Below are 230,686 nucleotides of genomic sequence, written 5' to 3' on the forward strand. Positions count from 1 at the left end.
GTCAGTCATGAGTTGCGCACGCCGATGACGTCGATCCGCGCGTTCTCGGAGATCTTGCGGGACAGCGAACGGTTGAGTAATCGCGAAAAGCGCAAATATAGTGGAATTATCCATGATGAAACCATCAGGCTGACACGACTTTTGGACGATCTTTTGGATTTGAGCGTGTTGGAAAACGGTCAAGTTCGATTAAACCAACAAACAGACAGCTTGCAAAACCTGCTTGATTTAGTGATCGATTCTGCATTGTCCAGCAACGAAAGTGAAATGCGTATTATCCGCGACGGGCCAGATTTGAATACGGTGATCAGCACAGATTTGGACCGGCTGCGTCAGGTATTCATTAATTTGATTAGAAATGCGCAAAAATATTGTGACGCTAAAGCGCCAGAGTTGCATATCGTTGCGACGATGTCTGACGAGAACCTGTTGGTCGATTTTATTGATAATGGCAGCGGAATCCCACGCGACTCTCAAGAGTTCATTTTTGAGAAATTTAGCCGGGTCAGCCCGCAAAAAGCAGGAGGAGCCGGATTGGGTTTGGCTATCTCGCGCGAAGTTATGCAGTGTTTGGGCGGGAAGATTTCTTATTTGCCGGGGCAGGGAGGTGCGGCCTTTCGTGTGACTTTGCCGTCGCGGGTCAAGCTGGCCGCCCAATAGAAACTTGCTTTTTTAAAGATAATCGTAACGTTCTGTAGACTAGCCTATTGCTTGCGCCAGATTTCATGCGGCGGGGACCATGGGCAAAATGCATAGACAGACATTGTTGCGCAACGCGGCAACTGCGCAACCACTGCGGCAGCAGAATCTCTCTGCCGTGGAACGCGGCTTGCCAATGGCTTTTGCACGCGCGGCAGAAAATCTGTTGGGATTGCCGTTGCAAGTGCGCGATGTAAAGACCACTCAGATAGAACTAGCTGCAGTCGACGCTAATCTAAGCAATAACGGATTGTATTTGCTGTTGGAGGGCCCTGAAAAGCCCACTGGGGCGGCTGTGCTTGATCAGGCGTGTTTGTCGGCGTTATTAGAACATCTGACAATGGGGCGGGTGCTTGGCAAATCCACAGCGGCAGACCGCGTGCCAACTGCTGTCGATGCCGCGCTAATGGCCCCGGTTCTGGACGGTTTATTGACCGAATGTGATAAGGTCTTTGACAAGCTCCCACTTGAAAGCTGGGCACCTGATCATCGCTTTGGTAGCATGATAGAGGAATGCCGTACTTTGGTGCTTTCCCTAGCGTTTAAGGGCTTTTCTTTATTCGACATAACCCTGAGTTTTGGTGAAGCAGCAGTAGAGGGGCGGCTGCAATTGTTGCTGCCAAATGCAAAGGCCGTAGCCGAGCCTGGTGTTGACGCAGTGACAGGTAATGCGCGCTCTGAGGCGTTTCATGAAAATCTATTGTTAGCGCCAGCTGAAATGCGGGCCGTGTTGACAAAAGTGTCTATTTCTTTGGAAAGATTACGAAACTTGCAACCGGGTGATCAACTGACGTTTCCGGCTATAGCTTTGCAACAGGCCATCTTGCAATTGCAGGACGGTCAGGAAATCGCCCAGGCCGTATTGGGGCAGATTAAAGGGCAGCGTGCCATTCGCATTTACTTGTCTGAGGGTACGAAAGTGGGCACTGCTGAAATTGAGCGTGTGCCTCACCTCAATTTCACGGGTCCAGAACCCGACAAGGCTAATACCTTAACGATTCCGCGGCAGTTAAACACCGAATCCGTCGCTCTGGCGGCACCTGCTGAACAGGCCTCAGGCATAAATAATGCAAAAATTGACGATTTGGACGCCTTGGCCAAACTAAGCTAGGCACCCAACCTAGCCCTGCTTATTCGGCTTGGCTGGCCAAATAGTTGATTTGGGGGCGCAGCGCTTCCAGCTGATAGCCGCCGTTTGCGGCCGCTTGCAAAAGATCATCTGCAGAAACATCAGTGGCATGACCCAAAATCCATGCCACAGTTGAACGTGTACCCGAGGCACAATAGGCGAGCACTTTCCCCGGAGAATTCTCGAGTGTATTGCGCTGAATGGCCAACCGTTCAGGTGTCATCGTGTCATGTGTCAAAGGGTTAATGACAAAGTTCAACCCGGCAGCTTCAGCGGCTGTTTGCATTGCTGCGGCCTGATGCGAAGGCGGAATTTCCACATCCGGGCGGTTGCACAGCAAGCAAGTGAAGCCTGCTTCTATCAAAGCGGGAATATCTTCAACAGAAATCTGCGGAGATACAGCGTAGCGGGGCGTGATCTGGCGAATATCCATAGCGCTGTGCTTAACTGGCCTGTGCGACTGAGTCCAGACGCTGACGCAAGGTTGGGGCGGCAAACATGCCCAGTATCATGGCCATGAAAAATACCAGATGTGGCCAGCCGCCATAGCTTAGCGACGCGATTGCGGGCCCTGGGCAAAGGCCAGCGAGCCCCCATCCCATGCCAAACATCACTGATCCCAGAACAAGGTTTGATCCAAGTTTAGGCTCGGGCTTTGGGGGAAACGCCCCCCCAACAAATGGCATGCGACCGGGTGTCAAGCGCCACGCGATTGCCATTGGTATTATTGCCCCGCCCATAACAAAGGCGAGCGTTGGGTCCCAATTTCCGAACACATCCAGCCAACCTTGTACCTTGCTGGTGTCTGTCATGCCGGACACAAAAAGGCCCAAACCAAATAGCCCACCTGCGGCCAGCGCGAATATCATGCGTAGCATTTAGATGGCTCCTAGTATGTGACGGAAAATAACGACGGTTAGACCACCGGCCAATATGTAGAACACAGTTGCCACAATTCCGCGCAGATTAAACCGCGATATGCCGCAAACGCCGTGCCCAGAAGTACAGCCATTTGCCAATCGTGTACCCAGACCAACCAAAAGCCCGGCCGCGAGCAGTACAAGGAAATTGGTGGTGGCATGCGTTTCCGGCGCGCCAATCAGCAATTGCAACAATGATGGCGCAAGAAAAAGGCCGACCAAGAATGCTATACGCTCGCGCCCCGTTGACCAACCAGTGCGGTCAACGAGGCCACCTATAATACCGCTGGCCCCCATGATGCGCCCATTGGCCAGCAAGAAAATGGCACCAGCCAATCCGATCATTAACCCGCCCATTAGCCCATATGCCCAGTCTGGATTCATCTTAAGATCCTTTGTAAGTCGTTGTGATTCTAAAGTTTATTTATGGGCACCTTGAGAAAGACGTCGCCATTTTCATCTGGTTCAGGCATTTGGCCAGCCCGCATATTCACTTGAATAGAGGGAATGATTAGTTTGGGCTTAGCTAATGTTGCATCACGGGCGTCGCGCATTTGCATGAAACGTTCCTTTGAAGCGGCACCACCGATGTGCACATTGTTGGTTTTTTCCTCGGCAACAGTGGTTTCCCACGCGAAATTGTCTCTGCCAGGTGCTTTATAGTCGTGGCCGACAAAAACCCGAGTCGCTTCTGGCAGTGCCAAGATGCGTTGGATTGACGTGTAGAGCAACTCTGAAGAACCACCAGGAAAGTCGCAACGGGCGGTGCCAAAATCTGGCATAAAAAGGGTATCACCTACGAAGGCGGCGTCTCCGATAACGTAAGTCATACAAGCTGGCGTGTGCCCGGGCGTGTGCATCACATCAACGCGCATCTGCCCGACCATCACGCGATCGCCTTCTACAAAAAGTTGGTCAAATTGGCTGCCATCGCGCTGAAACTCCGTACCTTCATTAAAGACTTTTCCAAATGTATCCTGAACCACGGTTATACGGTCACCGATGCCAACCTTTCCGCCCAGCTGGTTTTGCAAGTAGGGGGCAGCAGAAAGGTGGTCGGCGTGGACATGGGTTTCTAAGAGCCATTCAACCGTTAGATTTTGCTCTTGCACAAAGGCAATTACCCGGTCTGCAGATGCAGTGTCGGTGGCACCAGCAGCATAGTCAAAATCTAAGACGCTATCAATTATGGCGCAGGCGCTGCCATTGGGATCTGATACAACATACGAAACCGTGTTGGTGGCGTCGTCAAAGAAAGCGGTCACATTGGGGCGCATGAGTGTCTCCTTTTCTAAAACATATTTGTAAAATTGAATATGTTCAAGTAACCATTCGCGTGTTGATATGGGTCAAAGAAGTATAGCGCACTTTGTTTAAGATGCGTTTTGGTTTCTCAGGTGTCGTAAATTCTAGATGTTTTATTGATATTTGGTCTTTGGCACTGACGAGCAAACGCAGTAGGGATGGAGCCAAAAACTGACGATGGAAATTGAACGTGTGTCAGCAATGTGATACACTTTAAAAGTACTAATCATTTTTTGAGTTATTCTTATGGTTGAAAAATATTTGAGGAGGTGGACACCATGAATGTTTCGGAACTTATTGAAAAAGCAACGTTAATTTCGGAAAGTGTGGCAGAGGCGCAAGGCGATGCGCGGTTAGAGCTGCACGAACAGTTGCACCGCACGCTAGAGCTGATCAAGCTACAGGGCGGTAAAGTTCCCGCTGGATTGCGGCGTTTAGACCTGGAATTGATCGACGAGGCTGTGGAGAGCTCTTTTGACAACATGCCCGTGTGAAAAATGTGCAGTTGCGCTTGGCTCTGGTCGTTCCCATTATCTGCGTGATATTGTTGATTATGTTCAATAAATAATTGCGGAGGGGACCTTGACCGAATTGGTGGCATTTCAGAGCCTGGGGCCGGTCGGACAAATTGCGTTCAGCAATGGTCACGTCAACACGATTTCGAAATCACTTTGTGTTCAATTGAAGGAAGCAATTGAGATCGCAGCGCAAGATTCTGCGGTTTCAGTGATTCTTTTGGCTCCATCTGGGCCGTTTTTTGGGTATGGTCTGGACGTTGCTTGGCTGCAAACAGAGGAACCCCTGATTGAGTTGTCAGAACTTTGCAGCGCGCTGGAAGCCTGTGAAAAACCGGTGGTCGCCGCATTGCAAGGCACTGCCTTTGGGGCTGCAGCGGAAATAGCGTTGGCGTGTCACTACAGATTGGCAGCTCCGGATGTGCGCTTTGGATTTCCCGATGTTCATATCGGAATACCACCCGCTGGCGGAGCAACGCAGCGCCTGCCGCGTTTGATCGGTGCTGATTTATCTTTGCGGCTTTTGTTGAGTGGTCAAGCGACCAGTGCAGCTAATTTGGACACAGTTTTTGATGCTATTATCGAAGGTCAATTTGACGACGGGGCCGTTCGCTTTGCCAAAGCTTTGGCGGAACAAGGTGTCGGTCCCAACCCGACCTGCGACCGACAGGAAGGATTCGGTGATCCCTTTGAGTTTCAGAAGCAAATCGCAGAAATGCGCGCAATTGCCAAAGATCGTGGACTTGTAGCCACCTCTATTTTGCAATGTGTCGAGGCGGCCGCTTTGTTGCCTTTCTCTGCAGGCTTGAATCTGGAAGAAGAGAATTATTTAGATTGTGCCAAAGGAGAGCTGTCACGCTCTTTGCGGCATGTGCAATCGGTTGAGACGCGTGCTGGAGAAGTGACCGGACGTTTTGCCAAAGCCTGTCGCCGCATAGAAACCGTGGCAGTTGTTGGCCCAGGAGCGCAGGGTGTTAGCTTGGCAGTTGCAAGTGTTCTTTCAGGCATGAAAGTGTCCTATGTAGCATTGGAACGCGCACAGATAGAGCCAATGCAAGAGGCCACTATTTCTGCTTTAGATCAAGAGCTTGTGCATCGAAAGTTGGGCCAAGATGTGCGAAATGCGGCACTGCAAGGATTGAACTTTACGTCAGACTCTCAACTCTGCGCGGATGCCGACTTGGTCTTGATCACAGAGTTACAAGACAGGGTGCATAGTCTTGCGTTATTTGAAGCAGTTGGAAAGCGCATTCCCGACAATGTGGTTTTGGCAAGTGTGAGCGGCATGGCAGATGTAACAGCCTGTGCGACTGCATCCGGGCGTGCTGAACAATGTATCGGCTTGCTCTTCCCACTTCCGACCCAAACAAAACCCATCGCGGAACTGATAGTGACGGATAGTTCGTCGTCGTTTGCACAGGCCGTTGGCGCGCGGTTTGTGCAGCAATTGGGCAAAGTCGCGATCAAAACAAAGTTTGTACCTGGCATGGTAGGCGGCACATTGATGACGGCTTATTGGCAAGCGGCTGACCAGCTGTTGCGTGATGGTGCATCCTTTGCAAGCATTGATGCAGCAATGCGGGAATATGGGTTTGCAATGGGGCCGTTTCAGGCCTTGGATTTAGGTGGTATCGGCGATGCTCTTGCGTTGAGCCAGCGCGTTTTGGAGGCCCATTCTGTTGCGCCAATTACCGTCGAAATACTGGATCTGATGACGGAAAGCGGATTTGTGGGACGTCGAAACGGGGCAGGTTTCTATCAGTATGAAGCTGATAATCAAGCACAGCCCCCACATCCCGACGCGATCAAGATTGTTCATGGTTTGCGCGCGGGACGCGGCGAAAGCTTGTCGAAATCAGTTATTCAAATGCGATGCGTTGGGGCAATGGCCAATGCAGGTGCCGTATTGATAGCCAATGGTTTTGTGGAAACACCCTCCGATATTGATGCTGCGGCCATTCTTGGGCTTGGGTTTCCGCGCGCCAAGGGTGGTCCGATGTTTGCTGCAGATCAATTTGGAGTGTTGAGATTACGCAACGCGCTTGCCAGCTGCAAAGGCGCGGGCGGCTTTTTGGCCCCAAGCTCGATATTTGAAACGTTAATCAAAAACGGTGAGCATTTTGAAGACCTGAACCATTGGGAAACAACGTAACCCGGGTTGTGAACTTGGGTTAGCTGAAAAAGATACCGAGCATAACAGTCATCAAACCGATAACCGACAGGAATAGGGACCCTAGGTTCAAAGGCATCGCGCTTTGGACTGCCGCCCGCAATTCTTCGTCGCTTAAGCCAGCTTTGCGGGCTTTGTTTACTTTTAAGACCGAGAGCACCAAGCCCACCAGGCCAGTCACCGAAACAACTGTGCCAATCCAGATCAGCCACTGCATGTCAAAACCCTTGATTTATTATGGTTTGGCCTCGCTAAAACAATATGAGCACCCTCGCAAGCCCTACGGAACAGAAATTGGGCCAGTGGTGGTTTGGTATCTTGCGGGCAATTGGCGTGGTCGCTAGGGTGCCGCAAAGTCAAAAAGGAGGCAAGAATGTCCGAGCAAGGATCAGATGCAACATATCGTGTGACCGCCGATGAGCTGCGCCAGTTCGTAGAGCGCTTTGAGCGTTTGGAGCAGGAAAAGAAAGACATCATGGAGCACCAAAAAGAGGTGATGGCCGAAGCCAAAGGGCGCGGTTACGATGTGAAAGTGCTGCGTAAGATCATCGCTTTGCGCAAGCGTGATGAAAACGACATTGCCGAGGAAGAGGCTGTGTTGGAAATGTACAAAGAAGCGCTGGGCATGTCCTAAGGCGAATGCCTAATACGCTGAAAACCCCGGTTCTTCCGGGGTTTTTTATGGCATTATGAAATTGATGTTCGGCATGTTCTGGATGGTTTGCACATCCGCATCATATTGTTCTGACAAGTGATCGACGTGGTCAGCCGTCCAACCGGGAAAATCGACTTCTTCTTCCAGTGCGTCTTGCTCGGCAAATTTGTCTAGAAATGCCATGACGACGCGTTTGGTTTGCTCTGGTGTCATGCCAGGGCGCGCTTTGAGAAACTCTTTGAAACGCGAAAAGCCTTTCTCGGACATAATTTCTTCTGCCAAATCGAAGGATCCGGTCAGGGGATAAGACCCATCAACACCGGCGACTTCACGCAAGATATCATCCCAAATCAGCGGGGTGTCTTCGTTGCACCAAACTGTCAGTTTTATTTGCGGGAAATCTTGTTGGATGCGTTCCATGAAGTGAGACCAGCGCAAATTTACTGGGTCGCTGTGACCCAATAACGTATCCAAATCTTCGCCTGGATGGGCCTGAATAAGTCCCTGAAGAAAAGTGGCAGGATTGCGAATCGCATAGAAAAGTTCAATTTCTGCCCCGTCAAAAAGCCGAAAAAAACTCTCTAAGCGATTGAACGGGCCAGGGAAAAACAGATCTTCCGCTACCGACATTCTTGGCACACCCAAAAATGTGTCGTTTGAAAAGACAATCCGCTCTGCCTTTTGGTCCCCCACCACGCTTTGCAGGAACTCAAGGCGCAGATCATCATCTCCGGTTCCATCCTTGAATCGGTTTAAAACCGGGCGCAGACTTTTACGGTAACTAGATGGGCGCGGAATAACGATGCCCCGTTCTGCCAATTGATCACGGTTCTTACCAAGACAAAGCTGGAGCCGATTTTCGTCGGTATAGGGGGCTCCAAAATGTAGTGCGACCTGCATAGTTGTTTCGATCTTTCTGCTGCTTTACGTCACAATATAGCTTCGTTTCTGGACAGCGAAACTAGATTCAGGCAACAGGGCACTATGAAACCATTTTCGCTGGATATGAACCCTAGATCTGCCCTGGCTGTTGCGCTGAATCCCTGGTCGGTTGGCGCTTTGATTATTTGTGCATTGGTTTTGGTACCAATTATTGCGGTTGGGGTGCTTGCGCTATTCCCCACAGAGAATATTTGGCCGCATCTTCTGGCAACAACATTGCCAAGATACTTTAAGACCACATTGATATTGATGTTGAGTGTCGGTGTATTGGCCGCAAGCGTCGGCACTGGGGCAGCTTGGTTGATCACGCGATACCGCTTTCCTTTTGCCAAATGGCTGGAATGGCTGCTGCTGATGCCCTTGGCGATCCCTGCTTATGTCGGGGCCTATGCGCTGGTGGATTTTCTGGAATACGCCGGGCCCGTGCAAACAGCGCTGCGGGATGTTTTTGGGTGGCAAACATCGCGCGACTATTGGTTTCCGGAAATACGATCGATCGGTGCTGCGGTGGTTGTGCTGGCGGCGTCGTTGTTTCCCTATGTCTATATTCTGACGCGCGCGGCGTTTAAGGAACAATCTGGCGAAGCAGAAGAGGTGGCCCGATCATTAGGGGCAGGGGCGGTTGCGCGTTTTTTGCGAATTGGTTTGCCTTTGGCGCGTCCCGCCATCGCGGCCGGTGCGGCGATTGTCATGATGGAAACTGTGAATGATTTCGGTACAGTGGACTATTTTGCAGTGCAAACGTTGACCACCGGAATTTTCAACGTTTGGTTGGAAAGTCATAATGTTGGCGGTGCTGCGCAAATTTCTTCTGTTGTGCTGGTCTTGGTGATTTTGCTTGTCACTATGGAAAAGGTGAGCCGTCGAAAGATCAAATTCTTTAACCTGTCTAGCCGGCATCGCCCGGTAAAACGCGTTCCCCTTGTGGGAATCTATGGTTGGTTGGCCACTTTGGCGTGTTTGATTCCATTGCTCGTCGGCTTTGTGTTGCCGTTTTCGGTGATCATGAGCCATGCCCTGGATAACCCAGAAAGCTGGGTCGATCCGGGACTTGCCAGAGCATTGACTAATACCATCACCGTTGGCGGTATCGCGGCTGTTTTGACTGTTCTGGCGGGTGTGTTTCTAGTATATGGCGTGCGCTTGTCAGGGCGCAGCCTGCCCAGGTTGCTGCTGCCGGTTACAACAATTGGCTACGCAGCGCCCGGTGCGGTGTTGGGGGTCGGTATCTTGATACCCCTCGCGGTTTTAGACCACCGTATCGCTGAAATCATTGAGAGTTTTACCGGTGAACGCGCAGGATTGCTGCTGACGGGATCAGCTTTTGCGCTTGTGTTGGCCTATTGTGTTCGGTTCTTTGCCATCGGGCAAGGGGCGGCAGATGCGGCTATGGGGCGCGTCTCTCCTAGTTTGGACATGGCCGCGCGTTCACTAGGGCGCACACGCGGTCAAACACTGCGCGAAATCTATTTTCCGCTTATTCGAGGGTCGATAGGGTCGGCGTTGTTACTGGTATTTGTTGACTGCGTGAAAGAATTGCCAGCAACAATGCTGCTGCGGCCGTTCAACTATGAAACGCTAGCGACGCGTGTGCACGATCAAGCCAGTTTGGAAAACTTGGGTGACGCCAGCCCAGGCGCTGTTCTTATTGTGGCGGTTGGGCTGGTGGCGGTCTCTTTTCTTGCGCGCGCGAACCGTTAGTTACTTTTTGCTTAGGGCGAAATCCCAATACAATTCGCGGGTGCGCCGGGTCACCGGACCTGTAGGTAAGTTGCGCTCTTGGAAGCGTTCAACGGGCATGACTTTTGCAATGTTGCCAGTGCAAAAGATCTCCTCTGCGGTTTCAAAATCCGCGACCTTCAGGACTGTCTCGTGTACTTCAACACCGTCATTGCGTAAGAGGCCGATAACGCGTTGTCGGGTTAGTCCATTGAGAAAACAGCCATTTGGGATCGGAGTGAATACTGCGCCGTCTTTCACAAGAAAGACATTGGTGGAGGCGGTTTCCGCCACATGGCCGTCAATATCCAACGAGAGTGCATTGGAGTAGCCGCGTGCACGCGCCCAAGCCATGATGCGACCATTGTTGGCATAAAGCGAACCAGCTTTGGCTTCTGTCAGCGCCATATCCTGACGCGGGCGGCAAAAAGGAGCAACGGTCAACGAAAACCCGTTGATGTTGGGCATGGCCATTTCTTCGATACAGACAGAGAATGCCGTTGAATCTGGATCAAGATCGATGACTCCTGGGGTGCTGTCAGTCGCCCACATCATAGGGCGAATATATAGCTCGGCGTCGTCAGCGTACCGCGTGACGCCTTCTTTGACGATGTTGACGATTTCGTCGCCTGTGACCTTGGCGTTCATACCTAAGGCGTTTGCTGACCGGATCAGGCGATGGCAGTGGTTTTCAAGATCTGGCATAACGCCTTGAAATTTACGAGCCCCGTCAAATACTTGCGATCCCAGCCACGTTACATGGTCCGCAGCTCGAATAATGGCGACATTTCCATCTCGCCAGGTTCCATCGAAATAGGTTTGCACATTGTCGCTGAGTGCCATGAAATTCTCCGTGGGCAAGCTGTTTTAGGGCGCTGCTTAACGCCAACACCGTACCAAGAGCAAGCTTAGTGATCTTCGGGGCGTCGGAACGCGCCGTCACTTACGTTGAGTGCAATAGCGGTTGAGCGTTTGTGGCGTGACGATCAACCAAGCGCTTTTGGTCCTTTGCCGACGGGATCAACCGGGCTGCATTGCCTTTGGTTTGCATCTTGGTGAATTCTGGAAACAGCTGCAAAATTTCTGCACGTGCTTCGGGGGCTAATGTCTGAAGCGCTTCTGCTCCGGAATACAGGCTTTCTGAAGGCGCACCTTCTGCAAATATCACTTCATGGGTGTCAAATAGCAGGTGATGATAATCAATGTTTGCGATATCATTGTCGACAAATATGCCCGGCAGCGCGGTTAACCGGATGGCAGCAATTAGCGTTTCTTTTTCGCCAAACATACGTTGTGAAATTTTTGAACTGACCAGCATGCGATGTTGTCGCGAAACCAGTAAATCACGTGTTGGCAACCCATTTCCAAGTGCCCCGGTCGTGATGCGGACTGGACGTAGTTTTTCATTTTCCCGCAACAGTTTGGCGGAGACCGAACGGCAAAGGTTCATTGCCAAAGGCTTAAATGACGCATCGCTGGTTTTCACCAGATCACCAGAAACGAGGTGTTCAACGCTTACCTCACCAAGGGATGTTTGAATCTTGGTACCAGAGGCAAAACACACGACTTCGTCATAGTCCCATCCAACGGAATGGCTTTGATAGCTGCCTAATGTTGCCCCGGTCGTGAAAGCAGAGCCGGGTTCAGCGGCAAAATGCCAACCCCCATCCGACGTATGAAAAAAATTAAAGTCTTCGACATGAGAATTGCCGTCGGTATCGGTGAAACTGATCGCGATTTTATATGGGCTGCCGTTGGTGGCACCAGCGGCACCGCCATTGATGCTGACTGTTTCGTCAGAGTCGCTACTTCCGCCAACGGAATCGTCGTTGTCATCAAAAGTAGCCGTATAGGAGGTGTCATATTGGGCGTTATAGCCGGTTCCACTCCAGCGGAACACTTCCATAGTATAAGTTGGCATGCTCGTGCCTTTGCTATTGGTCGCCCGTTTTCTTTTGTGGGGCGCGATTTCTTCGAATGTCTATAAACCTTCTGGTTTATTATTATCTTAACAGAGGTCATACCGAAAATCATCAGTACTCGGCAACTGGCTTGTAATACCGGTGGTATTTCGAATTGGTGACTGACGTTGTTACCTTTGCCTTGTATGTTTTGCCAGTTAAGCTTGGCGCATGCAGGCTTTGCAAAGTGTTTTGTTGAATAAGGAGTGGGCGATGTTGTGCTGGATTCGCGGGTTATGTGTCTTGGCTGTTTGGTTTTGCGGGGCCGTTTCTACTCATGCAGAAACGCGCAAGATCTATGTCTTTGGTAACAGTTTGATCCATCATGCCTCCGACACTGAAGCCACAGCAGTACCGCACTGGCTCGCCTATTTTGCCAAAGAGGGTGGTCGCGACTTCGAGTTAGACGGTCAATTTGGGTTTTTGCAAAATTTTGCAAATGACCTGCCGCCAGATCCGCAGTGGGGGTTTAAATCTGTCAAGAGCGCTTGGACACGTAAGTACCGGACATTTGACCAAGTTGGTTATGACACAATTATGTTTAACCCAGCCAATTTTGTGCAGTACCAGCCCGCCGACCATCCTTATGATGGCGACAATGCAGATCGGCTGTCCCCAGTCACTGCAGCGGAAAAATTGATGCAAACCGTGGCGGATGGCAAACGCTTTGTTATTTACGAGGGTTGGTCGGATTTGGCCCTGATTACCAGCCGATTTCCGCCTCGCGCTCGACATCTGCGAACCTATCACGCCTACAACAAAGATGAATACCACGATTGGTACGTTGACTTTGCCGAAAAACTGGCAAAACGATCAGGCGCAACAGACGTCGTGTTGTTGCCAGTTGCAAAAATATTGGCGCGCGCATTCAGTGAGACTGAAATGCGCAATATGAAAGCCACGGATCTTTATCTTGACGATGCGCCACATGGCACGCCAACTTTGTATTTCCTTGCCGGCGCAATTTCTTACGCGGGCTTGTTTGGTGAATTGCCACAAGTTGGCAATCCGCCGCCTGATGTACATCCAATTGCAATCAAATATTTCGCGGATTTTGTGGCTTTAATTCAGCAAGAACTGGCATTTGATGTGTCTGACGCCACGTCGCGGGAGGTGGAAGATAAGCAATCGACCGCTTCCGTCAAAACCATACCAGCTACCAGGCCAGGAACGGTTTTAGAGGAAGGTGTAACGCCAGCCCTGGCAATTGGATTGGATGGCATTTCGGATTGGTCCACGCAGTTACCTTTTGTGAATTTGATGAAGTCTTCGCGCCAGTGGACAGGACATTTGCACGGACAATGGGGCGGATGGGGGCATGACGAGTTGCAAGCTGGCGGGTATTTGGACGCACATGGGTGGCCCAAAACGATCCCAGCGGAGTTGGACAAGATAGAAGCGATCTTGCTGACTGATTTTCCTGAGGCTGTCACGCAACTGGATGCAAAATATCGCCTGACATATGAGGGTGAAGGGCAAGTAGAACTGAGTGGTGATGCCCGGCCTATTCGGTACGATGAAAATGAAATCTGGTTTCGTTTTCAGCCCGGTGAGGGATCGATCGCTATAGCAGTACGAGACAGCGATCCAGCGGGAACCGGAGATTACATTCGTAACATCGCTGTTGTACGCGAGGATCAGGTTACCTTGTTTGAAGCGGGGGTTGTTTTTAACCCCGACTGGATTGCACGCATAAACGACGTGCGCATTGTGCGGTTTATGGACTGGATGTTTACTAATGGGTCACCGATCCAGTCTTGGGATGCACGTCCTCAGGTCGACGATTATAGTTACGCTTGGCGTGGTGCACCCCTCGAGCACATGTTGGCGTTGGCCAATCAGATCGGCGCGGACCCATGGTTTAATATGCCACATTTGGCAGATGATGCTTATGTTCGGGCCTTTGCTGAACAGGTGAAAGAGGGATTGCGCCCAGGATTGGTTGCGCATGCTGAATATTCAAATGAAATGTGGAATTTTTTGTTTCCTCAAACTCACTGGGCGGTACAGCAGGCAAAAGAACGATGGGGCAGCGCAGTTGATGATGGGGCGTGGATACAATTTGCTGGAATGCGAGCTGCTGAAGTTTTGGCCATTTGGCATTCTGTCTTTGGCGAAGAAGCCGACGCGCGCCTGAAGCGGGTTGTTGCGACCCATACCGATTGGCCAGGCCTTGAGCATGGGCTTTTGCAAGCGCCATTGGCGGTGGAGGAAGGAATGGCCCCCCCAGTGACCCAATTTGATGCTTATGCCGTCACAGGATACTTTGGACATGAAATGGGTACTGATGACGTTGCTCCGCGGATATTGAAATGGATCAAAAAGGGGCAGAACAATGGGCGAGGCTATGAATTGGCTGTGCAAAACTCGATAGCGCTGCTGCGTCGCGGATCGCTACGAGAATTGCTGAGCGAAGCGTGGCCCCATCAGGCTGAGGTTGCACAGAAGTATGATTTAGAGTTGTTGATGTATGAGGGTGGTACCCATGTGGTTGGCGTTGAAGACTGGCCTGCCGACGAAGAGTTAACGGCGTTTTTTAACCACTTGAATTACACACCAGAGATGGCAGAGTTGTATCAAGAGTTATTGTCCGCTTGGACGGCACTGGGTGGCACAACGTTTAACGCCTTTGTTGATGTGGCCAAGCCAAGCCAGTGGGGCAGTTGGGGGGCGTTGCGGCATCTTCAAGACAAGAACCCGCGCCATGATGCACTGATGGCCTACAATGCGCGCGGGGCCACGTGGCAAGATGCGCGTCTGCCTAGCGATTTCGCGCATGGCGTTTTAACACGCGGCACAGAAGGTGCGGACAAGTTGATGGGCACGCAATATGCCGACATTTTACTGGGTAATGAAGGCGACGACGAATTGCTGGCGCTTGGCGGGGATGATCATCTGCACGGCGGTGATGGTCTGGATCACGCGATTTTGCCTGGACTTGTTGAAGAATATGCGTTTTTTCGAGAAGGCAATCGGCTGCGGGCACAGTCCGTTCACGGTAATATTCGCTTGTATGGCGTAGAAACAATATCGTTTTCTACGGTTCCAGGCTTTGTTCTAGCTGTCTCAGATTTCTTCTGAAACGCGCAGATCTAAGGCCTCGCGCGCAATAAGTTCTGCGCCTTTTTCACAGTTGAAACGTTCAATAATACGCGTGCGCCCGGCTTGGCCCAGCCGCTGAGCATCTTTCGGATTGCGGGCTAACAGCATGATGGCATTGGCCAATGCGTCTGGTGACTTTGGTTCTACCAGCAGACCATCGATTCCGTCACGAATAAGCTCTGGAACACCCCCGGCATTTGTACCAATTGTGGGGACTTCGCAAGACATGGCTTCCATATAGGCAACCCCCAGCGGTTCATGCCAGCTGGCCAGAGTAAAGACGTGTGCCGAAAGCAAATATCGGCGCACTTCTTCAGCGCTAATAGCCCCCAGCAAGGCAACGTGATCTTGCAGATCTAATTCCGTTATTCGGTTTTCCAGCTCCTTGCGATACCCGCTGCCACCGTCATCATCCTCTCCTGCGATGTCCAACCTGACGTCGATGCCTTTGTCCCGCAGCAAACGGATTGCGGCCATCAGGTCTTGGTGACCTTTGACGATATTTAGGCGACCACAGGCAAAGATGCGCAGCTGTTGAGGAGATTGGTGGGGGTGATAAGGCACATCGCGTATCAACGCATTGACATCAACGCCCATGGGTTGGACAAAGATTTTTTCCGGCTGATCTTCGCCCAAAAGTTCAGGCAACTCTTTGCGCAGTTTTTCCGTGATTACAGTTGCGAATTTAGCGTGACGCCATTTCAGGCGCTGACCTGGACCATAGTCTGACAAGGGCCCGTGTAAGGTTAAGCTGTAGGTCGGCCCCCCCAATTGTTGGGCCAAAAGCGCAACCAGTGCGGATCGGGCGCAAGAATGCGCATGCACATGTTGAATACCCCGTGCGGCACAGCTTTCTTTCAGTTTTTGGGCAGCAGCAGAGGCGATTGCCAAATCTTTGGCCAAAACCCGGCCCTCGCGCAGAACATCTTTGGCCCAAAGTGCAGGTGATACGCCAAGGGTTGCCTTGGCAGCCCGTCTTGGGTCCATATTGCCCAAATATTCGGTGCGCTTCATGGCCTCATCGGACCAGACATGGGAAATTAAGCCAGGCGGTGGGGGCCGTGTGCTAAAAAGAGCGACATTGATGCCCATACGCTCCAGCGCGAGAATTTCGCGCCAAAAGAAAATATGGGTCTGGCCCGGGAACTGAGGTATCAGGTATCCAAGTGTTGGCGAATTAGACAAGAAAGCGCTCGATCTGCTGTCAAAAGTGTTTTGTGGTTTGTTATTATTAGCGGGCTAGCACATTTGGCAGCATATTCCGAGTATAAACAAGCCAGTACGATGCTGGAATAAAACAGAGCATAGAAAATGGTGAAAACAAGTATCATCATACCAGCAAGCAATGAAGCGGCGTGGATCAGTCATTGTCTAGAGGCCGTATTGGCCTCGGTACGATTTGAAGGTGCCCAAATCATTGTTGTGGCCAACGGGTGTCAGGACAAAACCGCTGATGTGGCAAAGCGTTATAGCGTTTTGGCGCGCGAAAAAGGTTGGTCCCTCGATGTGATCGAGCTGGAGATTGGCGACAAATTGCACGCACTAAACGTCGGAGATCGGGCCGCTGATGGTGACATTTTGGTCTATCTGGATGCAGATGTTCGGGTCAGCTCACGCATATTGGGCCAGATCGAACGTGTGCTTGATCGCGACGCAGCAGCTTGGGCAAGCGGCAAATTGCAAATGGCTGCCGCAAGCCGAGTCAGCAAAGCCTACGCGCGATTTTGGGGCAAAGTGCCCTTTATGGCAAAAAGCGTACCTGGTGCAGGGCTTTTTGCAGTCAATCGTCAGGGGCGTGCCCGCTGGGCCAATTTTCCCGACATAATTTCAGATGATATGTTTGTGCGACTGAATTTTTCCCCGCGCGAACGTCTGGCGGTTTCCGGTACATATATCTGGCCTGTGGCCGAAGGGTGGGCAAATCTCGTGAAAGTACGCCGTAGGCAAAACAAGGGGGTCGCACAATTGGCAGAGCTGTATCCCGATTTGATGCGCAATGAAGACAAGGGTGAAGTCGGTAGGGGGCTAACCCTATCGCTGGCGTTCAGCGATCCAATTGGGTTTTTGGTTTATTCGATTGTGGCTTTACGGGTTCGGCTAACAAAAGAGCAAGCCAATTCCGAGTGGAGTCGTGGACGATGAGCAGCCCAGGCGAGGCTCAGAGCGAAGGGCGGTTGCGCCGTTTGATGAGTGGCCAAGGACTGGCTGCCAAAGCGATGCGCGGTTCAGCGTTAACGATTGTCGGCTTTGGTGGTTCGCAGGTTTTGCGACTGGCCTCAAACCTGATACTAACACGTCTGCTGTTCCCAGAGGCCTTTGGCATGATGGCGCTGGTCTATGTGTTTATGCAGGGGCTGAACAATTTTTCTGATGTCGGCGTGACGCCCGCGATCATGCAAAGCAAACGCGGGGATGACCCGAACTTTCTGAATACCGCTTGGACAATTCAAGTCACACGTGGCTTTCTTTTGTGGCTGGTCAGCTGCGTCATTGCCTGGCCCGCTGCGCAGTTTTTTGATGCACCTGAACTTTCTCAAATCATGCCGGTCATTGGCCTGACATTGATAATATCAGGCTTCAATCCAACACGCCTTGATACGGCTAACCGACATTTGAAATTTGGTCGCCTGACAGTCATTGATCTGTGCTCTCAGGTGATAAGTTTGATTATTGCGGTCGTGGCAGCCTGGATCTTGGGAACGGTGTGGGCACTGGTTATTAGTGGTGTGCTTGCAGCGCTTATCCAGTTGATTTTGTTGACTGTGTACCTCCCGGGAAAGCGAAATCGCTTTCAGTGGGAAAAACCCGCAGCCCGTGAATTGATCAACTTTGGTAAATGGATATTTCTCAGTACCGTCGTAGGTTTCTTTCTCAGTCAGGGTGATAAGATCATCTTGGGAAAATTCTTGTCTTTGGAAATTTTAGGGATCTACAATATCGGCTTTTTTCTGGCTAGCTTTCCGTTGCTTTTAGGTGGGACCGTGACGCGCAGAATTTTGATTCCAATTTATCGTGAAAGGCCACCGAACGCGTCGATCCAGAACTTCAAAAACTTGCAAAAAATGCGGTTTTTGCTGTCAGCAGCATTATTGAGTGCTTTGGCTGTGCTTGCCATTTCTGGGAGTTGGCTGATCGAAACACTCTATGATCCGCGTTATGTTTTGGCCGGCGGGATCTTGGTTTTGATCGCCAGTGCGCAACTGCCACAATTGATTGTTTTATCATATGATCAGGCCGCTTTGGCAGCAGGGGATTCCAAACGGTTTTTTGTGCTAGCATTAGCGCGAACAGTTTTGATGATCTTGGGTCTTATGCTTGGGGTTACGTACTTTGGATTATTCGGGGCCCTGATTGGTCAGGGACTTGCGATGGTTTTGGTCTATCCGGTTGTCGTTTGGTTGGCCCGCCACCAAGGCACTTGGGACCCTGTCCATGATGGCGTTATAGCTTTGGTTGGCGGGGCGTTTATGCTTTTGGCAGTCTATTTGAACTGGCCCGCTATAACCGCCCTTATCGCCTTGAATTCGCCCTGATCCGACCAATTTACCGCTAGGTTTGGTTGATAGTTTGTTTTGTAAGAAGGCGGGTCAGTCAGGCCACGTCTGTTAGAGATTATGTAATCGAGCGGAATTATGGTGTTGAAAACTGCAGCAGATCACTGGACTGAAAACGACATTGCAATTGTTGGCATGGCCGCACATCTGCCTGGCTCTGATACATTGGATGCTTATTGGGCCAATCTGCGCGACGGTGTTGAGTCTATCACCCAACTGACAAAAGAAGAACTGCTAGAAGCAGGTGAACCTTTGTCAAAAATCAACAACAAAAACTATGTGCCGTCAGCTGCGGTGCTCGATGATTTTGAGAAATTCGATGCAGAGTTTTTCGGACTGAGCCCTAAAGAAGCCGCAATCATGGATCCTCAACATCGCCAGTTTCTAGAGGTCAGTTGGGAAGCGCTGGAAACAGCGGGGCATATGCCGGAGAATTTTGAGGGGCCCATTGGGGTTTTTGCCGGTTGCGGCATGGGGAGTTATTTCTATTTCAATATTTGCTCAAATCGCGAGCTTGTAGACAGCACCGGAATGTTTTTGTTGCGCCATACTGGCAATGACAAAGATTTTCTCTCTACGCGCTTAAGCCATTTTCTTGACCTGAAAGGTCCTAGTCTAAATTTGCAGACGGCCTGCTCAACCTCCTTGGTTGCGGCCCACTATGCATGCCAATCTTTGTTAAATGGCGAATGTGATATGGCACTGGCGGGTGGGGTGACAATCGAACTGCCACACAAACGTGGGTATATTTTTGAGGACGGCGAAATTCTTTCTCCTGACGGACATTGCCATGCGTTTGACCATCGTGCGCAAGGCACAGTTTTTGGTAGCGGTGCCGGGGTCGTTGTGCTGCGCCGCCTTTCAGATGCGCTAGCAGACGGAGATCACATTTGGGGTGTCATCCGTGGCTCTGCTGTCAATAACGATGGATCCGCAAAGGCAGGCTATCTTGCACCATCAGTTGATGGCCAGGCAGCTGCCATAGCTGACGCGCAGGCCATCGCAGACATTTCCGCGGATACAATCGATTATGTTGAGTGTCATGGCACTGGCACCTATTTGGGTGACCCAATTGAAGTTGCAGCGCTGACCGAGGCATTTCGCGAGACCACAGAAGACAGGGCTTTTTGCCGGCTTGGCTCGGTGAAAACCAATATAGGCCATTTAGATACAGCTGCTGGTGCTGCAAGCCTGATCAAAACCGCACTTTCATTGCATCATAAGCAGTTGCCGCCAAGCCTAGGCTACGAGAAGCCCAATCCTGCGATAGATTTTGAACATAGCCCATTCACAGTAAACGATAAACTTTCAGATTGGGTCAGCCACAAAGGACCGCGCCGGGCAGGGGTGAATTCATTGGGTGTGGGGGGGACTAATGCACATGTGGTGCTGGAAGAAGCCCCGGTTTCAGAGCCATCCGAACAAGCGGATTGGCCGTTTCACATACTGACGATTTCGGGGCGATCCAAAAAAGCCGTAGACGCAAACGCAGCGCGTTTGGCCGCGCATCTGCGCGCGCACCCAGAGCAACCTCTGGCCGATATTGCATATACGCTAAAAAACGGACGCCGTGCGTTTGAAAACCGCCGCGTGGTGGTCGCAGAAACCCATGAAGAGGCCGCAGCGCTTTTAGAAGCTGAAGACACTAACCGGGTCTTTAACCATGTCGCAGATCATGCAAACCCAGAAGTTGTGTTCATGTTCCCAGGAGGAGGGGCACAGTATCTGCGCATGGGCCACGATCTTTATGAGACTGAGCCGGTGTTTCACGACTGGATGGATCGCGGCTTAGATATCCTTCAAGCGAAGGTTGACTATGATGTGCGTGCTCTCTGGTTGGCAGAAAACCAATCGGAATCTGAAGCAAACGAACGGTTAAAGCAACCTTCTGTTCAATTGCCCTTGATCATGATTGTCGAATACGCATTGGCTCAATTGTGGATCAGTTGGGGCGTAACCCCAACAGCTTTGGTTGGTCATTCAATGGGCGAGAACACAGCCGCCTGCCTAGCGGGTGTGATATCGTTTGAAGATTGCATCGGGCTTGTTTTATTGCGGGGGCAGCTCTTTGATACAGTGCCAGAAGGTGGCATGCTAAGCGTGCCATTGTCACGTTCGGAAATCACACCTTTTCTTGGTCAGGAGCTTGATGTCGCCGGTGAAAATGCCAAGGATCTAACAGTTGTATCTGGCCCGCAAGCAGCGCTTGACGCTCTGCAGGCTCGGCTAGCAAAACAAGATATAGAAGTGCATTCTATTCCAATTAACATTGCAGCTCACTCGCGCATGTTAGATCCAATTCTGAGGGATTTTGGCGACTATCTGCGCAGCATAGAATTGCAGGCTCCGCAGGTTCCGGTGATGTCAAACCAAACGGGGCAAACGCTGACGGCAGAACAAGCCACTGACCCCGAGTACTGGGTGCAACATCTTCGGGGCACCGTGCAGTTTGCAAAATGCATTGATACGCTGTCCAAGACTGCCGGTCGCGTTTTTCTTGAAGTCGGCCCTGGTAAAGCGCTGAGTTCGCTGGCACGAATGCACAATGCTGTCGGGAACGATAAATCGTTAAGCAGCCTGCGCCATCCAGATGAAAAAATCGAAGATGACCTATATTTTATGGGTATGCTTGGCCGGCTTTGGGCCTGTGGTGTTGATTTTGATTGGACGCAAGTCTGGGGAGATGCGCGACGCAATCGTGTTGTGTTGCCAACCTATGCGTTTCAACGGTCTTCGTATTTCATTGAACCAGGCACAGTACGGGTCGAAGGCCAGAGCGAGCTGATGCGTCGCGATGATATCGCAGATTGGGGGGCGCGCGTGGCCTGGATACCTCGGTTGGCCGAATGCGAAATCGACGTGGTTCAGCATCTTGGAGCCGCAGAAAAACGCGGCTGGCTGGTGTTTGATGACCAGTCCGAGGTTGGCAAAAACTTAATAAGGGCTTTGCGACAGGCGGGGCATTCAGTGACCACTGTTGTGCCGGGCGATGCCTTTGGAAAAATTGATGAAAACGCCTATGTCTTAGCGCCAGAACGTGGACGTGAAGGATATGATCAACTGCTTGCGGATCTCATTGCACATGGGCGGGCACCAGACCGTGTTGTGCATTTGTGGCTTTTGACAATGGACGAAAAGTTTCGGCCTGGTAGCAGTTTTTTCCACCGAAATTTGGAGCAGGGATTCCACGCTCTGATGTTCTTAGGGCAGGCGATCGTGGAAGAAAACTTGCCGCGTCCGTTGCATATAACGACTGTCACCAATGGTGCTGTGCAGGTGCGAAAAGAGCCGCTTGCTTATCCCGAAAAATCTACAATTCGAGGCCCTCTAGGTGTCATGCCGCGCGAAATTACCGGCGTATCATGTGCAAGCATCGATATTGAGTTGGGTGCGCCAAACTTGTCAGATCGATTGTTAGAGGACCTGATCGCCGAACCAGTTTCAGCTCAGGTGGCCTATCGTGGAGAAAAGCGATTTGAGCAAACCTTCAAAAGCGAACCGCTTGAATCTGAGGCGCCAAAAACTTGGCGGGCTGGAGAAACATATTTAATCACCGGCGGCTTTGGTGGCATCGGCATCGCCATTGCACGAGAAATGCTGGAGGTCGGGGCTAACGTCGTGCTGCAAACGCGCAAAGCCATGCCTGAACAGAAAGACTGGGAGCGCATCACGCATTTCGGTGCGTCCAGCGACAAAGTTGTCCGCAAAATACTGGCAGTGCAAAGCCTTGAACAACTTCGCGGCGACCTTTTGGTTGTTCATGGCGATGTATGCAACATCGATGACATGCAAGTAGCCAAAGCGGAGGCCATTGCAAAATTCGGCACAATTCATGGTGTCATTCATGCGGCAGGCGTCATTGATGATGCGCCAATGCTAGCAAAGTCCTCGGCTGATGCCGAAGATGTGCTGGCACCAAAATTGCATGGAACAATGGTTTTAGACAGTGTTTTCACTGATGGGGAATTAGAATTCCTTGTACTTTTTGCATCGACATCGACGGTGACCACGCCCGCGGGCCAAGTTGACTATGTAGCCGCCAATGAGTTTCTGAATGCCTACGCGAAATCTCGAAACAATGACAAAACCCAAGTCACTGCGGTAAACTGGGGGATCTGGTCGGATGTTGGGATGGCTGCAGATGCGATGGCCGATCGCACTGGCGATGTTGTCGTTGCCCAAGACAAGCCGGTCGCAGCGGCATTTTTGCGGAATGTGCAGGTTGAAGTTGATGGTGCTATTTTGTTTTCAACGCAGTTGCACCCGCAGTCTTGTTGGATGCTTGATCAACACCGCACCATTCACAACGATGCAGTTTTACCAGGCACCGGCTATTTGGAATTGATCGCCGAGGCGATACGCGCTTTGGATGAAGATCGTGCGTATGAAGTGCGGGACCTGATGTTTTTGCGCCCATTCCAGGTTGCTGACGGTGAGACCCGTCGTTTACGCCTGCGGCTAAGGCCAACAGATGCCGGGTATAATGTTGAGATATTGGGTGACTACCAAGATGGGTTCATAGTGCATGCCGAAGGGCGCGTGTCGTTTGTTGCGCTGCCAAAACCAAAGCTATTTGACATGCAATTGGTTGCCAAGCGTTGTGCACCTGCGGTGATCGCTTCTGAAGGCAAACATCTCAGCAGTCTTCAAGAAGCCCATTTGAAATTTGGGCCGCATTGGAATGTGCTCATGTCCCAGTCATTTGGATCAGGCGAGGGCTACGCTGAGCTGCGACTGGCACCAGAATTGAGCAATGAACTTTCTGGCATTTCTTTGCATCCAGGTTTGTTAGATCTGGGCACGGGCTGGGCGATGTCGTTGATCGACGGGTATTCGGCAGATCATCTTTGGGTTCCTGTTCGCTATGGTGCTTTGCGCCACTATGGGACCTTGCCTGCCGAAATTGTCAGTTGGGTGAGCGCAGTACGAGGATCTGCCACAGAAGGCACTGCAAGTTTTGACGTCGTGTTGGCTGATCGTCAGGGAAATATTTGTGTCGAAGTCGATGGCCTGACGCTTAAACGCCTTGAAGCAGGCTTTGATTTTGCAGGGCTGCCCGCACCGACGGTGGCAGAAATAGAGTTGGACGAGGACGCATCAATCGTTCAACCTTTGTCGCCAAACGAACGGCGATTGCAACATAACCTATCACAGGGAATACCTGCTGCTATGGGGCCAGAGGCATTGCGTCGGGCGCTGGGCAAGCGCCAATCTCAGATTATTATTTCGTCATTGGATATAGATGGGTTAATGGCCCAAATGGAGAGTGTTGATGAAACAGTTCAATCTCAAAATCAGGGGTTTGAGCGTCCTGAATTAAGTACAGATTTTGTCGCGCCAACCAATGATTTAGAGCGTACATTGGCTGGTTTCTGGCAAGAGCTGTTGGGGATTGAACAAGTTGGAATTCGGGATAGTTTTTTTGACCTTGGAGGACATTCGCTGGTTGCAGTGCGGCTTTTCTCGATGGTCAAACGCGCTTATCGCATCGAATTCCCAATTTCTATTTTGTTTGAAGCGCCCACCATTGAAAAATGCGCTGCGCTCATTTCAGAAAAGATTGGGCCACAAGATGAAACCGAAGCAAGCGAAAAGCAGGTTGAGGTTCCCGTAGCTCCGGAACGTCGTTACACGCATCTGGTGCCGATGCACACATTGGCAAATGTCGCGAATTCGGGGTCCAAGACACCGTTTTTTCTGGTGGCCGGAATGTTTGGTAACGTGTTGAATTTACGGCACTTGGCGCATCTGATCGGCGCTGACCGGCCGTTCTTTGGTCTGCAGGCGCGTGGATTGTTTGGTGATGTTGCGCCGCATGATGATTTGGTTGATGCCGCGGCTGATTACATTGCTGAAATGCGGCAGGTGCAGCCCGATGGACCATATATGCTAGGCGGCTTTTCTGGTGGTGGGATCACCGCATATGAAATTGCGCGACAGCTTAAAGAAGCAGGGGAGGACGTGTCGCTTTTGGTATTGCTGGATACGCCACTACCACAACGTCGACCGCTAAGCCGCGCTGATCGGTTCAAGATCAAACAGCTTGAATTTAGAGAGGCGGGCATCGGTTATGTTTTCCGCTGGATCAAGAACCGTGTGCTGTGGGAGATCAACAAGAGACGTAGTTCAGCGACCACTGGTGATAATGCCGATACCCAGTTTCATGATGCTGAAATCGAAGCTTCGTTCTTGGCTGCGGTTGAGAAATATCAGGTTAAACCTTGGAAGGGGCGAGTTGCTCTGTACCGGCCACCGCTTGTTGGCAAATGGCAAGTGGGGCCTGATCGTTGGGTTGATAGTCAGCGCGCCTATGTTTTGGCTGACAATGATTGGGGGCAATGGATTGATGACCTGAGTGTCACAGAAGTGCCTGGGGATCACGATAGTATGGTGCTTGAGCCGAATGTGCGGGTGATGGCAGCACATATTCGCAAGAACATTGAACAAGCAGAGCGCGCGGCTCAGGTTGTTGTTCCATTTCGAAAAGTTGCGGAGTCAAATTGATGACCAAACCAACGGTATTGACTGTCATATTGAATTTCCGCACGGCCGCCATGACCATCAAAGCCGCAGAGGCGGCTTTGCGCGAAATGCACGACATGCCCGGTACCTTGTTGATCGTTGATAATGACAGCGGTGATGGTTCATTTGAAGCACTCCAAAAAGCAGTCAAAGAACAGAGCTGGGTCTCGCCTCGCGTTCAAGTTTTGCAGACTGGGCACAATGGTGGTTTTGGCGCAGGAAATAACTTTGGTATTCGACACGGTTTTTCCCAAGGCATCGACGGCAAGGTGCCCGACTATGTTTATATTCTGAATTCTGATGCATTTCCCGAAGAAGGCGCAATTTCCATATTGTGCCAACATTTAGAGCATAACCCCAAAACCGGATTGGCAGGCAGTTACATACATGGACCAGACGGAGACGCCCATCTTACGGCTTTTCGTTTCCCCTCGGTCTTAGGAGAGCTGGAAGGGGCTGCGCGGTTTGGGCCAATAAGTCGTCTGCTCAAGAGATCAATTGTGCCTTTGCCAATTCCAGAGGCGACTTGCTCTGTCGATTGGTTGGCTGGGGCATCAATGATGATCAGGGGGCAGGTCTTGCAAGAGATCGGCCTGTTTGACGAGGCGTTTTTTTTGTATTTTGAAGAAACCGACCTGTGTCGGCGCGCGGCGCGGGCAGGCTGGCTTACTGACTATGTGCGCGACAGCTCTGTCATGCATATTGGATCGGTCTCGACTGGAATGAAAACCTGGGAGAGAATTCCTCAGTTTTGGCTTGATAGCCGTCAGCACTATTTTCGGCGCAACCATGGTCGGGCTTATGAAATCTGCGCGACTTTGGCGCATCTTCTTGGCGGATGTATTCCACGCCTACGTGGCTTATTTCAAGGTAACTCCATATCCCAGCCCAAATATTTCCTTAATGATCTGGCATTTCATGCCCTGAGAACGGCGGTGAAAGGCAACTCTAACCGTCCAAGGCAAATATCATTTCCCAAGGGCTTAAGCCCTTTGAATGGAGAGCAGGCATGAGTTTACTGAGCAAATCCGCAAATGCGTCTCAGACAGCAGTGTTGATTGGCAACGAGTCGTTGCTGGTACAGTGTGCTGAGATTTGGATGAGCTCAGGTCACAAAATTGCCCAAATTGTCACGCGCAATTCTGAAATTTCTGATTGGGCAAAAGTCAAAGACATTCCGGTTACATTGCATCTAGGCCCGCTTAAATTTGTCGAAATCACACGGGGTTTTGACTGGTTGCTGAGCATCGCAAATTTGCAAATAATTCCGCAGGATATGCTGGATCTGGCGCAGCGCGGCGCAGTGAATTTCCATGACGGTCCTTTGCCCAAATTCGCGGGTTTGAACGCGCCGGTTTGGGCGCGCATCGCTGGCCAAACCTGGCATGGTGTCACCTGGCATATGATTGAGGGCGACGTTGATACCGGTGACATCCTGGTACAGCGCGAATTTGAGATTACCGAGCGCGACACCGCTTTGACCTTGAATACCAAATGTTTTTCAGCGGCCATAGACAGCTTTCCGGATGTGGTTACGGCGCTTGAGGCGGAAAAGTTACCGCGCCAACCTCAGGATTTGGCAGGACGTGACTATTATGGTCTGGACATGCGTCCAGAAGCTGCCGCACGTCTTGATTTTCGAAAAGCAGCTAAGGATCTGGTCGCGTTAGTACATGGTCTTGATCATGGTGGGTATTTCAATCCGCTGTGCTGCCCAAAAATCGCAGTGCAAGGCCAAATTTTTGCCACTGGTTTTGCCGAAATTATTAACAGAAATGGCACTCCTGGGCAGGTTTTGGCAGTAGAAGAAAACCATTTGACCGTCGCTACCCAAACAAACGCTGTTCGCTTGGGTGGATTTACAGATTTGAACGGCAAGGCTGTGTCCCTCAATACACTGGTTGAAGAGGGGCAGACTTTGCCGTCTCTGGAAAATACCGCTGGGTTGACCGTCGCGATGCAAGCCGTTGCCAAACACGATAACTTTTGGCGCAAGTGGCTATCTGACTTTATGCCCACCAAGTTACCCCTGATTGCGCCACATAGAGAGCAAGCTGACTGGAGTGCATTGCCAGTTGCAACGCCAGCTGAGTTGACAGAGCAAGCCTGCATTGCAGCCATCGGCTTATTGGCAAAATCAAGCGGAGCCGAAAATTCTGTACAGCTGGCACTGGTGCAGCCAGGTCAATCCAAAGCCGTTGGTTACATCAATCCTTGGGTGCCAATCGGCTTTGATCTTTCACCCGAAAAAATGGTTTCGGAACTTGTCGATCAAGTGCAGCATACGTGCGAATTACTGCGTCGTAAGGACAGTTTTGCGTTGGATATTATCGCGCGAGATAATAATCTGAGCAGCCTTGAAACACCTGATATTGCAATAATTTCTGATCAGGATGCGATGCCGCTTGAAGATGCGGCAATGAATTTCGTTCTAAACGACGGAAAGCTGCGCCTGCGCTATGATCGCAACCGGCTAGAGGAAACCCATGCCGCGCGCTTGGTGGCACGCTTTGAATTGATCTTGTCGCAAATGTCTGGTGCGACAGGCGTAATTTCGGATCTTCAGGTGTTGCCAGAGGACGAACGTCGCGCGGTGTTATCAATGTGGCGTAACGACCAAAATGATCCGCTGCCTGATCAATCCATTCACGCGGCAATTTCTGAGCAAGCCAAAAAAACTCCGGATGCTACAGCTGTTGTCTTTGAACACCAAAAACTAACCTATGCCGAGCTAGAAACCCGTGCCAATCAAACTGCGCAAGTGTTAGTGCAGATGGGCGTCAGCAAGGGCGATATAGTCGGTGTACACTGCAAACGCTCGCTGGACCTGATCATCGCTTGTCTTGCGATCCTCAAGTCCGGTGCGGTATACTTGCCGCTGGATCCAGGGTTTCCAGCGGACCGTCTGGCCATTTACGTGCAAGACAGCGCGGCAAAGCATATTATTTCGCAATCATCAATCGCGGATACTCTTCCAGCCTCTGATGCACAAATTTTGCTGATCGACGTTGACCCAAGTATAACACAGGCGTCAGAAAACGATTTAGAAGCTGGCGTAAATGGTCAGGACCTTGCTTATTTGATATTCACCTCTGGTTCGACAGGTCGTCCCAAAGGCGTCATGGTAGAGCATCGTAATGTGGCAAATTTCTTTGCGGCTATGGATGAGGTAATCCCGCATTGCGAGCAGGCAACGTGGATGGCTGTCACAAGCCTGTCTTTTGATATTTCAGTGTTGGAATTGTTTTATACGCTATCACGCGGATTTAAGTTGGTTCTTAGTGGTGATGAAAGCGCTACACAGATTTCTGATGGTCCTGTGGGCACCAGCGAACAGGGTATGGAGTTTAGCCTGTATTACTGGGGCAATGATGATGTTTCAGGCGCAAACAAATATGATTTGCTGCTTGAAGGTGCAAAATTTGCAGACGAAAATGGGTTTTGTGCGGTCTGGACGCCAGAGCGGCATTTTCATGCTTTTGGTGGACCTTACCCAAATCCTTCGGTGACTGGGGCCGCAGTTGCCGCCGTGACCAAGAATATAGGTGTACGTGCTGGCAGTTGCGTCGCGCCTTTGCATCATACGGCGCGCATCGCAGAAGAATGGGCCGTGATAGATAACCTGACAAACGGACAGGCCGGGCTTGCGATTGCGAGTGGCTGGCAGCCCGATGATTTTGTTTTGCGCCCAGAAAACACACCGCCAAACAACAAGCCCGCAATGTTTCAGCAAATTGCTGATCTGCGTAAGCTTTGGAAAGGCGAGGCCGTTGAATTTGCCCGCCAAGACGGTGGAATGTTTGCCGCTGTTACCCAGCCTCGCCCAATTTCTGCACAGCCTGAAATTTGGGTTACAACTGCTGGAAATCCGGAAACCTGGAAAGATGCAGGTCGCAACGGGTGTCATGTTTTGACCCATTTGCTGGGGCAAAGTATCGAAGAAGTTGGCGAAAAGATAAAGCTATACAAAGCGGCGCTTCGCGACGCCGGGCACGATCCTGCGGACTTTAAGATCACGTTGATGTTGCATACATTTGTAGGGGCTGATCGAGAGGTCGCACGCGAAATGGCACGCGAGCCTATGAAAGATTATTTGCGCGCAGCGGCTGGCCTGATCAAGCAATACGCATGGGCGTTTCCGGCGTTCAAAAAGCCCAAAGGTGTCAACAACCCATTCGAGCTGGACTTGGGCATTCTGAGCGACGAAGAACTGGACAGCATTCTGGAATTCGCGTTCATGCGCTATTTTGAAGACTCTGGCATGTTCGGCACCATCGACGATTGTGTGCAACGCGCAGAGGACCTTAAGAAAATTGGCGTCACCGAAATTGCTTGTCTCATTGACTACGGCATTGCAAATTCCGATGTGCTCGAGGGCCTCAAGCCTTTGGCGCAGGTGGTAAAAGCTGCAAATCAGACAGGCGGCGTTGCTGAAAATGATGTGTCTATTGCAGCGCAAGTTTTACGCCATAAGGTCACGCATATGCAATGCACGCCTTCGATGGCACGCATGTTGACCCTGAACGAAGAGGCGACAACGGCACTCAGTCAAATCAAGCATCTCTTTCTTGGTGGAGAAGCGCTTTCGGGGGGGTTGGTGCAGGACCTTAACGCCTGCACCTCAGCGCAGATCACCAACATGTATGGTCCAACGGAAACCACCGTTTGGTCCACAACAGCCCCTGCAAATGTCGTTCCCGGTACTGTTCAAATTGGGGGACCAGTTGCCAACACTGTACTCTACATTTTGGACGCTGACATGCAGCCAGTTGCCTTAGGGGTCTCTGGCGAACTCTACATTGGCGGTGCCGGCGTGACACGAGGGTATTGGAAACAAGAAGCCCTGACTGCGGACCGCTTTGTTCAGAGTCCTTTTGGGGATGGCGAGCGTTTGTACCGGACGGGCGATCTTGTGCGTGCACGTTTGGACGGCGGTCTAGATTTCCTAAGCAGGGCTGATCACCAAGTGAAATTGCGCGGGTATCGTATTGAACTTGGCGAAATTGAGAACTTAATATCTAAATTTAACAATGTGTCACAAGCGGTTGTTATTGCAAGGGAAGATGCGCGTGGAGATCCGCGTTTGGTTGCATACATTCAAGGGGATGCCGATGAGGCGAAATTGAAGGCTTACTTAGCCGCTACCTTGCCTGATTATATGATACCCAGTCACTTTGAAATGCTTGAAGCATTGCCCCTGACCCCAAATAAAAAGGTCGATCGCAATGCTTTGCCTGCACCGAAAAAACGCGCCTTGCCGCTGAATGTTGCACCGCAGGACGCACCTCAAACTACTGTCGCCCAGGGTATCGCCGAGGTGTGGTCCCGGATATTGGGTGTGCAAAATATTTCCACGTCCGACAATTTTTTTGATCTCGGGGGACACAGCCTTTTAGCGGTGCAGGCGCATCGAGAAATGCGTGAAACTTTGGGGCATAAACAATTGTCGATCACAGATATTTTTCGTTTCCCGACGCTGGCGTCATTGGCCGGACGGGTCGAGAAGCTTACCGGTGCGCAGGCGGCACCGGATCAAACAAACCTAAATAAAAATGCGGCAACACCGGCAGAAACGGATCGGGCGCAATCACGCCAGGACGCTATGTCAAAACGCCGCGCAATGCGAGCACGTCGAAGGGAAAAATTGTCATGAGCATGCAAATGAGACGTTTATCTATGTTGGAAATGGCTGCGCGGGTGATGGCCCCTGTCGGCGTTGCTGTCGCTGTGACATCGCCCAAGGCAGACCCAGAACCTCTTTGGCCAGCGGAAGAGTCTGCAATGGCCAGCGCACAACCAAAGCGGCGCACAGAGTTTGCAAATGGACGTGCGGCTGCCCGAAAGGCATTGCAGGCATTGGGCCGAGCGCCATCCGCAGTTCCGATGGGCGATGATCGCGCACCGGTTTGGCCACGTGCCGTGGTCGGCAGTATTTCGCATGATGAAAAGTCTTGCATCGCGATTGTCGCTGAGCGCGACCGTTACCAAGCCCTTGGCATTGATATTGAACCTGCCTTGCCCCTGGAGGCAGAGCTGTTTGCGCGGATTTGCCGCCCAGAAGAGCTAGCCTGGTTGCGTCAATTACCATTTCAGTCGCGTGGTATCGTGGCGCGGCGTTTCTTTTGCGCAAAAGAAGCGATTTATAAGTGCCAGTACACGGTTAGCAAAGAAATATTTGATTTTCAGTCGCTTAGCATTGTTTTCGACAAACAGGGTGGTTTTGAAGCACGCCTTATGCGCGATGTCCCTGGCTTTGCCAAAGGCACGGTATTTCAGGGACTTACAAATCTTGTTGGCGAACAATTGGTAAGCATTTGTTATATTTCTGAGGGCGTTGGTGAGGATTCAGGCTTTCCAACTTCGGTCATGGGATAAACACATTGGGCTGTCATAGATAGCGCAAGATCAATAATGATGCGGGTAAAAATACACCGCGAGCCTAGAACGGGCAGAGGATACGAGCAGCAACATGAAACGCCTGGCCACAGTCGACGAAATTTTGAGCGCAATTTTGCGCCATATAGTATTGTTAGCGATGGTTATCGCCCTTGGTGTGGCCGCGTCGTTGTTTTATGCGTTAAGCCTGCCACGATCTTTCGAAACAACGGCAATCATTCAAATTGAACAGCCTCAAGTGCAGCAGTCCATGGGGGCAGGCGACACGGTTAACGCGCGTACTTTGCAGCAATTGCAGATTATCGAGCAAAGGGTAATGTCGCGCGATAATCTGTTGGTTATTATCGACAAACTCGACCTTTATAGCGAATTTCCGGAAATGAGCGACAACGAAAAGGTCGTCGCTTTGCGTGAAGCTGCGGGCGTGTCGCGTGTCTCAGATCCTGCTCTAGCGTGGCGGCCTGACATCATTCCGACGGCTTTGAATATTGTGGTGCGCCTTGGCGATCCCGAGTTGGCAGCCCAAGTTGCCAACGAACTGGTTAGCAATGTACTAGAACAAAACAAAAGCCGTCGTGCCGGGCGCGCGCAAGAGACTCTCGATTTCTTTGTAAGCGAAGAAAGCCGTATTGGGGCAACCATCGAGAAACTAGAAATCACAGTTGCTGATTTCAAACGTGACAACGCTGAGTTTTTAACTGCTGGACTGAATGGGCAACGCGAACAATTGCTGTTGCTGCAGCAAGAAAAGCTTGAATTGGAGCGCGAATTTGTTGAGTTGAATACAGGGTTGCGTGGCGCACGGAATGCGGCTTTTGAAAATCGAGTTGCGCAATTGAACCAACAGTCCGAACTATTGGACCGACGGATCGACGTGATCGAAGCATTGGTGCGTCAGGCACCCGAAGTCGAGCGTGAACTGAGCGGCCTTGAGCGGCAGCTGCAAAAATTGACCGATCAATATCAAATTATCACACGCAACCAGGCCGAAGCAGAAATGAGTTTAATGCTACAAGCTAGCCAGCAGGGTGAGAGTTTTCGCGTGCTTGAACGCGCGGTCGTACCTGAAAAACCTGTTGCACCTAACCGCAAACGCATTGCCTTTTTGGGCTGTATCCTGAGCGCAATTGCTGGATTGCTCGTGGTTGGCTTTCTAGAGATGCGAAACCCGATTATCCGCACGGAACATCAGCTTGAACGCCATCTGGGGCTTCGCGCTGTTGCGGTCATTCCAAATGTGCAAGTGGCCCGCGAACGCGCTTGGCGTCGCGCATTTTGGATCGTTGGGATAATCGTTTTTGTAGTGGCATGTGTGATGGTCCTTGCGGTTGTATCCGCGCGTTAAAGATCATCCAAATTTTGTGTTATGAAAAGGTGCCTTAATGGCGCCTTTTTTTGTTTGGCAATAACTTAGCGTCGAATCGATTCTTAACACCTTCTTCCTATGGTTGCGATCTGTCGTCGTATTTGCGGTAAAGTGTGTGCAAATTCTGCGCTTTGGCATCCAGAGAGAAACAATGCTTATTTCCATTTTGGCAACAATTTACGGCATAAAGGTTCATTAGTTGCGAATATTGAAGAATTAAGCCTGAATTAGGTGAAAAATGTGCGTTGAATATGCCAAGTCAAAGCTCAATTTACAGAAAATTGTTTAAAAACAACGAGCTATACCTATGCGTGCAGCGCAAATTTCTGGACGATTTTTGACACATTTGCTAAAGTGAATATGGAAGTTGACCAATTACGAGTAAACCAAAGTTTAAATGGAACTGTCTTACCTAACGTCAAGCAATTGACATTTGGGGCACAAATAAGGTGAGACAAAACTCCTGCAACCTCGATGAGACATGTCGCATATTCTGTGTGGCACGAGGGCATAAGGTGAACTCATTCCTGGGAAGGGAAATGGGATGGCATATTTCGAACGGCGCGATGTCGCGTTGCCCAAATCTGCAGACAGTTCGCTTCGCGGATTGTATCGCGACAGCCTAAAACGGTTTTTCGACCTGTTGGTCGTAGCGCTTTTGGCTGTGCCAGTGCTCGCTATAGTGGCGTTGCTGTCGGTCTTTATCATGCGCGACGGCAAGTCACCGTTTTATCTGCAAAAACGCGTCGGTAAGAACGGCCGAGAGTTCCACATGATCAAATTGCGCAGCATGGTGCCGAATGCAGATGCGTTGTTGTCCCAACATCTGGCGCAGGACCCAGAAGCTCGCCGTGAATGGGATTTGATGCAGAAACTTAAGCACGATCCACGCATCACGTCTGTTGGTCGCTTTATCCGCAAAACGTCTTTGGATGAACTTCCACAGCTGTTGAATGTTTTGACCGGTGAAATGTCGATGGTTGGTCCGCGCCCGATGATGCCTTGCCAGAAAGAGATTTATCCTGGTCGTGCATATTACGATATGCGCCCTGGCATAACTGGTTTGTGGCAGGTGTCAGAACGAAACGAAGCAAGCTTTTCGCAGCGCGCCTTCTACGACAACCAATATCACACAGAACTAGGCCTTGGCACGGACCTGGCGATTATGGCGCGCACTGTAGCCGTTGTTTTTTCAGCGACCGGTCACTAAGCAATATTTCGCTTTGAACCAAAGTGACGCCATGAAAATGGCGTGATTTTCTGTCAAATTGATTCATGACTAGCAACACGCGTTGTCCTGGCCCGCCAGCACAGCGCGTTTCCGTACTAGACCATGGATAACAGGGACGCAGGCGCAGCATGCCAAACAGCATCGCCTTTTTTGCATTATTGGCTTGGCCTTTGGTCATGCTCTTTTTGTTTCGCAGGTTACCCCTTGGCCGGGCGGTGATCTGGTCGTTTTTAGGTGCCTATTTGCTGCTGCCGCCTTTTCCCGCTGCTATCGATTTACCGCTTATGCCACCCTTAAACAAAGACACGCTGCCAAATGTGGTCGCCCTGTTTCTTGTGGTTTTCATGGCCGGTCAAAAGGTAACTTTGTTGCCGCAAACGCCAATGGGCAAAATTCTGATGCTGGTTTTTGTCTTCAGCCCGATTTTGACCGTGATAACCAATCCAGAGCCTATACTTTTTGCCACGTCTGGTTTGCGCGGGCTCTATGCAATGGACATGTTGGCCTTGATCATCAATCAGGCAATGGTGTTGATTAGCTTTAATTTAGCGCGCATTTTGCTAAGGACCAAAGAGGATCTGCGTGACATCTTAATCGCTTTTGTGATTTCCGGTGTGATCTATGCCTTTCCGATGCTTCTTGAAATTCGCCTTAGCCCGCAGCTAAATCTTTGGATTTACGGCTATTTCCAACATATGTTTGAACAGATGGTACGTGGGGACGGGTTTAGATCCATTGTATTCCTGTCGCACGGTATTTGGGCAGCAATGCTGGCAATGGTAACGTTTTCATCTGCGATTATTTTGATGCGTCAAAGCGACAGTAAGAACCGACCTTGGTTTCTTGTAGCGGGTGTTTTCATGTTTGGGGTTTTGGTTCTGAGCAAAACCTTGGGGCCATTTTTATATGCTATAGTTATGCTGTTGTTTGTTGGTCTGTCCGCATGGCGTATGCAATTACGGGTGGCCGTGGTTTTGGCCGCATTAACAATTGCTTATCCGGTTGTTAAAAGTCTGGACTTAGTTCCTGAGAAACAAGTTGTTGCTCTTGCCGGTCAGGCCAGCGATGACCGTGCAGGTTCGTTGAAGTTCCGCTTAGACAACGAGAGGATTTTACTTGATCGAGCAAATGAGAAGCCCGTTTTTGGCTGGGGCACTTGGGGCCGCAATCATGTACACAACCCAATAACCGGCGAAATTCTGTCTGTTTCTGATGGGCGCTGGGTGGTCACAATCGGCGTGTTTGGTTGGGTTGGATTGTTGGCGGAGTTTGGTTTGCTGTCACTGCCGATCTTCTTGCTTTGGCGTGAGGTGATCGCATTGGAGCGCAAAAAAAGGCCAGGCAGCGCGACATCATCATTGGCCTCTATTCGCCGATATCCAGAGCCGCAAAAAGCGCCTTATCACCCGTCGCCATTGGCAGGTGCAATTGCGCTTTTACTTGCATTGAACATGGTTGATTTACTGCCCAACGCCACGCTGTCGCCACTGACATGGTTGCTGACCGGCGCCTTACTGGGCTATGCGGAAAGCGTCAGAGCGCGTCGATTGGTGGCAGAAGGTTCGATAAACGAGCCAACGACCTCTGGCCCTGTATCTTCGGGACAAAAGCGGGCACGGACTATCCTTTAGCCGGGACGAATGCGCGGTTAAAGCGGTTTGGCCGGGATGCCAACCCAAGTTTCGTGCGCTTTGACATCTCGTGTTACAACAGCGTTGGCACCGATAGCGGCATGGTCGTCGATCTGCAACGGGCCAAGGATTTTTGCACCTGCGCCGAAGTCGACATGTCCTCCAACTTTTACCGCGTTTGAAATGGTAACTTGCTGAAAAATAAGACAGTTTACACCAAGTGTACAATCCGGATGAAGAATGATTCCGGTTGGGTGCGGCAACATCAATCCCCCACCAATCTCCATATGCAGGTGAATTTCACTCTGGGTGATCACCGACCAAAATCGGTGCACAAGCACCCAATACTTGCTGGTAATTTGGCCCCAAATACCGCTACGCGATTTCGCGTCTTGATACCTGCGGATCGATCGGATCAATTTGGGGCCCGGATCCCAAAAGCAACGTACAGCCTCACGATTCCAATCAGGGATTTCGGCAGAGATTTCAACAGTTTCAGACACCAAAAATTCCCCTTGTTCACGCGCGCCATCTTTGCGCGAGTGACTGCACAAAGTGGTGAGGTAGAATTGCGAAACACGACAGATATCGGCGCCACATTCGCGCCGGGCTTTCCAATAGACGCCACAGCCATTCGCAGGCGATTTTTTGCACCCAAACTGGCGCACGCACTTGGGTGCCAGCCAAGAAATCAAGCCCAGCACCAATACTTGCAAATCCAACGCTTGGGGCGTGCGTGCGGCCATGAATTGCAAAGGTTTCTTGCTTGGGTGCGCCAAGCGCAACAAAACACAGGCTGGCACCCGAACTTTCTATTTGTGTCAGGTATTTAATGGCCGTTTCGCTGTTTACGTCAAAACCAAATGAGGGCGCAATTAGGCAAACAATCTGCAGCGAAGGCACATGACGCCTAAGGTCGTCAGCGGCGGCTTCAAGCGCGTTTTGGCTACTGCCAAATAACGCCACCGTGCGGCCTTCTTCGCTGGCCCATCGGGCAAGAGGTAACACCATTTCTGATCCGGGGATCAGATCAACTGGTTTGGCTGCAAGGCGCGACATCCAGACAATCGGATTTCCATCGGCAACGACGTAGTCCTGCGCCTGATATACTTTATAATAAGCAGTGCTTTTGGCCATTTTGACCAGATGATCCAAATTTAAGGTCGCCAGAGAAAACCCTTGTTTTTGCTGAAACTTTTGTCGGACAATAGTCTCGAGCGATGCGCGGTCTGGCACATTTACGGCAATCTCACCCTTTGCGGTCTTAAAACGCACAAAATTCTCCCGCGATGCTTTTGCTTGGTTTATCATGGCCATACGGTTTTCACACAAGCTGTGCAAAGATTTTTTCAAAGTGCGGCAATTGCCCGACAACTGACTTAATCTTGTCGGTTTTTGTGGTTAATTCGAGCGCAACGAAGGTCGTATGGCCAAACAACTTAATTAGGCGAGCAGGCCAACAAATGACGTCATTGTCCATCATAGGATGTGGGTTTGTGGCTGACCTTTACATGAGGTCGCTGACAACCTTTCCAGATATTAACGTGACGCAGGTCTATGATCGAGATGCTGATCGATTGGCAGAATTTTCATCATATTGGAATGTGCCTAGCGTCAGCAGCCTGGAAACATTTTTTGCCTCGCTGTCAGCTGGTAGTGTTGTGGTTAATTTGACCAATCCCAGCAGCCATCATGACATTAACAAAGCATGCCTTAGTGCCGGTCATCACGTGTATTCTGAAAAACCGTTGGCGGTCAGGATGGATGACGCTATCGAATTGCATGAGCTGGCGCAATCAAAGGGGTTGCTTCTCGCCTCTGCGCCATGCAGCGCGTTGGCTCAGTCTGCACAAACGCTGGGCAAAGCCATTCGCGATGGTGTCGCAGGCACGCCCCGTCTGATCTATGCCGAATTGGATGACGGGTTTGTCCCGCAGGCACCTTTTGACAATTGGCGAAGCGAAAGCGGAGCACTTTGGCCGGCAAAAGACGAATTTGAGGTCGGGTGCACCCTAGAGCACGCTGGGTATTACCTAAGTTGGTTGATCGCTTGGTTTGGCCGAGTTGAGCGTGTGATAGCGGCGTCGGCCGAAGTCTTGCCGCATAAGCAACCAAGCGGGAAGGGAACCCCTGATTTTTCGACCGCTACGCTGTTTTTTGCAAATGGCCCTGTCGTGCGCCTGACGTGTTCTATTGTCGCGCCACACGATCATCAGATCCGTGTCATTGGTGATGACGGTGTTCTAAGTTTGAAAAAGGCTTGGGATAACGGCGCAACCGTGAAATTTCATCGCCGTTTTCGTGTGCGCCGCAGGCTGCTGGAAAACCCGATTGGCCGCAAAATTAAGCTCGGCAAGGCCACCCACCCAAAAGTTGGGCGTTGGGGGGCCGCTTCGATGAATTTTGCTCTGGGGCCAGTCGAAATGCTAGATGCCATTGCCCAGGATCGCCCCTGCAGGTTGTCAGGTGAATTTGCCTTGCATTTGAACGAAGTGACCTTGGCCATTCAGAACGCAGGCCGTGATGCAGGGGTGCAAATCATGACAACCACCTGCGCGCCAATGGAGCCGATGCCATGGGCGCTTTAGATCATATCGCATACCTGACCGGCGAGTACCCGCGCGCAACTGATACGTTTATTCAACGCGAAGTGGCTGCATTGCGTGATCTGGGCCACGACATCACAACATGCTCTATACGCCAAACGGATAAAGCGCATTTGGTTGGCAAAGAACAGCAAGAGGAAGCCGCGCGCACCTTTTATGTGCTGCGTGCAGCCAAATCGCCCTGGCACATATTGAAATGTCACTGGCGTTTCTTGCGCGAAAATCCGCGGCGCTATTGCAGCGCTTTGAAACTCGCGCTGCAAACAAGCCCAGGGGGCTTGCGCAACATGGCCTACCAGTTGTTTTACTTTGCCGAAGCTGCCGTGCTTGGTCAGCATTTGCGAGAAAACCAAGTCTCGCATCTGCACAATCATATCGCCAAGGCAAGCTGCACTGTGGCGATGTTGATGGCAGAGATGTCAGGCATTTCTTATAGTTTTACCTTGCACGGCCCTGATATTTTCTTTGCACCGGATCATTGGGCGCTGCGTAAGAAAATTGAAAAGGCACGCTTTGTGGCCTGCATTAGCCATTTTTGCCGCTCGCAGGCGATGTCGTTCTCTGCGGCAAACCATTGGGGAAAACTGCATATCGTACATTGCGGCGTTGACCCTCAACGCTACGATGTCGATCGAGTTCAGAGCAAGAATTCGCTGTTGTTTGTTGGGCGTTTGGCCGCTGTCAAAGGGTTACCCATTTTGTTGCAAGCAATAGCTAACTTGCCAGACCTGTCGCTGACGGTCATTGGCGACGGCCCAGATAGAAGACAATTAGAACAACAGGCCCGTGATTTGGGATTAGCTGACCGAGTAAGCTTTGTGGGTTATAAATCCCAAACGGACGTGGCAGGCAGTCTTAAGCAGCACGATATCTTTGTCTTACCAAGTTTTGCCGAAGGCGTGCCTGTTGTGCTGATGGAAGCCATGGCAGCTGGCATGCCGGTTGTGACCACGCAGATTGCGGGAATTCCAGAATTGGTTGAACATGGTGTTTCTGGATATCTTGTACCGCCCGGTGATCATCTGGCGCTGAGTGAAACGTTAGAGAAATTGTCAAAAGATCCCGAACTTCAACACAAAATGGGGGCAGCGGGCCGCGCGCGCGTGCAAACCGAATTCACGTTGACCACCGAAGCCGCCTGGTTGTCACAACTTTTCACTCAATATGCGAAAGGCTCAGCACCAAATGTGTTGCGGCCAAAAAACGAGGCTCAGATATGACCTGTGTTGTCGCAGTCATAGCGATCGGTCGTAACGAAGGTGCGCGACTTGAGGCCTGCCTTGCTTCGGTAAAAGGCAAAGCTGATCGCGTGATTTATGTCGACTCGGGTTCAGTTGATAACAGCGTGGCGATGGCCCGCGCTTCTGGCGCAGAAGTAGTGGAACTTAGTGCCGACAAGCCATTTACCGCAGCCCGCGCGCGCAACGCCGGTTTTAGCCAGCTTTCAAACGGTGCCTCTCCGGATTTTGTTCAATTTGTCGACGGAGATTGTGTTGTCGTCGACGGCTGGATGCAGGCAGCAACCCAGGCGCTGTTGGACGATCCAAAATTGGGGATCGTCACTGGATGGCGTAGTGAAATCCAACCAGAAAAAAGCATATACAACGATCTTTGCGACTTTGAATGGCACCGTCCTGCCGGCAGAATTGTCACATGTGGCGGCGATATGATGGTGCGGCCTCAGGCTTTTGAAAGTGCAGGCGGATTTGACGCGACTGTCATTGCCGCTGAAGATGATGAATTTTGCGTGCGTCTGCGGGCTCAGGGTTGGCAGATACGTCGCATTCCAGTGAATATGACCCGACACGACGCTGCAATGCTGCGCTTTGGGCAATGGTGGCAACGGGCAGTGCGTTCGGGCCATGGGTTTGCGCAGGTCGGGCATATGCACCCACCATATTTTGCACGCGAACAAAAACGCGTTTTGGCCTATGGTGCTGCTCTACCGCTTCTGGCCGCTGTGTTTTTGGCCTCTTGGGCAGCGGGCCTTTGGATTGTCGTTGCAATTTATGGGTTCAACTACCTGCGCACATATAAGGGCTTGGTCGCAGAGGGCATGTTGCCCAAACGCGCCCGAAACCACTCTGTGTTTCTGACACTTTCTAAAATTCCGAACATGCTAGGCATGACGCGTTTTCATTGGCGGCGTCTCAAAGGGCGCAGCATGCAAATCATCGAGTACAAATAACATGACGCAATCCAAAATACGTACAGCGATCATCGGCGCGGGTTACATCGCTGATTGGCACGCCGAAGCATTGAAAGTCACCCCAGGGGTTGAATTGGTCGCTGTATGCGATCTTTCCAAGTCGTCCGCTGCCGCCTTTGCGGAAGCTTATGGTGTAACCCCGTTCCACAACCTGGACGAATTGATTGCAGCCGGCATTTGCGATGCTGTGCACATCCTAACGCCACCGGATTCGCACGCCTACATAGCTGAAAAGTGCCTGACTGGAGGGTTGGATTGTCTGGTAGAAAAGCCCGTTGCACTTAGTCATCAAGAAACGCAGCGTATCGTACAGGTTGCAGAGGATTGCGGCCAAACATTTGCAGCAGGCCATAACTTTATGGGCCTTCCGGGATACGAACGTCTTAAGGCCTTTAAGAAGGCAGGCAAACTTGGCCGCGTGACCTCTGCTGAAATCAATTGGCATTTTCCCCTAAGCCCCTTACGTTCAGGTCCTTTTGGGCTTTGGTTGCTAAGAGACCCCAAAAATTTGCTACTAGAACTGGCTCCTCACTTATTTGCTTTTGCAGTTGACTTGTTTGGTCCGCTTGAGATCGAATATCTCAGTCTGGGCAAACCGATAGAACTGCCCGCTGATACCAATCGACCGCAAAGTTGGCGTATCTTGGCGCGCGCAGGAGACGTTGACGTGACCTTGAACCTGTCGCTTGTGGAGACGATGGACGACCGATCGTTGACCGTCCGAGGGACCACCGCCCAAGCCCGTTTGAATTATGCACACGACACCCTGGTGGTAGAATCAGAAAATGCCAGTGACATCGTTTTGAACCCATTGCGCAAACAAGTTGGATTGGCTGCGCAAAACCTGCGCGAAGGGGTAGTGAATGCAGCGCGCCAGATCACGTCGCTCAATCGAAAGTCGGCCTATGGCGTCAGTTTTCAGGGCGCATTTCGTGCATTTTACGGCGCGTTAAACGAAAACACGAAACTTGATGAGCGTTTTGCTGGGCCTGCAGCTTTGCATGTGATGAAAGCCATAGACGACACTTTGGCACTAATGCCGCCTCAAGATGAGAAACCAAAGCCTGCAACCAAAAAATCTCCCAAGCCCTCTGTCTTGGTGATCGGTGGAACCGGCTTTATTGGACGCGCTTTGACCAGATGTCTGGTTGCGCGTGGTTTGGATGTGCGCGTGTTAAGTCGCGGCAAAACGGGCCCATTTGACGATATTGCGGATCACGTGGAGTTGTATTCAGCGTCTTTGACGGATTCAGATGCTTTGGCAGGGGCCATGCAAGGCATCAAAGCCGTGTATCATTTAGGCAAATCTTTGGACTCCACTTGGGAAGATTGTCTCAAAAATGATGTGGACGTTACGGTTGGTGTTGCCAAAGCCGCGATGAACGCAGGTGTAAACCGGTTTGTTTATACTGGCACAATTGCCTCTTATGATATGAGCGATCCAACAATAACCATTTCGGAAACCACTGGCTTTGCCGATGATATGACTGACCGCAATCTCTATGCACGGTCCAAGGCACGATGCGAAGAGAAATTGCTTGAGATGCATAAAGCCCTAGGTTTGCCGTTGGTGATTGCGCGTCCCGGTATTGTGGTGGGCAAGGGCGGTCCTTTGCAGCATTGGGGTATTGGTCGCTGGCATGGGGCAGGGGCAGTACGCATCTGGGGCTCAGGCAGCAATGTGCTTCCATTTGTATTGATTGATGATGTTGCAGAAGCTCTTGTCTCTATGATGGAAAACCAGAATGCAGTTGGGCAGTCTTTTAATCTCGTTGCGGATCAGATGATGTCAGCCAGAGATTATTTTGCAGCAATACATAAGCAGCTGGGCGCAAAGATTGACGTTTCTTCTGGAAATTTAACCGCCTTTTGGATGGCGGATGCGGTAAAATACTTGCTAAAGCGTTATGCTTTGCGACGACATGGGGCCATCCGTCCGTCTTTGGCGGATTGGAAGTCTCGGGCCCATTTATCGCCGTTTGACAATGCCCACACCAAGCAGGTCCTAAACTGGCAACCTGAAACCAGCAAAGCCGAATTTATACGACGGGCGATAAAAGAGGCTGACTTGCTAGGCTTTTAGCAAGTTGCCATATTTTACCCCTAATTTTCAGTTAAGCTTGGCGCTAATTCGCCTTTGATACAGGATTTGACCATGAGCAAACTCACAAAAACCAGCGTTGTCAGTGGCGATGTCTATATGCCCCTTGGCGACGAGGCGCAGGTACTTTGGGATGAAATGCATCAAATTCAATTGGATGAGTCCCATCTAATGCGCAATCGGATTGTAACGGCGAATAAGAAAGATCCTGTTCACAAGAAATTTGATATGCTGCGGACGCGGTTGTTACTCGCCATGCGAGAACACGGTTGGACTCGTATTGCTGTGACTTCGCCAACAGAAGAATGCGGAGCGAGTTTTGTCGCTGCAAATTTAGCACTGTCTGTCGCGCGTATGGAAAGCGTGCGCACGATCTTGTTTGATATGCACTTCACCAAACCCAGCCTTGCTGGTCTGCTTGGGGTCGAGAATCCGGGCCGGCTAAGCGATTACCTGATGGGGCATATTGCGCCCGAAGAATATCTGATCCGTGCGAGCAACGGGCTTGCGCTTGGGCTGAACGACACCAAGGTTTCTAATTCATCGGAATTGATCCAGCAGATGATGACGACAGATGTGCTGTCGGAAATGCAAGATCTTTTGTGCCCAGACATGGTCATTTTCGATCTGCCGGCGGTGTTAGACAGCGATGACGTTCTGGGCTTTTTGCCAAATGTCGACGGGGTTTTGCTGGTGGTTGGCGGCGGGCAATCTGTACCTGAAGAAGTTATGCGCGCTGAACAAGCATTGGGTGACCGAGCGCAGCTTTTGGGTGTTGTTTTGAACAAAGCCGAGGGCTTATTCTCTTAACTAAAACGCATAATTTATCTTCTTTTGGGTGATATTGTTGCAGCATTCTTATCTTTATCAAGAATCCGCTCTAAGCGCGCGCCATAATCACGAGCCCTAGCGTAATGACCAATAGTCCAAGAACACGCATAGAGTTTAAGGGTTCGCCCAGGGCAAAAATCCCGATCAAAAACACAACGATAAAGCTCAGCGCAACAAAGGGGTAGGCCAAGGACAGGTCAAGATTGCGCAACGCGAACAACCAAAACAACGTGCCGACAGCGTATAACGCCAGGCCGGCCAAAATAAATGGCGAGCCGGCAAAACCGAATATTTTGCTTAGGGTGCCTGCCTCAGGGACAAATTGCACGCGGCCAACGCCAATTTTGAATGCCGTTTGGCCAAATGCTGAAAGAGTGACAGAGGCCACAACCAATAAAAAACTGTGCAAAGTCATGGCGTTATCCCCTGAGTATTCAAAAAGCGCGATGTAATCACAATGGCGACGGCAAGAAGCAAGACAAGTCTGCTCGTGCGATCCTTAAGGGCGAAAACCACGGGATCATCATCAATTTCATCTCTTAAGGCGCGCAGCCAAGCCCTAAAGATCCAAAACATAGTCACTGGTGCGATCAGCCACAGGATTTGCGGCGAGTTGTAAGTCTCTGCAACATATGAACTATTTAGGTATAGTGTAAGTGTAAGTACAGCCAAACCGCCACAGGAAATACCCATGGGACGGATGGCGTCCATGTCGTCGACCAAATAGCCTCGTGCCTTAAGTTTCCCAGCGGCTTCAACACGGCGCATCTCGGTATAGCGTTTCATGAAGGCCAGGCTTGCGAAAAAGAACAGCGAAAAATTCAAAAGCCAAGGCGACAACGCAGCGCCAATTGCGACGCCGCCAACAAAAATGCGCAATGTGTAAAGACAGGTTAAAACCACTACATCGATGACGGGTTTATGCTTTAGCCACGTCGAGTATAGTGTTGTAATAACAATATAAAAACCAAATAGAGCAGTGAGTGGCCAGCCAAAATATAACATGCTTAGACCGAGCCCCCCCATGAGCATTACGATACCTGCCGCGACACCAAAAATTGGCTGCAAATCTCCTGCCGCAAAGGGGCGTGACTTCTTCTTTGCATGGGCGCGATCAGATTCGATATCCATAAGATCGTTGAAAATATAGATTGCCGAGGCGCAGATCGAAAAAATGAGGACAGCCAATAGGGCACGCATCATCAAATCCATCGCATCGTAACTATGGGAAAAGAACAGCGGTAACAAAATCAATGCGTTTTTTGCCCATTGATGCGGGCGCATCGCTTTGAGAAGCGATTGCCAAGGACGCGTGTTGTTTTGAATGTCGACGGAAACCAGTTGGCTGTCAGAGGTCATCTTACGCGCACTGTCAGGTGCGTTAACAAAGCCGCAAACTTTGGCCGCCTGCCAAATGGGTATATCGACTGAAGAGTCGCCGATGTATTCAAATTCACCGTTGCAATCAGCCTGAATCGCCTTCAGCTTCGCAAGGCCTTTTAGGTTGTTCCCGGCTGATGAGGCAATCACACTATCAAATATTCCAAGATGATTAGCCACTTTATGCGCCACAGCGCGGTCAGTTGCACTGGCTAACACAATGCGGCGGCCCAGAGATTTTTGCGTGCTTAGGTAATCAAGCACCTCGGTGTTATATGGCAGTGTTTCAGGATCAAACGTTGATTTTTCTGATAGCAGCAGCTTTGTCTGAGAAACGCCCTGCGTTAATGACCTCAACAAAGACGGTATTAGGCTTGGTTTGGTAGCCACTTGCAGCATAAGTTCTTGTGCCACATCGGTTTTGACCAATGTGCCATCCAAATCGACGTAAAGGGGCAGAAGTTCGCCTGTCAAAGTCTCATCCGTGCTTTTGCGTGACATAGTGCACCAGTAGACCTGGCTTTTGGTATGGGTAGTCTACGCCAATCTCTTCATTATATTGACCCAATTGCGGTTTAAATGCGAAATCAACCACAATCGCAGTCAAAATGCGAATTTCGAGCAACAGTTAAGAGGTTTAAGAATGAATAACCGCAGCGGGTCACAGATGGAATGGCGTATCCTAATGGCGCTTTTTTTTGCTGCGCTTGCGGTTCGGGTTATTGGACTTGATCATGGTGTGGTCCTTGGCGACGAACGGATCAACGAAGCCGCAAAGGTTTTGACGGGGCAGTTGGTCCCGGACCAACACTTTTACCCGCCTTTAATGAATTACTTAACTGCCATACTTTTCGGATTTGTTTACGCGGTTGGGCGTTTAATAGGCACGTGGCCTGATGCAGCGGCATTCCGAGCCCAGTATTTCACTGACCCAACCATCTTTTTAGTTTCTGCGCGTGCGCTGGTTGCCGCAATTGGTGCCATCAGCGCCCCATTGTTTTACCGCATTGCGCGGCAATTGCAGTTTTCGAAATTCGAAGCGGTAGTGGTGGCCCTATTTGCAATCATTGCGCCAATTTCTGTATACTTGTCATATATTTACAAGGGAGATATCCCTCAGGCCAGTGCCACCGTATTTGTGGTTTTATGCCTGATTCAGAAATGGAATTCGCCAGACAGCCGTATGCAGGATTTCTGTCTAGGTCTTGCTCTTACACTTGCCCTCAGTATTAAGCATTCCTTTATTTTGCTAATGCTGCCCCTGTTTGTAGGCTACATCGCGGTTTTCTGGCCGCACTTGGGCAAAGCACGTTTGATGGCGTCTTTGTCCAGGGTATGCATTACAGGTTTTGTGCTCTGGCCACTTCTCAATATTGGGATTTTGCTAGATCTTGAGAACTTTCTGAATTTTCAGAAGATTCAGGCGGTTATGTCGATCACCGAAGGGGCAAGCTTGCTAGACGCCCTAGTTCTGTTGGTAGAACGCGCTTTGCACTGGCAGAGCGGGCTTGGCCTGTTAATGCCCATTGCATTTGCAGTTTTTCCATTGCTGGCTCATCGCGCGCCCTACGCTGGCGTGACATTGATGATCTGGCTGGCCTTTATCGCTGGCATGGTGCTGGTTGCCCATCTTGTGCGTTTGCGTCAGCCTGAACATTTGTGGGTTAGCTTCTTTGTGGTTATGCAGTTGTTTGGGGCACTGACGCTTGTTCTATTTGCACGTGTGTTGCGCCCATTGGGGTGGGCGATGACAGGCACGGCCGCAATTCTAGCGATGATAGGCTGCATCGGAATTTGGCGTGAAACCCTGGCAAGGCCAATTGCAAATGACATCGCCGTTTATTTGCAAACGCAGCATGCGGGCAGAAAGGCGGTCACAGGTGTACCGTTGCCGTTGCAACAATCCCGTGCAGCGCAAGATTATGAATTTGCCATCGTTGATCGCACTGCAGCAAAATACAACATTGCATTGCCCGAACGCGCCGAAGAACGTCGTGTTGCCCCTGATGCGGAAAATGCCTATTTTGTTTTGCCGATTCCAGCTGTGATGTTTGGCTTAGAAGACGCAACAGATGCTGAACTTGAAGGCAAAATTCGCGCATACGCCTGGCCGCCTCAAGAAATCGATTGGACTTTGGACAATTGGGTTGATGATGACATTACCCTATTTGTGGTGACAAATCTGGCATACCTGCAGAACGAAACCCCTAGCGAAATGTTGCGGTTGTTCTATAATGACCTGGCGACGCGCTGCGCCGTTGCGATTGAATTCGCACCACGTAAGCCATTGTTTTTAGAAAGACAAATTACAGTTTTGGACTGCGCTAAGAAATCCTAGGATTTGACCGTTGGTCTATATAGAGGGGGCGGCCAAGGAATTGCGAGTTTGCACAAATGTCGCAAGCTTTTCAGAGCTGGCCGTTTCATTTTTCTCTAGCATTTGCACTAGCAACCGCGCTGCCTTTTTACCCATTTCCCGATGCGGTACATGCACAGTTGTCAGCGACGGTTCTACGATTGTTGCCAATTCAATATCATCAAACCCGGTGATGGAAACGTCTTGTGGCACCGAAAGTCCCAGCGATTTTGCCCGCAAAATCGCGCCGGCGGCCAAGACATCATTGCCACACATTATCGCCGTAGGCCGAATGTCCGATTTTATCAATTCTTCAAATGCATCACCGCCCGCAAGCACGTCATATTTTGTCTCGATCAGCGGTAATACGGTCCCCGATAAATTATGGGCACCAAGAGCATCCTGAATACCAAGAAAACGCGCGCGGGCGCGGTCGTTTGCTTCGATCGGCGCGGAAATCATGCCTATTTTCGTATGCCCAAGGGCGATTACTTGCTCTGCCAGAGCCCGCATGGCTGCTCGATTGTCAAAACCGACAGAAGGAAACACTTTGTCCTGATCAAATGTCCAGGCAACAACAGTTGGAAGATTGCGTTGCTGTAAAAAGGTATTAATGGATCCTGCCCGATCATGCCCGATCAGCAACAATCCTTCCGCGCCGCGTGAAATCAATGACCGGATTTGCTCTTCTTCAATGTCCGCGCGATAGGACGAACTTGCAACCAGCAGATTGTAGCCCAGAATATGCAATTCTTCCTGAAAGGCCTGCAGCCCACGTGCAAAGATTGCGTTATCCATGGTTGGAATTACGGCGCCAATGGTATGTGAGCGCTTTGCCGCCATGACGCGTGCCCCAAAATTAGGTGAGTAGTTCAGCTTTTTTACGGCGGTAATAACTTTAAGGCGTGTTTCTTCGATCACCTTGTCTGGTGAATTCAGGCAGCGTGACACCGTCGCCGTCGACACCCCTGCAAGCTGTGCCACATCTGCTAGGGTTGGTTTTGCGCGCAATTGGGTCATGCGCTCAGATTTACCGATTTGACCCATGTTGCACTAGAGCAATTTGCAAAAATAGAAATGTAAGCGCTTGCACTGATGTAATGTAAGCGCTTACATTGAGGTCGGAACTGATTCCCCAACGGAGATCTTTGTCATGGCCTTAATAGGTTCTGTTCTTCTTTTCGTATTTTTTACCGTGAATGTGGCGATAGGGGCATTTGGAGGAAATGCGCCACTCGGAGATGTGGGTGAAATGCTGGTTCTACTTGCTGCTTCGACAGTGTTTGTCGCGGCAATTTTGAAAAAAGAGGCTGATCGTAATTCAGAAACCGACAGCTGACAGTCCAATGGGAGGACACGATTTGGACATTCAAGAAAATGAACTGAAATCGGCAGAGCGCCGGAATTTTCTAAAACTATCCGCAACCGGTGGCTTCACAGCCGCACTGGTTGCAGGTGCCAGCGGCATGCTTTGGTCAAGCAAGGCGACTGCGCAAACCGCAACGGAAGAGCGCTCACGTGAAAAAGCCGCTGATCATGTGATGACAATTGCGACAGCATATGTGCTTGGCGCGTCGCGCAGTTATCCAATCATGCAACTAGACCTGAAAGAAAACATTCAGAACGCCACAAACGGCAAAGTATATGTGAAATTGGCTCCTGGCGGTCAGCTTGGCGCCGGTGGAGCATTGGTTCAAAAGGTGCAAGGTGGCACGATTCAGGCTGCGCAACACTCTCTGTCAAATTTCGCGCCCTTTGCGTCAACGGTTGATTTGATCAACATGCCCTATCTTTGTGGCTCCAATCAACGGTTTACAAATCTTGTGACGTCTGATCATTGGCAAAAAGAAGTGCATCCAAAAGTAGAGGCAGCAGGTTTCAAAGCACTGTTTTATGTGAACATTGACCCGCGTGTGGTGGCTGTTCGCAAAGGCGGCGATGGCGCAGTCCTAAGCCCCTCTGATTTGTCTGGCGTCAAATTCCGCGTGCCTGGATCCAAAATGTTGCAGCAATACTATCGTCTTGTGGGTGCAAACCCAACACCTGTGGCGTGGGGTGAAACGCCCTCAGCCATTAAACAGGGCGTTGCTGACGCATTGGACCCATCAGTTGGAGCACTCTTTGTCTTTGGCTTCAAAGATATCCTAAGCCATGTGACGTTCACACAGGCAGTGCCAGATAGCCAAGTTTATTCCTGTAATTTGGAATGGTTCAACAGTCTGCCTTCAGACGTGCAAGAAGGCGTCATGTGGGGGTCTGAAATGACCGCGCACCAGAACCTGTCCAAAGTGCCATCGGCCCGCGCTTATGCCATGTCTGAACTGGCAAAGTCCGGTGTTCAATTTCATTCGCTCAGCGATGACCAATTAGCGGAATGGCAAGACGCAGGTGGCTATCAACGTCCAGAATGGGATGTGTTCAAGAAGGATCTTGCCGGATCCATGGATGCGTTTGCCAAACTCGAAGAAGCCGCGTCAACACAAGGGAAGTACTTCGTTCACGACGCGTGAGCCTTCGCGCAGGCACCTCGTTTGGTGCCTGCGAACTTCTTCTTGCACAGGAACTCATGATGTCACTCTTGCAACGAATTGACAAAAACGCCGAGCGTTGGTTGCTTCTGGTGTTCTACGTGATGCTGGTTGTCACGATGGCCATCGAAGTGCTGCGGCGGGAAATTTTTTCCTACTCCTCAATATGGGGAGAAGAAATCGTACGCTATTCCTTCATTTATCTTGCGTGGATAGGGGCCTCGGCGGCCGTGAAAGAACGTGCGCATATACGCATAGATGTTGTGCTGCACTATCTCGGGCCGAAACTGAAAGCGCTGGTTTATATCTTTGGCGATCTCGTCATGTTTGGCGTCGCAATTGTTGCACTCTATTGGTCGTTTGAGACCGTTTTGGTTTCGGCCAAATTTGGATCTGTAACCGATGGCCTGCGGGTATCTAAGGTCTGGTTCTTGTCCGCTGTACCAATTGGGTTTGGGTTGATGATGTTTCGTCTCATTCAATCCTTGCTGCGTGATTGGAAATCCCTTCGTGATGGAAAACCCGTCTACGAAGGCGACAAATTGTTTGATTGAGGACATGACACATGCTTTGGAATAGTCTTCAACAGACAGTCGAACTCGGATGGGATTTCTATCTGCCGGTCATTTTGTTCGTAGGATTAATTGCATTGGCCGTGCCAGTATGGGCCGCCATTGGCTCTGCCGCGATTACGATGTTAATCATGTCGGGCGATTTGCCGCTCAGCTTGGTTGGCGAAAGTCTTTTCTCGGGGATTGATGCGTTTGCTCTGACGGCTGTGCCATTGTTCATTTTGACAGGCGATGTGTTGGTGCGCACCGGTCTAAGCCGAAAGTTTCTGAATGTTGCAGAGGCGCTGACCTGTTGGGCTAAGGGTGGGTTTGGCTCGGCAACGGTGCTAGTATGCGGCATGTTTGCAGCAATTTCAGGCTCTGATGCCGCTGGGGCAGCTGCTGTTGGTCGTATGACCATCGATCGTTTGGTCGAAAGCGGCTATCCAAGACCATATGCCTGTGCCTTGGTTGCCGCAGGGGCCTGCACTGGGATTTTGATCCCACCTTCGATTGCTTACATCATCATTGGGCTTGTGTTGGGCATATCCGCATCGACACTTTTTCTTGCAGCCTTGATCCCAGGTTTGATTATCCTGACATCTATTTTGCTCACCAATATCGTCATGAATCGTATCTACGCCTATGAGGGCGGCGGCATGATGACCTTTGGCGAATGGTTCACCAACCTGCGCAAAACCCTGTTTCGGGATTGGTACGCGTTTATCGTGCCCGGCATCATTTTTTATGGTATTTTTTCTGGTCGACTTACCCCGACCGAGGCCGGGGCAACCGCTGTGGTTGTCACAATCATCATGGGTTTTTTGCTTGGCACTCTAAAGCTCGCTGATTTTCCTGCGATGCTTGTAAGCTCGGCAAAGGTCAATGGCATCATCCTACCGATTATCGCCTTTTCAGCGCCGCTTGCAGAGGCCCTTGCGATCATGGGCGTCCCTCAGGGATTTGTTACTTCGGTGACGTCATTGACCGAAGACCCCTATCTGCTGATACTGTTGATGATTGGTATCCTGATCGCAGCAGGTTGCGTCATGGAAACCACTCCAAACATTGTGATCTTGGCACCGATTCTAAAGCCTTTGGCTGATAACATCGGCATGAATGAAATTCAGTTCTGTATCATGATGATTACCGCCTTGGGTGTCGGGTTTATCACACCACCTCTTGGACTGAATTTGTTTGTTGTCTCCGGTATTACCGGCGAGTCGATCTTAAAGATTGCCGCGCGCGCAGTGCCGTTTGTTTTCTTTATGCTGATGGTTGTTTTGCTGATTGCCTATGTGCCCGCAATTTCGACTACGCTACTTCCCGATATCTATAAATAGGACGTCTTAAATGGCCAGGAACTATCTTAAAAAAGCTACTCTAACCTCCAGTTCAGATGCATCAGATGTGCATGATACTGTTGTTAAAATTCTGTCCGATATCGAAGCTGGCGGTGACAAGGCCGCCCTGGAATATGCCGCAAAATTTGACAAGTACGAAGGCAATATATTGTTGTCTGCCGAAGAAATTGAAGCCGCAATAGCGCTTGTTCCTGAAAAGCTAAAGGCAGATATCCGCTTTGCGCACGACAACGTTAGGCGTTTTGCGGAAATGCAGAAGTCGACCGTGTCTGATGTGGAATATGAAGTGGTACCAGGCTTTGTTGCCGGCCAAAAAGTGATCCCTGTGGACGCTGTTGGTTGCTACGTTCCTGGTGGACGCTACAGCCATATCGCAAGCGCGATCATGACAGTGACGACGGCCAAAGTGGCCGGATGTCAGCACATCACAGCCTGTTCACCACCTCGTCCGGGTGTAGGCGTCGCACCAGCTATCATCTATGCCGCGCATATTTGCGGAGCTGACAAGATCATAGCGATGGGGGGCGTGCAAGGCGTGGCTGCGATGACTTTTGGTCTGTTTGACTTGCCAAAAGCCAATATCCTCGTGGGTCCTGGCAATCAATTTGTTGCCGAAGCCAAACGCATTCTCTTTGGGCGCGTTGGGATCGATATGATTGCGGGCCCGACAGACAGTCTAATTCTGGCAGATAGCACTGCTGATGCGCATGTTGTGGCCACCGATTTGGTCAGTCAAGCAGAGCACGGGTATAATTCTCCTGTTTGGCTGATCACCAATAACCAAGCGCTGGCCGAAGACGTCATGGCGCGTGTGCCTGGTTTGATCAACGATTTACCTGACATCAACCGAGAGAATGCAACGGCTGCATGGCGTGATTATGCCGAGGTCATCGTTTGTGACAACCGTGAGGAAATGGCCGCGACATCAGATGATTATGCGCCAGAACACCTGACAGTCCAGGCCGAGGACCTTGATTGGTGGTTAGAGCGCCTGACCTGCTATGGTTCCTTGTTCCTAGGAGAAGAAACCACTGTTTCTTATGGCGACAAGGCGGCCGGCACCAACCATGTTTTGCCCACCTCCGGCGCGGCCAATTATACCGGTGGGCTATCCGTGCACAAATATATGAAGATCGTGACGTGGCAGCGCGCAACCCGTGAAGGGGCCAAGCCTGTGGCTGAAGCGACAGCCCGAATTTCTCGCTTGGAAGGTATGGAGGGCCATGCTCGGGCGGCAGACGTGAGACTGGCCAAATACTTCCCGAACGAAGAATTTGATCTTACTGCTAATGGCTGATCCGCTTTCGCTATTTAGCCTTGAAGGCCGCGTTGCTTGCGTTACCGGGGCCAGTTCAGGCCTCGGACAACAGGCCGCCATTGCGCTTGCTCATGCGGGTGCAAAGGTGATCTGTGTCGCGCGTCGCGCAGAGGCGCTTGAAAGCCTGGCGCAGCAAATCGGGGCTCAGGCAACCTCTGTTGCGGCGGATCTGTCGCAGCGCGCGCAAATAAGGGACATTGCGGCGCAGATATCAAAACCATTTGGCCCCCCCGACATTCTTGTTCATGCGGCGGGCATCAATACGCGACAGACCGCTGACGATGTCACGGATGCGGCGTGGGATATCACTATGAATCTCAATCTCGCGGCACCCTTCTTCTTGAGTCAAGCACTGGTGCCACCCATGAAATCAAAGGGTTGGGGGCGAATTGTGAACTTTGCTTCGTTACAAACTACGCGGGCTTTTCCTGCAGGGCTTAGTTATGGCACCAGCAAAGCAGGCGTTGCTCAACTGACGCGGGCCATGGCTGAAGCTTGGTCCCCAAGCGGCATTACGGCCAATGCGATCGGGCCGGGATTTTTCCCAACCGAGCTAACAGGACCGGTGTTTGCAGATCCGGAACGTGCAGCGCGCAATGCTGCGCAAACTTGCGTTGGTCGTAACGGCGCGCTCAGCGACATGGACGGGCCACTTTTGTTTTTATGTTCAGAGGCGTCGAGGTTTGTAACCGGGCAAGTTTTGATGGTCGATGGGGGGTATACGGCAAAATGAAAGCACTGGTGTATCAAGGTCCCAAAAAACTGCGATTTGAAGATGTTGCAGATCCTGTGCCAGCCTCGGGCCAACAGCTTGTTCGTGTACAGTCAGTCGGCATTTGCGGCTCTGATATGCATGCCTTTTTGGGGCATGACGACAGGCGTCCAGCACCATTGATCCTAGGGCACGAGGCCGCGGGCGTGATCATTGGCGGCGCACGAGATGGCGAACGCGTCACGCTCAATCCATTGGTGTCTTGCGGAACCTGTGGGGCCTGCAGCTCTGGTCGCGACAATCTTTGTCCTGATCGCATGATCATTTCGATGCCACCGCGCGAAGGTGCTTTTGCGCAGATGGTTGTCATGGCTGACGCCAATCTTGTCACGGTCCCTGATACCATTTCGTTTGATCAGGCCTCCTTGGCAGAACCCTTAGCTTGCGGATGGCATGCGGTTCGACTGGCAAAACAGGCGCTTAAGCAAAATGTCGAGACGGCTTTGGTTCTAGGGGGTGGGGCTATTGGTTTAGGCGCAGCATTGGCTTTGTATGCGCAATGTGGGTGCCACGTTACAATAGTGGAACCCAATGAAATTCGGCGCAACTTTCTAAATCAGCAATGCGGACAAAACGCAATTGCACCCGGGGCTCTTGGATTAAATCAAATGTTTGATGCAGTTGTCGACGGTGTGGGCTTTGCCCAGACCCGTGCAACGGCGTCAGCCCATTGTCGCCCAGGTGGTGCCATTGCCCACATTGGACTTGGTGAAGATACCGGTGGGTTGGACATCCGCCGGATGACACTTCAGGAAATCACCTTTTTTGGCACTTACACCTATACAGCCCAAGATTTTCGGGACACGGCGCAGGCGATCTTTGACGGAAAACTTGGCCTGTTGGACTGGACAGAAGGCCGCCCGTTGTCTCAGGGAGAAACCGCGTTTTCTGATATCTTGGCAGGCCAAATCGCGGCTCCAAAAATCATTCTTCATCCAAATAGCTAAAGAACGCCGTGATCGCACGGATTAACATAGGAGTGTCCCAAGTGGATATCAGTAAAAAGATCGTTGACGATTTCGTCGCCAACGACGTTTCATTCATCACGACCGTACCTTGCAAACAACTTGGCGGCGTGATCGACGAATGTGAGGTTCGTTCAGAGATCTATCATATCCCGTCAAACAAAGAAGATGAGGGTATGGGGCTTTGTGCAGGTGCTTATATGGGCGGCAAGCGTCCAGCGATAATAATGCAAAACACAGCCATCGGCGTTACAGTGAATACCCTAGTGACGCTGACACAATTTTATCGCATGCCCTTGCCGATGCTGATCAGCTACCGGGGCGAGCTGAAAGAGCCAGTGGCCTGTCAGGTCGAAATGGCCGTTCACACCAAGGCTCTGTTAAATCAGTTGAATATTCCGACTTATCATTTTCATGATCAATCAGATGTCGAAGAATTTGATGCGATTTTGAAATACACTTACATGTGCAACAAACCTGTTGCGATCCTGACGGACGCAACTTTCTGGGGAGGCTACTAATGATCCGTTCTGAAATCCTGCGCGATATTGCCCCAATTCTACGCGATCAGTTGGTTGTTTGTAACATTGGCTTGCCCAGTCAAGAACTGCATATGATCGATGATCAGCCAAGCAATTTCTATATGCTTGGAACCATGGGTCTATCATCTTCCATTGGGCTTGGCGTGGCGCTGGCCCAGGAAAAAACCGTCATTTCAATTGACGGCGATGGATCTGTTTTGACAAATTTTGGTACACTGCCAACCATCGCAAACAACGTGGCTGACAACTATATTCTGTTGATTATCGACAACGGTTCTTATGGCTCAACAGGTGACCAGCCGACATATGCTGGCAAAAAGACGTCACTGGCGGCGGTTGCGAAAGCTTGCGGTTGCGAAAACGTAATTGAATGTCAGGCTGAAGAAACTGGCGCAGTTTTGCAAGCTGCTATCGACAGTCATAAAATGACGGTGATCGTTGCCAAATGCGATAGCGGCAACATCAAACTACCGGTGATCACCAAAGATCCCGTTGTCATCCGTGACCGTTTTATGAACGCGGTCGCAAGTTAAGATGGCATCAAACATCCATTCCAGCGCAGATGCGCGAAGTCTCGCCAAAAAACGTCTGCCTTGGATGGTATTTGACTATATTGACGGTGCCGCTGGTCAAGAAACAGGGGCCGTGCGCAATCGCGCGGCCTTTGATGCTATTGAACTGACGCCGCGCATTTTACGCGATGTCAGTCAGCGATCTCTTGCTACAAGGGTCTTTGGACAAGAAACCAATGCGCCCTTTGGAATCAGCCCCATGGGCATGTGTAATCTGTCGGCACCAGGAGCTGATCTAATGCTGGCTCGGTTGGCAGCTCGCGAACGGGTGCCGCTGGGGGTTTCAACCGTCGCCTCAACGGCAATGGAACCCTTGATAGAAACAGCCGAAGGCCATGCCTGGTTTCAGCTCTATTTCAGCGGCGATGGGGCAGGGACCTTCAAATTGGTTGAACGTGCCAAGACCGCTGGCTATCAAACCATTGTTCTAACCGTAGATGTACCCGAAGTTGGCCGTCGCCCGCGCGAACTTAGGCACGGGTTTACCATGCCGTTTCGCATTGGCCCAAAACAGTTCTTTGACTTTGCAATGCATCCGCGTTGGTCCTTGACCACATTGTTCAAAGGTCGGCCGGAAATGGCCAATTTCCAAATGCCTGGATATGAATTTGATCGCACAGAAAGCCGTGCCAAGGCCAATTGGGATACGTTGAAAACTCTAAGAGACATTTGGCCTGGAAATCTTGTGGTTAAGGGGGTTCTGGATGCAGAGGACGCCATTCATTTGCGTTCATGCGGCGTAGACGCCATTCAAGTTTCAAGCCATGGAGCGCGTCAACTTGAAAGCGCTACAAGGCCGATAAATGCGCTTTCGACCATTCGAGACACCTTAGGCGATGAATTTCCGTTGTTCTATGATACTGGTCTCCGATCGGGCGAAGATGTGTCTAAAGCCTTTTTGCGGGGTGCGAATTTCACATTTCTCGGTCGAATATTACAATTTGCGATCGCTGCCGAAGGTGAAGAAGGCTTACATGCGCTTTGGAACGTGTTGTGCCAAGAAACCGACAGCACACTTGCGCAGCTTGGTCTGACCTCAGTTGCTGATCTGACAGTTGCCAGCCAATAAGCGCCGCACTTAGCTGATTTGGGTTTCCAAAGTGTTGTGTACGAGTTTCATACCTATGCGAGTCGGCAAATTTAGATAATTGGCGAAAATTTTCAATATTGACTTGGAAACTCAAGTTTTTCGCCTATCGTGCACATGTTGTATGTCATTGATAAATATTCATAAAAAATGTTAAATCCATCTTAATTTCGCATTTTTAATGCAACCGGTTGCAAAAAAGTTTTTCTGCGCTAAAGTTAATCTACCGAAAGACCGAGGATTTGGGAAAGCGCGCGCCTTGGCAGCAAATCAAGGAGTGCCATTTTCGTTTGAAGCAAAGTGGGGCTTTTTGGAGCCATGCCAATTGCCTTTGAATTTGTAGCTTTTCCGTCCTGACAAAACTTTCGGTAGCGGCGTTTCAGTGCCGTTTAATTTACAAAGAATACCGCCCCTTATGGGGGTCCCGGATCAAACATTTCGTGGGTCGGGCACGGTTCTTGGGAGGAATAAATGAAAAAGCTTCTACTTACAGCAGGTCTCACAGCGCTTTTGGGCACATCCGCAATGGCTCAGGAAATTGGCGCGACGATTTCGCGTTTTGACGACAACTGGCTGACTGTTATGCGCAACGGCATGACCGAGCACGCAGCCGGCATGGATGGCGTCAGCCTGCAGATGGAAGACGCGACCGACGATCTGGCAAAACAGATTGACCAAGTGACCAACTTTGTTGCGTCGGGTGTTGATGCGATCATTGTTAATATCGTTGATACTTCAGCCGGTGCTGCAATCACTGCTGCGGCGGGCGACACACCTTTGGTGTTTGTAAACCGAGAGCCTGACAATGTGAATGAACTGCCACCTACTCAAGCGTTTGTGGCCTCTAATGAAATTGAATCCGGGACGTTGTCTGCGTTCCAGATCTGTAACAATCTGCGTGCAGATGGCAAAGCAGGCGGCGCGCGCGGTTATCTGATGAATGGTCAGCTTTCCAACCAAGCGGCCGTGCAGCGTTCCAAAGACGTGCATGACGTAATCGGCATGGATATGTGTAACTTCATGACGCTTATCGACGAGCAAACCGCGAACTGGTCACGTGACGAAGCGCAGGATCTTATGACAAACTGGATGGCCTCCGGTGAGCCGTTTGATTTTGTTCTGGCAAACAATGACGAAATGGCAATCGGCGCGATCCAGGCCATGAAAGCCGCAGGCATTGATATGGCTGATGTACAAGTGGGTGGCGTAGATGCAAGCCAAGACGCGCTGTTGTCCATGCAGTCTGGTGACTATGATGTAACTGTCTTCCAAGATGCCTTTGGTCAAGGTGCGGGATCGGTGAACACTGCGCTGGCGCTTGCGGCTGGCGAGACTGTTGACCAGAAAGTCTACATTCCATTCAAGCTGGTAACGCCTGCGAATATGGATGAGTTCCTCGCAAAGAACTAATGCGACAAAATTAATCTAAGTGGACGGGGCGGTGCCATAGGTACCGCCCCGATCTCTGGCAAGCGTTAAACGGGAGACGTAATAAATGTCTGATACCAGCCATGGCATTGGTGGGCTGACTTTCGACAAGAGTAAAAAATCTTGGCCCAACGAGATGAATGTGCTTTTTGCGCTCCTCATCATCATCGCAATTTTTGAGATTTTGGGGCAGGTTCTGCCCTACATGAACGATCAAAGCTTTCTATTTGATACAAAAGACAGATTTGACACCGTCTTTAACGAGGCGCGCCTCAAAATTATCATTCTTCAGGTCGCGATTATCGGGATCATTGCCCTTGGAGCCACGCAGGTCATCATCACCGCTGGCATCGATCTAAGTTCCGGGCCGCTGGTTGCTGCCACCGCGATGATCGCGATGAGTTTCGCGCAAACCGAATTGGTCAACGGTAACCCGAATCCAAAGGCGATCTTTGGTACCTGGGCAATGGATCTGCCCGTACTCATTCCTGTCGTCGTCGGACTTGCATTCGGGGCCTTCATTGGTTTGATCAATGGGACATTTGTTGCCTATTTCCGTATTCCACCCTTTATCGCCACGCTGGGCATGTTCCTGATCTGCCGCGGCATCGCGCTATGGTGGTCTTCGGGGCGTCCGGTATCTTTCCCAACAGAAGGCTACAAATTCCTTGGGTCAGGCATGATGCCCGTCGTCTGGTTCTTATCGTTGGCCCTGATTTTCCATCTGATCCTGCGCTACACTGTTTATGGCAAGCACACCTATGCAATCGGCTCTAATGAAGAAGCTGCGCGCATGTCGGGTATCAACGTGAAGCGCCATAAAGTGATGGTGTATATGATTGCCTCTATGCTTGCTGCATTTGCTGGCGTTGTTCTTAGCGCTAAAGCATCGACCGCGCAGGCAGGCATGGGTGAATTCTACGAACTGTTCGCCATCGCAATGGCGGTTATTGGTGGCATCAGCCTGACCGGTGGTCGTGGCTCGATCATCGGGACCGTTCTTGGTGCCATGGTGCTAGGTGTTATCCGCTCTGGTTTTACCTTTATCAAACTGGACGGTTCTTATCAGTTGATGGCTATGGGTGGGATCATCATCGCAGCCGTTATTCTTGATCAATACCGCCAACGAAACCGAGCTTAAGTTAGGAGAATAAGATATGAGCGACGATGTTGTTCTGAAGACCGAAAACCTAACCAAGCATTACGGTGGGGTCCACGCGCTGAAAGGCGCGAATTTTGAAATGAAAAAGGGCGAGCATGTCGCCATCATGGGCGATAACGGTGCGGGTAAATCCACATTTGTGCGCCAGATCACCGGGGTCGAGCAGCGCACAAAAGGCAACGTTTGGCTATATGGTGAACCGGTCAGTTTCGCTGGTCCGCTGGAGGCCCGCGAAGCGGGCATTGAAACGGTGTTTCAAACGCTTGCTTTGGCTGATGATCTGGACGTGCCTGACAACTTGTTCTTGGGTCGTGAAAAGACCTTTGCCAATTGGTTGGGGCCGTTCCGACTGTTGGATTATAAGGCGATGCGTCAGGCCACGATGGACGGTCTGCAAAAAACCGGGGTCAAGATCCCGAACATTCGCAACACCATCCAAAATATGTCAGGCGGCCAGCGGCAATGTGTTGCGATTGCACGTACAGCTACGTTTCACTCGCGACTTACCATCATGGATGAACCGACAGCAGCTCTGGGCGTTCAGGAAACCGCACAGGTTGAAAACATCATCCGCACTTTGAAAGAGGCGGGCGAGCCCCTGATCCTTGTCAGTCACAACATGCGCCAAGTCATGGATCTGGTGGATCGTATTGTTGTGTTCCGCCGAGGTGAGATTGTCGCCAACTTGCGCAAAGAGGAAACCGATGGCCAAGACATCGTGGCCTATATCACCGGTGCAAAGACCGGTTCGGAATTTGGCGGCGAACAATAGAGCCGCGATGTTTGATGTAGCATCGCCTTTCTTTCTTCCAGTATGGCGGCGGCAACTTGTCGTCGCCATCGTTGTGAGTTGGGGTTTGTTTGAACTTGCAACCGGGGCAACGATTTGGGGGATGATTTTTCTTGGCATGGGCGGTATAGCGGCGTTCAAGTTCTGGACAGCTGACTGGTCGGCGGTTGCAGAGGAAGATGAAGAGGCCTGAAGCAGGCAACAAGGAGACGGTTCTCGTGGCGGTGACACTAAAGGATGTAGCAGAGCGTGCTGGGGTTTCCCGATCTGCTGTTTCTCGGACCTACACAGAGGGCGCATCTGTTTCCAAACATACGCGCCGCAAGGTGGAAAAAGCTGCAAACGAGCTGGGCTATAGCCCCAATGCACTGGCTTCGTCGTTGACCACAGGGCGCACAAAACTCATTGGTCTTGTCTCAAACAACTTTCACAATCCGATCTTTCTTCAGGTTTTTGACCTCTTTACAAAGGGGCTACAAGATCGCGGATTACGTCCTCTTTTGGTGAACTTAACAGACGAAGTTAATCCCGAGAACTCGGTTCGGATGCTGCGCGCCTATTCGGTTGATGCTGTGATCGTCGCCTCGTCCACACTGCCCGAGAGTTTTGCCGAAGGCTTCCGAGATGCTGGCGTACCAGTGGTGCATTCTTTTGGCCGTCATGTGGCCAGCCCCAAGGTCAATGTCCTGGGCATCAACAACATCGAAGCCGGGCGTATGGCCGCGCAAAGCTTGATCGCCAGAGGCTATGATGATGTGGCATTTCTTGGTGGGCCAAAGTCGGCCACCTCCACCCAAGATCGTTATAAGGGATTCGTTGACGAGGTGGCGCAACATCCGCAAGTAAAGCTAAGTTCAAGCTTTGCAGCCGATTATACCTTTGATGCAGGGCGCGCTGAAATGACACGTTTGTTAAAAGCCAAGCCAGCGCAGGCCTATTTTTGTGGTGACGATGTATTGTCGATCGGCGCTTTGTCGGCTGTGCAATCAGCTGGGCTGAATGTGCCAGATGACATCGGGCTATTGGGGCTGAACGATATGGAAATGGCGCGGTGGGAAAACATCAATCTGACCACCATCCACAACCCATTCCGACAAATCATTGCCTCTTCGATTGAACTAATTGAATCGATGCTCAAAGATGACACGCGCTATCCTGAAGCGCGGTTGTTTGCGTGCCACATCGTTGAACGTGGCACGCTAAGACCACTGCCTTAGTCTTTTAGCAACGCAGGCACAGCGTCAACCCACTTGCCATCGGCTTTGGCAGAGGCAACACACGCGTGCACCGCCGCCATGGAACGCAACCCATCCACCGCACGCGGAAACAGATCTGCAGCCTTGTCAACGGCCACACCAGCTTGTTCTGCACGGATGGTCGCCGCCAAATCAGAATAGATATTTGCAAAGGCCAAAGGCATGCCTTCCGCATGTCCAATCGTCACCCGCGTACTGCGATCCGCTTCCGGCGACAGATCAGCTTCGCCACGTTCGATCACCTGAACACGGCCATTTGTGGGGGTGAAATACAGTTGGTTTGGCTGTTCCTGGGCCCATCGCAAACCACCTTTTTCACCAAATACTTGAATGGTTAGCCCATGCATACGGCCGACCGCCACTGCAGAAGTCCAAAGTCGGCCAACCGTGCCACCACTCATGCGAAAATTTACCATCGCATCATCTTCCAACTCGCGGCTGGAAATCGTCGAGGCAAAATCTGCAGACAGGGTTTCAACTTCCTGACCTGTCACAAAGCTGGCCATATGCATCGCGTGGATGCCGCAATCCGCAAATTGCGCAGAGGCCCCCATTTGTGCGGGATCATACCGCCAACGCACCCGAGGGTTATCCGCCTGCGCGGCATCTGCGTGATGCCCATGGGAAAACTCGCTGACCACAACCCGCACATTGCCCAAATCGCCGCGGGCAATCATTGCGCGCATGTGGCGCACTAGTGAATAGCCCGAATACCCATAGTTGACCGCGCAGATTTTACCCGTCTTGCGGCAAATCTTTACGATTTCTGTGCCTTCTTCGACGGTCATGGTCATCGGTTTTTCACACAGCACGTGAAACCCGGCTTCCAAAAAATTCTTGGTGATCTCAAAGTGTGTAGCATTTGGCGTCGCCACGGTCACCAGATCAACGCGATCCTCGCGATTACGTTCGCCCCCCAACATTTCTTGCCAGTCGCCATAGGCACGATCAGCCGCGACGCCTAGCTCTTGGGCATAGGCGCGGCCTGCGTCTGGATTATGGTCCAGCGCCCCCGCAGCCAAAGTAAACTCGCCATCTAAGCCGGCACCCAACCGGTGTGCCGGTCCAATTTGGCTGCCTTTGCCGCCACCGATCATGCCCCAATTCAAACGTGCCATAGTTACGCTCCTTCAAAGCCAATAGATTGCAGATAACTGCGATTTAATTTTGCATCTGCAATGGGCGAGGTGTCGCCTTCAGGGTCACAGTCCTGTTCAACCGTGCACCAGCCATCAAAACCTGCGGCTTCCAGCCGAGCGCGCACGGCCGGAAAATCAACGTCACCCTCACCAAGGTTGCAGAAAATGCCCTGTGCGCAGGCCTCATAGAAATCGGTGCGTTTTGCGACAACATCCGCCTTTACCGCCGGATCGATATCTTTGAAATGCATATAGCTGATCCGGTCGATATAGCGGTCCATAAAGGCCACCGGATCAAATCCCGCATAGGAATGGTGGCCGGTGTCAAAGCAGATTTTCAGGATGCTTTCGTCCACTTCGCTCAGCAGACGTTCTAGCTCTGGTTCAAAGTCAATAAAACCAGCAGCATGTGCATGCATGCCCACCGTCAACCCATAGTCTTCGGTGCCCATTTTGGCCACGGTCGCAATGCGATCCCGAAACGCAGCCCATTCAGCAGAATCCATTTGCTCTGCTTCAGTGGCGCGGCCCGCAGTTGGTGCGCGTCGTGGCGAGATAGAATCAATCAGTACAAGATTCTGGGCACCATGTGCTTTCAACGCCTTGCAAGTGCGCTGCGCCGCATCCATCACCTCGTCCCACTTAGAGGCATCATGAAACGGGCGAAATACCACACCGCCCACCAGCTCTTGTCCAAATTCTTCTAGCGCTTCCCCCAAAACGGCTGGGTCTTCTGGCATAAAACCAATCGGGCCCAATTCAATTCCGGTATATCCTGCGTCTGCATTTTCCTGCAGGACTTTGCGCCAATTTGGATTACGCGGATCATCCGCAAATTCCACGCCCCAGCTACAGGGAGCATTGCCAATCTTGATCATTGCATCTGCCTTTTCTTAATAGTCTGCTACGGAAACCCAGGCCCGTTTGGCGCTGGAATCAATTGCCGCAGCAACGACGCGATTTACTTCTAAGCCTTCCTCAAAGGTCGGCCATACGAGTTGGTTCTTTTCGATAGCCATCAAGAAGTCATGTGCTTCTATGATGATTTGGTCTTGGTATCCGGTGCCATGCCCAGGGCCTTGGCAAAAAGGTAAATAATCCGGGTGGGCAGGTCCGGTCAGGACCTTGCGAAAGCCTTGCTCTGCCTCGGGGCCTTCACGCAAATAGAGGTGCAGCGCGTTCTGATCTTCGCCATCAAATCGGATCGCGCCTTTGGTGCCGTGAACTTCATATGAATAGCCCATTTTACGACCCGTCGCGATGCGACTCACATGAATGTGGCCCTGCGCGCCGTTTTCAAATTCGACCATCATATGCGCTTGGTCATCATTGGTGACAGCCACCCCGCCACGGTCGCTGTGAACCGTTTCAACAACCGCACTTAGGGACGTAATCGGGCCCATAAGCCGGCGCGCTCCATTGATCATATGCGGGGCAAGGTCTCCCATTGTGCCGTTGGCCATGCCGCTTGTGCGCCAGGTGGCTGGCGCATCTGGGTCCGCGTAAAAATCTTCGGTGTGCTCACCGCGGAAATAAGTGATGTCGCCAAGGCGTCCACTTGTGATCAACTGTCGGGCATACTGAGAGGCCGGTGTGCGGATATAATTGAAGCCAATCATATGGATAGCACCCGAATCCTTTGCGGCAATGTGCATTGCGCGGCTGTCGTCCAGCGACGCGCCCAGGGGCTTTTCGCACATCACATGTTTGCCAAGTGCAAAGGCGGCAATTGCGATCTCGCGGTGGGTTTCCTGTGGCGACGCAATAATGATTGCATCGACCTTCGGATCGCTCACCAGAGTGCGCCAATCATCTGTGCCGCGCGCAAAACCATAGGTTAGGCGATAGCGTTCCGCTGATTCTGCGGAAGATGCACACACCATCTCTAGGCGGGGCCTAAGTGCTGTTCCAAATATGGCGCCGACCGAAGAAAAAGCCACTGCATGCGCCTTTCCCATATAGCCACCACCAATGATACCAATGCCAATTTCCGTCACGAGAGCACTCCTTTCAAGAAAGCGTTTGCAACCGGTTGCAAAATGGTTATCTTGGATTCTGGTAGCGGGTCAATATGCAATCGCGCTACGGAACGAATTTGACGATCTAAGGAGACGTGCCGTGGTACAATCCAGCGACACTGTAACACTGACCACTGCGCAAGCAATCGTGCGATACCTTGCGGCGCAATTTATTGAAATAGACGGTCAGAAAACCCGTTTATTTGGTGGCGGTTTTGGCATTTTTGGCCATGGTAATGTCACCTGCTTAGGCGAAGCATTGTATGACCAACAAGATGTGCTGCCACTTTATCGTGGCCAAAACGAGCAGGGCATGGGATTTGCTGCAGCTGCTTACGCCAAAGCGCAATTGCGTCGCCGGATCATGCTTTGCACTGCGTCAGCGGGGCCGGGAACGGCGAATCTTCTGACAGCAGCGGCCTTGGCGCATGCCAATCGTTTGCCAATGTTGATGCTGTGCGGTGATGCCTTTATCACCCGCCTGCCAGACCCGGTGCTACAACAGCTAGAGCACTATGGCGATCCAACCCTTGGCGTTAATGACGCTTTCAAGGCCGTCACCCGGTATTGGGACCGAATTTGCCACCCTGCACAGATCATTCAGGCCCTGCCAGCAGCGATCAATACCATGTTGGACCCGGCCGATTGTGGTCCGGCTTTCATCGGTTTGCCGCAGGATGTCCAAGGCTGGACCTTCGATTATCCGCTTAGCTTTTTTGACGAAAAGACCCACCGTATCAGGCGTCAAGCCGCGGATGTTGATGAAATTGCCGACGCGATGGCACTGCTGACGTCTGCCAAGCGGCCAATGATCATAGCTGGCGGTGGGGTGCAGTATTCTGGCGCGGTTTCGGAATTGACTGAATTCGCGGAGATCAGCGGCATTCCAGTTGTCGAAACCATCGCCGGTCGCGCAAACCTTTTGGACAGCCATCCTCAGAATATCGGCCCGCTTGGGGTCACTGGTTCTAATTCTGCCAATGCGATCGCCGAACAGGCTGATGTGATTTTGGCGATTGGTACCCGGTTGCAAGATTTCACCACTGGCAGCTGGACAGCCTTTGCACATGACGCCAAAATTATCGGTATCAATGCGGCACGCCACGATGCTGCCAAGCATATGTCGGCCACCGTAGTTGGCGACGCAAAGCTGGCGATCACAGCGCTGCAATCTGCATTGAACGCTTATAAGGCCCCAGCTGAATGGCTTGCGCACGCCCAGTCAGAGCGCGCCAAATGGGTGGATTACGTCGCTGAAAACACGCGCATCGGCAATGGGCCCGCCTCTTACGCTCAGGCTATTGGTGCCGTGAACGCATTGTGTGATCCGCGAGACCGCGTGGTGGCTGCTGCTGGCGGTCTGCCCGCCGAAGTTACCGCCAATTGGCGCACGCTGGATATCGGCACGGTTGACGTCGAATTTGGCTTTTCTTGCATGGGGTATGAAATTGCGGGCGGGTGGGGCGCACGTATTGCCCAAGCCGAAACCGAACCGGACAATGACACCATCGTCTTTACTGGCGATGGGTCATATTTACTGATGAATTCAGATATTTACTCTTCGGTTCTGACCCAAAAGAAGCTGATAATCATGGTGCTGGACAACGGCGGTTTTGCAGTGATTAACAAGTTGCAAAACAACATGGGCGGCGAAAGCTTTAACAACTTGATCGCTGATACGCCAACCGCGACACATCAAGTCACCGTCGACTTTGAGTCACATGCGCGGTCGATGGGGGCGATTGCAGAAACTGTTGAAAACCCAACAGATCTGGCGGCTGCCTTTGCGCGCGCCAAGGCGGCGGATCAAACATATGTCATCACAATGAAAGTTGACGCTTACGAAGGGTGGAGCAAAGAGGGACACACGTGGTGGGAAGTTGGCACCCCTCATGTCTCTGACAAAGAAAAAATCAATAGCGCCCATAAAGACGTCGAATCCGCGCGCGTAAGACAGCGCAAGGGGGTCTGAATGAAACGATTTACCGCTGAAACTGCACAGGCAGATGAAATTGTCCAAGAGCTGTTGCATGGCAAGGGGGCCGTCTTGTTGTCGGGTTTGTTTACCCCAGAGCAAATTGCCGAAGCCCGCGATATTGTCATGCGCGAATCTTCGGTCGCTGACAAAGTCACCCATTTTCAGGGCAAGGCTGTGGCTGAAGGTTCCGCAAATCTGCAACGACGTGTCTGGAACTTGTTGGCAAAGGGGCAGATCTTCTCTGACATGGCGTCACATCCGGTCTTTATGGAGATTTTGCGCAAGTTTCTGGGCAGTGAATTCATTATGGGTTCGATTGCCGCCAATCGAATTTTGCCGGGTGGTCCAGGGCAAGAACCGCATGTGGATTACCCATATTGGGATTTTCACAAGCCAGAAACCCATCCGGTTGGCCTTAACGGTTCCTTCCCGATGAACGCGCAAATTTCGATCTTGCTGGATCCATTCACCGCGCAAAGCGGCGCAACAGCCTATGTGCCGGGATCACAAAAAGAACTTCGCTATCCCGTTGAGGAAGATAAGTTTTTTGACAAGTGTGAACAAATGTTAGGGCAACCCGGCGATGTTGCTTTGTTCTTTGGCGTCGCATGGCATTGTGCGATGCCAAACAAGGCGGATCATGATCGCACTGCCGTATTGATCAACTATCTTCCCAAATGGGTTAAGCCGCTCGAAGATATGCCCGCTGCTTTATCCGCTGACTTTATCAAATCAGCTTCTCCTGAAATCAAACAGCTTCTTGGTCTGAATTATCCCTATCCGGAAATTCTTGATCAAGCTGCCGCAACAAACGCAGCTGGGCGCACATGACTGACGTAATTTCTGGTATCAAACAAAACAATTTTGTCATCGTCGGGCGGGCTGGAATGGATTTCTTCCCAGATCCACCAGGTACAAAAACCGAAGACGGTGACATTTTTCGCGCTAGCCTAGGTGGCAGCTCTGCCAATATAGCAGCAGGGATCTGCAAGTTAGGCGGTAAATCCGCTTTGGTCACCCGCGTGTCAGACGACAGCATCGGGCGCTATGCCACCAATCAATTGCGTCACTATGGCGTAGACGCCAGTCATGTCACACCTATTGGGGGCGAATTTCGCAATTCTTTGGCGGTTTATGAAAGCCGGATCGAAGATCATCAATCGGTGATCTATCGCAACGGCGCAGCCGATTTCCAACTTGAAAAGTCAGATGTTGACGCGGTTGATTTTGCCTCCTTTGGCGCATTGATTACCGCGGGCACAGTTTTCGCAGCTGACCCGTCTCGTGCGGCCACATTCCATGCCTTTGCAAAGGCCAAAGCCGCGGGCTTGCCCATCATTTTTGACGTGGACTACCGCCCGTATTCTTGGCCCAGCAAACAAGTTGCCTCTGACGTTCTAAGCCGTGCGGCGGCTTTGTCAGACGTGATTGTCGGCAATGACGAAGAATTTGGCTTTATGGCGGGCAACTATGATGACGGCCTGGAAAAAGCCCGTAGCCTCGCCAAGTCGTCCGCAACCATTGTTGTCTACAAAATGGGATCAAAAGGCGCGGTTACGTTCTTTGGCGAGCAGGAAATTCGCACCGGTATCTATCCGGTGCAGGCGCTGAAACCGACCGGTGCCGGCGACAGCTTTATGGCAGGCATGGTCACCGGCATCTCCGCAGGAATGGATTTGCACGCCGCCATTTTGCGTGGCTCTGCCTGTGCCTCGGTCACAGTGTCAAAGCCCGGCTGTGCCCCAGCCATGCCCGACACCAAAACACTCCAAGATTTTTTGGCCAATCACCCTGGCCCGACATCCGCTTGAAAGGATACCTGCAATGCACATCGCCCCCTTTGACAACCAGAATAAACCCATTGTTGACGTCGATGATGCAACGGTGCCGCTCAATTACTTCAATATCGTCAAACTGAAAAAAGGCCAAGCATTTGAATATGCTGTGCCGCGTTATGAAACCTGTATTGTGCCTGCGACTGGGACAATCGACATCAACGTCGAGGGCTTCAAGGCCGACGGCATTGGCGAGCGTGTCGAGGATGTTTGGGATGGTGAGCCAGAGGGCGTTTACGTGCCTACTGCTGCCAAAGCAGAGATCGTCTGCACCAGCGATGAAGCCGAAATTTTTGTTGCCGGGGCCTTGTATGACAAGGTTTTAGACGCCTTCGCGGTACGCTCTGATGAACTTGACAAAGTGCAATACGGTTCTGATGACACCAAGACCCATCGTAAGATCAAGCATATTCTTGGCACAAAATACCATGACAAGGTTGGGCGTTTGCTGGTCTCAGAACTCTTTACCGTAGGCGAGGGCGGATGGTCAGGCTTTCCATCACATAAACATGACACTGATCGTCTACCGCTCGAAACCCGCCACGACGAAACCTACAACTTCCGCTTTAAACCAAACAATGGATCTGGCGTGCAAATGTTGCAACGCGAAGACGGCAAAGCCGGAGATGCCTATCACATTGTGGATGGGTCAACCATTTGCCTGGACAGCGGCTATCATCCTTGCGCGGTTCTGCCGGGCTATCAGATGTATTATTTCACAATCCTGGGCGGCCTTTCCCAGCGCAGCTTGGTGCAGTATTTCCAGCCAAGCCACGCGCATCAGCTTGAGACCATTCCCGGCATCAAAGACATGATTGCGAAATTCAAATGACATTGGCAACTTTGGCAGAGGTCCTTTTGCCCGCGCGGGCAGGGGGATATGCAGTGGCTGGCCTGGTCACTTTGGGTTGGGAAGATATGCGGGCCTATGTCCAAGCCGCCGAAGCAGAAAATTGCCCGGTAATCTTACAGGCTGGCCCAGGCTGTCGTGCGCATACGCCGCTCCCAATTCTGGGCAAAATGATCAGGTATCTGGCTGAAAACGCCAGCGTGCCGGTGGTTGCCCATCTGGACCATGGCTATACTTATGACGAATGCTCCGAAGCCCTAGACAGCGGGTTCACCTCATTGATGTTTGATGGATCGCGCAAACCTCTTCAGGACAACATTGCAGAGACACGCCAAATCGTTGAAATGGCCCACGCCGCTGGCATCTCCTGCGAAGGCGAAATTGGTTTTGTCGGCTATGCCGATGGGGAAAACTCGGCCGGAACAGATCCACAAGAAGCGGCAATTTTCGCCACTGAAACCGGGGTCGACGCAATGGCAATCTCGGTTGGCAACGTGCATCTGCAACAAGACAAAGAGGGCGGGTTGGACGAGGCCCGGATTGCCAGCATTCAGGCTTTGACCGACGTCCCATTGGTCATTCATGGTGGATCGGGTGTGCCAATTCCTCAGCGTCGAAAGCTGGCACAAACGACGAATGTCTGCAAATTCAACATCGGAACCGAACTGCGCATGGAGTTTGGAAAAGCTATTCGCGCAGCCTTGGCCAAAGATGATGCGCGTTTTGACCGGGTCTCGATTTTGAAAGACGTTGAAGATCCAATTATGCAAGCTTCACGCAACGTACTTTCCGCAATGAAAGGAGCGTAAATGTTAAACATTGGTATTCTTGGCTGCGGCCGGATCGGTCAAGTGCACGCCCGGGCGATTATGGCATCAGAACACGCGCGCGTCGGCGCGGTTAGTGACTTCATGCCCGAAGCTGCGCAGGCGCTGGCGAAAAAGACTGGTTCGATCGTACTGACAAGCGATGAAATTTTTGCTGACAGCGCTATTGATGCGGTCATTATCGGCACGCCAACAACCACGCATTACGATCTTATTCATCAGGCTGCCGCTGCTGGCAAAGCGATTTTTTGTGAAAAGCCAGTTGATCTGAATTCCGATCGCATCCGCGCGTGTCTGAAGGTCATCGAGCAGCACAACGTGCCATTTATGGTCGCCTTTAATCGTCGTTTTGATCCCAATTTTAGCGCACTGAAATCCCGCATCGATGCCGGGGAGATTGGCGAGGTTGAGCTGGTCACGATCCTGTCGAGAGATCCGTCCCCGCCACCAATTGACTACATCAAATCCTCGGGGGGAATTTTCCGCGACATGATGATCCACGATTTGGATATGGCACGCTTTTTATTGGGCGAAGAACCCGTGTCATTGCACGCCAGTGGCGCGTGTTTGGTGGATCCAGAGATCGGGCAGGCGGGCGATTATGATACCGCCGCCGTTACCATGCAAACCACTTCGGGCAAAATTTGCCAGATCAGCAACTCGCGCCGGGCCTCTTATGGCTATGATCAACGTATCGAAGTGCATGGTTCCAAGGGCATGATCCGTGCCCATAATCTATTGGAGAATTCGGTCGAAATCGCCACACAGGATGGCTATCAGCGCGCGCCCACAATGAACTTCTTTCTAGAGCGCTACGAGGCCGCCTATGCCCACGAATTGGCGCATTTTATAAGCTGCCTCAGCAAAGGGATTGCACCAACGCCTGATGGTGAAGACGGATTGAAAGCCCAGTTATTGGCTGACGCCGCCAGCGCCTCATGTGCAGACGGTTTGCTCAAAACGTTCAAGTGAAGCCTCAAAAAAATCATGAATCGGGACCCATGTAGGTCTCGATTTGAAAATTGTCGCAAATGTCAGCCAAGTAAGCGCACAGGTTTCCATGTGGAAATGAAGGGGCTTTGGGACATTTTCTGTCAATTCCCAAATCTGGGGCGGCGGAAGTTTTGATGATGATAGAAGAACGCAACATTCAACATTTACTGAGCGTTTAGATATCACCGAAACGAGAATGCTGGAAAACCGAAAATAACTTTGCCGTTCAAGGTGTTAGGTGTGCTTTGGCTTATCGCGGTTTGATGCCGCTCCTTTGATAGCATTTACTGCACCAAAGGAGACTGACTATGGGACTGAAACGGACGGACGAGTTGCGCCAAGATGCGGTGCGTATTGTACTGACCAGCGGTCTTACACCCAAGCAGGTGGCTTCTGATTTAGGTGTCGGTCTGTCGACGTTGAACAAATGGATCACGGCACGTCGAGACACGGATGGGATGTCAAAAGAGGATATGAGCCTCGCTCAAGAGAATGACCGGCTTGGACGCGAGGTGCGCATTCTCAAGGAGGAGAGGGACATCCTAAAAAAGGCCACCTATTACCCGTCAGGCGATTACGCAGTAATCTACCGAGAGGGCAGTTATGCATCGCAGGGCAGTTGAATACTTGCATTCAATGAGAGTGGCAGGCCACGCATGACCGAAGAGTTGAAGGAGATCGGTTTGAATGTGGGCCACCGACGTGTTGGCCGCTTGATGCACCAGCACGGCCTATCAGTTGTCAGAACGCGCAAACATAAGGTGACGACCGACAGCAATCATAAGTTCAACATCGGGCCAAACCTACTGGATTGAAACTTCGCAGCGAACGAACAAAAACCAAAGTGGGCTGCTGACATCAGTTATATTTGGACGCGTGAAGGTTGGTTGTATCACGCCGTCATCCTAGACTTGCATTCCCGCTGTATCATCGGCTGGGCCGTCAGTAACCACATGAAACGTGATCTGGCGATCAGAGCCATGCAGACGGCCATCCCATTCCGTTCACCCCCAAAAGACTGCATCCACCACACGGATCGTGGGAGCCAATATTATTCTCATGATTATCCGAAGATCCTGCGCCGGCATGGCTTCAAGGTATCGATGAGTGGCAAGGGCAATTGCTACGACAACGCTGCCGTCGAAACGTTCTTTAAAGCAATCAAAGTTGAACTGAGCTGGAGACACCCTTGGGATACGCGGCAGAAGGCTGAAATGGCGATCTCCCACTCTCATTGATACTGCGTATCAACTGCCGTGCGGTGGCATACATCAACGGCTTCTACAATCCGCGCCGACGGCATTCAGCACTGGGCTGGAAAAGCCCCGTCGCAATCGAACGGAAAGTGGCTTAAACGAGCACTTGCGCCGGCACTAACGCGGGACAGGTCCCTAAATTGGGCTGAGGGACGTTTCCGACGCGGCGTCGTTCAATGTACTTTGCAGATGTCCCGTTGAGGCATGTCGAACGCGCAGCGAGCGCGAAGGTATGGCAGCGTGAATTGGCAGATAGAGCGCTATTCTTGACCGGTCACAAAATCATAGGAAGCCCTAACGAGATCTAGTACGACCTCTAGCTCCTCTGCAGTCGTAGGAGTGAAGATCATGACGAACCCCTCCCACCCGGGCCGTTGGTTTGCCCAAGGGTGGCTGACGGCCCAACCAGATTCAACGGTCTGTTTCGCTAGGGATGGCGGCAATGACGCATGCAGACTACCATCGGGGTGAATGTGGGCGAACTCTCGTCCGCCCACAATGACATCGGGTCGCGCCAAGGTTACATCTTCTTTGATCCAGAACCCCAAAGCGCCAGGCAGCGAGATCACAGTGTTGCGGATATCGACACCGGGGAACATCGCGATTTTGCCGAGAAGAGCCTCCGAGATTTCCCGGATTGGCTCAATCCCAATTTGCACATGCGGCACGCCGTTCGTAGTTTCAGGTATGGGTGTTGTCCGCATCGGCAATTCATTTGCTGCAAATGCAGACGACATTGCGGCAAACACCGCTATTGCACTAAGAAGGGTTGTTCGGATCGACATGGCACGTCTCCTGCGTCAGAACTTATCCGTGATAGGCTTGGCTGACGGCAAAGCTGTCTTCGAACCAATGCCACAAAACGACCTGACCGTCGCGGACCTTGGCACGAAGGGCAAAGGTGAACTCCCCGATCTCTTTACCGGATTTCGTCGTTTTTCCGTTCATTTTGCCGAAGACGGCAACGGTATCGTCTGAGGCGAACGCGTCAGTGTTCTCCCACATCGTGGTCTCTAAGTTAGACGAGAAGACACCGAGAAACGCGAAGATCGCTTCTTTCCCTTCGGAACCACCCACCCACGGCAGGGTCGTATCGCCTTCGTTGTGCCAGACCATATCATCGGCCATGAGCGCACCTACAGTCTCCATGTCGCCACTGCCCATTGCGCCCATAAAGCTCATGACAGTGCCCAAGCTGGCGGCTGAGTTGTCGTCGGCAAGTGCTTGGTTGCCGAGGAACAGGGCTAAGGCCGACAAGCCTGTTGCCTTCAATGCAGTTCTGCGTTCCATTCTTGATTTCCTTTCAGTTTAAAATGTAGCTGCTTCCTTGCAGCTCCAAAATTTCGGTTCAACGATCAGAAAGTTGGCCTAAGGCACCTGCCCAGTCTTCAACGTGGTAGGAGCAGGCAATCTTGCCGTTCTCCAATTCATGGATGTCGATGGTCATGATGTCGAAGCTGCTACCGTCCCCATCGACGCCGAAAATAGGTCCGACGGGAGTTCCGGTGGCGCGGCTGCGGACGGTGACGAAGCTGCCGTCCTGATGCATGGCCTGGACGGCCCAGTTCAGATCAGGGACAAGCTGACCAAAGCCGCCGATCTGCCCGAGGAATCCTTCGCGGGATTTATTCGCGCCCGAATAGTCACCGACGCTCTCCCAATCTTCAGTGATAGAGGCTTCGAATGCCGCAACGTGATCCAGAGACGTGGGGTTGCTGAGCAGGTCGTAGAAGATCTGAACTGTGGCCGTGTCATCGGCCAACGCAGTGCCTGCAAGGGTCATGGTTGCGACAAGTGCAATCGGCATCAATTTCATATCGATCTCCATCGTTTGGGTTTGTTTCTGGCCCGCATGATAGAGATATTGACGAATGATTGTTTTGTGTATCTTCTGGTTTCAGACAACACAGTTCGGCCAATCAGAACAATGATAGATCATTTAAGACACATGGCCATCTTCGCGCGTGTGGTGGACCTCGGCTCATTTCGGGCGGCAGCGAAGGATATTGGGTTGGCCCCTTCTCGTGTCAGTGAGATCGTGACGGATCTTGAAGATTTCGTGGGGACGACTTTGCTTAACCGTACGACTAGAAAAATCGCTCTGACAAACGAAGGACGTAAGTTCTATGCTCACGCAGTCGAGATGGTGCGCTGCGCTGAAGACGGCCTTGATGAGTTGAATGCCCTGTCGCTGGAACCAGCAGGGTCTCTCCGGGTTTCGGTTCCCGCCTTTATGTCATCGTCCAGCCTCGCAACAGCAATGGGAGACTTCACCACGCGCTATCCACACGTTGAGTTGTCCGTATCATTCACCGACCTTCCTGTTGATTTGCTTAGAGACGGCTTCGACTTAAACATTCGTGTCGGCTGGCTTGAAGATAGTTCGATGATGTCACGTAAACTCGGCGAAATTGAACGGGTGCTCGTCGCCGGTGTCGACTATGCGAAAGCTCGGCCTGACCCGCAGCACCCTAGAGACCTCGAAACTTGGGACTGGATCAGATACAAACAACGTTCAAACGCAATGGAGTTCAGTTCCGGTTCGGGGCACCCTGTGAAAGTGGCAGGTCGTTCTAGGCTGCAGGTAGACAGCATTGATGCGTTGGTTCAATACACACGACGCAATTTTGGCGTAACGGTTCTTCCTAGGTATCTTGTGCACGAGGGACTGAAAGAGGGTGAGTTTGTGGAGCTCATGGAACGGTGGCGCCTTGCCCCCTTGGGCATCTACGCAGTCTGGCCAGACCAGTCGCGACGAGAGAACCTGACGGTTCATTTCGTGCGTTTCCTTGCTGAACAACAGGGTCATTCCAAAACACAGTGAAAAACGCGACGAATTTGGTCCCCTGAAGCGGTCGGCCCAATCCTACCTTTGAATGGAGGCGTGGCTGCTGTGGCGTGGCGCGTCCAAGGAGACATTCGCTGCCGCTACTGCAATGTCGGTTATCGCGGTTAAAAAGCCCGAGAACCACAATTCGTTGCGCCTCTCGGACAAGTTTACTCCGCCTTTCGATTAGACCATGTTTGATAGGCTGCTTGCTCGTCCGAACATGACTGCAACGTCATCGCAATCATCTGATTTTCATCGCTGCGACCAGTGCGCGTATCTCCTGTTAGCGTTAAACACATTCCTGGAGCGGACACAGGGGCAATGGTGCCTTCGCCGTCAAACAACCAGCTTTGTGCAGAAGAACCATCACACGTAGCTAGTTCAGCCGAAGCTCCAACCTCGGTTGCAGAGACCTGGATGCAGACATCAAACTCAGGCATGTAAAGCAAGCCATCTGCGAATTGGTCTGGATCGAATGCCTGATCCACAAGCACTTCGCCGGTTGGGCTGTAGCAAGTGTGAGCTTGAAGCCCATCGTTTGGATTAGCGTCCGCGCCGCGCCCTTTGGCGATGTCGATGCAATAGCCGTTCTGGATGTTGTCAAGCAAATCGACCACGTAGATTTCGACGTTCTCAGCAAAAGCGGAACTTGAAAAAGCCATTATACTCACAGCAACTGGCAGCGATTTCATAGGTGACATGTGTTCTCCGTGATTTGATTTCGGTAGCGCGTAATTGCGACCATCTAACGGTTCAACGTATTATGCCGAACTTTCCGTCGAAATTTGGGCGGGCATTCTTTTACCCTTCGAGATCAGCCACTTTAAGCTCTTGCTGTCATCGGATGCAGCGCAGCATCTGACGAAGCTTGGCTGCTGTTGGCGAAGCAAATGGCCCAAAGCCGACCTTGACCAACCCTCGACAATGCTGCGATCGCTGTCCGCATTGCCAACATTCGCGGCAACCGCAAAATCGCGAGGCGGGGGAATTCACACTTCGCGGGAAATAGTGAGCTTTCGCTGCGGATGCACTAATGGCTGGTTTCGCGCCGGGCCCAATTTGTTTCGGAAATTGGATTCTGCGCTGGCAGCGCTAGGACAAATGTCCAGCGCTGCTGAATTAGTAGTTAAAAGAACTTCGTCATCGCCGCGTCTGGCACAAGGGCACAGAAGATAAAAGCAACCGCCAATGCACCAAATACGGGCGCGGTTGTGCGCTTGACTGTGGCCGACCCAAGAGTAAATAATACAATGGCTCCACCACCATTGGACACGATAGCCATCGGGATGATCCCCCAAGGAAACTCGCCCTGAATGACTTGCAACAGGCCGCTTATATAGGCAGCAAGCAGCGCCAGCATGGCGACCCCGTACAGGCGAAAGAAAGTTGGCGAATTCGCCACAACATCCAAACGTGGTCCAAGTTTGTCTTTAGAATACAAAAGGAACGGCGGCACAAGCAAGACTGCTGTAACAATAATTTTCGTGACGAGGGTTACGGTGATTGCATCCATAGTCTGAGTCCTTATATTGAATTCAGGTAGAGATACGAGGGCTGAAACTGAATGTCAAACTCAGATATGGAGAGAACTGTGCGAAAGTCTGCACCGGTCCCTATGGACCGATGTGGTATGGCGCTTGCTACAGAAATACTTTCGGATCGCTGGACGCTCTTGATTCTGCGAGAAGCGTTCTACGGTGTGAAGCGTTACGATGACATGAGAAGTGATCTCGGAATTCCGAGGTCTGTGTTGACTGAGCGGCTTAAGCGATTAGTAGAGTTTGGAATTTTTATTCGAGAACCTTACCGCGAAGCGGGCGCAAGAACCCGATATGCATATGGCCTTTCGCAAAAAGGTGCGGAATTGGGGTTGCCCATCCTAGCTCTGATGCAATGGGGGGATAAGCATATAAATCAAAACGAACCGGCTATCGAGATTTTGGATCGCAAGTCCGGCAAGCGCCAATTTGTTGCACTAGTGGGTGACGATGCTAAAGCAACAAAGCTCGCTGATGTTCGGATAGCTGTTCTCTGATTGTTATCGTAGCACAGACGACATCCCTTCATCCATCAGCGTTCAGCCGAGAACACCAATCCAACTCTACACTCATTTGAAAGCAGCCATTCGTGCATTCCGGAGCATCGGTCGGAATGGGCTCGAAGCGGCACTTAGATCGAATGCAGCATGCTTGAGGTCAGTTTGCAAAAAAATGGCCGTGCTCGAGCGTGCACAATGAGTTTCCTCAAGCGTGGCGAAAGTCTGCTTTCTGCCGATTCTGTTAAAAACAGTGCCGTGTTGCTGGCGAAAAACATAGCTGTTTGAATTGAGCGCGAGCACATTGCTTCAGTCGTTGCGCGTTAGAGAAGATGTAGAATTTTATTAGTAAGTTTTTGAGATTATTAGTGGATGGATGTGATTGAGGTTTGTTTCCGGGTGGCGAGCTCAATTAGACAATCGTCCAAGTGTTTGATCACGAGAGGAAACCTGGAACGTTGTAGGTATACGACTTTGGGGGAGATGCGGGTACCATGGAAGGCCTAAGTAAGCCAATAGATATCCGGTTTTGAAAAGGTAGCGGAAGAACCAGTGACATTCTGTTTGAGTAAATAATCAAGTCGACAGCGAAGAGTGTAATTGTCAGATGGACCAAAAGGTAGTCTGAATATATCGCGCAACAAAAACTTGTTCTAAATCAACAGATTATCTGGTTTAATGGTGCGGTCGAGAAGACTCGAACTTCCACGGGTGTTACCCCACAGCGACCTCAACGCTGCGCGTCTACCAATTCCGCCACGACCGCACATGACTTGGTGAGGGGTCTATAGCGACTCAGATATCGGATGTGAAGCGTAAATGTGCGCGTGCTCCAAAAAACCAAAACGGGCCGCGCATGATACGCGGCCCGCTGGTGGGTCAATGACCTAAGTGTCTCATATCATTCGGTTACTGAAAACACCGGCAGGGCAGTATTGGCCGGTGCTGCGGCCCCTGCTGTGTTGCCTCCACTCAGGGCAAATGTGGCCTGCTGAATAAGATCAGCGCGCTCTGGTTGGGTTGTCGCAAACACCGGTGTGGCACCGGCACTCAGCGCATCAAGTGCAACGCCATACCAGCTGACAGCCAGGTCTTTGCGCACCGAAGCCCCAAATCCCTGTGACAGGTGATGCCCCATCAGTTCGGCATAGGGACGATTGCCCAAAGCCACCAGCAACAGGCCCGATGCGATGGCGGTGTCCAGATTGTCAGTGCGATAGCCGGTTGCCAGACAAATTTTGGCTGTGCCTGCAAGCTGCGCTGGCGACATGCCGGTTTTCAGAACAAACCCGCTGACATCGCGCACAACATCACTGCTGTCTTTTAGCGACAGGGCAGACACATGTTCTTTCAACGTTGTCCCAAGCCCCTGACATTGCTGTTCGATTTGGGCCGAAGACACGCCAGACACCTTGGCAATCATCGCGTCGCCTTCAGCGATGGCATAGGTCCGGGCCAAACAAAGCTGCTCGCTGAGGGCAAAGTCAGGATCCCCAAGCGTTGACACTGTGGTAAAGCCACCATTTGCATTGGTCAGCAGATTGACTTTGCTGCAATGGGTTGTGAGCGAGGCATTGGCTTCTTCTGTCTGAAACAGCGGCAATGCCGGAAAGGCCGGGGCGGCAACCGCGGTGGTTACAGGGGCCTCCTCAGGTGCAGTTAACGCAGGTGCAGAGGCCATTTGCGTGCTCGCAGTGCTGACCCGGCAATTGGGGCCAATACAGTCAAAGCTGGCAGGCGTAGGATTGTGCAGCAACAGATCATTGCGCACATAGCCTGCCGCCGAAGAAGCAAATACCAGGGTTTTACACTGGGTTGCGTTGCACCAAAAACTTGATCCGGCAAACGAGGTGTCCAGAATATAGTCGTTGTTGCCGTCACCATTCAGATCAGCAAGTTGAATAAAGCCAGAGCGCTGTAAAAGCTGTTCCGCAGACGGGTCCGAGCTATCTGCAATCTCGTCAACCGCCACAGAAACCTCATAGGGCAGGCCAGCATAGCCAGCGGTGCGCCGAGCGCCAGGGGCTGTACCCGACGACATATCATCACGTTGCGCGATCAAAACAGCCTTAACGCCATTGGCATCGCGGGCAATCAAACGATTGACGTCCGCGCCACCTGCGATGGCACGATGGTAGGCCCCGATTAGAATGTTTTTCTCGAACTCACTCAGCTGCCCGGTTGCAGGATAGCCCAAAAAGCTCTGGTAAGATGCAATGGCCGCTCGCGACCGCCGCCCCAAAACGCCATCCGGTGTGCCCGCCGGATAGCCAAAATAATTCAACGACGTCTGAATGTCGCGGCGTTCCTGGCGCACCGAGGCGGAAACACCACTATAAACCTTGCGCCGCTTGTTTTTGTTGGCTTCCGAAACAATTGCGCCGCCGATCAGGCCGCCTACAACGCCTCCGAGAAAATCATTTGCGGCTGCTGGCTGCGCGATGGACGCCGCCAAGATTGCCGCAGAGATGTGCTTAAATGCCATTTGGCCAATCCCCCTGGGTCATAAATTCAATAACGAAAACCTAACACATGCTTGGAAAATTCAAAGTCTCCAATTGAGCGACCGATGGGTTTTCGTGAATTCTTAGCTAAATCGGCGCTGGCGCAGGCTGGCTCCGGAAACAACCAATATGAAAAACACCAGGATTGTTGCGAATCCCTGAACTGGTGCATTGGGAAAGGCAATCTCATTCATCATGCGACCCGGCATGAATGTCAGTGAACCAGCCACGCCCAAACCCCAGAAAGCAATGGATTTCATTGTTTTGCGATGGGCAGCTATATTACCACGGATCGCCTGTCTCACGGCGTATCCAAGCCCAAAGATGGTCCACAAAGATAACAGGTGGATCGGGCTAAACAGCCCCCAAAGGCGAATGCCATGCAACCAAAGCGAACTGATCGCACAGATCATCATCGCACTGACCCAAAAATAACCCAATTGTTTGTGGCTGCGGTCGCGCCGCTCGCGAAATATCACAATTGGCGCAAGGCAAATTGCAAGGATGGCGCTTGCGACATGTAGCTGAAGCACTGGTGTCGCGTTCAAAAGGGGGGTAAATGAGGCCATTGTCTTTGCTCCGATAAGTATTAATTTTTGGATGGGACAGCTTTGGATCAAGTGCCGCGTTTTTGGCGAGCGCTGAAACGTAAACGACCGGAGAACTGCGTGAACGACACCCCCTTGCACCTCGCGAAGCGTGAAATGCAATTGATGTTTCACAGCCGTATTGTCTGGACGTGTCTCTTGGCCACTGGTGTTATCTTAGGACTTGCTGGCCCATTTGGGACAGAAGCCGTCATGCCAATTGTGCCACGGTTGTTTTATTGGGTTGGCTCTGCCACCGGTTTTTTCTTTTTGGGGTCCTATGTGGGCACCGCCGCCAGTGCTCTGTTCAAGAATTGGGGGCTGGGGTTTTGGCCAGCTACATTTGCGGCAGGGGCCATGGCAGGCTTGGCAATATTTGCGGCATTGCTGCTGTTAAATGTGGCTTTGTTTGACGTTTCCCTAAGCTGTCTGTCTTGCACCCTGACGCTGGGCGCAAATGTGGTTGGTATTTCAATGATCATCACTGTGGCCTTCGTGCAGATCAGGCGTCACTTTGAAGCCGCGCAGATCCCGGTTGCTGACACAGGCACCAGCCTGGCCAGAACCCAAGCCAGTAGTCAGACGCCAGAGCCAAGCCTGATGCGGCGTCTACCCTTTGAAAAACGGGGGGCCTTGATTTCAATGTCGGTCAGCGATCACTACGTAGAGGTTGTAACCGTGAAAGGGCAGGAACTGTTGCTGATGCGCCTAAGTGATGCCATGGGCGAAGTGGGCGACACCAATGGCATGCAGGTCCATCGCAGCCATTGGGTGGCGCTTGATCAGATTTCCGCGGCGCGGCGCGACGGGGCCAAAGCGGTGCTTTCGATGTCGGATGGACGTGACATTCCGGCCAGCCGCACCTATGTCGCTGCTCTAAAGGAGGCCGGAGTGTTTCCAATCTCTGCAAAGGAACGCCCGCATGGTTGAATGGAAAATCAGCACTGGCCTGACGGATTACGCAACGGCTGTGGCCTTTATGGAGGCGCGGGCCGAGGCCATTCGTGCTGGCACCGAAGACGAATGCATCTGGCTGGTCGAGCATCCTGCGCTTTATACCGCAGGCACCAGTGCCAAAATCGAAGACCTGACCGACCCAGGCCGTTTTCCGGTGCACACATCCAAGCGCGGCGGGCAGTATACTTATCATGGTCCCGGCCAGCGCGTGGCCTATGTCATGCTTGACGTCGCCAAACGCGGCAAAGATGTGCGGGGCTTTGTAAAGCGCCTCGAAGAATGGGTCATCACCACGCTGGATCAGTTCAACGTCAAAGGCGAGATCCGCGACGGCCGTGTCGGGGTGTGGGTCGCGCGGCCCGATAAGCCATTAACGCTGACAGGGCAGGTGGCCGAAGACAAAGTGGCCGCAATTGGTATCCGGCTGCGCAAATGGGTCAGCTTTCATGGGGTGTCGATCAATGTCGAACCGGATCTGGAGCATTTTTCTGGTATTGTGCCCTGCGGTATCACCGAACACGGGGTGACGTCGTTGGTTGATTTGGGTCTGCCAGTAACAATGGAAGACGTAGATGTGGCGCTGCAAAAGGCCTTTGCCGAGGTGTTTGAGGCCCAAATCTCGAGCTGACATAGAAAGGGGCGCTGCCCCCGGTCAAAACATGTTTTGACCTCCCCCGGGGTATTTTGATCAAGCACAAAGGCTAAAGCGCGGCAATCAGCCTAAGCGATCACAATGGGCGCGCCGCGTTGATTTGTCCGTTGTACATCCCCGGCGAATGCCGCAAATTATAGCGAACGCGCAACTTTTACAAAGGCAATCTTATGAAACTGGTTTATAGCGCCGCGCTTGCGCTTTTTGCACTCTCGACAGCGGCTTTTGCCGAAGGTGATGTTGAAAAGGGGCAAAAAACATTTGGCAAGTGCAAAGCCTGCCACAGCATTGTCACCCCAGAAGGGGAGGTTCTGTTCAAAGGCGGCCGCACCGGTCCTAACCTTTATGGGGTGATTGGTCGCCAAGTGGCTTCTGCTGATTTTCGCTATTCCAAAGATCTGGTGACGGTCGGCGAAAGCGGATTGATTTGGACCGAAGAAGAATTGGCCGCCTTTATTGCAGATCCACGTGGTTATCTGAAAGCCAAAGGCACCAAAGGCAAAAGCAAAATGACGCTGAAGCTGAAAAAAGGCGGCCCGGATGTGGCAGCGTTTTTGGCCTCTTTGGTCCCTGCGACCGAAGAGATGACAGAAGAGATGGATGCCCCTTCAGAAGAAGAACCAGCTGCGGCCAGCGAATAAGCCAGGCACAATTGGTAATTTTCAGATCCCTGCCAGCCACAAAACTGGCAGGGATTTTTCAATTTCCACAGGTCCGCCAACACGCATCGGTGGCGAGGCAAAGCAGCAGACCCGTGAGTTTTGGCGCAGACGCGGTTGTAAGCGCGTCAAAAGTCCCCAATTTGATCCAAGATCAGCCCCCCGCGTCACTTTTTCTTGATCTGCGTCAAAGACGGTCATTGCCGCGCCGCCACTTGCACTTTAAAACGGCTTGGAATCCAGACGCGCGGGGTGACTCACGTGTCTCTTATGCACTTTGACAGGAGGCGAAGCATGGCGGACGCAGCCATTCACGGCCACGAACACGAGGACAACCGCGGTTTCTTTACGCGCTGGTTTATGTCCACGAACCATAAAGACATTGGTCTTCTTTATCTCATCGTATCTGCAGTTGTCGGCCTGATCGCCGTTGCATTGACTGTTGGTATGCGTCTGGAGCTCATGGAGCCCGGCGTGCAATACATGTGCCTGGAAGGTCAGCGCTTCTTGGGCGGTGGCGAGGGCGTTTGTACGCCAAACGGTCATCTCTGGAACGTATTCATCACCTACCACGGTGTTTTGATGATGTTCTTTGTTGTCATTCCTGCGCTTTTCGGCGGGTTTGGTAACTATTTCATGCCGTTGCAAATTGGTGCGCCGGACATGGCGTTCCCACGCATGAACAACCTGTCGTTCTGGCTGTATGTTGCGGGTACGGCTTTGGGTGTTGCCTCCATGTTCTCACCTGGCGGTAACGGCCAGCTGGGCTCTGGTGTTGGTTGGGTTCTTTACCCACCATTGTCCACCACCGAAGGCGGCTTCTCTATGGATCTGGCGATCTTTGCGGTGCACGTTTCGGGCGCCTCTTCGATCCTTGGCGCGATCAACATGATCACAACCTTCCTGAACATGCGTGCGCCTGGCATGACTTTGTTCAAGGTTCCATTGTTTGCATGGTCGATTTTTGTCACCGCTTGGTTGATCCTTCTGGCTCTGCCGGTTCTGGCGGGCGCAATCACCATGCTGCTGACGGACCGTAACTTTGGCACAACCTTCTTTGACCCTGCTGGCGGCGGCGACCCGATCCTGTATCAGCACATCCTGTGGTTCTTTGGCCACCCAGAAGTGTACATCGTTATTCTGCCGGGCTTTGGCATCATCTCTCACGTTATCGCCACATTTGCGCGCAAGCCGGTCTTTGGTTATTTGCCAATGGTTTGGGCGATCATCGCGATTGGTGCATTGGGCTTTGTTGTCTGGGCGCACCACATGTACACGGTCGGCATGAGCCTGTCTCAGCAGTCCTACTTTATGATGGCCACAATGGTTATCGCGGTTCCAACCGGGGTAAAAATCTTCTCGTGGATCGCGACTATGTGGGGCGGCTCGATCGAGTTTAAGGCGCCAATGCTGTTTGCATTTGGCTTTTTGATCTTGTTCACAATGGGCGGCGTCACCGGCATCGTTCTGTCTCAAGCCTCTGTGGACCGAGCCTATCACGACACATATTATGTTGTGGCGCACTTCCATTACGTTATGTCCTTGGGCGCGGTCTTTGCGATCTTTGCGGGCGTATACTTCTACTTTGGTAAAATGACAGGTCGTCACTACCCAGAGATGGCCGCGAAAATCCACTTCTGGCTGTTCTTTATTGGCGCAAACCTGACCTTCTTCCCACAGCACTTCTTGGGTCGTCAGGGCATGCCACGTCGTTATATCGACTATCCAGAAGCCTTCGCTTATTGGAACAAGATCAGCTCTTATGGCGCGTTCCTCTCCTTTGCGTCCCTGCTGTTGTTCTTTGGCATCGTTTTCTACGCGCTCTTTAAGGGCAAGAAAGTGACAGAGAATAACTATTGGAATGAATATGCGGATACCCTGGAATGGACACTGCCGTGCCCACCCCCAGAGCACACCTTTGAAATTCTTCCAAAACAGGAAGACTGGGACAAAGCACCTTCGCACTAGTCCTTGACTAAAGTAATAATTACTAGGGCCTCGGATCACCTCCGGGGCCCTTTTTTTTTGAGCAGAGGACAGCGAGGCAAGATGCCAGATCTAGCGCAAATCAAAGACGCCACTGTCTCGGTTTATGATCGTCATGCGAAAGAATGGGATGCGCGCCGCAACACCGGCAAGCCGTTTGCCGATGCTATTTTGGCCAGAGGACACCGGTTGACCGGGATAGACGGCTGCGCGGAAATGATCTGTTTGGCGCAACACAATTATCCACCGCAAATCTATCCAGATGCGTGTTGGAAGGTAATGGATATGCGCAGGCCAGCCGGAATGGGTGCGTTTGACATCATCTTAAGCTGGGATGGGTTTTTTCATCTGACCCCGTCAGAGCAACAGCACACCCTGCCAAAACTATGCGAGATGTTGCGCCCCGAGGGGCGTCTGATGTTGACAGTCGGCGATCTCAAAGGCGAAGTCACTGGGCAGGTCTTCGGCGAACCTGTATATCACGCCTCGCTTTCACGTTCCGGCTATCGGCGCTTGTTGAATGGGGCGGGGCTGCGGCTCAATTATCATGAAACCCTTGTCAAAGACACCCACCAACGCACCGTGCTTTTTGCTTCCAAGCCATCAAACACACATGAGATCTAATGCCCTATCACTGGACTGATACCCCTGCCGGCCCGGTTGTTCTGACCTTGCAGGCACATCGTTCCTTGCCAAGGCGCGGCTTTGCAGCGGTGATATTGATCATCTCTGTCATGTTTGCGCTGCCGCTCTTAGCCTTTAGCGGCAAAGCTGCCTTTTGGTGGCTGCTGCCGTTTTTCATCGCTGCGGTCTGGGCGCTCTGGGCGGCGCTGCGGCGCAGCTATCGCGATGGCTATGTGTCAGAGCAGCTGACGCGCGATGCGGACATCCTGACGCTGACACACAGGCCTGCGCGTGGGGCGGCGCAAAGCTGGGACTGCAACATCTATTGGGTGCGCGCCGAGATCCACAAGACAGATGGGCCTGTGCCGCAGTACATCACCCTTTCTGGCAAGGGGCGGCAGGTCGAACTGGGGCGCTTTCTGTCCGAGGATGAGCGTGTGGCGCTGTTTGTGGAGCTAAACCAATATCTCGACAAGGCGCAGCGCTAAGGCATAGTCCAAACCAGCCACGCAAAAGGGCGCATCGTTGCCGATACGCCCCCTGCAATCTTTTCAAAATCTCGCGTATGCGAAACTTACGCCAGTGCGATGTCTGACGCGCTTTCGCGGCCGTCACGGCCTGGTTCGATTTCGAATGTAACTTTTTGGTTGTCTGCAAGACCAGTCAGGCCCGCACGCTCAACGGCAGAAATGTGTACAAACACGTCCTTGCCACCATTGTCAGGTGCGATAAAGCCGAAGCCTTTTGTTGTGTTAAACCATTTGACGGTGCCAGTAGCCATCGTCATTCTCCTTATAAAAAACTGCCCACGGAATGCGGCAGGTCGGCAAAGCCAGTGCAAGATCGAAAGACTGAGCCGAATGGAGCAGTATAACCGATAGTGGTAACGTCGCAGCTCTTAGTTAGGGGCGAATGGTGCTTTTGGCAAGTATTTTGCACGATAAGCTTTTCAATCCGTCGACACGCGCTAATTAAAAATCAGGTGTTTCAGAATAGACGCAGGAAATTCAAACAATGTCGCAACCAAGGTTGGTTTTGGTGAATGATAAAATGCAGCGCAGCTACAGATATGAGTGCACAGCAGCCATCGGCGCGATAAGCGACCCGGACTTTCAACCCCATGTCTCACCTGCAGAAATGCTGGCGATGGGGGTGTTCGAAGGCAAATACCTCAATGATTGTACCCAAGAGTTTCCAAGCGCGTGGTTTACCAATGCCAAACTTGCAGAACGACCCGACGCGCGCCTCAACTTCTTTGGCGTACAAAGCCGACAGGCGCTTCAGGTTTGGCAGCAAAAGGGGTGGATACTTGCGCCCGACCCCAGGGGCTGGTTTCAATGGTATTGTAGATATTACATGGGGCGGCGGCTGATAGATGTTGATAAAAAACAGATCAAACGTTGGCGTGCCTTTGCCCGCCACGCCGCTCAGGTTCGACAAAACTGTGACCCCGCTGATGTGTTTTGTCGGCCAAAACAAAGACAAGCCTTGTTGCAATGGGCCTATGATCCATTGATCTAGCCCGCACAAGGCGGTTTATAACCAAAGACCTACACGCTATTTGGGCAGGGGCAAATCATAGTAATCCCCTTTGTCATCACTGCAGATTTGTTGCGTCATGACCAGTCCGGTTGGGTTGTCCAAACAGCCCGCATGCACCGAGGTCCTGGGGCGATCGTTGGGTTTCCAGAACAGCGAACTGCCACAGGTTGCGCAAAACCCGCGCTTGGCCGATGCAGAGCTTTCAAACCAAGTGATATTGGCCGCCCCCTGAATAACAAGATCTGTATCGTTCACCTGCGTGGCTGCCACATAATGGCCAGACGTTTTGCGGCATTGCGAACAATGACAGGCCATAACGTCGCGCGCATCGCCTTGGATCTCGAACGAGACTTTGCCACATAAACAGCTTCCAAACATGAAATCTCCCTTCATTTCATGCCTATACTAGCAACGGCTCAGGTCAAACTCTGCCTAAATACGAACGCTCTTTTTCTGAAACCGAACGCGTCACCAACATTTGACGCCGCCAGAGTTGTCGTAAGGCAGTTAGTGGTTGCAAGACGGCACGAGATGCCCAGCTTAGGTAACGGCGCTAAGATTTGGTGCAATCTCATTGCCAGATTTCTCATGCAACGCACGGGCTGCCATGATTTTCTTGTGCAGTTTTTTGTCGTGCGGCACGGAAACCAATTGGCCAATTTGCGGTGTGATATCGGAATGAGCCAACAAGCGTTTCTGTCTTTTAACACTTAAGCGTTTGTCAAAAGCACAGGGTGTAAAAAAGCCTTTTAGGCCGTTGATGAAAACTGGTTCCAGATTTTCACCAACAATTAGATCGAAAAAATGATATTCTTTGTCGGCCAATAGTTTTGAAAGATAGGCGTGATTTTCCGGTCCATCTGGTACAAAACGCGAGCAATTCAGCCCCAGAATGGTGATATGGCCGGTAACTTCATTGCGTCCGCTGACAATAGAGCAGGGGATATTGCAAATGCGACGGCGTCGCAAAAGACCCAGCGTAATTTGAAACAAATATCTCAGGAAATACGCCCCAGCGCAGGCTATCGCGATAAGTATCGAAATTGCTGCGACTTGTAAGAACAAAGTATTCCCCTCTAGGAATTGGGTCAAAAAGTCCTTTTCAAAGATTTTTTCGGTTTTTTCCATCTTTGTGGTCGAGGAAATACTTTCCTCACTATCTGAGGATTCTGTGCGTGTTTGCCTTTGATCAGAGGTCAGCGAGGTGTCTTCGACAATTGCGTCGTCTGTCTGCTGGCCGTCAAATTTTGGTCCATTCTCGGGTGGCTGCAATGTACAGCCTGTGATGGTTTCTTCGGTTTTTTCGGGTTTCTTGTGAAGGGGTTGCTTTCCCATGAATTCACGTTGCTTGTCGTAAAGTGAATCCCAAGCGCCCAGCTTGTCCTCAGCAGTCTCTACCTGTTTCTTAATAACCGTTTCATCGCACAGTATATTTGATTTCTGAGCATTGGAATGCGTCGCTGCCAACACAAAACTCATCGATAGACAGCAAGTTATTACAAGTGGAAAAGAAAATGTTTGTTTTTCTGTTCTAATTATTTCTGCAAAGTTGAATCTCGTGACCAATGTCATGCCTCACCTCACTTTTAGTATCAATATTAGACTGAATTACACGTAAAGGTGACTTAAAGTGGTGGTAATTGTGACCATAGGTTGTGCTGTGGCAAAACTATCACATATCAATTTGTGAATTTGTTGTCTTAGAAACATCCCAGGCCAACTATGCGCAGGGATTTTTCCGCAACGTTTCTCTGCGCTGCAGCATGTGCGGCGATCCAAATGTTAACAAGGTATTATGCTTGGAAATAGGTGACGAATCGTACGTTTCAGCGCGTGAAACGTACAATTTGTACAATTAACAAAGTGTTGCCTAGGCGATCCCGCCTTTGATCAGGCCCTCTGCAATGCGTGCATAAGCGTCGGCCATTTGGCCTTTTCCTGCAGCAATCGGTGTCCCTGCATCACCAGCCAAACGTGTGTCCAGATCAAGGGGCAGGGTGCCTAATAAAGGCAGGCCCAATTTTTCGGCTTCAGCGGCGACACCACCATGCCCAAATATATGTTCTTCATGGCCACAGTTGCTGCAGATATGCGTCGACATGTTCTCGATCATCCCCAGCACGGGCGTCTTCAGTGAATTGAACATGTCGATGGCCTTGCGCGCATCAATCAAAGCGACATCTTGCGGTGTTGAAACAAGAATGGCACCGCTGAGTTCGGTTTTTTGGCACAGCGTCAGTTGCACGTCCCCAGTGCCCGGTGGCAGGTCAACAATAAGCACATCTAGCTCGCCCCATTGAACCTGACCTAGCATTTGCTGCAATGCGCCCATAAGCATAGGGCCGCGCCAAACAACCGCTTTGTCTGGGTCCAGCATAAAGCCGATCGACATAAGGGTAACGCCATGGGATTGAAGGGGAATAATGGTTTTTCCATCAGGCGAAGAGGGGCGTTTTTGGATGCCCATCATGCGCGGTTGCGATGGTCCATAGATATCTGCGTCCAGCAGCCCAACCTTGCGACCTTGCTTTGCCAGCGCCACTGCGAGGTTGCTTGAGACAGTTGATTTGCCAACGCCACCTTTGCCGGAACCAACCGCAATAATGCGTTTTACGCCAGCGATCTTCATGGGTCCATCTTGGGGTTTTGGATGGCCGCCCACTTTTAAGCTTGGCGGGGCCTTTTGCTCGGCGGGACCGTGGGCTGTGAGTGCGGCTGACACCGAAGCTACGCCAGCAAGCTGTCCGACAACCTGTTCTGCCGCTTGGCGCAAACCCTCCATTCGTCGCGCGATTTCGGGCGAGGGGGCTTCGATCACAAAGCGCACTTTGTCGCCTTCAATGTGAAGGGCGCGTATCATATCTCCGCTGACCAGATCTCCGCCTCCTGGCAACCCCAAGGTCGCCAGAGCATTTTTCACCTGTTGTTCTGTTACCGACATCCGAATTCTCCTTTCCCCCGACCTACCCCCCCCCCTCCACCCAGAGCAACCCCTTCGTTTCTTAACTAAGTGTGAACGGTTTGGACGGTCCTCTTACGCTATTCAGTTTCTGCATAGCAGCATTGCATAACTGATTGTTGTGCGGGTGCAGCAATCTCCTATATCAATGTCACAACAGCGCCGAGAGCGCGAGAAGGATTAAGACAATGGCAATGGCAACTGGTTACACCGCAACAGCAGTTCGTATCGAGCTTTCTTCAACCTCCATTTTTGGGGATTGGATCGCGCGTTTCACTCAGTACCGCCTTTATCGCAAGACGGTTTCTGAACTTCAGGGGCTTTCGGCACGCGAGCTAAGTGATTTGGGTCTTTCCCGTTCTGGCATCAAGGCAGCAGCTTTGAACGCCGTTTACGGCCTCTAATTCGAATTCGGTTGACCTACCTCCTCCCTGGTCAATCGAGGACAGCGACGGCATCTTCCTCCTCCCTGATGTCGTCGCAGAAATTCCGGGCTTAGGCCCACACAGATACAAAGGTCTCGTCTCCTCCCTAGAGGCCTTTGTGCAAGACCGGCAGCGCTCTCCTCCTCCCTGCGTTGCCGGACCTGATTATGGGCTTTGGCCCCACAGACGCGAACGGCCTTCCTCCTCCCTGGCCTGACGCTAAAATGACGGTGGCACCCTCCTCCTCCCTGGTGTCACCGTTTTTTTGTGCCTAATGTGCGCGCAGAATGGGATTTCCAAAATCAGCTTCAGTAATGAATTCACAATCTGCATGATTTGGCTTTGCGCATGAAAAGATTGGATTTTGGGCACCCAAATGCCGTGATCGTGCCTTGGTTGCCCGATAGCTTTTAGAGCAATGAAACATTCGTAACGTGATTTTGCGCTGAACTTAGGTGCAGCGCACGCTGCAGTAACATATTTTAAGTGAAGAACTGACGACGATTGGGACAAAATAGAAATAGCCCGGGAAAAGGAGACGGGGCCAAAATGAAACTGCCAAACATCAAGTCTTTTGTACGAAGAGTTCTGCGCCGTCGTCCTGCGGCGCAACACAGCGATGTTGAGCGCAATAGAGGGCCCCAGACACATGTCATCATCCTTGACGGTACGATGTCGTCATTGACAGAGGGCATGGAAACCAACGCTGGTCACGCCTATCGCCTTGTCGCAGAAATGGCCCCTAACGTTTCGTTGTTTTACGAGGCTGGGGTGCAGTTCACACATTGGAAGAATGCCCCCGACGTTATGATGGGGAGAGGCATAAACAAGCAAATTCGGCGTGCCTATGGATTTCTGGCCTCGCGGTATCGCCCCGGTGACCGGATTTTCCTTTTTGGTTATTCTCGCGGCGCTTTTGCGGCACGTTCTTTGGCGGGCGTGATTGACCGCGTCGGACTCCTAAGTCCCAAATACGCAACTGTGCGCCACATTCGACAGGCCTATCGCCACTACGAAAAGGGCCCAGACAGTGCAACGGCTGTTGATTTCAAGCGGCTGTATTGCCACCCCGATGTTGAAATAGAGATGATTGGTGTTTGGGACACCGTAAAGGCGCTTGGTGTACGTTTGCCGATTTTTTGGCGGTGGGCAGAGGTCAAACACGGGTTTCATAATCACCATCTTGGGACATCTGTCAAAAATGGATATCAAGCCCTGGCCATGGATGAAACGCGGCTGGCCTATGAACCTGTGTTGTGGGAATGCCCGGATGAATGGCAAGGGCGTGCCGAACAGGTTTGGTTCAGGGGCACGCATGGCGACGTCGGAGGGCATATAAGCGGGTTTGAAGCCGCGCGACCGCTTGCAAACATTCCTTTGATATGGATGCTTGATCGGGCCGAAAGCTGTGGCTTGCCCTTACCCGAAGGTTGGAAAAATCGCTTTGAAACAGACGTCCATGCGCCGTCGGTGGGCACCTGGAGTGGATGGGGGAAGATCTTTTTACTCAGGGGGGCGCGCGTGATTGGCAAAGACAGATCCGAACGCATTCACGAAACTGCTCAAATTACCGAAGAGCCATCAGAGCGACGCTTTTGGCCCTTCAGAAAGCAGGCATAAGGCACAGAGCGAGTGCGCCTTATGTTCACAACCCTAGTTTTATGCGACGTTTTCTAGATTTGCAGCTTGGGTGATTCCAAGGGCGTGACACACGTCGCGGGTGAGTTCTGGCTTGTTCAGCGTGTAGAAATGTAGATCTTGCACGCCCTCATCCAGCAAAGTGCTGCAAAGCTCGCTACAGAGCGATGTTGCAAGCAAATCCTCGCGATCGTCACGTACCGCTTTTTCAAACGCGTCGTCTAGCCAAGCAGGAACATTGGTGCCGCAGCGCGTTGCGAATTTTCGCACGCCTTTCCAGTTCTCAATGGGCAAAATACCAGGGACGATCGGGGCTGTGATACCGGCTTTTACGCAATCGTCGCGGAACCGTAGAAACGCTTCGGGCTCAAAGAAAAACTGCGTCAGAGCTTCGCTTGCGCCAGCGTCCAGTTTTGCTTTAAGCCAATCAATGTCTGCTTTGCTGTCTTTGGCCTCTGGGTGTTTTTCTGGATAGGCCCCCACACGAATTGTGAATTTGCCAGTGTCAGACAAAGCTTCGATCAACTCAACGCTGTTTGCAAAACCGTCAGGATGCGGTGTGAAGGCATCACTGCCTTTCGGAGGGTCGCCACGCAATGCCACTAATTCGCTGACACCGGCCGCCGCAAAACCGTCTGCAATTTCCAACGTCTCAGATTTGGTTGCGTCCACACATGTCAAATGGGCCGCAACGTTGAGGCCACTGGATTTATGCAGGGTTGCCACCGCGTCCCGTGTCAACTCGCGCGTGGTTCCGCCAGCCCCGTAGGTCACGGAAACAAATCGCGGTTGCAATGGCGCAAGCACTTGAACGGTATCCCAAAGACGAAACGAACCTTCTAGGTTCTTGGGTGGAAAGAATTCGAGTGAAATGTTTGGCGCAGTCATTTTTTTTGGGTCCTTTTGGCGTTGACCCCTTGTTGCAGAATTCCACATGTGAGAAAACTTCATAATATTCAACAACAATATGAGCCTCACATGAGAATGCACATCGAATTTCGTCATTTGCGCACGGTAAAGGCCATTCATGAATGCGGGGGCTTGGCGCGGGCGGCAGATCAGTTGAATATCACGCAATCGGCTTTGTCGCATCAAATCAAAGGGTTAGAGGATCAGGCGGGTATTGAGTTGTTTGTACGCCGCTCAAAGCCCATGAAGTTATCGGCCGCTGGTATGCGTCTGTTGCGCTTGGCGGATCGCATTTTGCCCGAAGTGCGTGCACTTGAAGAAGAATTCAGCGGTCTGCGTGACGGAAGTTCCGGACGGTTGCACATCGCAATAGAATGCCACGCATGTTTTGAGTGGCTTTTTCCTGTGCTGGAAAAATTCCGAAAGAAATGGCCGGATGTCGACGTTGATATTCGGCCAGGTCTTGCATTTGACGCCTTGCCAGCCTTGCAGAAAGAAGAGGTCGATTTGGTTGTCTCCTCTGATCCGGAAAAGTTATCTGGTGTCGAATTTACCCATCTCTTTGATTACAAACCCGTTTTTGTGGCATCAAGTCAGCATCCATTGGCGCAGAAAGATTGGATTGAAGCCGAGGATTTTCGGGGGCAAACCCTGATTACCTATCCGGTTGAACGCTCGCGCTTGGATATTTTCAGCCAACTTTTGTCGCCGGCAAAAGTAGAGCCCGAAAGCGTGCGGCAGGCAGAGCTAACTGCTGTCATTCTTTTGCTGGTTGCCTCAAATCGTGGCGTCTCGGTGTTGCCAGACTGGGTAGTGCGCGAGGTGAAATATTCGTCTGATTATGTCACACGCCCATTGACGAAACAGGGGCTGACACGGGGGCTTTTTGCCGCGACACGCAGCGACGATTTGGCTAAGCCTTACATGCAGGAATTGATTGAACTTGCTGGGAAAGAGGCCAAAAAGCTGCAAAGCATATAGTCGCGTGCAAGCCTAGAGACAAAAGCTTGTTCATTAGGGGTTTGGGCCTTGGCAACTGGTCCTTTCCCGCGTATACGCGCGCTCTGATATCAAAGGAGCCAAGCCATGGTGGGCAGTGCAAATCTAAACGTCATGATGAAGGCGGCTCGCAAAGCTGGACGCTCTTTGGTGAAGGATTTTCGCGAAGTCGAAAACCTTCAGGTCTCGATGAAAGGCGCAGGCGATTTTGTCAGCCGCGCCGATGTCGCAGCCGAAGAAATCATCAAAGAAGAGCTGATGGCGGCGCGCCCGACATATGGTTGGTTGGGCGAAGAAGGCGGTGGTGAAGAAGGGAAAGACCCAACACGACGCTGGATTGTCGACCCTTTGGATGGCACCACAAATTTTTTGCACGGTATGCCACATTGGGCGGTTTCCATCGCGCTCGAACACAAAGGTGAAATCGTTGCCGGCGTGGTTTTTGATGCCGCTAAAGATGAAATGTTCTACGCAGAAAAAGGCGAAGGTGCTTGGTTGAATGACAAGCAGCGGCTGCGTGTTTCAGCCCGTAGCCGCATGATTGAATCTGTCTTTGCAACCGGCATTCCTTTTGCGGGTCGTCGGGATTTGCCTGAGACTTTGCAAGATCTGGCTCGTTTGATGCCGACATGTGCGGGCGTGCGCCGTTGGGGTGCTGCGTCGCTTGATTTGGCCTATGTCGCGGCTGGCCGCTATGATGGCTATTGGGAGCGCGGTTTGAACGCCTGGGATATCGCAGCAGGGATCATTATCGTGAAAGAAGCCGGCGGCTTTGTGCATGCAATTGATCCAAGTGAAAGCGTGATCGATAGCGGAACAGTTTTGTGCGCAAATGAGCCGATTTTTGATCAATTCTCAAAGGTTATTCGCCAGTCCTAAAGTAAATCAGGCGCTCTTTAGAGCGCCTTTTTTTGTTTCCGGTCACATGGGTGGTTTATCCCATCGACCCATCTGACATCGCCCAAATCTTTTGGGTCAACGCCCTCTAGACAGGCCACGTTGATACCAAATTGGTTTGGGTCGGATCGACGCTGATGGTGTGTGTAGATCCCGCGATTGTTACAAAAGTAGTGCTTCGCCGTTTTGGTGCCCCATTGATACAGCGACAGCATATCATTACCCGTGACAATTTCTAAGCCGTCAAGCGCGGCGCTGACGGCAATTGCGCCACGTCTACTACAATAGCTACAATCACAACGTCTAGCTGTTTCCAAACCCTCAGACAGAGTGACATGAATTGTAACGGCCTTGCAGTGGCAAGTTAGAACATAATTCATTTTCTTCTATTCACCTTTGGAATGTCTGTTTTGGCAAACCGATAGCGCGCTTCAGGGTTGCGCGGTTGGCCAAGGGTAAAACTCCAGAACTCGGTGCCTCCGCGCCGCAGCCACAAGGGAATGGTAAGGATCAGCCCAATGGCAAAACCCCCGGCGTGGGCCCAATACGCCACGCCGCTTGTTGCAATTTCTGAGGTCAGGCCGCTGGCCAGCTGCAGCACAAACCAAAGGCCAAGCATGAGCCAAGCGGGGACGGTGAAAACCTTGAAGAACACAATCAATACCACCAAGATATCTACGCGAGCTTTAGGATACATCAGCAAATAGCCCCCCATGACACCAGAAATTGCGCCTGACGCTCCAACTGTGGGAATGCCACTTTGCGGGGCAGCGATGACTTGGGCCAATCCGGCTCCAATGCCTGCAAAACAATAGAACGCCGCAAATCCCAGGTGCCCCATTTCGTCTTCTAGGTTGTCGCCAAAGATCCAAAGAAACAGCATGTTGCCTGCAAGATGCATCAGCCCCCCATGCAAAAACATAGAGGTGAAAAGCCCTTGGAAATCCTGCCCACTGGAAACGCGATTTGGGAACAATGCCCAATCTGAGTAGAACGAAGCCAATAAAGCGGGCTGAGCTTCCAGCGGCCAAGTGTAAAGAAAGATCGCCACATTTGTGGCGATCAATGCATAGGTCAAATAGGGTATGCGGCCAGATGGATTGTGATCACGGATTGGGAACATCTTTCCAAGCTGGCCGGAATACGCAGGGGCGTCAAGCTCCTCCGCCAAGCAAAGCAGCATTGCCGCCAGCCGCAGTTGTATCAACACAAACGTGACGTTCTGCGCGCGCCCGTGCTGTGTCTGGCAGACCAGTGATCAACGGCACAATTGCTCCGTCGCGTGTGGCCAGCGCTTGCTCGTATTCACGCGCCGTGGTGCTGTCACCCCACCAGATCACTCCAGCAATCCCTGAAAGCTTGGTCAGGTCTTGTGCTGAAACCGCGCCGTCGGCAATCGCGGCGCGCCCACCCAAGGCCAACAGGGCAGCTGCCTGCTGTTTGGCAGCTTCTGCACCGGGGCCCATGCATAAGACGGGTGGTCGGGCCATGGTGGTCAACCGATTGGATTCGCCTGTGGGTCCTGGCAAAGATACGGTGGTTTCGGCCGCCCCAGGGGCGGCATTATCTATGGCTGTTTGCAGGGATTGGGCAGGCATTGTTGTCCCCCAACGATCGTCGGTTCTAACCGCTTCAACGTTCAGAAAGCGCGATAGATATAGCGGGCCACCTGCTTTTGGGCCGGTTCCAGATAATCCCTCGCCACCAAATGGCTGACTTCCGACAATCGCCCCAATTTGGTTGCGATTGACATAGATATTGCCGGCGTGAATGCGGTCAGAAACATGCTGCACGCGATCGTCAATGCGGGTTTGAAGACCAAACGTTAGCCCATAACCAGTCGCATTGATCGCATCAATGACGTCGTCTAACTCGTTGGATTTAAAGGTTGCCACATGCAGAACCGGCCCGAAAATCTCTTTCTTGAGGTCGGCAATACTATCTACTTTGATCATGGTGGGTGCAACAAAGTGACCCGTCTGCGGGGTTGCCAATTGAAAGATCACCCGGCCGTCGGCCTGCGCTTGTGCGATATGGTCGGCGATGTCGTGCTGTGCAGCACCATCAATGACCGGGCCAGAATCGGTCTCATAGTTCCAAGGGTCACCCAAGCATAATTCTTTCACCGCACCTTGCAGCATCTCTAGCAAGCTGTCGGCAATGTCTTCTTGGACATAAAGGCAACGCAGTGCAGAGCAGCGTTGCCCCGCTGACTGGAATGCGCTCTCAACAATCGCGGTTACAGCTTGCTCGGGCAGGGCAGTTGAATCGACGATCATCGCATTCAATCCGCCAGTTTCAGCAATCAACGGGGCACCAGGGGCCATGTGAGTGCTCATCGCCGCGCGAATGCGTAGCGCAGTAGCTGTGGACCCCGTAAAACAAACGCCATTCACGCGCACATCAGACGTGATTGCAGCCCCCACTTTAGAGCCAGAGCCGGGAATGAATTGTAGTACACTGCGCGGCACACCCGCTTGGTGCAACAGCTCAACTGCTCTAAATGCGATTAATGGGGTTTGGTCTGCAGGCTTTGCCAGAACGGCGTTGCCCGCTGCGAGGGCTGCAGAAACCTGACCTGTGAAGATCGCGAGGGGGAAGTTCCAGGGGCTAATGCAGCTGAATACTCCAGCAGCCTTTTGTGATGGCGCATTGGCTGCATAAAAACGCAGGAAGTCGACAGCTTCTCGCAGCTCAGCAACCTGATCGAGAGGTGTTTTGCCTGCTTCGCGGGCCAAAATTGCAAAGAATTCGCCAAAATTCTCTTCGTATAAGTCCGCAGCTTTCGCCAAAATTTGCCCGCGTTCCTCGGGGCTGGCATCCCAGGCTTTGGCACCAGCAAGGGCGGCCTCAATACCTTCGGGGCTTGTGTGGGTGATTGTACCCAAAGTATCTGCCAGAGAATAAGGGTTTTTCACATCAAATGTTGCGTCAGGTTTGGCCTCTGCCGCCAGCAAAGGCACCGCGTGCCATACCTGTTTTAAAAATGGCGCACGTGCAGCATCAACGCGCTCTAATGTTGGAACATCTCGGAGGTCAAACCCCTGCGAATTTTCGCGTTCCGGCGCGAACAGATGCGGGCCGGTCTCGATTTGCCGCTGGCCGTCTTCCAGGGCTTCGAATGGGTCGCGCGCGACGATTTCCGGCGCAACGTCTTCGTCAACAATCTGGTTCACAAATGAACTGTTGGCTCCGTTTTCCAGTAAGCGACGTACCAAATAGGCCAGCAAATCGCGATGCGCCCCAACTGGTGCATAGATGCGGCAGCGCGTTTTGTTGTCATCCAGAACAATGCTATGCAGGCTTTCGCCCATTCCATGAAGTCTTTGGAACTCAAAAGTCGATTTATCACTGCCCATATCCAAAATGGCGGCCACAGTGTGCGCATTGTGAGTGGCAAATTGCGGATAAATCCGATCCGTCATCCCCAGCAATTTGCGGGCATTAGCGATATAGCTGATGTCGGTTGCCGCTTTGTTTGTAAATACAGGAAAGCTCTCTAACCCTTGAACTTGGGCCAACTTTACCTCTGTGTCCCAATATGCCCCTTTGACAAGCCGAACCATAATCTTGCGATCCAGCTTCGCCGAAAGCTCATACAGAAAATCAAGCGTCGCGCCCGCGCGTTTGCCATAGGCTTGCACGACAACTCCAAAACCGTCCCAACCTGCTAGGGCAGGTTCAGACAAAACTGCCTCGATAACATCCATCGAAATGGACAAGCGGTCCGCTTCTTCTGCATCAATATTCAGCCCCATGCCCGCGGATTTAGCTAGCAAAGCCAAGGACCTAAGGCGCGGCACCAACTCATTTATGACACGCGTGCGTTGGGTGACCTCATAGCGGGGATGCAATGCGGAAAGCTTTACAGAGATCCCTGGGTTGTCACGGATGTCGTCATTTGTGCAAGCAGCGGCAATCGCAGTAATCGCCCGGGAATAAGCCAGATGATACCGCATTGCGTCCGCTTCGGTCTTGGCCGCTTCGCCAAGCATGTCATAGGAATATGAATAGCCTTTTGCTTCCATTTTTGCAGCGCGATCCATGGCTGATACAATGGTTTCACCCAGTACAAATTGACGCCCCATTTCTTTCATTGCGCGCCCAACAGCCGTACGAATAACCGGTTCGCCCAGACGTTTTACGGCACTGCGAAGAGAGCCAATGATGCCTTTGTTCTCGTCGTCCAAGACTTTGCCCGTCAGCATCAACGCCCAAGTCGAAGCATTGACAAGCGAGGAGGTCGAATGCCCAAGGTGCTTGCCCCAGTTGGAAGGCGCAATCTTGTCCTCGATCAAAGCGTCGATCGTTTCCGCATCAGGCACACGCAACAAAGCTTCTGCCAAACACATCAGCGCGATGCCTTCATCCGTGGATAGACCATATTCTGCCAGAAAGACTTCCATCAATCCCGGCTGGGTTTTCCCGCGAATTTGACTCACCAGATTGGCCGCTGATTTTGTAATTCGCTTTCGGTCCTCGGGACTTAGCCCAGTCTGTTCTTTCAGCTGCGCTACAAGCAGATCTTCGTCGCAATATGTGGATGTATCTATCAGGCGGCGGTGGGATGTCATCTGATTCTCCGAGAATGAGGTGGGGTGTTTTGATCAGCTTAATGGTTATTTTGAAGTCGATTTTCCTGAATTTTTCGTATATGCCTTCCGGAAGGACTTAATTTTGGGTAAAACACGATGCAATCAGGGCAGATAGAGGTCGACAGCTTTGACCGAAAGATTTTGGACGTGCTTGCGCGCAATGGGCGGACGTCGATCACGGATTTGGCCAAAGAAGTCGGACTTTCCAAAAGCCCAACTCAAGCGCGCTTGCGTCGCCTTGAAAGCGAGGGCGTGATCACCGGCTATTGCGCGCAGCTAGACCCCATTCGACTTGGCCTTGATCATGTGGCCTTTGTCGAAGTGAAATTGACCGACACGCGCGAGGCCGCCTTGGCGGCTTTTAATGCCGCAATTTTGGAAGTACCCGAGATTGAACAAGCCCATATGATCGCAAGTCATTTTGACTATTTATTAAAGGTACGCGTAACAAATATGGCGGCTTATCGTGCGGTTTTGGGTGAAAAAATCTCGGCTTTGCCGCATGTTGCCAGCACCTCAACTTATGTGGCGATGCAGTCTGTGAAAGAAAGTGGATTTTCTGAAATAGCATAGCGTCTTGGCTCTTTACACCTCAGACGAGAGCGCTATTGTCGCCCGCAGTTTGAAAGATTGCTTTGGCCACTATTGCCTTGGTGTTTACAGACTGAAAACGCCAGATGCGGGCGTGATGGAATGGTAGACATACCAGACTTAAAATCTGTTGGGCCTTGTGCCCGTGTGGGTTCGAGTCCCACCGCCCGCACCAATTCACCAGCTTGAAATCATTGATGAATACTGTAGGCCACGCCTTGAGATTTTGGTGAGTTATTGGTCTTTGGGTAGATTGGCGCGGCGAGACCGCGCCAATGTTCTTAGTCGCGGGTTCCGGCAAAGCGGGTTTGCCACTCTTCGCGTTCGTCGTCGGTGATTTTTCGGAATGTCACTTCGGGCACCGTGAAGGCATGACCAATTTTTAACTGCTGCAAAGTTTCCGCGACATCATCGGGCCATTCCGTGTTTGACACATTCATTGACGCCAGCAACGAGGCGCTTGCGTCGGGGATGAAGGGGGCTGAAAGCACGGCGTAGAAGGGGATCAGGTTCAGTGCCAAACGGATTTGGATAGCGGCCTGATCTGGATCAGTTTTGAACGTTGTCCAGGGGGCAACGGCTTGCAGGTATTCATTGCCCGCTGCCCAAATCGCACGCAATTCTTGAGCGGATTTGCGCACTTCCATGTCCTGCATGTGCTGTTCATAGGCGCGCACGCGTGTGGTCAGCTCTTGGATCAACGCCAATTCCTGCGGGCCATAGTTTGCGCCTTCGGGCACGGCTTCGGAGAATTTGGAACGGCAGAATTTTGTCACGCGGGACACAAAATTACCCAGCACGTCCGCTAAGTCTTTGTTCACGGATCCTTGGAAGTTTTCCCAAGTAAATTCCGCATCAGAGCTTTCAGGAGCATGGCTTAGAAGCCACCAGCGCCAGTAGTCTGCGGGCAGAATCTCAAGCGCCTGGTCCATGAATACACCGCGCCCACGCGAAGTGCTGAACTGGCCGCCATCGTAATTTAAGTAGTTGAAAGATTTGATGTAATCCACCAGCTTCCACGGCTCTTGGGAGCCGAAAATTGTCACAGGAAATGACAGGGTGTGGAATGGCACGTTATCTTTGCCCATGAATTGCGTATAGGTCACATCCTCGGCACCTTTGTCAGTGCGCCACCAGCGTTCCCAGTCTGTGCCTTTGCCGGCATCAACCCATTCTTGGGAGGCGGCGATGTATTCGATGGGGGCGTCGAACCAAACGTAGAAGACTTTGTCTTCCATGCCGGGCCAGTCTTGGTCGCCGTTTTTCACCGGCACGCCCCAGTCCAGATCGCGGGTGATGCCGCGGTCTTGCAAACCGTCGCCATCGGTCAGCCATTTCTTAGCAATCGAGGTGGTGAGGATCGGCCAATCGTGTTTGCTGTCAATCCAGTCCGAAAGCTTTTCGCGCATTTCGGATTGGCGCAGGTAGAGATGTTTCGTGGCGCGTTCTTCCAGTTCAGTCGAGCCTGAAATGGTGGAATAGGGGTTGATCAGATCGGTGGGGTCAAGCTGCTTGGTGCAGTTGTCACATTGATCACCGCGCGCGCTTTCAAATCCACAGTTGGGGCAGGTGCCTTCGATGTATCGGTCTGGTAAAAACCGCCCGTCCGCGTGGGAATACATCTGGGTTTCTTCAACTTCGCGGATCAGTCCTGCCTGGGCCAAACGACCTGCAAAGTGTTGTGTAAGCTTATGATTTTGTTCACTAGATGACCGACCAAAGTGATCAAAGGACAGACGGAAGCCCTCGGCGATTTTGGCTTGGATCTCATGCATTTCAGCGCAGTATTCGGCAACCGGTTGACCGGCTTTGGCAGCGGCAAGTTCTGCGGGTGTGCCGTGCTCGTCGGTGGCACATAGGAACATAACTTCGTTGCCGCGGGCTCGCTGATAGCGGGCAAACAAATCGGCAGGAAGCTGGCTGCCCACAAGATTGCCGAGGTGCTTGATGCCGTTGATATATGGGATGGCCGAAGTGATCAGATGGCGCGCCATGGGGAATTCCTTTGTCCGTCGTTAAGCCTTCCCTAGACCAATCCTTGTGGCAGTTCCAGAGGGCAGGGCATTGGCGACGCAAAGAGGGGGCTTTCAGCAGAGGTTTCGCGGCGAAACGGTTGCCGTTGGTCCGTGCGCCGGGTTCATTTTCGATTATTTGTACAATTTGTACGTTTCACGGCCCCAAACGTACGATTCGCTTGGGGTCTGTGCGTGCCGCACCAGCCCCCATTCGGCACGCTCCGGGGCCGGTGTTTTGCCTCCCAACGCTTTTTGGAATGACAGCACAGCATTCAATTTCCTTGCAGTTTACCCGCAGCGGCTTAGGTTGCACGCAAGCTCGAACAGCGAGGACCGCGCGATGAAAACGAACACCCTTGGCCGCACTGGTATTCAGGTGCCCGCCCTTTGTCTTGGGACAATGACTTTTGGCACTCAGACATCACAAGAAGATGCGCATCAGCAGATGGACATGTCCTTGATGGCTGGCGTTAATTTTTGGGACACCGCAGAAATGTATCCGGTGAACCCTTTGAGCAAGCCAACTCAGGGGGACTCAGAACGCATTCTGGGCAATTGGTTTGAAACAACCGGCCGCCGGAATGAGGTGGTTTTGGCGACCAAACATTCTGGCAGCGGCTACCTGAATGTGCGCAATGGGGCAGATATCACGGCGCGGACCATTCCAGAGGCCATCGAGGGGTCTTTGAAGCGGCTGAAGACAGATCATATTGATCTTTATCAGTTTCATTGGCCCAATCGCGGCAGCTATATGTTCCGGCAGAACTGGAGCTTTGACCCGACCAGTCAGAACCGGCAACAAACGCTGGACCATATGCTGGAAGCGTTGCAGGCACTGCAAACAGAGGTGGATCGGGGCACCATTCGCGCCTTTGGCCTGTCAAATGAAAGCGCCTGGGGCATGACGCAATGGGCTGGGTTGGCAGACGCCCATGGATTGCCGCGTGTGGCCAGCATTCAGAACGAATATTCGTTGCTGTGCCGCTTGTTTGATACCGATTGTGCAGAGGTTTGTCATAACGAAGAGATCGGGTTGTTGTCTTATTCCCCTTTGGCGACAGGATATCTGACCGGCAAATATCAGAACGATGCGGTTCCAGCGGGATCAAGGATGTCGATTGGCCCTGATCTGGGTGGGCGGCGCACAGATCGCGTTCAGGGGGTGACCCAGGCTTATCTGGATTTGGCCGCAGAGCATGGTTTGGATCTGGTGCATATGTCGCTGGCATGGTGTATGCAGCGGCCGTTTATGGCGTCGACCATCTTTGGGGCCACAACCGTCGATCAGCTCGCCCATATTCTGGAAGGGCGGGATTTGGTCCTGTCTGAGGATGTGATGCAGGCGATTGATGCGGTGCACCGTGCCAACCCAATGCCATTCTAAGGGGCAAAACTCAGGGTGTTTGGGTATTGGCCTGGTCTGCATATTCAGGATAACAACGTTCAACTGATAAGGGGAACGAGCGGTGACACAAGAGGTGGTTGCGACGGTGCGCATATCTGCGCCAAGACGTTGGATGGCAGTCTTTATGCAAGCGCTGTTGGGCGCATTGGTGATTTACGTCGCCTTTGATACGCCACCGGCCTTGCCGGGGCAGGTGTTTTTGCTGGTTTTGGGAGGGGCGGCGCTTTGGTTGGCGCAGCGCACTTATTTTGCCACCTCTGGCTATATCGAATTGACCCGAGAGGGGCTGTGGGACAGCCGTGGCATGCCTATTGTGGCGCTGTCAGAGATCACCAAGGTGGAACGCGGCACATTTGCCCTAAAGCCCTCAAGTGGCTTTACCCTGCATCTGAAAAACAAAGCGCCCGGACAATGGATGCCCGGGCTTTGGTGGCGATGGCGTCGCCGGGTTGGGATTGGGGGCACCGCGTCAGGGGCGGATACCAAATCGATGGCGCAAATCATCGAAGCCCTGATGCAGGAGCAAAACCCCTAGGACGTGCTGAACACCAATTGCGGCGCGTAGCGGGGACGTGTGAAGACAAAGGTCTCGATGCTGCGCGACCCCAGGCCAACATCAAGGGCCGGATCAAAGGTGGTTTGGGTTTCGATCAGGATCACCGCGTCTTGGTCCGCCATTGTGGGCAGGGAATCTTTCAGGTCGATCAGGTTTTGCGCGGTGAGGGCGGCATAGGTATCGCCGCGGGTCTGGGACCATTCCATTTCATAAGCGTCTTCGTCTTCGTTCCAGGTGATCACCGAAATCCGCATTGAGGAGTCAGTGTCTGATTTGGCCAGAGCGTCAAACAGGCTGCGGGTGTTGGTGACGTAGGTTGGCGTGATGGCATTGGTTTCGCGCGATAACATGTCACTGATGGTAAAGGCAGCTTTTTCAGCGGCGGATTTGGTGCGATAGGCATCAAAGAAGATCGCCACGGCGGCAATGGCCCAGAACAGAAGGGGCAGGATGATCACGGTTTCGATCGCGACCGATCCTGAGGCGTCTTTTGTGAAAGACTTGAGTTTTTTCAGAGCATTAAACATGGGTCTACCTCGGCTCCTGAACAAATGCTGTCATGGCGGTGATGCTTGTGTCCCCAGCGCCGTCGGTTTGCAGGGCGGATGCAAATTTTGAGCTTGGGAAGATCGGCGTGTATTTTGCGCAGGCACGTAGAACCACCAGCTCGTTGTCCATGCCAAAGCTGTATTCAGACATGGGGGCGATGGTTTCTGAGGCGTCGGTACAGGCGAATGTGCTGGGCAGATCTGTCCAGTTGCGCACATCCCGCACCACCATTTCCAGATGCAGATTGGTGGCACAGTCTGGCACCACGTTATATTCGCAGATCCGGGCCTTAAGCTCTTCGTGTGTTGGCGCGCCACCTGTGTTCAGGCGTACCCAACGCACGGTGTCATCCATGGCGCGTTCCAGCATGGTATGGCGCAGGGTCATCAGGCCGACTTCGACGGACATCATCAGAAAGACCAGTAGGACCGGGAACATGATGGCGAATTCAACCGCGGCGTTTCCGTCTTCGGACTTTCGAAAGAAGCGGAGTTTGTTAAGCATGAAATTCTTCATTGGATCAACCTCAGCTGACGGATAGATGCGGCGATTGCGGCAAAGGCGTCAGCAATTTCTAGCCCGTCCACATCAAAATAGTGGCTTGGCGAGCTTGCACAGTTTTGCAGAACGGTTTGGCCACCGGATGGGGCTTCGAAACCGATTGTGAACACCACGATGTCTTCGGCCTTGGCGGCATCACAGATGGCTTGTGTACGTGTGTTCTTGGTAGAACCGCCCACATAGCTGCGCACACCGTAGTACCAGTCATCATTGGCTTCGCTGTCAATCATCCAAGGCTTATAGTGTTCGTCGACATTGAATTTGATCGAGGTGCGGGCCCAAAGGTCGGCATAAGAAACGATTTCCGCGCTGCCGGGTTCATCCACAGTGACGGTTTTGCGGACACGTTTGTAGCGTTTGCATGAGCCGTTGCGGCGATAGGAGCGGCACACATAAGAGGTTTGGGTCTCTTCGTAGACACCTTCGCCATAGGCGTGATCTCTCCAGGCGCTGTTATGCGGCCAATAGAACATGGGTTCTGTTGTGTCGCCGTCATTGTCTTCGTCGCCGGTGTCTTCGCCGATATAGACAGAATAGATTTCCTGTTCATCGTTCCACCAGATGTTGGAGTCTCCGGTGCGGTAATCATCCTTGATGTAATATTGCGAGGTGTTCTGACCATCTGTCATCAAGACGATGACTTTTAAGGTCTGACTGTCGTTATAGGCATTTGGGCGACCCTCAAAATCAGAGCTGACATGACCTTCGTCAATCAGCGCGCTGACAACGGGTTGTAAGCTATTGTCCAACAGGGCAGTGCCCCATTTCATGCCTACGTCAATAGAGGTGTTGCCGCCGCCCCACATCGAGTTGATGAAGTTTTTCAGCGTGGTGGCGTCTTTTTGCAGAACCACCATTTCGCGGGTGTTATCAGCAGCTGAAACACAGACCGCAGAGGGGACAGTGACCATCGGATCATTGTCGCGCCCGTCAGAATCTGACCAAGGGTCAAAATGCATGGTGCGTTGCAATTCAGCATTTGGATCAATTGATGTTTCGCTGAAATCACCGGCGGCGAAGTTCACACAGTTTGAGTAGGTGTGCTCTTCGGTCATGTTCAATTGTTCCGCCAGAATTTCTGGTGCGGAAACCTGCGTTGCATAGGGCACAATTGAAACCGACAGTTTGCCGTCTTCGGTGGTGCTTGTCAGCGTGTCAACAAAGTCATTGGCCGCAACTTTCAGGTTGGGCAGGCGGTTGTTGCTGTTCATGGAGCCAGAGACGTCAAGCACCATTGAAATTTCCACACCACCGATGCGCTCTTCGGCAGCACTTGCGGCGTTCATATTCAGGGTGTTGATGCCGGTCAGGCGCATAAACTTGGTGGTGACAGAGGTGTTGGCCGTGGCGGAAACCGTGCGATAGCCAAGACCTTCTTCGACTTGAATGTCTTCCAAGTGCTCAGACAGGTCGGATTTCGCAAAATAGTCTTCGACGACCGACTCTGGATTAAGGTCTTGTTCCAGCGAAGAAGCAGCCAGAACCGCGCGATCCAATGTATCCTGGAGTTGGGTGCGGCGCATCTCGGCGAGCATAACATCTACGCCAATGCCGCCGACCATCATGATCATGAGGAAGACCATGACCCCAAAATAGACCATGCTACCGTCTTCTTCGCGGCGGAAGCGTCGCAAAAACTGCGTCGCTGCTGCGGCTTTGTTCTGTGCAGTCCGGTGTCCCATACTACGTCCCTCGTTTACGCCCCACGAAACCCATTGAACGGATTTCGGCTACATTTACTCGCGACCTTGAATGACAGTGGATTTTGGCTGAATTGGGGCGGATTTGCGAATTTTTCAGTGGTTTTGGCTGTGAATCGTCGCAATTGGGCCGATTTGGTGGCCGGTCACGTGTGAAAGTTTGAACTGTTCATGTTTGGGAAACATTAAGAAAACTCGGCTATGCGTTAAGGGTATCTCAAAAAGTTTTCAAACTGATGAAAATTTGTGCAGTTGGTCCTCGCATCTTTTTCTGAACTAAGATTAGGTGGGGAGACTGAATGCGACGTTGAGTCGCAAAATGCTTGTCGGGAGTGAGTTATGAGCGCAGTGAAAGAACCAAGTTTTCGGGAGAGCGTGGATTTGATGTTTAACAGGGCGGTGGCCCTGATGGATCTGCCACCGGGACTGGAAGAGAAAATCCGGGTTTGTAACGCTACCTATACGGTGCGTTTTGGGGTGCGTTTGCGCGGGGAAATGCGCACCTTTACCGGCTATCGCTCTGTGCATTCTGAACATATGGAACCCGTAAAGGGCGGTATTCGGTTTGCAGGCAGCGTTAACCAAGATGAAGTCGAGGCACTTGCCGCACTGATGACGTACAAATGCGCATTGGTGGAAGCCCCTTTTGGGGGGTCAAAAGGGGGGCTGTGCATCGATCCGCGTGAATATGACGAGCATGAGCTTGAGCAAATCACGCGCCGCTTTGCCTATGAATTGGCAAAACGCGATTTGATTCATCCGTCCCAAAACGTGCCTGCGCCTGACATGGGCACCGGCGAACGGGAAATGGCCTGGATTGCGGACCAATATGCGCGCATGAACACCACCGATATCAACGCGCGGGCCTGTGTGACCGGCAAACCGTTGAATGCTGGCGGGATTTCTGGCCGTGTCGAAGCAACCGGTCGTGGGGTGCAATACGCGCTGCGCGAGTTCTTCCGCTATGAGGAAGATGTTGCAAAGGCGGGTATGACGGGCAAGCTGAAGGGCAAGACCGTTGTTGTTCAAGGCCTTGGTAATGTGGGCTATCACGCTGCGAAGTTTCTGTCGGAAGAGGACGGATCCAAGATCATTGGCGTGATTGAGCGCGACGGGGCTGTGGTCAGCAAAAATGGGCTGGATGTCGAAGGTCTGCACGCCTGGATCATGAAACATGGCGGCGTTAAAGGTTATCCGGATGCGTCCTATGTTGAGAATGGCGCAGAGGTGCTGGAAGAAGACTGCGATATTCTGATCCCTGCGGCTCTGGAAGGGGTGATCAACCTGTCCAACGCCGCGCGTATCACCGCGCCATTGATCATCGAGGCTGCAAATGGGCCGGTGACAGCCGGAGCGGATGAAATCCTGCGCGACAAGGGCACAGTGATTATTCCGGACATGTATGCCAATGCGGGCGGTGTGACCGTGTCGTATTTTGAATGGGTGAAGAACCTGAGCCACATTCGATTTGGCCGTATGCAGCGCCGTCAGGAAGAAGCGCGCCACGAGTTGGTGGTGGATCAGTTGGAAAGCCTGTCTGATGCGATGGGTAAAGCCTGGTCGCCGGATCCGGACTTTAAGCAGAAATATCTGCGGGGTGCGGACGAGTTGGAACTGGTGCGTTCGGGTCTGGATGACACGATGCGGATTGCCTATCAGTCGATGCGCAAAGTGTGGCACGAACGCGATGACGTGGTAGACCTGCGCACTGCAGCCTATCTGGTTTCGATCGAAAAAGTTGCTGCGAGTTATCGCGCCAAAGGTCTGTGATCTAGACTACATAAGATGTTATCAAAGCCCGCCATTGGCGGGTTTTTTTGTGCCCAGTATCACCCTAGGGATTTGAGATCGGCGGGGTAACCGCCGTGGAGGGCATATTTCGCAACCGGCTTAGGGTGACGGGTGTCATGCCAAGAAAGGACGCGATGTGGCTGTGGGAAAAGTTGTTTTCGTGCTCGGGGAAATTGGCGCGAAACCATGCCAGCCGATCGGCCCCCTTTAGGGCGGCGAGGCACCATTCCCGGTCAGCTTTAAAAGCCAGCTCTTTTTGCAATACAGCATTGGCCCAGTCGCGAATGCTGGATGATGTCAGCATGAGATCGACCAGACGCGCGGCGCTGAGGTGACAGATTAGGCTGTCGATCGTGGCCAACAGCGAGACGCGCGAGTTGGACTGTCTGCTGCGCGCAAGGTTTGGTGTAATGGTGCAGGGACCGCAATACATGCCAACACAAACTGCCTGACCTTCGGCACCTACAATCACGCTGACGACGCGGCCTTGCAAAAGAATATACTCATTGCTGTCCGGTTGGTCTTGATGCGCAAAGGATGTGGCTTTCTTGACGAATTTTGAGGACCATTGCGCCGCAAAGCCCGTTGCCTCGGGCCTGGTCAGCGCGGTCTCGGACTGCCTTAGATAGCTTTGAAGGTCCATTCGTATTTTTCCTTAACAAACGATAATGCGGCGCGTCCGAGCGGGGCTTAGACGTCGTCTATCTATAGGAGATTTTACGATGAGTATCAGATTATTGCGACGGAATCTTGGTTTGGTTTTGGTGCTGAGTTGTCTTGGGGCAGTGGCCATTTATGGCGTGATGGTGCAGGTGACGTTGGCGCAGTTGCAAAGCCTTTCGGGGCTGGTGCCGCTTGATATGCGGCCCATGGGTTATAGAGGGGACGCGGTCAGGGCGCTGTTTGAAGCGCTTGGTGCGCCGGGGCGTGCGTATTATTTGACCCGTCAAATACCGCTGGATTTGGTGTATCCTGCACTAATGGGGCTGAGCCTGGTGACGGCGAACATGTGGTTTGGCGTGCGTCTGGGGCAGGGCAGGTTTCTGAGGTTTGCCAGTGTGGTTGCAGGACTGGCCGCTCTGGCGGATTACCTTGAGAATCTAGGTATTGTGGTGATGATCCAGTGCTGGCCCGAGGTGCCGAGTGCCGTGATCCGCCTAAGCAGCAGCGCGACAATCGCCAAATCTGGCCTTACGACAGTTGCGGTACTGTGCACGCTTTATGTGATATTGCGCTGGGCGATTTCAGCCTTGCGGCGGGGTGTTTGCAGACAGGCCTAGCCGCCGATCTTGGCCTGTCGAAAGGGTTGCAGTCATTTGCGAAGCCTGACATCAAAGGGTGTCTGATTTGGAGGGTGTCTATGCGTCTTTTGGTGTGTGCTGCGGTTTTGATGAGCGCAATGTCTGCGCAGGCGGACGAGGGGGCCACGGCCAAGGAAAACTCTTGTCAGGCGCAATCAGATATTGTTGCCAAAGCTGTCGAAATGCGGCGGTCAGGCAAGCGCGAAGGCCGTGTTAAACGCACCCTGGCCAAAGATGCGAGCATCGCGGAAGAATTTCAGCCGGCGGTGCCTTTGTTGGTGGGCTGGGTCTATACATTGCCAAAGGCCGATCTAAAGCTAGAACCGGGTGCTGCCTATTTGACCACCTGTCTTGAGCAGTAATCCTTTTGGCGCTGACTGGACATTGTTGATGTCGCAACCCATTATTATGCTATGAGCCTGCCTCCGGGATTTATGGATGAACTTCGCAGCCGCACCAGCATCGTTCAGGTGGTGGGGCGCAAGGTCATGTGGGATGCGCGCAAGTCTAATGCAGGCAAGGGCGATATGTGGGCTCCGTGCCCCTTTCATCACGAAAAAAGTGCATCTTTTCATGTGGATGACCAAAAAGGTTTTTATTACTGCTTTGGCTGTCAGGCCAAGGGTGACGCGATTAACTTTGTGCAGGAAGCAGAGAATGTCAGCTTTATCGAGGCAGTAAAGATCTTGGCCGAAGAGGCCGGGTTGCAGATGCCGGACCGCGATCCGCGGGCGCAGGAAAAGGCCGAAAAGCGCACCTTGTTGGTGGATGTGATGGATCAGGCCGTGCAGTTTTACCGCATGTCGCTGAAAACCGGGGCGGCCGCCGAGGCGCGGGCCTATCTAGAGCGCCGCAAAATGTCACCGCAGATTCAGGATCGGTTTGGCATTGGCTATGCACCCGAAGGCAATGCGCTGTTTAAGCACCTTGTGGGCAAAGGCATTGATCCCGAGCAAATTATTCAATCGGGACTGGCCGCAAGGCCAGATGATGGCCGCGCGCCTTATGATCGGTTTCGCGGGCGCATTGTGTTCCCTATTCGCGACGCGCGGGGGCGGTGTATTTCGCTGGGCGGTCGCGCGCTGGACCCAAATGCCCGCGCCAAATATTTAAACGGCCCGGAAACGGAGCTGTTTGATAAGGGGCGCAGCCTGTACAATCATGGGCCTGCACGTGAAGCCACGGGCAAAGGGCAAACTCTGATAGTGGCCGAAGGCTATATGGATGTGATCGCCTTGGTGGCCGCTGGATTTGAGGCCGCGGTTGCGCCTTTGGGGACGGCGATCACCGAAAACCAATTGGCGCTGTTGTGGCGGATATCGCCTGAACCGATCATAGCGCTGGACGGCGATAAGGCTGGGATTCGCGCGGCGATGCGGTTGATCGATTTGGCCTTACCTCTGCTTGAAGCCGGGCAAAGCTTGCGGTTTGCGATTATGCCGGATGGGCAAGATCCGGATGATTTGATCAAGGCCAAAGGCCCGGGCGCGGTGCAAAAGGTATTGGATCAGGCGCGCCCGATGGTGGATCTGTTGTGGCAACGCGAAACCGATGGCAAAAATTTTGACAGCCCAGAACGCAAAGCCACGCTGGACAAGGCGCTGCGCGAAAAAATCAAACTTATCAAGGACCCGTCCATTCGGGCGCATTATGGCGAAGCCATCAAAGAACTGCGCTGGCAGTTGTTCCGGCCGCAGCGCGGAGGTGGCGCAAAATTCGGGGCCAAATCCGGGGGCAAACGTGGCAGCAAGACAGCGCGTGGTGTTTGGCAACAGATTGGCGCGCAGGCAACCACCAAGGCCTCGTTGCTGGTTTCGGCGGATGACGCGCGTCAGCGGCATTTGCGCGAGGCGGTGATTTTGGCGTCAATCTTGTCGACACCGGCGGTTTTGGATGAATTTGAAGAAGGGTTAGAAGGCCTGCGCTGTCAGGATGACGACCATGGATTTTTGCGGGATCTGTTGCTGCGTCAGGCGCACCGCGGCGTCGAGAACCTGAAAGGCGTGGTTGAGGACGCAATGGGCCCAGAGGCTCTTGATTTTCTGCTGGGGCATCCACATGTGCGTTTGGCCCCGCCGGTGCGCTTTCCCGGAGATTTGGACCGGGCGCGCCAGACGATTTCTGAAGAGTTGAACAAGCTGGCCAGTGATCTGGGACATGGTGCCGAAGTCGCCGAAGCCATCGAAGTGATTGGCGATGTGGAAGATGAAGCGGTGACATGGCGGTTGGGGCAGGCGGCGGCGGCGCGTGAAAAAGCCCGTCAGAGTACGCAGGAAGAAGGTGGAGAGTTTGAGACGGGCGAAAATGGGGCCCCGATCGACAAGGACGAACGCGCAGCACTGGATGCGCTTATGCAGGGAATCAGTTTTACCAAGCGGCAAAGGTAGAATAATCTGCCGTATGGTGAAGATATCATAAAGAAAATGGGTTAAACGGGTGTGCGAATCACTGAATCGCGATAATGATTCGGTTTAACGAATCACCCAGCCCTCTTTTCAGGAGCAGCGCATGGCCGCAAAAGACAACGACGACCGCAAATCTGACGATCAGGATGCCGAAATGTCGCTCGACATGAGCCAGGCCGCCGTCAAGAAGATGATCGCTGAGGCACGGGAAAAGGGCTATATCACCTATGATCAGCTCAATAAGGTGCTGCCCCCCGATCAGGTGAGCTCTGAACAGATCGAAGACGTGATGTCGATGTTGTCTGAAATGGGCATCAACATTATCGAAGACGAAGAAGTCGACGAAGAAGAACAGAAGACCACGGCGCTGGTGGATACCTCCTCGGCGAACCGCGAAGTCACGTTGGGCTCGGGTACAGCTGAAAAGCTCGACCGCACAGATGATCCGGTGCGCATGTATCTGCGCGAAATGGGCTCGGTTGAACTGTTGAGCCGTGAAGGCGAAATCGCGATTGCGAAACGTATCGAGGCGGGCCGCAATACAATGATCGCCGGGCTTTGTGAAAGCCCGCTGACATTCCAAGCGATCACCATCTGGCGCGACGAACTTTTGTCCGAAGATATTTTGCTGCGCGACGTTATCGATCTTGAGACCACCTTTGGCAATCAGATGGACGAAGAGGCCGAAGAAGAGCCTGTTGTCGCCACCGCCAATGTGGCCGCTGCCCCAAAGAAAGACGCAGGTCCGGAATTGGATGCGGATGGCAACCCGATTGTCGAAGATGATGATGACGACGAGGACGAACAGGCCAACATGTCGCTTGCGGCGATGGAAGCGGCCCTGAAGCCTCGGGTTCTGGAAATGCTGGACCGCATTGCCGAAGATTACACGCAATTGTCTGAAATGCAGGACAGCCGGATATCGGCCACGCTGAATGAAGATGATACATTTTCGGCCCGCGAAGAAGCGACCTATCAAAAGCTGCGCGCCGAAATCGTTGAGCTGGTGAATGAATTGCACCTGCACAACAACCGTATTGAAGCGCTGATCGACCAGCTGTACGGCATCAACCGTCGTATCATGTCTATTGACAGCTCGATGGTGAAATTGGCGGATCAGGCGCGGATCAACCGCCGGGAATTCATCGAGGCCTACCGGGGTCGCGAGTTGGACCCAACCTGGCTTGAGGACATGTCACAAAAGCCGGGCCGTGGCTGGCAAATGTTCATGGAACGCTCTGTTGACAAGGTCACTGAATTGCGCGCCGAGATGGCCCAAGTCGGCACCTATGTTGGTTTGGATATTCCTGAATTCCGCCGCATCGTGCAGCAGGTTCAGAAGGGCGAAAAAGAAGCCCGTCAGGCCAAGAAAGAAATGGTTGAAGCCAACCTGCGATTGGTAATTTCGATTGCCAAGAAATACACGAACCGTGGCCTGCAATTCCTTGATCTTATTCAAGAAGGTAACATCGGCCTGATGAAGGCTGTTGATAAGTTTGAATACCGTCGTGGCTATAAATTTTCGACCTATGCCACATGGTGGATCCGTCAGGCGATCACCCGGTCGATTGCCGATCAGGCGCGCACCATTCGTATTCCGGTGCATATGATCGAAACGATCAACAAGCTGGTGCGCACGGGCCGCCAGATGCTGCACGAAATTGGCCGCGAACCAACACCCGAGGAATTGGCAGACAAGCTGCAGATGCCTTTGGAAAAAGTGCGCAAGGTCATGAAGATCGCGAAAGAACCGATTTCTTTGGAAACGCCAATTGGCGACGAAGAAGACTCGCAACTGGGCGATTTCATCGAAGACAAGAACGCGGTTCTGCCGCTGGATTCCGCCATTCAGGAAAACCTGAAGGAAACCACGACACGGGTTCTGGCATCACTGACGCCGCGTGAAGAACGGGTTTTGCGGATGCGGTTTGGCATCGGCATGAACACCGACCACACGTTGGAAGAAGTGGGCCAGCAGTTTAGCGTGACACGTGAACGTATTCGTCAGATCGAAGCGAAAGCCTTGCGGAAACTGAAACACCCAAGCCGCAGCCGCAAGTTGCGCAGTTTCTTGGATCAGTAAAAAATTTCGCCCTTCTTGGTTCATTCTAAGAGGGGCGATTTTCTTTGGACCACCTGCCACCTACCGGAGCCAAAACATGTCTCTATTTTCAAAACTATTTGGCGCAAAAACCGCTGAAAAACCTGAGCCCGTCACCCATGAGGGGTTTCTGATCTTTGCAGAGCCGCAAAAGGATGGGGCGGTGTATCGTGTGGGCGCGCGGATTGAAAAAGAAATTGGTGGCGAAGTGAAGGTGCATCAGATGGTGCGCGCGGATTCCTTTCCGACGGCAGAGGCAGCGACAGAGGTGTCATTGCTGAAGGCAAAGCAGTTTATTGATCAGCAGGGCGAGAGGCTTTTTTCCTTCTGATACCTGCCAGTTACAGCGGGAAATTGAAGCGTTATGACGCAGCAGAATACCGTGGTTGTTTTTGATGGAACCTGTGTTTTATGTACCGGGTTTTTTCGGTTTGTTTTGCAGCGTGATCGCGCCGAACTGATCCAGTTTGCGACCGCTCAAAGCCCGTTTGGTCAAACACAGTTTGGCGCTTTGGGGCTGCCCACCGAGAATTTAGACACCTTGCTGCTGTTGCAGGACGGACGGGTTTACCAGAAACTTGACGCGATCTGCGAAATCCTGCGGCATTTGGGCTGGCCCTGGCGGGTTTTTACGGTTCTTCGGTTTTTGCCACAAGGTTTGAAAGACCGTCTTTATGGTCTGATTGCGCGCAATCGATATCGGGTGTTTGGCCGTTCAGATGTTTGTATGCGACCAACAGAGGCCACAAGAGGCCGGTTTTTGCCGGATGGCGGCGGTTAGAAAATGAGTTCGCTTGGCGGTGATGCCTTTATGGTTTCCAAGTGAGTGTTTCTGCGGTTTGTGGCGCAGCGTGCTTTAAAAACGGCAAGTAAGGGATAGGACATGCAACAGGTTTTTCGCGTCGCCACCCATGGGCAGGGCTTGTATGAATTTACCCGGTCGGTGTCTGAATGGCTGCGCACAGAGGGCGTGAAGCAGGGGCTGTTGACGCTGTTTGTGCGCCATACGTCTTGCTCGTTGCTGATCCAGGAAAATGCCGACCCCGAAGTTCAGACCGATCTGCGCAATTTCTTTCAGCGTTTGGTGCCGCCGACAACGGATGCATCGATGTCTTACTTGACCCATACCTATGAAGGCCCTGATGACATGCCCGCGCATATTAAGGCGGCGATGATGCCGGTTTCGCTGTCCATTCCAGTGATGAATGGACAGTTGGCTTTGGGGAGCTGGCAAGGGATCTATTTGTTTGAGCATCGGGATCACCCGCATCAACGGCAAATCGCGGCGCATATTTCGGCTTAAAATTCATCATCTAGGGGGTGCATTTCTGCTCTACCCAAACTCTAGCGGCTGACCTATAGTGGCTGTGGATAAGTTGGGGGTCGCCCCAAAATTCTTGGCACGTTAATTTCTGGGGGATTTTCATGCGCTGCCCGTTTTGCGGAAATATTGATACGCAGGTGAAGGATTCTCGGCCTGCGGAAGACCACGTTTCAATTCGACGCCGGCGGTTTTGCCCAGCGTGCGGCGGACGATTTACCACCTATGAGCGCGTACAGTTGCGTGATTTGGTTGTGGTGAAATCATCGGGCCGACGTGAAGATTTTGACCGCGATAAGCTGGAACGCTCTATTCGTATCGCGTTGCAGAAACGTCCGGTGGAACCCGAGCGCATGGACCAGATGATTTCGGGCATTGTGCGCCGTCTTGAAAGCATGGGTGAGACCGATATTCAATCCAAAACCATTGGCGAAATTGTCATGGAATCTTTGGCGCGTATCGACACTGTGGCCTATGTGCGCTTTGCCAGCGTGTATAAGAATTTTCAGGCGGCAGATGATTTTGACAAGTTCGTTTCTGAGCTGCGCCCGGACGTAAAACCTGACGAGTGAGTTCGAAGGTGTGACCCAAAGTGACAATCGCTATATGGCGCTCGCCCTGACATTAGGGCGGCGAGGGCAAGGACGCTGCTGGCCAAATCCAGCGGTGGGCTGTGTGATTGTGCAGGGCGCACGCATTGTTGGCCGTGGTTGGACACAACCAGGTGGACGTCCGCATGCAGAGACCGAAGCATTGGCGCAAGCGGGGGTGTCGGCCAAGGGGGCAACAGCCTATGTGACGTTGGAACCCTGCGCGCATCATGGCAAAACGCCGCCCTGTGCCCAAGCGCTAATAGATGCGGGTGTTGCGCGCGTTGTGGCGGCTGTCGAGGACAGTGACGGGCGTGTGGCCGGGCAGGGCTTTGATATGCTGCGTGCGGCAGGCATTGAAGTTGATACCGGGGTTATGGCCGACGAAGCGGGTTATGATCTTGAGGGATTTTTTCTAAAAACCGAACAGGGCCGGCCCTTTGTGACGCTCAAGCTTGCGACCACATTGGATGGGCGGATTGCCACATCAAGCGGCGAGAGCCAGTGGATTACCGGGTCTGAGGCGCGGCGTATGGTACATGCGATGCGGGCGCGGCATGATGCGGTGATGGTTGGGGCTGGCACGGCCCGCGCGGATGATCCGTCGCTGACGGTGCGTGACCTTGGTGTGACGCATCAGCCGGTACGCGTGGTTGTGTCACGTCGATTGGATGTGCCTTTGATGTCGACGCTGGCGCGCACCGCCAAGGATGTGCCGGTCTGGTTGGCGCATGGCCACGAGGCGGATGCGGAATTGTTGCGCACCTGGCGCGGGTTGGGGGCCACGTTGTTGCCCTGCGACAAGCAGGGGGTGCATTTGTCGCCCGTTTCGGTGTTGCAGGCCTTGGGGGCCCAGGGATTGACGCGTGTGTTCTGTGAGGGTGGCGGGGCTTTGGCAGCGTCACTGCTGCGCGCGGATCTGGTGGACGAACTGGCGGTTTTCACGGCGGGCGCGGCCATTGGTGCAGAGGGTATCCCGGCGATTGGCGGAATGGGGCTTGATCGTTTGGCTCAGGCCCCACGATTTGCATTGCGGCACCAATCACGGGTGGGCCAAGACATGTTAAGCCTATGGCGGCGAAGCCAGACTTAGGCCTTTTAACGCCAGAGGCTGCGATGACTGGCCATCGCGCCCTGAAGCTTTGACAACAGCCGATTGGCCAGACCCGGATGTGGGATTTTGCCAGACGACAGGCGTTGAACGGCGGTTTCCACAGAACAGGGTTGTTTGCTGATTGGGTCGAAATATCTTGGGGCGTCGATCAATGCGGCATGTACCAGCCCAAGCAGGGTCGGGCGGGCCTGCCGCCGCAGCGGAACCTTGCCAAGATCCTGCGTTAGGCCCCATCCGGCATAGAATGGCGCGCCTAAGGTGGTCACTTTTTTGCCGCGGATCAGGGCCTCAAAGCCGGTGAGCGAAGTCATGGTCCAAACCGCGTCGACTTGATCGAGCAGGCTGGCAATATTGCCAGTCGTTAGCACCAAATCAGCTAGGCTGTGGGCGTCGTCAATCGCGCCATTGCGCAGCCCTGCCACCACATCCGGATGCGGTTTATAGATCACCACGGCCTCTGGGTGCGCGGCGCGTGCGGCCTTGAGAAGTGCGCGATTTGTGGCGATTTTGTCGGTGCCGCACAGAATGGATTGATCATCTTCGACCTGGCCGGGCACGAGGATCTTGTAGCCACTGGGCAATTGGACCTGCTGGTCGGCCAGATTATATTTGCTGAGCCCCTGTTTGATCAGGCTGCGCATTAGGTTTTCGGCGCGTAGGTTCTGGTCGGGGCGCAGCGTGGCGCGCTGGGTGATCAGCGTTTCAAGGCGGCTGGGTTTGGCCGGGTCATAGTAGATGCCCAGATCATCGCAAATCAGCGAAAGTGGAGGCACAAGTTCTGCGCCAAGACCCCGCGAGCGTAAAAAGCCGTCTTCGACGCGGGTTGTGGTGCCTGCGCAGGGCTTGTTGCCCCAGGTCAGATTGGGCGCGGCACCCTGTGGCCTGTCAAAGGTCAGTGATTTATGTGCGCCAAAGAAGCGCTGGAAGTGGCGACGCTTCCAAAGCCTTATGCCGTGAGCGTTCCAGCCTTGGTGGTCTTCGCGCCAAGCGCGGGTCTGTGCCTCAAGATACGAAATGGCGTCTTCGAGGGGGCAAAGGCGGTCAAGGCAAGGATCATACCAGCGGGGGTAGAGGATCATTGCGGCGGCAAAAAGCTGGGCCTTGGTCAGACTGCGTTGGCGACGTGGCACAGGGCGTTCGTCTTGGGTGAGCCCCCAGCCGGCATAAAACGGCTGGCCAAAGACCCGTGGTTTATGGCCCGCGAATATGGCTTCGAACCCCATTTGCGACGACAGCGTATAAACCGCGACCGCGCCTTCAAACAGCAACCACGGGCTGATGGGGCTGTCCCAGAGTTGGATGCGTTCGTTGGTGTCTTTGGTGGAAAAATAGCCATCCCGATGGCCATTATGGGTTTCAGGGTGGGTCTTGATAATTATCGGCACGCCGGGGTTTTCGACCTGTGCCAGCACCAGCATTTCCTGAAAATGCGCGTCACCTGCACCGCTGGCGGTCACCGAGGCATCGCCGCGGGTTTGGTCGATGACCAGCACATAGCCGGGTTTGGGGGGCGTGACATCCAGCGGGACGGCGCAATATTTGCTGAGATGCGCCTCTTTTAGGCGGGCGATACAGCCGCGCGCGCGGTTCAGCAGCGCTGTGTCATCCAGCGGGTGAGTGGCCAGAAGTTCTTCGAGATCCGAAGGTTTGCTGGGATCAAAATGCACGGTTTGGTGGTCAAGGAACAGCCCGATTGGGGCGTCGCCGGACCGGCCAGGAAAGAGGGAGCGCAGAAAGGCATCTTCGACACGAAGAATGGTATTACTTTGTTTTTGAGCGATTTTTTCGCCTCTATGCGCGGTGGGGCTTTGGCCCCAAACCCCGACAAAGTCTTTTGGGCCGGGCAGGCCTAGGCTGATGTCATAGCCGCTGAGTTTTAAAATACGGCGGATGCGTTTCTGGGTCAGAAACCCGCCGTTATAAACAAAAAGCCGCCGGGAAGAGGACTTCCCGGCGGTGATGTTATTTGCGGTTTTGACCGCTGTCATCAGCCTCCGCCCAGCGAGGTCAGTGAGCTGACAGATGTGGCCGAGCCTGAGATAGACGCGATGGTTTTGTCCCATGTGGTGAATGGCGCTTCGGTGACGTAAAGCGTGTCGCCATCGCGGATCACAAAGTCGCGGGCTTGGAACATGCCGTTGGGGGCGGTCAGGTCCAGAACATAGACCAGACGCTGTGCGCCGATCAGATCATCGCGACCCATCACCTGGTTGGCGATTACACCGGGTTCGTTGCGGAAGACAAAGACGCCAGTTGGATCTGCGGCCGCCGAATTCAACCCTCCAACCTGAGCAATCGCCTCGATCGCGGACAAGTTTTGAGACTCAAACGTTACGCGGCTTTGGGTGCCCGTGGCCCCTAACGCGGTAAAGGCGCGGGTGTCAGCCTCGACCAAAATCCGGTCATCGCCACGCAGGGCGATATCAAGTTGCGGATTATCATAGAGGTCTTGGAACCAGATTTTGCCTTTTTGACCGTGGCGCAGAACGGTGACCTGCGCGATTTCTGGTGAAATGGTCACGCCCCCGGCACGCGCCAGCATATTGGCCAAAGTGCGGGTTGGGCGTTCGATGGGATAGACGCCTTGGCCTGTGACAGCGCCCGCAACGGAAACCGTGGCCCCGTCACCTGCGGCGCGGCGCACTTCGATTTGCGGATCTGGCGTTTGTTCTTCGAGTTTGGACCTGATCACGCGCCGAATGGCTTCGGGTGTGTTGCCTGCGGCGCGAATGCGACCCGCATAGGGTACAAATATAAATCCAGCGCCATCAACCTGTACTTCTTCGAGCACAGCAGCCACCTGACCTTCGGGGCCTAACAGTGGCTTGTCGACGTTTTCCCAGATTGTTAGGGCCAGAATATCGCCGGGGCGAATGGTGTCTGAGCCAAGCTTGCCAGCGTTTTTGAAGGCGCTGCTAAAGCCAAGCGCTGGCGCAACAGCGGTTGCGCGCGTCACCCTGTCGTTGACGCTGACAATAAAGGCGTCGCCTTTTTTCTGCACGGAACCTGCATAGATTTCGCGTTTGTTTGGGCCTGGACGGGGCAGGCCACAAGATGACACAACGGCCAAAGCCGCGATCAGGGCGATACCCTTCGCCCAACGGGAAGTTTGGGGTTTCACTGCTCGGTCTCCTCGACCTGTTATTGTTCTGCCTCAGTATTTTTTTTGTAAGATACCGGAATGCACCGAGAAAATCCAGCGCTAGACCTTGTGTTGATTATTTTACCGACCGCAACTGTTGCCTTGGAGCCGCTGTGCCAGAGGCGAGCGCATCATAGGGATCTTCGGGTGAGAGCATCATATCCACCACATGGCGCAGCAGTTGACGCCGGCCGCTGCGAGAATAAAACCCACCGGTGACCTGGCTGGTTTCAAGCAAGAAGCGGCGATACTCGCGATAGGCCATCATGTCAGGGCGAATGGCCCCTTTGAAAAAGCTGCTGAGCGATTGGTTGCAGATAAATTCAGGCTGGTCGTAAACGGCTTTGCCAAAAATCTTAAGTGGAATGCCGCGCCAAAGGACTTGCTGGCCTGCGGTGCTGTTGACGGTGACGGCGGTGCGGGCCTCGTTGAGCAATTGCGCGAGTTTGCCGCCGCGCACAAAATGCACCCGCTTGAGGATGCCGTATTGTTTGGCGAGCGCGCGGATTTGGCGACGTACCGGCACGCGCCCATCTTCGAGTGGGTGGGCCTTGAACACCAGATGGTGGTGCTTTGGAGCGGCTTTGGCAAAGTTTTCGATCACCAATTCCAGAAATTCAGTCATGGTGGAAAAGGGCGAATGCATCTGAAAGCTTGAATCATGTTCAAGCTGTAACAGGGCCAAATGATAGGGAAAACCACCGTTGCGCACGCGGCGTGTTGCCAAGCGGCGTTCGATGGCGTGAAAAGGCATGCGCAAGAAGCGGCGCAAATAGAGCCGGAATTCCTGTGTGACTGTCAGGGCGCGGTGGGCGCGAAAATTGGCGAATTTGCCATTCCTGAACATCACAAACCAATGATACAGCGCGCCGTAAAACACATGTTGGCGCATGTCACCCCAATGGGATGGGGGCATGGGTGGATCAAGATCAGACCCTTTAAGGGCCTTTTGCATTTCAGGGATCTTCATATCCATCAGACGCGAATGACCGTTTGAACCATCACGTTCATAGGTGACCCAAAAGGGTCGCAGGTAGCCTTCCTCGAAGATATGGATTTTGAGCCCCTTGGCACGCGCAATTTGTACAGCTTGTGCGTGAATTTCGCGGGTGTCGCCATAAAGGACAATGTCGGTGACGGATTTTTCGGTCAACAGCGTGGTAAAGAATTCAGCCCAGTCTGCGCGTGCACCTTTATAGGGGATCAAGCTGGCCTTGTTTTTCCAGAAAAACGCATCGCCCGCGTTGAAGCCAACGCGCCAGATTTTAGCACCAGAATTTTGCAGCATCGCCGCAAGACCCTGGAAAAAAGGCCCATGCGGACCCTGTAGGAATAGAAATACGCGATCTGTGTCGCTGACCTGCTTCATTTTTTCTGCCTGTTTTTGACAACTTATCACGTCGTCTTTTTCCAATCGTTAATTAACTTGATGGGCAAAAGTAAGGCGTCTTGTTTTAAAGTCGGTGGGGCGTTACCTCTTGGGCACTATTTTGAACGGAGCGGAATATGTTTACTGGCATCATCACCGATATTGGCGAAGTGCGTTCGCTGGAGCAACGCGGCGATTTGCGGGCTCGGATTGCCTGCGCCTATGACACGTCAACCATTGATATGGGCGCATCAATTGCCAGCGACGGCGTGTGTTTGACTGTGATTGCTCTGGGTGATGATTGGTATGACGTCGAGATTTCGGCTGAGACCGTTTCCAAGACCAACCTGAGCAACTGGGTGGCTGGCAAACGCGTGAATTTGGAGCGTGCCTTGAAGGTGGGTGACGAATTGGGTGGGCATATCGTTTCGGGCCATGTGGATGGTGTGGCCAAGGTGGTTGCGATGATGGACGAAGGTGACAGCACGCGCGTCACCCTGCGCGCGCCCAAGGCGTTGGCGCGGTTCATTGCTCCCAAGGGATCTGTGGCATTGAATGGCACATCGCTGACGGTTAACGACGTTGATGATTGTGAATTTGGCATCAACTTTATTCCACATACCAAGGAAATGACCACTTGGGGCGATGTTTCGGTGGGCGACGAGATTAATTTGGAAATTGACACGCTTGCGCGCTATGTGGCGCGGCTTGCTGAAATGAGCTGAGGTGGCGTGAGACAGTTGAAATCCCTGGGTTTCTTTAGGAATTTCGCCTGATCTTCACGTGTTTCTTACGCCATTCTTATGAAATTGCTCTACTGGTCATTTACCCGGGCTTGAGGTATTTGCAGGGGGCAATTTCTTAGAAAGGCCCGCACATGAGTTTTGCGACCCCCGGACCCGTCGAGGCTGCGCTGAAAGCCGCGATCAGTCCGATTGAAGATATCATCGAAGATGCTCGTCAGGGGCGGATGTATATACTTGTGGATCACGAAGATCGCGAAAACGAAGGGGACTTGGTTATTCCCGCCGGGTTTGCCACGCCGGATGCGGTGAATTTCATGGCAACCCATGGGCGTGGATTGATCTGTTTGACGCTGCCAGCGGAACGCATTGATGAATTGGGCCTGCCTATGATGGCGATGCACAATTCATCGCGGCATGAAACGGCTTTTACAGTGTCCATCGAAGCCCGCGAAGGGGTGACCACCGGTATTTCTGCGTCAGACCGGGCGCTGACGGTGGCCACTGCGATCAATCCGCAAAACACCGCTGCTGATATTGCCACGCCGGGCCACGTGTTTCCGCTGCGCGCACGGCGCGGTGGCGTTTTGGTGCGCGCGGGTCACACCGAGGCAGGCTGTGACGTCAGCCGATTGGCAGGGCATTACCCGTCGTCGGTGATCTGCGAGATCATGAAAGAAGACGGCAGCATGGCGCGTTTGCCTGACCTTGTCGAATTCGCAAAAACCCATGGATTGAAGATCGGCACGATCAGCGACCTGATCACCTATCGCTCAAAAAACGACAATCTGGTTGTGCAGACCGATCAGCGCAAGGTGGAGTCAGAGTTTGGTGGCAGCTGGGATATGCGGATTTTCACCGACCAAACCCATGGGGTCGAACATGTTGCTTTGATCAAAGGCGACATCACAACTGATGAACCGGTATTGGTGCGCACCCATGCTTTGAAGGTGGAAAAAGACATGCTGGGTCTGGGTGCAAAACGCGCGGATGAAATGCGCTCTGCCATGGAAACTGTAGATCGGGTTGGACGCGGTGTGGTCTGCCTGTTCCGCTCGCCTAAGAACCGACTTTTTGAAGAAGATGATGATGGCCCGCGCACGGTCAAGCAGATTGGCATTGGGGCGCAGATCCTGAATAATCTTGGACTGACCCGGTTGATCTTGCTGACCAATTCACCGCAGGCGGTCTATCTGGGTCTTGAAGCCTATGATCTGGAAATCGTTGATACACGTCCCATTGAAGTGGAGTAGAGCCCATGGCCGCTGCAGAACAACATTACATCATGCCACGGGCGGAATTTGACAAGGCCGTTAAGGTTTTGATTGTGGTTTCGCCTTATTACAAAGATATCGCTGACAATATGATTGCTGGTGCTGTGGCCGAGGTCGAAGCCTGTGGCGGCACATATGAGGTGGTCGAGGTGCCAGGGGCCTTGGAAATTCCAACTGCGATTGGAATGGCCGAAAATATGAGCAACTTTGACGCTTATGTGGCTTTGGGCTGTGTTATTCGCGGCGAGACAACCCATTACGATACGGTGTGCAATGACAGCAGCCGCGCCATCCAACTGCTTGGTTTGCAAGGGCTTTGCATTGGCAATGGCATCCTGACAGTGGAAAACCGGCCCCAGGCAGAGGTGCGTGCGGACCCGGCTGCGCAAAATAAAGGTGGTGGAGCCGCCGCTGCGGCCTTGCATCTGCTGGCGCTTTCGCGCAAATGGGGCGGCCCGCGTAAGGGAGTCGGATTTCTGCCGACTTCTGATGAGATCAAGATCGCGGGTGATAGCAAGGGCACACCGACCGCATGACCTCTGAGACGAAATCCGGCCTTTCCGGCAACCAGAAACGCAAGATGAAATCCGCATCTCGGCTGTTTGCCGTGCAGGCGCTGTATCAGATGGAGCAATCTGGGCAGACCTTCGATCAGGTGCGGGTCGAGTTTTTGGACCACCGTTTTGGTGAGGTTTTCGAAGACTATGAGATGCTTGAAGGCGACGTGGCGCTGTTTTCCAACCTGTTGCAAGAAGTTGTGAACAATCAAGCGCTGGTGGACCAGATGACAGACCGGGCGCTGGTGGCAAAATGGCCCTTAAAGCGGATCGACACAACATTGCGTGCTTTGTTCCGCGTGGCCGGGGCTGAACTGACCCAAATGGATACACCGCCAAAGGTGGTGATTGTCGAGTTTGTGCAGGTCGCGCAGGCGTTTTTTCCGGATGGCAAAGAAAGCAAGTTTGTGAATGGCGTGCTGGATCACATGGCGCGCGAGGCCAAACCAGAAGCGTTTTAGTTCGATCGGTGGCAGATAGCGGTGAAAGTTGATTTTTAGCCCAGCCTACGCAAATCGTGGGGTGGGCGTTTTCTTTTGTAGATATTGACTGTGTTTCTGGATGAATTTGGCCTGTGTTTGGCGAATTCGCGCAGACGCGGCTTTTGCAAATTGCAATTAATGAGAATTCTGGTATCAAAAGTCGAATTATTGGCCTGAGTCTATTGGCCATCCCACACTTCAGACACCTGCCACTAGAAAGCTCTTCACTATGACTTGGCGTTTTGGGCGACCAGCGGATGAGGCTCCGCATATTGCACCTTCTGCATCTAAGGAAAAAATTGGCGCGCGGGCGCGTATGCGACGCATGATGCCTTTTTTAAACTGGACGCCGATGGTCAATCGCGAAACATTTCGCGCGGATGTGTTTGCCGGCATCACCAATGCAGCCATTGTGTTGCCCCAAGGCATTGCCTTTGCGGCCATAGCCGGGTTACCGCCACAATATGGTCTGTACACCGCGATGATCACCCCGGTGATTGCAGCGTTGTTTGGCAGCTCTTGGCATTTGGTGTCCGGCCCAACCACTGCGATTTCAGTGGTGATCTTTGCAACATTGTCAGAGCAATTTGTGCCGGGTTCTCCTGAGTTCATAGCCGCTGTGTTTAGCATCACTTTGTTGGCTGGTTTCTTTCAGCTTTGCTTGGGACTGGTGAACCTTGGGCAGCTTGTCAGCCTAGTGTCCCATTCGGTTATGGTCGGCTTTACGGCGGGGGCGGCCATTTTGATTTTCCTGAGCCAACTGCCTGGTTTCATAGGAAAATCACTGCCCAGGCCAGATGAATTATTTGAACTTGGCAAAGAACTTTGGCACGCTTTGCCGCATCTAAACCCCTATGTTCTGGCGGTGTCAATCACGACGTTGGTTGTGGCTGTTGTGGTGAAAAAACTGCGTCCGGTTTGGCCAAATTACTTGATTGCCTTGGTGGCTGGCAGCCTGTTGGCTTACGCATTGGATGCGGCCAATCACGGGGTGATTTTTGTGCAGGCGATTGAATCGGGCATCCCGCCGATTGCGGTGCCTGACATGTCGTTTGATATTGTGCGCAGTCTGTCGCAGGGGGCATTTGCCCTTGCTTTGATTGGCTTGCTTGAGGCCGTATCCATTGCACGGGCAATGTCGTTGCAATCCCATCAGTCGCTTGATTCCAATCAGGAAATTATTGGTCAGGGGCTTTCAAATATCGGCGGATCGTTCTTTTCTGCCTATATGGGGTCGGGGTCTTTTACGCGCAGTTCTTTGAACCTAGAAGCAGGGGCCAAGACGCCTTTGGCGGCGATTTTGGCAGCAGGATTTCTGCTGGTGATCTTGCTGCTGATCAGCCCGCTGATAGTGTATATTCCCATCCCAGCCATGGCGGGTTTGATCATGTTGGTGGCCTGGAAGCTGATCGATATGAAAGAAATTAAACATATCCTGTCCACTAGCCCGTCGGAAACATCGATCTTTTTGATCACATTTGTTGTGGTGTTGTTGGTGGATCTGGAATTTGCGATCTACACGGGAGTCATCGTGTCTTTGGCGCTGTTTTTACGCCAGACCATGAAACCGGGCCTGCCGGTGAATGTGCCAAACGGCAAGCTTGAGGGGCGACCGTTTATGAGCCCGATCCATTGGAAACTGCCGGAATGTCCACAGGCGATGTTCATTCGCGTGCAGGGACCGATGTATTTTGGCGCGGTAGAATACCTGGAGAAAGAATTTCGTCGGCTTGAACGGGAGCGCCCAGAACAAAAGCACTTGGCTTTGCTGGTGGATGGCTCGGTTGGCATCGATCTGGCTGGCGCTGAATGGTTGGTGGAAGAGAGCCGCAATCGCGATGAGCTGGGTGGCAAGTTGTTTGTGGTTGGGCGCTATCCACCGCTGCGCAGGCAGATGGACCAATTCCACGTGACCAAGCTGATTGGAAAAGACCATATTTTCCGGCGCAAACGCGAAATGCTGGAGACTTTGGTGCCTTCGCTGGATCCGGATATTTGTGCCAATTGCAAGCTGCGGGTGTTCTTGGAATGTGTTTCACAGCCCAATAACGCGCTGAAGGATGATAAAGCCGCTTGATTGGTAGGGCTAAGCTGTGTGCCGGGCTGAGGCCCGGCCTAGGCCAATGTTCTAAAAATCCAAGCCCAGATCTATGGTTTTGGCGCTGTGGGTCAGTGCGCCGGACGAAATGTAATCGACGCCAGTTGCAGCAATTGAGGCGATGCGGTCGAGTTTGACGTTGCCGCTGGCCTCGGTTTTCATGCGTCCGTTGACGATTTTCACCGCTTGGCGCAGGTCGTCGTTGTTCATGTTGTCCAGCAGCACCACAGAGGCCCCGCCGACCTCTAGCACTTCTTGCAGTTGATCCAGACGGTCGACTTCGATTTCCACAGCCATCATGTGGCTGGCGTGTTGTTTGGTGGCTTCCAGAACCTGACGCACTCCGCCTGCAGCGGCAATGTGGTTGTCTTTGATCATGATGGCGTCAGACAGCGAATAACGATGGTTGTGACCGCCGCCATGCAGTACTGCGAGTTTTTCCACAAGCCGCATGTTGGGTGTGGTTTTGCGGGTGCAAGTCACGCGGGCCTTGGTGCCCTTGGCCTGGGCGACAAATCCAGCGGTTTTGGTGGCAATCCCAGTCAGGCGGCCTGCGTAGTTCAGGGCCACACGTTCGCCAGACAGAATGGATGCGGCTTTGCCCTTGATGCTCATCAAGACATCGCCTTTTTTACAGGTTTGGCCATCTGCGATGTGCAGAGTGATTTCCAAAGAGGGATCGACAAGGCGAAAGGTAAGTGCCGCGACTTGCATGCCAGAGACGATGGCGTCTTGGCGGGCGTTCAGCTTGGCGTCATAAGTCACGTCGGCTGGAATGACCGCGCGGGTTGTCACGTCGCCATAGCTGCCCAAATCTTCGAGAAGCGCGCTGCGCACCATCGGTTCAAGGATCAGGTCGGGGACGGTGGCAAAACTCATGTCGTTTCCTTGAGAATGTCGTCGCGCAGGGTGATGGCCTCTGCATATGTCATCATAGAGCGTTTCCCGTCACCGGGCAGGGCGTCGGGGTAATCGGCGCGTTCATGTGCGCCGCGGCTTTCTTGGCGCATAAGCGCGCAGGCCGTGATCAGCGTGGCCGTGGCACACATGTTCAGAAAGCTGGGCGACGGGTCGCGGGTTTCGAGATTGGCGATGATGCGCAGCGCAGATTTCAAGCCTGCCTCGGTGCGGACAACGCCGACATTGTCGGTCATGTTTTGGCGTAATTCTGCGACGACATCTGGAACCGGTGGCGTGCCATGGTCTGCAAAGTTCAGTTCTATTTCAGCGGATTGCACTTCAGAGTTCATCTCGGAAATGTCATCAGCACAGATACGGGCATAGACCAGGGCTTCGAGCAAGCCGTTGGAGGCCAGGCGGTTGGCCCCATGCAGGCCGGTGCTGCTGGCTTCACCGCAGACCCAAAGATTTCCTAGGCTGGAGCGGCCTTGAGTGTCTGTCTTGATGCCACCCATATGGTAATGTGCTGCGGCAGCAACTGGGATGGGGTCAATTGCCGGATCGATGCCGTTGCGGGCGCAGTATTCAGCAACTGAGATAAACTGGGTTTTGATGCTTTCGCCAAGGGCTGCGCGGGTATCAAGCATAGGGCGCAGCCCAGCTTGGGATTGGGCATAGATCGCGCGGGCGACGATGTCACGCGGGGCAAGCTCTGCATCTGGATGCAGATCAGCCATAAACCGTTCGCCATGTTTGTTAATCAGAATGGCACCTTCGCCGCGCAGGGCTTCGGTGGCCAAGGGGGCGGGGTCTTCGCCCACGTCCATGGCGGTGGGGTGGAATTGCACAAATTCTGCGTCAGCAATGATGGCACCCGCGCGGGCGGCCATGCCGATGACTTGGCCCCGAATACGTGGCGGATTTGTGGTAACGGCATAAAGCCCACCAGAACCGCCCCCTGCCAAAAGGTAAGCTGAACCGCGCAACATGATTGGCGCGGAACGGGTGTCGTCGCTTTCCTGAATGGTAATGCCGGTGACCTTGCCATCTTTGGTGTCTAAGTTGACGGCCATGGTACCTTCGAGCACCTGAATACTTGGGGTATGGGCGACCTGTTCGATCAGGGCGGCCATGATTTGCGCACCGGCTTGGTCGCCTTTGACGCGGACGACGCGCGCAAAACTGTGGGCCGCTTCGCGTGACAGCACATAGCCACCGGTTTCGGTGCGATCAAAAGGTGTGCCCATGGTGGTCAGGTCAAGGATGTGTTCGCGGGCTTCTTGTGTCACCATTGCCGCCACCTGCGCATCTACAGTGCCTGCGCCTGCTTTGAGCGTATCAGTGGCGTGATTTTGCGGGCTGTCTTTGGCGTCCATCGCAGCGGCAACGCCACCCTGGGCCCAGGCAGAACTCGCGCCTTCGCCCAGTGGTTCCGGAGAGATCATAACCACAGGCCGCGGTGCCAGTTTGAGCGCGGCATAGAGCGCGCCCATACCAGCGCCAACAATGACGATGCGATCGGTTTGGATCTCTTGCATTTGGCGTTACAGGCCCAGTTTTTGTGACAGGTCAATCATGGCCTGCACAGAGAGTCGGGCTTTGGCGGCCATTTTTGCTTCGACTTCGACCTGATTTTCCATGGTGTGCAGCACATAAAGAATTTTCTCGAGCGAGATTTTCTTCATGAAAGGGCACATATTGCAAGGCTTTGCGAAGTCAACTTCTGGCAACTCATCCGCAATGTTTGAGGCCATAGAGCATTCGGTGACCAGCATCGCTTTGGCAGGCTTGTTGTCGTGTACCCATTTGATGATGCCTGAAGTCGATCCAGTGAAATCAGATTCAGCCACAACTGCCGGTGTACATTCCGGGTGGGCAATGATTTTGACTTCTGGGTCATACTCGCGATAAGCGCGCAGGTCGTCGGCGGTATAAAGCTCGTGCACAATGCAGGAGCCTTCCCAGAAGACAACTTTCTTTTTGGATTGGTTGGCAACGTTTTGGGCCAGGAATTGGTCTGGCGTCATAATGACCGTGTCGCTTTCCATGGCATCCACAATTTGCACAGCGTTAGAGCTGGTGCAACAGATATCGGAGGCGGCTTTGACCTCGGCTGTGGTGTTCACATAGCTGACGACGGGGGCACCCGGGTATTTGGCGCGCATCTCTTCAACGCCTTCGGCTGTGATGCTTTCGGCCAAAGAACAACCGGCGGCCATGTCTGGCATCAGTACGGTTTTTTCCGGTGATAGGATTTTGCTGGTTTCGGCCATGAAGTGGACGCCGGCCTGCACAATCACGTCTGCTTCGACCTGTGTGGCTTTGATCGCCAGTTGCAGGCTGTCGCCGACAAAGTCAGACACGCCGTGGAAGATTTCGGGCGTCATATAGTTATGACCCAAAATCACCGCATTACGTTTGGCTTTCATTTCGGTGATGGCTTTGACGTAAGGCGCGTAAATGGCCCAGTCGGCCGGAGAAATCACCCGATCCATTTTTGCATAGATCTCTGACATCGAAGCCGCGAGATCGGGGTTCGGCGCAAGGTCATAGTGATCAGAAAGGGTAGAGCGAACATTGGTAAGATCGAGCAACAGACTGTTCCCTGTGTTCAACGGTGAGACGCATTTACACTGCTGTCACAATATAGGCCAGCAGATGCAAGAAAAAATGGGGAACTTATACGAAAAATACCCGAAATGGTCAGGTTTTGGCACCAAAGCCAAGGTGTTAGCGCTTTAAAACTTGACCCATTGTTTCAATTTTCAGCGTGGATGGCCTATTTCTTGTTCAGCTTGCTAAGTAAGACTGGTGCGAATGTCACGATCAAAACCATGCGCAAAATATGATGCAGGACGACATAGGTCAGGTCTGCTCCGGCGATGATGGCCAAGACCACCATTTCACTTTGGCCGCCGGGTAAGAAGGCCAGATAGGTGTCAAGCATTGAGGGCGTGAAGTTCAGGGTGCTGATCAAGAGAATAAAGGCCGCGCTGATGGTCGCGAGCAACAGGCCATTCAGAAAACCAGCCAAAACGAAGGTTTTCATTTCCATAAAGGTAAGGCCGACATAGCGGCTGCCTACAGCGATGCCGATAAAGAACTGGCTCGCCCAGATCATTTCGGCAGGGGGGCGTTGGGTGATGATTCCGCTGACCGACAGAATTGCGGTCAGGATCATAGGACCAAGCACCGAGGCACCAAACATCTTTATACGTAGGGCAACGCGCCAACCGACCAGGCCTGCGCCGATCAAGAGGGCAATCTGCAAAGGCGGTATGTCTGCTGCGGGTTTTCCAGGCGGTGCAATCAGGTCGACTTGCCAGAAATAACTCAAGAGAAGTGGTGCCAGACTGACGATCAGCAACACGCGCGTAGCATGTACCAGAGAGAGGGCGCGTATATTGGCTCCCGCTTCTTCGCCAAAGACCAAAAGATCCTGCAGCCCACCAGGCATCGAGGCGTAATAGCTGGTGACTTTGTCAAACCCAAAACCTTTGCGCAAAAGTGGGTAGGAGGTGACGCCCACACAAATCAGGAAGAGCGGCAGCAGAACCAATGAATAGGCCATTGCGGGCAGGGCGCTGAGCACTTGGGGGGTGATGGTGGCACCGATGGCAACGCCAAGAATCGTGCGAAAGGCCAGGCCGATCACTCCCATGCCCTTGAGGTTTTGCCCAAGCAGCGCCAGCAAAAGGCAGATGGCCATCGGGCCCATAAGAAAGGGCAGCGGAAGACCAAGCCAAAGAAAAGCCGCTGCACCCAGAGCTGCAGCGGCGGCGGTCTTAGTTTCGGCGAAATACCGTTTCATACAAAACCTTAGTTAAGTGGGCGCGGCGAGGAACGCCACGCCAAGTTTTTAATCACCGTCTGCAACACCACGTGCACGCAGGCGGGCGCGACGTTGGCGATAGCTTGGCAGAACTACAAGAATTACCGCCAAGGTCAGCAGACCAAGCGTCATTGGACGCTCCCACATGAAGGCCATGCCATCATAAAGCTGCATTGCGCGCGAAAAGTTGTTTTCCAGCAATGGGCCTAGGATGAAGCCAATCAACAGGGGAGCCAATGGGTAATCGGCAAACCTGAAGGCAGTTGCAACCACACCAAAGCCCACAAGGATCAACAGTTCTGTTGCATTGTTCTGCCCGATATAGGCCCCCATCAAGGTAAAGAACAGAATGAAGGGGATCAGATAGTTGCGTGGCACCGCAAGCACTTTGGCGATGTAGGGGATCAGCGGCAGGTTCAAGACCAGCAGAACCAGATTCCCCAGATACATCGAAATGATGACCGCCCAGAAGATTTGGGGTTCGTCGATCATCAAACGTGGGCCAGGGCTGACGTTTAACGCGATCAATGCGCCCAACAAAATCGCTGTGGTGCCCGAACCGGGAATACCTAGCGTCAACAGAGGCACAAAGGAACCGGTACAAGCCGCGTTATTGGCTGATTCCGGTGCGGCGATGCCTTTGATCGCGCCTTTGCCGAATTGATCCTGCTCTTCTTTTGGGGCGATGTTGCGTTCAACCGCATAGCCCAAGAATGAGGCGATTGTTGCACCGGCGCCTGGCAAAACCCCAATGAAGAAACCTTGTAAAGATTGGCGGCCAATGACCGGTGCAATCTTTCTGGCTTCTTCGCGCGTGATGCGCAGGTCTTTGATTTCACCGCTGTCACCGTCCCCGGTTTTAGAACGGCTTGGATCAAGCACCAGATAGATGGCTTCGGGCAGAGCAAACATTGCCATCGCGAGTGTGATAAAGCCAAAGCCAGACTGAAGATCCATAACGCCCATTGTAAAGCGCGGCATGTTAAACAGAACGCCTTCGCCGACAGTGGCCATCATCAGGCCCACAAAGGTCATCAGCAGTGCTTTGGCAATTTGTCCTGTGCCGGCAAAAGCTGCGATGGCCGACAGGCCAACAACCATAAGCGCAAAATATTCAGAGCTGTGAAACAGCAGCGCCACAGAGGCAAGAGCGGGGGCAAAGATTGCCAAGAGAATGGCCCCAATTGTGCCACCCGCAAAAGAGGAAATTGCGGCGATTGTCAGAGCTTTACCGGCCTTACCTGATCTGGCAAGTGGGTAGCCGTCAAAGCTGGTGGCAACGGTCGAAGCGACCCCCGGCGCATTGATCAGAATGGAAGATGTAGAGCCACCAAAGACTGCGCCATAATAAACACCTGCCAAAAGAATTAAGGCAGTCGCTGGGTCGCCGATGGTGATGGCAATGGGGATCATGATCGCGATGATTGACATGGGGCCAAGGCCCGGCAGCATGCCGATGAAGGTGCCGATCAGGCAACCACCGATAACCATAAGGATGTTGGTGAAAGTGAAGGCCGTTGAAAGGCCCATCAGGAGTCCTTCGAGCATGTCAGCCTCCGAACAGGAATTGAGGAAGGGGACGCAGGAAAATGCCTAGAACGGAATCAACCAAATACCAGACGCTGCCGGCTGCAATGGCAGACACGATGGCCATGGTGACAAACCGGCGTTCGCCTAGAATGTAACTGCCGACTGACAGAAACAGGAATGTTGATGCCAGAAACCCAAGCGGTCTGAGCAAAAGCGCATAGGCCACCATCAAAGACAACAGAACGACAGCTTGGCCGACCTTGTATTCGCCCAAACGCGCGAGATTGATATCTGCGGCGTCATCTTTTGGTGGTACTTTTTCCAGATTAAACAAGATGGCAAGCGACATTAGAATACCGCCGACGCACAGCACTTTTGGAAAGCTTGATGGCCAAATCGGGCTGCGTTGCATGATGGGTGGTAATAGACCGTCCATCGTAAAATAAGCGGCATATCCGTAGGCGATGCAAATTATGAGAATGACAAAGGCTATCCAGCGATCGAGCGCCATGATGTGTCCCCCCTTTGAGTGTGAAAAATGCGCCCGAGGGTCATCCCGGGCGCATCGTTTAAGTGCGCTGGGCGCGGATTATAGGAAGCCGAGTTTGCGCATCAGGTCGCCGATGACCTGTTCTTGGTTTTCCAAAAAGCTGCGGAAGTCATCGCCGTTGTTGTGGATGTTCACCCAACCGTTGCGTGAGCGCACAGTTTCCCATTCCGGTGTGTCATACACTTTGGCGATGGCATCTTGGTACATTGCAAGTTTGTCTGCTGGCAGACCTGGTGCTGCAAAGAAACCACGCCAGTTGACGAAGGTTGTGTCATTGCCTTGCTCGACCATAGTTGGCGCATCTGCATAGGCGTCAACGCGTTCGTCAGATGTGACACCGATGATGCGTACTTCGCCTGCTTTTGCCAGCTCGACAGCTTCGGAGAAGCCTGTGGAAACCGCTTGGACTTCACCAGACAGAAGGCCAGCCATCGTTGCGCCGCCACCGTCGTATGGCACGTATTTCATTTGCACCGGGTCTGCGCCTGCTGCTTGGAACACCATCGCTGCAACCAGGTGGTCCATGCCGCCTGGAACAGAACCGCCACCAACAGCAGTTTTTGCTGGGTTGGCATTGAATGCAGAGATCAGGCCATTCACGTCCTGAATGTCGCTGTCTGCCGCAACAACCAGCGCAGCATAGTCACCGATGGTGCCTGCAACCAAGGTCAGGTCACGGAAGGACTGTGGGAATACGCCGGTCAAGGACCGGATCACGATTGGCGTCGAGTTCACCATTAAAGTGCCGTGCTGGCTGTCGGCGTTTTCGATCAGATAGCCGATGGCTTTACCGCCGCCGCCGCCTGACATGTTTTCATAAGACGCAGATCCGACGAGGCCCGCTTTGGTCAGGGCTTCGCCTGTACCGCGTGCTGTGCCGTCCCAACCGCCACCAGCACCACCTGGAATGAGAAAGTGCAGGCTGTCGACAACCTGATGCCCACCAGCCATCGCTGGTGCGCCCAGGCCGATGGTTGCAGCGGCTGCTGCCATCATTACACGACGTGTAAGGTTAAGTTTTGTCATGGTATCCTCCCTGTAGACAAAATTAGGTATTTGGTTCGTAGGTGTTTGGTGTGCTGACAGGCGGAACAGGCAAGGCCTGAGCGCTGACAAGTACACCGTCTGGATCGCAATAAATGTGTTGCCCGGGCTCCAAGAGCACGTTGCCAAAAGCGACGGGGACATCGATTGCGCCAATTCCGGTTTTTCCACTGCGCAGCGGGCTGGTGCCAAGCGCTTTGATCCCAATCGCCAGTGTCTCTAGGACAGCAGAGTCGCGCACGACGCCATTGATCACAATGCCGGCCCAATTGTTTTCTTGTAGGATCTTTGCGTTTATATCACCCAGCAGGGCGGTGTTGCTGGATGCGCCGCCATCAAGGACAATCACCGCGCCGCAACCATCGGTTCGAAACAGGCTTTGCGCAAGGCGCGTGTCTTCCATTGTAACGACGGTGCGGATGGGCCCGTGAAAGTGGGAATTGCCACCAAAGTCCAAGAAATTTGATGTGACCCGACGCAGTTTTTTTGAGTTGGCATCCCACAGATCGGCGGTAGTATAGGTAACGGGTTCCGACATGAAATTCCCTCTCGTGAAACGAATTGACCTGCGCTGCGGCCTTGAACGAATGCCCTTGCCACGCCTATTTTGTAGGGTTCTGTTAATGTTTGAGGCAAGCGGGATGTGGGGACGTTTCACTGGATGAAATGGTGAAGATTTTGCCTGAGAGAACGGATTGCATATGTCCATGCCTAGCGCTTCGGCACGGTTAAGTGCCAGATCGAAAGCGTGGTCAGCCATTGGTAACGTAGGCTTGCGCAAAAGTTTCAAGTGATCCCCCATTTGACAAGCGACTGAGAAGCCGCCCATGACTGAGGGGAACATGTGAACCTGACACAAACCTGTCATGGCTTGGCAACACCATCTGGGAGCACGGCATGCGATTTTTGTTGGTTGAGGATAACGAAGGCCTGGCTAAAGCGGTTTTGGATCGCTTGCGGCTGGACGGGCATGTTGTGGATCATGCGGCGGATATTTCTTTGGCAGAAGATTTCTCAGCTACGGCTGATTACGACTTGATATTATTGGATATTATGCTGCCGGATGGGGATGGTAGGAACTTTTTGAAAGCCCATCGTGCACGCAAAGATGAGACGCCAGTCATCGTGTTGACGGCGCGTTCAGAGGTGTCTGATCGGGTTGGTGTTTTGGACCTTGGCGCGGATGACTATTTGACCAAACCATTTGATTTTTCCGAGCTTGAAGCCCGGTGTCGCGCGGTGTTGAGACGCCGTGGGGGCAGCGCATCAAATGTCCAACGATTCGGCGGACTTGCATTTGATTCGCTTGCTGGAACGGTTTCTGTGTCGGGAGAAACAGTCACATTGCGCAACCGTGAGTTGCGGCTGTTGGAGATTTTCATGTCATCGCCCGACAGGATTTTTTCTAAGGCAAAGCTGGTTGATCGCCTGTTTGCCTATGACGAAGACGTCTCTGAGAATGCAATCGAAGTCTATGTTGGACGCCTGCGCAAACATCTTGCAGGTTCAGAGGTAGAAATAGCGACGGTGCGCGGATTGGGCTATCGGATGAGCCTGATATGAGTGATGCCCCACAATCCACCGGATCCATTCGCAGGCGATTGACGTTGCAGCTGATGATTGGGGCCTTGGTGCTTGCGGTTTTGCTGTATCTTGTTGTTCTGAACGTTGCTCGTGATCTGGCCGAGCGGTCGCAGGACAATATTTTGTTTGCTTCGGCCACAGCGATCCTTGAGTCGGTCGCGGTCCAAGAGGATGAAATCGTGGCCGATATTCCCTATGGGGCTTTGTCAATGTTGGGCAATGTCAGCGATGACCGGGTATTTTACAAAATCGCAACGGGGGCAACGGTGCTGACCGGTTATGGTGATTTACCAGCTGTTGCGGGCGATCGGGATCAAGCTGCAGGCTATGTAACAGCGATGTATAAAGGTGAAAGTGTGCGGGTCATCGAAGTGTCGCGCAGACTGTCCCTGAGCAGTGGCAGTGTGCACGTGGCTGTGTCCGTGGCTCAAACCCGAAACGGACAGGCCGAGACCATCACGCGCATGAGCCGCGTGGCTTTGTCGTCTGGCGCAGGTTTCTTTTTTGTCGCTGCGGTCTTGGCTGTGATCACTGCACAATCCAGCATTCGTCCTTTGAACCGGCTTGCCGGCTCGGTCTCACGCCGGGGCCCGAAAGATATGCGTGCGGTTGTGGGGCCAGTGCCAAGTGAGATGGTGCCGCTGGTGAAGTCGCTGAACCGTTTTATGTCGCGCCTGAAAGTGTCGCTGGCGCGGTCGGAAGATTTTATCGCTGAGGCGGCGCATCGTGTGCGAACGCCCCTGGCCACTGTACGCACTCAGGCTGAAGTGGTCTTGCGGCGGGTCGAACGCGATGAGAATCGGCAAAGCCTGCGTGAAATGATCCGTGCGATCGATGAAAGTTCACGGGCCGCGGGGCAATTGCTGGACCATGCCATGGTGACATATCGCACCGATCATCTGGAACGCGAAACCATTGATATGGCTGATCTGGCCACGGAACTTGTGGCGAGATTGACGCCGGTTGCGGAATTAAAGGACATTCATATGCAGGTCGAAGTTCTTGAAAAATCTTATTTTTCAGGGGATGCGATCTTGATCCAGAATGCGGTCAGAAATGTACTGGATAACGCCATCAAATATTCACCCGGTGATCGGGAAATCACTGTTCGCGTAGGCCTTAGTAGCGCCGAAACCTTTATTCAGGTCGAGGATCAGGCGGGCGGGTTTCCTGACGTGGTGCAAGAAGAATTAACAGGACGGTTTGCGCGGGGCAGCAACTCTGTCGGCACCGTCGGATCAGGGCTGGGGCTGACAATCGCCAAGGAAGTGACCGAGGCGCATGGTGGGCGATTGGAATTGAGGAATTTGGACAATGGGGATGGCGCATGCGTAACTTTATACTTTCCTTGATCATCTGGGCCGGTGCCAGCGGCGCGATGGGATTTGAGATCGAAGAACATCGCCGATTTGGTCCGGAAAACGCGGCGCATGAGTTGAAAATTATTTCGACAGCTGACGTCGAGATATTGATCCCACTGATGGAGCTTTTTCTGCGCCGCCACCCGGATACTGTTATCGATTATACGTCGGTGAGCAGTGGCGCGTTGATGCAGGCCATTGTGACCGAAGAAGTCGCTTTTGACGTAGCGCTGTCTTCGGCAATGGATTTGCAGATCAAATTAGCAAATGATGGCTTCAGTCGTGAACATCGGTCGGATGCGACAGATTTGGTTCCAACTTGGGGAAATTGGCGCAATCATGTTTTTGCTTTTTCCCAAGAGGAAGCGTCGATTGTGGTTTCGCCACAAGCCTTTGAAGGCATCGAGATGCCAAAAGACCGGCAAAGCCTGGTGACTATTTTGCGCAAATATCCTGAGCGCTTTGAGGGGCGGGTTGCGACCTATGATCTGACGCTGAGTGGAACGGGATATTTGTTTGCCACGCAGGATGCCCGGACCACAGAGACTTTTTGGCGATTGATGGAGGTTATGGGTGGACTGAATGCGCAGCTGTTTTGTTGCTCGGGCGTGATGATCGAAGCGGTGAGCCGCGGCGACATAGCCGTCGCTTATAATGTTTTGGGCAGCTATGCGCGGGCGCGTAAGGATCTAGAGGGTAGCATACAGGTGATCGACCCGGCGGATTTCACCAATATGATGTTGCGCACCGGGATTTTGCTGGAATCCGTGGTGGCCGAAGAGCTGGCGCGTGATTTTTTAGATCATTTGCTGCAAAGCGCTTGGGGCGCTGAAGATATTGCCGAATATCCCTTTCACAAGTGGCATTTGGAAACCTCAGAGGCTGCGGCTTCGATGAAGCCCATTCGGTTGGGTCCCGGTCTGTTGGTGTTTCTGGATGAGTTGAAGCGAAAACGGTTTTTGAAAGAGTGGTTTAATGCCGTTCAGCAAGAATAATGCGCAGTCTTTCGCGAACCTGCGATTCTGCCGCTTCTGACTCTGGACCTTTGGCTGCAGATGAGTCATACGGGAAGGGAATTTGCGGAGGCATCCATGAGCATTCTGAACTCTCTTTTGCGCGCTGTCACTTGGTGGAACGGGCAAACCCTAAACACGCAGATCTATACTTGGCGCAAGGGCGAAAAAGTCGGCGAAGACGATCAGGGCAATAGCTATTTTCGCAACAAAGATGATAGCCGTCGCTGGGTGATCTATGACGGTGAGGCCGAGGCCAGCCGGATTGGTGCTGATTGGCATGGTTGGTTGCATCGGACCTTTAACGAGGTGCCGTCGGAAAAGCCGCTTAAGCACAAAGTTTGGGAAAAACCGCATCAGGAAAACTTGACAGGAACCGTGATGGCCTATGCGCCAGCTGGGTCCATTCGTTCGGGTTCTCCGGCAGAGCGGTCCGACTATGAAGCTTGGCAGCCTGAATAAAGGCAGTCTGGCGGATGTCTTCTCAGAAAACTGAAATCGCGGTTGGTGGCGTTGTGTTGGCGGCAGCGCTGGGGTTTGCCGTATATATGGGCCAGGCCACAGGGTTTGCAGCCCGCACTGCTGGCTATGAATTGACCGCGTCATTTAGATCTATCGAAGGCATTACTGTAGGCACTGACGTGCGTTTGGCTGGGGTTAAAATTGGTTCTGTGACCGATATTTCGCTGAACCCGGATACATTTCGGGCGGATGCGGCCATTTCGGTGCAAGACAACATCATTCTGCCTGACGACAGCGCCATTGTGATTGCATCCGAAGGCCTGTTGGGGGGTAACTTTGTTGAAGTTCTGCCCGGTGGCTCGCCGTTTAACCTAGAAGCAGGCGACGAAATCGAAGACACGCAGGGCGCGGTTAGTCTGATTTCGCTATTGCTGAAATTTGTGTCTGGCAGCGGTGAAGATAAATGAAGCGGCTTGGTCTGGCGGCATTAGCCCTATGCGGGGCCAGTGCGTTTGCTGTGGCCCCAGGTGTTTCAGAAGCCCAAGAGATTATCATCGAAGAATTGGACGGGCTTGAGGATGGCATCAGCCTAAGGCCGCCGCTGATATTTGAAGAAATCACCGAAGAAGTGCGCGCTGTGTCTGGCACCGGAGCCGTTTTGCGCGGCCTTGATAAGCTAAGTGGACAGATTGCTGATATCGAGCTGGAAAATGGCTTTAGTGTTTCCTTTGGAAAATTGCGCATAGATCTAGCAGAGTGCCGCCATCCAGAGGACAATGCGACCGGCGAAGCCTTTGCGTTTTTGTCGATATATGATGGCAATGTGGCGGTTGACCCGTTGTTTCAAGGCTGGATGATTGCCTCGTCGCCGGCGCTAAGCGCCATGGATCATGCGCGCTATGATGTTTGGGTTCTGCGTTGTGTGACCTCTGCCGCCGAAGGCAACGAATAATCTGTTATTTCCGCAGAACGCTCTAGCGCATTCTCTAGCAGTGTTTGATAGGTTGCTCTGGGGATTTCAATGGCCCCAAGGGACTGCAGATGTGGGGTCAGAAATTGCGTGTCAAACAGCGTGAAACCACAATTTGACAAGTGGGTTGTCAGATAGGCCAGGGCGGTTTTGGAGGCATTTGCTTCGCGCGAAAACATGCTTTCACCAAAGAAGGCAGCGCCAAGAGTTACGCCATAAACGCCGCCAACTAGATGATCTCTTTGCCAAATTTCAACAGAATGCGCCTGCCCCAGATCGTGTAGTGCAATGTAAAGGCTGCGGATTTCCGCGTTTATCCAAGTGTCGAGTCGATCCGCGCACCCATCAACCACATCGGCAAAGGCACGGTTAAGCGAGACCTGGTAGGCACCGCGGCGAATATGGCGAGCCAAAGAGCGCGAGATGTGAAATTGGTCGAGCGGAATGACACCGCGGCGTTTGGGATCAACCCAAAATATTTCTGGGTCATCGCGGTGTTCTGACATGGGGAAGATCCCCATGGAATAGGCGCGCAACAACATTTCAGCGGTGAGATCACCCATGCGGTTGCGCGCGCAATAACATTAAGCCCCGTAAGTGGCTTCGAGCCATTTTTCCAGCCAGTGGATATTATAGTTACCACTGTGAATATCGTCTTCTTGCAAAAGCTGACTGAACAACGGGATTGTAGTATCGATACCATCCACAATCAGCTCTCCGAGGGCGCGATTGAGACGTGACAGCGCTTCTTGGCGGTCCCGTCCATGCACGATCAGCTTTCCAATCAAGCTGTCGTAATAGGGCGGAATGGAGTAGCCGTCATAGAGAGCGGAATCCATGCGAACACCGAGGCCACCCGGAGCGTGAAAATGGGTGATCATTCCCGGGCAGGGCGCGAAATTCGGCAAACGCTCGGCGTTGATACGCACCTCGATGGAATGGCCATTGATTTCAAGGTCGTCTTGGGTGAACGACATCGGAAGTCCTTCGGCCACCCGGATTTGCTCGCGCACCAGATCAACACCAAAGATCGACTCTGTGACCGGGTGTTCAACCTGCAAACGGGTGTTCATTTCGATGAAATAAAACTCGCCGTTTTCGTACAGGAATTCGATAGTTCCTGCGCCTATATAGTTGATGTTTGCCACCGCATCTGCACAGATTTTGCCAATTTTGGCGCGTTCTTCTGCAGTGATGGTGGGTCCAGGTGCTTCTTCGAAGACTTTTTGGTGACGCCGCTGCAAAGAACAGTCGCGTTCGCCCAAATGCACCGCATTGCCTTTGCCATCGCCAAAGACCTGAATTTCGATGTGGCGCGGTGTTGTCAGATACTTCTCGATATAGACTTCATCGTTGCCAAAGTTGGATTTGCCTTCGGCGCGCGCGGTTTGAAAAGCGGATTCCATGTCGGCGGCCGTCTGAGCCACTTTCATGCCTTTGCCACCGCCCCCCGCTGTGGCCTTGATGATCACCGGATAGCCGATTTCTGCGCCAATCCGCTTGGCTTCTGCTAGGCTGGGAACACCTCCAGCAGAGCCAGGCACACAGGGCACACCCAGCGCGCTGATGGTTTCTTTTGCCGTGATCTTATCGCCCATGATGCGGATATGATCCGCTGTTGGGCCAATAAATGTCAGGTCGTGGTCTTCGACGATCTGTACGAATTTGGCGTTTTCAGACAAAAAGCCGTAGCCCGGATGAATGGCCTGCGCACCGGTGACTTCGCAAGCAGCGATGATCGATGCAATATTCAAATAGCTTTCGGTGCCTGAAGCGGGGCCAATGCAGATGGCTTCGTCGGCCATGCGGACATGCATCGCGTCGGAGTCGGCAGTGGAGTGCACCGCGACCGATTTGATGCCCATCTCGCGGCAAGCCCGGATCACTCGAAGTGCGATCTCGCCACGGTTGGCAATAAGGATTTTGTCAAACATTCTGTCGCCTTATTCGATGATGACCAGAGGAGCGCCGTATTCGATCGTTGCACCATCTTCGACCAATATGCGTTTCACAGTGCCCGAGCGTGGCGCGGGAATGTGGTTCATGGTTTTCATGGCCTCAACAATCAAAAGCGTGTCACCCTCGGAGATCTGAGCCCCAACGCTGATGAAGGCTGGCGTGCCTGGTTCTGCCTGCAAATAGACGGTGCCGACCATCGGAGAGGTCACTGCGCCCGGATGGCTTGCAGGGTCATCGCTTGCTGCGGCCGGAGCAGCGGCAGCGGCGGCAGGTGCGGCAATTGGGGCAGCGACGGCGGGCGCTGCAGCGACGGGGGCTGCGATGGCAGTAACCACTTCGTTTTGGCGGCTGACCCGGACGTTCAAACTGTCGTTGTCGCTGTATTCGCGCATCACTTCGATTTCTGTCAAATCGTTGGCACGCAGCATTTCTGCAAGTGCTCCGATAAAGGCGACGTCAGAGTCGTGTGTTTTTTTGCTCATGGTTGTCCTCTGCTGCGCTGTGGTCTGCGCGAGTCTTAATTGTTTCCCCTAAGGGGCAGTTATAGGCCAAATTGTAGGCAAGGAAAAGCGGGCCAATGAGACCGATTGAGCCTGATAGCACAATAATTTGCAGGGAATTGCGGGGAATTATTGCGATTGCAGGACAGGAACGAATTCACAATGGCATTCCAGAGAGCTTGGCCACCAGTTCCGCCAGTTTTTTCGCACCAAATTTCTTAAGCAGTCTTGCGCGATATTCTTCGATGGTTCGATAACTAAGATTGAGGTCTAGACCGATTTCTTTAGATGTTTTTCCTCGGCAGGTCAAAATCGCGATTTCGCGCTCGCGCTGGGTCAAGGTCACCACAGGGCGCTCGTCAGAGAGATCTGCAAATGTCCAGACACCGCAATAAAATGGGTTGTCCGGCGACATTGATTTTCCGCGGACTCTGCACCAGAAAAGCGAGCCGTCGGCGCGTTTCATGATACGTTCGTCATGATGGTGCCCGTCCGCTTCAAGGGCAATACGGACTCGGGCACCAAAGGATTCGTAATCTTCTTTTGAGGCGTAGAAGTCGGCAATCGACGCCCCATTGCAGGTCTCTTGGCTGGTGCCAAACATCTTTGCAAAAGCATCATTGGGGCTGCGAATCCGGCGGTTTTCTAACACGCAAAGACCAATTGGGGCGTTCTGGTAGGCGATATCTGAGACTTTCATCAACTGACCATGCCTTGGATGGCCACGAGAGCCAAGAGGTAAGGGCGTGCTAAGTTTGTAAATATTGGGGGTTTTGAGATGGTGATTTGCTGCGTATCTTGGTGACACCATATCAGGAGACTGTTCTATGCGAATTCGAATAATTGCGCTGGTTGGCACCGTAGCCGTGCTTGCGAGTTGCCTGTCTGATGAAAAGAAATTCGGATATAGCGTGGGATATGGTCGGTCTTATCCGGAAAAAATTGCGCTGAAAATGCCCGGCAACGCCCCGTCAATTACCCAGCAATACCGCAATACTTTGGACCATGGTAAGGTGGGGGATACCAGCGCGCATTTGGGTATTGATATTCATGCGGACATTGGGACTCCGGTAATCGCCGCAGCGGATGGCGTTGTGTTGCGGTCCTATTGGGGCCCGGCATATGGCAATCAAATTGAAATTTTGCACGCCCCAGACAGCAGTGGCAAAAGCTCCCGCACGCGGTATGTTCATCTGGACAAGCGATTGGTCAAAGTCGGAGCTCAAGTACAGCGCGGCGGCGAAATTGGCCACCTGGGGATCACTGGATTCTTGTCCAGCGGATTTCCGCATTTGCACTTTGAGGTGTTGTTTCGCGGAACCAGCATATTTGGCAGCGCGACTGACCCGCATAAGTTTTGGGCTAAAGGCCCGGGTCAGATCACGTGTTTTGGTCCGGAATGGAATGGTTTAAGCACCGACGAATTTAAGATAACTTATCCTGTTGGGTGCAAATAAAACCCGAAATATTCGGGTTTTATTAGATTTTTTATGGGCTTAATTAACGATGGTTGCTTCGGTTGCAGCGCGCAATTCGTCTTCGGTAACGCCGTCGGCAACCTCGACGATTTTCAGACCACCCTCGACCACATCCAGTACACCGTAGTTGGTGATGATGCGATCAACAACTTTCTGACCTGTCAAAGGCAGTGTGCATTTCTTTAGCAATTTGGACTGACCGTGTTTGTTGGCATGATCCATCACCACAACAACACGACCAACACCCGCCACAAGATCCATTGCGCCGCCCATGCCTTTGACCAGCTTGCCAGGAATCATCCAGTTGGCCAAATCGCCATTTTCAGCAACTTCCATCGCGCCCAAAATTGCCATGGCAATTTTGCCGCCGCGAATCATCGCAAAGGACTGAGCAGAGTCAAAATAGGCAGTCTGCGGTAGCTCGGTGATGGTTTGCTTGCCTGCATTGATCAGGTCAGCGTCCTCTTCTCCTTCGATGGGGAAGGGGCCCATACCCAGCATACCGTTTTCGGACTGAAGGGTGACTTCGACACCTTCTGGAATATAGTTGGAGACCAGAGTCGGAATTCCGATCCCAAGGTTTACATACCAACCATCTTGCAATTCTTGGGCTGCGCGGGCAGCCATTTGATTACGATCCCAAGCCATGATTATGCCTCCTCGCGCTTACGTGTGGTGCGCTGTTCGATGCGCTTTTCATGGTCACCCTGTACGATGCGATGCACATAGATGCCGGGCAGATGAATGGAATCTGGATCCAAAGAGCCGGTTGGTACGATTTCTTCGACCTCTGCGATGCAGATTTTGCCGCATGTGGCAGCAGGTTGGTTGAAGTTGCGCGCAGTTTTGCGAAAGACCAGATTGCCGGTTTCATCGGCTTTCCAAGCTTTGACAATGGCGAGGTCGGCAAAAATGCCTTCTTCCAGAATGAACGTCTCGCCGTTGAATTCGCGGTGGTCTTTGCCCTCGGCAATCACAGTGCCCACGCCGGTTTTTGTATAGAAACCTGGAATACCAGCACCGCCAGCACGCATACGCTCGGCCAAAGTGCCTTGTGGGTTGAATTCAAGCTCTAGCTCGCCGGAAAGATATTGCCGCATGAATTCGGCGTTTTCTCCAACATACGAGCTGATCATCTTCTTGACTTGCTTGGTTTGCAGCAGAATGCCGATGCCAAAGTCGTCAACACCCGCATTGTTGGATGCAAAAGTCAGGTCTTTTGTGCCGGCTTCTTTGATAGCTTGCAATGTGAGTTCAGGAATGCCGCAAAGGCCAAAGCCGCCGGCGGCAATAAACATGCCGTCATGCAGCAGGCCTTCGAGCGCCTTTTCTGCACTGGAATAGACTTTTTTCATGGAAACCTCCGTATGTCTGGTTGCTGCAAGGTATTGGCGAGAGCACTGGACAAGTCAACGCGCACCGCAAACTACGGTATTACTACGGGAGGTATTTATTGCGTCGCCCTATGGGGCAGGTGGCTAGACGCAAATTGCGGTAGGCAAGCGTGGAAAGCCGACTGTAGGAAAAGGAAAAGGCCAGAGAGGTCTCTGGCCGCTTCTTTATTCTGATGGGGTCTCTGCGGCTTTGGCAGGTTTTTTAGGCGACGCTTTTTTAGCGCTGGTTTTCTTTGTGGTTGTCTTTTTCGCCGCAGCCTTTTTAGCAGGTGCCTTTTTCTTTTTGGCACCGCCTTTTTTGGCGGCTTTTTCATTTACCAGATCGATGGCCATTTCAACGGTCAGGTCTGCAACTTCGACGCCCTTGGGAATAGTGGCGTTGACCTTCTCCCATTTAACATAGGCCCCGTAACGACCATCCATTACGTTCATTGGGCCACCATCAGGGTGTTCGCCCATTTCGCGCAAGGGTTTGGCCGCAGCGCTGCTGCCACGACGCCCTGGATTGGCACGTTTTTCCGCCAAAAGCTCTACGGCGCGGTTCATACCAACTTCGAAAACATCGTTGGGATCTTTAAGGTTGGCATAGACCGGCTTGGCCTCGTCGGGCAGCTGGTGCATGATATACGGGCCAAAGCGACCAAAGTTGGTGGTGATGGTGCCGCCGTCCGGGTGGGGGCCAATTTCGCGTGGCAGTGACAAAAGCGTCAGCGCCTTTTCAAGCGTCATTTCGTCAGCAGACCACCCGCGCGGCAAGCTTGAGCGTGGCGGTTTCTTGTTTTCTTCGGTGACTTCGCCCCGTTGCACATAGGGGCCAAAACGGCCTTTACGCAGGCTGATCTCATCGCCATTGTCTTCGCCCAATACGACATCACCTGTGTCATCTGCATCGCCGTTCAATGGACGGGTATAGCGGCATTCTGGGTAGTTGCCACAACCAACAAATCCACCGGTACGAGAGGTCTTCAGATGCAGATTTCCGGTGCCACATTTGGGGCAAATCCGAGGGTCAGTGCCATCTTCGCGCGGTGGGTAAAGCTGCGGGGCCAGAGCTGCGTCAAGCTTATCAAGCACTTCGGAAACCCGCAGATCGCTGGTTTCAGCAATGGCAGCAGAGAAGTCTTGCCAGAAGTTGTTGAGAACTTCTTTGTAATCCATATCACCAGCAGAGACGTTATCCAGATTGGTCTCAAGCTCTGCGGTAAATTCGTACCCGACATATTTGCGGAAGAAATTCATTAGGAAGATCGTAACAATCCGGCCTTTTTCTTCGGGGAAAAGGCGGTTTTTGTCTTTGCGAACATATTCGCGATCTTGGATTGTTGTGATGACCGACGCATAGGTCGACGGGCGGCCAATGCCCAATTCTTCCATGCGTTTAACCAAAGTCGCCTCGGTATACCGTGGGGGCGGCTGGGTGTGATGTTGCAACGAGAGCACGCCAGATTCTGAGGAAAGGATTGCAGAGTCCGCCCGTTGCAAACCTTTTGTTGCAGCGCCGTTTTCAACCACATCATCGTCTTTGCCAACAGCTTTGGCATATTGTGCAGCCAGACCTGTAGGGCCAAAGAGAGCGGGTTCACCCTGCATGATTTGAGGTAGGCGTTTGTCGTCATCATCTTGGGTGACATCGTCGCGGCCTTCTTCATAAACCCGCAAAAAACCATCGAATTTGACTACTTGGCCAGTGGCGCGCAATTCGACCTGTTGGTCGTCAGAGGCGATATCAACCGTTGTGCGTTCCAGCCGAGCGCCTTCCATTTGGCAGGCCAAGGTGCGCTTCCAGATCAGATCATAAAGCTTGCGCTGATCGTCTTCGGAGACTTTGATTTGGCTGGCATCGCGCGTCATTTCCGTAGGCCGGATACATTCGTGTGCTTCTTGGGCGTTCTTGGCTTTGTTTTTATAGATGCGGGGGGACTGTGGGACGTATTCCGCACCATAGCGGTCTTTGATGGCGTCGCGTGCCGCAGTGACGGCTTCGGGTGCCATGTCGATGCCGTCAGTACGCATATATGTGATGTGGCCGGCTTCATACAAACGTTGCGCGGCGTTCATGGTTTGGCGTGCACCCATGCCAAATTTTCGGCTTGCTTCCTGCTGCAAGGTCGAGGTCATGAATGGGGCCGAAGGATTGCGGTTTGCTGGCTTGGCTTCGACAGATTTAATTGTTAGATTTCTAGATGTTACAGCTTGAACCGCAAGTTCTGCGGCTGTGCTGTTTTTAAGCGACATCTTGTCGAGCTTTTCGCCGCCTAGAACGGTCAGGCGCGCTTCGAATTCTTTGCCTCGAGGTGTCGTGAAAAGCGCCTTAACCGACCAGTATTCCTGCGGATTAAAGGCCTCGATTTCGGTTTCACGTTCAACGATCAGACGCAGGCAAACGGATTGCACCCGGCCGGCAGAGCGCGCACCTGGCAATTTGCGCCAAAGCACAGGCGACAATTTGAAGCCAACTAGATAATCAAGCGCACGGCGTGCAAGATAAGCCTCGACCAGAGGCTCATCAACCTGACGTGGATTTTGCATCGCTTCGGTGACGGCTGTTTTAGTGATCGCGTTGAACACGACTCGGCTGACCGGTGTGTCTTTTTTGATCGCCCGGCGTTTGCGTAAAGCTTCCTCGAGGTGCCAGGAAATGGCTTCGCCCTCGCGATCAGGGTCGGTTGCGAGAATGAGATTGTTGTCGTCTTTCAGGGCGTCGGCAATGGCTTTGACATGGGGACGCGACTTTGTGTCAATCTCCCAGGTCATGGCGAAATCATTGTCGGTGTCCACTGAACCATCTTTTGATGGTAGGTCTCGAATGTGCCCATATGAGGCGAGCACAGTATAATCTGAACCCAGATATTTATTGATTGTTTTGGCTTTCGCCGGGGACTCAACAACAACGACTGGCATTCAATTTCCTCTCGACTCAATAGGTCGGCCTTATGGCGGGCAAAAATGTGGTGGGAAAGGGGGGAAGTCAATGTTTTGGAAAAACTCAGTCACAAAATGCTGTGAGTGCGTTTTTTGCGCCGAAGAATTCGGCGGGTGAATCGCGGATGTTTTATGAGCGCGTTAGAAGGCCGCCAGCCCGTCGTTGAATTTTACCCTCCAGTTCCAGATCAACCAACGCAGGGGCAATCTCATGTGTGGCGGCAGGAAGGTCACGAATGAGTTGATCTTCGGCCAAAGGGCTTGGGCCAAGACGGTCCAGAATTTGCCGGTGCAGTTTCGCGGTGTCCTGTAAATTGCGGTTTTGTGGCTGCGCCTGACTTCTGGCGTGTGAGTTGCGCGGGGGCGTTAGATCCAGCTCTGATTGCTGCGGCGGGGCCAGGGGGGCAATGGCTGCAAGAATATCTTCAGCGCAGCGCACCAAGGTTGCCCCATCGCGAATAAGGATGTTGCAACCAGATGCGCGCGTGTCAAATGGATGCCCAGGCACGGCCAGCACATCCCGACCCTGGTCCAATGCGTTTTTTGCGGTGATCAAAGACCCGGATTTTGAGGCGGCTTCTATTACAACCACAGCTTTTGACAGGCCCGAGATAATGCGGTTGCGGCTGGGGAAGTGTCGGGCTTGGGGGTGGATGCCCATTGGTTGTTCTGACAATGAAAGACCGTTTTGGGCAATTTCTTTGGCTAGTGATGTATTTTCAGTTGGGTAAATAACGTCAACACCGCCCGCAAAGACCGCGATGGTGCCAGTCTTCAGGCTTGCTTGATGAGCGGCGGCGTCGATGCCGCGGGCAAGACCACTGACGGTGACATGGGCTTGGGTGCCCAATTCCGCGGCGATGGAACGCGCCATACGCGTGCCCAGCGAAGAGGCATTTCGCGCCCCGACGATAGCGATAGAGGGGGTTTTTAGTAATTCAAGCCGACCAACTGCCCATAATATGGGTGGGGCGTCTGGCAGATCATAGAGTGAAGTTGGATAGTTTTGATCGCCGCTACAAATCAAGGTCGCGCCTGCCAGTTTGGCTGCATTCAGCTCGTCTGCAACAATTTGTTCGGGACAAATTTGATAGTCTTTGACGCCAGCTGCCTGAGCTATGTCAGGCAGTGCTGTCAAGGCCTCCGTAACATTGCCATGTTCGGCGATCAACCGATGGAACGTGGTTGGCCCAACCCGGCGAGAACGCAAGAGACGAAGCCAAAGGAACCTTTCTTCCTCCGTGGTGGGTGGGAGTTGGGGGTGAGTGGAAGAATGTTGACTGTCAGTCATCCGTGGCTCCGCCGTCTTGCAGAATCACTTGTAGGCGCGCTTGGTTAACGAGCCATGAATTTAGAAATGAAAAGAGGGGCAGCGTGCCCCTCTTTGTGATGCTCTACTGGCCAGCCTGTTCAATTGGCTCGTTTTAGGTGGCAGAGCCGCCAACCGTTAGGCCACCCATCAAAACCGTGGGCTGCCCAACGCCAACGGGCACCCACTGGCCTGCTTTGCCGCAATTTCCCATGCCCGGATCAAGTGCCATATCGTTGCCAAGACCATGGATCTGGGTCATGGCCGTTGCGCCGTCTCCGATCAATGTGGCCCCTTTGACAGCTTCTTGCACTTCGCCGTTGCGCACGCGGTAAGCCTCTGTGCAAGAGAACACAAATTTACCATTGGTGATGTCGACCTGTCCGCCGCCAAAGCCAACGGCGTAGATGCCATCTTTGAGGGCTGCAATTAGATCTTTCGGGTCGCTGTCGCCCCCTGCCATATAGGTATTGGTCATGCGTGGCATCGGTGTGTGTGCATAGCTTTGGCGGCGGCCATTGCCTGTGGGTTCAACCCCCATCAAGCGGGCATTCTGGCGGTCTTGCATATAGCCAACCAAGATACCGTCTTGAATCAAAGTGTTTTTTCCTGATGGCGTGCCTTCGTCATCGACCGTCAAAGACCCGCGGCGGTCAGGGATTGTGCCATCATCGATGACCGTTACGCCCTTGGATGCGACCTGTTCGCCAACGCGCCCGGCAAAATTTGAGCTGCCCTTGCGATTAAAGTCGCCTTCCAATCCATGGCCCACTGCTTCGTGCAATAGAATGCCGGGCCAACCTGGTGCCAAAACCACTTCCATTTGTCCGGCCGGGGCAGGGGCTGCATCTAAGTTCACCAAAGCGACGCGCAGCGCCTCGCGGGTTTTATCCTGCCAGTCTTTTGGGTCGATCAAGCCATCAAGACCTATGCGGCCACCGCCACCTGCGCTGCCACTTTCGCGTCTGCCGTCTTGTTCAATAATGACAGAAACGTTTACACGCGTCATGGGGCGAATGTCGGTGATGCGGGTGCCGTCCGGTCGCAATATGACGACTTCTTGCAGCGAGGCCGCCAAAGACGCGCTGACCTGAACAACCCGAGGGTCCAAATCTCTGGCAAAGGTATCGATATCGCGCAAAGTTTCGATTTTTACTGGAAAGCTTGCACCTGCGATGGGGTCTTGATCGGTATAAAGTTTACGATTGGTGGCTCGGGGTCCGTCTGCATAACTTCCGCCGCCTTCACCTACTGCGAGTCGTGCTGTTGCGACCGCGCGTTTGAGCGCAGATTCGGAAATTTCGCTTGAGTGTGCATAGCCGGAGACCTCGCCATTGACCGCGCGCAAGCCGAATCCTTCTGAGGCATCATAACTGGCGGTCTTAATGCGGCCGTCGTCAAACAGCAGCGACTCAGCGCGTCTGCGTTCCAAGAACAGTTCGCCATCTTCAGCGCCTGCGGTGGCTTCACGCAGCATAGAAAGGGCGCGACCCTCGTCTAAATTTGTGTGAAAGGGGTCAAAAAGTGTTTCTGTCATGTGCTCCTGCCTAGAAATTTTTGATCTAAATCAAAAAAGCGTCTGTTTGACGCAAGCATATTCCTTTATCTGCACGCTAGAATATGGTTCATAGCACCGACAAAACAACGGGATTCCGTCCTAAGGGATGAAATTCCCCCGTAATAACGATGAAATACGTAACCGATCAGGGTGACACATGCGAATTCTTTCGACCCTCATGGGACTTTGGGCAGCCTTTAACGCCCTTCCGGCCATGGCTCAGCAAGCTGAGCACATTGGCAAACCTGTTGATAAAGCAACGGGCTTTCAAACGCCCGTAACAGAACTGTCTCGCGATATTCAGTCGCTGGACAGCATGATCAACGTGATCATCGCTGTCATCACGGTATTTGTGGCGCTGTTGCTGCTGATTTGTATCCTGCGTTTTAACCGCAAATCTAATCCAAATCCTGCGAGCTTTACGCACCACACACCAATTGAAATCGTCTGGACCATCGGTCCAATCTTGGTTTTGATTTTCATTGGGGCGTTCAGCCTTCCGGTTTTGTTTAAAAACCAAGAAATTCCAGAATCTGAACTGTATATCAAAGTCACGGGCCACCAGTGGTATTGGACTTATGAATATCCAGAGCAAGAGCTGGAGTTTGACAGTTATATGATCGGCCAACCGGCAACGCTTGATGAAACAGCGCGCCCGGCGGATGCTGAGATCGTTCCATATGTAATGTCTGAAGCCATGGAGACCAAATTGGTCGAAAATGGCTATGAAAGCGATGAATTCTTGCTGGCGACAGACACACGGGTAGTTGTGCCTGTGGATACCGTGGTTGTTATGGGCGTGACCGCTGATGACGTAATTCACTCTTGGACCATTCCAGCCTTTGGTGTGAAACAAGATGCGGTGCCAGGTCGTTTGGCACAGCTTTGGTTCAAAGCCGAAAAAGAAGGCGTTTTCTTCGGTCAGTGTTCTGAGCTTTGCGGCAAAGACCACACCTATATGCCGATCACTGTGGAAGTTGTCAGCAAAGAGAAATTCGCTGACTGGGTGAAAGTTGCGCAAGAAGAGTTTGCGGAAACTGGCACCGTGCCAACAGCTTTTGAGTTGGCAGCAGCTAACTAAAGCCAAACACTTTCAGGGCGCGTTGTTTGCGCGCTCTGCCCAAATCCACGTGAGCTGCGGCTCACTTTTGTGAACAGGACAGATCATGAGCGACGCCAGTCTTCATTCGCCAGCGCAGGAAAGCGAGGCCTCTTTCGGGGACTATTTTGCTTTGCTAAAGCCGCGGGTGATGTCCTTGGTGGTGTTCACTGCCATGGTCGGTCTTTTGGCGGCACCTGGTGGGGTTCATCCCTTTGTCGCGTTCTGCGCGATCTTGTTCATTGCGGTCGGGGGCGGGGCCTCTGGTGCACTGAACATGTGGTATGATTCAGACATCGATCAGATCATGAGCCGCACAAAATCGCGGCCAATTCCGTCTGGTAAGGTTTCTCGCGACGAAGCGTTTGCTTTCGGCATGACGCTTTCTGTTTTTGCGGTTGTGATGCTTGGGTTGGCGACAAATCTTGTGGCCGCTGGCCTGCTGGCGTTCACAATTTTCTTTTACGTGGTGATCTACACCATGTGGCTGAAACGCTGGACACCGCAGAACATTGTCATTGGTGGCGCTGCGGGGGCTTTTCCGCCAATGATTGGCTGGGCGGTTGTCACAGGTGGTGTGTCAGTTGAAAGCGTCTTGATGTTTACGCTGATCTTTATGTGGACGCCGCCGCATTTCTGGGCGCTTTGTCTGTTCATGAAGTCTGATTACAAAGATGCGGGCGTGCCAATGTTGCACGTGACCAATGGGCGTGCGTCAACACGTAATCACATTTTGATCTATACGCTGATACTTGCTGTGGTGGCTTTGGGTATTGCATTCACCTCAATCGGTGGTCCGATTTACCTGACAGTTGCTGTTGTCCTGAATGCTTTGTTTGTTGCGGGTGCCGTTGCAATTTGGCGGCGTAGCGATGCGCAATGTGAGGCAGACAATCACAAGCGCGAAAAGAGCTTTTTTGGACTATCGCTGTTGTATCTTTTCCTGCATTTCGGTGCGATTTTGGCTGAGGCGGCTCTTGCGCCTTATGGATTTGGAGGTTGGTCATGAGCTTTCGCGAAGACCACGAATTGCATAAGCGTCGTTTGGGCCGCAACCTAGGGCTGGCCGCTGTATTGATCGGCTTTGTTGCCATTATTTTTGGACTTACGGTCGTCAAGGTTACACGTGGTGACTTTGAGCCACAAAGCGTGAAAGTGCAAAACTGATGCCAATGGATCAAAACGTCAGAACAGTTGCTAAGCTAAGCGGTGTTGTCGTTTTGATGGCCGGCTTGGCCTATGCGTCTGTGCCGTTTTACGATTGGTTTTGTCGTGTCACCGGTTTTGGCGGTGTCACAAGCATTGCCGATGCGGGGTCTGACGTTGTCTTGGATCAGACCATCAAAGTCAAATTTGATGCGAGTAAAGACCGTGGCATGCTGTGGGATTTCAAACCTCAGCAACTGGAAATGGAACTTAAAATCGGTGAAACCGGTTTGGCGTTTTATGAAGCTTATAATCCAACCGATCGGCCTATTGCGGGGCAGGCCAGCTATAATGTCACGCCCTATGAGGCCGGTGGGTTTTTCTCGAAAATCGACTGCTTTTGTTTTACCGAACAAGTGCTGATGCCCGGCGAACGCGTCGACATGCCTGTGACGTTCTTTGTCGATCCGGAAATCGTCACGGATCGTGACGCAAAATATGTTAAAGAGATCACGTTGAGCTATACGTTCTATGAGATCGACCTTCCCGAAGAAACCGCGGCTTTGACACATGGTGTTGATGCCGTAGAAACAACAATAAACCGAACCTCCAACGAGGGATAACTCCACTATGGCGCACGCTAAAAATCACGATTATCACATTTTGGCCCCTTCTTGGTGGCCGTTCTTGGGCGCATTGGGCGGCTTTATTATGCTGTTCGGCGCGGTTCTTATGTTCCACGACAAAGGTCCGTGGATGTTCCTGATTGGCCTGGCTGGCGTCTTGTACGTCATGTTTGGCTGGTGGGCAGAAGTTGTTGCTGAAAGCAAAGTCGGCGATCACACACCGGTGGTGCAAATCGGCCTGCGCTACGGCTTTATTTTGTTCATCATGTCAGAAGTTATGTTCTTCTCGGCTTGGTTCTGGAGCTTCTTTAAGCACGCAATTTACCCCATGGGTCCAGACAGCCCGATGATTGACGGTATGTTTCCACCAGCAGGCATTGAGACGTTTGACCCATTTCACCTGCCGCTGATCAATACTTTGATTTTGCTGTGTTCTGGTTGCGCCGCAACCTGGGCGCACCATGCGTTGGCCCATGAGGACAACCGTCAAGATATGAAGTGGGGTCTGATTATTGCTGTGGCTCTGGGCGTGTTGTTCACGGTCTTTCAGGTTTATGAATACAGCCACGCAGCCTTTTCCTTTGATGGAAACATCTATGGTGCCAACTTCTTTATGGCGACAGGTTTCCACGGTTTTCACGTTCTGATCGGAACCATCTTTTTGCTGGTGTGTTTGCTGCGCTTGATGAGCGGCCACTTCACCAAAGAACAGCACGTGGGCTTTGAAGCCGCGGCTTGGTACTGGCACTTTGTGGATGTGGTTTGGCTGTTTCTTTTTGCAGCGGTCTACATCTGGGGCCAATAAGGACGCGCAAAAGGTTGGACCTTTTGAGTTGATAGGATTAAAGCAAGTCGCGACGGATCATCCGTCGCGACTTTGGTTTTAAAGGGCCTGCTGTGCGGCGACTAATTCTACCTTTGACATTTGGCATTTTGGGCACTGCGATTTTGCTTTCGCTGGGCAGCTGGCAAGTGCGCCGGTTGGCCTGGAAAGAAAACGTTCTGGCGCAAATTGACCGGCAGATCGCAGCAGAACCGGTGGCGCTGCCAGTTGAACTGGATCCAGACGCAGACAAGTTTTTAGCGGTCACAGTGCAGGGCCTGATCACCCAAGACGAAGTTCATGTGCTTGCCTCGACCCGTGATACAGGTGCGATTTATCGTGTGATCGCGGCTTTTGAAACCACGGACGGGAGGCGGGTGCTTTTGGATCGCGGTTGGGTCTATCCGCCTAGCAAAGATGCGCAGCGCCCCATGGTTCAAACCACGGTCCAGGGCAATTTGCACTGGCCGCAGGAAGTTGACAGCTATACGCCAGAAAATGATACCAATGCCAATATTTGGTTTTCGCGGCATGTGCCGACACTGGCCAAAGCACTCGACACTGAAGAAATCTTAGTTGTTGCCCGAAGTACCACAGAAAAAGATCCTCAGGTCACGCCGTTGCCAGTTGCTTCCTCTGGTATTCCCAACGATCACCTGCAATACGCTGTGACTTGGTATGGCCTAGCGGCCGTCTGGGTCATGATGACGCTTTATTACCTGCGCCGCATGCGCAAACAGAAAAAGGTCTAAAAGCCGTGAAATATATATCTACGCGCGGAAACGCACCGGAACTGAGTTTCACCGAAGCCATGTTGACTGGGCTTGCGCGCGATGGCGGGCTGTATGTGCCCAAGAAGATCCCTACCATGACCCACGACGAGATCGCTGGCCTGGCTGGTTTGTCGTACGAGGAAATTGCGTTTCGGGTAATGAAGCCGTTTATCGGTGACAGTTTTACCGACGAGGAATTCCAAGGAATTATTGGGCGGGCTTATGCAGGGTTTCGCCATGACGCACGTGCACCATTGGTCCAGCTGGCCCCAAATCATTATTTGCTAGAGCTGTTTCACGGACCAACTCTGGCCTTTAAAGACTTTGCCATGCAGTTAATTGGGCAGCTGTTCCAATTTGAGCTGGCACGCCGCAAAGAGCGAGTGACCATTGTCGGTGCCACCTCTGGTGACACAGGCTCTGCCGCAATCGAGGCGTTTCGTGGTCTGAAAAACGTGGACGTCTTTATTCTGTTCCCCAATGGGCGCGTATCCGACATTCAACGCAAGCAGATGACGACGCCTGATGATGCCAATGTACATGCTTTGGCTTTGGAAGGTGACTTTGACGATTGTCAGGCCCGCCTGAAAGACATGTTCAATGATTTTGAATTCCGCGATGGCGTTAAGCTGGCGGGGGTGAATTCGATCAATTGGGCGCGCGTCTTGGCGCAAGTTGTGTATTTCTTTTCTTCGGCCGTTTCACTTGGCGCACCACATCGCAAGGTAAGTTTTACGGTTCCGACCGGAAACTTTGGGGATATTTTTGCGGGCTATATAGCTAAGAAAATGGGCCTGCCCATCGAGAAGCTGGTGATCGCAACCAACCAGAATGATATTTTGCATCGTACAATGCAAACCGGGGCTTACACCAAACAAGGTGTGACGCCGTCCATCAGCCCCTCTATGGACATTCAGGTGTCGTCCAATTTTGAGCGGGCGTTGTTTGACGCTTATGATCGGGATGGGGCCGCTGTGGCCCAATTGATGGACGAACTAAAAGAAGGTTCGTTTACGATCAGCCAGGGGGCGATGGAAGCTTTGCGCGAACAATTTGTGTCAGGTCGCGCCACAGAAGCTGAAACCAAAGACACAATCAAATCTGAGTTTGCGGCCAGCGGTGAGGTGCTTTGCCCCCATTCGGCGGTTGGCGTTAAGGTTGGACACGAATACCAATCCGAGGTTCCTATGATCACCTTGGCAACAGCGCATCCGGCGAAATTCCCGGATGCCGTTGAAATGGCAATGGGGACCCGTCCAGCGTTGCCTGCGCATATGCAGGATATGATGGGGCAGGAGGAGCGTATGTGCAAAGTGCCAAATCAACTGCCTCTGCTTCAGACCATTATTAAAGATCGGATCGCATCACGTTGACCGTAAGAATTCACACACTTTCAAATGGCTTTCGTATTGCAACCGAGCATATGCCCGGATTGCAATCTGCGTCCGTGGGCGTCTGGGTTACAGCCGGAGGGCGTCATGAACGCCCCAAGCAAAATGGGATTGCCCATTTTCTTGAACATATGGCCTTTAAGGGCACCAAGCGCCGCAGCGCATTGGATATTGCCGAGGCGATCGAGGACGTTGGCGGCTATATCAACGCCTATACCAGCCGAGAGGTCACGGCCTATTACGCACGTGTTCTAAAGAACGATGTCCCGCTGGCGATGGATGTTATCGGAGATATCCTGCGCAATCCCATTTTTGATCCCAACGAAATCGAAGTTGAGCGCGGCGTGATTTTGCAAGAGATTGGTCAGGCGCTTGATACGCCAGATGACGTGATCTTTGACTGGCTACAAGAACGTGCTTATCAAGATCAGCCTTTGGGACGGACTATTTTGGGCCCGGAAGAGCGGGTTCAGAACTTTGGCAAAGATGATTTGTCGGGGTTTGTCGCCGAGCATTATGGCCCAGAGCGCATGATCTTGGCGGCAGCCGGTGGCGTTGATCACGATGAAATCGTTAAAATTGCCGAAGATCTGTTTGGCGATATGGTGCCTGGCAAATCTATGGAGATTTTGCCTGCCGCGTTTTCCGGCGGTGAGTTCCGGCAGGAAAAGAGCTTGGAGCAAGCGCATTTTGCCCTTGGCTTGGAAAGCCCGAATTATTGCAGCCCCGATATCTATGCCGCGCAGATTTATTCTGTGGCACTGGGGGGCGGGATGTCGTCGCGCCTGTTTCAAGAGGTGCGTGAAAAGCGTGGGCTGTGCTATACGATTTACGCCTCGGCTGGTGCATATGCAGATAGTGGCATGACCACGATTTATGCGGGCACTTCGGGCGACCAAATTGCAGATCTGGCGAATATCACAATAGACGAGCTGAAGCGCGCCGCAGAGGATATGAATGCTAAAGAGATCGAGCGTGCGCGGGTTCAGATGAAAGCGGGCATGTTGATGGGGCTGGAAAGCCCCTCGAGCCGTGCGGAGCGTTTGGCGCGCATGCTGTCGATTTGGAACCGTGTGCCTGATTTGGCAGAGACCGTAGAAAAGATTGATGCGGTTACCGACAATGATGTGCGTGGTTTTGCAGAGCATATGGCAGTTCAGGCGCGGGCAGCGCTGGCGCTTTATGGGCCAGTGTCTGATGCACCTGATTTGGTGAATTTGCAGGATAGGCGTGCGGCGTGATGCTGCTGGGGCGCAAAAAAATACGCATTGACACCGAGCGCATGGTTTTGCGTCCCCCGATTCATGGGGATTTTCGCAATTGGGCTTGGTTGCGCGAGAGCAGTGCTGACTTTTTAACGCCTTGGGAACCGGTTTGGGCTGCGGATCATCTGGTGCGACGCAATTTTACCAACCGGGTGTATTGGGCACAACGATCCATTAACAGTGGGACGGCTGTGCCGCTGTTTTTGGTGCGCCGCGAGGATGATTGCCTGATGGGGGCAATAACGCTGGACAATATTCGCCGCGGGCCAGCACAGGCTGGCACTTTGGGTTATTGGATCGGTCAAGATTTCATCCGACAGGGATATATGAAAGAGGCGATTGACGCGGTTGTTCACTACGCTTTTCAGCGCCTTGATCTGAGCCGGGTAGAGGCCGCCTGTTTGCCAGAGAATGTGGCGAGCCGTGGTGTGCTGGAAAAATCAGGTTTCAAATACGAAGGTGTCGCACAGAGCTATCTGCAAATTAACGGCCGTTGGCGCACACATGTGTTATACGCTTCGTTGCGCAACGATCGCCGGGGACGGACGCTGGCCGGCTGACAAGTCGGGCTTGTGATCGGTCGCCATTCAACAATCTGTAAAGGCCTGCCTTATGAGTTTAAATGCTGCTGATTCAAATTTTGCAGACATGCTGCGGCCTTTGCTCCCCAACGATACGCTGCGCGATGCAGACCGCAAATATTTAGAAGAGTCGCGGGGACGTTTTCATCGCGAGTCCGCTCTGTTGGCCTTGCCTCGCAGCGTTGAAGAGGTTGCCATAATTGTAAAAGCCTGCGCTTCCGAGCGTGTTGGTTTGGTGCCCTATGGTGGAGGCACAGGTCTTGTTGGAGGTCAGGTTATTCCTGACGGGCCGCGACCTCTGGTGTTGTCGCTGGAGCGGATGAACATGATCCGCTCTGTTTCGGCGGCATCCGGCGTAATTGTCGCGGAAGCAGGCTGTATCCTTGCAGATGTTCAGGCCGCGTCAGAGGCTGTTGATCGGCTGTTTCCTTTGTCTCTGGCGGCACAGGGGTCCGCACAAATCGGCGGTAATTTGTCGACGAATGCGGGTGGTTTGAATGTATTGCGCTATGGAAGTGCACGGGATCTTTGTCTTGGGTTAGAGGCCGTCTTGCCCAACGGAGAAATATGGCGTGGCTTGTCGCCATTGCGCAAAAACAACACTGGCTATGATATCAAGAACCTGTTGATTGGCAGCGAGGGCACTCTGGGTGTGATAACCGCCGCATCTTTGCGGCTATTTTCGCAACCTGTTGCGCATGAAACAGCGATGTTGGCAGTTCCCTCTGTAGAGGCAGCTTTGGCGCTGCTGTCTTTGGCACAAACCCACTTTGGAGAGACGATCAGTGCCTTTGAGCTGATTGCGCGCGAAAGTCTGAATTTCCTACAAGCCAGCCTGCCAGATATTCGGTTGCCGTTTTCAGAATTGCCAGACTGGCTTGTGCTGATCGAGTTGGGCCTGCCCAAGTCAATGGCGGGACAAGATTGTCTTACGCGTATGTTGCAGGAGGCGTTGGAAGGCGAGATTGTGCTGGATGGGATGATTGCCATGTCTGCCAAGCAACGCGACGAGTTTTGGGCGGTACGCGAAAACATTCCAGCCGCGAATCGTGTTGTCGGTTCGATCAGCAGCCATGATGTTTCGATTCCAATAGAGCGTATCCCTGCGTTTATTGACGAAGGTCAGGCCGTCGTTGCGGACATCGGACCTTTTCGGGTCAACTGTTTTGGTCATCTTGGGGATGGGAATTTACATTTTAATGTGTTTCCACCCGCAGGAGGAAGAAAGAGTGATTACAGAGACCTACAAGCGAAAATTCAACATGCTGTGCATGATTTAGTGCATCATTATGGAGGTTCGTTTAGTGCAGAACACGGTGTTGGGCGCCTAAAGACCGATGATCTGAAGCGTTACAGCGAACCGGTGAAGTATGATACGATGCATGCGGTCAAAACGCTGCTGGATCCATTAGGAATCATGAACCCAGGGGCTGTTTTTTCTGCAGGGTAAATAGGGGTTTAGCACCTTGCACCTAGAGGCCCTCAAAGTCGCACAATACATGCACATCCATACCCATGGTTTCAAGTTTCTTTCGGCCTCCGAGTGCTGGAAGGTCTACGACAAAGGCGCAGCCAACGATGTCGCCACCCAATCGTTCGATGAGTTTGATTCCGGCCTCTGCGGTGCCACCCGTTGCTAGAAGATCATCGACGATTAGGACTTTTTCGCCTGGCTTGATGGCATCATCGTGGATTTCTACGATGGCTTCGCCGTATTCAAGCGTATAGTGCTGCGAAATTGTTGTGCCGGGCAGCTTGCCTTTCTTGCGCACGGGAACAAAGCCCACACTTAGCTGATGGGCAATCGCCCCCCCAAGTATAAATCCGCGCGCTTCCAGACCAATGACCTTGTCGATGCGTTCGCCAGCATAAGGGTGAACCATTTGGTCGATGGCCATACGAAAACCGCGTGGGTCAGCAAAGAGCGTCGTCACATCACGAAAGAAGATCCCTTCGTGAGGAAAATCTACGATTGTACGAATGTAGTCTTTGACTTCTTTGGTTTTGGGCATGTTGCCCCCCTTTGGCACTGTAATAGATATTAAGATAGGCACTGGTTTTGTCTGGCGTAGTTCCTAGGTAAGAACGCGCCCGGCGATGGCATCCAGTTTGGCCAGCAGCGCGGAATCGCGTGCGTCAGGCGCTGTCAAAATGGCGTATTCCAAGGCCTTGTCACAGCCATGTGGGCAATCTTCGCGCTCTGCACCCAAAAGGCTGGGCAGTTGTTTGACAAGAGCGCGCGCTTTGTCGGCGTTACCCATCAAAGTTTTGATGATTTCAGTGACGTCAACCTCTCCGTGTTCGGGGTGCCAACTGTCATAATCGGTGATCATTGCGACCGAGGCGTAACAAAGCTCTGCTTCACGGGCCAATTTTGCCTCTGGCATATTGGTCATCCCGATGACGTCACATCCCCATTGCTCTCGATAGAGTTTGGATTCAGCCAGGGTTGAGAATTGTGGGCCCTCCATGGCCAAATAGGTGCCGCCGCGATGCACTGTAATGTCGGCTGATTTTGCGGCTGCTACACAGGCGTCTGACAGGCGAAGGCAGGTCGGGTGCGCGACGCTGACATGGGCGACGCAGCCAGTTCCGAAAAATGATTTTTCACGGGCAAATGTGCGATCGATAAACTGATCAACAATAACAAAATCACCAGGAGCCATGTGTTCGCGGAACGAACCACATGCTGAAACAGAAATAACATCGGTGGCTCCAAGGCGTTTTAAAGCATCGATATTGGCACGGTAAGGCACGGTTGTAGGAGAATGTTTGTGGCCACGTCCGTGTCTAGGCAAAAACGCCATTTTCACGCCATCCAGAGAGCCGGTAAGAATCTGATCTGACGGCGCACCCCATGGTGTCTCGACGGTGACCCAAGCTGCCTTTCTGAGGCCATCTATGTCATAGATTCCAGACCCGCCGATCACGGCAATCATGGTGTCTTTTTTCGCGTCAATCACGGGGTGCTCCTGTGGTTATTTCTGGCTTTATTCTTGGACAGGCTAAAGGGGATATGCAACCAAGAATTGCGGCTTGAAGTCAGGGTGTCACATGAGTTTGAAGACCGGTTTTGAGCCCTTGGCGCAATAATTTGGATAGGGCGATTGGCTGCATCGGTTCTTACCTAAACTTGGAGCGTGAAGTCCTGTCTTTTGGCGTCAACCCGGAATTATCCTCACAGACATGGTCCATTCGGGTATTGTAGAGCTTTGGCGCTATTGTGGATTGACTGAATTTAGGGTAGGGCGGCGCAACCAAGTACTCCTCGAAATGACAGGACTTCCCCATGAAACGCGCTGCTTTGGCAAATTTTGCCAAGAATATTTCGCCCCCAAATTTGTCGATTATGCAGGATGAAGGCTGGTCAGTTTCTCGGGTACGCACAGAGCTATTGTCAGGTTTGACAGTTGCATTGGCTTTGGTCCCCGAGGCTGTGGCTTTCGCTTTTGTTGCTGGCGTGCATCCATTGGTCGGGCTTTATGCGGCTTTCATGGTTGGGTTGATCACCGCCCTGTTTGGCGGTCGTCCTGGTATGATCTCGGGGGCTACAGGTGCTCTGGCCGTTGTGATGGTTGCATTGGTTGCAGATCATGGCGTCGAGTATTTGTTTGCCACGGTTGTCCTGATGGGGATTTTGCAGATCATCGCGGGGGTCATGCAATGGGGCAAGTTTATTCGTTTGGTGCCACATCCCGTTATGCTTGGGTTTGTTAATGGGCTGGCCATCGTGATTTTCCTAGCGCAGCTCACGCAGTTCAAAGATCCGGCATCAGGCGGGTCTGAGTGGTTGAGCAGCGGCTCGATGCTTTTGATGCTTGGGCTTGTTGCATTGACCATGGTGATCATCTGGGCAACGCCAAAGATTACAACCATCATTCCCGCTCCGCTGGCAGGCATTGGGATTGTTGCGATTTTAGTGATCGTTTTGGGACTGGAAGTGCCTCGCGTGGGTGATATGGCCTCTATCGAAGGTGGCTTGCCGTTGTTTCATATTCCGATGGTGCCGCTGAATTTCGAAACATTTGAAATTATTCTGCCCTATGCGGTTATCCTTGCTGCGATTGGGTTGATTGAAAGCTTGTTGACGCTGAACCTTGTGGGCGAGATCACCGGCAAACGCGGTGGTGCGTCACAAGAGTGCATGGCGCAAGGCGCGTCCAATATTGTCACGGGTTTCTTTGGCGGCATGGGCGGTTGTGCGATGATTGGTCAGTCGATGATCAACGTTAAATCTGGCGGCCGAACTCGAATAGCGGGGATTGCCGCAGCCTTGTTCTTGTTGCTGTTCATCGTAGCCGCCAGCCCATTGATCGAGCAAATTCCGTTGGCAGCTTTGGTCGGCGTTATGTTTATGGTGGTGATCGGCACGTTTGCGTGGAACTCTTTGAAAATCATGACCAAAGTGCCTCTGACAGATGCCTTTGTGATTGTGTTGGTGACGGTTGTAACCGTGTTGACCGACCTTGCTATCGCAGTTGTCGTTGGGGTGATCGTGAGTGCCTTGGCCTATGCTTGGAACAATGCGCGCCGAATTCACGCAGTCACACGTGACTCACTGACCGACAAGGGCGCAAAGGTTTATGAAATTCATGGGCCGTTGTTCTTTGGTTCGAGCGATGGTTTCGTCGAAATTTTTGATTTTTCCGGCGACCCAGAAAGCGTCATTATCGACTTTAAAGAAAGTCGGGTTGTGGATCAGTCTGCGTTGCAAGCAATCGAGGCGGTAGCGGCAAAATATGAGGCTGCGGGCAAAAAGATTGCACTGCGTCATCTGACCCGCGACTGTCATCAGTTATTGACCCGTGCCGGCCACTTGGTTGTTGATAGCTCGGATGATCCGGAATACGGCGTGGCAGTAGATTATGGCGTGCGCACCGGAATATTGGGCGGACACTGAGTTTTTTAGACAAGTCAGTGAAACCCGGGGCACCTCCCTCGGGTTTTTTCTTGCACAATTTGATGTGGTTGCCACTGCTTGAGTGACAATCGAGGTATTCAATATGGCGTTTCATACCATTTTGATCGGGCTCATACCCTCCTTTTGTCTCGTGATTTTAGGGGGGCTTTTGCGCAACCGATTGTCCGAGAATGCTTGGCAGGGCCTTGATCGGCTGAATTTTGAAATCTTGTTTCCAGCGCTTTTGTTTGTTGCAGCCTCGAGCCGCCCGATTTCTTTTGCGCAGATAGCAGCAACGGCTCCCTTGGTCTGGGGCATCTTAATTATGGGCGTGCTGCTGGGTTTTTCTGCACGCCGCTTTGGGCCAGAACGGTTTCTTGATTTTGCGGGGTGCTGGCAAACGGCCTGGCGATTTAACACGGCGTTGGGTTTTGTGGCCATCGGGGCGCTGAATGCCGGATTTGAAGGGCTGTTTGCGGTGGTGGTCGGCATGGCAGTGCCGGTGGCAAATGTTTTTGCTGTTTTGGCGTTGTCGCGCGGTGGGGGCTTGGGTTTTTTACACACGTTAAAACGCGTCGCTTTGAACCCATTTTTACTCGCTAGTGTTTTTGGTGTGATGGTCGGTCTGTCGACGCTGCAGATACCGGTCCCTATTTTGGCTCCGCTGGATATGCTTGCCAAAGCCGCCATTCCCGTCGCGCTGATCTCGATAGGGGCGATCATGAATTGGTCGGCCTTGGCGCGGCTAAGTTTGTTCAGCGGCTTGATCAACGCGACCAAATTGATTTTCTTGCCTGCGATTGTTTGTTTCTGCGCGCTAATAAGCGGCACAAACGGGCCTCTGGTGCAGGTTCTGATCGTTTTTGCTGCGCTTCCAACGGCGTCGGCCGCACATGTTTTGGCCTCTGCCTTTGGCGCGCGTCGAGAAGCTGTTGCAACGCTAATCGCGCAAACCACCTTGCTGAGCGCTGTCACATTGCCTATCTGGATCGCGGTTGCAAAGCTGATGTTTTAGGGGCGCGGTGGCGCAATTGAAAACGGTTCTTGGACAATCGCGTAATCTCTGTAACCCAGACGCGAGAGCGGCTTGAAAAGACCAAGCTCAAACAAGCCTTTGGTGATGAAGTCGTCTTTTAGATGGACGCCAGTCACGGTCGCAATCGTCAGAAAGTTTGCTTTTCCCTCTAGTTCAATGATCTGAGATACTTTGCATTCCAAATTTGCCGGAGACTCGAATACGCGATCGCAGTCTATCGTTTGACACGGCACCGGGCTTAGACCCGCAACCTCAAATTCGTCCACGTCCTTTTCATGAGCGAAAGACGTCTTGTTCATCGCGTCTTTCAGAGCTTCTGAAACGATGTTGACGCAGAAAACGCCGGTTTCTCTGATATTAGCCAGGGTGTCTTTTCCCCGTATTTGATCAGATTTTGTACCGTTTGATCCAAACACGATTTGCGGCGGGTCGTCGGCCACGGCATTGAAAAAGGAATAGGGGGCAAGGTTGGAAATGCCAGATTGGTTTTGTGTGGAAATCCAAGCTATGGGCCGTGGCGCAACAATTGCTTTGAACGGATTATGCGGTAGGCCATGGCCGTGGTCTGGGCGATAAAACATCGTCACCTCTTGCTGTTTGCCCTAGTGGTAACCGCATGGTAGGGGCAGGGCCACCAGAAATTAGGGCCAGATGTAAAAAGGGCAGTGCGTGATTACACTTGCACAAGAAACCAAAGAAGATTGGTGGGAAGTTGAGGCCCTGTACGATCTGTGTTTTGCGCCGGGTCGTGAAGCATTGTCGTCTTATCGGTTGCGCGATGGGGCGCCGCCGGTGCCCGAACTTTCGTTGGTTGCAAGAGACACCGACAATATTTTAGCGGGGGCAATCCGGTATTGGCCGGTGGACGTTGGCAAACATGCTGCATTGTTGCTGGGGCCAGTTGCCGTGCACCCCACGCGGCAAGGCGAAGGATTGGGTGGTTTTCTCATTGGTGAAAGCCTGTTGATCGCAGCCTCATTGGGGTGGACACGGGTGATTTTGGTGGGAGACGCGCCATATTATCAACGGTTTGGCTTTGCGCGGCTTCAAGACGTCACAATGCCCCCTCCAACCAATCCGGACCGGGTGTTGGGTATTTCTTTGGTGCATGATGCATGGCGTGATGTCGCGGGCAACGTATCAGCCATTAAAGAGCCTTGAAATACCCTGCTTAACTTCCCAGCTTGAAACAGGGAGGACGCGATGCGGGACAATGAAATAATCACTGTTGATATCGAATTAGAATTGCAGGCCCTGGTACAGCGTTATCAGCGCGCTGGCGGAGTTGGTATCGATGTTCTGAATCTATTGGGTGCCCAGGCGGACGGGCTGGTAGAGCGTTTGCCTTCAGCTGTCAAAGACAGTTTAGAGGCGGCAACCGAAGCCGCATTAAGGCAGGCCATGCGGGCTGCGCACGGGTCCCGGCGTGTAGTCGGTGAGCAAAAAGGATGGCTGCATACCGCATTGGCGACGGCTTTGGGGGCGGCCGGTGGGGCTGGTGGTGTGCCAACTGCCCTGGCAGAACTTCCCATAACCACCACAATTCTGTTGCGCAGTATTCAAGATGTTGCAGTGGAATATGGTTTTGATCCGGAATCCGATAACGTGCAATTTGACTGCGTTCAGGTTTTTGGTGCGGCGGGCCCTCTGGCAAGCGACGATGGCGCTGATTTGGCGTTCTTGGGTGCACGCATCGCGCTTACCAGTGGTGGTGTGCAGCGCATGGCAGCCATGGTCGCCCCCCGATTGGCGGCGGTCATGGGGCAGAAATTAGCTGCCCAAGCTGTACCAGTTATCGGCGCGGCTGCGGGGGCGGCGACAAATTATGCCTATACAACCTATTACCGCGAAATTGCGCATGTCCACTTTGGATTGCGAAAGCTCGCCATTGATGGCGATGTCTCGCATACGGACCTTATCCAGTCTTTTCGGGAAAAACTTGTTCCTGAAATCGAAGCTGACTAGGCGGGCTATTTTGAGGCATTGCGCAAATATTCCATGACCGCAGGGCGAACGGTCTCGGCTCCTGCATCGCGTTGTGTTTCGATTACAGTACGCAATTCTTCTAAATTTGTGCGTCTTATTAGGCTTTTAACAGGCCCAATTGAAGCGGGTCGCATGGATAATGTTTGCAGTCCCATTGCTGCGAAACACAAAGCTTCGACGGGTCTGCCAGCGTCTTCACCACAAAAGCTTAGCGGTGTGTCAGTGCTTGCAGCGCGTTTGACGATGCCTTCAATAAAGGTCAGGAAACTAACGTTCAGGGTGTCGTAGCGTCGGCGCACGCGCTCATTTTCACGATCTGCGGCAAAAAAGAATTGCTTAAGGTCGTTGCCGCCGATTGACAAGAAATCGACCTCTTCAAAAAACCGTTGCGGCGCAAAGGCCAACGATGGGGTTTCAAGCATCGCGCCCACTTTTAGATCCTTGGGGATCACATGCCCGAGAATTTTTTCTCGTTCGACAGCTTTGTCCATTTCTGCCTTGGCAGCGGTGAATTCGCCACGCTGTGCGATGAAAGGAAACATTACTGTCATTGGACGGCCCTTTGCGGCGCGCAGCAAAGCCTGAAGCTGCATACGCAGAACACCCGGCTTATCAAGCCCAACACGAATAGCACGCCAGCCCAAGGCGGGGTTCGGTTCGTCCTGAGGGGCCATATACGGCAGGACTTTATCTGACCCGATATCAAGAGTCCGAAAAACCACGGTCTTGCCATCAGCGGAGTCCATTACGTGGGCGTAAAGCTCTGCAAGTTCGGTGCGTTTTGGCATTTGATTTCGGATCAAGAACTGCAATTCAGTACGGAACAGCCCGACGCCCTCGGCTCCAGAACTAGCGAGCGAGGGTAGGTCTGCCATAAGGCCAGCATTCATTTTCAATGTAATGGTCTGCCCATCCAATGACTTTGCTGGCTTGTCACGTATCGATGTGTAGCGTTCCTGAGCATTTGCGCGCATCGCGATTTTGTCGCGGAACGCTGTGATTACAGAATCATCGGGTCTCAGATGCACTACGCCCTGATCACCGTCGAGCAGGATATGGTCACCGTTTAGCGATTCGGTCGTGATGTTATGGGCATGTACAATGAGAGGGATCGCCAAAGCTCGGGCAACAATGGCAGCATGAGAGCCAACAGAGCCTTCTTCCAGCACAACACCGCGCAGTTTACGTCCATATTCCAGCAATTCTGCTGGGCCAATATTGCGGGCAATTAGGATTGGATCATCCGGCATATCAGCACCGGTGTCGCTTCCTTGGCCGGTTAGAATGCGCAAAAGACGATTGGATAGATCATCCAGATCATGCAGTCGGTCGCGCAAATAAGCATCAGTTGCCTGTGACATGCGCGTTCGCGCCGCGGACTGCTCTTTTTCGACCGCGGCTTCCGCTGAAAGGCCCTTGGCAATATCTTGCTCCATACGCTTAAGCCAGCCTTTGGAGTTCGCAAACATGCGGTAAGCTTCGAGAACCTGCAGTTGCTCTTTGTCGCCTCCAGCTGCACCAGAGAGCATCCGGTCAACACCAACGCGTAGCTCTTCAATTGCGCCTGTTAGCCGAACCTGCTCGGCCTCTGGGTCATCAGCAATCGGGTTTGTCACAACAACCCGCGGCTCATGCAACCAAACATGACCCTCTGCAGCGCCTTCTTGGGCCGTACCACCGTCGATGGAGACTGACTGTTGGTGCAAGGGCGACAGGGCAGCGCCATCGCCGACAAATGCGCCAAGTTCGGTCATTTCGGCCAGAACCATGGCGACCACTTCAAGGGCATAGATTTCGTCAGAGGAAAAATTGCGCGCCACTTTGGATTGCACGACCAGAACGCCCAGCTTTTCGCCAAGCCGTTGGATTGGGATGCCGCAAAAGGAGGTGTAAATTTCTTCGCCTGTCTCGGGCATATAGCGAAACCCGGCCTCGTTGGGGGCGTCCGCTGTATTCACGATGCGCGATTTTTTTGCGACAAAACCAACAAGCCCTTCGCCCATACGCAACCGTGTTTTATGCACCGCATCAGATCGCAGACCTTCTGTGGCGCAGAGTTCAAGTGTGTCTTTGTCGCGAAACAGATAGATGGAACAGACTTCAGTGCCCATCGAAACAGCGATGAGTTTGGTGATCTTATCAAGCCGCGCCTGACCGGCGCTGTCCTCGGCCATTGCCTCGCGCAAGCGGCCAAGCAATTTGCGGCTTTCGCTGTCCGTTCTTTCCGGCATGTTTGTCCACCCATATTGCGTGCCCATATTTTCGGGCACATAATGTGGTGCGCGCGATTAGCTAGGCAGCGTTCTCTAGTTCGAATGCATCATGCAGGGCTTGGACAGCAAGTTCCATGTATTTCCGGTCAACAAGCACAGAAATTTTGATTTCTGACGTGGTAATAACTTTAATGTTTATTCCTTCATCAGAAAGAACTTTGAACATTTTGGCCGCAACGCCAGATTGTGATCGCATGCCAATCCCAACAACCGAAACCTTTGCGACGTCTTGATCTGTCACTAGGTCAGTATAGTTGATTTCATTGCCCTTGATGGCGTCCATCGCGGTTTCGGCGCGTTGAATTTGTTCGGTGGGCAGGCTGAAGGTCATATTGGTGCGCCCGTCTTCGGAGATGTCTTGCACAATCATATCAACATTGACGCCAGCTTCGGACAGAGAGCCGAAAATGATAGAGGCGATACCGGGACGGTCAGCGACCGACCTTAAGGTCATCTGAGCTTCGTCACGAGAATAAGCAACACCGGCTACTACATTGGATTCCATGATTTCTTCCTCATCGCAGACGAGCGTTCCTGCCGCGTCAGATTGTTCTTCAAACGAGCTTAGCACGCGCAACTTTACCTTGTAGCGCATCGCAAGTTCCACAGATCTGGTCTGTAGTACTTTGGCCCCAAGCGACGCCAGCTCAAGCATCTCTTCAAAGGCAATCTTATCGAGCTTACGTGCTTTTTGGCAAATGCGTGGGTCTGTTGTGTAAACTCCATCAACATCGGTGTAGATGTCACAACGTTCCGCGCCAAAGGCGGCTGCAAAGGCAACCGCAGTTGTATCAGACCCGCCGCGACCAAGTGTTGTTATCCGGCCTTCTGGGCTAACACCCTGAAAACCGGCGACTACAGCGACGCGCATGCCTTCGGCAAATTTGGCATTAATGTTTTCCGGCGGAATGTCTTCGATGCGCGCTTGACTGTGCGCCGAAGTGGTTTGCACCGGTACTTGCCAACCTTGCCAACTGCGCGCGGGAACATTCATCTCTTGTAATGTCAGCGCCATAAGGCCAGCCGTCACATTTTCGCCAGAGCTTACAACCGCATCGTATTCGCGTGCATCAAACAAAGGAGAGGTTTCGCCAACCCAACCCACAAGTTCGTTGGTCTTTCCGGACATAGCCGATACGATAACGATGACGTCGTAGCCTTTTGCCACTTCGACACCGACACGCTTTGCAGCACGGCGGATACGATCCAGATTTGCGACCGAGGTGCCGCCGAATTTCATTACCAATGTGGGCATGGTTTTAGGGTCCTGCCATTTCTCTCCGGGTTGGGAGGCGGTTTACGCCTTGCGATCCACAGAGACAAGCGCAGGCAGCCCGTCAGGAACGCCAAATTTACAAATAGTGCTGATTTTTCTAAGTTCGGATAGGGCCCTTGCTTGCTTCATTGGAACTGCCTCCAACTTAGCAGAAATCTAGGGTCTTCCTATGCCGATAAGGAGCCTTAGCCACATTGGAGAAGCTCAGATTCGCAACTAATAGGGATGCTCGTGCCCGTCTCGTGTCTTAAAGCAACCGGTTGTTTCAAGCGAGAGTTCATCAAAGCGTGCCATAAGGCCGTCGGCTGATTGATCTTTTGTGATCTCGGCATTGGTACCGCCCATGTCTGTAGAAACCCAACCCGGATGATAGATGCCAACGGCGATGCCGTCAGATTTAAAGTCCGTGGCCAAATTTCGTCCCAGGTTTAATGCGGCAGCTTTAGAAGCTCGGTAGATAAAGCTGCCACCCGGGGCATGAGTTTGACTGGCCATTTGGCTGGAAATGATTGCAATTTTCGGTTCGGCTGCGCGCTTTAGGTTTGGCAGCAAGGTTTTGATAGTCAGATAAACGCCGGTGACATTGGCGGCAAATGTACTAGACCAAAGCTGGGGATCGTAACCTGTTTCCAAGCAATGTCCCTTGTTCAATTAAACGCCAGCATTACAAATCAAGCTGTCTACTGTCTGATTGTGGAGTGTGTTCTTCAAATTGGCGAAATCCGCTTCTTTGGCACGTCAAGATCGATAAAAGGGATCTTTTTTCTTGCTGTACCGCTGAATTTGTTGCCGCGACTTTGAAAGCGTGTGTAAGGCGCGTGCCCAATGCCACGATTGGCCACTGTGATAACCGTGTGCATATGGTGCTTTCATTTCTGTTAGTTTGACTTGCGCCCTGGACGGAATGGAAGTGGCGCAACAGGAATGCCATCTTCTATCAGGCTTTTTGCTTCTTGCGCATTTGCCTCGCCATAAATGGCTCTTTCAGGCGCATCGCCGGTATGTATTGCGCGTGCCTCGTTGGCAAAATTGCCGCCTACATAATCTGAATTGGCTTCAACTTGTTTCTTGAGTTCAGCAAGGGCTTGTTCAGAAGGGGACGCGGGCCCCGACAATGGCTTATCTTCGGCAATCTCTGTGGATGCTTCGGTTACCTCCGAAGCTGACCGAGCTGGTCGAACGCGTGGGGCCATAATGGCTTTGCTGACTTGTGTGTCACCACATATCGCGCAAGACACCATGCCCGCGGACTTGAGCTTGTCAAACGCGCTCGCCGACTGAAACCAGCTGTCAAATCGATGGTTTTGTGCGCATTTTAGAGAGTATTGGATCATTTAATTTGGCCTAACGTCTTATGCCAACCTAATATTTGTCAGTGTTGGTATCAAGATAAATGCAGATTTTTACACGTCGCTATTTCAGGACATGTGGATCGAACGTTTCAATGATCTTTACGAGCTCAGGTTCTTTTACAAGTTTTGCAGCTTTTTTTTGTGAGAACCATTTGCGTTTGCGTTGGCCCTTTTCGGGAAAGTCTTTTTCCAAACGTTTGGCGCGAAGAGGATAAACCATAACAAGGCAGGGCAACGAGCGCTCAATCGAGGTGTTTTTATAATAGGAAAACACACCCAAGCATTGTGGAAGCGCTTTTCCTCGAATACCGGCTTCTTCCCAGGCCTCCTGCGCGGCGGCTTCGGCAGGGCGTTTCCCCAACATTGGCCAACCTTTAGGTATGATCCAACGTCCGGTGCGGCGGCTGGTAATCAACAGGATTTGAATCTTCCCATTACGCACGCGATAGATCAGCGCTGCGAATTGCGTTCGTACTTCGCGCTTGCGTGCTTTGCGGATAGCGATGGGAAGTTGAATGGCCATATGCGATGTCACGGTTTCTGTCCGGATTTCTTCTCGTTGTTGTCTAAGCATAGGCCGACGATCGAAAAAGGCCAAGAGTCTCTAGCTGGATGGGAATGCGTGGGACAGGTGGTCCATCATGGGGTTGTGCGCTGTTTTGTGGAAAGTCAGGCGGGTAATTCGTGAGTAATTCGGTCATTTTGTAAGACGTGTGACGAAATTCCGCAAAATTTTTCTCAATTTCTGGGAAATCATGGACTATTTTCTGAGTTGACCCGCCTTGACTATATTTAGTTTTTGTCGTTCGTGGCTGTCTATATCTGGTGGTTATTTCTCAAAAATTCGAATGTTTAAGTATCGTGATGTTCGTTTTGTTGTGTGTTTGGTAGAATTTTGGACAAAAAAGCTATTGATTTCCATGAATTCCCATGGCATCCCTGTAAGCACGATGAGGACGGGAAATAAGGGGCGCTAAACGACCCCGCAAAGAAAATCCCAAGTCAGGTTTCATACAGGCCCCGATTTCATCGAATGAGAGATCCGGCGCGCGGGCGAGCAGACATCCCCCCAGGTGGCGCGCGCAGCTGGACATACCCGCAAAGCGGGACGAGGGCGGCGAATTGGGCAGTGGCAGCAGCTCAATTCGCCGTTTCGTTTCGGGCGGCACGCAACACGATGTGGGGTCAATAGAAGGACCGGGTCAGGCAGTGGCACGCAGGTTCAGAGGCGAAAGCCACCATAAGGTGGATACGAAGGGCAGGGTGTCTATCCCGGCCTCGTTTCGTCGTGTGCTTGAGGCGGCCGACCCAAATTGGAAATCGGGTGAAACCCCAGAGCTAGTGATCGTTTATGGGGATCATCGCCGCAATTACCTTGAGTGCTATACAATGGAAGCCATTGAGGAGGTCGATGAAAAGATCGACGCCTTGCCGCGTGGTTCCATGGAGCGGAAAATGCTTCAACGCCTGTTTCATGGTCAGTCGTTCCCAACGACTGTTGATGAAACAGGCCGTTTGGTTCTGCCTGCAAAGCTGAGAAAAAAGATCGATCTGGATAAAGAGGCGTTTTTTATCGCAGCGGGCGACACGTTCCAGATTTGGAAGACCGAAACTTATGAGCAGGAAGAGTTATCAAAAACCGAGGAATGGTTGGATGAGCTTCCTGATGATTTTGATCCGTTAGTCTTTTTAGACCAACAAAAGGAGAGCTAGAAATGCCGGGTAAGGCCACTTCAGCGTCAAACGCCCCGCATATTCCAGTGTTGTTGCGCCCATTGCTCGCCGCTATTGCGCCTGTTTCGGGGCGCTGGCTGGATGGCACTTTTGGCGCGGGTGGATATACTAAAGGTCTTTTGGAGGCCGGCGCTGACAAGGTTTATGGTGTTGATCGTGATCCGCTGGCGTTTGAAATGGCAGCGGACTGGGTTGTAGGCTATGGCGAGTGTATCGAGCTTGTCGAGGGCGTGTTTTCCAAAATGGACGAATATGCCCAAGATCTGGACGGAGTGGTGCTGGATCTTGGTGTTAGCTCTATGCAGTTGGATATGGCCGAACGCGGGTTTTCATTTATGCGCGACGGTCCTTTGGATATGCGTATGAGCCAAGACGGCCGATCGGCTGCGGATATCGTAAACACCGCATCCGAAGAAGAAATAGCAGACATTTTGTTTCACTACGGCGAAGAACGCGCAAGTCGCCGCATTGCGCGATCTATTGTGCGTGAGCGGGCGAATAAAAGCTTTGAGAGCACGCTGCAACTTGCTGAGATAATTGAGAAATGTCTTCCCCGCCCAAAGCCTGGACAAAGCCATGCTGCGACGCGAAGCTTTCAAGGCCTGCGCATTGCGGTGAATGATGAATATGGCGAGTTGTTCCGCGGGCTAATGGCGGCGGAACGCGCGTTAAAGCCAGGCGGTTTGTTGGCTGTTGTGACCTTTCATTCGATCGAAGACCGCATGGTTAAGAAATACATGCAGGCGCGGTCAGGGCGCATGGGTGGTGGCAACCGTTATGCACCAGAAGTTGTAAAAGAAGCGGCGGCCTTTGAGTTGCTGACCCGCAAAGCAGTGGGACCTGACGAGCAAGAATTAGACGAAAATCCAAGGTCCAGATCGGCCAAATTGCGGGTGGCGCGTCGTACGGATGCGGCTGCTGGTGGCGTGGATGGCAAAAAAATTGGGATGCCAATGCTCACCGTTGGTAAATCCGGGGGACGTAAGTGATGCGTGGTTTGTTTTATGTGATGACTGCTTTTTCGGTCATTGGATTAGCGTTTTGGGCCTATCGGGAAAACTATACCACCCAAGAGGCGTTGGGGCGCACCGAAGTATTGCAGGCCGACATAGGTTCAGCCAGGGATAGGCTTGCGATGTTACGTGCGGAGTGGGCTTATTTGAACCGGCCAGACAGATTGCGCGAACTTGCCGACATCAATTACGAACAATTGCAGCTTCTGCCTCTGCGTCCAGATCAATTTGGCCGTATTGAACAAGTGGCCTTTCCACCTTTAGATACGGCGATCATCGACGGCATTGTCGAGGTCTCTAATCAAGAGATTGCCCAATGATACGCAGACCTCTGCGGCCGCTTGCGACGATCATGAATGCGCGCGCCAAGGGCGAAAACCCGGATGCGATTGAAAAACACAATATCAAGCAGCGCCACGAAGTCATGCGTGACAAGGCGCGCCAGCGTGCTGAGGGGCGCTTGTTGGTTCTAGGTGTGGTTTTCTTGGTGGCATTTGGTGCAATCGGGTTCCGCATGGGGGCCTTGGCCAACAGCGAAGCCGCGGAACCACGCGCTATTTCTGGCGAAAATTTCATCGTAGCGCAACGCGCAGATATCGTTGACCGCCAAGGGCGCATTCTTGCAACCAATCTTGAAACCTTTAGTCTATATGCGCAACCAAACCACATGATTGACAAGGAACATGTGGTGACAGAGCTTGTTAAAATTTTTCCTGATCTAAACGAAAATAGATTACGCAAAGATTTCACAGGCAAGCGTAAGTTCTTGTGGGTGCGAAAGAAAATTAGCCCAGAGCAAAAGCAAATGGTGCATGATATTGGCGATCCTGGGTTGCTGTTTGGGCCGCGCGATATGCGTCTTTATCCAAACGGAAAACTGGCTGCCCATGTGTTGGGTGGCGCTGGGTTTGGCCGCGAAGGCGTGAATGCAGCAGAATTGATCGGCGTCGCGGGTGTGGAACGTACTTTTGATGAGGCATTGCGCGACCCTGCAAATGGCGGCAAAGCATTGACACTGTCACTGGATCTGACAGTTCAAGCCGCGACCGAGCGGGTTTTATATGGCGGCATGAAGCTGCTCAATGCCAAGGGCGCAGCCGCCGTCCTGATGGATGTGCACACAGGCGAAGTGCTGTCATTGGTAAGCCTGCCTGACTTTGATCCCAACGAACGCCCCCGGCCACTGGTTGAGGGCGACGCGGCGGATAGTCCGTTGTTTAACAGGGCACTACAGGGCGTTTATGAACTGGGTTCAACGTTCAAAATATTTGCAACTGCACAGGCGCTTGAGCTGGGTTTGGTGAATCCAGACACGGTGATAGACACCAAAGGGCCTATGAAAGTTGGCGGGCATTCCATTGGCGAATTCAAACGCAAGAACTATGGCAAGCTTTCGGTCACTGACATTATTGTCAAAAGCTCGAACCGGGGCACAGGACGGATTGCGTTGCAAATCGGTGTTGCGCGGCAAAAGGCTTTCTTGAAATCTTTGGGTTTATTTGAGCCAACACCTATCGAGATTACCGAAGCAAGCGGCGGTCAACCGCTGTTGCCTGCTAAGTGGACGGATCTGTCGGCGGTAACGGTGTCTTATGGGCATGGGTTATCCAGCACACCGCTGCATTTGGCCACGGCCTATGCGGCGCTTGCTAATGGTGGTCGTTTCGTAAAACCAACGATTCTTAAGCAAGATCAAGCGCGATATGGCCCTCGGGTCATGCGTGAGGATGTGGCGGCAGCCAGCGTCAAGATGTTGCGCAAAGTAGTCACAAAAGGGACCGCCAGCTTTGGCGAGGTGCCAGGGTATTTTGTGGCCGGAAAAACAGGAACCGCGGATAAGCCAAAGCCGACTGGTGGCTATTATGATGACAAAGTTATCAATACCTTTGCTTCTGTCTTCCCTGCCCATTCTCCAAAATATGTACTGGTTGTTACCTTGGATGAGCCGGTCGAAACTTCTGGTTCTGAACCGCGTCGTACAGCGGGTTGGACAGCCGTTCCTGTCGCGGCAGAAATCATTGAGCGTGTGGCACCGCTTTTGGGTCTGCGTCCACAAGTTGAACCTGCGGTTTTGACTGATATAACGCTGGCATCACATTAGTGCCAAAAAAGGGCAACAAATGGCAGCACAGGCAAAGAGACTTTCCGAGCTGGGTTTAACTGCAGCGGCGGGCAAAAATCCTCTAGTAACCGGCATTGCGGTAGATAGTCGGGATGTAAAAGAGGGGTATTTGTTTGCGGCACTAGCGGGCACGCGCATTCACGGGGCCACCTTTATACAATATGCGCTGCGCATGGGTGCGGCCGTGATCGTGACGGACGCAGAAGGCGCGCGCATTGCGGCAGCTGAATTAGCTGGTGCTAACGTGGCTCTGGTTATCTGTGAGGATCCTCGACAAACACTCGCATTTACGTCTGCGCTTTGGTTTGGTCAGCAGCCAAATACTGTTGCTGCCGTGACAGGGACAAACGGTAAAACTTCGGTGGCCACTTTCTTGCGCATGATTTGGCAAGAGATTGGCCTTGCGGCCATTAATTTGGGAACGACGGGCGTTGAAGGCGATTTTCAATACCCGCTACAACATACGACGCCAGAGCCAATTACCCTACATAATGTCTTGGCCCTAGCCGCTGATGTCGGTGTGGAGTGCGCTGCGATGGAAGCCAGTTCGCATGGCTTAGAGCAACGTAGATTAGACGGCGTGCAACTCAAGGCCGCGGGTTTTACAAATTTCAGCCAGGACCATTTGGATTATCACGCGAATTTTGACGACTATTTTGACGCGAAATCCGGGTTGTTTGCCAGGGTCTTGCCCGAAGATGGTGTCGCTGTTGTCAATATTGACGATATGCGAGGTACGGATATTGCCGCCATCGCTAAGGGCCGTGGTCAAAATGTAATCACCGTTGGTCGTCATAGCGCCGATTTGGAATTGCAGGTTCAGCGATTTGACACCACCGGTCAGGATATTCGCTTTTCCTACCGCGGAAAACCTTTTCAAGCGCGGCTTGGTCTGATTGGTGGGTTTCAGGCCGAAAATGTGCTGCTTGCAGCTGGGCTTGCGATTGGATGCGGGGCAGAAGCAGAACGCGTTTTTGAAGTTCTCGGGGAACTCAATACTGTGCGGGGTCGGATGCAACTGGCTGCAACACGCATGAACGGAGCGGCTGTTTTTGTGGATTACGCGCATACGCCGGATGCAGTGGCGATAGCGCTAAAGGCTTTGCGGCCACATGTTATGGGGCGCTTGATTGCAATTGTAGGGGCTGGCGGGGACCGAGACGCAAGCAAGCGACCATTAATGGGGGCCGCGGCTGTCAAAAATGCGGATATTGTATTTATCACCGATGACAATCCGCGCACCGAGGACCCTGCGGCGATCCGCGAAATGGTACTGGAGGGTGCACCTGAGGCTATTGAAGTTGCAGATCGCGCCGAGGCAATTCTGCGCGCCGTTGACACTCTAGGACCGGGGGACGCTTTGTTGATCGCTGGCAAGGGCCACGAGACGGGGCAGATTATAGGGGACGACATTTTGCCCTTTGACGATGTCGAACAAGCAAGCGTTGCGGTTCTGGCGTTGGACGGAGGGTTGGCGTGATGTTGTGGTCTTCGCAAGAGGCCGCTGCGGCAACCAATGGACGCGCAACAGTTGATTGGGCATGCTCGGGTGTGTCGATCGATACGCGCACTTTAAAAAAAGGCGATTTGTTTGTGGCACTTAAGGCCGCGCGCGATGGGCACGAGTTTGTGGCCCAAGCGTTGCAGAACGGCGCTGTAGCTGCCTTAGTTACACATATCCCCGACGGTCTCGATGAAACAGTCCCCTTGTTGATCGTTGACGATGCTCTGGCCGCCCTTGAAGATATGGCCCGTGCCGCCCGCAAACGAACGCGGGCCAAGGTTGTTGCCGTAACGGGGTCTGTCGGCAAGACTTCAAGCAAAGAAATGTTACGCAAAGTTTTAGGCGGGCAGGGAAAAACCCACGCCGCCGAGGCAAGTTATAATAACCACTGGGGTGTTCCGCTAACTTTGGCCCGGATGCCACAAGACACTGAATTTGCAGTCATTGAAATCGGGATGAACCACCCTGGCGAAATCGCGCCTTTGGCAAAGATGACGCGCCCGCATGTGGCTTTGATCACGACAGTTGCTCCAGCACATATGGCTGCTTTTGAGAGCCTCGAAGGCATCGCAGTGGAAAAAGCATCGATCTTTGATGGATTAGAAGACAATGGCGCTGCGATTTACAAAGGCGACTTGCCAGTTTCGGATCTGCTGAATGCAAACGCAAACCGATTTGCCAAGACGATTGTGAGCTTTGGCGAAAATACTTCTGCTGACTTCCAACTTCTTGATGTGCGGATTGGGGATGCCTCAACCGTCGCAAAGGCGCAAATTGGCGCTGAGACACTATTGTTTAAAGTGTCTGTACCAGGCCGACATTTTGCCAGCAACGGCCTAGGCGTGCTAGCGGTTGCCGATGTTTTGGGTTTGGATCGGGCCATCGCCATTGCGGATCTTGGGCAATGGTTTCCTGGGGCTGGTCGTGGGCAGCGCGAAGTTATCGCCTTGGACCGGGCGGATGATCGCCCGACAATTGAACTTATTGATGACGCATATAATGCGAATCCAGCGTCGCTTGGGGCGGCGTTAGAGGTATTGGGCGCAGCGCAAGCCAAGGATGGCGTCGGACGCGTAAAAATTGGGCGGCGTATCGCTTATCTTGGCGACATGAAGGAACTGGGCGAACAAGAAGTCGCGATCCACGTCGCTGTTGCTAACCTTCCTGCGATTCAATCTGTCGATAAGGTGCATTGTATTGGTCCGCTCATGAAATCTCTTTATGAGGCATTGCCTTATGAGAAACGCGGTCGTTGGACCGAGACCTCAGCAGAAATGATAAATGGGCTTGCGCGTGATTTAGATGCGGGCGACGTGGTTTTGGCCAAAGGGTCGCTGAGCATGGGGGTCGGCAGAGTGGTTGACGCTATACGAAAATTGGGTCATCCCGCCTCCACAAAACGCGAAGGGACTTATTAATGTTATATTGGTTAACAGCGCTTTCTGATGGCGGCGATGTATTCAATTTATTTCGCTATATCACTTTCCGCGCTGGTGGAGCCTTTATGACGGCCCTGATATTTGGGTTTATTTTTGGGCGTCCGCTGATCAATGTTTTGCGTCGCAAGCAGGGCAAAGGCCAACCCATTCGCGAAGACGGGCCCGAAGGACACTTTTCTAAGGCGGGGACCCCCACGATGGGGGGCTTGTTGATCGTTGGGGCACTGCTGACATCCACGCTTTTGTGGGCACGGCTGGACAATGGTTTTGTTTGGTTGGTTTTGTTTGTCACCATGGCATACGGGCTGATTGGGTTTGCAGATGATTATGCAAAGGTCAGCAAGCAAAATACCAATGGTGTTTCGGGACGCGTGCGCCTTTTGCTTGGGTTCTTGATTGCAGGTATTGCCGGATATTGGGCAACACAATTGCATCCCGAGGCTTTGCAATTCAGAGTGGCTTTGCCAATTTTCAAAGATCTCCTGCTTAATTTTGGGCTGCTGTTTATCCCTTTCTCAATGTTTGTTGTGGTGGGGGCGGCCAATGCCGTGAATTTGACCGATGGACTGGACGGTCTGGCCATTATGCCCGTGATGATAGCAGCAGGCACCCTTGGCATCATTGCCTATGCGGTTGGACGCGTGGATTTCACAGAATACTTGGATGTTCACTATGTGCCGGGAACCGGTGAAATCTTGATATTTACAGCGGGTTTGATCGGCGGGGGGCTTGGTTTTCTTTGGTATAACGCCCCACCTGCGGCCGTGTTTATGGGCGATACCGGGTCTTTGGCCCTTGGTGGTGCGCTTGGGGCAATCGCGGTGGCCACAAAGCACGAGCTGGTATTGGGCATCGTCGGAGGGCTGTTTGTTGTGGAAGCGCTTTCCGTCATTATTCAGGTTCTATACTTTAAACGCACAGGCAAACGCGTATTTCTGATGGCCCCGATCCATCACCACTATGAGAAAAAGGGGTGGGCAGAACCGCAGATTGTCATCCGTTTTTGGATCATTTCGCTCATACTGGCGATGATTGGTCTGGCAACCTTGAAGGTGCGTTAAGCGGCCATAAGTTTTTTCTTTCTCTATGCCAGCGTGCCGCTAAGATGCGCTGGCTTTCGCTTTGCTAAATACAAGCTTCGTGACGCAGCATATTGAGGGCTCATATATGATATCAGTGCAGGGTTTTGCGGGTTCTAACGTTGGTGTGCTTGGGTTGGGCAGATCGGGCATGGCCACTGCACGCGCATTGCAGGCTGGCGGGGCCACTGCGATCTGTTGGGATGACAACGCGCAGGCCCGACAATTGGCCGAACAGGATGGCTTTGTCGTTGCGGATCTTGCTCGTGATGGAGCGTTTCAGGACCTGGCCTGTTTGATTGTTTCGCCAGGTATTCCGCATCTCTATCCAACACCAAACAAGATCATCGAGAAAGCACTGCGCGCTGGCGTCACGATCGACAACGATATTGGCCTGTTTTTTCGCAGTTTTGCGACGCAAGAATGGGACAACTTTGTTGTTACACCTAAAATTGTTGCGATTACCGGCTCAAATGGAAAATCAACGACTTCGGCCCTGATCCATCATGTGCTTGAGCATGTGGGACGCAGCACCCAATTGGCGGGCAATATCGGGCGCGGTGTGTTGGATATCGATCCAGCGCAAGATGGAGAAGTTATTGTGTTGGAGCTGAGCAGCTATCAAACAGAATTGGCGCGTGCTCTGACGCCTGACATAGCTGTTTTTACCAACTTGTCCCCAGATCACCTTGATAGGCATGCGGGAATGGGCGGGTATTTCGCTGCCAAACGCCGACTTTTTGCAGAAGGTGGCCCTGATCGCGCAGTTATTGGTGTCGATGAGATCGAAGGCTTGTTCCTTGCGGGGCAAATGTCTGAGGGTCGTGCCGATGATCGGGTTATTCAGATTTCGGTTGACCAGAAACTTGCCGGGAACGGTTGGAATGTTTTTGCGAAAAAGGGCTTTCTGTCAGAGTATCGCAAAGGACGCCAAGTGGGGGCTATTGATTTGCGCAAGATCAAAGGGTTGCCCGGAGCGCACAATCATCAAAACGCCTGTGCAGCTTATGCCGTGTGTCGGACTTTGGGGCTTGCACCACGCGTGATTGAAAAAGCCTTTGAAAGCTTTGCAGGCTTACCGCACCGCAGCCAGATTGTCGCCGAAAGTGGTGATGTCACCTTTGTAAACGACAGCAAGGCCACCAATGTTGACGCCGCAGCCAAAGCCCTGTCGGCTTTTGGCAAGATCCGCTGGATTTGTGGTGGGTTGCAAAAGGATGGGGGACTTGAAGGGCTTCAGGGGGCTATGGGCAACGTAGTCAAAGCCTATGTGATTGGTCGAGAAGCAGCAGCGTTTTCGATGCAATTGCCAGATATTTCCTGTGAAGTCTGCACAAGCATGGACGTCGCTGTTTCAAAAGCAGTTGCTGATGCCCAACCCGGAGAGACCGTTTTGCTTGCACCTGCGGCTGCGAGCTTTGATCAATACGACAGTTTTGAAAAGCGCGGCACGCATTTCATCAAACTGGTGCGTGACGCCTTGGGCGTGTCTGAGCCGAACGAAATCTAAGTTTCACGCAGCAGACTTGGGCAAAGCTTGTTGAATGGCTTGTCCCGCTGCAAAGCCTGATGACCAGGCCCATTGAAAATTGAAACCGCCAAGCCAACCCGTTACGTCAACAGCTTCGCCGATGACATAAAGGCCGGGTTGGTTTTTGGCTTGCATGGTTTTTGACGACAAATTGTCGGTACTGATACCACCAAGAGTTACTTCTGCTGTGCGGTATCCCTCGGTGCCTGACGGCGTTAGTTGCCATTGCGTTAGCTGTGTCGCCAGTTTGGACAATGCAGCATCGCTTTGGTCGGCGATATTGCCGTGCAGCGCCAATTCCTTCACCAGATAATCAGCAAGTCTTGTGGGGAAAATCTGGGCCATTATGGTGCTTAGGTTGCGACGACCGTCCGAAATGCGCTTTTGCCTTAGGGTTTCAAAGAGGTCTGAAGTTGGCGAAAGATTCACTGTTATTGGCGCTCCTTCGGTCCAATAGCTGCTGATTTGCAAAACAGCAGGACCAGAAAGACCTCGGTGGGTGAACAGCATGGCTTCTTCAAATTGGGTTTGCCCAGATGCGATGCGCACCGGGAGCGAAACGCCGGCCAATGGTTTGTAGCGTCCTTCTGGAAAAGTGAATGGCACAAGGGCGGGCCGGACATCTGTAAGTGTCAAACCAAATTGACGTGCTATGTCATATGCCAGCCCAGTGGCCCCCATTTTGGGGATAGATTTTCCGCCAGTGGCCAGAACCAGGTTTGTGCAACGAATTTCCCGCCGCTTTCCCGCTCGCTCGATTTCAACGGTATAGAAATCATTGGAATAAGACACAGACAGTATGTTGGTTTGGGTCCAAAGTTCCGCGCCAGATTCTTTCATTTCATCCAGAAGCATCTGGATGATGTCTTTGGCGGAATTATCACAAAACAATTGCCCCAAGGTTTTTTCGTGATAGGCGATGTTGTGCTTGGCAATCAGCTCTAGAAAATCCCACTGTGAATATCGGCTGAGAGCGCTTTTGCAGAAGTGCGGATTTTGTGAAATAAAGTTCTCGTGGCTGGCATAAAGATTAGTGAAATTACACCGCCCGCCGCCGGAAATTCGAATTTTTTCACCTGGGTTTTTGGCGTGATCCAGCACCAGCGTTTTGCCTTTGCAATGTGCTGCACACATCAGGCCTGCGGCTCCGGCGCCGAGTATTACGGTGTTATAATCCATAGGGGCGCTGTGCCTGACCAAGGCCATATGGTCAAGCAAATCTACAGATCGCTGTTACAAAGCTTTCAAAACGAATCAACTGCTGTTAGAATCACGACAGACCCGGAAAACCGGGCGATTTGAGGCAGATTTTCGGCGGTTTACGATGACAGAAATGGTTTATGGCGCACTCCCTGTACGGGATGTTGAGCCGATTCTTCCAAAATGGTGGCGCACTCTAGATAAATGGACGATGTCCTGCATCTTGATCCTGTTCGGCATCGGCTTGCTTTTGGGCCTGGCGGCCAGTCCGCCCTTGGCCGAAAAAAATGGATTTCCGCATTTTTATTATGTGTTGCGTCAGTCCGTGTTTGGGGCAGCTGCCTTATTTGCCATGGTCGTCACATCGATGATGAGTCCCAAGTTGGTGCGCAGGCTGGCTGTAATGGGCTTCTTGGCAGCGTTTTTAGCATTATTGATGTTGCCCTTCTTTGGTACAGATTTTGGAAAAGGGGCGGTGCGTTGGTACAGCCTTGGGTTTGCATCGGTCCAGCCGTCGGAATTTCTGAAACCCGGATTTGTGGTGGTAGCGGCCTGGCTGATGGCCGCAAATCAAGAAATCAACGGCCCTCCTGGGAAACTTTGGTCATTTTGCTTGACGGTTTCCATTGCCCTTGTGTTGGTCATGCAGCCTGATTTTGGCCAGGCCTGTCTGATTTTATTTGCTTGGGGTGTGATGTATTTCATCGCTGGTGCGCCAATGACACTTTTGGTGGCGATGATGTTGTTGGTGATCATTGGCGGCATGTTCGCTTACAATAGTTCAGAACATTTTGCTCGACGTATTGACGGCTTTTTAAGCGCAGATGTCGACCCGACAACTCAACTTGGTTATGCCACCAATGCCATTCGCGAAGGTGGGTTTTTTGGTGTCGGCGTGGGCGAGGGGCAGGTGAAGTGGAGCTTGCCTGATGCCCATACAGATTTTATCATTGCAGTTGCAGCCGAAGAATATGGCCTGTTGCTGGTGCTGCTTATCTTGGGGCTTTACGCTTTTATCGTGGGGCGGTCTTTTTTAAGACTGATGCGAGAGCGGGATCCGTTTATTCGTTTGGCAGGCACGGGGCTGGCCGCAATGTTTGGTGTTCAGGCGATGATTAACATGGGTGTTGCAGTACGTTTGCTTCCGGCAAAAGGCATGACATTGCCCTTTGTGAGTTATGGCGGTAGTTCTTTGATTGCAGGCGGTATCGCCGTAGGGATGCTATTGGCATTCACGCGCAGCCGTCCACAAGGTGAAATTAGCGACATTCTTCGAGGTCACTACAGATGACAGATAAGCCGTTGCTGGTAATTGCAGCCGGAGGCACGGGGGGGCATATGTTCCCAGCCCAAGCCCTTGCGGAGGCGATGCTAGCCAAAGGGTGGCGCGTGCAACTGAGCACGGATTCCCGTGGTGCAAGATATACGGGTGCTTTTCCCAGTGAAGTTGATATCCAACAAGTGCAGTCTGCGACATTTGCGCGGGGCAGCTTTTTGAACAAAATGATGGTGCCATTTCGGGTGCTATCTGGCATTCTGGGTGCCGCCATGAAAATGCGGCGCAGCAAGCCGAACGCCGTTGTAGGCTTTGGTGGATACCCCACAATTCCTGCAATGGGCGCGGCGTTTTTGTTGCGTTTGCCGCGGATGATCCATGAACAAAATGGCGTACTTGGCCGTGTGAACTCGTTGTTTGCAAAGCGCGTAAACTATGTGGCCTGCGGCACTTCTCCAACGCAGGTTCCAGAGGGAACCAATGATGTGCATGTTGGTAATCCGGTACGCGCTTCAGTGCTTGAACGCGCGGGTGCAGGATATATTCCACCGGGCGATTACCCGATGTCGATACTGGTGATTGGTGGATCGCAAGGCGCGCGCATTCTAAGTGATGTTGTGCCTCCAGCAATTGATGCGCTGCCCTCTGAAATTCGCCGTCATGTGCGAGTGTCCCATCAAGCACGTGAAGAAGATATCGAACGGGTCAGCCAATACTATGTTGATCAAGGTGTAGACGCCGATGTGCGGAGCTTTTTTACCGATATCCCGGAACGTATGACAGAGGCACAACTGGTTATTTCACGGTCGGGCGCATCCTCTGTTGCAGATATTTCGGTGATTGGCAGGCCATCGATTCTGGTGCCTTTTGCTGCGGCAACAGGCGACCACCAAAGTGCCAATGCGCGAGGACTTGCCGATGCCGGTGCTGCGATCGTCATTCCAGAAACATTGCTAGAAGTGGACAGTTTGTCTGCACAGATCGCTGTGGTCCTCGGAGATTCGGATGGTGGCTTGCAAATGTCGCGCCGCGCTTTGTCGGTGGCGAGGCCAGATGCCACCGAACAATTGGTCGCGCTGGTTGAAGAAATAGCGAATTAAGGAAAATTCTATGAACGCTGCAACCAAACTTCCGGGTGATGTCGGACCGATTCATTTTGTTGGAATTGGTGGGATTGGCATGTCTGGAATTGCCGAGGTTTTGCTAAACCACGGCTATGTTGTGCAAGGTTCTGATCTGAAATCCAGTAAGATCACCAACCGCTTGGAAAAGATGGGTGCAACAGTTTTTCTTGGGCAAAGCGCCGAAAATTTGGAAAATGCAGAGGTTGTTGTGATCTCTTCTGCTATCAAACCTGGCAATGCGGAACTGGATGAGGCGCGTTTGCGCGGCTTGCCGGTTGTGCGCCGGGCTGAAATGTTGGCGGAATTAATGCGCCTGAAATCCAATATCGCGGTTGCAGGCACGCATGGAAAAACCACAACCACAACAATGGTTGCCGCTCTGCTTGATCACGGCAGTTTTGATCCAACTGTTGTGAATGGCGGGATTATTCACGCTTATGATTCCAACGCACGCGTTGGAGACGGCGAATGGATGGTTGTGGAGGCAGACGAAAGCGATGGTACATTCAATCGACTGCCTGCAACCATTGCCATCGTTACAAATATCGACCCGGAACATATGGAACACTGGGGTGATTTTGACGCTCTGCGCGCAGGGTTCCACGAATTTGTCTCAAACATCCCATTCTATGGCTTGGCGGTCTGCTGCACCGATCATCCGGAAGTACAGGCGCTTGTTGGGAAGATAACCGACAGACGTGTGGTGACATTTGGGTTTAACACGCAAGCTGACGTGCGCGCTGTCAATTTGACCTATTCTGCGGGCATCGCACATTTTGATATCGCGTTGCAGGCTGAGGGGCAGATCATAGAGGGATGTAGCCTGCCAATGCCCGGTGATCACAATGTGTCTAACGCGCTTAGCGCAGTTGCGATTGCGCGGCATTTGGGCATGTCTGCAGATGATATCAGAGACGCATTGGCCAACTTTGGCGGTGTGAATCGCCGGTTCACCAAGGTTGGTGAAATCAACGGTGTTTCGATTATTGATGATTATGGTCACCACCCAGTCGAGATTGCGGCGGTACTAAAGGCCGCGCGCCAAGCCAGCGAGGGCAGGGTGATTGCCGTACATCAGCCACACCGTTATTCACGTCTTAGCAGCTTGTTTGAAGAGTTTTGCACCTGCTTTAACGAGGCAGACGTTGTCGCCATTGCCGAAGTTTTTGGCGCTGGCGAAGACCCAATCAAAGGGGCTGAACGCGACGATTTGGTTGCGGGGTTGATAGCGCATGGCCATCGCCATGCCCGCGCGATTGTGAACGAAGATGATCTGGAGCGCTTGGTGCGTGAGCAAACAGCACCCGGGGATATCGTCGTTTGTTTGGGGGCAGGTACAATTAGTACATGGGCAAATGGCTTACCAGCACGCCTTACTGCTTAAAATTCAAACTTTGCAATGAGAGACCGTTCCTAATGTCATATTCTATCATCGCTGCATTGATTTGGATGGTTTTGGCCAACATTAGGGCGATGTTTCCAAGCCGTGACAATCATTGGCGATTTGCCTATATCATGATGGCGTTTGGTGTCCCCATTTTGATTTGGGTTTTTCTTGAGAACGGCCCCTATGTAGCAGCAATTTTGTTGGTTGGTGCGATGTGGGTTATGCGTTGGCCGGTCATCTATTTAGTAAGGTGGGTGCGTCGAGTGTCTGGCTTATGAACGCTGAAATTCTGCTTATCATTGGCGGGACATTGGCACTTTTGCTGGCCATCACAAGTTTTGTGCTGACGCAGCGCAATGCATGGCGCGCGATTTTCCTGCTCGTCACGTTATTTGGCAGCATGAATGTCGGTGTTTTTATATGGTCTGAAATACTTGAAGGTTGGAGCAGTTTCCGGCTCTTTCTCTTTTGGATCGCAGCGCTGTTGCCGCCACTGATTGGATTGGGTATTGGAGCGCTGTTGGGGTATCTCGTGAACTGGCGAATATCCAAAATAGACGCCACCCATAATAAGCCACGGAGATAGGCGAGAATGACTAAACTGCCAGAAGTGCGCGGTAAGCTGAGCCAAAACCGGCTTTTGGCTGATTTGACATGGCTGCGCGTTGGCGGACCGGCTGATTGGTTGTTTCAACCGGCGGATTTGGCGGATTTGCAGCATTTTCTTGCGGAATTACCGAAAGATATTGAAGTGTTTCCCATGGGTGTTGGCAGCAATCTGATCGTTCGCGATGGTGGATTACGAGCCGTCGTAATACGAATGGGGCGTGGATTTAATACAATAGACATCAAAGGCAACCGTGTAACAGCGGGTGTGGCAGCGCTGGACGCACATGTTGCTCGTAAAGCCGCCGAAGCAGGCGTAGATCTTACATTTTTGCGTACAATTCCCGGTGCAATTGGTGGTGCAGTATGCATGAATGCTGGCTGCTATGGTTCTTATATTGCAGATGTTTTTGTCAGCGCAAAAGCCGTCAACCCAAGTGGCCAGCTGGTCACTTTGACAGCAGATGACCTGAGATTTGAATACCGCCAATCCCAGTTAGCACAGGGTTGGGTATTGGTTGAAGCGACATTCGAAGCACCGTTTGGTGATCCAGACGCGTTGAGAGCGCGTATGGATGCGCAACTTGCCAAACGCGACGCCACGCAACCGACCAAACAGCGCAGCGCGGGCAGTACTTTTCGAAACCCAGCGGGTTTTTCAAGCACTGGGCGCTCTGATGATGTGCATGATTTGAAAGCTTGGAAGGTCATCGACGACGCTGGGCTGCGCGGTGCAATTGTTGGCGGTGCACAGATGAGCGATATGCATTCTAACTTTATGATCAACACCGGTGGCGCAACTGCCGCAGATTTAGAAAACCTTGGCGAAGAAGTCAGAAAAAAGGTTTTCGAAAATAGTGGAATAACGCTAGAGTGGGAAATCAAACGGGTCGGCGAGTTTAAAGACTGATCCTAAAAAATGTCTCAGGTTTTGAGGCTTTAGCGAATTAAGATGCGAGAGATCTGGAGAACCGGTCAAATCTCGTGAAAAGCGCCCAAATGGGCAAATAACAAAGGCCGAAAACGGTCTGAGAATTTAGCGCTGGAGCGGGTATGTCGAGCAGGGCAACTCCGAAAGTGGCGGTACTGATGGGCGGGCCCTCTGCTGAACGCGAGGTCTCTTTGTCGTCGGGGCGTGAATGCGCCGCTGCTTTAAGAGAAGGTGGATTTGAAGTTGTCGAAGTTGATGCAGGTCATCATCTGGCACTGGAATTGCAAAAAATTCAACCTGATGTGATATTCAACGCCTTGCACGGGCGTTGGGGTGAAGATGGCTGTGTGCAGGGCATGCTTGAATGGCTGGGCCTGCCCTATACGCATTCCGGCGTTTTGGCGTCGTCACTTGCTATGGATAAAGAGCGTTCAAAAGCCGCATATCGGTCTGCAGGCCTGCCAGTTGTTGACAGTGTGATCGCTGACAAAACACAAATTCAGTCAGCACATGTGATGCCCCCCCCCTATGTGGTGAAGCCAAATAACGAAGGCTCATCGGTTGGGGTTTATATTGTACACGAAGCGGCAAATGCGCCCCCTAAACTTGACCCGGAATTGCCTGACGAGCTTATGGTCGAGACCTATGTGGCCGGTCGTGAACTTACAGCGACGGTCATGGGGGATCGTGCTCTGTCAGTTACAGATATCATAACTGATGGCTGGTATGACTATGACGCCAAATATGTGGCCGGCGGGTCACGTCACGTTGTGCCTGCAGACATTCCCAAAGAGATTTTTTCGGCTTGTCTTGACTATGCGCTCAAGGCGCATCGTGTTTTGGGCTGTCGTGGCTTAAGCCGCACTGATTTTCGGTGGGACGACACCAAAGGTCTTGCAGGATTGGTGCTATTGGAAACCAATACCCAACCTGGCATGACGCCAACATCGCTAAGCCCAGAACAGGCGCAAGCGTGTGATATTTCCTTTATCGAACTTTGTAAGTGGTTGGTTGAGGATGCGTCATGCAACCGGTGAACTCTCGCATAGATCCCGCCCCATCTCGCCTTTCATATCGTTATCAACGAATGATGCTGACCCCCTTGTTTCGATTTGGCCTGCGTGTTGTGATGCCCTTTTCAGTAGCGGCACTCGCAGCAGGTGTTTGGTTTTCTGACCAAGACCGCCGGGACAACATTAACATGGTGATCGACGATGTGCGCACCAGCATTGTCGAACGCCCGGAATTCATGGTTCAGGCTATGGCGATTGATGGTGCCAGCATCGGTGTCAGTGAAGATATTCGGGAAATTTTGCCGATAGACTTCCCCATGAGTAGTTTTGATCTGGATCTAAACGCAATGAAGGAGACCATTGCAGGTCTTTCACCGGTAAAATCTGCATCGCTTCGTGTGCGACCTGGTGGCGTTTTGCAGGTTAATATTGTCGAGCGTACCCCCGTTCTGTTGTGGCGTCTGCGAGACGGATTGCACCTTGTGGATGCCGAAGGTTTTGTGGTTGCCGAAGCCAATGGTCGCTATGCGCATGAAAACTTGCCGGTGATCGCGGGCCAGGGGGCTGAAAAACAAACAACCGAAGCCTTGAACCTGATCCAAGCTGCGGGGCCATTGTCCACGCGTGTCCGTGGTCTTGTGCGCGTAGGGGATCGCAGGTGGGATGTAGTTTTGGATCGTGATCAACGCATTCTGTTACCAGAAATAGGTTCAGTTTCCGCATTAGAGCGGGTTGTCGCACTAAGCCAGGTGCAGGAAATGCTTGAACGCGATCTGCAGGTTGTAGATATGCGGATCGGCGATAGGCCAACGATAAGAATAGCAGAACGTTCGGTGCAGTCCTGGTGGCAAATCCGAGAAATCCGAGTGGGAAAAGAAGAATGATTGAGCTGTATCAATCTCAGCGTGCGATGCGCGCGATGCGCAAAGCAGCAATGCAACGTGGTGTTGTTGCTGTGCTTGACGTTGGCACCTCAAAAATCGCCTGCCTTGTGCTACGCTTTGACGGGGGAGAGCATCTGGCCGAAGCAGAAGGCATTGGATCACTTGCAGGACAGTCGAGTTTTCGGGTGATCGGGGCGGCTTCTACACGCTCGCGCGGCGTCAGGTTTGGCGAAATCTCCGCGATGCAAGAGACCGAACGGGCCATTCGTACTGCCGTTCAGGCCGCTCAAAAGATGGCGCAAATTCGCGTAGATCATGTGATTGCTTGTTTTGCAGGGGCCGAGCCGCGGTCCTATGGTTTGGATGGGCGCGTGGATCTGGAAGACAACGTGGTTTCCGAGCAAGACGTGGCGCGGGTTTTGGCGCATTGTGATGTGCCTGATTATGGTGATGGACGCGAAGTTCTGCACGCGCATCCGGTAAACTTTTCATTGGATCATCGCTCTGGTTTGGGCGATCCGCGTGGACAGATGGGGCAAGAGCTGACTTGTGATATGCATATGCTGACAGTGGATGCGTCAGTGGTTGCCAATGTCGCCCATTGTGTCAAACGCTGTGATCTTGAGCTGGCTGGGATTGCCAATTCTGCCTATGTGTCAGGTCTGTCTGCGTTAGTAGAAGACGAACAAGAGCTTGGCGCGGCTTGTATTGACATGGGGGGCGGTTCAACTAGCCTCTCAATTTTTATGCGCAAACACATGATCTATGCGGATTCAGTCCGCATGGGTGGCGATCATGTTACAAGTGATATTTCGATGGGCCTGCAAGTGCCAGCTGCTACGGCGGAACGTATCAAGACATTTTATGGCGGTGTTCATGCCACCGGTATCGACGACCGAGACATGATCGAAATAGGCGGCGATACGGGCGATTGGGAGCACGATCGTCGTGCCGTCAGCCGTGCGGAGTTGATCGGAATAATTCGACCGCGGGTCGAAGAGATTTTGGAAGAAACCAGAGCCCGATTGGATGCGGCAGGATTTGAACATTTGCCTAGTCAAAAGATTGTTTTGACCGGAGCCGCAAGCCAAATTCCGGGCCTAGACACCTTGGCAAGCCGTATTTTAGGGCAGCAAGTTCGGTTGGGGCGCCCCATGCGTGTGCATGGTCTACCACAAGCCACCACGGGTCCGGGCTTTAGTGCCGCTGTTGGCATGTGCCTGTTTGCAACTCGCCCGCAAGATGAATGCTGGGATTTTGATTTACCTGCTGAACGACAAGGATCTCGTACTTTTCGCAAGGCCGTCAGGTGGTTTAAAGCGAACTGGTAAATTGTCTTTTTTGGTGCAGTAAAAACTGCAATTTTTTAGATGGCTGGAGCGTCGACAGCACATCTGGAATGATATATAAATGAGAAAAGCGAAAAAATCGCTGTATGGCAGGCCGAGCAGCTATGCCAAAATTGGTGAATCGGTTTTGAACGACGTGTAGAGTTTGCGCGTCGAGTGCTTTTTGTTGTGTGTCTTTACCCTAGGTTCCCCAATATCTGCTGCAATCGGCGAAATGCCGCGAATAGTGGCGAAATTTTGTCCACATTTTGTGGTTTAACGCTCTTTTGCGCGTGACGGGTGGCGCTCAAACCGCTAATAATAAAGGTGAGTAGGAGAAAATACCCGCTTGAGCGGGCAAAAAAACGACAGGCGGACTCTCTCATGGCATTGAATTTGATGTTTCCTGAACAGGAAGACTTAAAACCCCGTATTACGGTATTTGGCGTTGGGGGCGCGGGTGGCAATGCGGTCAATAATATGATCGCAAAGCAACTAGAAGGCGTTGATTTCGTCGTCGCGAATACCGATGCGCAAGCATTACAGCAAAACAACTCGGATCAGCGCGTTCAGCTTGGTGTGAAAGTTACCGAAGGTCTGGGTGCCGGTGCGCGCCCAGCAGTCGGGGCGGCCGCAGCAGAAGAAAGCATTGAGCAGATTGTGGACCACCTGGCGGGCGCACATATGTGCTTTATTACCGCTGGCATGGGGGGCGGCACAGGGACAGGTGCTGCGCCAATTATTGCTCAAGCGGCCCGTGAACTTGGTGTTCTGACGGTTGGTGTGGTGACCAAACCTTTCCAGTTTGAAGGCGCGAAGCGCATGAAACAGGCTGAGGCTGGCGTCGAAGCCCTGCAAAAAGTTGTCGATACCCTGATCATTATTCCCAACCAGAACCTCTTCCGGTTGGCCAATGAAAAAACCACCTTCACCGAAGCCTTTGCTTTGGCAGATGACGTTCTTTATCAGGGCGTGAAAGGTGTGACGGATCTTATGGTTCGTCCTGGCCTTATTAACCTCGATTTCGCGGATGTTCGCGCGGTTATGGACGAAATGGGCAAAGCGATGATGGGCACCGGGGAATCCACTGGTGAAGATCGCGCTGTACAAGCTGCAGAAAAAGCGATCGCCAATCCGCTGCTGGATGAAATCAGTTTGCGCGGTGCACGTGGCGTTCTGATCAACATCACTGGCGGTCACGATTTGACCTTGTTTGAACTGGACGAGGCCGCAAACCGGATTCGGGAAGAGGTCGATCCAGAAGCCAATATTATTGTTGGTTCTACGCTGGACACCGACCTTGAAGGTGGCATGCGTGTATCTGTTGTTGCAACTGGCATTGATGCCGTTGAAACAACAAGCGAAATGCCGGTTCCCCGTCGCAAAATGTCTGAACCGCTTAAACCAGCAGCTCCTATCGAGGAAGCCGCTGCAGTGGAAGCACAGCCAGAACCGGTTGTTGCCCAGACCGCAGAGGCAGAGCCAAGCTTGTTTGCAGACATGGAGCCGAAAAGCAGCGATGTTTTTGAGCGCATGGACGATGTCTTTGAGGCACCGGACACAGCAGCAGAAGCAGATGATCTACCGCCTCCTGCGTATCAACCGCGCGTTGCTCAATTTCAGCCACGCCAAGAGTTTTACGAAGATGAAGCTGCTGCTGAAGCCTATGTTGCGCCTCAAGCTCCTGCACCTGGAACGCCGTCTCCTGAGGCAATGGCGCGCTTGCGTTCTGCCGTAGGCAAGGTGCCGTCTGCTCCGCAAGCGCGCGAGCAAATTGTTGCGCACGAAGAGCCTGTTGTCGAAGAGCGTCCACGCTTTGGAATTAACTCATTGATCAACCGGATGACTGGTCACGCAGCAGAGGCACAGGCCCAACCTGCACGCCAACAACCAAGCGTTCAGGCGGCTCCTGAAGAAGATGCAGAACAGGAACGTATCGAAATTCCGGCGTTTTTACGCCGACAAGCAAACTAATTGCTGCAACATATTTCGAATTTTGCCGCCCCTAGGGGCGGCTTTTTTCGTTTTATGACAAAGGTTTAGATTGGGTTGGGCGCAGAGTTGCCGATCCGGATGCTGGATGTTTCAGTCCGTTACAATCTTTGAATTGAGTTAAACCTTTGAAATCTTTAGGGCTTAGCTGCGGTTTACCATAACCGCGCAATCTGGGGCATAAATTGCAAAATACCGTTAAGTCCGAAATTCGATTTGTTGGCGTTGGCCTGCATACTGGTAAGCCGGTGCGTATGTCGATCATGCCGGCCTCGGCAGATTACGGCGTTTGGTTTCGTCGCACAGATTTATTGGATGGCGACACAATGGTTCCTGCTCGGTGGGATGCCGTAGAGCAAACGCAGCTATGCACACGTATCATCAACACGTCTGGTGTCGCAGTTTCCACTATTGAACATGTCATGGCCGCATTGTCCGGTTGCGGTATTCACAATGCATTGATTGAAATCGATGGCCCAGAAGTTCCAATTATGGACGGCAGCAGCGCTGCATTTGTTAAAGCGATCTTGTCACGTGGTTTGGTCACGCAAGATACGCCCATTCGTGCGATAGAAATCTTGAAATCTGTGCGCGTTGATCGCGATGACGCCTGGGCAGAGCTTCATCCCAACGAAACCCTGGAAATCGATTTCCATATCGATTTTGCAGAGGCCGCAATTGGGGTCCAAAACCACAAGCTGAATATGGCGAATGGCAGCTTTGTGCGTGAGCTTTGCGATTGCCGAACATTCTGCCTTCGGGCAGACGTAGAGAAAATGCAATCCAACGGATTGGCGCTTGGCGGTATGCCTGGGGAAAACGCCATAGTATTTGATGGTGACCACGTTGAAAGCGGCGGCGGGCTTCGCCGGGCGAATGAACCAGTGCGTCACAAAATGTTAGATGCGCTTGGCGATCTTTATACAGCTGGTGCCCCAGTTCTGGGGCGTTATGTTGGGCATCGGTCAGGCCATGCCATGACAAATATGCTGTTGCGCGCTTTGTTTGCGGATCCGACGGCCTATCGCTTTGTCGATTGCAGCGCAGAAACGGAGGCAAACTTGCCTGGTGTTGGTGTGCATATTGCCGAAATGCCAGCCGTCGCGTGAGCTTTAGTGCGAATTCACACCAAAGACGTTTTGCCCCGTAAATTTCTGTGATAACAGCATTTAGAAGAGGCATTGCCTCGCAGAATGCGGTCAAAAAGGTAGAGCAGAATGACAGGTCGCCACCCTCGCAAGTTTGTAGGTGCAATGCTGTTATCAGCCATAGTCTTGGCTGGATGCGGTAACGGTGCTGCGGATCAGACATTGTTTGGATCGGTTCCGCTTGAAAATTTTTCCGCAGAACAGATTTTTGGCCGTGCTGAATTCGAATTAGAGCGCAGCAAGCCGGATGATGCAGCTTTCTATTTTTCCGAAGTTGAGCGGCTGTATCCGTATTCTGACTGGGCAAAGCGCGCATTGATTATGCAGGCGTTTGCCTATCATCGTGACAAAGACTATGAAAACAGCCGGTCAGCCGCACAGCGCTTTATTGATTTTTACCCACAAGATGATGATGCGGCCTACGCACAATACTTATTGGCGCTCAGCTACTATGACCAGATCGATGAAGTTGGTCGCGATCAAGGGCTGACTTTTCTTGCCTTACAATCATTGCGTAAGATCATCGAAACATATCCAGACAGCGAATATGCACGCTCTTCGGTGCTAAAATTTGATCTTGCATTTGATCATTTGGCTTCCAAAGAAATGGAAATTGGGCGGTATTATCTAAAGCGTGATCATTTCGCTGCCTCGGTCAATCGCTTCCGCGTCGTCGTTGAGGATTTTCAGACAACGACCCATACGCCAGAAGCGTTGCATCGTTTGGTGGAAGCCTATTTATCGCTTGGGCTGACGGACGAGGCGCAAACTGCCGGCGCGATTTTGGGCCATAACTTTCAGTCCACTGAATGGTACGAGGAGAGCTATCGCTTGCTGACCGGGCGTGGGCTAGAGCTGCGCGTCAAGGGCAATGGATGGTTGGCGAGTGTGTACCGTCAGACGGTGCGGGGCAAATGGCTGTAAGGGCGCTGAAACAACGCCGATCCAGGACCAATTGACCATGCTGCGTGCTCTTGAAATTCGGAATATGCTGATCATCGACCAGCTGGAGCTGGTTTTTCAACCTGGGTTGAATGTGCTGACAGGCGAGACGGGCGCGGGTAAGTCGATCCTCTTGGATTCACTTGGTTTTGTGCTGGGGTGGCGCGGTCGTGCAGAATTGGTTCGGGCTGGTGCCGATCAGGGAGAAGTAACAGCGGAGTTTGAATTGCCTGGGCACCACCCAGCCAATGCGGTTCTTGCAGAGGCAGGCTTGCCGATTTCCGACAGCTTGTTTTTGCGGCGCGTAAATACCAAAGATGGACGCAAAACAGCCTGGATAAATGATCGTCGGTGTTCAGGCGAAGTTTTGCGCGCTTTGTCAGAAACTCTTGTCGAACTGCATGGCCAACATGATGATCGTGGCCTGTTGAACCCCAAAAGTCACCGCGATCTTCTTGACCAATTTGGCACATTTGGTCCTTTGAAAGCAGATGTAAGCACCGCATGGAGCAAGGTGCGAGATGCTCGCAATGCGCTGATCACCGCGGAACGAGCTTTTCAAGCCATTCAGGCCGAAGAAGAGTTTCTAAGACATGCCGTTGGCGAGCTTGATCAACTAGATCCACAGCCAGGCGAAGAAAGAACACTGGATGAGCGGCGGCGCATGATGCAGTCTGCTGAGCGCGTCAAAGACGACGTTGCGCGGGCGCATACATCCATGGGCCTCAATGGTGCCGAGGGTGCAATGGGCGACGCGTTACGCTGGCTTGAAGGGGCAGCAGCTGACGTAGAAGAACGCCTTGATGCACCGATTGCAGCTTTGGCGCGCGCAATGGCTGAACTTGATGATGCGGTAACAGGCGTTGAACAATGCATCGACGCATTGGATTTCAATCCTCTAGAGCTTGAACAGACCGAGGAACGGCTTTTTGCAATACGTGGCTTGGCGCGCAAACATAATGTTGCACCCGATGAATTGGGTACTTTCGCACAAGATATGCGGCGCAAAATGGCAGCTCTGGATGCGGGTGAAGGCGAATTATCCGACCTAAGGATTGTCCTGAAGGATGCTGAAAAGGCTTATGAAATTGCCGCAGCCAAACTGTCAATGGCACGAAAGAAAGCTGCGGCAAGACTTGATTCTGCAGTGATGCGTGAATTGGCACCGCTCAAAATGGAACGCGCGGTTTTTTCAACTTTGGTTGACGTTGATGCGCCTGGTCCAAGTGGTCAGGATGCGGTGTCTTTCACGGTTGCGACCAATCCCGGTGCACCCTCTGGTCCCATCGCAAAGATTGCCTCTGGTGGCGAACTTAGCCGGTTCCTGTTGGCTCTAAAGGTCTGCCTGAGCCGTGAAGAACAGGACAAAACGGTTATTTTTGATGAAATCGATCGGGGGGTTGGTGGTGCCACCGCAGACGCTGTTGGGCGTCGCTTGTCTGCGCTGTCCGAAGGTGGTCAGGTTCTTGTTGTTACCCATAGCCCACAGGTTGCGGCCTTGGGGGCTCATCACTGGCGCGTTGAAAAGCGAGTGATCAAAGGCGCAACCCTTTCGACGGTTGTTCCCTTGAATGCACTGGCACGCGTAGACGAAATTGCGCGTATGATTTCGGGTGACACGATAACAGATCAAGCCAAAGGGGCTGCCGAGGCTCTGTTGAACGGATAAAGCAAAGGCTTTTGTGAACATGGCGCATCCTCTGATAGAGTTCTTGGCTGAAAGTGCGCAACAGGCTGCAAAAAGTTGTCGTTGGGGATGGAAGGTATTACGCCAAAGGGGACCAAGCCAATTTCAGTTCTGGCTGATCGCCTTGCTGATTGGGTCGATCTCTGGTTTTGCAGCCCTGCTGTTTCGCAAGGGGATCGAAGCCTTGCAATCAACACTTTACGGCACAGAAAACATCAATCGCCTTCATAGCTTCGCTGAAACGCTGCCTTGGTATTGGATCCTATTTATCCCCATAGCGGGTGGGCTTGTTGTTGGGCTTTTGTTGGATAAGTTTACATCTGACGCGCGGGCGCGTGGCCCTGCAGACGTCATCGAGGGAGCCGCCATTAACGAAGGTCGCGTCGGTGTAAAGGATGGGTTCGTTTCCGCGCTGGCCTCGTTGATTACTTTAAGTTCTGGTGGTTCGACCGGCCGAGAGGGCCCAGTGGTGCATTTGGCGGCTACTTTTTCCAGCTGGATATGCGAAAAAATCCACGCAAACGGCGTTACAGGGCGGGACTTACTTGGCTGTGCCGTGGCTGCAGCGGTGTCAGCCTCGTTTAATGCGCCCATCGCTGGTGCTCTTTTTGCTTTGGAAGTCGTGTTGCGGCATTTTGCGGTTCATGCCTTTGCGCCCATTGTAATTGCTTCAGTTGCGGGCACCGTGATCAACCGTTTGGAATTTGGCAATGTGACTGAATTTGTGTTGCCTGGCGAGTCAGCCCTAGCGTTCTACCAAGAGTTGCCAGCCTTTTTGCTACTCGGCGGAGTTTGTGGCCTTTGCGCGGTGGCGCTTATGTGGACAATTTTTTGGGCCGAGGATGTCGGGTCGCAAGTCATGACCCATATGCGCTTAAAACGCTGGATGCGGCCTGTGATTTCCGGCGCTTTGTTGGGTGGTTTGGCGATTTTCTATCCGCACATTATTGGCGTAGGTTATGAAACTACTTCTGCGGCGTTGACAGGCGAGTTGGTGCTGCATGAGGCCATCATTTTTGTGGTGTTAAAGGTGCTTGCGGTTTCGATCACTATGGCAGGTCGCATGGGCGGTGGTGTGTTTTCACCGGCCTTGATGATAGGGGCCTTGACGGGCTTGGCTTTTGGCCTGATCGCAACGCCGATTTTTCCTGAAATTTCAGGCTCTCATACTTTGTATGCTTTGGCTGGGATGGGCGGCGTGGCCGCAGCGGTACTTGGCGCGCCAATATCAACCACGTTGATTGTCTTTGAATTGACCGGAGACTGGCAAACGGGGTTGGCGGTTATGGTGACGGTTTCGATTTCTACAGCATTAGGCTCTCGTTTGGTGGACCGGTCCTTCTTTTTGACTCAGCTTGAACGGCGCAATATTCATATTGCAGCGGGTCCGCAGGCTTACTTGCTTGGTATGTTCTCCGTAGAGAAAATCATGCGCCCTTTAGAACCCGATTCACAACCTTCTGAAGAACTTTGCTGGGAGATGATCCAACGAGGTCAATATGTGGACCGCAACGCCACGCTGGAAACCGCAATGCCTATGTTTGAAACATCTGCGCAAGCGGTCATTCCGGTTGTGTCCTTGGCAGGTGCTGACAAAGCGCCAGTTTTGTTAGGTGCTGTACATCACGTAGACGCGCTTAAGGCTTACAACAAGGCATTGGCCGCAACCGCCGCCGAGGAGCATTCCTAGCGTGGAAATTTTCGGCGTTGTTGCGCAAGCGCATAATGTGAAAACGCGCCACACAGAAAAATGGTAGTCAGTGCGACGGGCAGGGCCCCCATGCCTGCAAAAGCGATTAGCCCCAAAAATAGCGGCGTGCCCAAGGTATTGCCCAACGTTCCCATCTGCGCCATGGCCCCATTGGCAAGGGCCTGAGATTGTTCGGTTGAGTTAAGCTGCGGAATGGCAGCAAAGCTGGCCGATTGGATGAGCCCCATCGCCGAAAATAAGCAAAGAAACCCCCAAGTTCCACTGACACCTGCCAATATTGCAAGGCATGACATCGCGGCCAGCAGAAAGCCAATTTGCGCCAATGTTGTTGCCGCCAGATACCGCAATAATACAGCGCCAAGCGTGAGCGAAGAAATGATGCCTGCAATTGGGAGTAGTGGGATCAACACAAGCGCAGTCGCCTTTGGCAAGGACGCTGGCAGGATGGTTAATACCGACACAAAGGTTAAGGTATAAAACAACCATCCCAACCCGGGGGCAAACTCGTGCGCTGATGTATAAACTGCACGGTGCCTTGCAAGCACTTGCCTAAACGATGGAAATCTAGCGCGCCCAACCTGTCCGGGTGTCAAGCAAATCATCACCAATATCCCGACCAGCCCCATATAAAGCGCATGAAATATATACACCGATTCAACGCCAAAATTTGCGATCAGCGGTGGGGCAATTAATGCCATCAAGGCATAGGTTATACCAAAAAACGTGCTCCAAAGCGCCATAAAGAACGACCGGGATTCTTGGGCAGAAAGCACAGAAATCAGCGTCGGTGCCGCAATGACAATTGCCAAATGGGTGAAGCCTTCTAAAACGCGGCTGATCAACAACAATTCAAACGATGGTAGGCTTGCCTGAAAAACGGAAATGATAGCGCCGGCGGTCAGCGAAAGCACCAAAAGGCGACGATAGCCAAAGGCATTTACCAGTTGTGCGGCGGTCAGGCCAAAAACCACTCCGGTTAATCCAATAATAGACACAACAAACCCTAAATAGGTTTTTTGGTCTGCATAGATTACCTGTAAATTTTCAAAGGTCACAGAAACCTTTGCAAATTGGCCTGCAGCAGCCAGTCCCGCTGCCCAAAGCAGAAGTATCAAGGCAACGTTTGATTTGGGATGTGATAATACCACGAGAAAAACCTGAAAAAGAAACAAAAAGGGGCCCAGATAGGCCCCTCAAAACACGTAGCTAGTCAAGGCTGTGCTCAAAGCTGTTCGACAGCCAGTTCGTCGCTCACATAAAACGCCAAATAGTTTTTGATACGCGCTACGTCGTCTTTTGGGTTCTCATAACTCCACACCGAATTCTGTATGGTTTTGCTTTTGGTCACGATTGAGAAGTAAGTTGCATCACCCTTGTGTGGACAATGTGAGGTGTGATCGCTTTCATCTAGAAATGCTGTCGCAATGTCGGCACGCGGAAAATAGATAACAGGTGGATAGTCACCTTCGGTGAGTTCCAAAGCGTTGCCTGTTTCACCTAAGACAGCGCCGCCTGCTCGGACGGACCATTTGCCTGGTGCTTTGCGGATGGTGATATAGCTATTCATTTCTTTCCTCGTTTCCTCACGGCCTTGCCTCTCCTAAGACAGACAAGATGTTTCAGGAATATGTCAAACCGCGGCGGTTGCCTGTGACAACCAACCTCGGGTTTTTGCATTCACCCTCGGAGAGAGACGCTCAAAACATTCCTGGTGGTAGGTATTCAGCCAATCCCGCTCTATTGGGTTTAGCATTTCGGTGACGATCAGACGCCGATCAATTGGCGCGTAGGTCAGTGTGCGAAAACGCAGCATTGGCCTGTGGGTGTCACCACCTTCCTTCTGTGGACAAGCCTCTACCACAACAAGATTTTCAATGCGAATCCCAAATGCACCCTCGCGATAATATCCGGGCTCATTAGACAGGATCATCCCTTCTGAAAGTGCAATATGGCTTGTTTTACTTAGGCGCTGAGGCCCTTCATGCACACATAGATATGTCCCAACGCCATGTCCTAAACCATGGTCAAAGTCCAATCCCGCCTGCCAAAGTGGTGCACGGCCAAATGCTTCGATGTCACGACCCGCAAGCCCCACCGGCCAACAAAGTCTGGATACCGCAATCATCCCTTGAAGGACCAAAGTGAAGGCGTGCCTTTCCGCATTGCCCACCTGTCCGACAGGCAGCGTTCGGGTAATATCAGTAGTGCCATCAAGGTATTGCCCGCCGCTATCTAATACGACGATGTCACCGTCCGCTAGCTGGCGGTTTGTTTGATGGGTCACGCGGTAATGAATAACGGCCCCGTTTGGCCCCGTTCCCGCAATTGTTTCAAAACTCAGATCGCGCAACAAATTGGTGTCACGACGGTAGTTTTCCAGCGTTTTCACAAGGTCAATTTCAGTGATACCCGTGCGCGCATTCTCATCAAACCAGGCCAGGAAATCACAAACAGCTGCGCCGTCACGCAGATGTGCTTCGGTTGTGGCCGAAAGCTCCGCTTGGTTTTTGCAGGCCTTGGGCAAGGCACAAGGGTCAATGTCATAGCTAATTTCGATATCATTTGCGGCCAAAATCGATGCCACAGCCATAGGCGCACTGGATTTATCCAGACGAATAGAGCCGCTTAGCTTTGCAAGGTGATCAATAAATGTATCCGGATCAATTTGGGTGACCTCGCTGCCAAAATGGTCTGCCAGCTCGGTAACCTTTGTTTTCTCCATAAAAAGATCAACGTGACCATCGCAGTGCAGAATGGCAAACCCATGCACCAACGGATTGCGAGGGATGTCATTGCCCCGAATGTTCAGCAACCAGCACAAACTGTCAGGCGATGTGATTACAGTTGCGGATTGGCCAGCGTTTTTCAGCTCTGCCGCCAAACGATGACGTTTGTTATGATGCGTTTCACCAGCAAATTTCAGCGGATATGCAATGGCTTTTTCCAAAGGCGCATCGGGCTGATCGTGCCAAACCAGATCGATCAGGTTCTTGCTGGGCAGCAGAGTCAAATCAGTGTCCAAAAGTCCGGCACTGAGGTCTTCAACTTGTTGCACAGTGTGCAACCAAGGGTCAAAAGCTACTCTACCTTTGGTCAGGTTTTTTGAAAGCCAGTCTGCAAGCTGGGTTTCAGGCCAATGCACCGGGCTAAAGACATTCGAAACCTGCTGTTTCACCTGAACGCGATAACGCCCATCCACAAAAACACCAGCCACATGCGGCAAAACGCAACAAAAACCAGCCGAACCGGTAAATCCGGTCAGCCAAGCGAGGCGGTCATCGCGTTCGGCAACATATTCACCTTGGTGCACGTCCGAGCGCGGAACCAAAAACCCATCAATGTTTGATTTGGCCATTTGCTTGCGCAACATTGTCAGGCGTTTGGGACCTTGTTCAGGTGAATTCGTGGCGTCAAATGTTTGAAACATCAAAGGACCTCATGGCGAAAAAGGGGCAAATGTGCCTGCCTCTTTGGTAGGGTTTTCTGGCTTTTTGGTCTAGCAAAAACCCGCCCCATCAAGTGTGGGCGGGCAATTGCCTGATGCGAAATTTTTGGGCTGTCAGAGACAAGATTCTCTAAACTTTGCGCATGCCCAAAACACGCGCACGAGCGCGGGGGTCGCTGTCAAACAACACCGCGAGTTGCTCGGTCATAGCCCCGGCAAGCTGCTCTACATCCGTTATGGTGACGGCGCGTTCATAATAACGCGTGACGTCATGGCCAATCCCAATCGCCAACAACTCGACCTGCCGACGCTTTTCAACCATTGCAATCACATCGCGCAGATGCTTTTCCAGATAATTTGCCGGGTTCACGGATAACGTTGAATCATCCACAGGCGCACCATCGGAAATCACCATTAGAATTTTTCGTACTTCCTGACGTGACACCATACGTCGATGCGCCCATTCCAGCGCTTCGCCGTCAATATTCTCTTTCAGCAAGCCTTCTTTCATCATCAGGCCAAGATTTGGCCGTGTGCGGCGCCATGGCGCGTCTGCTGACTTATAGATGATATGGCGCAAATCATTCAGCCGACCCGGTTGCTGCGGCCGCCCGTCATTCAACCATTGCTCGCGGGATTGTCCGCCTTTCCAGGCGCGTGTTGTAAAGCCCAAAATTTCAACTTTGACGTTGCAACGCTCTAAGGTGCGCGCCAATACATCAGCACAAATGGCAGCAATAGAAATGGGACGCCCGCGCATCGAACCGGAATTATCCAGCAAAAGCGTGACCACTGTGTCGCGAAACTCCGTGTCTTTCTCAACTTTGAAAGACAGGGGCGTAGTTGGGTTCGCAACAACACGTGCAAGCCGACCTGCGTCCAAAATGCCTTCTTCCAAGTCAAAAGCCCAACTGCGATTTTGCTGAGCTTGTAATCGGCGCTGCAATTTGTTGGCCAAACGGCTAACCGCACCCTTAAGCGGCTCCAGCTGCTGGTCCAAATAGGCGCGAAGCCGTTCTAATTCGGCCGGCTCAGCCAGGTCTTCAGCCCTTATTTCTTCATCAAACTCCGAGTTGAAAACCAGATAGTCCGGGTCTGCATCCGAAATAGGTTGTGGCGCTGGGGGTTCAAGCGGAGCCTCGCCATCAGGCATTTCTGCGTCTTCGCCCATTTCATCATCAGACATTTCGTCCATCGTGACCTGGGCTTCAGAGCTATCTTGCTGTTCTTCTTGTGATGACTCAGGAGAGGCGTCGGATTCTTCTTCGTCGCTGTCATCCTGACCAGTGGAATCTGGATCCGGTTCTTCGTCAGGTTGCTCTTCGGCTTCATCCTGTTGATCCTCATCCAAAGAATCCGGATCTTCGCCAAGTTGGTCACCATAGCCAAGATCTTCGATGATCTGGCGTGAAAACCGCGCAAACTGAGATTGATCTGACAGCATATCCTGCAGATCTTCTAAAGTGTCCCCGGCGTTTTGTTCAATGAACCCGCGCCATAGGTTCATCACATTTGATGCTGCCGGGGGCAATTCCCGGCCGGTTGCAAGGTGGCGAATGAGATAATTAGCAGCCATTTCCAAAGGCGCATCAGAGGCCGTAGTGATTTTATCATAGCCACGTCCAATGGCTTCATTGGCGATTTTTGCGTCGATGTTAACTGCGGTGCCCGGCATTTCGCGTGCGCCCATGGCTTCGCAACGCGCGATTTCCATGGATTCAAAGAGCTGGCGTGCGATGCCCTGTGGTGGGGCATATTTCGCAAAGGTTGCGTTGTTGTGGTACCGGCGGTGCAACGCCAAAGAGTCTGCCGTGCCGCGTGCCAACATCACTTCGTCACGCGTCATGCGCCGACTGATCGGCGGCAGTCGCATCTGATCGCCAGAAATCCCCGAAGGATCGACCGTATAGGTCACCGCCAGATCGGGATCGTGGGCCATGACTTTGGTGGCCTCTGCGAGGGCCTTTTTGAACGGGTCGGCTGGATTGTCAGTCGGTTTGTTCATCTCAGTTCATCCCAGAGTGGTTCTGTCTGCGTTTTCGCGATCTTGACGTAGTTTATTATCAAGAGAAATCAGACACATAGATGTGCTGATTGTAGCTGGGGCTCATCGATTGATAGCCCCAACCTGAATTATCCCAAACTAAGGCTTGCTGCGCTTTCTGGCAATTCTTCATCAAATAGGCGCTGATAGAATTCGGCCACAGTCTGACGCTCTAGCTCGTCACATTTGTTAAGAAAACTCAGCCTGAAGGCATAGCCAATGTCGCGGAAAATCTCTGCGTTTTGCGCCCAGTTGATCACGGTTCGTGGTGACATCACTGTGGAAAGGTCCCCATTCATGAATGCTGTCCGCGTCAGGTCCGCAACGGTCACCATCTGCTTAACCGTCTTGCGCCCAGCCTCGGTGTTGTAGTGGGGTGCCTTGGACAGAACAATATTGGTTTCCGCGTCAATGCTCAGGTAGTTCAGGGTGCTGACAAGTGACCAGCGGTCCATTTGCGCTTGGTTGATTTGCTGCGTCCCGTGATACAAACCAGTGGTGTCACCCAAACCAACGGTATTGGCCGTTGCAAATAGACGGAAATAGGGATTTGGAGTGATGATTTCATTTTGGTCCAGCAATGTGAGCTTGCCGTCGTGTTCCAGAACACGTTGGATGACGAACATCACGTCCGCTCGGCCTGCGTCATATTCATCAAAGACAATTGCAACCGGATTGCGAAGCGCCCAAGGGAGAATTCCCTCATGAAATTCAGTAACTTGCTTGCCATCTTTCAGCTTGATGGCATCCTTACCAATTAAGTCAATTCGGCTAATGTGGCTGTCAAGATTGACGCGTACAGATGGCCATTTCAGGCGTGCAGCGACCTGTTCGATGTGGGTTGATTTGCCGGTACCGTGGTACCCTTGGATCATCACGCGGCGGTTGTGCCCAAAGCCGGCCAAGATTGCCATCGTTGTGTCAGGGTCAAATTTATAGGTCGGATCAATGGCAGGGACACGGTCAGTTTGCTCTGCAAAACCTTTAACTTTCATTTCCGTGTCGATGCCGAACACGTCGCGCACCGATATATCTTCGGTGGGTTTTGCGTTGATATCGATCATGCCGTCCGCCATTTGCTGGATCCTTTTCATTGGCCACACCAGTGAGGGCCGCGTCCTGTGTTTCGAGATGCACAATATCGTCCAAGCCCCCGAGGAAAAGGGGAAAAGCGCCGCAGGGTGTCAAATTCCACCCGAATTTAACACTATTTTCAGGTGTGGCCCCATGAGTAGTTGTGAGTGGCCTTAGTGGAGTGCGTTGCGCGTTCACAAATTCATAATCACGGCATAGTGAAAAGGCTTGGTTTGATTTGTCTGTTTTGTGCGGCAAGACTGACTGCAACACGCAAAATGGGGATAAGACATGAACAGACGAGAAATCCTGTTGGCAACAACGGCGGCCGCTTTGATTGGGGGGCGGGCTTTGGGGGCTGGGGGGTTTGAGGTGACGCGCAGCGATGCTGAGTGGCGCGCTATGTTAACCAAATTGCAATACAAGGTGATGCGCGAAGATGGCACCGAGCGGGCGTTTACCTCGCCGCTTGATAAAAACTGGAAAGACGGTAGCTACCATTGTCGCGGTTGCGATTTAAAGGTCTATTCTTCACGCCACAAATTTGACAGCGGCACGGGATGGCCCAGCTTTTACAAGGCCTTACCGAACGCAATTCGCACAAAACCAGATCGCATTCGTCTGCGGGTACACACTGAGGCACATTGCAGAAGATGCGGCAGTCACTTTGGCCACATATTCAACGATGGGCCAAAACCAACCGGAAAACGACACTGCCTGAATGGTGCCTCTTTGGTCTTTAAAGCGGCATAATCAGGCAAAAAAACACCCCAAGACTCGATCTTTCCGCCGTGACCTGGGGTGTATCGTGTTGAAAATATTGAACTTATTTAAAGCTCGCGCTGTCCTTGATTTGCTCCCAAGCCCAAACAACTTCTTGAAGTTGCTCTTCCTGGCTGCGGTCGCCGCCGTTCATGTCCGGATGCAACACTTTGATCAACTTTTTATAAGCCTTGCGGATTTCCGCCTTTGACCAATTGTCATCGGCCTCAAGAATGTCCATCGCGCGGCGCTCGGTGGGCGGCAAACGGCGTCCAACAGAGCCGCGACCGGGGTTCTGCGTGGCGTTTCCACCCAAAACCTGATGCGGATCTTCGATGCCCAAACGCGCCCATGCGCGGGCTTCTGGGTCACCCATGCGTTTTGTTTCGCGTTCCCAAACTTTGTCTTTGGACTTTTGCGCGTTGGTCTCGGCTTCGGTTTTGCCGTCAAAAAAGCTCCACTTTGCGTTGTATTCGCGCACGTGGTCTTTGCAGAACCAACGGAATTCATCTAATACATCCGGGGCCTTAGGCGCACGGAACTTGCCAGACTCGGTGCATCCTTCCATTTCGCAGACGCGGGTTGATGTGGTGGATTCACCTGACATGCCCCGGCGGCCGCGCGGATTCTTCTTTTTTGCAGAAGATACGGACATATCGAATCCGAATGGGTCTGATTTTGACATGGCTCACCTTTTCGACTCGGAGCAGAGATTGTAATCTACTTAGCGTCAGATTGAAGGGGGCAGATAAAAAAAATGCAGGTAAAAGACGAAATATTCGAGCGGTTGTCCGCCGCATTCTCGCCGAGCGCACTGGATGTTGTCGATGACAGCGAGAGCCACAGAGGGCACGCCGGGTTCCAAGAAGGCGGCCAGAGCCATTTTAACGTGAAGATACGTGCGCAAGCCTTTGAAGGGATGGGGAGATTAGCACGTCACCGTGCGGTACATGCTGCCATCGGAAAAGAGCTGGTTGGCCGCATTCATGCCTTGGCGCTGGATATTGGAACCTGATTATTCAGCCGCCACATCGCGTTCAGTGCCAAGCTGCTGAGCGCGAAACCGCAATGCAGCGGGAAGGTTCCGGGGCTGCTGTGCTGGCGGTATAAGTTCTTGTGAATCAAAGAAATTTTCTTCGGCAGCAGGTTCGTTCACCGGGGCGTGCGTTACCAGTTTGGGCGCTGGCAGAGGCACTGGGGTTGGTTCCTGGGCGATCTCAGCGACGGGTGCGTCGCGTTGTGGTGCAGCCGTTTCAGCCAGAACGCGTCGAAACACCAGTATACTGCGGTAATGTGTGGTGGTCGATGTCAGGCCAGAGCGTTCTTCACTTGGCAGGGTTTCGCTGCGCAAAAACTCCCACCCGTCCTGCGCCATTTTATTCATAACCTCTTGAATAGAGTTGGCAAATTTATCCTCAGGCTTGCGAATGCCGCGCGCCTTTTGCCCCTTGGCCGGGGCTGGAACCACCTTATACTCGAAATTGGTCATCGCAATTTTCTGCCTGTTTTGCGCTTTATGTTAACAATCTAACAACAACATGTCTGTGTTTGTTTCAGGGCAGGGATGCGACCAAGCCGTGACTGTGACTGTGACGCATCGACATAAATTGTGATTTTTTGCGTGAATTGTACAAATTGTACGTTTCAAGCGCTGAAACGTACGATTCGGCTGTTTCGCGCGAAACAATATCCAGATGCAAAAATGGCGGGAAATGCCCCGCCAATTTCAAATCTTCTGTTTTAGGTTTTAACCCTTGAGCTTTTGCGCCACCAATTGGTTGACGGCCTTTGGGTTGGCTTTGCCGCCGGTGGCCTTCATGACCTGTCCGACGAACCAGCCCGCGAGTTTTGGGTTCTCTTTGGCTTTTTCTACTTGCGCGGGGTTGGCTGCGATGATTTCGTCAAGGGCGGCTTCTATCGCACCGGTGTCAGTCACCTGTTTCATGCCACGGTCTTCGACGATCTGTGCCGGGTCTCCGCCTTCGGTATAGACGATTTCAAACAGGTCCTTGGCAATTTTGCCAGAGATCGCATCAGAGGCGATCAGATCGATCACGCCACCCAGTTGAGCGGGCGAGATGGGGCAGTCTTTGATGGTTTTGTCGTCCTTTTTCAGACGGCCAAACAACTCGTTGATCACCCAGTTGGCGGCCAACTTGCCGTTGCGCCCGTTTGCGACCTCTTCAAAGAAGGCGGCGTTTTCAACATCAGCGGTCAAAACGGATGCGTCATATTCAGACAGTCCAAAGGTGCCCACAAAGCGTACTTTTTTGGCGTCGGGCAATTCGGGCAGGGTTTTGGCGATGTCGTCCACCCAAGCCTGTTCGATTTCCAAAGGCAACAGATCTGGATCCGGGAAATAGCGATAGTCATGCGCTTCTTCTTTAGAGCGCATCGAGCGGGTTTCGTTTTTGTCGGCGTCATAAAGACGGGTTTCTTGATCGACGGTGCCGCCGGCTTCGACAATGGCGATTTGACGGCGGGCTTCGAATTCGATGCCCGCTTGGATAAAGCGCATCGAGTTCATGTTTTTGATTTCGCAGCGGGTGCCAAGGTGGCCAAAATCACCGGTTTCGCGGTATTTTTCATACTGGCCGGCACGGCAGATCGAAACGTTGACGTCGGCGCGCAGGTTGCCGTTTTGCATGTTGCCATCACATGTGCCCAGATAACGCAGGATTTGGCGCAGTTTGTTGACATAAGCTGCGGCCTCTTCGGGGCCACGGATGTCTGGGCGGCTGACGATTTCCATCAGCGCAACGCCGGTGCGGTTCAGGTCCACAAAGGACATGTTCGGGTCCATGTCATGCACGGATTTCCCGGCGTCTTGTTCCAAATGGATGCGTTCAACACGCACCAAACGGGCCACGCCCGGTCCCATATCAACCAGAATTTCGCCTTCGCCAACGATCGGGTGATACAGCTGCGAGATTTGGTAACCTTGCGGCAGGTCGGGGTAAAAATAGTTTTTGCGGTCAAATGCGGATTTGAGATTGATTTCAGCGTTCAGGCCAAGGCCCGTGCGCACCGCTTGTTCGACGCAATATTCGTTGATGGTGGGCAGCATGCCGGGCATGGCCGCGTCAACAAAAGACACATTGGCGTTGGGCTCGGCTCCAAATTTGGTGGAGGCAGCTGAAAACAGTTTGGCATTGGAGCTGACCTGGGCGTGCACCTCTAGACCGATGACCAGTTCCCAGTCATGTTTGGCACCCGCAATCACTTTGGGCTTAGGGGTTTCGTAAGTCAGGTCCAGCATGTGCCGCCACTCCGGTTCTTTTAACACTCATTGGCGTTCTAGGGCAGGGCGCGGACAGGGGCAAGAGGGGTTGCGGGGTTGAGCCGCAGTATGTGGGTTACGGCTGGATTTCGGTGATGCCGTCGGGGCCGAAATGCACGGTGATGCCGGCTTCGAGGTTTTTCATAAAGGGTTGGGCCACGGCGGTCATCGCTAGTTTGCGGCCTTTTTGGGCAAGGCGTTCGATCGACATGCTACGCACACCGTTGTCAAAGCCCAGTTCCGCGTGGCCCCAGATCAGCGGGTGTACCTCGCGGAGGTGGTCTTGGATGACGGTTTCAAAGGCAGCGCGCAGAGCGGCGGCTTGTTGGGCACCTGATCCGGTTTCGCGGTAGGCTTGGCGGGCGGCTTGCCAGGCGCAGTAGAGCTGGGCAGATACGAGGTTGGCGGATTTTTGGCTGGGGTTACGATCGAGGATGTCAAAGGTTCCGTCGATGAAATATTTGGTATCCAAAAGCGGCAGGGCTTTGGGATCGGTCAGCAAGGCGTCAAACCATACCCACGTGTAGCCACCCGCGCCCCAGAGGTCATAGGTCCGCGCGGCTGTGCGGCGGGCTTGCAGTTCAAGCGCCTGGTGGCTGCCATACCATTGCGGCAGCATATAAGTGCCCAAGGCGCGCATATGGCGTGGGTTTTCCGGATCAAGGTCTATCAGGTCTTCAAAATCATCGGCAACGCGATCTCCGGGATGTTCGATGCCGGGCAGCAAGGCACAGCGGGCAGCAGAAAGCGCTGGTGAATTCAATTCGTGTGGGCTGAACCCATCAAGGATTTCTTCGGCGCGGGCAAAATGCGCCAAAAAGGCCTCGCGGTTGGTGTCTTTGAGGGCCGCGTCAGGCCCGGTGCCCCGCCAAGCCCAGCCAATGTCGATATGCATATGGGCCACAATCAGGGCTATGGCGTGATCTTCGGGGTATTCACACAGCACAAGCTCTAGATCTTCGATGCCGGAAAAAAAGCTGGAATCTTTGGCTGGGCGACCATGTAAAAGCGCGTGTTCAGCGGCGGCCACCACATCAGCGCGCCCACCAAACAACAGCAGTTCTGCTACGGCGGTGCCGTCTGGCGTGGTCTCGCGGGTGCGGTCAGAATAGCGGATCTGGTCGGCCAGATCGTCCCAACGGTCTTGGCGGGCCAGAAACTGTCCGCGTTCGCGAATGCTGTTGTCGGCTTTCTGGCGCAAAGTGGCGCTGTTGACCGGGATTTTGATACGTTCTGCAATATCGACGGGGGCAGAGCTGCTTTCCGGCAGAAACGCCAAAGGCGCAGCATCGCGAGGCGCAGAAAACTTGCGAGCGATGGCCAGAATGGGCTCTGGCAAACGCAGCGTGGTGATCGCCGGTTTCTGGAATTTGAATTTCATCGCGTGCTCCTGTTGTCTTAGGGGCAATGTCACGTTGAAATTGGGCTGAAAAACGGCGGAGACGGGGAAACTCGCAGACCTTTAGGCGGTGGAATGCGGCGATTGCATAGGTTGAGTGCTGCAAAGGAACGATACCGAGGGTATTGTTGAATTCTGGTGAACAGTTAACGCTTGGTTAACGTTGAAGCTCAGAGACTTGGCAAGGTGGATCAGGCAGTAGCAGCCCCAAACTATGGGGCTGCGTTGAAATGAGGTTAGCCCAAAATGCGTGTTATCATTTCGGTGGTGTCGCGGCTAAGGTCCGGTGTGGCCAGGATGCGTTCCAGTTGGATTTTGATCTTGGCCTGGCGGGCGCTGTCATAGCGCTTCCAGGTTTGACAGGCTGCACACATGCGCGCGGTGGTTTGCGGATTAAGCGGATCGAGTTTGATCAACCAATCAGCTAGCAAGCTATAAGCGTCGCCACTTTCGTGGTGAAATCCCGCGTGATGGGCCGCGAGCGGCCCAATGACCGAGCGAAAACGATTTGGGTTCTTCATGTCAAAGTCTGTGTGCTGGGTCAGCTTGGCAGTGACAGCCGCGACATCTTGGGGCTTGGCGTGCATAATTTGCAGCGCGAACCATTTGTCGATGACAAGGCGGTCCTCTTTCCATTGTGCATAGAATGCCGAAAGGGCCGCGTCGCCTTTGCCTGCGTCTAGCAGTTTGGCAAGTGCGGCCAGTTGCAATGTCATGTTGTCAGCGGTGGAATATTGTTTTTCTGCGGCTTCGCCTGCATCCAGGCGTGTAAGCATCGAGAGCGCAGCATTGCCCAGCGCGCGTTTGCCTGCGCCTGTGGCATCCGGTTCATAAGCGCCGGTGACTTGGTTTTCGGCATATAGCTGGGGCAGTATGTCGGCCAGTGCCTTGGCCTTGGCGTCGCGCAGGGCTTCGCTTGCAGCGTGAATTTTTGCAGGATCTGGCGTTTCGCCAGCGTCAGCCAAGACACCGGCGAGTTCGGTTTCTGAGGGTTGGCCAACCATCAAGGCGCGGTAAGCTGGGTCAAGGTCTGAGTCGCTTAGGACGGCGTGTAGGCCTGAAAGATAGTCAGGGTTTGGCGCAGCATCATTGCGGATCATGCTTAGCAGCGTGTCGCGGGCCAGATCGCGGCCTGCTTCCCAGCGGTTGAAGGCGTCGGTGTCATGGGCCAGCAAAAAGGCGCGGCGGGCATTGTCGATGTTTTGGTCCAGCATCACCGGGGCAGAGAAGCCACGTAGGATAGATGGGACAGGGCGAGCCGAAAGACCGGTAAAGGCAAAGCTTTGATCTGCTTTTGTCATTTCCAGAATACGGGTGGCGTGGGTTTCACGGCCATCCGCAGCCAAAAGCCCAACCGCGATGGGGATCAGTTTGGCGTCTTTGGTGGTCTGGCCCGGTGTTGTCGCGGTGGATTGTGTGAAGTGCAGCGTAAAGGTGCCGCTTGATGCGTCCCATTCCTCGCGGATTGAAAGTTTGGGCGTGCCGGATTGGCTGTACCAGAGTTTGAACTGGGTCAGGTCGCGGCCGGTGCTGTCCTGGAAGACCGTGATCCAGTCTTCGATCGTGGCGGCGTCGCCATCATGGCGGTCAAAGTAAAGATCCAGCGCTTTGTAGTATTCAGCGTCTCCGACAAGGGTTTTAAGCATGCCGATGACTTCGGCACCTTTTTCATAGACGGTGGAGGTATAGAAATTGTTGATCTCTTGGAATTGCTCTGGGCGTACAGGGTGGCTTAGGGGGCCTTGGTCTTCGGGGAATTGACGCGCGCGCAAGGCCAGCACGTTGTCGATGCGCGCCACAGGGGCAGAGCGCATGTCGGCGGTGAACTGTTGATCACGATAGACGGTCAGGCCTTCTTTGAGGCACAGCTGGAACCAATCGCGACAGGTGATGCGGTTGCCGGTCCAGTTGTGGAAATACTCATGGGCGATGATGGCCTCGATGCGTTCAAAGTTCGCGTCGGTGCTGGTTTCTGGGGACGCAAGCACAGCAGAGGAGTTAAAGACATTTAGGCCTTTGTTTTCCATCGCGCCCATATTGAAATCATCGACGGCCACGATGTTGAAAATATCAAGGTCGTATTCCCGGCCATAGACGTATTCATCCCAACGCATGGATTTTTTCAGTGCCTGCATGCCAAAAGCGCATTTGCCTTCGTCACCGGGGCGCACATAGATATTCAGTTCGACGTCTTTGCCGGATTTGGTGGTGAAACGATCTGGGTGGTTGATCAGGTCGCCAGCCACAAGCGCAAAGAGATAGGCGGGTTTTTTCCATGGGTCAGACCAGTCAGCAAAACCTGGGCCAGATACGCCGGGGTTGCCGTTGGATAGCAGGACTTTTTCATCGCCTTCCACGCGCACATCAAAGGTGGCCATGACGTCAGGGCGATCGGGGTAATAGGTGATCTTGCGGAAACCCTCGGCCTCGCATTGGGTGCAATACATGCCGTTGGACATATAAAGCCCTTCGAGGGCGAAGTTCGTCGAGGGTGAGATTTCAACCTCGGCTTCAAACACAAAGGGGGCGTCGGGCACAGTGGCGGTCAGGCCTGCATCTGTAACGCTGGGTGTGATGTCAGCGCCGTCGATTTTGGCAGAGATCAGTTTGAGCTGTTCGCCATGCAGAAAAAAGGTCTTGTCGGTCGCCTCCGGGTTTGGACGAAACTGAATGCGTGACAAAACGCGGGTTTGTGTTGGGTGCAGTTTGAACGTCAGCTGGACCCCATCGATCAAATAGCCAAAGGGGGTGTAATCCTTGAGGTAAATCGTCTGAGGGGCGGCGTCGCGCATGGGGTGCTCCGTAAATGTGGTGTTACGGCTAGATGTAATGGGATGCGCAGGGGCTGCAAGTGGAATTGGTGTTACGATCTGGAAAGCTGGATGCCAAGGAACACAAAGAGGCCACCGGTTGCGAGGGATGTGCTTTGGCGAAGGCGGTGATTGGTCACTCGGCGTTTTAGATAAAGCGCGATTGCTGCAATTGCTGCATGAACTCCAGACACAGTAATGGCGATCGTCAAATACATCTGAGTAAATTGAAGCGTCACTGAGGCATTGGGATCAATGAACTGTGGAAGGAACGCCGCGAGAAAAATTACCGTTTTTGGATTTCCAGCGGAGACAAGGAATGCCTGAATAAAGCGTTGCCGATGTGTGAGATCGGGCATTGAGGGGAGACTTGCCGTCGAAGCCAAGGGTGTTACAGCGGCGATGTTGCCGTAAATTGTTTTTATGCCCAGATAGATAAGGTAGGCTGCACCACAGAATTTGATTACCTGAAATGCTGTTGAACCTGTCGTAACCAATGCGCCAATGCCCAACGAAACGGCTATGACTATTGCAAGTTGGCACAACAAATTCGCTGCTATTGTGGTCAAGACACTGCGGTACCCAAACCTGAGCGCGTGGGCACAAACCAATAAAACGTTTGGTCCAGGAGAAAGGGTGATCAGAAGGTAGGCCAGGGCAAAAACAAGCCAGGTGTCGAGCTGCATTACAATTCCTTAAGTATAGATATAACTTAATTAGTGGACGTAGCAGTGGCAAACGAATTTGGCCCAACACGATTTGCGCTGGGCCAATTCTTTGGAAACCTGACGGAACTGCTTAAACGTTGAGCAGTCCTTAAAGTGGTGATCTATAGCTTGCCGTTTTCATGGGCCATTTCTGATGGGATTTCAGAAATTGTATCCCAATGCTCTACGATCTTGCCATTTTCGACTCGGAACAGGTCAAAGAAGGCTGTTGGTGCATCGCCAAAGACGCCCTCAGATGCGGTGAAAACAAAGTTACCCTGGGCCACGATAATGGGCGTGTCGGTATAGGCAAAGGCAATGTTGTTCTTGGTGAGGTAGCCGATGAATGCGCCCAAACCCTCTAGACCGTCAGCAACGTTTGGATTGTGTTGATGGTAGTGCGTTGCAGAAATGTAATCAGTGATCTTATCCGGGGCTTTGCCGTGCAGAACATCGGTGACAAAGGCGGTGACCAGTGCTTTGTTTTCTGCAGTTTTGTCCAGGTCTGTGATTTCGGTTGCACCATCTACCATGGACCGACCAGATGCAGTTTCGACGACAGGCACCTGCAGGTTGTCCCAATGTTCGATGACTTTGCCGTTTGCAACGCGGAAAATGTCAAAGGCGACCCAAGCCTCAGCACCAAAGAGTTGAGCGTTTTCATAGGTGTTGTGGGTCACAACCAAGTCACCCTCGGCGATCACACGGTGCGTTGTGATTTCCAGGCCGCTTTCCTTTAGCGCGGGGATAAACCCAATGATGGGCGCAGCGCCGGTGGGCACATACGGGTTGTGCTGGATATAGCCGGGGTCCAGTAGCTCTGTCGCGGCCTGTTGGTCAAAGTTAATAAAAAGCGCGCTGACGGCGGCAAGAACGATTTCGGTTGGGGTCATTGGGTGTTCCTTCGAATCAGTTTCAGAGTTGATCTATATGTGGTATCAAATAGGTACCAGGTATCAATTACGCACTAAAAAGGAACCAAGTATGGTGAAGGGAACCACCCCAACAAATGAAAACGTTGACAACTGCCCTGTGCGACAAGTTCTGGCGAAGGTCACGGGGAAATGGCAGACGTTGATCGTCTTAGCGCTTGGGGATGGGGCATTGCGCTTTGGTGAACTCAAACGCGCGATTGGGGATGTGACCCAACGTGTCTTGACAGAGAACTTGCGGAGCCTTGAACGTGATGGATATTTGACCCGCACCGTAAAGGCGGGCCCTCCGGTATCGGTGCACTATGAATTGACCGAGATGGGGCAAGAGCTGCGCGTCCTGCAAAAGAAAATGGTGATCTGGGCCGCAGAGAGCCATTTGGCCGTTAAGCAAAATCGAGAGGCCTATGACGCAGTCTAGCCAGTGGCAAAGGGTATTGTCTTTGTGGCCCCATGACGTGAAGGGCGCGTATTGCTGAGTATCTTGTCTGGCAGCTTGTTGTTGGGCGAGGGCCAGTTGCGGCGGCGCTTGTCTTGGGGCGCAGTGATCCTGTTGGGCATGATCGTTTTTGTGCGCGCGTAGCGGCGACTATGGGGCCGCTGGGCGGGCGGATTGGTTGGTTGAACGTGCCAAAAGCGGTGAGGTTGAGATTGACTTGAAAAATGCGAAGTTGATTTTGGTAAGATGAATTGTCCAATAATGTTGCTGCTTGGCGGGGAATGACCTAACTCTTGGGCAATTGGATCTATCAAGGAGTCGCATCATGGCGCGTATGGAGAGAGCTGGCTTGCAGGTTGCGGCGGATTATGCGGACTTTATCGAAGGGCAGGCTTTGCCGGGCACCGGCGTTGAAGCGGATGTGTTCTGGCAGGGGTTGAGCAAGCTGGCGCATGAGTATGGTCCAGAAAACGCGGCTTTGTTGGCGAAACGTGAGGATATCCAGCAAAAGATAGATGCCTGGCATGTGGCACGCGCCGGCCAGGCGCATGACGCGGTGGCCTATAAGGCATTTTTGCAAGAGATTGGTTATTTGTCGCCTGAAGGTGATGACTTTCAGATTGAAACCAAGAACGTTGATCCAGAGATCGCATTGGTGCCGGGACCACAGTTGGTCGTGCCGGTGACAAACGCACGCTATGCGCTGAATGCGGCTAATGCACGGTGGGGGTCGCTGTATGATGCGTTCTATGGCACCGATGCGCTGGGCGATTTGCCAGGGGGCAAGGGGTTTGATGCGGCGCGTGGTGCCCGTGTTGTGGCTGCGGCCAAGGCACATCTGGACGAGGTTGTGCCTTTGAAATGGGGCGCTTGGTCGGATGCCAAGGGTTTTGATTTTCAGGATGGGCAGTTTGTTGTCGTCATGGAGACGGGGGCTGCGGCTCTTGCCCGCCCGCAGCAATTCCGAGGGATCACCGAAGATCTGTCTCAGATCATCTTTGTGAAGAACGGTCTGCATATCCGTGTCGTGATCAACCCAAGCCACCCAATTGGCAAAACTGACCCTGCGGGTATTGCAGATGTGATGTTGGAAAGCGCCATGTCAGCGATCATGGATTGCGAAGATTCCGTTGCCTGTGTGGATTCAGAAGAAAAGGTGCAGGCCTATGCCAATTGGCTGGGATTGATGAAGGGTGATTTGGTTGAGAGTTTTGAGAAGGGCGGTCAGACGGTCACGCGGACTTTGGCAGAAGACATCAAGTATAAGTCTGCGGCGGGGGTAGAGCGTCGCCTTAAGGGGCGCGCGCTGTTGTGGGTGCGCAATGTCGGGCATCTGATGACAAACCCCACTGTGCTGGATCGTGATGGTGCCGAGATATACGAAGGGCTGATGGATGCGCTGACCACTGTGATGATTGCGATGCATGATTTGCAGCGCGACGGCGGTAATTCGGTCAAAGGTTCTGTTTATATTGTGAAGCCAAAGATGCATGGGCCACAAGAGGTTGCCTTTGCGGATCGTATCTTTGATTGCGTCGAAGAGGTGCTGGGGCTGCCCAAGCACACCGTTAAGATTGGGATCATGGATGAGGAACGCCGAACCTCGGTGAACCTTAAGGCCTGTATCCGCGCTGCGAAATCTCGGGTGGCCTTTATCAATACAGGGTTCTTGGATCGTACAGGGGATGAGATCCATACCTCTATGGAAGCCGGGCCGTTCTTGCGCAAGGATGCCATCAAAGGCGAAGGCTGGATTGCTGCTTATGAGGCGCTGAATGTGGATACTGGTCTGGAGTGTGGTCTGAAGGGCAAAGCACAGATCGGCAAGGGTATGTGGGCCATGCCGGATTTGATGGCGGCGATGCTAGAGCAAAAGATCGGTCATCCAGAAGCCGGAGCAACCTGTGCCTGGGTGCCAAGCCCAACGGCGGCCACGTTGCACGCGCTGCATTACCATAAGGTGGATGTAATGGCGGTGCAGGACAAGTTGTTGGCGGGGGGGCACCGTGCCTCTGTGGATGACATCCTTGAGATACCGTTGGCGGTACAGCCTGACTGGAGTGCTGAGGATATTCAGCGTGAGGTCGAGAACAATGCGCAGGGCATTCTGGGATATGTGGTGCGCTGGGTTGATCAAGGCGTTGGTTGTTCGAAAGTACCAGACATCAATGACGTTGGCTTGATGGAGGATCGTGCGACCTGTCGGATAAGTTCGCAACATTTAGCGAATTGGCTGCATCATGATGTGGTGAATGCCCAAGACGTGATGGGTGCGATGCGCAAAATGGCCGCTGTGGTTGATGGGCAAAATGCTCATGATCCACTGTATCAGCCTATGGCTCCCGGATTTGATGGGATCGCCTTTCAGGCGGCTTGTGATTTGGTCTTTAAAGGGCGCGTTCAACCTTCAGGCTACACTGAACCCGTGTTGCATGCGCGTCGGTTGGAATTGAAAGCCAGCTGACACTAAATGCTTGGGCGGGCCTTTGGGCAAAATGTATTTACCACCAGAGGAGCCAACTGAGGGTGGCTTGATGCAATGGTCCAAGGCCGCAACGTCTATGGCGAGCGCTGGGCGCGAAGGGCGCATTATCCATGGCGCGAGGTGATTGGTTTGAATGTGAGTACTTTGGGATATTTGGGCGGCAGCATTCATTGCGCCACCCAACAAATGCCGCAGATTTCGTATGTTTTCCCGGAAAATTGGTTTGAAACACAGCGCAACTCGGCAATGATAGATTTAACAATAGGGCGCGCTGGGCGTCAAACATACGGGTAGGGAACATCATGGCAGACATTTCATTGCGTAAGGCGCGCACCATCATTCGCAAGACATTGGAAAAGGGCCGGGAAATGGATCTGAAACCGCTGTCTGTCGTGGTTTTGGATGCGGGCGGGCATGTGATTGCGTTCGAACGCGAAGATACAGCGGCACCGGGGCGGTTTGGGATCGCCCACGGTAAAGCGCATGGCGCGGTTATGCTGGGCATGGCTGGACGTGCGCAGATGGCGCGGGCGGAACAGCAGGCTTACTTTATGGCGGCGGTCAACGGTGTTTACGGCGGGCAAGTGGTGCCCGTGCCCGGCGGCATTCTGGTGCGTGGTAAAAAAGGCGAGGTGATTGGCGCAATCGGCGTCACAGGCGACACCTCTGAAAATGATGCCGAGGCGGGTTTGGCTGGCATTTCGGCTTCTGGTCTTGAGGGCGAAGCCTAGCAGGTAGCAGGTCGGGGATGGAGCGTGTGTTGACTGCGTGCAACTTCACAAGCGGCTGCGCGTGTCTGCCTCTGGCAGTCTTGGGGTGTTACTGTAAACTATGACAAAAGCGCAGTGAAAGGATCCTTATGCGTCGCCCTATAGTTGGCATTATTGGCAATCAATACCTGATTGACGATTCCTATCCAGCCCATGCGGGTGGGCAAATGAATTCCCAAGCGATTGCAGCGGTTGCGGGATGTATGCCGCTTTTAATTCCAGCAGATCCACAGTTGGTGTCAGTGCCGGAATTGATGCAAACCTGCGACGGTTTTTTGCTGACCGGTGGGCGTCCGAACGTGCATCCAAATGAATACGGCGAAGATCCAACTGAAGCGCATGGGCAATTTGACCGGGCGCGGGATGCGGTTGTTTTGCCTTTGGTGCGCGCCTGCGTTGAGCGGGGGCAGCCCTTTTTGGGGATTTGTCGTGGTTTTCAAGAGGTGAATGTCGCGATGGGTGGTTCTCTCTACCCAGAAATTCGCGATTTGCCGGGCCGTACAAACCACCGGATGCCGCCAGATGGCACCTTGGAAGAAAAGTTTGAATTGCGCCACGATGTGACCTTTACCAAAGATGGAGTGTTTCACAAATTGATGGGGGCCTCTGAGGTTCTGACCAACACTTTGCATGGTCAAGGTATCAAGCGCCCCGGAGACCGCATTGTGATAGACGGAACCGCGCCTGATGGTACACCAGAGGCAACATATATCAAAGATGCTCCGGGATTTACCTTGTCTGTTCAATGGCATCCAGAGTGGAACGCGCAACACGATCCTGTGAGCCGCCCCTTATTTGAAGCATTTGGGGATGCGGTGCGCGGGTGGTCAGCCCGCACCAGCCGCGCCGCCTGACATCTGTTTAGACGGATTTAGTTTGCATGCCGCGCACCATGCGCAAAACGTTGCGGCGGGGCAAAAGCGGGGTGATCCAATTCAATAAGAAGGACAGGCGCCTTTCGTTGATCACAATAAGCTTGCCAGACATCATGCCCTGGTAACCCAGTTTTGCGACATTTTCAGCGGAATCGCCCTTTTGATTGACCAGACCTGTGTTTTCCAAATTTGCCGTGGCGGCGAATTCGGTACGCACAAGGCCCGGGTTCAGACAGGTGACGGTCACACCTTTGTCGCGGAGTTCTTCGTCAAGCGCCTGACTGTAAGACATCACAAAGGCTTTGCTGGCAAAATAGACCGCTTGCAGCGGGCCGGGCATCATCGCCGCTGTTGAGGCGACATTCAGAATTTTACCCGCTCCTTTGGCTGCCATTTGGCCTCCCAAATCATGGCTGAGCTCTGCCAAAGATTTGATATTCAGGTCAATCATGGCGGATTCGTCGGCCCAATCTCGGTCGATATGTATCCCATGACCACCAAATCCGGCGTTATTGATCAATATATCCACCGAGAGGTTTCGCGCGGCAATCTCTGCCAAAAGGGATTTTGCACCCTCGGCGGCACCGAGATCCAGCGCGATGACATGGGCCGTGATCCCAAATTTTGTTTCCAATTCGACCTTTAGCGTGTCCAAGGCGCCTTTGCGTCGCGCGGTGATAATTACGTCGCCGCCTTTTGCAGCATGGTAGCGGGCAAATTCTTTGCCGATGCCAGAGGAAGCACCGGTGATAAGGGCGAGGCTTTTCATTTCATATCCTAAGCAAGTTTAAGTAGAGGGGCGTTTGTGTCGAAGTGACATATTTAGTATATTTTGTCATAATGTCAATTGACAAAATTAGCCAATATTGTCAGAACACAAAAATGGAAGAAAAACGATCTCTCGACAAAGACCCCAAGGTGGTGTCGATTCTGGACGCGGCCTTTCAGGCCTTTGCCATGTATGGGTTCCGGCGTACCTCGATGGAGGATATTGCAAAGGGGGCAGGTATTTCGCGCGCTGCGGTCTATCAGCACTTTAAAAACAAGGACGAAATTTTTCGCACCTTGGTGACGTGGTATTATCATGATGCATATAAGAACGTCGGTGAAGCGCTGATCAAAAACGGCAGCGTAACTGACATTTTGTTGGCGGCGTTTCAGGCGCAAAGCGGCCCGGCGTTTAAGGTGTTGTTGGATTCGCCGCATGGCGAAGAATTGCTGGATTCCAAAAGGACAGGCGCAGGCGATATCGTGGCAGAAGGAGAGGCGCGCATTGCTGGGCTTTACGCAGATTGGTTGGATCGTCTGTCCCGTGAAGGGCAGGTTGATCTGGCCCGGGTTTCTGGTTCAGCCGGGGAAATCGCTGATGCCATGATGTCGGGGCTGCGTGGGGCGAAGGCCCATGGTCCTTCTTTTGAAGATTATGCCCGGGGTCGCGATAGTCTGGCGCGGCTTTTTGGCCAGGGCTTGGCGGTCTAAGAGAAGGCTTTATTCCGGCTCGGGAATGCCGAGTTCGGTGCGTTTTTTCTTGGAGAGTCCGGCGCTGATCAACCCATATGATATTTGGATATGGGCTTTTAATTCGGCATCCGAAAGGCCCGGCGTGTCATATTGCTGGAGCCACTTCATGCCGCGAGATGCTAAATAGGGTGCAGGGCGAATACCCGGTTGCTCTTGCAGCACTTCAAATGCAATCGGGGCCACCTTAAAGGTGAAGGCAGGGTTGCCTTCGTACCATCCGCAGATCGCAAACACTTTGCCGCCAACTTTCCAAACATCTGCGTCACCCCACTGCACAACATGCGTGGTTGCAACAAATTCGCTGCAGAACTGATTGAATTCATTGCGGTTCATAATAATTCCCTGCTGACCGTTGCACCATAGCGCTGCTGGTGACTGCGCTTCAAGTCCGGTTTTTTGGGCAACGATTGCTGCAATGCAGAAAAAATCACTTGCGAAATAAAATTGCGTCTTTAATAGGGTGTGTGACAGAATTGTACGTTATGACCTGTGGGGCCATATCTGACGTTTAGCGTGTATGGCCGCGAAACAGCAAAGATTTCGCCTGGTTTTGTCAAAAAAATGACGTCGCGGCACAAAAATCACCGCGGGCGGTTAAAGGGATGGGTGCGAAATGTCGCAAACCCATCATTAGCTGTCGCACAGCCTTGTGAATAAGGTGCGATCAAAGTAAAGAGCTTCCGGAGCGGCGAAGACCGTTTAGGGGAAAAGAAAGTTCTGTATAGGGGGACTGGAAACGTGAGAATCGGAACGCCAAAGGAGATCTTTGAGGGTGAGGCGCGCGTCGCTATGACCCCGGACTCCGCCAAGCAATTGCAAAAGCTTGGATATGAATGTGCGATTGAGAAAGGTGCAGGGATTGCTGCAGGTTTTTCAGACGCCACTTACGAAGCGGCAGGTGTTGAGGTCATCAAGACCGCAGCAGCGCTTTGGAAAGACGTCGATATTATTGCCAAGGTGCGTCAGCCCGAAGCAGTTGAGCTAAAGCGACTATCGAAGGGTAAAACTTTGATTTCTTTCTTCAACCCAGCTGGGAATGAAGAGGGTATGGAAGCTGCCAAGTCCACCGGCGCGAATGTGATCGCGATGGAAATGGTGCCTCGTATTTCGCGGGCTCAAAAAATGGATGCACTGTCGTCCATGGCCAACATCGCGGGTTATCGTGCCGTGATCGAAGCCGGTAACAATTTTGGCCGTTTCTTTACGGGCCAAATCACTGCGGCGGGTAAAGTACCACCTGCCAAAGTTCTGGTTGTTGGTGCGGGGGTTGCCGGATTGGCTGCCATCGGAACGGCAACGTCTTTGGGTGCGATCACCTATGCGTTTGACGTGCGTCCAGAAGTGGCCGAGCAAGTCGAATCCATGGGTGCCGAATTTGTCTATCTGGATTTTGAAGAAGAACAGCAAGATGGTGCCGCAACCGGTGGTTATGCGGCGGTGTCCAGCCCAGAATTCCGCGAAGCACAGCTGGCGAAGTTCCTGGAATTGGCGCCCGAGGTTGACATCGTGATCACAACTGCGTTGATCCCGAACCGTCCGGCACCAAAGCTATGGCTTGAAAATATGATTGCGGCGATGAAGCCGGGATCAGTTATTGTTGATTTGGCAGCAGAGCGGGGCGGCAACGCCGAAGGCACTGTGGCGGATGAGAAAGTTGTCACCGACAACGGCGTGACCATCATTGGTTACACCGATTTCCCATCGCGCATGGCCGCACAATCTTCGACTTTATATGCGACCAACATCCGCCACATGATGACGGACCTGACCCCTGAAAAAGATGGTCAGATCAATCACGACATGGAAGATGACGTCATTCGCGGTGCAACCGTGACGTTTGACGGGGATATCACGTTCCCACCGCCACCGCCTAAAGTGCAGGCGATTGCAGCGCAGAAACCAAAAGAAGTGGTGCCTGAGCTGACAGCGGAAGAAAAGCGTGCAGCGGAAGTTGCGGCGTTCAAACAGCAGACCAAGAACCAAGTGATGTTGCTTGGCGGTGGCGGCGCTTTGTTGCTGTTGGTTGGTCTGGTTGCTCCGGCCTCGTTCATGCAGCACTTTATCGTGTTTGCCCTGGCGTGTTTTGTCGGTTTTCAGGTTATCTGGGGCGTCGCGCACAGCTTGCACACCCCTTTGATGGCTGTGACCAACGCGATCTCTTCGATCATCATCTTGGGGGCTTTGATGCAGGTCGGGTCAGGGTCTTTCCTTGTTATCCTATTGGCGTCGCTGTCTATTTTCATGGCCGGGATCAATATCTTCGGTGGTTTCCTCGTAACACGGCGCATGCTTGCCATGTTCCAGAAATCTTAAGGAGGTCGAGCAAATGGAATTTGGTTTCACAACTGCCGCTTACGTTGTTTCGGCTGTTCTTTTCATTCTGTCTTTGGGCGGTCTGTCTGGTCAAGAAAGCGCAAAACGCGCTGTATGGTATGGCATTGTGGGGATGGCTTTGGCCGTTGCTGCAACGCTGGTTGGCCCGGGTTCGGGTCTGTGGTTGCTGTCGATCCTGCTGATCGCGGGGGGTGGCTCTATCGGCTACTATGTGGCAACAAAAGTGCAGATGACAGAGATGCCGCAGCTGGTGGCTGCGATGCACTCGCTGGTGGGTCTGGCTGCTGTTTTTGTTGGTCTGATCGCGCATTTCGAATTGAACCGCGTATTGGGCATGGACGAGGCCACACGCCACGGTCTGGACGGGTTTGCCGGTCTTTTGGCGCATAAAGATGGCGTCGAGATTTCGATCCTGCGGGTCGAGTTGTTCTTGGGTGTCTTTATTGGTGCGGTCACCTTTACTGGTTCCATCATTGCCTATGGCAAATTGGCGGGCAAAGTTGACACCACAGCCAAGAAACTGCCGGGCGGCCACATGTTGAACGCCTCTGCAGCGGCGATTTCTGCGCTAACGTTGATCTGGTACTTTAACACCGGCGGCTTTTTCCCGCTGTTCATCATGACATTGGCGGCGCTGTTCATTGGGTATCACCTGATTATGGGCATCGGCGGCGCAGACATGCCGGTTGTTGTTTCTATGCTGAACTCCTACTCCGGTTGGGCTGCGGCAGCGATTGGTTTCTCCCTCGGCAACGACCTTCTGATCGTTGTGGGTGCGCTGGTTGGTTCCTCCGGTGCGATCTTGTCCTACATCATGTGTAAGGCGATGAACCGTTCGTTCGTCAGCGTTATCCTTGGTGGTTTTGGCGGCACAACAGGTCCGGCAATGGAAGTCGAAGGCGAGCAGATCGCAATCGACGCAGACGGTGTTGCGACCGCCTTGGAAGAAGCAGACTCTGTCATCATCATTCCGGGCTACGGCATGGCGGTTGCGCAGGCCCAGCAGAATGTTGCTGAGCTAACACGTCGTTTGCGTGCCAAAGGCAAAGAGGTGCGCTTTGCAATCCACCCGGTTGCGGGTCGTTTGCCAGGTCACATGAACGTTTTGTTGGCCGAAGCAAAAGTGCCTTATGACATCGTGATGGAAATGGATGAGATCAACGAGGACTTCCCGGAAACGGATGTTGCGATCGTGATTGGCTCCAACGACATCGTGAACCCAGCGGCCCAAGAAGATCCGAATTCGCCCATCGCGGGCATGCCGGTTCTGGAATGCTGGAAAGCAAAGCAGGTGTTTGTTTCAAAACGGGGTCAGGGCACCGGGTATTCCGGCATCGAAAACCCGCTGTTCTACAAAGAGAACACCCGCATGTTCTATGGCGATGCCAAAGCATCCCTCGATACATTGCTGACTATGATCCAGTAAAAAAGATGTTTGAAAAATGGAAGCTCCGCCCAATGGGCGGAGTTTTTTTATGTCGGTTACTCGGCTGCCGCGACCTGAGGAAACCCATGATCTGGCGTCCATCCCTGATCCTGCCAATGCACGGCAACACCATGAAGCGCCTTGATCGCTGTGTGTAGATCACGGCCTTGTGCGGTAAGCTCATAGCTGACTGCGGGTGGAGCGGTTGACATTTGTTTGCGCAGAACGATGCCCGCGCTTTCCAGCGTTCTGAGGCGTTCTGTTAGCACCTTGGCCGAAATTGTGGGCATCAGTCCTAGCATTTCGCCAAATCGCAAGGGCCCCTCTGTCACGAGGAGCCAAATGACATAGGTTGTCCAGCGCCCCGTGATGGTTTTTAAAAGCGGGTCAACGGGGCAAGAATTGTGTTCCATTTCGATCCTTACTAGGCGGTAACCGGTTACCAATAAGTGCATACTTACTTTTTGTAAGTATGTGCGCCATCTCTGCTTTGCAATCAAAAAGGAGAGTGGGATGCCACGTGTAGAAGTGATTTATTTTTCTGGTTTTGGACATACGGCCAAACAAGCTGAGGCGATTTTGGGGGGGGCATCTGAGGTCAGCGATGCGCGCCTGTGGGCGATCCCTGAGGATGGTTTGGTGTCTGAGGCGCTGTGGGAAGCGGCAGACAGCGCGGATGCTATTATTTTTGGCGGTCCCACTTATATGGGGGGTGTGCCCTGGCAGTTTAAACGATTTGCTGACGATAGCTCTAAGCGTTGGTTTAGCGGTGCATGGGCGAACAAATTCGCTGGTGGCTTTACCAACTCTGCAAGTTTTGTTGGTGATAAGGGAGAGACAATGGGGTATCTTCAGACTCTGGCTGCACAGCATGGCATGATCTGGGTTTCCTTGGGACAACCCCCTGCAAATGCTTTGGAGCATGGTCCAACCGATATGAACCGATTGGGTGGCAGTGCAGGTGCCTTAGCTGTTTCTCCTTCGGATGCAAGTTCAGAGCAAGCACCTGAGGCCGGTGATTTGCAATCTGCTCATGCCTATGGCCGGAGGGTTGCAGCGATAGCTGAAGCCAAAATAATCGTCTGACTTGGAAGAAATAGAAGAGGGTGCCTTTTGGCACCCTTTTTGGTTGAACATGCTAAAGTGGCGCGCGCAACCGGAGAAATTTTGATGGAAAAGGTAAACGGCATTGGTGGTTTCTTCTTTCGGAGTGAAGATCCGCAGGCGATGGCAGAGTGGTATCAAACCCATCTGGGGATTGACCCCGTGGCGGAGGTTCCGTGGTCAACCGCGGCGGGACACACGGTCTTTGCCCCTTTTGCCAGAGATACGGATTATTTCGGCCGTGAAAGCCAGCAATGGATGATCAATTTTCGTGTTTCGGACATGGATACAATGATTGCACAACTGTCGCTTGCGGGAATCGCTGTTGAAACACGTGCCGAATGGGATGGGGCATATGGACGTTTTGCGCGTATTCACGACCCCGAAGGTAATCCAATTGAATTATGGCAACCGCCGGCGCTAACCACCTAAAAAAACCCAGTGCAACGGCTTTGCCAAAATTGCGGGCCGCTTTCAGTCACTTACGACGATTTCCCTTGGCTTCGCGACGGCTTGGCACAAAATGTCAGGTGATTGTATACCAATGTATCCATGTAACACACTGAAATAAATAAATTTTCTTTACAATTGCAGCGGCCTGCGTAGGGTGTGATCCGGTAAAGGAGCCCACTATGACGCCTATTGATGATCATCCGTTGCGCTATCGATTGGCCAATGAGCTGCATGCGCGGCCATTCCCGGCCTTCGGCGCTCCGGCGACGGCTTGTTTTCTTGCGATTAAGAAGGAAAAAGGCGCGGCGGGACGCAACAAAGACGAAGATCTGCATTATCTGATTAAATTGCTGGATCGCTATGGGGCACCTCATCCGCAGCCCGGGGCGACGCATTATTCGGGCACGATTGGTCGGCATCAGGTCAAATGGGAACAGCACACCGAATTTGTGACGTTTATGGTGTTTTCCCAAGACGTATCAAGCCGGGCCTTTGATCCAGCTGATTTTGAAGTCTTTCCAGAAGACTGGCTTGCGGAAACCACTGGCGTACGGATTTCGTCGATCTTGATCCGGGTTGTGATGCGACCTGATGAAGACACTCTCGCTAAAAATTTGAAAGATTGGTTTGTGGCCGAAAGCCTGGCCACCAGCGAGGTACTGGACGGATCTGCGGTGATCGCCGGTGACTTTCGCATCGACCCGGCAGGGCATTTGCGGTTTGCAGTTTTCCCATCCGAGGGCACCGGTGAGCAACGCATAGGCCGGATTGTGCAGCGGTTGTGTGAAATCGAGACCTATAAGTCGATGTCGATGTTGGGTTTTTCACGGGCAGGCAACATGGCATCACATATGGGGGCATTAGAGGCCGAGCTGACCTCGGTGATGGGGGACATGAGCGGCGATGTACCAGCCGAGAACACTCTGGACGCTTTGTTGACAATTTCATCGGAAATCGAAGCATTGGTTGCGAGGGCGTCGTACCGGTTTGGGGCAACGCGGGCCTACGAGGCGATTGTGGATCAGCGCATCAATGTGTTGCGCGAAGCGCGCTATGGACGGCGCCAGACCTTTCGAGAGTTTATGATGCGGCGATATGATCCCGCGATGCGCACGGTGGGTTCAACTGAAAAACGCTTGGCAGCGCTTTCTGATCGCGCGATTCGTGCCGGAGATTTGTTGCGTACAAAAGTGGATGTCGCTCGGTCAGCCCAAAACCAGTCTTTGCTAGCTAGTATGGACCGGCGCGCGGATTTGGCTTTGCGCTTGCAAGAAACAGTCGAGGGTCTGTCTGTGGTGGCGATTGGCTATTACGCGGTCTCGCTTGCGGCGTATTTGTTTTATCCGTTGTCTGGGCCAATGGGGATTTCTAAGGGCACGTTGACGGCGGCGCTGGTGATACCCGTTTTGCTGCTAGTCTGGGCTATGATCCGACGAATAAAGGCGCGGATGCACTAGCGACTTGATTGCCTCTCTTGAGTCTATACAGAGGGGACGCGGGCCATATTGTGGCCTATGATCAAGGAAAGACTGATGCCGGAACGTCTGTCACAACGCGCCATATTGGAATTCCTAGTCGGTTTTCCAACCGTGAGCGCACGCAGTAACTTGGATTTGGTGGACTGGGTCGAAGCCTACCTAATGTCGCACCAGATTCTTTGTTATCGGATGTTGAACGCGGCAGGTGATAAAGCCGCACTTTATGCGCATGTTGGGCCAAATGTGCCGGGCGGCGTTGTGCTGTCTGGTCATACCGATGTGGTGCCGGTGGAAGGCCAAGCCTGGGAAAGCGATCCGTTTGAGGTGATTGAAAAGGCCGGTCGGCTATATGGGCGTGGCACCTGTGACATGAAGGGCTTTGATGCTTTGGCGATATGGGCTCTTGTCGAGGCGCGCTATTCAACATTGGCACGTCCCTTGCAGTTGGCGCTGAGCTATGACGAAGAAATTGGCTGTTTGGCAGCCCCTGATATGATTGACGCGATGCAGGCTGCGCTGCCCAAGGCCGGCGTTGCGATTGTTGGCGAACCCACCGGTATGAAAACGGTGACAGGGCACAAAGGCACCATTGGGTTTGATATTCATCTGCGTGGCCACGAGGTGCATTCGTCGATGTTGCATCAGGGGGTCAGCGCCATCATGTCGGGCGCAGAGTTGATCACATGGGCCAATCAGCAAAATGCGGCTGCGGCGGCTGACGTGCCTTCTGAAATGGCAGCACCCTTTGACCCTCCGTTCACCACGATGCATGTGGGCCAGATCTCTGGTGGCACAGCCCATAATATCACGGCAAAAGACTGCCGGTTTGATCTTGATTTTCGCGTGGTGCCTGGCGACGATCCTGAGCGTTGTAAGCGGCGCTTTCTTGAGCGCCTTCGCCAGTTGGATGCTGAAATGAAAGCTGTGGTTGCGACAACTGGAGTTGACGTTGAAATGGGGTTTGATGTGCCGCCTTTGGTTCCAGAACACAATGGTGCAGCGGAGACATTGGTGCGCAGATTAACCGGAGACAACAGCCGTAATGTGGTGTCTTATGCCACCGAGGGCGGTCAGTTTCAGCAAGCTGGATATTCGACGGTTGTCTGTGGACCGGGTGACATCGCCCAAGCCCATCAAGCCAACGAGTATCTAGAGCTGTCACAGTTCAAACTGGGTCATGACTTTATGAAAGCATTGCTGCAAGATATGCGCCTAACGCGCTGATAGTAAGAGAGATTGACAAAGTCTATGGCTGTTAAGAATAGATTTGCGGAACTGCATGAAAACATAACAGCCCTACGCCATGATTTGCATGCGCACCCTGAAATCCTGTTTGAGACGCACCGAACATCGGCGCTGGTGGCCGAGAGGCTGCGGGCTGTCGGCTGTGATGAGGTAGTGACCGGGATTGGCCGCACCGGGGTTGTCGGCGTCATCAAGGGCCAGTCGGTTACATCAGGCAAGGTGGTTGGGTTGCGAGCGGATATGGATGCGCTGCCCATTCAAGAGGCCACTGGGTTAGATTATGCTTCGACCACAGAGGGGGCAATGCATGCCTGTGGGCATGATGGGCACACTGCCATGTTGCTGGGCGCGGCGGAATACCTGACAGAGACCCGAAATTTTGATGGCACGGTGGTGTTGATTTTTCAGCCTGCAGAAGAAGGCGGTGGCGGCGGCCGTGAAATGTGCCAAGACGGTTTGATGGACCGGTTTGGCATTCAGGAAGTCTATGGGATGCACAATTGGCCTGGCATGCCGACGGGGTCTTTTGCCATTCGTCCGGGGCCGTTTTTTGCCGCCACAGATT

General features: G+C 52.5%; 215 protein-coding genes, 2 tRNA genes and 1 pseudogene (2 of these 218 cut by a window edge). 134 read left to right on the top strand and 84 right to left on the bottom strand.

Features of this window, described 5'->3' with window-relative positions; all coding sequences use genetic code 11:
* A protein-coding gene (locus ABXG94_RS01675; RefSeq protein WP_353531918.1) for an ATP-binding protein crosses the window boundary here: on the top strand, window positions 1-660 show its final stretch. Its footprint begins 2,022 nt before the window's first position; only the last 660 of its 2,682 coding nucleotides appear in the window; the start codon falls outside the window, past its left edge; it ends in the stop codon at window positions 658-660.
* A gap of 88 nt (window positions 661-748) precedes the next feature.
* Window positions 749-1,810 carry a FliM/FliN family flagellar motor switch protein gene (locus ABXG94_RS01680; protein ID WP_353531919.1) on the top strand — a complete coding sequence of 354 codons (1,062 nt, stop codon included), beginning with the start codon at window positions 749-751 and terminating at the stop codon, window positions 1,808-1,810.
* 19 nt (window positions 1,811-1,829) lie between these two features.
* Here ABXG94_RS01680 and ABXG94_RS01685 read toward each other — a convergent pair whose 3' ends face one another.
* Genes ABXG94_RS01685 through ABXG94_RS01700 form a run of 4 tightly spaced genes read right to left on the bottom strand, consistent with a single transcriptional unit; the run spans window position 1,830 to window position 4,025 of the window.
* Complete coding sequence (locus tag ABXG94_RS01685) at window positions 1,830-2,261, bottom strand: protein tyrosine phosphatase family protein (protein ID WP_353531920.1); 432 nt, start codon at window positions 2,259-2,261, stop codon at window positions 1,830-1,832.
* Between the two features lie 10 nt (window positions 2,262-2,271).
* Window positions 2,272-2,706, bottom strand: coding sequence for a DUF6691 family protein (locus ABXG94_RS01690; RefSeq protein ID WP_353531921.1), 435 nt, complete (start codon window positions 2,704-2,706; stop codon window positions 2,272-2,274).
* Window positions 2,707-3,132 (bottom strand): YeeE/YedE family protein, encoded by a 426-nt coding sequence (locus tag ABXG94_RS01695; RefSeq protein WP_353531922.1) that lies wholly within the window; start codon window positions 3,130-3,132, stop codon window positions 2,707-2,709.
* Between the two features lie 29 nt (window positions 3,133-3,161).
* Window positions 3,162-4,025: an MBL fold metallo-hydrolase gene (locus tag ABXG94_RS01700; protein WP_353531923.1), complete on the bottom strand. Its 864-nt coding sequence runs from the start codon at window positions 4,023-4,025 to the stop codon at window positions 3,162-3,164.
* A gap of 306 nt (window positions 4,026-4,331) precedes the next feature.
* Between ABXG94_RS01700 and ABXG94_RS01705 the strand changes: the two genes are divergently transcribed.
* Together ABXG94_RS01705 and ABXG94_RS01710 are read left to right on the top strand one after the other, a co-directional pair.
* Window positions 4,332-4,547 (top strand): hypothetical protein, encoded by a 216-nt coding sequence (locus ABXG94_RS01705; protein ID WP_353531924.1) that lies wholly within the window; start codon window positions 4,332-4,334, stop codon window positions 4,545-4,547.
* Window positions 4,548-4,635: 88 nt separating this feature from the next.
* Window positions 4,636-6,720, top strand: coding sequence for an enoyl-CoA hydratase-related protein (locus tag ABXG94_RS01710; protein ID WP_353531926.1), 2,085 nt, complete (start codon window positions 4,636-4,638; stop codon window positions 6,718-6,720).
* A 19-nt stretch (window positions 6,721-6,739) separates the two neighbouring features.
* Here ABXG94_RS01710 and ABXG94_RS01715 read toward each other — a convergent pair whose 3' ends face one another.
* On the bottom strand, window positions 6,740-6,955 hold the full coding sequence (locus tag ABXG94_RS01715) for a hypothetical protein (protein WP_353531927.1): 216 nt from the start codon (window positions 6,953-6,955) through the stop codon (window positions 6,740-6,742).
* Window positions 6,956-7,111: 156 nt separating this feature from the next.
* Here ABXG94_RS01715 and ABXG94_RS01720 point away from each other — a divergent pair, with 156 nt between their 5' ends.
* On the top strand, window positions 7,112-7,372 hold the full coding sequence (locus ABXG94_RS01720; RefSeq protein ID WP_353531928.1) for a DUF2312 domain-containing protein: 261 nt from the start codon (window positions 7,112-7,114) through the stop codon (window positions 7,370-7,372).
* A gap of 45 nt (window positions 7,373-7,417) precedes the next feature.
* Here the strand turns inward: ABXG94_RS01720 and ABXG94_RS01725 are convergent, their stop codons facing one another.
* Entirely contained in the window at window positions 7,418-8,293 is an 876-nt protein-coding gene (locus tag ABXG94_RS01725) for a hypothetical protein (protein WP_353531929.1), read from the bottom strand.
* 84 nt (window positions 8,294-8,377) lie between these two features.
* Between ABXG94_RS01725 and ABXG94_RS01730 the strand changes: the two genes are divergently transcribed.
* Window positions 8,378-10,036, top strand: coding sequence for an ABC transporter permease (locus tag ABXG94_RS01730; protein ID WP_353531930.1), 1,659 nt, complete (start codon window positions 8,378-8,380; stop codon window positions 10,034-10,036).
* On the opposite strand, the gene ABXG94_RS01735 is transcribed toward ABXG94_RS01730, so the two are convergent.
* Together ABXG94_RS01735 and ABXG94_RS01740 are read right to left on the bottom strand one after the other, a co-directional pair.
* Window positions 10,037-10,897 (bottom strand): branched-chain amino acid aminotransferase, encoded by an 861-nt coding sequence (locus tag ABXG94_RS01735; RefSeq protein ID WP_353531932.1) that lies wholly within the window; start codon window positions 10,895-10,897, stop codon window positions 10,037-10,039.
* Window positions 10,898-10,997: 100 nt separating this feature from the next.
* Window positions 10,998-11,975 (bottom strand): Hint domain-containing protein, encoded by a 978-nt coding sequence (locus ABXG94_RS01740; protein WP_353531933.1) that lies wholly within the window; start codon window positions 11,973-11,975, stop codon window positions 10,998-11,000.
* 253 nt (window positions 11,976-12,228) lie between these two features.
* Between ABXG94_RS01740 and ABXG94_RS01745 the strand changes: the two genes are divergently transcribed.
* Window positions 12,229-15,096 carry a calcium-binding protein gene (locus ABXG94_RS01745; RefSeq protein ID WP_353531934.1) on the top strand — a complete coding sequence of 956 codons (2,868 nt, stop codon included), beginning with the start codon at window positions 12,229-12,231 and terminating at the stop codon, window positions 15,094-15,096.
* Here the strand turns inward: ABXG94_RS01745 and epsE are convergent.
* Complete coding sequence (gene epsE, locus ABXG94_RS01750) at window positions 15,082-16,302, bottom strand: exopolysaccharide biosynthesis GT4 family glycosyltransferase EpsE (RefSeq protein ID WP_353531935.1); 1,221 nt, start codon at window positions 16,300-16,302, stop codon at window positions 15,082-15,084. The two genes, ABXG94_RS01745 and epsE, sit on opposite strands and share 15 nt — an antisense overlap.
* A gap of 126 nt (window positions 16,303-16,428) precedes the next feature.
* Here epsE and ABXG94_RS01755 point away from each other — a divergent pair, with 126 nt between their 5' ends.
* From ABXG94_RS01755 to ABXG94_RS01795, 9 genes are all read left to right on the top strand, one after another.
* Window positions 16,429-17,259, top strand: a complete 831-nt coding sequence (locus ABXG94_RS01755; protein ID WP_353531936.1) for a glycosyltransferase family 2 protein — start codon at window positions 16,429-16,431, stop codon at window positions 17,257-17,259.
* A complete protein-coding gene (locus ABXG94_RS01760) occupies window positions 17,256-18,650 on the top strand; it encodes an oligosaccharide flippase family protein (RefSeq protein ID WP_353531938.1) in 1,395 nt (464 codons plus the stop codon). Before ABXG94_RS01755 ends, ABXG94_RS01760 begins: the two co-directional genes overlap by 4 nt.
* 99 nt (window positions 18,651-18,749) lie before the next feature.
* A complete protein-coding gene (locus tag ABXG94_RS01765) occupies window positions 18,750-25,175 on the top strand; it encodes a beta-ketoacyl synthase N-terminal-like domain-containing protein (RefSeq protein WP_353531939.1) in 6,426 nt (2,141 codons plus the stop codon).
* Window positions 25,175-26,206 (top strand): glycosyltransferase family 2 protein, encoded by a 1,032-nt coding sequence (locus tag ABXG94_RS01770; protein ID WP_353531940.1) that lies wholly within the window; start codon window positions 25,175-25,177, stop codon window positions 26,204-26,206. The genes ABXG94_RS01765 and ABXG94_RS01770 overlap by 1 nt, the downstream gene beginning before the upstream one ends.
* Window positions 26,203-30,846 carry a MupA/Atu3671 family FMN-dependent luciferase-like monooxygenase gene (locus tag ABXG94_RS01775; protein ID WP_353531942.1) on the top strand — a complete coding sequence of 1,548 codons (4,644 nt, stop codon included), beginning with the start codon at window positions 26,203-26,205 and terminating at the stop codon, window positions 30,844-30,846. The genes ABXG94_RS01770 and ABXG94_RS01775 overlap by 4 nt, the downstream gene beginning before the upstream one ends.
* A gap of 8 nt (window positions 30,847-30,854) precedes the next feature.
* Entirely contained in the window at window positions 30,855-31,568 is a 714-nt protein-coding gene (locus ABXG94_RS01780; RefSeq protein ID WP_353531943.1) for a 4'-phosphopantetheinyl transferase family protein, read from the top strand.
* 94 nt (window positions 31,569-31,662) lie between these two features.
* A complete protein-coding gene (locus ABXG94_RS01785; RefSeq protein WP_353531944.1) occupies window positions 31,663-32,934 on the top strand; it encodes a GumC family protein in 1,272 nt (423 codons plus the stop codon).
* A gap of 565 nt (window positions 32,935-33,499) precedes the next feature.
* Window positions 33,500-34,165, top strand: a complete 666-nt coding sequence (locus ABXG94_RS01790; protein ID WP_353531945.1) for a sugar transferase — start codon at window positions 33,500-33,502, stop codon at window positions 34,163-34,165.
* 149 nt (window positions 34,166-34,314) lie between these two features.
* Window positions 34,315-35,817 carry an O-antigen ligase family protein gene (locus ABXG94_RS01795; RefSeq protein WP_353531946.1) on the top strand — a complete coding sequence of 501 codons (1,503 nt, stop codon included), beginning with the start codon at window positions 34,315-34,317 and terminating at the stop codon, window positions 35,815-35,817.
* 17 nt (window positions 35,818-35,834) lie between these two features.
* Here the strand turns inward: ABXG94_RS01795 and ABXG94_RS01800 are convergent, their stop codons facing one another.
* On the bottom strand, window positions 35,835-36,320 hold the full coding sequence (locus ABXG94_RS01800; protein WP_353531947.1) for a serine acetyltransferase: 486 nt from the start codon (window positions 36,318-36,320) through the stop codon (window positions 35,835-35,837).
* A gap of 16 nt (window positions 36,321-36,336) precedes the next feature.
* Window positions 36,337-37,092 carry a WecB/TagA/CpsF family glycosyltransferase gene (locus ABXG94_RS01805; RefSeq protein WP_353531948.1) on the bottom strand — a complete coding sequence of 252 codons (756 nt, stop codon included), beginning with the start codon at window positions 37,090-37,092 and terminating at the stop codon, window positions 36,337-36,339.
* Window positions 37,093-37,280: 188 nt separating this feature from the next.
* On the opposite strand from ABXG94_RS01805, the gene ABXG94_RS01810 reads away from it, so the two are divergent.
* From ABXG94_RS01810 to ABXG94_RS01830, 5 genes are all read left to right on the top strand, one after another.
* Window positions 37,281-38,405, top strand: a complete 1,125-nt coding sequence (locus ABXG94_RS01810; protein ID WP_353531949.1) for a Gfo/Idh/MocA family protein — start codon at window positions 37,281-37,283, stop codon at window positions 38,403-38,405.
* On the top strand, window positions 38,393-39,643 hold the full coding sequence (locus ABXG94_RS01815) for a glycosyltransferase family 4 protein (protein ID WP_353531951.1): 1,251 nt from the start codon (window positions 38,393-38,395) through the stop codon (window positions 39,641-39,643). Before ABXG94_RS01810 ends, ABXG94_RS01815 begins: the two co-directional genes overlap by 13 nt.
* Window positions 39,640-40,611: a glycosyltransferase family 2 protein gene (locus tag ABXG94_RS01820; protein ID WP_353531952.1), complete on the top strand. Its 972-nt coding sequence runs from the start codon at window positions 39,640-39,642 to the stop codon at window positions 40,609-40,611. Before ABXG94_RS01815 ends, ABXG94_RS01820 begins: the two co-directional genes overlap by 4 nt.
* 1 nt (window position 40,612) lies before the next feature.
* Complete coding sequence (locus ABXG94_RS01825) at window positions 40,613-42,715, top strand: NAD-dependent epimerase/dehydratase family protein (protein WP_353531953.1); 2,103 nt, start codon at window positions 40,613-40,615, stop codon at window positions 42,713-42,715.
* Between the two features lie 72 nt (window positions 42,716-42,787).
* The gene (locus ABXG94_RS01830; protein ID WP_353531955.1) at window positions 42,788-43,543 is read left to right on the top strand and encodes a CpsD/CapB family tyrosine-protein kinase; all 756 of its coding nucleotides are present in this window, start codon (window positions 42,788-42,790) and stop codon (window positions 43,541-43,543) included.
* A gap of 70 nt (window positions 43,544-43,613) precedes the next feature.
* Here ABXG94_RS01830 and ABXG94_RS01835 read toward each other — a convergent pair whose 3' ends face one another.
* Window positions 43,614-43,979, bottom strand: coding sequence for a DMT family transporter (locus ABXG94_RS01835; RefSeq protein ID WP_353531956.1), 366 nt, complete (start codon window positions 43,977-43,979; stop codon window positions 43,614-43,616).
* On the bottom strand, window positions 43,976-45,445 hold the full coding sequence (locus tag ABXG94_RS01840) for a UbiA family prenyltransferase (RefSeq protein WP_353531957.1): 1,470 nt from the start codon (window positions 45,443-45,445) through the stop codon (window positions 43,976-43,978). The genes ABXG94_RS01835 and ABXG94_RS01840 overlap by 4 nt, the downstream gene beginning before the upstream one ends.
* 142 nt (window positions 45,446-45,587) lie before the next feature.
* On the opposite strand from ABXG94_RS01840, the gene ABXG94_RS01845 reads away from it, so the two are divergent.
* Entirely contained in the window at window positions 45,588-47,282 is a 1,695-nt protein-coding gene (locus ABXG94_RS01845; RefSeq protein ID WP_353531959.1) for a phospholipid carrier-dependent glycosyltransferase, read from the top strand.
* 15 nt (window positions 47,283-47,297) lie between these two features.
* Here the strand turns inward: ABXG94_RS01845 and ABXG94_RS01850 are convergent, their stop codons facing one another.
* Complete coding sequence (locus tag ABXG94_RS01850) at window positions 47,298-48,320, bottom strand: LacI family DNA-binding transcriptional regulator (RefSeq protein ID WP_353531960.1); 1,023 nt, start codon at window positions 48,318-48,320, stop codon at window positions 47,298-47,300.
* Between the two features lie 133 nt (window positions 48,321-48,453).
* On the opposite strand from ABXG94_RS01850, the gene ABXG94_RS01855 reads away from it, so the two are divergent.
* The 15 genes from ABXG94_RS01855 (at window position 48,454) to ABXG94_RS01925 (ending at window position 61,596) form a co-directional block, all read left to right on the top strand.
* Entirely contained in the window at window positions 48,454-48,639 is a 186-nt protein-coding gene (locus ABXG94_RS01855) for a hypothetical protein (protein ID WP_353531961.1), read from the top strand.
* A gap of 22 nt (window positions 48,640-48,661) precedes the next feature.
* The gene (locus tag ABXG94_RS01860; protein ID WP_353531962.1) at window positions 48,662-49,810 is read left to right on the top strand and encodes a TRAP transporter substrate-binding protein; all 1,149 of its coding nucleotides are present in this window, start codon (window positions 48,662-48,664) and stop codon (window positions 49,808-49,810) included.
* A gap of 59 nt (window positions 49,811-49,869) precedes the next feature.
* A complete protein-coding gene (locus tag ABXG94_RS01865; RefSeq protein WP_353531963.1) occupies window positions 49,870-50,382 on the top strand; it encodes a TRAP transporter small permease in 513 nt (170 codons plus the stop codon).
* An 11-nt stretch (window positions 50,383-50,393) separates the two neighbouring features.
* The gene (locus ABXG94_RS01870; RefSeq protein WP_353531964.1) at window positions 50,394-51,722 is read left to right on the top strand and encodes a TRAP transporter large permease; all 1,329 of its coding nucleotides are present in this window, start codon (window positions 50,394-50,396) and stop codon (window positions 51,720-51,722) included.
* A gap of 10 nt (window positions 51,723-51,732) precedes the next feature.
* A complete protein-coding gene (gene hisD / locus ABXG94_RS01875) occupies window positions 51,733-53,040 on the top strand; it encodes a histidinol dehydrogenase (RefSeq protein ID WP_353531965.1) in 1,308 nt (435 codons plus the stop codon).
* Window positions 53,033-53,794, top strand: coding sequence for an SDR family NAD(P)-dependent oxidoreductase (locus tag ABXG94_RS01880; RefSeq protein ID WP_353531966.1), 762 nt, complete (start codon window positions 53,033-53,035; stop codon window positions 53,792-53,794). The genes hisD and ABXG94_RS01880 overlap by 8 nt, the downstream gene beginning before the upstream one ends.
* Window positions 53,791-54,780 (top strand): zinc-dependent alcohol dehydrogenase, encoded by a 990-nt coding sequence (locus ABXG94_RS01885; RefSeq protein ID WP_353531968.1) that lies wholly within the window; start codon window positions 53,791-53,793, stop codon window positions 54,778-54,780. Before ABXG94_RS01880 ends, ABXG94_RS01885 begins: the two co-directional genes overlap by 4 nt.
* A gap of 41 nt (window positions 54,781-54,821) precedes the next feature.
* A complete protein-coding gene (locus ABXG94_RS01890; RefSeq protein ID WP_353531969.1) occupies window positions 54,822-55,319 on the top strand; it encodes a sulfopyruvate decarboxylase subunit alpha in 498 nt (165 codons plus the stop codon).
* Window positions 55,319-55,873, top strand: coding sequence for a sulfopyruvate decarboxylase subunit beta (gene comE, locus ABXG94_RS01895; RefSeq protein WP_353531971.1), 555 nt, complete (start codon window positions 55,319-55,321; stop codon window positions 55,871-55,873). The genes ABXG94_RS01890 and comE overlap by 1 nt, the downstream gene beginning before the upstream one ends.
* A 1-nt stretch (window position 55,874) precedes the next feature.
* Window positions 55,875-56,981 carry an alpha-hydroxy acid oxidase gene (locus ABXG94_RS01900; RefSeq protein WP_353531973.1) on the top strand — a complete coding sequence of 369 codons (1,107 nt, stop codon included), beginning with the start codon at window positions 55,875-55,877 and terminating at the stop codon, window positions 56,979-56,981.
* A 489-nt stretch (window positions 56,982-57,470) separates the two neighbouring features.
* On the top strand, window positions 57,471-58,409 hold the full coding sequence (locus ABXG94_RS01905) for a substrate-binding domain-containing protein (RefSeq protein WP_353531974.1): 939 nt from the start codon (window positions 57,471-57,473) through the stop codon (window positions 58,407-58,409).
* An 85-nt stretch (window positions 58,410-58,494) separates the two neighbouring features.
* Window positions 58,495-59,568, top strand: a complete 1,074-nt coding sequence (locus ABXG94_RS01910; RefSeq protein ID WP_353531976.1) for an ABC transporter permease — start codon at window positions 58,495-58,497, stop codon at window positions 59,566-59,568.
* Window positions 59,569-59,584: 16 nt separating this feature from the next.
* A complete protein-coding gene (locus ABXG94_RS01915) occupies window positions 59,585-60,361 on the top strand; it encodes an ATP-binding cassette domain-containing protein (RefSeq protein ID WP_353531978.1) in 777 nt (258 codons plus the stop codon).
* Between the two features lie 7 nt (window positions 60,362-60,368).
* Window positions 60,369-60,572: a hypothetical protein gene (locus ABXG94_RS01920; protein WP_353531979.1), complete on the top strand. Its 204-nt coding sequence runs from the start codon at window positions 60,369-60,371 to the stop codon at window positions 60,570-60,572.
* A 25-nt stretch (window positions 60,573-60,597) separates the two neighbouring features.
* A complete protein-coding gene (locus ABXG94_RS01925) occupies window positions 60,598-61,596 on the top strand; it encodes a LacI family DNA-binding transcriptional regulator (protein WP_353531980.1) in 999 nt (332 codons plus the stop codon).
* Here ABXG94_RS01925 and ABXG94_RS01930 read toward each other — a convergent pair.
* The 3 genes from ABXG94_RS01930 to ABXG94_RS01940 are packed head-to-tail and all read right to left on the bottom strand — an operon-like array spanning window position 61,593 to window position 64,771.
* Window positions 61,593-62,753, bottom strand: a complete 1,161-nt coding sequence (locus tag ABXG94_RS01930) for a Gfo/Idh/MocA family protein (RefSeq protein WP_353531982.1) — start codon at window positions 62,751-62,753, stop codon at window positions 61,593-61,595. The genes ABXG94_RS01925 and ABXG94_RS01930 overlap by 4 nt on opposite strands.
* A 2-nt stretch (window positions 62,754-62,755) precedes the next feature.
* Window positions 62,756-63,652 carry a TIM barrel protein gene (locus ABXG94_RS01935; RefSeq protein ID WP_353531984.1) on the bottom strand — a complete coding sequence of 299 codons (897 nt, stop codon included), beginning with the start codon at window positions 63,650-63,652 and terminating at the stop codon, window positions 62,756-62,758.
* Between the two features lie 15 nt (window positions 63,653-63,667).
* Window positions 63,668-64,771, bottom strand: coding sequence for a Gfo/Idh/MocA family protein (locus ABXG94_RS01940; protein ID WP_353531985.1), 1,104 nt, complete (start codon window positions 64,769-64,771; stop codon window positions 63,668-63,670).
* Between the two features lie 121 nt (window positions 64,772-64,892).
* On the opposite strand from ABXG94_RS01940, the gene iolD reads away from it, so the two are divergent.
* The 7 genes and pseudogenes from iolD to ABXG94_RS01975 all read left to right on the top strand — a co-directional run bounded on the left by iolD (window position 64,893) and on the right by ABXG94_RS01975 (window position 72,629).
* On the top strand, window positions 64,893-66,764 hold the full coding sequence (iolD, locus tag ABXG94_RS01945; protein WP_353531986.1) for a 3D-(3,5/4)-trihydroxycyclohexane-1,2-dione acylhydrolase (decyclizing): 1,872 nt from the start codon (window positions 64,893-64,895) through the stop codon (window positions 66,762-66,764).
* Window positions 66,765-67,601 carry a phytanoyl-CoA dioxygenase family protein gene (locus tag ABXG94_RS01950; protein WP_353531987.1) on the top strand — a complete coding sequence of 279 codons (837 nt, stop codon included), beginning with the start codon at window positions 66,765-66,767 and terminating at the stop codon, window positions 67,599-67,601.
* Entirely contained in the window at window positions 67,598-68,581 is a 984-nt protein-coding gene (iolC, locus tag ABXG94_RS01955; protein WP_353531988.1) for a 5-dehydro-2-deoxygluconokinase, read from the top strand. Before ABXG94_RS01950 ends, iolC begins: the two co-directional genes overlap by 4 nt.
* Window positions 68,582-68,594: 13 nt before the next feature.
* Window positions 68,595-69,437, top strand: coding sequence for a 5-deoxy-glucuronate isomerase (locus ABXG94_RS01960; protein ID WP_353531989.1), 843 nt, complete (start codon window positions 68,595-68,597; stop codon window positions 69,435-69,437).
* Window positions 69,434-70,264 carry a class II fructose-bisphosphate aldolase gene (locus ABXG94_RS01965; RefSeq protein ID WP_353531990.1) on the top strand — a complete coding sequence of 277 codons (831 nt, stop codon included), beginning with the start codon at window positions 69,434-69,436 and terminating at the stop codon, window positions 70,262-70,264. Before ABXG94_RS01960 ends, ABXG94_RS01965 begins: the two co-directional genes overlap by 4 nt.
* Window positions 70,265-71,254 carry an inositol 2-dehydrogenase gene (gene iolG, locus ABXG94_RS01970; protein WP_353531992.1) on the top strand — a complete coding sequence of 330 codons (990 nt, stop codon included), beginning with the start codon at window positions 70,265-70,267 and terminating at the stop codon, window positions 71,252-71,254. It abuts the gene before it with no gap.
* A 329-nt stretch (window positions 71,255-71,583) separates the two neighbouring features.
* Window positions 71,584-72,629, top strand: a pseudogene (locus ABXG94_RS01975) (IS3 family transposase).
* A 162-nt stretch (window positions 72,630-72,791) separates the two neighbouring features.
* Here ABXG94_RS01975 and ABXG94_RS01980 read toward each other — a convergent pair.
* Genes ABXG94_RS01980 through ABXG94_RS01995 form a run of 4 tightly spaced genes read right to left on the bottom strand, consistent with a single transcriptional unit; the run spans window position 72,792 to window position 74,450 of the window.
* Window positions 72,792-73,316, bottom strand: coding sequence for a luciferase domain-containing protein (locus ABXG94_RS01980; protein WP_353531993.1), 525 nt, complete (start codon window positions 73,314-73,316; stop codon window positions 72,792-72,794).
* A 22-nt stretch (window positions 73,317-73,338) separates the two neighbouring features.
* Entirely contained in the window at window positions 73,339-73,821 is a 483-nt protein-coding gene (locus tag ABXG94_RS01985) for a nuclear transport factor 2 family protein (RefSeq protein ID WP_353531994.1), read from the bottom strand.
* Between the two features lie 58 nt (window positions 73,822-73,879).
* Complete coding sequence (locus ABXG94_RS01990; RefSeq protein WP_353531996.1) at window positions 73,880-74,347, bottom strand: ester cyclase; 468 nt, start codon at window positions 74,345-74,347, stop codon at window positions 73,880-73,882.
* Window positions 74,283-74,450 carry an SWIM zinc finger family protein gene (locus ABXG94_RS01995; RefSeq protein WP_353531997.1) on the bottom strand — a complete coding sequence of 56 codons (168 nt, stop codon included), beginning with the start codon at window positions 74,448-74,450 and terminating at the stop codon, window positions 74,283-74,285. Before ABXG94_RS01995 ends, ABXG94_RS01990 begins: the two co-directional genes overlap by 65 nt.
* A gap of 29 nt (window positions 74,451-74,479) precedes the next feature.
* Between ABXG94_RS01995 and ABXG94_RS02000 the strand changes: the two genes are divergently transcribed.
* Window positions 74,480-75,355 (top strand): LysR family transcriptional regulator, encoded by an 876-nt coding sequence (locus tag ABXG94_RS02000; protein ID WP_353531998.1) that lies wholly within the window; start codon window positions 74,480-74,482, stop codon window positions 75,353-75,355.
* A 173-nt stretch (window positions 75,356-75,528) separates the two neighbouring features.
* On the opposite strand, the gene ABXG94_RS02005 is transcribed toward ABXG94_RS02000, so the two are convergent.
* Window positions 75,529-76,062 carry a ricin-type beta-trefoil lectin domain protein gene (locus ABXG94_RS02005; RefSeq protein WP_353531999.1) on the bottom strand — a complete coding sequence of 178 codons (534 nt, stop codon included), beginning with the start codon at window positions 76,060-76,062 and terminating at the stop codon, window positions 75,529-75,531.
* A 425-nt stretch (window positions 76,063-76,487) separates the two neighbouring features.
* Entirely contained in the window at window positions 76,488-76,874 is a 387-nt protein-coding gene (locus ABXG94_RS02010; protein ID WP_353532000.1) for a hypothetical protein, read from the bottom strand.
* 117 nt (window positions 76,875-76,991) lie between these two features.
* On the opposite strand from ABXG94_RS02010, the gene ABXG94_RS02015 reads away from it, so the two are divergent.
* Window positions 76,992-77,396 carry a winged helix-turn-helix transcriptional regulator gene (locus ABXG94_RS02015; protein ID WP_353532001.1) on the top strand — a complete coding sequence of 135 codons (405 nt, stop codon included), beginning with the start codon at window positions 76,992-76,994 and terminating at the stop codon, window positions 77,394-77,396.
* A 679-nt stretch (window positions 77,397-78,075) separates the two neighbouring features.
* Here ABXG94_RS02015 and ABXG94_RS02020 read toward each other — a convergent pair.
* From ABXG94_RS02020 to ABXG94_RS02030, 3 genes are all read right to left on the bottom strand, one after another.
* A tRNA-Leu gene (locus tag ABXG94_RS02020) sits at window positions 78,076-78,162 on the bottom strand.
* Window positions 78,163-78,297: 135 nt separating this feature from the next.
* Window positions 78,298-79,881 (bottom strand): peptidoglycan-binding domain-containing protein, encoded by a 1,584-nt coding sequence (locus ABXG94_RS02025; RefSeq protein ID WP_353532002.1) that lies wholly within the window; start codon window positions 79,879-79,881, stop codon window positions 78,298-78,300.
* 102 nt (window positions 79,882-79,983) lie between these two features.
* Entirely contained in the window at window positions 79,984-80,469 is a 486-nt protein-coding gene (locus tag ABXG94_RS02030) for a DUF2306 domain-containing protein (RefSeq protein WP_353532003.1), read from the bottom strand.
* A gap of 99 nt (window positions 80,470-80,568) precedes the next feature.
* Here ABXG94_RS02030 and ABXG94_RS02035 point away from each other — a divergent pair, with 99 nt between their 5' ends.
* From ABXG94_RS02035 to ABXG94_RS02045, 3 genes are all read left to right on the top strand, one after another.
* Window positions 80,569-81,417 carry a LytTR family DNA-binding domain-containing protein gene (locus ABXG94_RS02035; protein WP_353532004.1) on the top strand — a complete coding sequence of 283 codons (849 nt, stop codon included), beginning with the start codon at window positions 80,569-80,571 and terminating at the stop codon, window positions 81,415-81,417.
* The gene (gene lipB, locus ABXG94_RS02040; protein ID WP_353532005.1) at window positions 81,410-82,072 is read left to right on the top strand and encodes a lipoyl(octanoyl) transferase LipB; all 663 of its coding nucleotides are present in this window, start codon (window positions 81,410-81,412) and stop codon (window positions 82,070-82,072) included. The genes ABXG94_RS02035 and lipB overlap by 8 nt, the downstream gene beginning before the upstream one ends.
* Before the next feature lie 194 nt (window positions 82,073-82,266).
* Window positions 82,267-82,737 carry a c-type cytochrome gene (locus ABXG94_RS02045; protein WP_353532007.1) on the top strand — a complete coding sequence of 157 codons (471 nt, stop codon included), beginning with the start codon at window positions 82,267-82,269 and terminating at the stop codon, window positions 82,735-82,737.
* Between the two features lie 21 nt (window positions 82,738-82,758).
* Here ABXG94_RS02045 and ABXG94_RS02050 read toward each other — a convergent pair whose 3' ends face one another.
* Window positions 82,759-82,956, bottom strand: a complete 198-nt coding sequence (locus tag ABXG94_RS02050) for a hypothetical protein (protein WP_353532008.1) — start codon at window positions 82,954-82,956, stop codon at window positions 82,759-82,761.
* 93 nt (window positions 82,957-83,049) lie between these two features.
* Between ABXG94_RS02050 and ctaD the strand changes: the two genes are divergently transcribed.
* From ctaD to ABXG94_RS02065, 3 genes are all read left to right on the top strand, one after another.
* Window positions 83,050-84,723, top strand: a complete 1,674-nt coding sequence (ctaD, locus tag ABXG94_RS02055; RefSeq protein ID WP_353532009.1) for a cytochrome c oxidase subunit I — start codon at window positions 83,050-83,052, stop codon at window positions 84,721-84,723.
* Window positions 84,724-84,804: 81 nt separating this feature from the next.
* Complete coding sequence (locus ABXG94_RS02060) at window positions 84,805-85,365, top strand: class I SAM-dependent methyltransferase (RefSeq protein ID WP_353532010.1); 561 nt, start codon at window positions 84,805-84,807, stop codon at window positions 85,363-85,365.
* Entirely contained in the window at window positions 85,365-85,853 is a 489-nt protein-coding gene (locus ABXG94_RS02065) for a DUF2244 domain-containing protein (RefSeq protein ID WP_353532011.1), read from the top strand. Before ABXG94_RS02060 ends, ABXG94_RS02065 begins: the two co-directional genes overlap by 1 nt.
* Before the next feature lie 86 nt (window positions 85,854-85,939).
* Here ABXG94_RS02065 and ABXG94_RS02070 read toward each other — a convergent pair whose 3' ends face one another.
* A complete protein-coding gene (locus ABXG94_RS02070) occupies window positions 85,940-86,146 on the bottom strand; it encodes a cold-shock protein (protein WP_353532012.1) in 207 nt (68 codons plus the stop codon).
* A 233-nt stretch (window positions 86,147-86,379) separates the two neighbouring features.
* Here ABXG94_RS02070 and ABXG94_RS02075 point away from each other — a divergent pair, with 233 nt between their 5' ends.
* Window positions 86,380-86,886 (top strand): hypothetical protein, encoded by a 507-nt coding sequence (locus ABXG94_RS02075; RefSeq protein WP_353532013.1) that lies wholly within the window; start codon window positions 86,380-86,382, stop codon window positions 86,884-86,886.
* Window positions 86,887-86,922: 36 nt separating this feature from the next.
* Here ABXG94_RS02075 and ABXG94_RS02080 read toward each other — a convergent pair whose 3' ends face one another.
* From ABXG94_RS02080 to ABXG94_RS02090, 3 genes are all read right to left on the bottom strand, one after another.
* Complete coding sequence (locus ABXG94_RS02080) at window positions 86,923-87,285, bottom strand: GFA family protein (protein ID WP_353532014.1); 363 nt, start codon at window positions 87,283-87,285, stop codon at window positions 86,923-86,925.
* Between the two features lie 162 nt (window positions 87,286-87,447).
* The gene (locus tag ABXG94_RS02085) at window positions 87,448-88,479 is read right to left on the bottom strand and encodes a hypothetical protein (RefSeq protein ID WP_353532016.1); all 1,032 of its coding nucleotides are present in this window, start codon (window positions 88,477-88,479) and stop codon (window positions 87,448-87,450) included.
* A 298-nt stretch (window positions 88,480-88,777) separates the two neighbouring features.
* Window positions 88,778-89,848: an Mrp/NBP35 family ATP-binding protein gene (locus tag ABXG94_RS02090; RefSeq protein ID WP_353532017.1), complete on the bottom strand. Its 1,071-nt coding sequence runs from the start codon at window positions 89,846-89,848 to the stop codon at window positions 88,778-88,780.
* A gap of 206 nt (window positions 89,849-90,054) precedes the next feature.
* Here ABXG94_RS02090 and ABXG94_RS02095 point away from each other — a divergent pair, with 206 nt between their 5' ends.
* Window positions 90,055-90,270 (top strand): DUF1127 domain-containing protein, encoded by a 216-nt coding sequence (locus tag ABXG94_RS02095; RefSeq protein WP_353532018.1) that lies wholly within the window; start codon window positions 90,055-90,057, stop codon window positions 90,268-90,270.
* Between the two features lie 570 nt (window positions 90,271-90,840).
* On the top strand, window positions 90,841-91,911 hold the full coding sequence (locus ABXG94_RS02100; RefSeq protein WP_353532019.1) for a T6SS phospholipase effector Tle1-like catalytic domain-containing protein: 1,071 nt from the start codon (window positions 90,841-90,843) through the stop codon (window positions 91,909-91,911).
* 39 nt (window positions 91,912-91,950) lie between these two features.
* Here the strand turns inward: ABXG94_RS02100 and metF are convergent, their stop codons facing one another.
* Complete coding sequence (gene metF, locus ABXG94_RS02105) at window positions 91,951-92,817, bottom strand: methylenetetrahydrofolate reductase [NAD(P)H] (protein WP_353532020.1); 867 nt, start codon at window positions 92,815-92,817, stop codon at window positions 91,951-91,953.
* A 96-nt stretch (window positions 92,818-92,913) separates the two neighbouring features.
* On the opposite strand from metF, the gene ABXG94_RS02110 reads away from it, so the two are divergent.
* Window positions 92,914-93,819, top strand: coding sequence for a LysR family transcriptional regulator (locus ABXG94_RS02110; protein ID WP_353533978.1), 906 nt, complete (start codon window positions 92,914-92,916; stop codon window positions 93,817-93,819).
* 105 nt (window positions 93,820-93,924) lie between these two features.
* Window positions 93,925-94,716 carry an inositol monophosphatase family protein gene (locus ABXG94_RS02115; RefSeq protein WP_353532021.1) on the top strand — a complete coding sequence of 264 codons (792 nt, stop codon included), beginning with the start codon at window positions 93,925-93,927 and terminating at the stop codon, window positions 94,714-94,716.
* Window positions 94,717-94,733: 17 nt separating this feature from the next.
* Here ABXG94_RS02115 and ABXG94_RS02120 read toward each other — a convergent pair whose 3' ends face one another.
* From ABXG94_RS02120 to putA, 3 genes are read right to left on the bottom strand one after another with little or no spacing between them, the layout of a single operon-like run.
* A complete protein-coding gene (locus ABXG94_RS02120) occupies window positions 94,734-95,114 on the bottom strand; it encodes a GFA family protein (RefSeq protein WP_353532022.1) in 381 nt (126 codons plus the stop codon).
* Entirely contained in the window at window positions 95,111-95,857 is a 747-nt protein-coding gene (locus ABXG94_RS02125) for a rhomboid family intramembrane serine protease (protein WP_353533979.1), read from the bottom strand. The genes ABXG94_RS02120 and ABXG94_RS02125 overlap by 4 nt, the downstream gene beginning before the upstream one ends.
* A 31-nt stretch (window positions 95,858-95,888) precedes the next feature.
* Complete coding sequence (gene putA, locus ABXG94_RS02130) at window positions 95,889-99,308, bottom strand: bifunctional proline dehydrogenase/L-glutamate gamma-semialdehyde dehydrogenase PutA (protein WP_353532023.1); 3,420 nt, start codon at window positions 99,306-99,308, stop codon at window positions 95,889-95,891.
* Between the two features lie 117 nt (window positions 99,309-99,425).
* On the opposite strand from putA, the gene ABXG94_RS02135 reads away from it, so the two are divergent.
* Entirely contained in the window at window positions 99,426-99,902 is a 477-nt protein-coding gene (locus tag ABXG94_RS02135; protein WP_353532024.1) for an Lrp/AsnC family transcriptional regulator, read from the top strand.
* Between the two features lie 106 nt (window positions 99,903-100,008).
* Window positions 100,009-100,095, top strand: a tRNA-Leu gene (locus ABXG94_RS02140).
* Window positions 100,096-100,201: 106 nt separating this feature from the next.
* On the opposite strand, the gene metG is transcribed toward ABXG94_RS02140, so the two are convergent.
* Entirely contained in the window at window positions 100,202-101,914 is a 1,713-nt protein-coding gene (gene metG / locus ABXG94_RS02145; protein WP_353532025.1) for a methionine--tRNA ligase, read from the bottom strand.
* A 361-nt stretch (window positions 101,915-102,275) separates the two neighbouring features.
* Between metG and ABXG94_RS02150 the strand changes: the two genes are divergently transcribed.
* Window positions 102,276-103,319, top strand: coding sequence for an aldo/keto reductase (locus ABXG94_RS02150; RefSeq protein ID WP_353532026.1), 1,044 nt, complete (start codon window positions 102,276-102,278; stop codon window positions 103,317-103,319).
* 82 nt (window positions 103,320-103,401) lie between these two features.
* Window positions 103,402-103,875: a hypothetical protein gene (locus ABXG94_RS02155; RefSeq protein WP_353532028.1), complete on the top strand. Its 474-nt coding sequence runs from the start codon at window positions 103,402-103,404 to the stop codon at window positions 103,873-103,875.
* Here the strand turns inward: ABXG94_RS02155 and ABXG94_RS02160 are convergent.
* The 3 genes from ABXG94_RS02160 to ABXG94_RS02170 are packed head-to-tail and all read right to left on the bottom strand — an operon-like array spanning window position 103,872 to window position 106,688.
* Window positions 103,872-104,423 carry a TadE/TadG family type IV pilus assembly protein gene (locus tag ABXG94_RS02160; protein ID WP_353532029.1) on the bottom strand — a complete coding sequence of 184 codons (552 nt, stop codon included), beginning with the start codon at window positions 104,421-104,423 and terminating at the stop codon, window positions 103,872-103,874. The two genes, ABXG94_RS02155 and ABXG94_RS02160, sit on opposite strands and share 4 nt — an antisense overlap.
* Before the next feature lie 4 nt (window positions 104,424-104,427).
* On the bottom strand, window positions 104,428-104,949 hold the full coding sequence (locus ABXG94_RS02165) for a TadE/TadG family type IV pilus assembly protein (RefSeq protein WP_353532030.1): 522 nt from the start codon (window positions 104,947-104,949) through the stop codon (window positions 104,428-104,430).
* Between the two features lie 8 nt (window positions 104,950-104,957).
* Window positions 104,958-106,688, bottom strand: a complete 1,731-nt coding sequence (locus ABXG94_RS02170; RefSeq protein WP_353532031.1) for a pilus assembly protein TadG-related protein — start codon at window positions 106,686-106,688, stop codon at window positions 104,958-104,960.
* Between the two features lie 357 nt (window positions 106,689-107,045).
* Here ABXG94_RS02170 and ABXG94_RS02175 point away from each other — a divergent pair, with 357 nt between their 5' ends.
* Entirely contained in the window at window positions 107,046-108,476 is a 1,431-nt protein-coding gene (locus tag ABXG94_RS02175; protein WP_353532032.1) for a Glu/Leu/Phe/Val family dehydrogenase, read from the top strand.
* Between the two features lie 64 nt (window positions 108,477-108,540).
* Here ABXG94_RS02175 and ABXG94_RS02180 read toward each other — a convergent pair whose 3' ends face one another.
* Entirely contained in the window at window positions 108,541-109,140 is a 600-nt protein-coding gene (locus ABXG94_RS02180) for a Crp/Fnr family transcriptional regulator (protein WP_353532033.1), read from the bottom strand.
* Window positions 109,141-109,219: 79 nt separating this feature from the next.
* Here ABXG94_RS02180 and ABXG94_RS02185 point away from each other — a divergent pair, with 79 nt between their 5' ends.
* From ABXG94_RS02185 to ribD, 9 genes are all read left to right on the top strand, one after another.
* Window positions 109,220-109,777 (top strand): hypothetical protein, encoded by a 558-nt coding sequence (locus tag ABXG94_RS02185; protein ID WP_353532034.1) that lies wholly within the window; start codon window positions 109,220-109,222, stop codon window positions 109,775-109,777.
* Window positions 109,778-109,857: 80 nt separating this feature from the next.
* The gene (locus ABXG94_RS02190) at window positions 109,858-110,160 is read left to right on the top strand and encodes a hypothetical protein (RefSeq protein WP_353532035.1); all 303 of its coding nucleotides are present in this window, start codon (window positions 109,858-109,860) and stop codon (window positions 110,158-110,160) included.
* Between the two features lie 51 nt (window positions 110,161-110,211).
* Window positions 110,212-112,185 carry a DNA primase gene (gene dnaG / locus ABXG94_RS02195; protein WP_353532036.1) on the top strand — a complete coding sequence of 658 codons (1,974 nt, stop codon included), beginning with the start codon at window positions 110,212-110,214 and terminating at the stop codon, window positions 112,183-112,185.
* Between the two features lie 121 nt (window positions 112,186-112,306).
* Window positions 112,307-114,286 (top strand): RNA polymerase sigma factor RpoD, encoded by a 1,980-nt coding sequence (gene rpoD / locus ABXG94_RS02200; protein ID WP_353532037.1) that lies wholly within the window; start codon window positions 112,307-112,309, stop codon window positions 114,284-114,286.
* A 76-nt stretch (window positions 114,287-114,362) separates the two neighbouring features.
* Window positions 114,363-114,635: an HlyU family transcriptional regulator gene (locus ABXG94_RS02205; RefSeq protein WP_353532039.1), complete on the top strand. Its 273-nt coding sequence runs from the start codon at window positions 114,363-114,365 to the stop codon at window positions 114,633-114,635.
* Between the two features lie 33 nt (window positions 114,636-114,668).
* Window positions 114,669-115,085, top strand: a complete 417-nt coding sequence (locus tag ABXG94_RS02210; protein ID WP_353532040.1) for a thiol-disulfide oxidoreductase DCC family protein — start codon at window positions 114,669-114,671, stop codon at window positions 115,083-115,085.
* A 102-nt stretch (window positions 115,086-115,187) separates the two neighbouring features.
* On the top strand, window positions 115,188-115,607 hold the full coding sequence (locus ABXG94_RS02215; protein ID WP_353532041.1) for a secondary thiamine-phosphate synthase enzyme YjbQ: 420 nt from the start codon (window positions 115,188-115,190) through the stop codon (window positions 115,605-115,607).
* Between the two features lie 122 nt (window positions 115,608-115,729).
* On the top strand, window positions 115,730-116,197 hold the full coding sequence (gene nrdR, locus ABXG94_RS02220; RefSeq protein WP_353532042.1) for a transcriptional regulator NrdR: 468 nt from the start codon (window positions 115,730-115,732) through the stop codon (window positions 116,195-116,197).
* Between the two features lie 10 nt (window positions 116,198-116,207).
* Complete coding sequence (gene ribD, locus ABXG94_RS02225; protein ID WP_353532043.1) at window positions 116,208-117,308, top strand: bifunctional diaminohydroxyphosphoribosylaminopyrimidine deaminase/5-amino-6-(5-phosphoribosylamino)uracil reductase RibD; 1,101 nt, start codon at window positions 116,208-116,210, stop codon at window positions 117,306-117,308.
* Between the two features lie 5 nt (window positions 117,309-117,313).
* Here ribD and ABXG94_RS02230 read toward each other — a convergent pair whose 3' ends face one another.
* The 3 genes from ABXG94_RS02230 to ABXG94_RS02240 form a co-directional block, all read right to left on the bottom strand.
* A complete protein-coding gene (locus ABXG94_RS02230; RefSeq protein WP_353532044.1) occupies window positions 117,314-119,317 on the bottom strand; it encodes a capsule polysaccharide biogenesis protein in 2,004 nt (667 codons plus the stop codon).
* The gene (locus tag ABXG94_RS02235; RefSeq protein WP_353532045.1) at window positions 119,317-120,450 is read right to left on the bottom strand and encodes a polysaccharide biosynthesis/export family protein; all 1,134 of its coding nucleotides are present in this window, start codon (window positions 120,448-120,450) and stop codon (window positions 119,317-119,319) included. The genes ABXG94_RS02230 and ABXG94_RS02235 overlap by 1 nt, the downstream gene beginning before the upstream one ends.
* 97 nt (window positions 120,451-120,547) lie before the next feature.
* On the bottom strand, window positions 120,548-121,840 hold the full coding sequence (locus tag ABXG94_RS02240; RefSeq protein ID WP_353532046.1) for a capsule polysaccharide biogenesis protein: 1,293 nt from the start codon (window positions 121,838-121,840) through the stop codon (window positions 120,548-120,550).
* A gap of 137 nt (window positions 121,841-121,977) precedes the next feature.
* Between ABXG94_RS02240 and ABXG94_RS02245 the strand changes: the two genes are divergently transcribed.
* From ABXG94_RS02245 to ABXG94_RS02265, 5 genes are all read left to right on the top strand, one after another.
* Window positions 121,978-122,565, top strand: coding sequence for a riboflavin synthase (locus ABXG94_RS02245; protein WP_353532047.1), 588 nt, complete (start codon window positions 121,978-121,980; stop codon window positions 122,563-122,565).
* A gap of 152 nt (window positions 122,566-122,717) precedes the next feature.
* Window positions 122,718-123,836, top strand: coding sequence for a 3,4-dihydroxy-2-butanone-4-phosphate synthase (gene ribB / locus ABXG94_RS02250; RefSeq protein ID WP_353532048.1), 1,119 nt, complete (start codon window positions 122,718-122,720; stop codon window positions 123,834-123,836).
* Between the two features lie 5 nt (window positions 123,837-123,841).
* Complete coding sequence (locus tag ABXG94_RS02255) at window positions 123,842-124,393, top strand: 6,7-dimethyl-8-ribityllumazine synthase (RefSeq protein WP_353532049.1); 552 nt, start codon at window positions 123,842-123,844, stop codon at window positions 124,391-124,393.
* Window positions 124,390-124,875: a transcription antitermination factor NusB gene (nusB, locus tag ABXG94_RS02260; RefSeq protein ID WP_353532050.1), complete on the top strand. Its 486-nt coding sequence runs from the start codon at window positions 124,390-124,392 to the stop codon at window positions 124,873-124,875. The genes ABXG94_RS02255 and nusB overlap by 4 nt, the downstream gene beginning before the upstream one ends.
* Window positions 124,876-125,125: 250 nt before the next feature.
* Window positions 125,126-126,973 carry a SulP family inorganic anion transporter gene (locus ABXG94_RS02265; RefSeq protein WP_353532052.1) on the top strand — a complete coding sequence of 616 codons (1,848 nt, stop codon included), beginning with the start codon at window positions 125,126-125,128 and terminating at the stop codon, window positions 126,971-126,973.
* Window positions 126,974-127,024: 51 nt separating this feature from the next.
* On the opposite strand, the gene nadC is transcribed toward ABXG94_RS02265, so the two are convergent.
* The 8 genes from nadC to rraA all read right to left on the bottom strand — a co-directional run bounded on the left by nadC (window position 127,025) and on the right by rraA (window position 135,388).
* Window positions 127,025-127,873 carry a carboxylating nicotinate-nucleotide diphosphorylase gene (nadC, locus tag ABXG94_RS02270; RefSeq protein WP_353532053.1) on the bottom strand — a complete coding sequence of 283 codons (849 nt, stop codon included), beginning with the start codon at window positions 127,871-127,873 and terminating at the stop codon, window positions 127,025-127,027.
* The gene (locus tag ABXG94_RS02275; RefSeq protein WP_353532054.1) at window positions 127,870-129,432 is read right to left on the bottom strand and encodes an L-aspartate oxidase; all 1,563 of its coding nucleotides are present in this window, start codon (window positions 129,430-129,432) and stop codon (window positions 127,870-127,872) included. Before ABXG94_RS02275 ends, nadC begins: the two co-directional genes overlap by 4 nt.
* 6 nt (window positions 129,433-129,438) lie before the next feature.
* On the bottom strand, window positions 129,439-130,488 hold the full coding sequence (gene nadA, locus ABXG94_RS02280; protein WP_353532056.1) for a quinolinate synthase NadA: 1,050 nt from the start codon (window positions 130,486-130,488) through the stop codon (window positions 129,439-129,441).
* 185 nt (window positions 130,489-130,673) lie between these two features.
* A complete protein-coding gene (locus ABXG94_RS02285) occupies window positions 130,674-131,705 on the bottom strand; it encodes an AbrB family transcriptional regulator (RefSeq protein ID WP_353532057.1) in 1,032 nt (343 codons plus the stop codon).
* A 48-nt stretch (window positions 131,706-131,753) separates the two neighbouring features.
* Window positions 131,754-133,274, bottom strand: a complete 1,521-nt coding sequence (locus ABXG94_RS02290) for a tripartite tricarboxylate transporter permease (protein ID WP_353532058.1) — start codon at window positions 133,272-133,274, stop codon at window positions 131,754-131,756.
* Window position 133,275: 1 nt separating this feature from the next.
* Window positions 133,276-133,767 (bottom strand): tripartite tricarboxylate transporter TctB family protein, encoded by a 492-nt coding sequence (locus tag ABXG94_RS02295; RefSeq protein ID WP_353532059.1) that lies wholly within the window; start codon window positions 133,765-133,767, stop codon window positions 133,276-133,278.
* Window positions 133,768-133,845: 78 nt separating this feature from the next.
* The gene (locus ABXG94_RS02300; protein ID WP_353532061.1) at window positions 133,846-134,832 is read right to left on the bottom strand and encodes a tripartite tricarboxylate transporter substrate binding protein; all 987 of its coding nucleotides are present in this window, start codon (window positions 134,830-134,832) and stop codon (window positions 133,846-133,848) included.
* A gap of 22 nt (window positions 134,833-134,854) precedes the next feature.
* Window positions 134,855-135,388, bottom strand: a complete 534-nt coding sequence (gene rraA / locus ABXG94_RS02305) for a ribonuclease E activity regulator RraA (RefSeq protein WP_353532062.1) — start codon at window positions 135,386-135,388, stop codon at window positions 134,855-134,857.
* A gap of 359 nt (window positions 135,389-135,747) precedes the next feature.
* Here rraA and ABXG94_RS02310 point away from each other — a divergent pair, with 359 nt between their 5' ends.
* From ABXG94_RS02310 to ABXG94_RS02335, 6 genes are all read left to right on the top strand, one after another.
* The gene (locus ABXG94_RS02310) at window positions 135,748-136,413 is read left to right on the top strand and encodes a response regulator transcription factor (RefSeq protein ID WP_353532063.1); all 666 of its coding nucleotides are present in this window, start codon (window positions 135,748-135,750) and stop codon (window positions 136,411-136,413) included.
* A complete protein-coding gene (locus tag ABXG94_RS02315; protein WP_353532064.1) occupies window positions 136,410-137,786 on the top strand; it encodes a sensor histidine kinase N-terminal domain-containing protein in 1,377 nt (458 codons plus the stop codon). Before ABXG94_RS02310 ends, ABXG94_RS02315 begins: the two co-directional genes overlap by 4 nt.
* Entirely contained in the window at window positions 137,762-138,790 is a 1,029-nt protein-coding gene (locus ABXG94_RS02320; RefSeq protein WP_353532065.1) for an ABC transporter substrate-binding protein, read from the top strand. The genes ABXG94_RS02315 and ABXG94_RS02320 overlap by 25 nt, the downstream gene beginning before the upstream one ends.
* A gap of 96 nt (window positions 138,791-138,886) precedes the next feature.
* Entirely contained in the window at window positions 138,887-139,270 is a 384-nt protein-coding gene (locus tag ABXG94_RS02325) for an NADH:ubiquinone oxidoreductase subunit NDUFA12 (protein WP_353532066.1), read from the top strand.
* Window positions 139,271-139,284: 14 nt separating this feature from the next.
* Window positions 139,285-139,737, top strand: coding sequence for an outer membrane lipid asymmetry maintenance protein MlaD (gene mlaD, locus ABXG94_RS02330; RefSeq protein WP_353532067.1), 453 nt, complete (start codon window positions 139,285-139,287; stop codon window positions 139,735-139,737).
* Window positions 139,734-140,222, top strand: a complete 489-nt coding sequence (locus ABXG94_RS02335; protein ID WP_353532068.1) for a DUF2155 domain-containing protein — start codon at window positions 139,734-139,736, stop codon at window positions 140,220-140,222. The genes mlaD and ABXG94_RS02335 overlap by 4 nt, the downstream gene beginning before the upstream one ends.
* Here the strand turns inward: ABXG94_RS02335 and aat are convergent.
* The 4 genes from aat to ABXG94_RS02355 all read right to left on the bottom strand — a co-directional run bounded on the left by aat (window position 140,168) and on the right by ABXG94_RS02355 (window position 143,399).
* Window positions 140,168-140,803, bottom strand: coding sequence for a leucyl/phenylalanyl-tRNA--protein transferase (gene aat / locus ABXG94_RS02340; protein WP_353532069.1), 636 nt, complete (start codon window positions 140,801-140,803; stop codon window positions 140,168-140,170). The two genes, ABXG94_RS02335 and aat, sit on opposite strands and share 55 nt — an antisense overlap.
* A gap of 21 nt (window positions 140,804-140,824) precedes the next feature.
* Complete coding sequence (gene accC, locus ABXG94_RS02345; RefSeq protein ID WP_353532070.1) at window positions 140,825-142,174, bottom strand: acetyl-CoA carboxylase biotin carboxylase subunit; 1,350 nt, start codon at window positions 142,172-142,174, stop codon at window positions 140,825-140,827.
* Between the two features lie 9 nt (window positions 142,175-142,183).
* The gene (gene accB, locus ABXG94_RS02350; protein WP_353532071.1) at window positions 142,184-142,681 is read right to left on the bottom strand and encodes an acetyl-CoA carboxylase biotin carboxyl carrier protein; all 498 of its coding nucleotides are present in this window, start codon (window positions 142,679-142,681) and stop codon (window positions 142,184-142,186) included.
* Between the two features lie 175 nt (window positions 142,682-142,856).
* The gene (locus ABXG94_RS02355; RefSeq protein WP_353532072.1) at window positions 142,857-143,399 is read right to left on the bottom strand and encodes a LuxR C-terminal-related transcriptional regulator; all 543 of its coding nucleotides are present in this window, start codon (window positions 143,397-143,399) and stop codon (window positions 142,857-142,859) included.
* A gap of 127 nt (window positions 143,400-143,526) precedes the next feature.
* Between ABXG94_RS02355 and ABXG94_RS02360 the strand changes: the two genes are divergently transcribed.
* Window positions 143,527-144,156: a M23 family metallopeptidase gene (locus ABXG94_RS02360; protein ID WP_353532074.1), complete on the top strand. Its 630-nt coding sequence runs from the start codon at window positions 143,527-143,529 to the stop codon at window positions 144,154-144,156.
* Window positions 144,157-144,195: 39 nt separating this feature from the next.
* Here the strand turns inward: ABXG94_RS02360 and ABXG94_RS02365 are convergent, their stop codons facing one another.
* The 5 genes from ABXG94_RS02365 to tldD form a co-directional block, all read right to left on the bottom strand.
* Window positions 144,196-144,825, bottom strand: a complete 630-nt coding sequence (locus ABXG94_RS02365; RefSeq protein ID WP_353532075.1) for a 3-oxoacid CoA-transferase subunit B — start codon at window positions 144,823-144,825, stop codon at window positions 144,196-144,198.
* 2 nt (window positions 144,826-144,827) lie between these two features.
* Entirely contained in the window at window positions 144,828-145,532 is a 705-nt protein-coding gene (locus tag ABXG94_RS02370) for a CoA transferase subunit A (protein ID WP_353532076.1), read from the bottom strand.
* A gap of 204 nt (window positions 145,533-145,736) precedes the next feature.
* Window positions 145,737-148,472: a type I DNA topoisomerase gene (topA, locus tag ABXG94_RS02375; protein ID WP_353532077.1), complete on the bottom strand. Its 2,736-nt coding sequence runs from the start codon at window positions 148,470-148,472 to the stop codon at window positions 145,737-145,739.
* Between the two features lie 151 nt (window positions 148,473-148,623).
* On the bottom strand, window positions 148,624-149,784 hold the full coding sequence (gene dprA / locus ABXG94_RS02380) for a DNA-processing protein DprA (protein ID WP_353532078.1): 1,161 nt from the start codon (window positions 149,782-149,784) through the stop codon (window positions 148,624-148,626).
* 133 nt (window positions 149,785-149,917) lie between these two features.
* Window positions 149,918-151,339 (bottom strand): metalloprotease TldD, encoded by a 1,422-nt coding sequence (gene tldD / locus ABXG94_RS02385; protein ID WP_353532080.1) that lies wholly within the window; start codon window positions 151,337-151,339, stop codon window positions 149,918-149,920.
* Between the two features lie 178 nt (window positions 151,340-151,517).
* On the opposite strand from tldD, the gene coxB reads away from it, so the two are divergent.
* From coxB to ABXG94_RS02435, 10 genes are all read left to right on the top strand, one after another.
* Window positions 151,518-152,441 carry a cytochrome c oxidase subunit II gene (gene coxB, locus ABXG94_RS02390; RefSeq protein WP_353532082.1) on the top strand — a complete coding sequence of 308 codons (924 nt, stop codon included), beginning with the start codon at window positions 151,518-151,520 and terminating at the stop codon, window positions 152,439-152,441.
* Between the two features lie 85 nt (window positions 152,442-152,526).
* On the top strand, window positions 152,527-153,468 hold the full coding sequence (gene cyoE / locus ABXG94_RS02395) for a heme o synthase (protein WP_353532083.1): 942 nt from the start codon (window positions 152,527-152,529) through the stop codon (window positions 153,466-153,468).
* Window positions 153,465-153,626, top strand: a complete 162-nt coding sequence (locus ABXG94_RS02400; RefSeq protein WP_353532084.1) for a cytochrome c oxidase system small membrane protein — start codon at window positions 153,465-153,467, stop codon at window positions 153,624-153,626. The genes cyoE and ABXG94_RS02400 overlap by 4 nt, the downstream gene beginning before the upstream one ends.
* On the top strand, window positions 153,626-154,228 hold the full coding sequence (locus tag ABXG94_RS02405) for a cytochrome c oxidase assembly protein (RefSeq protein ID WP_353532085.1): 603 nt from the start codon (window positions 153,626-153,628) through the stop codon (window positions 154,226-154,228). Before ABXG94_RS02400 ends, ABXG94_RS02405 begins: the two co-directional genes overlap by 1 nt.
* Window positions 154,229-154,235: 7 nt before the next feature.
* The gene (locus ABXG94_RS02410; RefSeq protein ID WP_353532086.1) at window positions 154,236-155,036 is read left to right on the top strand and encodes a cytochrome c oxidase subunit 3; all 801 of its coding nucleotides are present in this window, start codon (window positions 154,236-154,238) and stop codon (window positions 155,034-155,036) included.
* Window positions 155,037-155,128: 92 nt separating this feature from the next.
* Window positions 155,129-155,806 carry an SURF1 family protein gene (locus ABXG94_RS02415; RefSeq protein ID WP_353532087.1) on the top strand — a complete coding sequence of 226 codons (678 nt, stop codon included), beginning with the start codon at window positions 155,129-155,131 and terminating at the stop codon, window positions 155,804-155,806.
* Window positions 155,807-155,811: 5 nt separating this feature from the next.
* A complete protein-coding gene (gene thrC, locus ABXG94_RS02420) occupies window positions 155,812-157,200 on the top strand; it encodes a threonine synthase (RefSeq protein WP_353532088.1) in 1,389 nt (462 codons plus the stop codon).
* On the top strand, window positions 157,197-158,459 hold the full coding sequence (locus ABXG94_RS02425; protein ID WP_353532090.1) for a M16 family metallopeptidase: 1,263 nt from the start codon (window positions 157,197-157,199) through the stop codon (window positions 158,457-158,459). Before thrC ends, ABXG94_RS02425 begins: the two co-directional genes overlap by 4 nt.
* Window positions 158,459-159,043 carry a GNAT family N-acetyltransferase gene (locus tag ABXG94_RS02430; protein ID WP_353533980.1) on the top strand — a complete coding sequence of 195 codons (585 nt, stop codon included), beginning with the start codon at window positions 158,459-158,461 and terminating at the stop codon, window positions 159,041-159,043. The genes ABXG94_RS02425 and ABXG94_RS02430 overlap by 1 nt, the downstream gene beginning before the upstream one ends.
* A 52-nt stretch (window positions 159,044-159,095) precedes the next feature.
* Window positions 159,096-160,514: an FAD-binding oxidoreductase gene (locus ABXG94_RS02435; RefSeq protein ID WP_353532091.1), complete on the top strand. Its 1,419-nt coding sequence runs from the start codon at window positions 159,096-159,098 to the stop codon at window positions 160,512-160,514.
* Between the two features lie 22 nt (window positions 160,515-160,536).
* Here the strand turns inward: ABXG94_RS02435 and ABXG94_RS02440 are convergent, their stop codons facing one another.
* Both ABXG94_RS02440 and ABXG94_RS02445 read right to left on the bottom strand, forming a co-directional pair.
* On the bottom strand, window positions 160,537-161,076 hold the full coding sequence (locus tag ABXG94_RS02440) for an adenine phosphoribosyltransferase (RefSeq protein ID WP_353532092.1): 540 nt from the start codon (window positions 161,074-161,076) through the stop codon (window positions 160,537-160,539).
* A 63-nt stretch (window positions 161,077-161,139) separates the two neighbouring features.
* Window positions 161,140-162,003, bottom strand: coding sequence for an S-methyl-5'-thioadenosine phosphorylase (locus ABXG94_RS02445; protein WP_353533981.1), 864 nt, complete (start codon window positions 162,001-162,003; stop codon window positions 161,140-161,142).
* A 350-nt stretch (window positions 162,004-162,353) separates the two neighbouring features.
* On the opposite strand from ABXG94_RS02445, the gene ABXG94_RS02450 reads away from it, so the two are divergent.
* Window positions 162,354-163,964 (top strand): SulP family inorganic anion transporter, encoded by a 1,611-nt coding sequence (locus tag ABXG94_RS02450; protein ID WP_353532094.1) that lies wholly within the window; start codon window positions 162,354-162,356, stop codon window positions 163,962-163,964.
* A 103-nt stretch (window positions 163,965-164,067) separates the two neighbouring features.
* Entirely contained in the window at window positions 164,068-164,979 is a 912-nt protein-coding gene (locus ABXG94_RS02455) for an AEC family transporter (RefSeq protein WP_353532095.1), read from the top strand.
* Here the strand turns inward: ABXG94_RS02455 and ABXG94_RS02460 are convergent.
* On the bottom strand, window positions 164,976-165,581 hold the full coding sequence (locus tag ABXG94_RS02460; RefSeq protein WP_353532097.1) for a flavin reductase family protein: 606 nt from the start codon (window positions 165,579-165,581) through the stop codon (window positions 164,976-164,978). The genes ABXG94_RS02455 and ABXG94_RS02460 overlap by 4 nt on opposite strands.
* An 88-nt stretch (window positions 165,582-165,669) precedes the next feature.
* Here ABXG94_RS02460 and ABXG94_RS02465 point away from each other — a divergent pair, with 88 nt between their 5' ends.
* Together ABXG94_RS02465 and ABXG94_RS02470 are read left to right on the top strand one after the other, a co-directional pair.
* A complete protein-coding gene (locus ABXG94_RS02465) occupies window positions 165,670-166,161 on the top strand; it encodes a GNAT family N-acetyltransferase (protein ID WP_353532098.1) in 492 nt (163 codons plus the stop codon).
* A gap of 42 nt (window positions 166,162-166,203) precedes the next feature.
* Window positions 166,204-166,965 carry an EcsC family protein gene (locus tag ABXG94_RS02470; protein WP_353532099.1) on the top strand — a complete coding sequence of 254 codons (762 nt, stop codon included), beginning with the start codon at window positions 166,204-166,206 and terminating at the stop codon, window positions 166,963-166,965.
* 5 nt (window positions 166,966-166,970) lie between these two features.
* Here ABXG94_RS02470 and ptsP read toward each other — a convergent pair whose 3' ends face one another.
* From ptsP to ABXG94_RS02495, 5 genes are all read right to left on the bottom strand, one after another.
* A complete protein-coding gene (gene ptsP / locus ABXG94_RS02475; RefSeq protein ID WP_353532100.1) occupies window positions 166,971-169,217 on the bottom strand; it encodes a phosphoenolpyruvate--protein phosphotransferase in 2,247 nt (748 codons plus the stop codon).
* A 61-nt stretch (window positions 169,218-169,278) separates the two neighbouring features.
* Window positions 169,279-170,514 carry an aspartate kinase gene (locus ABXG94_RS02480; RefSeq protein ID WP_353532101.1) on the bottom strand — a complete coding sequence of 412 codons (1,236 nt, stop codon included), beginning with the start codon at window positions 170,512-170,514 and terminating at the stop codon, window positions 169,279-169,281.
* A gap of 237 nt (window positions 170,515-170,751) precedes the next feature.
* Window positions 170,752-171,168 carry an SDR family NAD(P)-dependent oxidoreductase gene (locus ABXG94_RS17805; RefSeq protein ID WP_502901676.1) on the bottom strand — a complete coding sequence of 139 codons (417 nt, stop codon included), beginning with the start codon at window positions 171,166-171,168 and terminating at the stop codon, window positions 170,752-170,754.
* Between the two features lie 245 nt (window positions 171,169-171,413).
* Complete coding sequence (locus tag ABXG94_RS02490; RefSeq protein ID WP_353532102.1) at window positions 171,414-171,869, bottom strand: DUF1178 family protein; 456 nt, start codon at window positions 171,867-171,869, stop codon at window positions 171,414-171,416.
* Between the two features lie 79 nt (window positions 171,870-171,948).
* Window positions 171,949-172,485 (bottom strand): NUDIX hydrolase, encoded by a 537-nt coding sequence (locus tag ABXG94_RS02495; protein WP_353532103.1) that lies wholly within the window; start codon window positions 172,483-172,485, stop codon window positions 171,949-171,951.
* 611 nt (window positions 172,486-173,096) lie between these two features.
* Here ABXG94_RS02495 and mraZ point away from each other — a divergent pair.
* From mraZ to murD, 8 genes are all read left to right on the top strand, one after another.
* The gene (gene mraZ, locus ABXG94_RS02500; protein ID WP_353532104.1) at window positions 173,097-173,600 is read left to right on the top strand and encodes a division/cell wall cluster transcriptional repressor MraZ; all 504 of its coding nucleotides are present in this window, start codon (window positions 173,097-173,099) and stop codon (window positions 173,598-173,600) included.
* Window positions 173,601-173,602: 2 nt separating this feature from the next.
* Window positions 173,603-174,610, top strand: coding sequence for a 16S rRNA (cytosine(1402)-N(4))-methyltransferase RsmH (gene rsmH, locus ABXG94_RS02505; protein WP_353532105.1), 1,008 nt, complete (start codon window positions 173,603-173,605; stop codon window positions 174,608-174,610).
* Window positions 174,610-174,954 (top strand): cell division protein FtsL, encoded by a 345-nt coding sequence (gene ftsL / locus ABXG94_RS02510; protein ID WP_353532106.1) that lies wholly within the window; start codon window positions 174,610-174,612, stop codon window positions 174,952-174,954. Before rsmH ends, ftsL begins: the two co-directional genes overlap by 1 nt.
* On the top strand, window positions 174,951-176,735 hold the full coding sequence (locus tag ABXG94_RS02515; RefSeq protein ID WP_353532107.1) for a peptidoglycan D,D-transpeptidase FtsI family protein: 1,785 nt from the start codon (window positions 174,951-174,953) through the stop codon (window positions 176,733-176,735). The genes ftsL and ABXG94_RS02515 overlap by 4 nt, the downstream gene beginning before the upstream one ends.
* A gap of 19 nt (window positions 176,736-176,754) precedes the next feature.
* Complete coding sequence (locus ABXG94_RS02520; protein WP_353532108.1) at window positions 176,755-178,236, top strand: UDP-N-acetylmuramoyl-L-alanyl-D-glutamate--2,6-diaminopimelate ligase; 1,482 nt, start codon at window positions 176,755-176,757, stop codon at window positions 178,234-178,236.
* The gene (locus ABXG94_RS02525) at window positions 178,233-179,678 is read left to right on the top strand and encodes a UDP-N-acetylmuramoyl-tripeptide--D-alanyl-D-alanine ligase (RefSeq protein ID WP_353532109.1); all 1,446 of its coding nucleotides are present in this window, start codon (window positions 178,233-178,235) and stop codon (window positions 179,676-179,678) included. Before ABXG94_RS02520 ends, ABXG94_RS02525 begins: the two co-directional genes overlap by 4 nt.
* Window positions 179,678-180,760: a phospho-N-acetylmuramoyl-pentapeptide-transferase gene (gene mraY / locus ABXG94_RS02530; protein ID WP_353532110.1), complete on the top strand. Its 1,083-nt coding sequence runs from the start codon at window positions 179,678-179,680 to the stop codon at window positions 180,758-180,760. Before ABXG94_RS02525 ends, mraY begins: the two co-directional genes overlap by 1 nt.
* A gap of 106 nt (window positions 180,761-180,866) precedes the next feature.
* The gene (murD, locus tag ABXG94_RS02535; RefSeq protein ID WP_353532111.1) at window positions 180,867-182,288 is read left to right on the top strand and encodes a UDP-N-acetylmuramoyl-L-alanine--D-glutamate ligase; all 1,422 of its coding nucleotides are present in this window, start codon (window positions 180,867-180,869) and stop codon (window positions 182,286-182,288) included.
* A 3-nt stretch (window positions 182,289-182,291) separates the two neighbouring features.
* Here murD and ABXG94_RS02540 read toward each other — a convergent pair whose 3' ends face one another.
* Entirely contained in the window at window positions 182,292-183,488 is a 1,197-nt protein-coding gene (locus ABXG94_RS02540; RefSeq protein ID WP_353532113.1) for a BaiN/RdsA family NAD(P)/FAD-dependent oxidoreductase, read from the bottom strand.
* 145 nt (window positions 183,489-183,633) lie between these two features.
* Between ABXG94_RS02540 and ftsW the strand changes: the two genes are divergently transcribed.
* The 14 genes from ftsW to ABXG94_RS02610 all read left to right on the top strand — a co-directional run bounded on the left by ftsW (window position 183,634) and on the right by ABXG94_RS02610 (window position 199,517).
* Window positions 183,634-184,800 (top strand): putative lipid II flippase FtsW, encoded by a 1,167-nt coding sequence (ftsW, locus tag ABXG94_RS02545; RefSeq protein ID WP_353532115.1) that lies wholly within the window; start codon window positions 183,634-183,636, stop codon window positions 184,798-184,800.
* Window positions 184,797-185,885 (top strand): UDP-N-acetylglucosamine--N-acetylmuramyl-(pentapeptide) pyrophosphoryl-undecaprenol N-acetylglucosamine transferase, encoded by a 1,089-nt coding sequence (locus tag ABXG94_RS02550; protein WP_353532116.1) that lies wholly within the window; start codon window positions 184,797-184,799, stop codon window positions 185,883-185,885. Before ftsW ends, ABXG94_RS02550 begins: the two co-directional genes overlap by 4 nt.
* A 10-nt stretch (window positions 185,886-185,895) precedes the next feature.
* Window positions 185,896-187,293, top strand: a complete 1,398-nt coding sequence (gene murC, locus ABXG94_RS02555; protein WP_353532117.1) for a UDP-N-acetylmuramate--L-alanine ligase — start codon at window positions 185,896-185,898, stop codon at window positions 187,291-187,293.
* Window positions 187,294-187,382: 89 nt separating this feature from the next.
* The gene (locus tag ABXG94_RS02560; protein WP_353533982.1) at window positions 187,383-187,574 is read left to right on the top strand and encodes a DUF2484 family protein; all 192 of its coding nucleotides are present in this window, start codon (window positions 187,383-187,385) and stop codon (window positions 187,572-187,574) included.
* A complete protein-coding gene (locus tag ABXG94_RS02565; RefSeq protein WP_353534045.1) occupies window positions 187,511-187,882 on the top strand; it encodes a hypothetical protein in 372 nt (123 codons plus the stop codon). The genes ABXG94_RS02560 and ABXG94_RS02565 overlap by 64 nt, the downstream gene beginning before the upstream one ends.
* Before the next feature lie 6 nt (window positions 187,883-187,888).
* Window positions 187,889-188,812, top strand: a complete 924-nt coding sequence (murB, locus tag ABXG94_RS02570) for a UDP-N-acetylmuramate dehydrogenase (RefSeq protein ID WP_353532118.1) — start codon at window positions 187,889-187,891, stop codon at window positions 188,810-188,812.
* Between the two features lie 143 nt (window positions 188,813-188,955).
* Complete coding sequence (locus ABXG94_RS02575; RefSeq protein ID WP_353532120.1) at window positions 188,956-189,870, top strand: D-alanine--D-alanine ligase; 915 nt, start codon at window positions 188,956-188,958, stop codon at window positions 189,868-189,870.
* A complete protein-coding gene (locus ABXG94_RS02580; RefSeq protein ID WP_353532121.1) occupies window positions 189,858-190,730 on the top strand; it encodes a cell division protein FtsQ/DivIB in 873 nt (290 codons plus the stop codon). The genes ABXG94_RS02575 and ABXG94_RS02580 overlap by 13 nt, the downstream gene beginning before the upstream one ends.
* A complete protein-coding gene (ftsA, locus tag ABXG94_RS02585; protein WP_353532122.1) occupies window positions 190,727-192,061 on the top strand; it encodes a cell division protein FtsA in 1,335 nt (444 codons plus the stop codon). The genes ABXG94_RS02580 and ftsA overlap by 4 nt, the downstream gene beginning before the upstream one ends.
* 381 nt (window positions 192,062-192,442) lie before the next feature.
* Entirely contained in the window at window positions 192,443-194,032 is a 1,590-nt protein-coding gene (gene ftsZ, locus ABXG94_RS02590; protein WP_353532123.1) for a cell division protein FtsZ, read from the top strand.
* 203 nt (window positions 194,033-194,235) lie between these two features.
* Window positions 194,236-195,159 carry a UDP-3-O-acyl-N-acetylglucosamine deacetylase gene (gene lpxC, locus ABXG94_RS02595; protein WP_353532124.1) on the top strand — a complete coding sequence of 308 codons (924 nt, stop codon included), beginning with the start codon at window positions 194,236-194,238 and terminating at the stop codon, window positions 195,157-195,159.
* 108 nt (window positions 195,160-195,267) lie between these two features.
* Window positions 195,268-196,122 carry an outer membrane protein assembly factor BamD gene (locus ABXG94_RS02600; protein ID WP_353532125.1) on the top strand — a complete coding sequence of 285 codons (855 nt, stop codon included), beginning with the start codon at window positions 195,268-195,270 and terminating at the stop codon, window positions 196,120-196,122.
* 37 nt (window positions 196,123-196,159) lie between these two features.
* On the top strand, window positions 196,160-197,809 hold the full coding sequence (recN, locus tag ABXG94_RS02605) for a DNA repair protein RecN (protein WP_353532126.1): 1,650 nt from the start codon (window positions 196,160-196,162) through the stop codon (window positions 197,807-197,809).
* Window positions 197,810-197,828: 19 nt separating this feature from the next.
* Entirely contained in the window at window positions 197,829-199,517 is a 1,689-nt protein-coding gene (locus tag ABXG94_RS02610) for a chloride channel protein (RefSeq protein WP_353532127.1), read from the top strand.
* Here ABXG94_RS02610 and ABXG94_RS02615 read toward each other — a convergent pair.
* From ABXG94_RS02615 to cobS, 5 genes are all read right to left on the bottom strand, one after another.
* Complete coding sequence (locus ABXG94_RS02615; RefSeq protein WP_353532128.1) at window positions 199,514-200,686, bottom strand: MFS transporter; 1,173 nt, start codon at window positions 200,684-200,686, stop codon at window positions 199,514-199,516. The genes ABXG94_RS02610 and ABXG94_RS02615 overlap by 4 nt on opposite strands.
* Window positions 200,687-200,760: 74 nt before the next feature.
* Entirely contained in the window at window positions 200,761-201,105 is a 345-nt protein-coding gene (locus tag ABXG94_RS02620; RefSeq protein ID WP_353532129.1) for a DUF427 domain-containing protein, read from the bottom strand.
* A 63-nt stretch (window positions 201,106-201,168) separates the two neighbouring features.
* Complete coding sequence (locus ABXG94_RS02625) at window positions 201,169-202,965, bottom strand: aminopeptidase P family protein (protein WP_353532130.1); 1,797 nt, start codon at window positions 202,963-202,965, stop codon at window positions 201,169-201,171.
* A gap of 148 nt (window positions 202,966-203,113) precedes the next feature.
* The gene (cobT, locus tag ABXG94_RS02630; protein ID WP_353532131.1) at window positions 203,114-204,988 is read right to left on the bottom strand and encodes a cobaltochelatase subunit CobT; all 1,875 of its coding nucleotides are present in this window, start codon (window positions 204,986-204,988) and stop codon (window positions 203,114-203,116) included.
* 128 nt (window positions 204,989-205,116) lie between these two features.
* Entirely contained in the window at window positions 205,117-206,103 is a 987-nt protein-coding gene (cobS, locus tag ABXG94_RS02635; protein WP_353533983.1) for a cobaltochelatase subunit CobS, read from the bottom strand.
* Between the two features lie 289 nt (window positions 206,104-206,392).
* Here cobS and msrB point away from each other — a divergent pair, with 289 nt between their 5' ends.
* A complete protein-coding gene (gene msrB / locus ABXG94_RS02640; protein ID WP_353532132.1) occupies window positions 206,393-206,854 on the top strand; it encodes a peptide-methionine (R)-S-oxide reductase MsrB in 462 nt (153 codons plus the stop codon).
* Window positions 206,855-206,927: 73 nt separating this feature from the next.
* Here the strand turns inward: msrB and ABXG94_RS02645 are convergent, their stop codons facing one another.
* Complete coding sequence (locus ABXG94_RS02645; RefSeq protein ID WP_353532134.1) at window positions 206,928-207,548, bottom strand: J domain-containing protein; 621 nt, start codon at window positions 207,546-207,548, stop codon at window positions 206,928-206,930.
* Between the two features lie 72 nt (window positions 207,549-207,620).
* Here ABXG94_RS02645 and ABXG94_RS02650 point away from each other — a divergent pair, with 72 nt between their 5' ends.
* Window positions 207,621-207,878, top strand: a complete 258-nt coding sequence (locus tag ABXG94_RS02650) for a BolA family protein (protein ID WP_353532135.1) — start codon at window positions 207,621-207,623, stop codon at window positions 207,876-207,878.
* On the opposite strand, the gene ABXG94_RS02655 is transcribed toward ABXG94_RS02650, so the two are convergent.
* From ABXG94_RS02655 to ABXG94_RS02680, 6 genes are all read right to left on the bottom strand, one after another.
* Window positions 207,879-208,352, bottom strand: coding sequence for a DUF4177 domain-containing protein (locus tag ABXG94_RS02655; RefSeq protein WP_353532136.1), 474 nt, complete (start codon window positions 208,350-208,352; stop codon window positions 207,879-207,881). It abuts the gene before it with no gap.
* A 258-nt stretch (window positions 208,353-208,610) separates the two neighbouring features.
* Entirely contained in the window at window positions 208,611-210,122 is a 1,512-nt protein-coding gene (gene gatB, locus ABXG94_RS02660; RefSeq protein ID WP_353532137.1) for an Asp-tRNA(Asn)/Glu-tRNA(Gln) amidotransferase subunit GatB, read from the bottom strand.
* A gap of 97 nt (window positions 210,123-210,219) precedes the next feature.
* Window positions 210,220-211,524, bottom strand: coding sequence for a hypothetical protein (locus tag ABXG94_RS02665; RefSeq protein ID WP_353532138.1), 1,305 nt, complete (start codon window positions 211,522-211,524; stop codon window positions 210,220-210,222).
* 254 nt (window positions 211,525-211,778) lie between these two features.
* Window positions 211,779-214,334 carry an aminopeptidase N gene (pepN, locus tag ABXG94_RS02670; protein ID WP_353532139.1) on the bottom strand — a complete coding sequence of 852 codons (2,556 nt, stop codon included), beginning with the start codon at window positions 214,332-214,334 and terminating at the stop codon, window positions 211,779-211,781.
* A gap of 71 nt (window positions 214,335-214,405) precedes the next feature.
* Complete coding sequence (locus tag ABXG94_RS02675; protein WP_353532140.1) at window positions 214,406-215,038, bottom strand: LysE family translocator; 633 nt, start codon at window positions 215,036-215,038, stop codon at window positions 214,406-214,408.
* Between the two features lie 143 nt (window positions 215,039-215,181).
* Complete coding sequence (locus ABXG94_RS02680; protein WP_353532141.1) at window positions 215,182-215,952, bottom strand: nuclear transport factor 2 family protein; 771 nt, start codon at window positions 215,950-215,952, stop codon at window positions 215,182-215,184.
* A gap of 91 nt (window positions 215,953-216,043) precedes the next feature.
* Here ABXG94_RS02680 and ABXG94_RS02685 point away from each other — a divergent pair, with 91 nt between their 5' ends.
* The 5 genes from ABXG94_RS02685 (at window position 216,044) to ABXG94_RS02705 (ending at window position 220,539) form a co-directional block, all read left to right on the top strand.
* Window positions 216,044-216,412: a winged helix-turn-helix transcriptional regulator gene (locus tag ABXG94_RS02685; protein ID WP_353532143.1), complete on the top strand. Its 369-nt coding sequence runs from the start codon at window positions 216,044-216,046 to the stop codon at window positions 216,410-216,412.
* Window positions 216,413-216,755: 343 nt separating this feature from the next.
* The gene (locus ABXG94_RS02690) at window positions 216,756-218,894 is read left to right on the top strand and encodes a malate synthase G (protein ID WP_353532144.1); all 2,139 of its coding nucleotides are present in this window, start codon (window positions 216,756-216,758) and stop codon (window positions 218,892-218,894) included.
* A gap of 75 nt (window positions 218,895-218,969) precedes the next feature.
* Window positions 218,970-219,209: an agmatine deiminase family protein gene (locus tag ABXG94_RS02695; RefSeq protein ID WP_353532145.1), complete on the top strand. Its 240-nt coding sequence runs from the start codon at window positions 218,970-218,972 to the stop codon at window positions 219,207-219,209.
* 8 nt (window positions 219,210-219,217) lie between these two features.
* A complete protein-coding gene (locus ABXG94_RS02700; RefSeq protein WP_353532146.1) occupies window positions 219,218-219,646 on the top strand; it encodes a GlcG/HbpS family heme-binding protein in 429 nt (142 codons plus the stop codon).
* Between the two features lie 128 nt (window positions 219,647-219,774).
* Window positions 219,775-220,539 (top strand): gamma-glutamyl-gamma-aminobutyrate hydrolase family protein, encoded by a 765-nt coding sequence (locus ABXG94_RS02705; protein WP_353532148.1) that lies wholly within the window; start codon window positions 219,775-219,777, stop codon window positions 220,537-220,539.
* A 7-nt stretch (window positions 220,540-220,546) separates the two neighbouring features.
* Here the strand turns inward: ABXG94_RS02705 and ABXG94_RS02710 are convergent, their stop codons facing one another.
* Window positions 220,547-221,329, bottom strand: a complete 783-nt coding sequence (locus ABXG94_RS02710) for an SDR family NAD(P)-dependent oxidoreductase (protein WP_353532149.1) — start codon at window positions 221,327-221,329, stop codon at window positions 220,547-220,549.
* A 113-nt stretch (window positions 221,330-221,442) separates the two neighbouring features.
* Here ABXG94_RS02710 and ABXG94_RS02715 point away from each other — a divergent pair, with 113 nt between their 5' ends.
* Window positions 221,443-222,039 (top strand): TetR/AcrR family transcriptional regulator, encoded by a 597-nt coding sequence (locus ABXG94_RS02715; protein WP_353532150.1) that lies wholly within the window; start codon window positions 221,443-221,445, stop codon window positions 222,037-222,039.
* A 9-nt stretch (window positions 222,040-222,048) separates the two neighbouring features.
* On the opposite strand, the gene ABXG94_RS02720 is transcribed toward ABXG94_RS02715, so the two are convergent.
* Window positions 222,049-222,414: an MmcQ/YjbR family DNA-binding protein gene (locus ABXG94_RS02720; protein WP_353532151.1), complete on the bottom strand. Its 366-nt coding sequence runs from the start codon at window positions 222,412-222,414 to the stop codon at window positions 222,049-222,051.
* A 405-nt stretch (window positions 222,415-222,819) separates the two neighbouring features.
* Between ABXG94_RS02720 and ABXG94_RS02725 the strand changes: the two genes are divergently transcribed.
* The gene (locus ABXG94_RS02725; protein WP_353532152.1) at window positions 222,820-224,394 is read left to right on the top strand and encodes a Re/Si-specific NAD(P)(+) transhydrogenase subunit alpha; all 1,575 of its coding nucleotides are present in this window, start codon (window positions 222,820-222,822) and stop codon (window positions 224,392-224,394) included.
* Between the two features lie 13 nt (window positions 224,395-224,407).
* Window positions 224,408-225,841, top strand: coding sequence for an NAD(P)(+) transhydrogenase (Re/Si-specific) subunit beta (locus ABXG94_RS02730; protein ID WP_353532153.1), 1,434 nt, complete (start codon window positions 224,408-224,410; stop codon window positions 225,839-225,841).
* A 56-nt stretch (window positions 225,842-225,897) separates the two neighbouring features.
* Here the strand turns inward: ABXG94_RS02730 and ABXG94_RS02735 are convergent, their stop codons facing one another.
* The gene (locus tag ABXG94_RS02735) at window positions 225,898-226,254 is read right to left on the bottom strand and encodes a winged helix-turn-helix transcriptional regulator (RefSeq protein ID WP_353532154.1); all 357 of its coding nucleotides are present in this window, start codon (window positions 226,252-226,254) and stop codon (window positions 225,898-225,900) included.
* 100 nt (window positions 226,255-226,354) lie between these two features.
* Here ABXG94_RS02735 and ABXG94_RS02740 point away from each other — a divergent pair, with 100 nt between their 5' ends.
* The 5 genes from ABXG94_RS02740 to ABXG94_RS02760 form a co-directional block, all read left to right on the top strand.
* Window positions 226,355-226,927: a flavodoxin family protein gene (locus ABXG94_RS02740; protein WP_353532155.1), complete on the top strand. Its 573-nt coding sequence runs from the start codon at window positions 226,355-226,357 to the stop codon at window positions 226,925-226,927.
* Between the two features lie 84 nt (window positions 226,928-227,011).
* Complete coding sequence (locus ABXG94_RS02745) at window positions 227,012-227,377, top strand: VOC family protein (RefSeq protein WP_353532156.1); 366 nt, start codon at window positions 227,012-227,014, stop codon at window positions 227,375-227,377.
* A 200-nt stretch (window positions 227,378-227,577) separates the two neighbouring features.
* Window positions 227,578-228,855 (top strand): DUF3422 family protein, encoded by a 1,278-nt coding sequence (locus tag ABXG94_RS02750; protein ID WP_353532157.1) that lies wholly within the window; start codon window positions 227,578-227,580, stop codon window positions 228,853-228,855.
* A 75-nt stretch (window positions 228,856-228,930) separates the two neighbouring features.
* A complete protein-coding gene (argE, locus tag ABXG94_RS02755) occupies window positions 228,931-230,100 on the top strand; it encodes an acetylornithine deacetylase (protein ID WP_353532158.1) in 1,170 nt (389 codons plus the stop codon).
* A 24-nt stretch (window positions 230,101-230,124) separates the two neighbouring features.
* Window positions 230,125-230,686, top strand: the 5' portion of a protein-coding gene (locus ABXG94_RS02760; protein ID WP_353532159.1) for a M20 aminoacylase family protein. It continues 605 nt past the right edge of the window; the window shows 562 of its 1,167 coding nt (coding positions 1-562); the start codon lies at window positions 230,125-230,127; its stop codon lies off the right edge, out of view.

It is taken from the genome of Cognatishimia sp. WU-CL00825 (genome assembly GCF_040364665.1).
Lineage (GTDB): Bacteria > Pseudomonadota > Alphaproteobacteria > Rhodobacterales > Rhodobacteraceae > Cognatishimia.

Bases quoted from the DNA above. Each gene is read 5' to 3' on its own strand.
- msrB (WP_353532132.1), top strand. From the start codon at position 206,393: ATGAACAGACGAGAAATCCTGTTGGCAACAACGGCGGCCGCTTTGATT.
- ABXG94_RS01755 (WP_353531936.1), top strand. From the start codon at position 16,429: ATGGTGAAAACAAGTATCATCATACCAGCAAGCAATGAAGCGGCGTGG.
- ABXG94_RS01690 (WP_353531921.1), bottom strand. From the start codon at position 2,706: ATGCTACGCATGATATTCGCGCTGGCCGCAGGTGGGCTATTTGGTTTG.
- pepN (WP_353532139.1), bottom strand. From the start codon at position 214,334: ATGCGCGACGCCGCCCCTCAGACGATTTACCTCAAGGATTACACCCCC.
- ABXG94_RS02100 (WP_353532019.1), top strand. From the start codon at position 90,841: ATGAAACTGCCAAACATCAAGTCTTTTGTACGAAGAGTTCTGCGCCGT.
- ABXG94_RS01790 (WP_353531945.1), top strand. From the start codon at position 33,500: ATGGCATATTTCGAACGGCGCGATGTCGCGTTGCCCAAATCTGCAGAC.
- ABXG94_RS02665 (WP_353532138.1), bottom strand. From the start codon at position 211,524: ATGAAATTCAAATTCCAGAAACCGGCGATCACCACGCTGCGTTTGCCA.
- ABXG94_RS02255 (WP_353532049.1), top strand. From the start codon at position 123,842: ATGGCCGCTGCAGAACAACATTACATCATGCCACGGGCGGAATTTGAC.
- ABXG94_RS01735 (WP_353531932.1), bottom strand. From the start codon at position 10,897: ATGGCACTCAGCGACAATGTGCAAACCTATTTCGATGGAACCTGGCGA.
- ABXG94_RS02410 (WP_353532086.1), top strand. From the start codon at position 154,236: ATGGCGCACGCTAAAAATCACGATTATCACATTTTGGCCCCTTCTTGG.
- ABXG94_RS02470 (WP_353532099.1), top strand. From the start codon at position 166,204: ATGCGGGACAATGAAATAATCACTGTTGATATCGAATTAGAATTGCAG.
- ABXG94_RS01725 (WP_353531929.1), bottom strand. From the start codon at position 8,293: ATGCAGGTCGCACTACATTTTGGAGCCCCCTATACCGACGAAAATCGG.
- ABXG94_RS02540 (WP_353532113.1), bottom strand. From the start codon at position 183,488: ATGGATTATAACACCGTAATACTCGGCGCCGGAGCCGCAGGCCTGATG.
- ABXG94_RS01905 (WP_353531974.1), top strand. From the start codon at position 57,471: ATGAAAAAGCTTCTACTTACAGCAGGTCTCACAGCGCTTTTGGGCACA.
- ABXG94_RS02435 (WP_353532091.1), top strand. From the start codon at position 159,096: ATGAGTTTAAATGCTGCTGATTCAAATTTTGCAGACATGCTGCGGCCT.
- ABXG94_RS02490 (WP_353532102.1), bottom strand. From the start codon at position 171,869: ATGATCCAATACTCTCTAAAATGCGCACAAAACCATCGATTTGACAGC.
- ABXG94_RS02365 (WP_353532075.1), bottom strand. From the start codon at position 144,825: ATGGCTTGGGATCGTAATCAAATGGCTGCCCGCGCAGCCCAAGAATTG.
- ABXG94_RS02695 (WP_353532145.1), top strand. From the start codon at position 218,970: ATGGTCCAAGGCCGCAACGTCTATGGCGAGCGCTGGGCGCGAAGGGCG.
- ABXG94_RS02445 (WP_353533981.1), bottom strand. From the start codon at position 162,003: ATGATTGCCGTGATCGGCGGGTCTGGAATCTATGACATAGATGGCCTC.
- ftsZ (WP_353532123.1), top strand. From the start codon at position 192,443: ATGGCATTGAATTTGATGTTTCCTGAACAGGAAGACTTAAAACCCCGT.
- ABXG94_RS02745 (WP_353532156.1), top strand. From the start codon at position 227,012: ATGGAAAAGGTAAACGGCATTGGTGGTTTCTTCTTTCGGAGTGAAGAT.
- ABXG94_RS02060 (WP_353532010.1), top strand. From the start codon at position 84,805: ATGCCAGATCTAGCGCAAATCAAAGACGCCACTGTCTCGGTTTATGAT.
- ABXG94_RS02520 (WP_353532108.1), top strand. From the start codon at position 176,755: ATGGCAGCACAGGCAAAGAGACTTTCCGAGCTGGGTTTAACTGCAGCG.
- ABXG94_RS02650 (WP_353532135.1), top strand. From the start codon at position 207,621: ATGCAGGTAAAAGACGAAATATTCGAGCGGTTGTCCGCCGCATTCTCG.
- ABXG94_RS01715 (WP_353531927.1), bottom strand. From the start codon at position 6,955: ATGCAGTGGCTGATCTGGATTGGCACAGTTGTTTCGGTGACTGGCCTG.
- ABXG94_RS02720 (WP_353532151.1), bottom strand. From the start codon at position 222,414: ATGAACCGCAATGAATTCAATCAGTTCTGCAGCGAATTTGTTGCAACC.
- ABXG94_RS01695 (WP_353531922.1), bottom strand. From the start codon at position 3,132: ATGAATCCAGACTGGGCATATGGGCTAATGGGCGGGTTAATGATCGGA.
- ABXG94_RS02180 (WP_353532033.1), bottom strand. From the start codon at position 109,140: ATGGACCTTCAAAGCTATCTAAGGCAGTCCGAGACCGCGCTGACCAGG.
- ABXG94_RS02685 (WP_353532143.1), top strand. From the start codon at position 216,044: ATGGTGAAGGGAACCACCCCAACAAATGAAAACGTTGACAACTGCCCT.
- ABXG94_RS02135 (WP_353532024.1), top strand. From the start codon at position 99,426: ATGCAATCAGGGCAGATAGAGGTCGACAGCTTTGACCGAAAGATTTTG.
- ABXG94_RS01740 (WP_353531933.1), bottom strand. From the start codon at position 11,975: ATGCCAACTTATACTATGGAAGTGTTCCGCTGGAGTGGAACCGGCTAT.
- ABXG94_RS02015 (WP_353532001.1), top strand. From the start codon at position 76,992: ATGGCGCTTGCTACAGAAATACTTTCGGATCGCTGGACGCTCTTGATT.
- accC (WP_353532070.1), bottom strand. From the start codon at position 142,174: ATGTTTGACAAAATCCTTATTGCCAACCGTGGCGAGATCGCACTTCGA.
- ABXG94_RS02735 (WP_353532154.1), bottom strand. From the start codon at position 226,254: ATGGAACACAATTCTTGCCCCGTTGACCCGCTTTTAAAAACCATCACG.
- ABXG94_RS01885 (WP_353531968.1), top strand. From the start codon at position 53,791: ATGAAAGCACTGGTGTATCAAGGTCCCAAAAAACTGCGATTTGAAGAT.
- ABXG94_RS01935 (WP_353531984.1), bottom strand. From the start codon at position 63,652: ATGATCAAGATTGGCAATGCTCCCTGTAGCTGGGGCGTGGAATTTGCG.
- ABXG94_RS02005 (WP_353531999.1), bottom strand. From the start codon at position 76,062: ATGTCACCTATGAAATCGCTGCCAGTTGCTGTGAGTATAATGGCTTTT.
- ABXG94_RS02710 (WP_353532149.1), bottom strand. From the start codon at position 221,329: ATGAAAAGCCTCGCCCTTATCACCGGTGCTTCCTCTGGCATCGGCAAA.
- ABXG94_RS02115 (WP_353532021.1), top strand. From the start codon at position 93,925: ATGGTGGGCAGTGCAAATCTAAACGTCATGATGAAGGCGGCTCGCAAA.
- tldD (WP_353532080.1), bottom strand. From the start codon at position 151,339: ATGACAGAAACACTTTTTGACCCCTTTCACACAAATTTAGACGAGGGT.
- ABXG94_RS02325 (WP_353532066.1), top strand. From the start codon at position 138,887: ATGAGCATTCTGAACTCTCTTTTGCGCGCTGTCACTTGGTGGAACGGG.
- ABXG94_RS01745 (WP_353531934.1), top strand. From the start codon at position 12,229: ATGTTGTGCTGGATTCGCGGGTTATGTGTCTTGGCTGTTTGGTTTTGC.
- iolG (WP_353531992.1), top strand. From the start codon at position 70,265: ATGTTAAACATTGGTATTCTTGGCTGCGGCCGGATCGGTCAAGTGCAC.
- aat (WP_353532069.1), bottom strand. From the start codon at position 140,803: ATGGGTGATCTCACCGCTGAAATGTTGTTGCGCGCCTATTCCATGGGG.
- ABXG94_RS01820 (WP_353531952.1), top strand. From the start codon at position 39,640: ATGACCTGTGTTGTCGCAGTCATAGCGATCGGTCGTAACGAAGGTGCG.
- ABXG94_RS02160 (WP_353532029.1), bottom strand. From the start codon at position 104,423: ATGTTTAATGCTCTGAAAAAACTCAAGTCTTTCACAAAAGACGCCTCA.
- ABXG94_RS01770 (WP_353531940.1), top strand. From the start codon at position 25,175: ATGACCAAACCAACGGTATTGACTGTCATATTGAATTTCCGCACGGCC.
- ABXG94_RS02165 (WP_353532030.1), bottom strand. From the start codon at position 104,949: ATGCTTAACAAACTCCGCTTCTTTCGAAAGTCCGAAGACGGAAACGCC.
- ABXG94_RS02080 (WP_353532014.1), bottom strand. From the start codon at position 87,285: ATGTTTGGAAGCTGTTTATGTGGCAAAGTCTCGTTCGAGATCCAAGGC.
- ABXG94_RS02030 (WP_353532003.1), bottom strand. From the start codon at position 80,469: ATGGCCTCATTTACCCCCCTTTTGAACGCGACACCAGTGCTTCAGCTA.
- murC (WP_353532117.1), top strand. From the start codon at position 185,896: ATGAACGCTGCAACCAAACTTCCGGGTGATGTCGGACCGATTCATTTT.
- ABXG94_RS01830 (WP_353531955.1), top strand. From the start codon at position 42,788: ATGAGCAAACTCACAAAAACCAGCGTTGTCAGTGGCGATGTCTATATG.
- ABXG94_RS01910 (WP_353531976.1), top strand. From the start codon at position 58,495: ATGTCTGATACCAGCCATGGCATTGGTGGGCTGACTTTCGACAAGAGT.
- ABXG94_RS01865 (WP_353531963.1), top strand. From the start codon at position 49,870: ATGTCACTCTTGCAACGAATTGACAAAAACGCCGAGCGTTGGTTGCTT.
- ABXG94_RS02620 (WP_353532129.1), bottom strand. From the start codon at position 201,105: ATGAATAGCTATATCACCATCCGCAAAGCACCAGGCAAATGGTCCGTC.
- ABXG94_RS02300 (WP_353532061.1), bottom strand. From the start codon at position 134,832: ATGACAAAACTTAACCTTACACGTCGTGTAATGATGGCAGCAGCCGCT.
- ABXG94_RS01960 (WP_353531989.1), top strand. From the start codon at position 68,595: ATGCACATCGCCCCCTTTGACAACCAGAATAAACCCATTGTTGACGTC.
- ABXG94_RS02460 (WP_353532097.1), bottom strand. From the start codon at position 165,581: ATGTTTTATCGCCCAGACCACGGCCATGGCCTACCGCATAATCCGTTC.
- ABXG94_RS01870 (WP_353531964.1), top strand. From the start codon at position 50,394: ATGCTTTGGAATAGTCTTCAACAGACAGTCGAACTCGGATGGGATTTC.
- lipB (WP_353532005.1), top strand. From the start codon at position 81,410: ATGGTTGAATGGAAAATCAGCACTGGCCTGACGGATTACGCAACGGCT.
- gatB (WP_353532137.1), bottom strand. From the start codon at position 210,122: ATGCTGGACCTGACTTACGAAACCCCTAAGCCCAAAGTGATTGCGGGT.
- ABXG94_RS01705 (WP_353531924.1), top strand. From the start codon at position 4,332: ATGAATGTTTCGGAACTTATTGAAAAAGCAACGTTAATTTCGGAAAGT.
- ABXG94_RS01775 (WP_353531942.1), top strand. From the start codon at position 26,203: ATGAGTTTACTGAGCAAATCCGCAAATGCGTCTCAGACAGCAGTGTTG.
- ABXG94_RS02335 (WP_353532068.1), top strand. From the start codon at position 139,734: ATGAAGCGGCTTGGTCTGGCGGCATTAGCCCTATGCGGGGCCAGTGCG.
- ABXG94_RS01785 (WP_353531944.1), top strand. From the start codon at position 31,663: ATGAAACGCCTGGCCACAGTCGACGAAATTTTGAGCGCAATTTTGCGC.
- argE (WP_353532158.1), top strand. From the start codon at position 228,931: ATGCCGGAACGTCTGTCACAACGCGCCATATTGGAATTCCTAGTCGGT.
- ABXG94_RS01845 (WP_353531959.1), top strand. From the start codon at position 45,588: ATGAATAACCGCAGCGGGTCACAGATGGAATGGCGTATCCTAATGGCG.
- ABXG94_RS01920 (WP_353531979.1), top strand. From the start codon at position 60,369: ATGTTTGATGTAGCATCGCCTTTCTTTCTTCCAGTATGGCGGCGGCAA.
- nadC (WP_353532053.1), bottom strand. From the start codon at position 127,873: ATGAGTTTTGCCACCGTCCCCGACCTGATCCTTGAACCGATGGTGCGC.
- ABXG94_RS02065 (WP_353532011.1), top strand. From the start codon at position 85,365: ATGCCCTATCACTGGACTGATACCCCTGCCGGCCCGGTTGTTCTGACC.
- ABXG94_RS01810 (WP_353531949.1), top strand. From the start codon at position 37,281: ATGACGTCATTGTCCATCATAGGATGTGGGTTTGTGGCTGACCTTTAC.
- ABXG94_RS02070 (WP_353532012.1), bottom strand. From the start codon at position 86,146: ATGGCTACTGGCACCGTCAAATGGTTTAACACAACAAAAGGCTTCGGC.
- ABXG94_RS02655 (WP_353532136.1), bottom strand. From the start codon at position 208,352: ATGACCAATTTCGAGTATAAGGTGGTTCCAGCCCCGGCCAAGGGGCAA.
- cyoE (WP_353532083.1), top strand. From the start codon at position 152,527: ATGAGCGACGCCAGTCTTCATTCGCCAGCGCAGGAAAGCGAGGCCTCT.
- ABXG94_RS01900 (WP_353531973.1), top strand. From the start codon at position 55,875: ATGGCATCAAACATCCATTCCAGCGCAGATGCGCGAAGTCTCGCCAAA.
- murB (WP_353532118.1), top strand. From the start codon at position 187,889: ATGACTAAACTGCCAGAAGTGCGCGGTAAGCTGAGCCAAAACCGGCTT.
- ribB (WP_353532048.1), top strand. From the start codon at position 122,718: ATGAGTTTTGCGACCCCCGGACCCGTCGAGGCTGCGCTGAAAGCCGCG.
- ABXG94_RS01965 (WP_353531990.1), top strand. From the start codon at position 69,434: ATGACATTGGCAACTTTGGCAGAGGTCCTTTTGCCCGCGCGGGCAGGG.
- mlaD (WP_353532067.1), top strand. From the start codon at position 139,285: ATGTCTTCTCAGAAAACTGAAATCGCGGTTGGTGGCGTTGTGTTGGCG.
- nusB (WP_353532050.1), top strand. From the start codon at position 124,390: ATGACCTCTGAGACGAAATCCGGCCTTTCCGGCAACCAGAAACGCAAG.
- nrdR (WP_353532042.1), top strand. From the start codon at position 115,730: ATGCGCTGCCCGTTTTGCGGAAATATTGATACGCAGGTGAAGGATTCT.
- ABXG94_RS01730 (WP_353531930.1), top strand. From the start codon at position 8,378: ATGAAACCATTTTCGCTGGATATGAACCCTAGATCTGCCCTGGCTGTT.
- ABXG94_RS02315 (WP_353532064.1), top strand. From the start codon at position 136,410: ATGAGTGATGCCCCACAATCCACCGGATCCATTCGCAGGCGATTGACG.
- ABXG94_RS02430 (WP_353533980.1), top strand. From the start codon at position 158,459: ATGCTGCTGGGGCGCAAAAAAATACGCATTGACACCGAGCGCATGGTT.
- accB (WP_353532071.1), bottom strand. From the start codon at position 142,681: ATGAGCAAAAAAACACACGACTCTGACGTCGCCTTTATCGGAGCACTT.
- ABXG94_RS02480 (WP_353532101.1), bottom strand. From the start codon at position 170,514: ATGCCCACATTGGTAATGAAATTCGGCGGCACCTCGGTCGCAAATCTG.
- ABXG94_RS02360 (WP_353532074.1), top strand. From the start codon at position 143,527: ATGCGAATTCGAATAATTGCGCTGGTTGGCACCGTAGCCGTGCTTGCG.
- ABXG94_RS02600 (WP_353532125.1), top strand. From the start codon at position 195,268: ATGACAGGTCGCCACCCTCGCAAGTTTGTAGGTGCAATGCTGTTATCA.
- ftsW (WP_353532115.1), top strand. From the start codon at position 183,634: ATGACAGAAATGGTTTATGGCGCACTCCCTGTACGGGATGTTGAGCCG.
- ABXG94_RS02045 (WP_353532007.1), top strand. From the start codon at position 82,267: ATGAAACTGGTTTATAGCGCCGCGCTTGCGCTTTTTGCACTCTCGACA.
- mraY (WP_353532110.1), top strand. From the start codon at position 179,678: ATGTTATATTGGTTAACAGCGCTTTCTGATGGCGGCGATGTATTCAAT.
- dprA (WP_353532078.1), bottom strand. From the start codon at position 149,784: ATGACTGACAGTCAACATTCTTCCACTCACCCCCAACTCCCACCCACC.
- ABXG94_RS02355 (WP_353532072.1), bottom strand. From the start codon at position 143,399: ATGAAAGTCTCAGATATCGCCTACCAGAACGCCCCAATTGGTCTTTGC.
- ABXG94_RS02690 (WP_353532144.1), top strand. From the start codon at position 216,756: ATGGCGCGTATGGAGAGAGCTGGCTTGCAGGTTGCGGCGGATTATGCG.
- ABXG94_RS01680 (WP_353531919.1), top strand. From the start codon at position 749: ATGCATAGACAGACATTGTTGCGCAACGCGGCAACTGCGCAACCACTG.
- iolC (WP_353531988.1), top strand. From the start codon at position 67,598: ATGACTGACGTAATTTCTGGTATCAAACAAAACAATTTTGTCATCGTC.
- ABXG94_RS02085 (WP_353532016.1), bottom strand. From the start codon at position 88,479: ATGACATTGGTCACGAGATTCAACTTTGCAGAAATAATTAGAACAGAA.
- ctaD (WP_353532009.1), top strand. From the start codon at position 83,050: ATGGCGGACGCAGCCATTCACGGCCACGAACACGAGGACAACCGCGGT.
- ABXG94_RS02125 (WP_353533979.1), bottom strand. From the start codon at position 95,857: ATGTTCCCAATCCGTGATCACAATCCATCTGGCCGCATACCCTATTTG.
- ptsP (WP_353532100.1), bottom strand. From the start codon at position 169,217: ATGCCGGAAAGAACGGACAGCGAAAGCCGCAAATTGCTTGGCCGCTTG.
- ABXG94_RS02625 (WP_353532130.1), bottom strand. From the start codon at position 202,965: ATGTTTCAAACATTTGACGCCACGAATTCACCTGAACAAGGTCCCAAA.
- ABXG94_RS02320 (WP_353532065.1), top strand. From the start codon at position 137,762: ATGCGTAACTTTATACTTTCCTTGATCATCTGGGCCGGTGCCAGCGGC.
- ABXG94_RS02730 (WP_353532153.1), top strand. From the start codon at position 224,408: ATGGAATTTGGTTTCACAACTGCCGCTTACGTTGTTTCGGCTGTTCTT.
- ABXG94_RS01795 (WP_353531946.1), top strand. From the start codon at position 34,315: ATGCCAAACAGCATCGCCTTTTTTGCATTATTGGCTTGGCCTTTGGTC.
- murD (WP_353532111.1), top strand. From the start codon at position 180,867: ATGATATCAGTGCAGGGTTTTGCGGGTTCTAACGTTGGTGTGCTTGGG.
- ABXG94_RS02750 (WP_353532157.1), top strand. From the start codon at position 227,578: ATGACGCCTATTGATGATCATCCGTTGCGCTATCGATTGGCCAATGAG.
- ABXG94_RS02245 (WP_353532047.1), top strand. From the start codon at position 121,978: ATGTTTACTGGCATCATCACCGATATTGGCGAAGTGCGTTCGCTGGAG.
- ABXG94_RS01850 (WP_353531960.1), bottom strand. From the start codon at position 48,320: ATGACCCAATTGCGCGCAAAACCAACCCTAGCAGATGTGGCACAGCTT.
- ABXG94_RS02185 (WP_353532034.1), top strand. From the start codon at position 109,220: ATGAGTATCAGATTATTGCGACGGAATCTTGGTTTGGTTTTGGTGCTG.
- metG (WP_353532025.1), bottom strand. From the start codon at position 101,914: ATGGCGCGCCATCTGATCACTTCGGCCATCCCATATATCAACGGCATC.
- ABXG94_RS02215 (WP_353532041.1), top strand. From the start codon at position 115,188: ATGCAACAGGTTTTTCGCGTCGCCACCCATGGGCAGGGCTTGTATGAA.
- ABXG94_RS02700 (WP_353532146.1), top strand. From the start codon at position 219,218: ATGGCAGACATTTCATTGCGTAAGGCGCGCACCATCATTCGCAAGACA.
- ABXG94_RS02290 (WP_353532058.1), bottom strand. From the start codon at position 133,274: ATGCTCGAAGGACTCCTGATGGGCCTTTCAACGGCCTTCACTTTCACC.
- ABXG94_RS01720 (WP_353531928.1), top strand. From the start codon at position 7,112: ATGTCCGAGCAAGGATCAGATGCAACATATCGTGTGACCGCCGATGAG.
- recN (WP_353532126.1), top strand. From the start codon at position 196,160: ATGCTGCGTGCTCTTGAAATTCGGAATATGCTGATCATCGACCAGCTG.
- putA (WP_353532023.1), bottom strand. From the start codon at position 99,308: ATGACATCCCACCGCCGCCTGATAGATACATCCACATATTGCGACGAA.
- ABXG94_RS02610 (WP_353532127.1), top strand. From the start codon at position 197,829: ATGGCGCATCCTCTGATAGAGTTCTTGGCTGAAAGTGCGCAACAGGCT.
- ABXG94_RS01815 (WP_353531951.1), top strand. From the start codon at position 38,393: ATGGGCGCTTTAGATCATATCGCATACCTGACCGGCGAGTACCCGCGC.
- rraA (WP_353532062.1), bottom strand. From the start codon at position 135,388: ATGTCGGAACCCGTTACCTATACTACCGCCGATCTGTGGGATGCCAAC.
- ABXG94_RS02285 (WP_353532057.1), bottom strand. From the start codon at position 131,705: ATGAAACGGTATTTCGCCGAAACTAAGACCGCCGCCGCTGCAGCTCTG.
- comE (WP_353531971.1), top strand. From the start codon at position 55,319: ATGATCCGTTCTGAAATCCTGCGCGATATTGCCCCAATTCTACGCGAT.
- ABXG94_RS02205 (WP_353532039.1), top strand. From the start codon at position 114,363: ATGTCTCTATTTTCAAAACTATTTGGCGCAAAAACCGCTGAAAAACCT.
- cobS (WP_353533983.1), bottom strand. From the start codon at position 206,103: ATGGCGGACGGCATGATCGATATCAACGCAAAACCCACCGAAGATATA.
- ABXG94_RS02175 (WP_353532032.1), top strand. From the start codon at position 107,046: ATGAGCGCAGTGAAAGAACCAAGTTTTCGGGAGAGCGTGGATTTGATG.
- ABXG94_RS02560 (WP_353533982.1), top strand. From the start codon at position 187,383: ATGTTTCCAAGCCGTGACAATCATTGGCGATTTGCCTATATCATGATG.
- ABXG94_RS02275 (WP_353532054.1), bottom strand. From the start codon at position 129,432: ATGCAAGAGATCCAAACCGATCGCATCGTCATTGTTGGCGCTGGTATG.
- ABXG94_RS02170 (WP_353532031.1), bottom strand. From the start codon at position 106,688: ATGGGACACCGGACTGCACAGAACAAAGCCGCAGCAGCGACGCAGTTT.
- ABXG94_RS02450 (WP_353532094.1), top strand. From the start codon at position 162,354: ATGAAACGCGCTGCTTTGGCAAATTTTGCCAAGAATATTTCGCCCCCA.
- ABXG94_RS02240 (WP_353532046.1), bottom strand. From the start codon at position 121,840: ATGAAGCAGGTCAGCGACACAGATCGCGTATTTCTATTCCTACAGGGT.
- ABXG94_RS02515 (WP_353532107.1), top strand. From the start codon at position 174,951: ATGATACGCAGACCTCTGCGGCCGCTTGCGACGATCATGAATGCGCGC.
- rpoD (WP_353532037.1), top strand. From the start codon at position 112,307: ATGGCCGCAAAAGACAACGACGACCGCAAATCTGACGATCAGGATGCC.
- ftsA (WP_353532122.1), top strand. From the start codon at position 190,727: ATGATTGAGCTGTATCAATCTCAGCGTGCGATGCGCGCGATGCGCAAA.
- ABXG94_RS01880 (WP_353531966.1), top strand. From the start codon at position 53,033: ATGGCTGATCCGCTTTCGCTATTTAGCCTTGAAGGCCGCGTTGCTTGC.
- ABXG94_RS02210 (WP_353532040.1), top strand. From the start codon at position 114,669: ATGACGCAGCAGAATACCGTGGTTGTTTTTGATGGAACCTGTGTTTTA.
- ABXG94_RS01835 (WP_353531956.1), bottom strand. From the start codon at position 43,979: ATGACTTTGCACAGTTTTTTATTGGTTGTGGCCTCTGTCACTCTTTCA.
- ABXG94_RS02190 (WP_353532035.1), top strand. From the start codon at position 109,858: ATGCGTCTTTTGGTGTGTGCTGCGGTTTTGATGAGCGCAATGTCTGCG.
- ABXG94_RS01780 (WP_353531943.1), top strand. From the start codon at position 30,855: ATGAGACGTTTATCTATGTTGGAAATGGCTGCGCGGGTGATGGCCCCT.
- ftsL (WP_353532106.1), top strand. From the start codon at position 174,610: ATGCGTGGTTTGTTTTATGTGATGACTGCTTTTTCGGTCATTGGATTA.
- ABXG94_RS02110 (WP_353533978.1), top strand. From the start codon at position 92,914: ATGCACATCGAATTTCGTCATTTGCGCACGGTAAAGGCCATTCATGAA.
- ABXG94_RS02265 (WP_353532052.1), top strand. From the start codon at position 125,126: ATGACTTGGCGTTTTGGGCGACCAGCGGATGAGGCTCCGCATATTGCA.
- cobT (WP_353532131.1), bottom strand. From the start codon at position 204,988: ATGAACAAACCGACTGACAATCCAGCCGACCCGTTCAAAAAGGCCCTC.
- ABXG94_RS02715 (WP_353532150.1), top strand. From the start codon at position 221,443: ATGGAAGAAAAACGATCTCTCGACAAAGACCCCAAGGTGGTGTCGATT.
- ABXG94_RS02050 (WP_353532008.1), bottom strand. From the start codon at position 82,956: ATGACCGTCTTTGACGCAGATCAAGAAAAAGTGACGCGGGGGGCTGAT.
- ABXG94_RS01950 (WP_353531987.1), top strand. From the start codon at position 66,765: ATGAAACGATTTACCGCTGAAACTGCACAGGCAGATGAAATTGTCCAA.
- ABXG94_RS02025 (WP_353532002.1), bottom strand. From the start codon at position 79,881: ATGGCATTTAAGCACATCTCTGCGGCAATCTTGGCGGCGTCCATCGCG.
- ABXG94_RS02120 (WP_353532022.1), bottom strand. From the start codon at position 95,114: ATGAATTATGTTCTAACTTGCCACTGCAAGGCCGTTACAATTCATGTC.
- ABXG94_RS01760 (WP_353531938.1), top strand. From the start codon at position 17,256: ATGAGCAGCCCAGGCGAGGCTCAGAGCGAAGGGCGGTTGCGCCGTTTG.
- ABXG94_RS02295 (WP_353532059.1), bottom strand. From the start codon at position 133,767: ATGGCGCTCGATCGCTGGATAGCCTTTGTCATTCTCATAATTTGCATC.
- ABXG94_RS01980 (WP_353531993.1), bottom strand. From the start codon at position 73,316: ATGTCGATCCGAACAACCCTTCTTAGTGCAATAGCGGTGTTTGCCGCA.
- hisD (WP_353531965.1), top strand. From the start codon at position 51,733: ATGGCCAGGAACTATCTTAAAAAAGCTACTCTAACCTCCAGTTCAGAT.
- ABXG94_RS02675 (WP_353532140.1), bottom strand. From the start codon at position 215,038: ATGCAGCTCGACACCTGGCTTGTTTTTGCCCTGGCCTACCTTCTGATC.
- metF (WP_353532020.1), bottom strand. From the start codon at position 92,817: ATGACTGCGCCAAACATTTCACTCGAATTCTTTCCACCCAAGAACCTA.
- ABXG94_RS02095 (WP_353532018.1), top strand. From the start codon at position 90,055: ATGGCAATGGCAACTGGTTACACCGCAACAGCAGTTCGTATCGAGCTT.
- ABXG94_RS01930 (WP_353531982.1), bottom strand. From the start codon at position 62,753: ATGGCACGTTTGAATTGGGGCATGATCGGTGGCGGCAAAGGCAGCCAA.
- ABXG94_RS02370 (WP_353532076.1), bottom strand. From the start codon at position 145,532: ATGAAAAAAGTCTATTCCAGTGCAGAAAAGGCGCTCGAAGGCCTGCTG.
- ABXG94_RS01990 (WP_353531996.1), bottom strand. From the start codon at position 74,347: ATGAAATTGATGCCGATTGCACTTGTCGCAACCATGACCCTTGCAGGC.
- ABXG94_RS02000 (WP_353531998.1), top strand. From the start codon at position 74,480: ATGGCCATCTTCGCGCGTGTGGTGGACCTCGGCTCATTTCGGGCGGCA.
- ABXG94_RS02075 (WP_353532013.1), top strand. From the start codon at position 86,380: ATGTCGCAACCAAGGTTGGTTTTGGTGAATGATAAAATGCAGCGCAGC.
- ABXG94_RS02550 (WP_353532116.1), top strand. From the start codon at position 184,797: ATGACAGATAAGCCGTTGCTGGTAATTGCAGCCGGAGGCACGGGGGGG.
- ABXG94_RS01855 (WP_353531961.1), top strand. From the start codon at position 48,454: ATGGCCTTAATAGGTTCTGTTCTTCTTTTCGTATTTTTTACCGTGAAT.
- ABXG94_RS01700 (WP_353531923.1), bottom strand. From the start codon at position 4,025: ATGCGCCCCAATGTGACCGCTTTCTTTGACGACGCCACCAACACGGTT.
- ABXG94_RS02455 (WP_353532095.1), top strand. From the start codon at position 164,068: ATGGCGTTTCATACCATTTTGATCGGGCTCATACCCTCCTTTTGTCTC.
- ABXG94_RS01915 (WP_353531978.1), top strand. From the start codon at position 59,585: ATGAGCGACGATGTTGTTCTGAAGACCGAAAACCTAACCAAGCATTAC.
- ABXG94_RS01685 (WP_353531920.1), bottom strand. From the start codon at position 2,261: ATGGATATTCGCCAGATCACGCCCCGCTACGCTGTATCTCCGCAGATT.
- ABXG94_RS02575 (WP_353532120.1), top strand. From the start codon at position 188,956: ATGTCGAGCAGGGCAACTCCGAAAGTGGCGGTACTGATGGGCGGGCCC.
- ABXG94_RS02010 (WP_353532000.1), bottom strand. From the start codon at position 76,874: ATGGATGCAATCACCGTAACCCTCGTCACGAAAATTATTGTTACAGCA.
- ABXG94_RS02440 (WP_353532092.1), bottom strand. From the start codon at position 161,076: ATGCCCAAAACCAAAGAAGTCAAAGACTACATTCGTACAATCGTAGAT.
- coxB (WP_353532082.1), top strand. From the start codon at position 151,518: ATGCGAATTCTTTCGACCCTCATGGGACTTTGGGCAGCCTTTAACGCC.
- ABXG94_RS01825 (WP_353531953.1), top strand. From the start codon at position 40,613: ATGACGCAATCCAAAATACGTACAGCGATCATCGGCGCGGGTTACATC.
- ABXG94_RS02230 (WP_353532044.1), bottom strand. From the start codon at position 119,317: ATGACAGCGGTCAAAACCGCAAATAACATCACCGCCGGGAAGTCCTCT.
- topA (WP_353532077.1), bottom strand. From the start codon at position 148,472: ATGCCAGTCGTTGTTGTTGAGTCCCCGGCGAAAGCCAAAACAATCAAT.
- ABXG94_RS02090 (WP_353532017.1), bottom strand. From the start codon at position 89,848: ATGTCGGTAACAGAACAACAGGTGAAAAATGCTCTGGCGACCTTGGGG.
- rsmH (WP_353532105.1), top strand. From the start codon at position 173,603: ATGCCGGGTAAGGCCACTTCAGCGTCAAACGCCCCGCATATTCCAGTG.
- ABXG94_RS02310 (WP_353532063.1), top strand. From the start codon at position 135,748: ATGCGATTTTTGTTGGTTGAGGATAACGAAGGCCTGGCTAAAGCGGTT.
- ABXG94_RS01765 (WP_353531939.1), top strand. From the start codon at position 18,750: ATGGTGTTGAAAACTGCAGCAGATCACTGGACTGAAAACGACATTGCA.
- ABXG94_RS02680 (WP_353532141.1), bottom strand. From the start codon at position 215,952: ATGACCCCAACCGAAATCGTTCTTGCCGCCGTCAGCGCGCTTTTTATT.
- ABXG94_RS02150 (WP_353532026.1), top strand. From the start codon at position 102,276: ATGAAAACGAACACCCTTGGCCGCACTGGTATTCAGGTGCCCGCCCTT.
- ABXG94_RS02705 (WP_353532148.1), top strand. From the start codon at position 219,775: ATGCGTCGCCCTATAGTTGGCATTATTGGCAATCAATACCTGATTGAC.
- ABXG94_RS02580 (WP_353532121.1), top strand. From the start codon at position 189,858: ATGCAACCGGTGAACTCTCGCATAGATCCCGCCCCATCTCGCCTTTCA.
- ABXG94_RS02400 (WP_353532084.1), top strand. From the start codon at position 153,465: ATGAGCTTTCGCGAAGACCACGAATTGCATAAGCGTCGTTTGGGCCGC.
- ABXG94_RS02740 (WP_353532155.1), top strand. From the start codon at position 226,355: ATGCCACGTGTAGAAGTGATTTATTTTTCTGGTTTTGGACATACGGCC.
- ABXG94_RS01840 (WP_353531957.1), bottom strand. From the start codon at position 45,445: ATGTCACGCAAAAGCACGGATGAGACTTTGACAGGCGAACTTCTGCCC.
- dnaG (WP_353532036.1), top strand. From the start codon at position 110,212: ATGAGCCTGCCTCCGGGATTTATGGATGAACTTCGCAGCCGCACCAGC.
- ABXG94_RS02645 (WP_353532134.1), bottom strand. From the start codon at position 207,548: ATGTCAAAATCAGACCCATTCGGATTCGATATGTCCGTATCTTCTGCA.
- ABXG94_RS01985 (WP_353531994.1), bottom strand. From the start codon at position 73,821: ATGGAACGCAGAACTGCATTGAAGGCAACAGGCTTGTCGGCCTTAGCC.
- ABXG94_RS02405 (WP_353532085.1), top strand. From the start codon at position 153,626: ATGCCAATGGATCAAAACGTCAGAACAGTTGCTAAGCTAAGCGGTGTT.